Raw genomic sequence first — 225,315 nt, 5'->3', positions numbered from 1 at the left:
CGTAGATGCGGTTGTCCTGCTCGTTCTGGCTGGAATGGCAGCCGGGGTCGTCGGCGGAGAGCAGCACCAGCCCGCCCGGGGTGCCCACGTAGGTCATGGTCATCAGCGGGTCGGCGGCGACGTTGACGCCCACGTGCTTCATGGTCACCAGGGCCGGGGCTCCGGCCAGGGACGCGCCGCCCGCCACTTCCAGAGCCACCTTTTCGTTGGTGGAATACTCGAAGTGGAAGTCGCCGTCGGGCGCGATGCGGAAGAACGTGTCGGGCACCTCGGACGAGGGGGTGCCGGGATAGCAGGAAACGAAGGCCACACCGGCCTCCAGGGCGCCGCGCACGATGGCTTCGTTGCCCAGAAGCAGGTGTGTTTCGCCGCCCTTGGTGTCCAGCAGCGGATGGGCCATGATGTGTCTCTCCAGTCTTGCCGTGGTTGCGGGGGGCTAGGACGCGGGCTGCGCGGCCCGCAGGGCCTTGATCTTGGCGCTGACGAAGGCGGAGCTGCCGCCCTGGTTTTCGGCGAGCATGGCCTCCCAGGCGGCGATGGCCGCGGCCGCGTCGCCTGCCTGCTCGGCCTCGTAGGCCAGGCGTTCGAGCAGCAGCATCTGGTAGGCCTTGGGCAGGTTCTGGCGCATGCCCTGAAGCACGGCCAGAGCCTCGGCGTGTTTGCCCGCGCGGGACAACTCGGCGGCCTGGCCGAAGCCCGGCACGGAGCCCAGGTCCGTGGCGTTCACGCGGGCCCAGACGGCGGCGGCCTCCTCGTGGCGCCCGGCGGCGGAAAGGCTGGCGGCCAGCTCCAGGCTGGCGGCGGTGCGCAGGCTCTCGGGGGCGGCGGCGGCGAAGGCGGCCAGGGCCTCGGCGCGCTTGGCGGGGTCGGCCTCGGCCAGCAGGGCGGCCATCTCGGCGCGGCTCTGGGCCAGACGCGAGGCGGACACGGCCCGGTAGGCGGCCAGGGAGCCCACCAGCAGCAGCAGCACGGCCACCACGCCGACGATGAGCTTGATGTGCGAGACGATCCACTGCAACGCGGGGTGCAGGGACTCTTCCACCTCGGCGCCCAGGGTGTCCAGCGGGGATTGCGGTTGGGCGGCGGTTTTCTCGGTCATTGCCAGGACGACCTCCATGACGGATAAGTTGACTTCGGGCGGAGTTTCCGCAACAAAAAACGGGCCCCCACCGGGGGCTCCCCTCATGTACTCATGCTTTACAGAAATGTCAAAAGAACTTTTGCCCCGCGAAAGGCTGGTGGCGGGCTCTTCATTTCTGTAAAAGCCCTGTTTTCATGCACGAGAAACGCGCGGCGCACAAGCCCCCCGGCGCCGCAGGAGGACGCATGGACATCCACAAGGAAATGACGGCCCTGGGCCAGCGGGCCAAGGCCGCCGCGCGAGTCATGGCCCGCGCCGACACGCGCGCCAAGGACGCCGCCTTGCTGGCCCTGGCCGGGCTGCTGGAGACCGAGGGCGCGGCCATCGCCGCCGCCAACGCCCGCGACCTGGAAGCCGCCGAGGCCGCCGGGATGGACGCCCCGCGTCTGGACCGGCTGCGCCTGACGGACAAGGTCGTGGCCGCCATGGCCCAGGCCTGCCGTGAAATCGCCGCCCAGAACGACCCCGTGGGCGGCGTCGATTCCATGTGGCGCCGCCCCAACGGGCTGCTCGTGGGCCGCATGCGCATCCCCCTGGGCGTCATCGCCATGATCTACGAGTCGCGGCCCAACGTCACCGTGGATTCCGGCGCCCTGTGCCTCAAGGCGGGCAATGCGGTCATCCTGCGCGGGGGCAGCGAGGCCTTCCACTCCAACCAGTGCCTTGCCGGGCTGGTCCATCGCGCCCTGGCCGGGGCGGGCCTGCCCGAAGACGCCGTGCAGCTCGTGCCGACCACCGACCGCGCCGCCGTGTCGGCCATGCTCAAGCTCGACCGGTACATCGACGTGATCATCCCGCGCGGCGGCGAGGGGCTCATCCGCGCCGTGGTGGCCGAGGCGACCATGCCCGTGCTCAAGCATTACAAGGGCGTGTGCCACGCCTACGTGGACGCCGGGGCGGACCTGGAGCAGGCCCTGGAGGTCGTGTTCAACGCCAAGGTCCAGCGCCCGGGCGTGTGCAACGCCCTGGAGGGGCTGCTCGTGCACGCCGACGAGGCGGCGGCCTTCCTGCCCCTGGTGGCCGCGCGCCTGGGCGCGGCCGGGGTGGAGTTCCGGGCTTGCCCCCGGGCCCTGCCGCTGCTGGGCGCCACGGCCCGCCCCGCCGGGCCGGACGACTTCGGCCAGGAGTTCCACGCCCTGATCCTGGCCGTGCGCGTGGTGGATTCCATGGCCCAGGCCCTGGACCACATCGCCGCCCACGGCTCCAACCACACCGAGATCATCCTGACCCGCGACCACGGCCGGGCCATGCGCTTCCTGCGCGAGGCCGACGCCTCCATGGTCGCGGTCAACGCCTCGTCGCGCTTCAACGACGGCGGCGAACTGGGCCTGGGCGCGGAGATCGGCATCAGCACCTCCAAGCTGCATTCCTACGGGCCCATGGGCGCCACGGAGCTGACCAGCACCAAATTCGTGGTCTTCGGCGACGGACAGGTGCGCGGCTAGATGGGCGCGGCGGCGCAGGCGGCCCCCGGCGCGGGCGCGGCTCCGGGCCGGGGCGTGGGCATCCTGGGCGGATGCTTCAACCCCGTGCACAACGGGCACCTGCGTCTGGCCATCGAGGTCCGCGAGCAGCTTGACCTTGCGCGCGTGGAACTGATGCCCGCCCACGTGCCGCCGCACAAGCCCGGGGAGGGCATGCTGCCCTTCGCCCTGCGCGCGGCCCTGGCCGAGGCCGCCGTGGCGGGCGTGCCGGGGCTGGCGGTGTCGCGCCTGGAGGCCGAACGGCCCGGGCCGTCGTATACCGTGGACACCCTGGCGGCCCTGCGCGCGGCGCGGCCCGGGGTGCGGCCCTGGTTCATCCTCGGCGCGGCCGATCTGGCGGACCTGCCGGGCTGGCACCGCTGGCGGGAGATTCCCGCCTTGTGCGACCTGGCCGTGGCCGGGCGCGGCGAGGCCGGGCCCGAGGCCATGGCCGCCTTCGTGGCCGCGCACTGGCCCGGGGCCGGGCCCGACGCCGCCGGGGGCTGGCTGCTGCCCGGGGGCGGGCGCCTGCGCCCCGTGGCCCTGCAACGGCTGGACATCAGCGCCTCGGACGTGCGCGCGCGCTGGCTGGCCGGGCGCAGCCTGGCCGGGCTGGTGCCCGCCGCCGTGGAGCGCGCCCTGGCCCAGGCCGCGGGCGTCGTGCGCGCGGCCTGGGCCTGAGCCGCCCGGCGCGGGCCGACGCCGAAAACCCCAGGGCCCGGGTTCCGGGCCAGGAGGCCGACACCGTGTTCGATACTCCCGCCAAGAAGATCCGCGAGGACATCGCCCGGGCCAGGGCCGCCCTGGGCAAGGGCGAGTTGCCGCGCTCCCTGGCCCACCTGCTGGACGCCGTGCGCGCCTTTACCGCCGCGCGGATTCTCGGGCGCGAGAAGGCCGAGGTCCAGGCGTATCTCCAGGAATACCTGCGCGAACTGAACCGCCACCCGGCGGTGAAGAGCCATTTCACGGCCAGGAACGTCCACGTCACGCCGTATGTGAAGTACAGGAACGGGGCCGAGGCCGAGCTGGCCCGGGCCCTGGCCGGGCTGCTGGAAGAACTGGAGCACCGGGACCGCCAGGACGAGCGCCGCGCCGACGAGCGGCGCGCCCGGCGCAAGGAGGACCTGCTGGCCGCGGCCCAGGCCGCCCTGGACTCCGGGGAACTGCCCAAGGCCAAGGCCCTGCTGCGCCGCGTGGCCGAGGAATACGGCCAGGAGCCGGGCGTGCTGGCCGACTGCGGCCAACGCCTGCTGCGGGCCGGGCTGTTTCTCGACGCCGGGGAACTGCTGGAGCGGGCCGTGGCCCAGGTCCCGCGCGATAGCCGCGCCCTGGCCTGGGCCGTGCAGGCCTACAGCGATGCCCGCGAGTTCTCCAAGGTCGAGGCCCTGTACCGTCAGGCCCTGCAAACTTTCGGCAACCATCCGCGCACCCTGCTGCACATGGCGCGCATGTACATGGAATGGCGCAAGTTCGACGACGCCTACGACTGCGCGCGCAAGGCCCTGGAGGCCGACCCGGCCCTGGACGAGGCCCGGGCGATCATGGATCAGGCGGGCGGGCATATTTTCACCCGCTGAGGGCGCCGCTCCGGCGTGCCGCCCGGGCCGTCGGTTCCGCCACTGTTATCGGCGCCCCTCGCCCGATTCCCTTCCTTCACCCGGCCCCGCAAACGCAAGCACCCCCCCGCGGCCATGGCCGTAGGGGGGTGGGAATGGACGATCGGGGCCCGCATCGGGCCCCGGGCTTCCGGATCGGGCGCCTGCCGGGGTTAGGCCTGGGCGCCTTCCTCGGCTTTGCCCTTCTTGAAGGTGATCAGCGGGCAGTTCTTGCAGATGTCGCCGCCGGGGAAGGGTTCGCCCAGGCGGGTGATGGAGGCGCCGCCCTTCTCGGCCACGCGCTCTTCCAGGCGCTTGACCACGCCGGGCAGTTGCGCGCCGGGGATGGAGACGTTGATCTCGCCGCGCTCGGTCTTGCCGGAGTTGTAGCTGCCGCTGCACGCCAGATACAGGTTGGCCTGGTTGGCGTTGTAGGCGAACACGTTGCCGCCGCAGGCCGCCGAGTTCATGGTCACGTTCGGGCGCAGGGGATGCACGTCGTTGGCGGCCATCCAGTCGTCCAGGATGTGGTAGGCCTGCATGTTGTCGCAGTAGAAGTGCACGACATCGGGCACGAAGGTGCTCTTGCCCAGCGGGGTGACGGCCACGGCCAGCAGGCGGCCCTCCTCCAGGCGCGGTTTGCTCTTCACGAACTTCTCGGCCTGCTCCATGCTGGTCACGTACTTGCGGTGGCTCTTGACCTCGCCCTCGTCCAGGGGTTTCCAGCCGAAGACGAACTTGGCGTTGGTGCAGCCCAGGCGGTCGGGCTCCATGAGCACGGAGAGGCCCTCCATGCGCGCGCCGATCTCGGCCTGGCAGAAGGTCAGGGGCTTCACGGGCAGATAGTAGTCCGCCTCGGCCTTGAAGCGCTCCAGCTCGGCCTCGTCGAAAAAGAACTTCACGGCGATGGGGTAGTGCATCAGCCTGAGTTCGTTCATCAGAACGGATTGCATGTGCGCGTTTTGGGACTGGGACATGGATATGCCTCCTCGCGTGATTGGACAGCGACGGGACGAGACGCGGTCCGATGATGTGTGTTGCTTCCCTTTCGCCCGTGAGCGTGCCGCCGCCCCGGCGCGGGTGTTCCTGCCCCCCGCGCGGGTGTGCCGCACAAGAGCCGTGTATGCCCTGGGCAGCGCGTTGTCATCGGTTTGCCAGAACTTGTTATTTTTATAACAAGTACCTGTTTTTATTATGCTCTTTGTAGCAGAAAAGAAGGGCCCCGGACGACTCCGGGGCCTTTTTTCGGCGCTTGCGGGCCGCGTGCGGGGGCGCGCGGCTAGCGGGTCAGGCGGCGGTACTTCATGCGGTGGGGCTGGTCGGCCTCCTTGCCCAGGCGGCGCTTGCGGTCTTCCTCGTAGTCCGAGTAGTTGCCGTCGAACCAGACCACCTGGCTGTCGCCCTCGAAGGCCAGCATGTGCGTGGCGATGCGGTCCAGGAACCAGCGGTCGTGGCTGATGACCAGGGCGCAGCCGCCGAAGTTGAGCAGGGCTTCTTCCAGGGCGCGCATGGTGTTCACGTCCAGGTCGTTGGTCGGTTCGTCGAGCAGCAGGACGTTGCCGCCCTCCTTGAGCATCCTCGCCAGATGCACGCGGTTGCGCTCGCCGCCGGAGAGCACGCCGACCTTCTTCTGCTGGTCCGCGCCGGTGAGGTTGAAGCGCCCGATGTAGGCCCGGGCGTTGACTTCGCGCCCGCCCAGGTCGATGAGGTCGCGCCCGTCGGCGATGACCTCGAAGACGGTCTTGTCCGCCTCCAGGGCGTCGCGGCTCTGGTCCACGTAGGCCAGCTTGACGCTTTCGCCGAGCCTCACGCCGCCCGCGTCGGGCTGCTCCTGGCCGGTGATCATGCGGAACAGGGTCGTCTTGCCCGCGCCGTTGCCGCCGATGATGCCCACGATGGCGCCGGGGGGTACGGCCAGGGTCAGGCCGTCCATGAGCAGGCGCTCGCCGAAGCTCTTGGTCACGCCGTCCAGCTCGATGACGCTCTTGCCCAGGCGCGGCCCGGCGGGGATGTAGATTTCCAGGTCCTTGGCCAGCTTCTGGCGCTCCTGGGAAACCAGTTCGTCATAGCGGGAGACGCGCGCCTTGCTCTTGGCGTGGCGGCCCTTGGGCGCGGTGCGGATCCACTCCAGTTCCTTTTGCAGAGTCTTGCGGCGCTGGTCCTCGCTTTTTTCCTCGTTGGCCAGGCGCTTTTCCTTCTGCTCCAGCCAGGAGGTGTAGTTGCCCTTCCAGGGGATGCCCCGGCCGCGGTCCAGCTCCAGAATCCACCCGGCCACGTTGTCCAGGAAGTAGCGGTCGTGGGTCACGGCGATGACCGTGCCGGGGTAGCGTTGCAGGTGCTGCTCCAGCCAGGCCACGGACTCGGCGTCCAGGTGGTTGGTGGGTTCGTCCAGGAGCAGGATGTCCGGCGCGCGCAAAAGCAGGCGGCACAGGGCCACGCGGCGGCGCTCGCCGCCGGAGACGACGCCGACCGGCGTGTCCGGCGGGGGGCAGCGCAGGGCGTCCATGGCCTGCTCCAGGCGGGAGTCCAGGTCCCACGCGCCGCAGGCGTCGAGCTTGTCCTGCACGGCGGCCTGCTTGTCCAGCAGCTTCTGCATCTGGTCGTCGTCCATGGGCTCGGCGAAGCGGGCGTTGATGGCTTCGAACTCGGCCAGCAGGTCCACGATTTCCTGCACGCCCTCGCGCACGACCTCGATGACGGTCTTGTCCTCGTTCACCAGCGGCTCCTGCTCCAGGTAGCCGATGGTGTAGCCGGGGGCGATGTCGGTCTTGCCCTCGAAGTCCCTGTCCACTCCGGCCAGGATTTTGAGCAGGGAGCTTTTGCCCGAGCCGTTCAGGCCGAGCACGCCGATCTTGGCGCCGTAGAAGTAGGACAGGGAAATGTCCTTGAGCACGGGCCGCTGCTGGTGGTGCTTGCTGACCCGGTACATGGAATAGATGATCTTGTCAGGTGCGTCGCTCATGGTCTCATGCCTCGCCCGGGGGGCGGGTTCTGGTTTGCGGTATATTCTATATGGTGGCGGGCGGCGCGCCCGCGAGGCCCTTATACCTGAGGGCCGGGCACAGTCAATGCCGGGGGCGCCGCCGGGGAAACGCGGCGGGAGGGATGCGTTGCCGGGGCGCGGGGCTAGAAGAAGGGCAGGGCGCCGTGGTCGGCCAGAATCTTGACCCCGATGCCCACCAGGACCACCCCGCCAAGGACTTCGGCCAATTGGCCGAGGCGCCGGGCGCGGGCCATGGTCCGCCCCAGGCGCATGCCCAGGGCCGTGAAGCCCAGGGCCACCGCGCCGATGACCAGGGCCGGCCACCAGACCGGGATGCCCAGCACGGACAGGGACAGGCCCACGGCCAGGGCGTCGATGCTCGTGGCCACCGAGAGCATGACCAGGGTCATGCCCCGGGTGGGGTCGCAGGTCGGGCGGCCGTCCTCGTGGTCGCGCAGGGCCTCGGCGACCATCTTGGCCCCGATGTAGGCCAGCAGCGCAAAGGCCACCCAGTGGGCCCAGGCCTCCACCCAGGGGCGCACCGTGGCGCCCAGCAGCCAGCCGGTGATGGGCATCAACGCCTGAAACAGCCCGAAGTGCCACGCCAGGCGCAGGGTCTGGCGCAGGGTCGCGCAGCGCAGGGCCACCCCGGTGGCGATGGCCACGGCAAAGGCGTCCATGGCCAGGGCGATGGCGGTGAGCAGGAGTTCCAGGGCTTGCATGGCGGCGGCGCGGTCCGGGTTGAGGATGGGCGGGAAGGTGGTTCTAGCCGCCGGGGAGCGCCTTGTCCACCCCGGGAGGGAGAAGGAAATACCCCGTTTCGTGTTTCGCCTTCCCTTGGCCCGGCAAAGTTGCTACCGTCAGGCTAGGATTCCAGCCAGACCGCAACCAGGGCCCCGGCCAGGCGGCCAGGGTGGCCGCTCCTCGCGTGGCCCGTAATTCCCCCAGGAGGACAACCATGACCAGGAAGGGCAAGACGCTCACGGGCGCCTTCGGCAGGCCCGTGGCCAATGATTTGAACTCCAAGACCGCCGGTGCCAAGGGCCCGGTGCTGATGCAGGACGTACACCTGCTGGAGAAGCTCGCGCACTTCGACCGCGAGCGCATCCCCGAGCGCGTGGTCCACGCCAAAGGGGCCGGTGCCTACGGCTACTTCGAGGTCACCGCCGACGTGACGCCCTACACCCGGGCCGCGTTCCTTTCGCAGATCGGCAAGCGCACCGCGGTCTTCGCGCGCTTTTCCACCGTGGGCGGCGAAAAGGGCTCCGCCGACGCCGAGCGCGACCCGCGCGGCTTCGCCGTGAAGTTCTACACCGAGGAAGGCAACTACGACATGGTGGGCAACAACACCCCCGTGTTCTTCATCCGCGACCCGCTCAAGTTTCCGGACTTCATCCACACCCAGAAGCGCAATCCCGGCACGAACCTCAAGGACCCCGACATGTTCTGGGACTTCCTGTCCCTGACGCCGGAGTCCATCCATCAGGTGACCATCCTGTTCTCCGACCGGGGCACCCCGGCCACCTACCGGCACATGAACGGCTATTCCAGCCACGCCTACCGCTGGTACAACGCCAGGGGCGAGACCTTCTGGGTGCAGTACCACTTCAAGACCGACCAGGGCATCCGCAACCTGACCGGGCCCGAGGCCCACGCCATGTGCGGCACCGATCCCGACCACGCCACCCGCGACCTGCACGCGGCCATCGAGCGCGGGGACTATCCGTCCTGGACCCTGGAAATGCAGATCCTGACCCCCGAACAGGCCCGCGACCTGCGCTGGGACGTGTTCGACATCACCAAGGTCTGGCCCCACGCCGAGGTGCCGCCCATGACCGTGGGCAAGCTGGTGCTCGACCGCAACCCCGTGAACTACTTCGCCGAGGTCGAGCAGGCGGCCTTCAACCCCAGCAACTTCGTGCCCGGCATCGGCCCCTCGCCGGACAAGATGCTCCAGGGCCGCCTGTTCTCGTACCACGACACCCACCTGCACCGCCTGGGCGCCAACTATCACCTCATTCCCGTGAACGCGCCCAAGGCCGCGCCCGAGGCCAGCTACCAGCGCGACGGCTTCATGCGCACCGACGACGGCGGCGGCGCGGGCCCCAACTACTGGCCCAACAGCTTCGGTGCCCCGGGGCCGGACCCGTCCGTGGCCGAGCCGCCCCTGCCCCTCGAAGGTCCGGCGGCGCGCCATGCCTACGAGCTGACGGACGACGACTTCGCCCAGGCGGGCACGTTGTACTCCAAGGTCATGACCGACGCGGACCGCGCCGGTCTCGTGGCCAATATCGTCGGGCACCTGGGCGGCGCCCGGCGGCGCATCCAGTTGCGCCAGGCCGCCCTGTTCCTCAAGGCCCATGAGGACTACGGCACCCGCGTGGCCCAGGGCCTGGGCCTGGACCTGGATCAGGTCCGCCGTCTGGCGGCCATGACTCAGGAGGAGCGCGTGGCCGCCACGGCCTCCTGACCCCAGCCCCGGCGGGCGCCGCGGCGCCGCCCGGGCATCGTAAACCATCACCGGACACCATGCGGGCCGGGCTCCGGAGGGAGCCCGGCCTTTTTGCGCCCGGCGGCGGAAACGGAAGGGGCGGGGAGGGCGGCGCCTTGGCCCGGCGTGGCGCTTTTCGCGCATGCGGTTGGTCCCGGGCCGCGGCCCGCGCCTCTCCCTTGCACGCCCGCGGTTCGCTTCGGAAGCGTCGCGGTCGCCGTGCGTCCTCTGCCGCAAGGCTTTTCGGGCACGATCCGGATGCGCGGATGTCTGCCGCTCCGGGGGCGGGACGCCTGAGCGGTCCCCTCCGGTGACATTGTGCGGCGCGCCGGGATGCTTTTGGCGCCCGATGCGCAGCCGCGCCTTGGGGGCGGGCCCGCAGGGTGTGCCTTGACAGCCCGTAAAACAGGAATCCGTCCTCCGTCCTTCCGGTGCGCGGGGTGGTCTGGCTGTTTGTTTCCTGGGAAATATGTAGCTGATTTGCTCATATGAAATTGTATGATATCAAACTAGTTTCCGACACTAAACTGTTAAATAACAGCTTGTTATATTCTCTACTGGAGAGGAGGATTTTCAATCCGGTTTCAATTGACTTTGAAAATTACTTTCAATATCGTTTGGCCCTGCCGTCGGAAAGCCCCGGGAGAGACAGCATCGACCAGTCGCCTTGAGTGCCATGAATCTTCGCTTTTTATCCTGATCGCGCGTGCCGCTGTGCACCTGATGCGGGCACCGGAAGGTGTTTGCGGCCCTTTGGGCCGGTTGTTCCCGTAAATTCCTTATTTCAAGCTTTGGAATTACATCATAATATATTGATTTATTTTGTTTTGAGCAGTGAGGCGGCCCGGGACCCGGGAGCCTCCCGCCATCGGTGCAGCCTCTCGTGTGCCCATTCTGCGGAGGGTGTGGCGGACGGTGACTTGCCGCCGTTTCGGCGGCCTGGCGGGATCATTCTCTGACGCGGCGCTGTTGATGCCATGTCCTGTGATCAGCGTGCTCAACTTCGCGTTGTTTGCGGCGCCGCGTGAACGCTGTGACCCATCCCAACTGTCCAAGGAGGATGAAGAATGGGTGTCTGCCATGCAATCCGATCGTTGTGTTCCGGCTCCGCGTTCCGGGGCCGCTCCACAGCCCGCGCACGGCGCGCGGTGTTCCTTGCCGCCATGCTGCTGGCTCTGGGCGGCGCCGTGCTGTGCGGGCCCGCCCGCGCGGCGCAGGCCGCAGGCGCGCCGGGCGCCGAACCATGCCGGGTGGCCGTCCCGGCGGGCAGCCTTGCCGACGGGCTGACGGCCCTCGGGGCCCAGTGCGGCCTGAGCCTGGAGTTCGACCCCGCCGCCCTGGCCGGGCGGACCACCCCCGGCCTGGAAGGCGCCTACACCGTGGACGAGGCCCTGGCCCGGCTGCTGGGCGGCACGGGCCTGCGCGCCGAGACGGACGCCTCCGGAAAAGTGACCCTGGCGCCCCAGGGCACCACCGCCGGACAGGAAACCGTGCTGCCCAAGACCACCGTGCTCGGCGAGGCCATCGGCACCCACGAGATTCCCGTGGAGAAAATCAAGCGCAGCATGGCCAAGGACATGGCCGACGTGTTCGAGAACGACCCCTCGGTCATCGTGGGCGGCGGCGCGCGCAACGCCCAGCGCGTCTACGTGCGCGGGGTGGACGCCGTGAACCTCAACGTGACCATCGACGGCGCCAAGCAGGGCGGCAGCCTGCACCAGCACCGCGGCGACATCGGCGCCATCGACCCCTCGCTGCTCAAGCGCGTGGCCGTGCAGACGGGCTCCAGCGCCGACGCGGGCCCGGGCGCCCTGGGCGGCAGCATCCGCTTCGAGACCGTGGACGCCCAGGACATGCTCGAACCCGGCGACACCATGGGCGCCATGCTCACCGGGAGCTACGCCAGCGCGGACAAGTCCTGGACCGGCGGCGGCTCGGCCTACGGCGTGGCCGACGACACCTTCGGCCTGCTGGCGCATTTCTCGGCCACCGACCGCCGCGACTACACCGTGGGCGGCGGCGGCGAGGCGCCCAACACCGCCGGGGAAGACTACGACTACTTCGCCAAGTTCAGCATGCTCGGCAGGCAGGGCCACGACCTGCGCCTGAGCGCCGAGAACAAGCGCGACACCGGGCTGTACATCTGGGGCAGCAACGGCAGCGACATGGGCTACGCCACCCCGGGCACGGACCCCGTCTACGTGCGCTCCGAGCGCACCAGCCTGGTGCTCGACCACCGCTACCACGAGAACAACCCGCTGCTGGATACGCGCGTCAACGCCTACTACACCAAGAACGCCGTGGAGAACGTGGACGCCGATTCCGAATATGCGGCGGACGTGCTGGGCTACGACCTGCGCAACACCTTCCACCTGACTCTGGGCGAGGTGTTCCTCGACCTGACGGCGGGCGGCGACGGCGTGGCCGAGGACAACGTTGCCGAAGCCGGAGGCGACGACATCACCAACGACTCGTACAACTACGGATTCTATCTTCAGAATCGCCTGAGCTACGGGCCCGCGCGCCTCTCCCTCGGCGCCCGGCTCGACACCTACCGCGCCGAATTCGGCGACGGCACCATCGACGGCAGCCGCGTCTCGCCCAGCGTGGGCCTGGAATACGACCTGCTGGAAGGGCTGACGGCCTTTGCCAGCTACGGCCAGGCCGTGCGCGCCAGCGGCACCCTGCCGGGCTCCTGGCTGGCCAACATCAACGCCGCCACGGTGTTCCACGTCGAGGCGCCGGAGACCTCCCAGCGCACCGAGGGCGGCCTGCGCTATGAGAAGACCGGAGTCTTCCGGCCCGACGGCCGCCTGCAGCTCGAGGGCACGCTCTTCCAGACCCGCCTGAAGAACCTGATCACCGCCGTGGGCGGCAAGGGCGGCGTGGTCAAGGAGGTCCTGAACTCCGACCCGCTGCTGTCCAAGGGCTGGGAGGCCCGTGCGGGCTGGGGCATCGAGCTGTTCGAAACCTCCCTGGCCTACACCCATGTGGTCACCCGCGACGACAAGGACGAGCCCGTGTCCGTCACCCGGCGCCTGGCGGCGGCCACCGGCGACCGCCTGACGTGGGACAGCCGCATCCGGCCCCTGGACGGCCTGACCCTGGGCTACACCATGAGCTACGTGGCCGAGCTGACCGACGTGCCGGACGGCTCCGCCGACCGCCCCGGCTACGTGCTGCACTCGGTGCAGGCCGAGTGGCAGCCCGAATGGGTGCCCGGCCTGGCCCTGAACCTGGCCGTGCACAACCTGACCGACCGCCGCTACAGCGAACAAACCAGCATCCTGGACAGCAACGGCGACGCGCTGCTCGAACCCGGGCGCGACATCCGCCTGGGCTTCACCTACCGCTTCTAGAACCTCAACCGACCGATTCGCAAGGAGACGCATCATGTTCAAAGGCTTCCTGCTCGCCCTGCCCGCGCTGCTGCTCGCGGGGCTCTTCCTGGCCGGTCCGGCCTGCGCGGCGCAGACCGGACGGCTCTACCTCGTGGGCCTTGGCGCGGGCGACCGCGACAACATGACCCTGCGCGCCCAGAAGGTCATCGCCGAGGCCGACGTGGTCTTCGCCATGGGCCGGGTGCTCAAGGACTACGCCGACATGCTCGAAGGAAAGGAGCTGCACGAGGCCGGGCACGGCCTGTTCGCCGACTTCGGGCGACGCCACAAGGACAACACCGAAATGGAGGCCCAGGCGCGCACCGTCATCCGCGGGGCCGTGGCCGCCGGCAAGACCGTGGCCATTCTCGACAACGGCGATCCCATGGTCTACGGCCCGCACACCGGCTACCTCACCGAGTTCGCGGACCTGAAGCCCCAGGTCGTGCCCGGGCTGTCGAGCTTCAACGCGGCCAACGCGGCCCTGCAGCGCGGAGTGGCCAGCGGCAAGGTCAGCCGCTCGGTGCTCCTCACTGCGGCTTCGGCCGCCCGCGAGGGGTACACCGGCAAGGACACCCTGGCCGAACTGGGCCGGACGCAGTCGACCATGGTCTTCTTCACCATGGGCCTGGACCTGCCCGAAGTGGTGGAGCAGCTCAAGCAGAGCTACCCCGGCGACACGCCGATGGCCATCGTCTCCTACGCCGGGTTCAAGGACAGGGAAACCGTGCTGCTGGCGACCCTGGACACCATCCTTGAGCGCAGCGGCGGCAAGCTGCCCTTCGAGCACCTGATCTACGTCGGGGACTTCCTGAAATGAAAAACCACTCGGCTGGCACAGGCGCCCTGAAGCGCGAGATCGGGCTGGGCTCGGCCCTGACCCTGGTGGTCGCCAACATGGTCGGCACCGGGGTGTTCACCACGTCCGGCTTCATCGTTGCGGAACTGGGCAGCGCGCAGGCGTTGCTGCTCTGTTGGCTGGTGGGCGGCCTGTTCGCCCTGGCCGGGGCCCTGTGCTACGCCGAGCTGGGGGCGATGATGCCGCAGGCGGGCGGTGAATACCGCTACCTGCGGCGGACATTCGGGCCGCTGCCGGCCTTCCTTTCGGGCTGGATTTCCCTCATCGTGGGGTTCTCCGCGCCCATTGCCGCGGCGGCCATCGCGTTCGCCACCTACGTTCCGGGTGGCGGGCGCGAGCCCTGGTTCGTTCTGGAACTCTTCGGGCGGCCGACGTTCACCTTTTCGCCCGCGACCCTTCTGGCCGTGGGCGTGGTGGTCGTCCTGTCGCTCGTGCATTACCATAGTGTCGGTCTGGGGCGGCGCGTGCAGAATCTGCTGACCGCCTTCAAGATCGGCGTGATCCTGCTCTTCGCCGTGGGCGGGCTGTGGCTCGGCAGTGGCGATGCTGCGCGCCTGACGGGGCTCTTCACCCTGGATTCCGGCCTCGGCGCGGTTTTCAGCCGCAAGTTCGCCGTGGCGCTGATCTTCGTGTCCTTCGCCTACAGCGGCTGGAACGCGGCGGCCTACCTCGGTGCGGAGATCAAGCGCCCCGAACGCAACATCCCCCTGGCGCTGGTGGGCGGGACGGTCATCGTCATCGGCCTGTATCTGTTGCTCAACGTGGTCTACCTCTTCGCCCTGGCCCCGGGAGCCATGGCCGGGGCGCTGGACCTCGGCGTGCTGGCCGGGGCGGCGCTGTTCGGCCCCGAGGTCGGCCGGGCCGCGGGCATGGTCATCGCCTTCGCCCTGCTGTCGGTCATCAGCGCCATGATCATGGCCGGGCCCCGGGTCTACTACGCCATGGCCTGCGACGGCGTCTTCTTCAGGTGTTTCCGCCAGGTGGACTGCGCGCGCAGCACCCCGGGCAAGGCCATCCTGCTTCAGGGGCTCCTGGCGGTGCTGATGATCCTTTCGGCGACTTTCGAGACGCTGCTCATCTACATCGGCTTCACGCTGTCCCTGGCGTCCATCCTTACGGTCTGCGGTCTCGTGAAGTTGCGCCTGACCGAGCCGGGCGCGCCCCGGCCCTACCGCACCCTGGGGTATCCGCTGACGCCGTTGCTGTTCCTGGCTGGCAATGCCTGGATCGTGGTCCACTCGCTGACCGAACAGCCCGAGGCCGGGTTGTACGGCGTGGGCACTATCGTACTCGGAGCGCTATGCTACTGGTGGCTGCGGCCGGTGGACACGACCTGTTCCCCGGCCCGGGAGGAGTTCGCCCCGGCTCGGGAAGGGGCCCTGTCCCTGGTGCCCGTGATGGTGGATTCCACCGCTGAAGCCGCTCCGGGCGGGACTTCCGGGGAGCGGACGGGGAGTGATGAAATTTTTCCTTCGTCGGGTGGTAGCTTTTAAATGAAAATGATTGTAGGAATCATCTTCATTTTTAATGCCCCCCGGAAGGTTTTTTGATTGCCCAAGAAGGAGACAGGACCATGAAGACGCGAATCCTGGCCGCCGCCCTGGCGGTCGTGATTCTGTCCTGCGCGGCCATGAGCGCCCACGCGGACATGACGGCCCAGGAGGCCGACCAGACCCTGCGTTCGGCGGCCAAGACCCAGGCCGCGGCCCAGGCCGAGGCCGACCGCTGGACCCAGGAGCGCGACGACCTTTCCGCCGAGGAGCGCCAACTCCTGGTGCGCGAAGAGTGGCTCGGCTACCAGATTGCCAAGCACAAGGCCTACATCGCCGGTGAGGACGCGGCCATCGCGGCCTTGCACCAGCGCAAGGAAACCTTTGTTGCCGTGCGCCAGGATCTGGAGCCCCTGCTCGACGCCCTGGCCGGGCGGCTGGGCCAGAGTGTGGCTGCCGATATGCCCTTCCTGGCCCAGGAGCGCGCGGCACGCCTGGAAAACCTGCATGCCGCGTTGGACGACTATCAGCTTTCCCTGGCCGAGAAGCTGCGCCGGACCCTGGAGGCCCTGCGCATCGAGGCCATGTACGGCGAACAGGTGGACGTTTCCGACGAATCGCTGCTGCTGGACGGGCAGGAGGTCCAGGGGCGCGTGCTGCGCCTGGGGCGGCTGGCCATGTACTGCCGCCTGCCCGACGGGCGCGGGGGCGTGTACGACGCCCAGGCGGGCGCGTGGAGCGCGCTGCCCTCGGGGCTGGACGGCGAGTTGGCCAAGGCCCTGGACATTGCCGGGCGGCGGCGGGTTGTTGAGTTGATCACCCTGCCCGTGCCGCAGGTGCGGCCATGAAGAGGGGAGAGGACGGAATGCGCAAGGCGTTTTTGCCGGTAAAGGTATTGTCTTTGGGCCTGGGCCTCTGGGCGTTGGCTCTGGGGGCCCTGGCGCCGCTGCCTGCGGCGGCCCAGGGCGACTGGCAGCGCGCGGACGCCGAGGTCCGCGAGCGCAGCCAGGAGATGCGCAGCGACGCGGCGGCCATGCGCCAGGACGTGGCGGGCGACCGCAAGCGGACGACCGCCACCGTGGCCGAGCGGCGGGCGCTGGTGCGCACCCTGCAACAGGAATACGACGCTCTGGCGAAGACCCTCCAGGCCCGCGCGGGAGAGCGCGCCCGGCTGGAAGCCGACCTTGAGGCCGAGCAGGAAGGCATGCGGGCTCTGGAGGGCACCATCCGTCAGGCCGCCAAGGACGCGGACAAGATGCTCGCGGACAACCCCCTGACCGCCCTGGCTCCCGGAAGCCGCGAGGTCGTGGACGGCCTGCTCAGGGACCACGCCTTTCCGGACATGACGACCATCGGCCGTCTGGCCGACGTGTTTCTGGACGAACTGGCCCTGACCGGCGGCGTGCATCGCCGCCAGGGCGACTACACCGGGCCCGACGGCACGCAGCGCACGGGCGAAATCCTGCATGCGGCCCGTTTCGCCACCTTCTATCGCGCGGCGGATGGCGAGGTCGGCGTGCTGGCGCCCAGCGCCGACGGCCTGGCCCTGCGGGCCGTGCCCGACGCCCTGCCCCGGGGCGCCCGCGGGGACGTGGAGGACTTTTTCGATGGCCAGGGCGCGCTGCTGCCCCTGGACGTTGCCGACGGCGCGGCCTTCCGGCGCAACGCCTCCAGCGACGACCTCTGGGACTGGCTGCGCTCGGGCGGCTTCCTGGTCTGGCCCATCCTGCTGGTGGGCGTGGTCGGCCTGGGGCTCGGGCTGGTGCGCTTCATTACCCTGGGCTCCTCGCGGGCTTTTTCCGAAACACGCATGCGCGAGATCGTGGAGCGCGTGGAGAGCGGCGAGATCGCCAAGGCCAAGGAATACTGCGCCCGGGGCGGGAAATTCCCGGCCTGCCGCGTGCTGGGTCGCGCCCTGGACCATCTGGGGCTGAACCAGGAAGTTCTGGAAAACGCCCTCCAGGAGGCCATCCTTCAGGAGCTGCCCCGGCTGGAGCGCTTCCTGCCGTCCATGCAGATCCTGGCGGCCATCGCTCCGCTGCTCGGCCTGCTGGGCACGGTCACGGGCATGATCAATACCTTCCAGGTCATCACCCTGTTCGGCACCGGCGACCCCCGGATGATGTCCGGCGGTATCTCCGAGGCGCTGATCACTACCCAGCTCGGCTTGGCCGTGGCCATTCCGATCATGGTCCTGCACCATTTCCTGGAACGCCGGGTGGACGTGGTCCTGGGCGACATGGAGCAGAAGGGCACGGCCTTCACCGTGACCCTGCTCAAGGCCGGGGCCGTGGTGCCCCATGGGGACAACGTGGTCCTGCGGGGCGCGGAGGGGGCGTGATGGGCGTCGGTTCCCTGCTGGCCCACAGCGGCTCCTATCTGGCGCGCGGCGGCTGGATCATGGTCCTTATCCTCGGGTTGTCCCTGTGGATGTGGCTGCTCATCGGCAGGCAATGGTACCTGCTGCGGCGCAACAGCGCCCTGGAAAAGGGCGTGGGCGAATGCCTGCGCCGCGCCGGGGAGCCGGGCTTCACGGCCGCGCCCTGGCAGTTGCAACTGCTCGAAGCCGCCGGGGCCGCCCGGGGCCTGCGCGTGCGCATGCGCAAACGCTATCTGGAGGCCCAGACCGCCAGCGTGTCCCTGAGCTTCCAGCGCCATACGGGGACCATCCTCATGCTGGCCGGGGCCGCGCCGCTGCTCGGTCTGCTGGGCACGGTCACGGGCATGATCGACACCTTCGACATCATCGCCGTGCATGGCACGGGCAACGCCCGGGGATTGGCCTCGGGCATCTCCGTGGCGCTGATCACCACCCAGGCCGGGCTGGTGACTTCCGTGCCCGGGCTGGCGCTGGGGCTGTTCCTGCGGCGGCGCGCGGCCCGGGCCAGCGAGCGGGTCGTCCGCTTCACCCACGGGCTGATGCTGGAGGGCTGCGACGGGCCGGGCCAGGAGCCCTGCACCCTGCCGGAGACTGCGAAACCCCGCGAGGAGGGGGCATGAATTCCATCCGTTACAGCCGGGCGCGGCGCTCGGGCGGCTCGGACATCAACATGGCGCCGCTCATCGACATGATCTTCATCCTGCTCATCTTCTTCCTGGTGACCACGAGCTTCACCAAGGAGTCGGGCGTGGACGTGGAGCGCCCGGTGGCCGCCTCGGCCCAGCTCAAGGAACAGACCAACATGGTCATCGGCATCGACAAGGACGGCCTGGTGCACATTGAAAACCGCGTGGTGGACGTGCGCTCCGTGCGCGCGGTGATGGAACGCTTCCTGGCCGAGATTCCCGAAGGTTCGGTGGTCATCGCCGCCGACAAGGCCAGCGTCACCGGCGTGGTCATCTCGGTGCTCGACGCCTGCCGCATGGCCGGGGTCAAGCACGTCAGCGTGGCCGCCCGGCAGCCCTGAGGGAAGGAGGAGCCCCTATGAACGCCTGCGCCTGTTGCCTGGACTCGCCCCTGCCGCGTCTGCGGGCCTGGGGCTGGGCCTGCGGGGTGCTGTTGGCCCTGGCGGTCAACGCGCTGTTGTTTTTGGGCATTCCATGGCTGACCGAACGCAGCGACGCCATGGCCGAGCGCGAGTACGAGGGCGCCGTGCTGCTGGCGCCCAGCCCGGAGCCGCCTCCGGTCGCGGAGCCTGAGCGCCCGCAGCCCGAGCGGGAACTGCCGCCGCAACTGCCCGATCTGGCCGCGTCGCCCACGCCCCAGCCGCCCCGGCCCCAGGAGACCATCCGTTTCGACATCGCCCTGGACGCGGCGGCCATGGCCGGAGCCTCGGTGGTGGTGCCGCTGAGTGTGACGGCCCCCGCGCCGCCCATGTCCGGCCCCCGGCTGTTCGAGGTCGGCGAGGTGGACACGGCGCCCCGCGTGCTGCGCGGCACGCCGCCGACCTACCCGTACCACGCCCGGCGCCAGGGCATTACGGGCCGGGTGGTGGCCCGTTTCCTGGTCGACGCCCAGGGCGGCGTCAGCCGTATTTCCATCGTCGAGGCCACGCCTGCGGGCGTTTTTGACGACAGCGTGCTTCAGGCTGTGGCGCGCTGGCGGTTCAGCCCCGGTGTGCTGGAAGGCACCCCGGTGAATACCTGGGTCGTCGCACCCTTCGAGTTCAAGCTGTGAGTGCGTTTCTCTCTCGCCGGGCGGCCTGGGCCGCCGTGTTCCTGGTGGCCCTGCTGGCCGGGGCCTGGGGCGCCGGGGTGGCTTTGGCCGCCGTGCCGGATCTGCCCCCCGGTGCCCACAAGGCGCTGTTCGCGGCCCAACAGGCCGCCGACGCCGGGCAGGACGCCCGGGCCGTGGAAATCCTGGACACCTACCGCAAGGAGGCCGCTGCCCTGGGCGAGGATGTCCCGGCACTGGTGTTTCTGGTCCAGGGGGCGGCGGAGTTTCGTCGGGGCCGGATGGACGCCGCCGCGAAGGCTTTTGCCGATGGCGCGCGCCTCGCCCCGCAGGACCCCGACGTGCGCCTGAACCTGGGCCTGGCCCTGCTGGCGGGCGACAAGCCCGGCCCGGCGGCCGAGGCCTTCGAGGCGGCCTTCGGGCTGTACCGCGACCGGGGCCAGGTCAAGCCCGAGCTGCTTTACCGGGCCGCCGTGGGCCACTATCAGGCCGAGGCCACGGCCCGGGCGCGCCAGGCCCTGGAGAGCCTGTGGGCCCTGCGCCCGAAGGAAACCGAAGAGGCCTGGCACCGGCTGTGGATCCAGGTGCTGTGCGACGGCAGGGAGTGGAAGGCGGCGGAACGCGCCGTGGCCGGGCGCCTGGAGGTCCGCCGCGACGACCGCAAGCTGTGGGAGATTCTGGCTCAGGTGCGCGCCAACGACGGGCGCTACGCCGAGGCCGCCAGCGCCCTGGAGGTTGCCGACGCCCTGGCGCCCCTGGAGCGGCGCGACGTGCTGCTGCTGGTGGACCTGTATGCGGCGGCCGACGCGCCCTTGCGCGCGGCGGCGTTGCTGGAGCCCCTGGCCGCGCGGGAGCAGTCGGCGGAATTGTATGACCGTCTGGCCCGGCTGCTGGAGCAGGGCCGCCGCCTGCCCGAGGCCCAGGCCCACGCGCGCAAGGCCCTGGCCCTGCGGCCCGGCCCGGCCCGGGTGCTGACCCTGGGGCGGCTGCTGGCCGCCGCTGGCGACCACGACGCCCTGCGGGCCCTGTGCCGCGAGCATGCGCGCAACGACGCCAAGGCGGGCGAACTGCTGCTGCTCACGGCGGTGTCGGCCATTCAGACCCAGGCCTGGGGTGAAGCCCGCGAGCTGCTGCACCGCGCCCTCAGCGACCCTTCGGTGCGCCCCCAGGCCGCCGCGTGGCGTGCGGTGCTCGACGACCTGGACGCCACCCGCCGCGAGGCCCAGGCCGCCGCTCCGCCGTCGGCTCCGGCCTCCTGACGCTTCGCCGCCGGGCTGGGGCCGCGACGGAAAACAAGGGCCGACTCCGGAAGGGGTCGGCCTTTGTCGTGGCGCGGGACGCCTCTGCGGCATGCGCCGCGTTCAGGGAGCTATCCTGCTGTGCCGCTCCTCGATCCGTCTGCGAAAGTCCGGGCTCGCGGCGTGCAGGTCCACGATAGCCACCTGAAAGGGCAGGTCGGACTCGGCGAAGGAGTCGCGCAGGGTTGCTGTTTTGCCCCGCCCGGGGGCCTAGAGCCTGATGTCCAGCTCCTTGAGCTTGAGCCAGAGTTGTTTGCGCGTGATGCCCAGCAGTTCGGCGGCTTGTATTTTGCGGCCGCCGGTGCGTTCCAGGGCTTCCAGAATGCGCCTGCGCTCGAAGCGGGCCACGCCTTCGGCCAGGGTCGCGTCGGGCGCCTCGTCGGCCTTGCGGGCCAGGGCGGCCTCCGTGGCGGCACGGATGCGCTCGGGCAGGTGGCCCACGTGGATTTTGTCCTCGGCACACAGCAGCACGGCGCGTTCCACGGCGTTGCGCAGTTCGCGCACGTTGCCGGGATAGTCGTAGGCCAGCAGGGCGTCCTGGGCCTGCTCCGAGAAGGTGACCTGCCGCCCGTGCAGGGCGCAGAAGCGCCGCAGGAACCGCTCGGCCAGCAGGGCCACGTCGCCGCCGCGCTCGCGCAGGGGCGGCAGGGTCACGGGCACCACGTTGATGCGGTAATAGAGATCCTCACGGAATTTGCCCTCGGCGATGGCCGCATCCAGGTCGCGCGCCGTGGCGAACACGGGGCGCACGTTGACCCGGCGCGGCGTGTTGCCGCCCACGGGGGTGATCTCCTGGTCCTCGAGCACGCGCAGCAGCTTGGCTTGCAGGCTCAGGGGCATTTCGCCCGCCTCGTCGAAGAACAGGGTGCCGCCGTCGGCGGCTTCGAACTTGCCGATGCGCGCCTGCTGGGCCCCGGTGAAGGCGCCCCGCTCGTGGCCGAAGAGTTCGGATTCCAGAAGCTGTTCCGGCAGCGCCGCGCAGTTGATCTTGATGAACGGCTTGGCGCTGCGCCCGCTCAGGCGGTGCAGGGCCCCGGCCACCAGTTCCTTGCCCGAGCCGCTGGGCCCGCGCACGAGCACGGGCACGCAGGCGTCGGCCAGGGCGCGGATGCGCTCGAAGACCCGGAGCATGGCCGGGCTTTCGCCGATGAATTCGCCGTCCTCGCGCTCGCCGCGCAGCCGGGCGTTTTCGCGCTTGAGGTCCAGGAAGCGGAAAAAACGCTCCACGAGCAGCAGCAGCCCGTCGCGCGGGAAGGGCTTGCACAGGAAGTCGAAGGCTCCGGCCTTGATGGCCTGCACCGCCAATTCGACCTCCGGGTAGGCCGTGATGAGCACGACCCCTGTGCCCGGGTAGAGTTCATGAATTGTTTCAAGCAGTTTCATGCCGTTCATGCCCGGCAGGCGCAGGTCGGTGATGACCAGATCGAAGGGCCGTTCGCGCAGGAGGCCCAGAGCTGCTTCGGCCTCCCCGGCGGCGGCCACGTCATAGCCCTCGCGGGCCAGGGCGTGCTGCATGCCCAGGCGCATGGTCAGTTCGTCCTCGACGAGCAGAATGCATTTCGATGTCATGGGGCGGTTCCTGAAAGGGGCAGGCTGATGACGAAAACGGCCCCGGGCGGATCGCCGGGAACGGGTGGCTCCAGGGCCAGGGTGCCGCCGTGGCGGGCTACGATGGCCGCCGAGACGGCCAGCCCGAGCCCGGTGCCCTGGCCGGAGTGCTTGGTGGTGAAAAACGGGTCGAAGATGCGTTCGCGGTGCTCTTCGGGAACGCCCGGGCCGGTGTCGCGCACGGTGATGCGCACGGTGCTCCCGGCCCCGGGGTCCAGGCGGGCGTCCAGGGTCAGGACGCCGCCCCCGGGCATGGCGTCGGCCCCGTTGAGCACGAGGTTCAGCAGCACCTGGTCCATCTTGTCCGGGTCCGTGGACAGGGGCGGCACGTCCGGCGCCACGGTGCAGACCAGGGTCACCCCCTGGCGCTGGAGCGTGAAATCGGCCAGGGAGGCCGTGCGCGCGAACAGGTCGTCCACCCGCGTGGCGCACATGGCCAGGGGCGCGGGCCGGGCGTAGTGCATCAGCTCGCGCACGATTCGCCGGATGCGTTCCAGCCCGTCGTCGATGACCTCCTCGTGCTGCCGGCGGGTGGCCTCGTCCATGCCTCCGGCCACGAGGTTGCGGAAGCACAGGATGACCCCGCCCAGGGGGTTGTTGATTTCGTGGGCCACGCCGGAGGCGAGCTGGCCGATGGAGGCCAGCTTTTCGGCCTGGTGCATGCCCTCCACGTTGCGCAGGCGCTCGCGCTCGGCCTCGCGCAGGCGGCGGACCATCCACAGGAAGCTGGCCTGGAGCAGGCCGATTTCGTCCTCGCGCGGGGGCAGGGCGGGCACGGGCGCGGCCAGGTCGCCGCGCGCGGTGATGTCGTTCATGGTCCTGGTCAGGGCCGTGAGAGGCCGCGAGAAATGCCGCCCCGCGTACCACACGGCGCACAGCGCCGTGAGCAGCAGCACCGCGCTGATGCCCATGACCTCCGAGCGCAGCCGGTCCAGGCTGCGGTACATCTCGCCCAGGGAGAAGCCGATGCGGCAGGCGCCCCAGCGCTTGGAGCCGATGGACAGCGGCACGGCGATGTCCAGCAGCGGGCCCAGCTCCTCGGAGTCGTCGCGGCGCACCGTGGGGTATGTGGCCGAGAGGGCGGCCCGGGTGGCCGGGTCGGTGTACAGCCTGCCGTATTCGCGCAGGTTGTTGTGCGCCACCACGCGTCCTTCGGGGTCGAAAACCATGAAAAAGACGATGCGCGGGTCCAAGCGCATCACGTCGGCCACGAAATAATCCAGGTAGTCGGACATGCCGGAGGTGTCCACCATGCCCAGGTCTTCATAGATGCGCGCATTGGTGAACAGCACGGAGGAGATGCGCGCGATGCCCATGCCCTGCTGCGTGGCGTTGCGCAGCAGCAGGTCCTCCTCGCGCTGGATGGTCACCAGCCCGATGAAGCCCGCGAACAGGGCGATGCAGGGCACGGCGAACAGGATGAACTTGGCCTGCATGCCCATTTTCACGGGGTGGCCTCCGGGGCCTGCGGGCCGGAGCCGTCCAGGCCCACGCGCTGCTCCATGCGCCGGAAGGTCTCGTAGACCGCAGTGTCCACCGGCCCGAAGCCGTGGCGCAGCACCTCGTTCCATCCGGCGGCGCGGGCGGCCACCTCGGGGTCGTGCAGGTCCACGGCCAGCAGCACGTCGCGCAGGCTGTCGCGCACGGCGGGCGGCACGTCGTCGCGGGCCACGATGATGAAACCCGGGAAGGGCGGGGTCGCCTCCAGCACGCGCAGGCCCGCCCCCAGGTAGCGCACGGCCATGGGTTCGGCCACGGCGCCCGCGTCGTATTCTCCGCGCAGCACGGCCCGGGCCACGGCGTCATGGGTGGGCAGGTTGGCCCAGCGCGAGAAGTCGGCGGGCTCGATGCCGCGCCGCATCAGGTGGTCCAGCGGAGCGAGGTAGCTGGCCGTGGAGTCCGGCGAGCCGAAGGCGAAGCTTTTGCCCGCGAGGTCGGCCACGCCGCGGATGTCGGCGCGGTCCTCCCGGACGATGAGCAGGCTGCGGGTTGTCGGGGTGCCGTCCATGCCCAGCACGGCGCACAGCGGCACCAGCGGCGCGCGCTCGCGGGCCTGGAGGAAGGTCCGGCCCCCGAGCAGGGCGATGTCCAGCGTCCCGGCCTCCAGCCGGGAGACGATGGCGGCGTAGCGGTGCTCCAGCACCAGCTCGAAGCGCCAGGGCTGCCGCTCGGCCAGGAAGTCCAGGAACGGCTGGTACTGCTGGTAGATGACCACGGGGTGGTTCAGGGTGATGACCCCGAAGCGGTAGGCGTTGCGCTGGGGGGCCTTTTGCTCCGCCGCGCCGGGTGCGGCGAGGCATGCCAGCAGGGCCAGGGCGAGGCCCAGGCGGAGCAGGGCGGACGGCAAGCTGGGCCGGGCAGGCGGGGCGGGGGCGCGGACCATGTGCAACTCCGGTCCGGGGAGCTGGCCCGGGCCTGGGGGAATCTGTTCATCCTGCGGGGTGGCCGCCCGGGGGCGGGCCGGGCGGACCGCCCGCAGGGGCGGCGCACCGGGCGACCGCCGACACCCGCGCCGCACCCGGGCGGCGGTGTGCCAGGGGGCCGTCCGCCGCCGGACTCAGGATAAGACGGTGATTTTGCAGGGGCTCGATCTATTCAGCCGGTCCACGAAATGCGGCACCGTGAAGTCGAGCCCCCAGTTGCGCGGGGGCAGGACGATTTCGTCCACGCCGCTTTCCGCCGCCGCGGCCAGCATTTCGCGCAGGGGCTCGCCCCAGCGCACGCCCAGCAGGGCGTCCACGCCGCCCTTGCGGGCCCGTTCGAGAAAGCCGCCGAGGCGGCCCCGGCACTCGCGTTCTCCTTCCTCGCGGACATAACAGAGAAAATTTTCCTTGTCACCTTGGGTCGCCAGTTGATCGACCAGCCCGTAGTGCATGAGGTCCGTGTCCACGATGTGCAGGGCGAAGACGCTGCCCCCGCAGGAGCGCAGCTCGGTGAGGACATAGTCCTCCGCGCGCCGGGCCTCGGGGGAGCCGTTGCTACAGAGAAGGATGCGCCGCATACGTGCCTCCTGGGCGTGCGGCCGCCGGAGCGGGGTTCCGGCGGCCGCGGGGGGGTGTCTTACGCGATGAACTTGGACAGGGTGATGGCGGCGAAGCCGAGCAGGACCACGATGGCGTCCTGGCGCCGGGACGGGGAAAGGGCTTTGAAAAATGCCATGACACAACTCCTTGTTTGATGCGTGGTTAGTTCATGAAAAGCAGCACGACCACCAGGGCCAGGGCCGCCTTGATGCCTGCAACGCCGAAACCGAAGAGGAATCCGCTGAAACCCGCCGCGCGCAGGTCGGCCAGGCGCGTGGTCAGGCCGATGCTGGCAAAGCCGAGCAGGAAGGCCCATTCCATGAAGATCTTGGCGACCTTGACCTCGGACTTGGAGAGCATGCCCATGGTGTTCAGGCAGACGATGGCCAGGAAGCCCAGCACGAAGACCGGAAACTTGTCGCGAATCATCTGCCACTTGTTGATCGTGCCCACCTCGTTGCCCTGGGCGGCTTCCTGGGCGGCGGCCATGAGGGCCAGCATGAGCACAACGAAGGGCAGGAAGACCACGCGGCCGATGTTGTAGATGCCCGCGACGATGCCTGCGTCCTGGCTGTAGCCGAATCCGGCTGCCAGCACCTGGGCCGAGTTGACGATGCCCACACCCGCGAAGGCGCCGAACTGTCCGGCGGTCAGGTTGAATATCCTGCCCACCAGGGGGAAGGCGATCAGGGCCAGCAGGCCGAACATGAGCACCACGGCGATGGAGTAGGCCATGTCCTCGTTCTTGGCCTTGACCGCCGGGGCGATGGCGATGGTGGCCGAAACGCCGCAGACCGACATGCCCGCCGCCAGGCAGGCGCCCAGGGAGGAGGACATGCCCATCTTGCGGCACAGCCACATCATGACCAGCGCCGTGCCGAACAGGAACAGGGCGATGAACACCAGCGCCTGCGCGCCCACGGAAACCAGGCCCGCCAGCGAGTAGCTGGCGCCCATGACCACGATGCCGGTCTTGGTCAGGATGGTCGAGTAGCGCAGGCCGGGCTGGAACACGGCGGGCACGCCCACGGTGTTGCGGATGATCATGCCGAAGATGATGGCCAGGATGAAGTCCTTGAGCGACAGGTAGGTCTTGAACAAGGGGTAGGCTTCGAGTTTGGGCGCCACGACGTTGGCCACGATGGCCACCGCCGTCACCAGCAGCAGGCCGGGCAGGCTGTCGAGCACGGCCCGGGCGAAATCCCGCTGCGCGTCGAGCGGTTGGACGATGACATTCTGCGACATGGGACACACCTCTCACGGAAAAAGTTTAGCCGCCCTGGAGCAAAGGCGGTGCCATGTTGCGATTGCACGTTGTTCCGCATTGTTACGAATCCGAGTCGCTTCGGGGGCGGCGTGTGGCGGGAAATTTGTGGAACATGAAAAGGCCCCATGTTCCTGAAATGGAACATGGGGCGCGGGGATGGCTTTTGGCCGAATGGCGACGAGGCGCGGCGGCGGGATGAGGACGCCCTGCGGCCTGGGGCAGCCGGGGTCGGCTCAGGTGATGGTCCAGGAGCGAAGCTCGTTCTGCTGGGTCCAGAGGTTGTGGTAGATGCCTTCGCGGGCGAGCAGGTCGTCGTGCCTGCCCCGTTCGGCAATGGTGCCGTTTTCCAGGACCAGGATCTGATCGGCCTTCTGGATTGTGGACAGCCGGTGCGCGATGACGAGCAGCGTTTTCCCGCGCGTCAGGTTCGTCAGGCCCTGCTGGATCAGCAACTCGTTTTCCGGGTCGATGGACGCCGTCGCCTCGTCGAGGATGAGCAGCGGAGCGTCCTTGAGGATGGCGCGGGCGATGGCGATACGCTGCCGCTCGCCACCCGAAAGGCGCGCACCCTGCTCCCCGGCGGAGGTCTCGTATTGCTGTTCGAGCGCCATGATGAAGTCGTGGCAGCACGCTTTTCTCGCGGCTTCCATGACCTCCTCGTCCGTTGCGCCGGGTTTGGCCAGGCGGATGTTGTTTATGATGGTGTCGTTGAACAGGTAGACATCCTGGAAGACGACGCTGAACAGGCTGTAGAGCTCCTCCTGTCGGAACGAGCGGATATCCGTGCCGCCGATGGTGATCCTGCCGGAACCCACGTCCATGAAGCGAAGCAGCAGATTGGCGGTGGTCGTCTTGCCGCTGCCGGACTCGCCGACCAGGGCCGTCACCGTCCCTTCCCGCATGGTGAAGGAGATATCGTGTAGGATCTCCTTGTCGCCATAGGAAAAATGGACATTTCCGAACGCGACTTCATGGGACTTCGGCTCGGTGTAGCCGGAGAGGCGGGGCAGGGGGGATTCCTTCAGGGTGTCGGCGATCCGCCTGACCGATGCGAGGCAGTAGCGGAACTCCGAAAGCAGGAGGCTGACTTCCTGCATGGGCTCGTAATACCGTCCGCACAGCAGCATGAAGAAGAGGAAGACGACGATGCTGATCGAGGAATCTGCCACCAGCAACCCGGCGGCGAGCATCGTTACGATGAACGAGAATTCCAGAAGCGTGAGGTAGCAGTAGCCCAGTTTCCCGAAGCGGATTTCCGCCTTCAGGGCGAAGTCCTTGTGGTCCCTGTTGGCTCTGACCCAGGGCGTGAAACGCGTCCCCGTCATGCCCGTCGCCTTCAGTTCGCCGATGCCGCTCAGGTATTCGAGCAACGTCTTGTCCACCAGGGCCCGCCCGCGCACCATGGTGTGGGAATCGCGCTCGATGCAGCGGATCGAATACCAGAGCATGGGAAAGGCCGCCAACGAGGTGCCCAGAACTGTCGCGCCGAGCACGGGCTCGACCCAGAGGAACGTGCAACCGAACAGGACGATGATGATCGCTGCCGCCGTGATGTCGTAGATATACGTGCTGAAGACAAGCTCCGTATCCATCATGTCGTGCAGGAAGTTGCCGCTTATAAGGGCCGTTCCCCGCTTCCTGAACGATGCGAGGGGCAACGTCTTCAGGTGGTCGGCCAGCTTTTCGCGCAGGGCCGCCGTCAGGGCATAGCCCTTCTTCAGCGACAGGGAGGCAAATGCGTAGAACGCATAATAGTACATGGGCATGGTGGCGAGAATGAGCCCGCTGTATGCCGCGAGTGCCCACCCGGATGAATTGTCGTCCAGAGCGCAGGCGAGCAGGAGGAAGCAGCCCGCATACGCCAGCCCCTGGGAGAGATGGGCCAGGAAACTGAGCGCCGTGGGGCCGATGAACGTGGCCAGCGAACCGACGGTGAGGCGAATCATTTTCAGCATGTCCGGCCTCCATGGGCGCAATCCCCGGCGCCGTTCGGGGGCGCCTCGGTTGAGAACATCCAGCTCCGCGCGGCGTGGTAGGCGTTCCACATGCGGGCGTAGAGCGTGTCGTCGGCCATGAGGGCATCGTGCGTGCCCGATTCGACGATGCGCCCATTGTCGATGACCAGGATATTGTCGGCCTTGGCGATGGAGGGCAGGCGATGGGCGATGACCAGGACGGTCTTGTCCGCCAGCAGGCTGGAGAGCCCTTTCTGTATGGCGGCCTCGCTCTCCGGATCGGCGAAGGCCGTCGCCTCGTCGAGCAACACGACGGGGGCGTTGCGCAGCGCCATGCGGGCGAGGGCCACCCGCTGCTTCTGCCCGCCGCTCAGGTGGACGGAGCCTCCGGCGCCGATTCTGGTGTCGTAGCCTTCCGGGAAGCCGCCGATGAGCGTGTCGCACTGGACCATCGCCGCGGCTCTGCGCATGGCCTCTTCCGAAGGCGCGTCCAGGCCGAGACAGATGTTCTCGCGGACGGTGCCGGAAAATACGAACGGGCTCTGGTACACGATGGAGATGGCTTTGGACAGCTCTCCCGGGGCGAAGTCGCGCAGGGGGATGCCGCCGACGGTTATGGTTCCGCTGTGGATTCGTTCGAGGCCGGCAATGGCCGCGGTCAGGGTGCTTTTTCCCGAACCGCTCGGGCCGACGATGGCCGTCACCGTCCCCGCCCTGGCGGTAAAGCCAACGTCGTGGAGAACCTGCTTTTCGCCGTAGTACACGTTGAGCCCGCTGACGTTGAGGTCGGCGGAGGCCATTTCGGAGCGGCGCCTGTCGCCGATGTCCTCGACCTCGACTTCCAGCAGTTTTTTCACGCCGGCATAGCCCATGCCCGCCCGCCAAAGAAAGGTGACGAAGCGCATCAGGCGTTTGAAGGGCACGAAGGTCACCACCCCGAGGACGATGAAAAGGACCACGTTCTCGAACGGGAGCCGGTTGTATTTGTGCAGATAGACGCCCGCGATGGCGATGACGGCGAAGGCCATGGACAGCGAGGTCGAGAAAAGGGCCCAGGAATGCAGGGTGAGAACCCGGGATCTTGTCTGTATATCTTTGAACTTCCTGATTGCGTTCTGCATGCGGGACATTGAGGCTTCCGCCCTGTTGAATATCTTGATGTCCGGCATGCCCTGGACGTATTCGACGGCATCGCCATGCAGGGAAGCCATTGTTTCGAAATATTCAGCCATCAGGTTGTTCTTTTGCAATATGGCCATTGATCGCATTTGTACGAATTCGGCGACGGCGACGGCGATGACCATGATGAGAGCCAGTTGCCAACTGACAAAGAACAGCACGGGGATGGTGACCAGGGGAAGCGTCACGGCGGAGACGAAATCCGTCATGTTGTGGGCGATGAAGTTTTCTATCTGGTCGACATCGTGGCTCATCATCTTCTTGAGTTCGCCGTTGCTGATGTCGGCCAGCCAATGCAACGGAACGCGGCCGATGTGCTCCACCAGGGCCGTGGCGATGGAGGTCGACAGGCCGAAGGCCGCCTTGTGGGAGTGGGTGGACGCGACGACCGTCAGGACGGAATAGCCGACGACGGAGACAAAGGCGCACACACCGGGCACGAGAAGCGATGCGCCCGCCCCCCCCGCCAGGAGCAGGACGAACATCTTCCAAACCATGATGATGGGGATGGGCAGCATGAGCGCGCCAAAGGCGGCGCAGATCAGGGCCACGGTGAAGTGCCGCGCCGCGACCTTGTTCGTGGCGAAAACCATCCGCACGAGTGAAAGGGCTTTCATCCGACCTCCTCGCTGGGGTCTCGTTATGCGTCGCGCTCCGGCATGGGGCGCGCCGCCCGGGATATTTGCCGGGGCGCGCGGGCGTCCGCCCGTATCCGCGCCCGGCGTGTGACCCTTGTGCATACCGCCCGCCCGTCGAGCCTGCTTCTCTTATTCAACAAAAAAGTACTCGAAAATGGCCGACGCCCGGGGCGGAAGAACGCTTTGCCCGGACCTTGCGGCAGGGAGCCCATGTCTCCGGATGCTCCCCGGAGGGGACGACTGCCTGGCGGATGTGTGATGCGGGAAAAGGATATTTTCTAAGTCCGCCCGGGTAGTTTGGGTGGAGGGACCGTCTTAGTGATTTTGAGAATCAATTTCGCAAAAGCCACGGCGGGTTGTGCGCCGCATGCGCTGCGTTTGGGCCTGCGTATGCCGGGATCGTCCTTCTCTTTGGGGCCCGCCGCCGTCCCGGCCCGGAGCGGCTTGCGTATCGCGCGGTTGTGCGCGGCGGGCGGGAGCCTGGCCCCGGGGAGGGGACGTGCCTCTGGCGGTGCCGCCAGCCTTGGGGGAGACGGCCAGGCCCGGGCGCCGGACCGCTCCGGCGGCCCCGCGAGACGCATGCGTCGCGAAGGCGCTGTGGCTGGAACATCTTGCCATGTCGGAGGATTGCCATGACACGAAGCTTCGTTCGACCATTGGATGTGTTCTTTCACGACGCGAGCCATTCGCTTTGCGCCTCCCCATACGCCATGCCCTTGCGCTCGGAGCAGGACATCGCCGCCGTTTGCCGTGGCAGGGAGGTGGTCTTTCTTGCTGGTGACGCTTCGGTGGCCGAACGGCTTCTGCCTGCGTTTGCCGCCGGGGCGGAGGCTCTCCAGGTCGTCGACATGGCTGACGGGCAACCGCGGGCATTCGAACGATTGCTGGCGCAGACTCCGGCGGAAAGGCTTCTCCTCGTGCTCGCGTTCAAGGACTATCAGCAGGTTTTGACGAATTTATGCAGCGTGGCGCGGGGGGTGACCCCGGTGGTCCTGCCTTCCGGATTTCTGGCTCTGGCAGCCCCCAAAGCACGATACATGATCCAGAATGGAGCCTGCGTCAGCTACGGGGATGTCCGTCACATGCTCGATGCCTTCCGGAGCGCCAGGCTGCTGCTCTGGAACAAGGGGCACGTGGCGCGATACACGCTCCTGCCCGTATTGCGGGAGCTGGGCATGCTTCGGAATATCGTGGGGATTGTTGATGATGAGCCCCACGACATCGTCTTTCAGGGGGCGACGCTGCCCGCCAGGGCCGCGGGCGACTGGATCGCGGACGAAAAAATAGACGCCGTCCTCGTGGCCGACGGCGCGGCGCAGGATGCGTTCGGATGCATCCATTCCCATGTCGGCGACTTCACCCCGCTCCTGCTGCACGCGCAGCGCATGGGCGTGCTGGAGTCTTTCCAGTCCGTAGTCGCCGCGCATTCCCTTTTCATGGGCGAAGGAGGACTGCTTCAGGCCGAGCGGGCGGTGTTCGCACCTTCCGCCCCTCTGTGCCGGGAGCGGTACGCCGTGCTGTACGGCGGGCACCCGCAGTTCGGCGATGCGCACTATGCAGGCATCACGACCTGGAGCCAGGCCAGCCTTTTCGGCAGCGGATTCGTCCCGGCGGACCTCGAAAGCCCGTTCGTCAATTGCTCCGGGGGGCTCAGGCACACGGCCTTCCAGCCGGAGGCATGGGATTCCTCCATCTATCTTTTCGGCGCAAGCAGCGCTTTCGGTGCATTTGTCGATGACGAAAGCACCGTGGCCAGTCTCGTCCAGAAGCAGTGTCACGTCGCCCATGCCGATGCGCGCATGCGGACGCGGTTTCGGGTGGTGAATTACGGGACGAACGCATCGGACCCGGGCAACTGCCTCAGGAAGCTGCTTCACGTACCGCTGTGCCCTGGCGACCACGTCGTGTTCCTTGCGATTCCCTACTGGCCGCGCAACGAGTCCGAGTCCTTCACCGGGATCGTGCATGCGATGCATCAGCATTGTCTCGAGGCGGGGGCCTCGTTTTCGTTGTTCCTGTGCCCGGAGTTGATGTTCGCAGCGGCACCGTCTCCTGATGAGCAGGAGATAATAAGGAGTTTCAGGCTGTTGATTGGTGAGATCGTGGCAGATACGGCATATCCCGTCTGGAACGTTGTGCGGCTTGAACACACGCTCCGGCTCCTGCGCGATGCCGGCGTTTTCGTGCATGCGTTGCAACCGTACTTCGAGCGTCCGCATGAGCACGGGGAGCTTTTTATCGACATCGGGCATGTTTCCTGCCGTGGGATGCAGATCATCGCCGATGCCATTTTCGAGCAGGCCGTCGCGCGGCGCGCCAGGCGCCATGTCGTGCGGATTCATGAACAGACTTTACGGGACTATGGCCAGGTGGTCAGGAGCGTCATGCTGTCAAACGAGTCCTTCGTGTCCTTCCTCGAAGCCGTTCCCCGCTTTGAGAGCAAGGCGGGCGCCGCCATCGGGGCCGTGGTCATGAACTGCAACCCCTTCACCCTCGGCCACGAGCACCTTGTCCGCAGCGCTTTGGAGCATGTCGACTGCCTGTATGCGTTCATTCTCGAAGAGGACAAGTCGTTCTTCTCCACTGCGCAGAGGCTGGAGATGGTCCGTTCCGGCGTGCGGAAATTCGGCGACAGGGTGCGCGTCGTGCCGGGGGGGCCGGGCATCATCTCCTCGATCACCTTCGCCGGATATTTCACGAAGGAGGAGCGGCAGCAGAGCCGCTTCGACGCCGGTATCGATGCGCTTGTCTTCGCCTCGATCATCTGTCCCGAGTTCGGGATCGGGAGCAGGTTCTTTGGCGAGGAGCCGTATTGCGCCGTCACCAAAGAGTACATGCGCCAGCTCATGGACATCCTCCCCTTGTATGGCGTGGCCTGCAACGTCATCCCCAGGCGGGAGGCCGGGGGCCGCGCCATCAGCGCGTCGCGCGTTCGCGCGCTGTATAAGGAGAACGACTGGCGCTTGATGACGGACCTTCTTCCGGCATCGACCCTGGAGCATCTGCGGGGATATTGCGGCTGCACGGCCGGTGCCGAGCCGCAGGAGCCCCGCGCATGATGCGGCGCGCCAGGGCCTTGCCGGGCCCGGACGGCGCGGATTCCTTGAGGCGACGGCTGCCGCGCGGGGGGCACCGGGAGGGCTGGCGCCTGCCGGTGCCTCCTCGCGGCCCGTGTTCTCGTCGGCGCGTTTCGCGTCGTCCGCAACGGCGTCCCCGTTTCATCTCCCTATCCCTATATGACAGCAAGAGAGGAGTTCGCAGTGTCGGCATGCGGCCATCATGAGAGCGAGGAGCAGAGTGTCGCCGTTATCGGAATGGCGCTGCGGGTTCCGGGGGCGGATTCCCTGTCGGGCTTTTGGGAGAACCTGGTGCGGGGACGCGTCTGCCGCACGCGCGTTCCGGACGGCGAGCTGGCCGCCGGGCTGCACGTGGACCTCTGTCAGGAGGCGGGCTATGTGCCCTACCGGTATTCCATCGAAGGGTACGATTTGTTCGATGCCGAGTTCTTCCGGGTTCCCCCCCGGGAAGCCGGGCTGATGGATCCCCAGCATCGGCTGGTCCTTGAGTATTCCGTCCGCGCCTTTGAGAACGCAGGGTATCCGCCCACGGACGACAACGGTACGCGCACGGGCGTCTTCGCCTGCGCCGATGTGAGCCATTATCTTATGGGCCACCTGTACCCTCATTTATGCAATGGCTCCATCGATGTAATAGAGACGTTCCTCGGCACAGGGAGCGATTTCCTGGCGACACGCGTCGCATACAAATGCAACTTCACCGGCCCGGCGATGACGATACAGACGGCCTGTTCCTCGTCGTTGACCAGCCTGCACATGGCCGTCCTGTCCCTGCTGGGCGGGGAGTGCGACCGGGCGGTGGTGGCTTCCGGAACGGTTCTGTTGCCGGATCTCGGGTATCTGTACAGTCCCGGTGGGATTCACTCGCCCGACGGACTGTGCCGCCCCTTTGACAGCGGCGCGCAGGGCACCGTTTTTTCCAACGGCGCGGTGGCCGTGGTGCTCAAGCCGCTGCGCGCTGCGCTGCGGGACCGCGACCATGTTTGGGCCGTGATCCGGGGCACCGCCTCGGCGAACGACGGGAACGACAAAATCGGGTTCGTCGCCCCCAGCGCCGGCGGGCAGGCCCGGGCCATCCTCTCGGCCCTTGCGGTCGCCGGGTGTGCGCCGGAGGAGATCGCCTACGTGGAAGGCCACGGGACGGGCACCCAACTGGGAGACCCCATCGAGGTCGAGGCGTTGCTGCGGGTCTTCGGTCCGGCAAGGGAGCGGCGCGCCGCGCCGGTCGTCCTGGGGTCGGTCAAGGGGAACGTCGGCCACCTCAACGCGACCGCCGGGCTGTGCGGATTCGTCAAAACCTGCCTGTGCATGCATCATGGATTTGCCCCCGGCACCGCCAACTTCAGCGCGTTGAACCCCGCGTTCGGGGATATTGCCCCGCTTGCGATTTCGGCTGGAGGCCGCGCCCTGGAGCGGCGCGCGGGCGTGCCGCTGCTGGCCGGGGTCAGTTCGTTCGGCTTCGGGGGCACCAATGTCCATGTGGTCGTCCAGGAGCCGCCCCGGGCGCGCCCCACGGAGGGCGGCGCGCAGGATCGGGCTCATCTGCTTCTGCTTTCCTCCCCGTACGAGGATGGCCTGCGCCGGATGCAGGCGCAATGCGCCAGGCATCTGGAGGAGGCCGGTGTGCCGCTGGCGGACGCGGCGTATACCCTGGCCGTGGGCAGGCAGCATCATGCGTGGCGCTCCGCCGTCGTCGCGCAGAGCCGCGAGGCCGCCGCGGGCAAGCTCCTGACCGCCCCGCCCCTTCGCCGCGCCGCTTCTCGGGACGGTGCCGTGGCGTTCCTTTTTCCCGGCCAGGGCAACCTGCACGCCTTCGCGGGCTTCGGCCTCTATGAACACGACGCGCTGTTCCGGGAGTGCCTGGACGAGGTGGCCCGGGTGCTCCTCGCCAACGGCGGGCCGAATATTCTCGAAATCATGCGCCGCAATGCCGCCGACGCGGGTGCCTCTTCCCTGGCGTCCACGGCCATGGCCCAGCCGCTGCTTTTCGGCCTTGAAACGGCCTTTGCCCGGGCCCTGGCCGCCAAGGGCGTGCGGCCGGACTGCGTGCTCGGGCACAGCCTCGGGGAGTATGCCGCGGCGGTGCAGGCGGGCATCTTTTCCCTGGAGGACGGAGCCCGGCTGGTCGTCGGCAGGGCCGTATTGATGCAGGCGGCTCCTCCGGGCCGGATGCTCATGGTCACGCTGCACCGCGATGTTCTCGGGGATGTTTTGGGTGCGCTGTTCGATCAGGTCGAGCTTTCCGTCGTCAACGGCCCTGCCAACTGCGTGCTGTCGGGCCAGCCCGAGGCCCTGGATGCCTGCCTGAAGGCCGTGGAGCGCCATGGTCAGCGGGGGCTGTATCTCAAAACCTCGCACGCCTTCCACTCCGTCGCCATGGAGGGCGTCCTCGAACCCTTCGGGCGGCTGCTCGGCGAGGTCGAGTTGCGTCCCCCCGGGCTGCCCATCGCCAGCAATGTGACCGGCACCTGGGGAGGGGAGGAAATGGCCCGCCCCGGCTACTGGCTCCGGCATTTACGGCGGACTGTGGAATTCGACCGCTGCCTTGCCACCATCGCGGACCGGGCGTCTCTGGGCATCGAGGTCGGGCCGGGGCATGTCATGCGCAGCCTGGGAACCAGGCCGGACCTGGGGCTGGCGGTCTGCCCGGGGCTCGATGCCCCCGGCGTCCCGCCGGAGCAGGGCCCCGCACCCGGGGAGGAGCCGCGCACCATGCTGCACGTTGTCGGCGATCTTTGGGCCCACGGCGGCGGGGTGGACTGGCGGGAGTTCTTTACCCCTGCGGCCCCCCGGCGCTGCCCCATGCCGGAAACGGCGCTGCATCCGCAGCGGTTCTGGGTCGATCCCGCCCCTGTTTCGGGCGCGGCCGCCGAAGGGGCGTCCCTCGGCTCCCTCATGCGGGAAAACAGGAGCGCGTCCGCCGGGGAGCAGGTGCCGCCCGCGAACGAGACCGAACGGCAACTCGTCGAGATATGGCAGGAACTGCTCCTGGTCCGGCCGATAGGGACCACCGAGGACTTTCTGGCCCTTGGCGGCAATTCCGTGCAGGTGATGCAGATGCTGCGGCTCGCCGGGGAGCGCGGGCTTTCTTTCTCCGCCCGGGAGGTCTTCGAGGCCGGAACCGTGAAGGAATTGGCGAAAAAGGTCCGGAGCGCTGCCCCTGGCCAGGCCCCGGCTGCCGCCATAACGGTGCCTGCCTTTTTCCCTGCGCATGCGGGGGCCGACCGCCGGTTCCACGCCGTGTTCGATTGCCCCGAGGGGCTTGCTCCGGAGCGGCTCGGCGCCCTGGCGCAAGCCCTTGCCGCGCGCCACGAAACCCTGCGCCTGCGGTGGGCTGAGGGCGATGTCACACTGCCCGGCAGCGGAAGCAAGGCCTGGGCCGACGAGCATGTGTACGACGGGCTCGCCCTGCCGTCAGGCGTTGTGAAACGTCTGCGCGCCAACCCGTTCGCATCGCTGCCCGCGGCCTGCCCCGCCTGCGATGGCCGCCGCCCCTGGTATCTGGCGCCGGTTGCCCAGGGGCCGTCCGGAGAACTCCTGATTCTGGCGGTCTTTTCCTGGGCCGTGTGCGACAAGCCCGGCGCCGATGTGCTGTGCCGGGAAATCGAGCCGTTCCTCCGCTCCGGCACGCTGCCCGATGCAGTGCCGGACTCCTGGTCGGCATGGCTTGCCGGTTTGCCGGAAGCCCTGCGCGCCACCCCGGCGACGGCGCACTGTACCGGAGCCCGACGCGGGGCGAAAACGGCAGACGCGGCGGGCAGCGCCGGAAGCGACGGGGCAGGTTTCGTTGCCGTCGGCAGCCCCGGGATACAGGCCATGATTGCACAGGCGAGCGGCATGGCCCGCATGTCGCCCGGCGATTTCGCGGCCTGCGCCCTGCTCGGGGCGCTCGGCGAGGAGTCGCCGCAGGCCGGAGCGGTCACGGTGTGGAGAAACATGCGCGACGGTTGGCCCACCCTGTCCCCGGTGCGCTACGGCGTCGGTCCCTATGCCGTGCCTGTGTCTGTTGCGCTGGACGACGGCCTGCTGCCAGACGGGGCGGCGGCCATCCCCCATTTCAAGGCGGCGCTGCTGCGGGCTCTTTCGGGCAGCGGGACACGGCCCGTAACCGGGGAGGAGGTCGGTTTCTTCTGGGTGGATTCCGCACAGGCCGGGCATGCGGCCCCGGAGGCGCACGCCGCCATCGGGCCTGCTGCCGACGGAGAGCCGTCCCTTGTTTTATATGCTTTTGCGGACCGGGATGCCCTGGTCGTTTCCGCTTCGCGGACCTCGGTCCGGGTGGAGGCCCTCATGCGCCGCCTTGCGGCGCACGTCGCGCTGCTCGCGGAAAACGTGATCGAGAGGGCGGAGGGGTGCGGCCCCGTCCCTGCCGATTTCCCGCTTTGCGACCTGCGCGGGGACGAATTGGCCCGCATCCTCCGGGAGGCCGGGCAGGCTGCGGAGGCATTGCAGTGATGGACACCGCCAGGGGCGTGTATCCGCCCGAAACATCAGCGCCGGGGGAGCCATGAGCAGCAGCGCGTCGCGCCTCGAAGACATCCTGCCGCTGACTGCCTGCCAGGAATTCTTCCTGGCAGGGGAGTCCGCGAGCAGCATCGACAGTATACACGTCTACGGCTACCGCCTCGCCGGAAAAGTCGATCCGGACATCGCACGGCGGGTCTGGTCCGAAATCGTCGCGGCCTATCCCTCGCTGCGGACCTCTCTGCATATCCTTTCGCCGGGGAGGGCCTTTCAGGTCATCCATCACGCGGCGCAGCCGGAGTTCCGCTTTTTCGACCTGCGGCATATGCCGCGCGGTGAAGCGGAGGCGGAGGTCGCCCGCTATCAGGAGGCGGATTCGGCCGTCCTGTTCGATTGGCGCGTCCCACCGCTGTTGCGCATCGCGCTGCACCGGCTGGCCGACGAGGAAAGCATTCTGAGCATCACCATCGACCATCTGATTTTCGATGGCTGGTCCCTGGGATTGGCGATCCGGGATTTCCTCACGGGATGCGCGGTGCTGGCCGCCGGAGGGCGCTGGTATGCGCCCCCGGCCGCTTCGATCCGGGAGTATCTGCTGTGGCATCGGCGGCAGGACGTGCAGGGGGCGGTGGGCTGGTTTCGCAACGCGATGCGCGATGTGCCCTCCCAGCGGCTGCCCTTTGTGGAGTGCCCCCGGTGGCCGGACAGGATTTGCGCGACCGAAGTGCATTTCCTGCCCCTGACTGAAGAGGAGGCCCGCCACCTGAACGACGGCGCGCAGCGGCTGGGCGTGACGCTGTACGCCCTGTTCCAGGGGGCGTGGGCCTTGATCCTCAGCCATTGCCAGAAGGGAGAGCGGGCCTATTTCCTGTCCACTTCGGCCAGCCGCCCGGCGGACCTGCCGGGGGTCGAGTCGCTCTTCGGGCTTCTGCTCGGGGTGCTCCCGCATTGTCTGCCCTGCGCGGGGGCGAGCCGGGTCGGCGACTGGTTGCGTCATATCCGCGCCTATCAGGTGGAGGCAATGCAATACCACTTCGTACCGCCCGGGGACGTTGTCGGTATCCAGAAGGAACTGGCCCCTCTCGCGCAGACCTGCTGCCTCGTCTTTCAGAACATGGACACCGGAACCGGGCGGGAGCCGGACTCTCCGGGCGGAGTGACCGTCTCCGCCGGGGGGCTCGTCAGCCGCTCGGGCTATCCCCTGGTCGTCGGGGCGCAGGTGCATTCGGGGCTGCAACTGTCCCTGATGTACGACCCGCGCCTCTTCTCCCGGGCCAGGATCGTCTCGCTGGCGGAGTTGCTCAAGGCGGTCATGCTTGCCTTGCCCGGGCGGGAGGATGCGTGCCTCGGCGATGTTTGCGCCTTGGAGGGCATACGGGGCGGGCTGCGTGAGGTGGCAGCCTCCGTGGCGCACAGGGGCTGAGGCGCGCCTGTCGTTTTTCAGGCTCCCGGCATTCGGCGCCGGGCCGGAGCGTGCGCTTTGCCCGGGGTACGGCAAGGCGCACGCTCTGCGTTCCAGTTTTTTCGTCGTCTGGGGCTTTCGCCTGCTTCCGTCGGTTGCGGCCCACTTCTGCGCGTGTCCGGGTGTCCGCCTGGTTGCTGTCCGCCTGTTGCCCACAACTTGCGGCGCCCCTCTGCCGAGGCCTCGTCGTGGCGGCGCATGGATGCTCGGGCCTGGAGTGCGGGCATTCGTTTTCCGCAGGATTCAGGGGCGCACGGCGTGCCCGCAGCCGGGGCGCATGTTCCCGGCATGGTTGGGCGGGTACGGCGTACCCGGGCCGGTGCATTGCAACGCCTGCCGATGCGCGACGAAGAGGCGGCGCATTTTGCGCGCCTGTTTGGAGGCCCTTATGGGCAAAACGAGATATTTTCGGAGTGAAATCGAGTAGTCCAAACGGGGGCAGTGCACTAATGAACTTGAAATTCAAATTCATTTGGTGTTTAACCAACGAGGGGACGATGCCGCGCTTAGCTTCAAAACAACATATTGTCGGACTGACGCTGTTCCTCCTGGCCCTTTTCGGGCCGGTCCCGGCGTTTGCAGCCGACGTGGAAGAGGCCGATCAAAAACAGGAACTTGTGCTGCCCACCGTCGAAGTGACTGCGGACAAGCGCACAACCGAGGCCCAGAAGACTCCGTTGACCATGGATGTCATCACCGCCCAGGATATCGTGGATGCCGGGATCACCTCGATCCACGATGTGTTCACGCGGATGCCGAACATGGTGGCTTCGACGCAGTACATCGGCGGCATGAACTTCATGACGTATCGTGGCGCGCATTCCTCGTCCGGAACGGAAACGAACCCCGTCGTCATCTACGTCGACGACGTGCCCATGGAAACGTTCCAGACCCTGGATGTCAACCTGGCCAACGTGGAGCGGATCGAGATACTGCGCGGCGCCCAGGGCGTCATCTACGGCAAGAACGCTTTTGCCGGCATCATCCGCATCATAACCAAGAAGCCCGGCAACGAGATGGAAGGCAAGGTCCATACCCAGGTCGATTCCCGGGGCAGCTATGAGGCCGGGGCCACGGTCAGCGGGCCGGTCGGCCTGGACGGGCTGTCCTTTTCGCTGACCGGGTCGCACGACTACGAGAAGGGGTACCTGAAGAGCGAGACCGACGAGGCGCGCGAGGAGCAATGGCATGAGCGCGCCAAGGGGCAACTGCGGTACAACCCGGTGCCCGAGTCGGACATCGCGCTGCTGTTCGACTACGCGCAAAGCCAGAAGGACCGCCCCCACTATACGATTTCCCCGGCCACCGTCTCCATGACATCCCTGGCCTCCCCCGGCGACGAGGAATCGTCGAACCTGCTGAATATGGCGCTCACGGGCAGTTTCGTTTTCGAGAATTTTACGGCGGAAAGCGTCACGACAGAGCGCGTCGAGAGCCTGGACTATGTTTTCGACATGGCGCCGGTCAATGCCCTGATCTCGGACGGCGGCAGGGAGACGGAACGTAACGAATTCACGCAGGAGCTGCGGATCCGGTCGAACGACGACGCCGATGGCCTGCACTGGCTTCTCGGCCTCTACGGCAGCTACTCCGACTATAACATGCGCAAAGCGTTCCAGAAGTATTCGCCGCTGTTCACCACCGATGTGGTGAACTCGCCCTTCCGGATGTTCTCGACGGAGTTCGCGCCCTTCGGGCAGTTGGAAATTCCGCTGACCGACGCGCTGAACCTGACCACGGGCCTGCGCTGGCATACCGTGAGCAGAAGTGCTTCGGTGAACTACGAGTGGGCCTTCACGGGCGCCGATATCCACACCCGCGTGGAGGACGACTGGTCCGAGCTGCTGCCGCGCGTGAACCTGAGCTACAACGTCAGCGACGACAAGATGGTCTACGCCGGTGTCAGCCGCAGCTTCATCCCGGGCGGCATCTGCTACACCACCATGACCGGGCTGGGGAACCTCAAGTACGACTCGCAGACGGCCTGGAACTACGAGGTGGGCGCCAAGACGGAATGGTTCGGCAACCGGCTGCGCATCAACCCGGTCCTGTTCTACTCCGAGTATTCGGACTTGCAGGAAATGGCCTACGACGCGAGCACCGGCAACTTCATCGCCAGCAACCCCGGCAAGAAGGCCACGGCCTACGGGGCCGAGCTCGACATGGCCTGGCTGATTCTCCCCGGGCTGGAGGCCGACGCGACCCTCGGGTACACGCGGGCGCGGTACGACGAATATACCGATCCGAACTCGGCAGCATCGTATGACGGCAACCGCATGCTGATGTCCCCCGAATACACCGCCCGTGTCGGCCTGCAATACCGGGCCGAATCCGGCCTGTTCGTGCGCGGGGACATGAACTACGTGAGCGACTTCTATTGGAATGGGGCCAACACATACAAGCGCTCCCCCGTCACGACCTTCGACGCCCGCGTGGGTTGGGAGTCGGAATCCTTCGACGTATACCTGTTCGGCAGGAACATCTTCGGAGCGCGGTATCTGGATTACTTCTCCGCCCCCAACCAGCTTTCGTTCGTGGCGGAGACGGCGACATTCGGCCTCGAGCTCGCCTACCGGTTCTAGGCGGAGGCGGGAGCAAGGACGAAAGAGAGCAGAGCGCACGCCCGTGTCGGGAGTGTCCGGAGGGGGGATTCCGCAGGGCGGGCGTGCGCAACGCCTCGATTTCATGAGCGTTGCGATATGGCAGATGCGGCCCATGCCGTGTCTGCCGTATCCAGTGCATGTCCCTTCCGCCGGGGGGAGCGGCGACGGGGTGCCGCCCGATGGATGCGGACTGGCCTCCGGGGGAGGAGGAAGGAGCAGGGGGGCGATTCCGGCTGAGCAAACAGTCGTACAGGGGAGCCGATGACAACACGAGTTACCGCCAAGGAATTCAGGACGTTTTCCGAATTGCAGGCCATTGCCGATTCCAACGCCCTGAACGAGAATCTGGGGAATATCTCCGAGAAGAATGATACCCTGAACGGTAGCGGAGTGCTTTTTGCTCCGCTTCCCGGGTTCTATCTCGGCTATTGCGGGCCGCTCAGAGTGGAATCGACCCTGCAAAAAAGTTTGTATTACGATGAAGCGGTCTTTGTGGCAACACTTCTCCTTGGCGGAACGACTCAGTATATCATAGAGGAGGGTGGGCGGCAGTCGATCTCTTTGCAGAAGAATATGTTCCTCGCAGGATACTGGGACAACGTGGATGTGCAGACCGTCATAGCGAGGCAGACATCGTACAGCCATATCGGATTCATTTTTACGCGATCCGCGCTGGAGACATATCTGGGCCGGGCCGCGAGCTTGCAAATTCGCGATCTCATCATGCGCAAGGGCGATTCGCGGAACACCGTGGCCGGAGTTGCCCTTGCGGACACGGTCTTCCGGGCGCAGCGGGCGGTTGTGGATACCCGGAATTGTTCCGCGTCCGACCTGCTTGCGTTGCGGGGAATCGCCCTGAGCTGCTTTGCCATGCTCGTGAACAATATCTCGACGCTCGGCGCCAGCCCGGCGGCATATCCTCCGCATCAGATGGATGTCCAAAGGATTGCCGACATGAAAAGTTATATAGATGAAAAATTCCTGACCATTGATACGGCGCGAAGCATTTGCTCGAAATTCGGCATGAGCTTTTCAAAGGCGAACAGTCTGTTTAAAACAATACATATGGTGACGATAGCGCAGTACGTTCATGATTGCAAAATGGCATACGCCCACTCAAAATTGGTGTCGGGCCAATGTAATGTGACGGAATGCGCCATGGATGTTGGATACTCGAACATTAGTCATTTCATTTCATCATTCAAAAAACGCTACAATATAACCCCAAAGGCCGCAACGCGGCTGGGCGGTATCTCCATTCAATAGACGCCTGATCCCGTATCCGTTTCGCCTCAGGCGCCGGGCCGGAGTGCCCGGCGAAGGTCCTCCGGGCAGGCCCCGGCTGCGGGTCGCCTGCGGGCGCAGCGCATCCTGCCAGGAAAGCTGCGGAAGTTACACCTCATCCGCGAGCGGACCGGCTCTCCCGGGCCTTCCGGCCCTGCCCCTCCGTCCCTCCCGGCGAGATCGTCTGAACGTTCGGGTGCGGTGGCTTCGCCCGCCGGGGCCCGAGCCTCGTCGCCGGGGTCTCGTCTCTCCCTCCCCCGTGCAGGGCGCGCCGGATTTCCGCAACGGCTGGCCGGGCGCAAGGCCGCAGGCGTGTTTTGCGCCTTGGGGGCGCCGCATTTCCTATGATTGAGAATAAAAATCAATTTCGATTAGTTTGCGCCCGGTATGGGGCAGAGGGGAGCGCCCTTTTTGGTGTCTAAAGGCAGGCAGGCATTCAACAGGCCGGAGCGGGACGTTTCGTGGCGCGCCACGGCACGGCGGCGCGGCCCGAAGGGCGTCGCAGTGAGAAGACGAACGTCTTGCCGCCGGGAGGGCAAACGTGAAGCGGTTGGCCATACTTGATGCGCACGTGGCGCCGGACAATTTCCTGGATTGCGCCGAGGCGATGTGCCGGGAAGCGAACGTGTCCCTCAAGGTGTTGGAATGCAGGACGGCAGATGCCGTCGTCGCAGGCGCGCACGATTGCGATGCCGCCCTGTGTTGTTTCGTCCCTGTGGACGCGTCGGTGCTCTCCCGGCTGCCGAAGCTGAGAATGGTCGTTCGCGTCGGCATCGGCGTGGACAACTTCAATCTGGACGACTTCACTCGCTGCGGCGTTTTCGCCTGCAACACGCCGGACTATGGGATCGAGGAAGTAGCCGTTCATTCGTTGGCGCTCATGCTCGCCCTGGAACGGAATATCGTGCGGTATGCCCGCGCAACGCGCCAGGGAGCCTGGGCGCAAGGCGTCGGGCGGGAGATGCGCCGCCTGTCCCACCGGACGCTCGGGCTCATCGGCTTCGGACGCATTGCCCGCAAGCTCGCCACGTTGGCCGCTCCCCTCGGCTATTCCCTGGTCGCCTTCGATCCCTATGTCTGCGCAGCCGAATGCGCGGGGGCGAACGCCCACAAGGTGGAGATCGAAGAGTTGTTCCGCCGGGCCGACATCATTGTGGTTCTCGCTCCGGCGACAGGGGAGACCCGGCACATCGTCAACGCGAATCATCTCGGCCTGGCCAGGGACGGCCTGCTGCTGGTGAACACTTCGCGCGGATCGCTCGTGGATACGGGCGCCGTCGCCGAGGCTCTCCGGTGCGGGAAACTCCACGGCGCGGCCCTGGACGTGCTGGAAGAGGAGCCTCCTTCCGCGCGCAGCCTGGAACTGCTGGAGCACGACGCCGTCATTCTCACTCCGCACATCGCATACCGTTCGCAGGAGTCGCTTGCGGCGCTGAACCGTCTGTCCGTGCAGACAGCCCTCGATTACCTTTGCGGCAATACAATCAGAAACCTCGTCAACAAGGCTGCCCTGCGCGCTTGACGCGGGGCGGCGTCGACGAATGAGGAAGCGAAGAGATGGCCCCCACCGCAGCCCTGACCGAAATGGGATTGGACGAACTCGCGGCGCTCGTTTCACGGGCGGACCAGGCGCGAACCAGGGAGCGGGAGCCCCAGGCTCCCGGAGCCGAAGGCGACCCGCCTCTTTCCTATGCCCAGGAGCGTCTGGTCTTCATGGACCGCCTGTCCGAAGGGCATCCCTTCTACAACCTGGCCTACGGGGTCACCATCACGGGCGACCTGGATGTCCATGCGTTGCGTTGCGCCTGGCTCGACGTTGTCGCCCGCCACGAAACATTGCGCAGCTTCTTTCCCGACGACGACGACGGCAATCCGTGCGTGCGTTTTCTCCCGGCGGAAGACTGCGCCATCCGCCACGATGACCTCCGGGCCCTGGGCACGGCGGAGCGGGCCGCGCGCCTTGACCAGGAGATTCACGATATGGTCGCGGCCCCGTATCATCTGCGGACGGGGCCGCTGGCGCGGGGCGTCGTCCTCCAGGCCGGGCCGGACCAGTTCACGTTCCTGTACGGCTTTCATCACAGCGTTTTCGATGGCTGGTCCCAGGATATCTTCCACAGGGAGTTGTTCCAGGCGTATGCGGCCCGCCTGCGGGGCGCCGCGCCCGACCTGCCGCCGCTTCCCATGACCCACGGGCAGTACGCCCGTCGGCAGCGGGAAACGATGGAAGGAGCATACGGCACGGCGGAGGGTTCCTGGTGGCGGGAGCATCTGGCGGAGGTGGACGACTTGCGTCTGGTGACGGACAAGCCGCGCCCCGGGGCCCAGAGTTTCGAGGGCGCCAGCGTGACCTTCACCATTCCGCGCCCGGTCTCTGTCGCCCTGGAGGAGCTGGCCCGCCGGTCCGGGGCGAGTCCTTTCATGCTCTGGGTGGCCCTTTTCGCCATCATGCTCGGCAAGTACTCGGGGCAACGGCGCTTTGCCATCGGCAGCTCGCTGGCGGGGCGCACCCTTCCGGGCACCGAATCCCTGCTCGGTTTCCTCGTGAACAACCTCGTCATCAGGATCGACAACGATCCGGGCCAGACCTTCGAGGAGCACCTGCGCTCCGTTCAGGAGAGCGTCCTGGCGTCGTACGCCCACGGGGAATACCCCTTCCAACTGGTGGCCCAGAGCCTCGGCCGGCACCCGGACCTGAGCCGCAACCCGGTCTATCAGGCCACGTTCACCTATCAGAACTACCAGGAATCCCCAAAGAATGTGGCAGGGCTTTCCTTTTCCGAGGTGTCCTTCCCCGTGCTCTCCACGCATGTCGATCTTGATATCGTGGCCTGGCCCACGGAGGAAGGCGTCGTCTGTTGCATGCTTTACGCGACCGACCTGTTCCTGCACGAAACGGCGCAGGCTTTCGGCGATGCGATGGTCGCCCTGGCGCGGTACGTCGCCGCGGCCCCAGACGCTCTACTTGCCGATATCCTCAAGCTCGACGTGCTGCCCAACCTTTCGCGGCGCCCGCCCTCGGTGCTTGCCGGGGAGGCGGCGTCCTATCCCTTCCGCTCCCCGTGGGAGCGCTTGATGGACCATGTGGAGCGTACTCCGGATGCCCCCGCGCTCATCGTCGGCGGAGAAGGTCCGGAGCGGGACGTGTCCGTGTCCTTTTCGCGGCTGGCGGCCATGAGCTCCCGTCTGGCCGAGACGCTGGACGGCCATGGCGTCGGCCCCGGGAAAACGACGGTCATCCTCGCGTACACGGGCGTCGAACTGTTCGTTGCCATGTTTGCCGTCTGGCACCGCAACGGCTCATGGCTCCTGGTGGACCCGGACATCCCCGGCGGGCGCATGGCGGCCATCCTGGCCGAGGTGGCGCCGGACAGCATTCTCGCCATGCCCGGGATACCCGGCCTGGGCGGGCCGGAAAATGTGACGGCCCTGCCCGGGGCGCTGCATATGCTCCCCGTCTGGACGCAATTGCCTCCGGGGCGGGGCGCCCTGGCCCCTGTCCAATCCCGGGAGGAAGACATCGCCATGCTCTTTTGTACCTCGGGTTCCACCGGGCATCCCAAGGTCGCCCCCTGCACTCACGACGCGGTGTCCAGGCGGCTGGCCTGGGAAATGGCGGAATTTCCTCTGGGCCAGGGTGACTTGGGGTGCCTGAAATCGTCAGTGTCCTATGCCGATTTCTTCTATGAGGCTTTCGTTCCGGTCCTGTCCGGGGCGCCGCTGCTTCTGCTCGGGCATTCCCCGGCGTTCGATGTCCAGAAAATGATGCAGCAGATGGAGCGCCACGGGGTGACCAAGATGGTGGCCGTGCCCTCCCTGCTGAAGGCCATGCACCGCATCGGCCAGGGGCTCAAGGGCCGCCTGCAAAGCCTGCGCTTCATCCGCACCAGCGGCGAGCCGATGCCGACCCAATTGGCCGAGGCGGTCGTCGAGGCTCTTCCCGGGGTCACCTTCTACAGCGTCTATGGAGCGCTGGAGATGCATAATCCTACGGGATTTTGCTACTCCCGGGAGCACTATCAGGCCGGGTGCGATACCAGGTATCTCCCTGCCGGGGTGCCGCTCCCGGGGCGGGCGGTGGCCTTGCTGGATGAGTACCGCATGCCCGTGCCCTGGGGCGAGACAGGAGAGTTGTACGCAGGGGGGTGGGGGCTTACTCCCGGGTATCTTTCCGGCGAGGGCGGCGAGTTGTTCCCGGTTCTCGACATCCTCGAACCGGGCGCCAGGTGGTATCAAAGCGGCGATGTGGGCTATCTCGACGAGCGCGGACGCCTGCACATCACCGGGCGCAAGGATTTCCAGATCAAGGTGCGCGGTGTCCGCATCGAGCCCGACGACGTGGAAGGGCTCATGCTCGGGTTCCCCGGCGTTGCCGAGGCCCGGATTGCGGCCTGGGAAGACGGGGAGGACGGTCAGCGCCTGCACGGCTTCGTGACTCTGGCGCCGTCGGCCGCCTGTTCGGACACGGCCTCCTTCGCCGGGACACTGCGTTCCTTCCTTCAGGAAAATCTTCCGGCGGTCATGGTGCCCGATTCCATAACCGTTCTTGAAGACTGGCCCCGGACGGCCACGGGCAAGACGCATCTGGCCCGGTTGAAGGAGGCGTTCAAGAGAACGCAGGCCATGGCCGACCGATCTGAAACCGGGCGGTTTCGCGGCCCGGAGGCCGTCATTGCGCGGATTTGGGGCAAAGTGTTGCGCGGGGGCCATTTCCGCGATGCCAAGGCGTCATTCTTCGCCGCCGGGGGCAACTCGCTGATTCTCATCTCGTTGCATCATGAATTGCAAAAGGAGTTCCGCCGGGAATTCCCCCTGACGGTCCTTTTCCAGAACCCGACCATTGAAAGCCAGGCCCGGTTTTTTGCCCAGGCGGCAGCGCCCGGGGAGGACGCCGTTCCCCTGGGGGCGCCGCGCGGCCGGGGCGCCCTCCAGGCAAGGCGCCGCCCGGGCAGGCCCTGAGGCCGTGCGTATCTCTTGTGCGCAAGGCTCGTGTCGGCCTTCCACCGACGCATAATGCGTCTGACAACGTGCAAGGACATGGAGTGTGCAGTGCAAGGAAAAATCCCCGTGGCGATACTTGGGTCCGGAATCATCGGGACGGACCTGCTGTACAAGGTGCAGCGGTCGGTCAACATGTCGTGCGGCTGTTTCGTCGGCAGGCGGGAGAGCTCCGAGGGCATGCGCCGGGCCCGGGAGATGGGCGTTCCCATTTCTTCTGGTGAAGTCGGATTCCTGCTCGCCAACCCGGGCCTCTACGAGATCGTTTTCGACGCCACGAGCGCCGAGGCGCACAAGGAGCACAGCCGCCAATTCGCCGCCATCGGCAAGATGGTCTTCGACCTGACCCCCTCCCATACCGGGACGCCTGTCGTGCCGACCATCAACGCGGAGCGGTTGTTCCTTGCGCGCGACGTGAGCCTGGTGTCCTGCGGGGGGCAGGCGGCCTTACCGGTCATTCATGCCGTAGCCGGGCAGTGCGCGGGCATCGAGTACATCGAGATGGTCAACACCAGTGCGTCGAAGAGCGCGGGCCTGGCGACCAGGCTCAACATGGACGAGTACCTGGAAACCACTGAGGCGGCCATTGCCGAATTCTCCGGGTGCGGGCGGGTCAAATGCCTGGGCCTGCTCAACCCGGCGACTCCGCCGGTGCACATGCGCGTCACCATCACCGTGCTGGTGCGGCAATACGATACGGAGAGGGTGACCAGGGCGGTCCGGGACGCCGTTGCCGCCGTCAGGCGCTACGTCCCCGGGTACACGCTCATCGCGGACCCGGTGTACGGCGAGGGCAAGATCACCATCCTGCTGCGGGTCTCGGGCCGGGGCGATTATCTGGCGGAGTATGCGGGCAACCTGGACATCATCAACGCGGCGGCCGTGTATCTGGGCGACCTGTACAGCGAAAGGCTCCGGCAACGGCGTGCGTCCGCCACGGCGCAACTGGAAACGGCATGAGCGCGATACGCAACACCGACACGCTGGTCGTCTATGATTCCACCCTGCGGGACGGCAGCCATGCCCTGGGCAATTCGCTCACGGCCGACCAGATCGAGCGTTACGCCCGGCTGGCGGAGCAGGCGGCCATCCCCTTTGTGGAAATCGGCCACGGCCTCGGCATAGGCGCCTCCTCCCTGCAAAGCGGGTTCAGCACGCTGGCGGACGGGGAAATCATCGCCGCCGCCCTGCGGGGCCTGGGGCGGGAGCGGCTGTGCTGTTTCCTGCTGCCGGGATACGCCACCGTGAACAAGGACATCAAGCCCGCCATGGCCCTCGGCGTCACCAACTTCCGCCTCGGCTGCCATTGTACCGAGGCCGATGTCACGCTCCGGCACATCGATTTCCTGAAATCCAACGGCGCAACGGTCATCATCTCCCTGACCATGTCGCACATGGCCACCCGGGAGGAGTTGCTCGAACAGGGACTCCTTGTGCAGAAGGCCGGGGCGGACGGACTGATTCTCATGGACTCCGCCGGGCATTTCATCCCGAGCCGGGTCGCCGATACGGCGGCCTTCCTGTGCCGGGGTCTGCAACTGCCCCTTGGTTTCCACGCGCACAACAACCTGGGCATGGCCGCCGCCAATGCCTTTACCGCCGTGGAGAACGGATTCACGCTTGTGGACGGCTGCTGCTGCGGGCTCGGGGCGGCGTCGGGGAACTGCCAGCTCGAAGTCATCGCGCCGCAGCTTGAACAGTACGGATACAGAACGGGACTCGATATGGCGCAACTGTTCCGGCTTGCCGAATTCACGCGGGAGCACATCCTGCGGGAGATACCGTTCAGCGATCCGCTCAACATCGTCAGCGGGCTTCATGGCATCACCAGCGCGTTTGCTTCGCACATCAAGAAGGTGGCGCGCGAGTTCGACCTGGATCCCGTTACGTTGTGTACCGAGCTTGCGAAGTACAAACCCGTCGGCGGTCAGGAGGATCTCATCGTCGAGTCGGCGGTGGCCCTCAAGGCGCGGCGACAGGGGGCCCCGGAGAGGTAAGCGGGGCATGCTCCGGGCGCGCCGATTCCGGCCCGTCGGGTGGGGCCGCTCCTGGAGCATCCAGGGGCGGCTTCGCGCCTTTCGGGCACGGGGCATGTTCTCGCAGGGGCAGTCCGGCCGGGCGCGTCGTGCGGGGCGGCGTTCCCGGGTGCTTTTAAACCGAATCCGGGTACGGCAGCCGGGCGCTTTCGGCTATCGTGCCCTCAAGTCCGCCGCGATGCGGCCGAAGGCGACAACGTGCAACCGGCGAGGAGACCCTATGTCGATTGTGAGCGCCCTGCGCAAGGAAACCCCTGTCATTCTCCCTCTTTTCCTGCCGATTCTGATCTCGCAGTATGCGGGCATCGCCAACGGCGTCATCGATGCGGCCATGGCCGGAGCCCTGGGCACCGTGGCCTTGGCCAGTATCGCCGTCGGGGCGGCGATATGGGTGCCGTTTCTGGCGTTCAGCCTGGGCACGCTCTACGGCCTGCTCATCGTCGTTTCGCAGGCTTCCGGGGCGGGCGACGGAGACGGCGCCAACGCCGTCACCCAGCAGGGCCTGTATCTGGGCCTGGGCCTCGGGCTGCTCGCCGCGCTTGCGCTCTATGTGATTGCCTCCAACATCGCCCTGTTCGGCGTGGAGGCGGACATGGCCGTACCGGCGAGCCAATACATCAAGGCGGTCATCTGGGGTATCCCCGTGGCCTGCATGGTCTTCGCCGTCCGCTTCTATTGCGAGGGGCAAAAGGCGGTTGTTCCGGTCACGGTCATCGCCATCATTTCGGTGGGTTTCAAGGCGCTTTTCAACTACGCCTTCATGTTCGGCCATTTCGGGATGCCCGCGCTGGGCGTCGAGGGCTGCGGCCTGGCGACCATCTGCGAGTATTCCGCCTTCCTGCTCATGCTGGCGGGTTACGTGAGCCTGGCTCCCCGGTTCGCCGGGCGGCGCCTCTTCGGCAGCCTGCGCCTGCCCGATCTCTCGGCCATGTGGGCGATTCTCAAGAAGGGCGTGCCCATCGGCCTGTGCTTCACCTCCGAGTTCCTGGTGTTTTCCGTCATGGTCCTGTTCATCAGCCAGCAAGGCGCGGCGGCCGCGGCGGCCCATCAGGTGGCCTTCAATTGCATGATTCTCTTCTTCAGCATGGCCGCGGCCTTTTCCAGCGCCGCCTGCATCCGGGTGGGCAACCTGTTCGGCGGCGGCGACAAGGTGCAACTGCGGTTTTCCGTGTCGGGCATCGTGTCCCTGAGCGCCCTTATCGGCTGCGTCCTGATGGTCGGCATGATCCTCAACGCCGAGGCGCTGGCGTCGCTTTTTACCGACGATGCGGCGGTCATCCCGCTTGCCGTGTCCATCCTTTACGTGGCGGCCTTTTTCCAGATCGCCGACTCCATGCAGGTCTGTCTGAACGGTGTGCTGCGCGGCATCGGGGACGTTTCGGTGCCCTTCCTCTTCACCACGGTGGCCTATTGGTTTGCGGGCATTCCCCTGGGGTATGTCCTCTCCGGCATGCCGCTGCCCTTCGGGGTGGTTTCTCCGGTGCGGTTCGGGGTTGTGGGGTGGTGGCTGGCGTTGACGGTGGCCCTGTTCATCGCCACGGCCGCCCTCGGGCTGCGGGCGCGCAATATGCTGTGGGGCAAGGCCGGGCCGGTGGAACAGCTCGCGGCGGCCCAGGGCAATGCCTGAGGCGCGGGGGAGGGAGATGCCGACATGAAAACATCGACTGTCCGCGCCGGGCGGCTTTGAGGTGAAGAGGATGGGCGTGAAGTCGTATGTACTGAAGACCGGGGCGTGGGGGCGGCGTCGCTGGCAAGGCCTCTTGCGCCGCCGCCTCGTTCTGGCGGGGGTGGGCGTGGTTGCCCTGGCCTGCGTTGTCGTCGGCACCCGCATGGCCGACAGCGGCAACGCCGGGGTCAAGGTCCTGGAAACCGAGCGGATTGCGCGCGGCGAGCTGGAGCGTGTGCTGACGGCCACGGGAATCATCAAGCCCGAGGAGGGGGCGGAGGTCAAGACGGGCATCCGCGTCACGGGCGTGATCGAAACGCTGTACGTCAAATTGGGGGATACCGTTACCAAGGGGCAAGTCATCGCCTCCATGGACAGGCGCGAGCAGGCGGCCGAGTGCCGCATGCTGGAGGCGGAACTGGGGGCGCTGCGGATGGAGTTGGCCCTGCTGGAGGAAACCTATCCGCTGGACATGCAGGAGGCCCTGGCCGGGTTGGCCAAGGCCGAAGCGGAAGCCGAGCATGCCGAAATCACGTACAGCCGCATCGAGGCGTTGGCAAAGACGAGAAGCGTCGCCCAGGCGGAGCTGGACAAAGAACTGAAGGAACGGACCGCGGCCCGGGAGAACAAGGCCATGCTGGAGGCGGCCCGCGAGCGGCTGACAACGCGCTACGCCCTTGAAAGCGCCCGGCTGGCCCAGGCCATCGACACGGCCGAGGCGGCGCTGGACGCGGCCCGGATTCGCCTGTCGTACACGACCATCGTCAGCCCCATCGATGGGGTCGTCAGCGGCATCACCGCCCAGGAAGGGGAGACCGTGGTGGCCGGGTTGCAGGTGGCGGACCTGATTTCGGTGCTCGACGTGTCCCGCCTGGAGTTGCGCGTCTATGTGGACGAGCACGACATCGGCGAGGTCAAGATCGGGGACGCCGTCCGCTTCCGGGTCGGAGCCTATCCGGACCGGCAGTTCGCCGGGCGGGTGGCCCTGATTCACCCCGGGCCAGAGATCCGCAACAATATCGTGTACTACCGGGCTTTGGTCCGCCTGGACCCGGAGACGGCCCGGGCGCTGCATCCGGAAATGACCGCCCACTGCGACATGGTGGTCGGGCGCAAGGAGGGCGTGCTGCTGGCTCCCAACGCGGCCTTCAAGTGGATAGGTTCGCGCCGCGTGCTGCTGGCGCTGGATTCACACGGCCAGCCCCGGCCGCGGGAGGTGCGCACGGGGCTGGTCGGCAGGAAGGCCACGGAAATTCTTGACGGACTCGAGGACGGGGAGACCGTCGTCACCAGGGTGGAATTGCCGGACGTTTTCCCGAGCGAGTGGGAGGGCGCGCAATGACGCCGGGCGATGCGCATATCGCAGCGCCCCTGGCCGAGTTGCGCGACATCACGCGCAGCTTCGTGCAGGCCGGGCGGGAAACCCGGGTGCTTCGCGGCATTTCGCTCACGCTGCACCGGGGGGACTTCCTCGCGCTGGTGGGCAGTTCGGGGTCGGGGAAGTCCACCCTGCTGCATATCCTGGGCCTCCTCGATCAGCCCGACTCCGGAACCTACGCCCTCAACGGGCGGGATGTCGCCGGGCTGGACGACGAAGCGGCCAGCCTGGTGCGCAGTCGTTTCATCGGCTTCGTCTTCCAGAGCTTCTATTTGATGCCCCGCGCCTCGGCCCTCGAGAACGTGATGCTGCCGGGCATGTATACCGGCGAGCGGCTTTCCTCCATGCGCGAGCGGGCCATGGCCCTGCTGGATCAGGTCGGGCTGGCGGATAGGGTCGGGCATATTCCGGCGCAGTTGTCGGGCGGGCAGCAGCAGCGGGTGTCCCTGGCCCGGGCCCTGTTCAACGAGCCGGACCTTCTTCTGGCCGACGAACCCACCGGCCAGCTCGACGCAGCTACCAGCGAGGACATCCTGGCGCTTTTCCAGGAGATCAACGCCTCGGGCACCAGCATCGTGGTCGTGACCCACGATCCCCAGACCGCCCAGGCCGCCCGGCGGAGCGTCCGGGTCCACGACGGCCTTGTCGTGGCGGACGGAGGCCCGGCCCCGGCTCCGGCCTGCGGCGATGGGGATGCCCCGTCTGCCACCGCGTCCGCAGGCCTGCCGTAGAGGGATGGGATGCGTCCTGTCCTGGCATACCGCTCGCTGCAACTGGCCGCGATCTCCCTGTGGCGGTTCCGGCTGCGGAGTCTGCTCATCGTTTTTGCCGTGGCCCTTGCCGTCACGGCCCTGACCATCATCGTCGCCACCATGGAAGGCGCGGAACGCAAGGCCGGGGAACTGGCCGTCAAGTTCGGCCCCACGGCGGTCAATGTGCTGGGGGCCGACTACGAAGGGCAGAGCCTGGGACGGTCCGCCATGACGTTGACCTGGAGCGACGTGCGGGCCCTGGAAGACCGGCTGCCCGATGTGGAGCGCGTCTCGCCCTATCTGTACCGGGTGGGCGTCATCGTGCAGGGCAACGGGAAGACGCATGTGGCGGATTCCCTGAGCGGTAGCGGCGCGGACCACTGGCTGCATTGGTCCTGGCCGTTGCAAAAGGGATTGGACTTCACCGCCGACGATGTCCGGTATTCGCGCCGGGTTTGTTTTCTTGGCGAAATCACCGCCCGGGAACTGTTCGGGGACCAGGACCCCATCGGCGAAACCGTGCTGCTGGACTCCATTCCGTTTACGGTCAAGGGCGTACATGCCCCCCTCGGCCTGGCCTCCGACGGGGTGGAGATCGACGACCGGGCGACCGTGCCCATCACCACCATGGCCGGATGCTTCAATATTTCGCACGAGCATCTTTACCAGTTCCGGGTGACGTTTCCCTCCGCCACTCCCGAGTCGGCCATGCCGACGCATATGGCCGCAGTGCGCGGCGTATTGCGGGAGGCTCACGGCCTCGGCGAAACGCAGGAGGACGATTTCCTGCTTTTCACGGCTGGCGACGTGCTGCAATTTCTTTCCCTCCTCAAGAGCGGCGTGGTGCTGTTTCTCGGAACGGCGGTGCTGGCCTCCGTCCTGATCAGCGGGTTCGTTCTTGCCAACCTGTTTCATCTTTCCGTGGCCGAGCGGCAGGAGGAGATCGGTTTGAAGAAGGCCCTCGGCGCGAACCGGTTCTGCATTCTGCTGCAAATCATGCTCGAATCCCTGCTGCTTTGCGTCCTGGGCGCCGCGCTGGGTCTCGCGGTCGGGCTCGTTGTCAGCCACACCCTGGAGCGTTTCGGCTTTTTGAACATCGCCCTTTCCCCGGAGTTGTTCCTGTGGGCCTTTGCCGGAGCGTGTGGAATCGGCTTTTTCTTCGCTCTGCGCCCTGCGCGGATCGCGGCGGCCATGCCTGCCGTCCAGGCGCTGCGGAGGGGAGCATGAGGACGCCGCCCCGGCGGCGGAAGGAGGGCAAGGCCCCGCCCCAGCCGTCAGGGACGGCCGGGTTCCGCTTCGGCCTGCGCGCCGCGCTGCGCATTCTCGCCGTCCAGCCGCTGCGAACGCTGTTCGCCGCGTTGGGCGTCTTCCTGGGGGCTCTGCTTCTGACCGGCATCACGCACGTTTTGGGCGCCATATCCCTGCAAATCGAGGCGCAGGCGCGCAGCCTGGGCTCGCACATCGCCACGGTTTCGGCGGAGCGCCCTTCGTTCAGCCGCCGGGCGGACGTTCGGGGCGCGACCGGAGCCGATGTGGATTCCGGCGATGGCTCCGGCTCGACGGAGCAGGACGGACGCTACGTTCCCCTCACGGCTGCGGCGACGCTGACGCCGCAGGACCTCGAAGCGGCCATGGCCGAGATCCCCCGCTTCACGGCGGGTGTTCCCTTCGTGGTCTCCAGCGGATGGATTTCCCATGGCGGCAAGGGCAGCGGCGGCTCCATCATGGGCGTGACGCCGGAATATGCGGGCCTGCACAGGATTGCCCCGGCCCAGGGTCGCTTTTTCCGCGCGGAGGACGAACGGCGGGCCGCTTTGGTCTGCGTCCTTGGCGATGCGCTCGCCCGGCGCCTTTTCGACGATCCGGCGGCCGCCGTGGGCGCCTACGTGCGGATACATCGCAGTGCCGTGCTCGTGGTGGGCGTCATGGGCCCGCGAGGGGCCGACAGCAGCGGCGCAAACATGGACGAGGTCCTCTTCGTTCCGGTCCGCGCGGCCATGGAGCGCTTTGCGTCGCAGACGCACGTCACGGGGTTTTTCCTGGAGATGCAGAGCCGGGAGGCGATCTCCGCCCTGGGCCGTTCGCTGGAGGGGCTTTTGCGGCAGCGGCACCGCCTTGCGCCCGCCGAGGGCAACGACTTCAGCGTGAACTTTGCCGGACAGGTCGACGAGATGGTCACGGGCGCCCTGGACCTTATGACCACGCTGGGCTTCGTCGGGGCGGGCATTTCCTTTTTCGTGGGGTCGCTTGGCATCTTCTCCATCATGATCCTCCAGGTGCACTCCCGGCAGACCGAGATCGGCATACGACGGGCGGTGGGGGCGCCGCGGCGGCTCATCATGCAGCAATTCCTTTTCGAGGCGGGGCTCATGGCCGGGGCGGGGGGCGTGCTTGGCGTTGGGGTGGCCCTGGGCCTTCTGGAGGCGGTGGCCGCGTGGGGGCTTCTCCCGCGCTACCTGAATATCCCCCTTGCCGCCGCAATCTGTCTGCTGTCCATGACCTGCGGGGTGCTGGCCGGAGGGTACCCCGCGTGGAAGGCGGCCAGGGTGGAGGTGTTGGCCGCGTTGCGGGAATGACTTTGGCCGCGCTCTGCCTCCTGTCAAGCCAGGCCGATACTGGCTAGTGATAACTTGCTGCAATGTAAGATGATCGCATCTTGACTTCGTCGGGCATGGTTGATAATAAAAATCATTATCAGACCAACCCGTCGGAAACAATCCTTTGCGAGGTTTGCATGCAGGGTTCTACGGCATCCAGAAAACAAGACGTGTTCTCGGCGTTGCCCCGGTTCTCCTTGCCCTATCCATCGCAGACGAACTTCGGCCCTTTCGGGTCGGGCCGGGAGGACCCGGCCGGGGAGGGGCTCTTTTTCAGTCCTCTGCCGGGGTTCCACTTCAGCGCTTGCGGGCCGTTGCGCCGGGATGTTCCGTTCCGCAAGGAGCTGCTTTGCGATGTGCCGGTCATCGTCGCCATTCTCTTTCTGGACGGTGAGTGCCGCTATGCGGTCAAAGGCAAGGGCGGGGCTTTGTTCGAGATGCAGCGGAACATGTTTCTCGTGGGCAAATGGGCCGCGCAGGAGGTCGAAATCGGCATTCCTGCCCAGGACGGATACAGCCACGTCGGCTTCATGGTCCAGGACGCGGCCCTTGAGGAATATTTCGGCCGGGGCATGAGCGCGGAGGTGCGGGGCAGCCTGCGCGCGGCCCTGGATCAGGGGGCGGCGGGCACGGGCACCGTCGCGGGGATAGCACGGCCCGATGTGCTTGTGACGGCACGGCAGATACTGCACATGCAGCAGCATGGCGATCGTGAGTTCCTGCGTTGCCGCTGTTCCGTCCTCGATTTGTTTGCGAAATTGTTTCACAGCCTCGCGGGGATGGAAAGTCGCCCGGTGGTCTTTTTGCAGGAACAGGACAGACTGCGCATGGCCGCGCTCAAGGCAACCATTGAGAATGACTTCAGGACAATTTCCTCCGCAACGGATATATGCGGGGGAATAGATATGAGCTTTTCAAAGGCGAACAAGGTGTTCAAGGCAATCTATTCGACGACGATAGCCCAGTATATCCATCAATGCAAAATGCTGTATTCCTATTCGGCATTGCTGCAACGGGATCTCAATGTCAGCGAAAGCGCTTTCGCAGTCGGCTACTCCAACATCAGCTACTTCATTTCGACCTTCAAGAAGCACTTCGGCATGACGCCCAAGGCCGTCTCGCGGCTGAAGGGAAAGGGCGCTCCCTGACGGCAGCCCCTTTCCCCGGTTTCAGGGCACGCCCCTCTTCTTTGCGCCCGCCGTGCGAATGCCGCCCGGCGGGCGCTTCGGGCCGGACGCTGTCCGGAAAACTGAATCCGGGTAAATATGTATCGAATCCAGGGCATCGCCTGACCTCCCTCTCGGGTATGACTGTCCAATCAGGCAAGGATGCGGGCGTTGCCCGGCCCCCTTTGTCTGGCGGACGGCGGTTGACCTGTGTTTTCGACCAGCCCCGGAGGCGCGCAAGCGCGTTCCCGTGACAGCGGGACGCCGGCGGGAGCGGACCCGGACAGCGCGGGACCGGCGCGATGCGTGCGCTGGCGGCCTGGCCGCCCCGGACGGGGTCGCGTCGCAAACCAGGGCGTGTTGTCCACTCATGGGGTGCGCCGTCCCGGCATGCGCTGATGCCTGCCCAGGGCGCCTGCCCCGCAAAATTCGAGGACAGACCCCTATGACTCAGGAAAGAACCCCGCACTGCTACTACGTTGACCACTCGTTCCATTCCGCCAGGGAGATAGGCGGCATCTATTCGAAACTATCCGGCATGTATTCTCCTGAAGAGCTGGGTGGATGCATCGTGCTGGCGACCTGTCAGCGCATCGAGGCGTATACCTTGTTCGAAGGCAACCCCTTCGCCGGGCTGGGGCTGCCGTTCAGGCATCTCGCCGGGCTGGAGGCTGTGCGCAAGCGGATCGTCGCCATCGGTGCGGGCGTGGAATCCCAGATTCTGGGCGAGAGGAACGTGTATCACCAGGTCCGGAACGCCTTCCGGGATGCGGACGACGGCAATGCGCTGAAGGGGCTCTTCACCGAGGCGCTTCAGGGGGCGCAGGCCATCCGCAGGGCGCGGGGATTCTATGCCGACATGAACTACGAGGACATCTCGCTCGCCATCCTCCAGGACGTTCTGGGTCGCACCGGGGTGGACGCCGTCGGGCTCGTCATCGTCGGCAGCGGAATGCTGGCCAGGAACTTCCTGGAAAAGGACATCCTCTCCGTCTATAACGGTGTGAAATTTCTTACGCGATCGCCCCGGAACCTGAAGAAGAAATTCGATAAGGAATTGAAGATGAGCGTGATGCGGTGCAGTGATTTCCGCGCCAACGAGAGCGAGGAATACCACTGCATCATTGCGACGAACGGCATCGACGTGGGGGGCTATTCCGAGGATGTGAGGCAGGTTCTGCTCTCCGATTCCTGCAAAGCCGTCTTCGATTTGTCCGCCGCGCCGCTGTTTCGCGACGAGCTGAATGCGAAATTCTACGTCGATACGTATTCGAATATATATTATGACTACGTCGATAGGTATAACAGCACGAAGATCGCAGAATCGCAGCGCATCCGCAACGAGATCATGAACGGAGTCCCCGCACTGGTGTGACCGGACTCCGCCGACAGACGGGGCCCCCGCTTCTTCTCGGAAGAAGCGGGGGCCCCGTCTTGTTGGCCGCATACGGTGCGGGTGCTACGGGTCGGCGGGACGCCTCCTCCTCCCCGGGTTCCCGGGGGGGTCAGCGCGCCCCGGCGGATGCGCGGCCCTGGGGAGCCGTGGCCTCCATCTCCCGGGTCCTGGTGTCGGCAAGCGCGAGTTCCACCTTCCGGTACACTTCCCCGGCCAGGCCTTCTATGGTCGGTGTCAGGAATATCTGGGCCAGGGAAAGGCGGATTCCCAGCCGTTTTTCCACGCGGGCGAACGCCTGTACCGCTTTGAGGGAATCGCCCCCCAGCTCAAAGAAACTGCTGCGCACCCCAGGAATCTCCATCGGCAGTACCTCGCGCCAGAGTTCGAGCAGGAACGCTTCGACGGGGTTCCGGGGCGGCCTCTGGGCGTCGTCCTGACGCACCAGGGCATTGCCCGCAAGCTCCCGGAGCGCCTTGCGGTCCACCTTGCCGTTCGGGGTCACGGGGAACGCTTCGAGAAACACCCAGCGGCGCGGGCGCATGGCGGCGGGCAGCACTTCGTTGCTCCACTGGCGCAGCCTGTGCTCCAGGTCGTCGCCCGCATGCGTCGCGGGCGTGACGAACGCCGTCAGGACGGCGGAGGCATCCTTTCCCGGGCCTTTGCCGCCATTGGCCGCGACGACCACCCGCCGCACTTCGTCATGCCGGGCGATGGCCTGCTCGACTTCGCCGGGGTCGAGCCGGTAGCCGTTGATATTCAACTGGAAGTCCTTGCGGCCCAGGATTTCGATCATCCCGTCGGGCCGGTAGCGCCCCAGGTCGCCGGTGCGGTAGATCCTTTCCCCGGTGACGGGGTGCGTGGCGAAGGCCCGGGCGTTCTCCGCTTCGTCCAGGCTGGCCCTGCGGCACAGGGGCATGCCGCCGCAGAACATCTCCCCCGGCGTCCAGTCGGGAGCGTCGGCCAGCTCCTCGCCCAGGATATGGTAGCTGGCATTGCTGATGGGGCGACCGTAAGGCAGGCTTTCCCACCCGGGCGGCAGCGTTTCGACCTCGTTGATGATGTTCCAGACCGTTGTTTCGGTCGGGCCGCCGATGGTGTGGAGGGTCGCCTGGGGAGCGGCTTTTTTCAGGCGCTCCACGATGCCCGGATCGACCCAGTCCCCACCCAGGACGACGGTCCGCAGGGCGGGGAGTTTTTCGGCGTGTGCCAGCAGTTGCTCCATGTACACCGGGACGCTGTTCCAGAACGTGACGTTGTGCTGCCTGGCCAGGGCCGCCCAGTGGTCGGAGGCGAGCGTGTCGGCCCCCGACGGCAGGACGAGGTGCGCGCCCGCGCTCAGGGCGCCGAAGATATCGTAGACGGACAGGTCGTGATGCAGGGCCGTGGCGCCGAAGACGACATCGCGGGGCCCGAGGCGGAACCGCGCGTTGCTGTATTGCACGAGGTTCAGGAGCGCATCGTGACCGACGGTCACGCCTTTGGGGGTTCCGGTGGAACCCGAGGTGAAGATGAGATAGGCGGGCGCATCCGGGCCGGGGCCGGGCGCCGTTTCTTCTCCTCCGGCCAGGCCGTCGCCCGTGTCTCCGGCCAGCAGTTCGGACAGGAGGGCGACCGGAGTTGACCCGGGCAGCGCCTGCCGCAAGGCCTCCGTGCCGATGATCAGGCAGGGGCGGGCCGCGGCGAGTATGGCCTCCATGCGTGCCCCGGGCAGCGTGGGGTCCACGGGCACATAGGCCAGCCCGGCGGCCACGACGCCCATTACGGCGGCCGGTTGCTCCCAGCCGCGCTCAAGGACTACGGCCACGCAGGCAGGGCCATCGGCTGCGGGGGAACCCTGGGCCGCATAGGGCGCGATGGCCCCGGCCAGCCGCAGGATCATGGCATGCAGGTCACCGTAGGACAGGGTTGTCGCTCCACTCGTCAGGGCCGGGCGCTCCGGCTGCCGTTGCGCCGTGGCGGAGAAGAGGCGGAAGACGTTCCCGCCGATCAGCGCCATGGGGACGTTGTTCTGCGCCTGCCGCAGCTCGGATTGCCGACGCGGGATGCGGACCGGATGCCTCTCGGTCCAACAATTTTCGTCGGCCAGGGCGGTCAGCGCCCGGACGTATTCCGCAAACATGGCCTCGATCATGCCTTCGGGGAAGACGTGTTCCTGGGCGTCCCAACTGATGCACAATTCTCCATGGAGTACGAAATACTGACAATCCAGCCAGACCTGGGGCGTGGCGCCCTTGCAGGCGACAATGTCCCCGAACACCGCGAAAGCCTTTTCCAAAGCATCGCGGGCGCTCCGGCGGTCGGGCATGGCCGTGAAGACGATGGGCATGGCCTGCATTTCCGGTTGGCCGGTCTGGATGATCCTTTCCCGCAGCACCCGGAGGCCGGAAACCGTCGCGTGTTCCAGGTCTTCCCACATCCGCTCCTGGAGTTGTCGGGTGCGCTCCAGGAAAGTGCTTTCCGGGTCGTGGCGGCATTCGAGCAGCGTGAACGAGGCAAACTCGCCGATCATGTCGTTGATGTCGGGGTGCCAGTCCAGTTGTCTGTTGAAGCGCGGGAAGTTGAGCGTCAGGTTCCGTTGTCCGCTCCACAGGGCAAGAACGTCGCTGTAGGCGGAGGCCATGAACGACGTGAGGGAGACGCCCTGCCGGGCGCAGGCGCTCAGGATGCGGGTGGTTTCCCGCTGGGGGATGCGCTGCTCCCGGGTGGTGAAGACGCTGCCGCCGCCCGGGGCGGCGGGGGCGCCGCCGGGCCGCATGGGCAAGGCTGGCGGCGGGGGCAGGGTTTTGAGGCGCTGTTTCCAGTACTCGAGGTCCCGGGCGAATGTGTCGCTCTGCTCCTCCTGCCATACGGCGTGCATGTAGTCGCAAAACCGCAATTCCAGGGGCCGCAGCCGGATTTGCGGGTTCTCGTACAGGGCGGCGAGTTCCTCGAAGAATATCTGCGAACTGCGTCCGTCGAAGCACCACATGTCGAGCTTGCAGTGCAGGATGCCGCCGCCTTCGGGGCCGGTGACGGTGAAGCGGAATTCGTGCTGCGGCCAGACGCCGAGATCGCTTGTGGCGCACCATATGGCATCGACAATGGCATCAAGGCGGCGTGCCTTGTCGGCGCCGGCCAGGCCCGCGATGTCTTCGACCAGGACGCTCATGGGCGGCGGATTGCGCAGCACCTGCTGCGTGCCGTCGGGCAGGACGACGACGCGCAGCATGTCGTGTCGTGCCACGAGCGCGTTGAGCGCGGCGTTGAAGCGCGCTGCGTCGAAGTGCGGCATCGCGAAGCTGATGTAATACTGGATGGCGGTGCCCCCTCCGGCGATTTCGCTGTTGCGGCCTATCCAGTAGGCCTGCTGCATGTCGTTCAGGGGGAAGGGGGCGTAGCGCCGGTCCGGGTCGGGAGTGACCTTGGGTCCGGCACTTTGCCGTCCGGCCATGGCGGCAACCCGCCTGTTGAGTGCGGACATGTCTGTATTCATTCAATAGACCTCGTTACAGCAGGTGCATGCATCAATCCGCTCCGCGTCGTCTTCGTTTGCCAGTTGCGCAAGCCGGGCGAGAACGGCGTTGATGGTCCTGAGCTGCATGAGTTCGCGCAGCTCGATGGTCAGCCCGGTCAGTTTTTCCATCCCCGCGACGATGGCGATGGCGGACAGGGAGGTTCCGCCCCGGGCGAAGAAGTCGTCATCCGGGGCCATGTCGTCGATGCCCAGGGCGGCGTTCCATATGTCGCTCATGCGCTGTTCCAGGGAAACGTCGCCGTGCGCGGCGGCTGCGGGCTCCGGTTCGCCGGGGCGGTTCGGCCCTGCCCCGGAGGCGTCCGCCCCGGCCGCACCCTCACCGGGCGCGCGCAGCATGTCGCAGAAGCTGCGGCTCCCTTCGGGCCAGTAGCGGTTTCGCTCGAAGGGATACAGGGGGAGTTGCCTCAGGCGCCGGTTCCGCCCGGGGCTGAAGGGCGCCCCGGCCCGGAACAGGGCCGCCAGCGCCCGGGCAAAGGCGTTCGGGGGCGGGCCGTCCGTCTGTCGCTCTGCGGCGGAGGCCGCACTGCCGGAGAGGGTCAGCGGTATCCAGACGTATGCTCCCGCTCCATCCGCCGGGGCAGCGGCTGGCACAGGCGGCCGGGGCGAGCCCAGCGCAAGGAGGAACCTCGCGCCGCCACGCAGGCATTGATCGATGTGCTGTTGGCCGGCGGCACCGCCCTGCGGTTCCGCCACCAGTTTTGCGTCCGGCAGTTGCCAGCCTGCGGGGGAGGCGTCGGGCGCCTGCCCCGGGGGCGGCGTGCGCCCGGCCAGCCGCCCCAGGCATTCATCCAGAGGCAGAGCGCCGCAGAGCGTGCCTGCGGCCAGTGCGCCCACGCCCCGGCCCGCCACCATGTGGAGGCGGACACCGGATGCGACCAGCAGGTGTGCGAGGGCGCAGGCCATGGTGAAGCCGAGGAGCTTTTCTTCCCGGCTCCCGGGAAGGACCTCCCGGGTGCCGAGGAGCATTTCCACCAGATCCGGCCCCTGGCTCGCCTCGCACCGGTCGGCGCAGGCGATGAAGGCGCGCCGGAACGCCTCCGCCTCCTGGAAGAGCGTCCGGCACAGGCTGAAATCGTATTCGCCCTCGTCCAGGAGCAGGGCGGTTTTGCCCTCCCGGGCCTCGTCGGAGGCCCGGCCGCCGTCGACGCCGGTTTGCAGGCGGCGCACGGCTTCCGCAGCCGTACCCGCCGCGACGGAGACCCGCCACGGCATGTGGGCCCGGCCCGCGAGCAGGCTCGCGGCGGCGTGGCCCAGGGGCACGTCGCGTCTTTGCTGGAGAAAAGCGGCCCAACTGGCGCAAAGCTCCTTCAGCGCCTTTTCGGAGCGGGCGCTCAGGCAGAGCGGCAGCGTGCCGCCCAGGGGGTCCGGCAGCGGCGCCGGGCCGGGGGGAGCCTCGAAGCCTTCGACGATCATGTGGCAATTGGTGCCGCCGAGGCCGAAGGAACTCACTCCGGCGACTTTCGGACGGCCTTCCGGCCATGCGCGCGATTCGGTGCAGATGCGAAACGCGCTGCCCTCCATGCCCAACTCCGGGTTGGGCATGGCGTAGTTGATCTGGGGGGGGATGGTGCCCCGCCCGAGCATGAGCAGTACTTTTTGCAGGCCGACCATGCCCGCGCAGGCCCCGAGGTGCCCCAGGTTGGCCTTGATGGAGCCGAGCAGACACGGCTGCTCCCGGGGGCTCTGCCCGAAGACGCTTTGCAGCGCCTTGAATTCGATGGGGTCTCCGAGCTGGGTCCCCGTGCCGTGGCCTTCGACGTAGGCGACATCGCCGCTTTCCAGCCCGGCCGAGGCCAGGGCCTGCGTCAGCAGTGCCCGCTGCCCCGCGACGCTGGGCGCCGAGTATCCGGCCCGCAGGGCGCCGTCGTTGTTGATCGCGTACCCTCGGATGATTCCGAGGATGGAGTTGCCGTCCTTCCGGGCGTCGCGCAGCCTTTTCAGGACGACGGCGCCCACTCCCTCGCCGGTGATGGTGCCTCTTGCGGCGGCGTCGTAGGGGCGGCAGTGGCCGTCGGCGGAGAGGATGCTGCCCGTTTCGGCCAGGTAGCCCCAGTCCCTGGGGCTGAAAACGGCGCCTGCGATGGCCAGGGCCGTGTCGCAACTGTAGTCGAGCAGGTTCTGACAGGCGGTGGCCACGAGCACCAGGCCGGTGGAGCATGCGCTCTGCACGGTGAGGCTGGGCCCGGTCAGGCCGAGCTTGTAGGAAATCCAGGTTGAGAGGTAGTCCTGCCCGTTGAACAGTGAGGCCGTGAGAGCCTGCATCCCGGTCTGGATGCTGTATTCCGGGCCCATGGTGCAAAGCAGGTAGTCGCTGCGATGCCCGCCCGCAAAGACGCCCGTCAGCCCCTGGGCGCCGCCCGGCACGATGTTGGCATTCTCAAAGGCATGCCACGCAACTTGCAGCATCAGCCGCAACTGCGGGTCCATGAGCCGGGCCTCCGCCGGGGTGAAGCCGAAGAAACCGGCGTCGAACCGGTCCACCCCGGTCATCATGGCCGTGGCCGGAACGAACATGGGATGCGCGAGCATGGAGGCCGGGCACCCGTTTGCCCGCAGGGTCTGCCTGTCCAGAAAGCGGACCGCTTCGTATCCGTCGAGGAGGTTGGTCCACAAATCGTCCAGCGTGGAGGCGTTGCAGAACGTGCCCGCCATGCCGACGACCGCTATGGCCTGTTCGTAATCGGCACCGTCATACTTGCTTTTGTTCATGTTCCGTCCTGGTCTGTGTGTTGTGGGCGGAGGCGGCCTGTCAGCGCCGTGCCCTGCGGGCCTCGCGTTGCCGCTGCGCCCTGGACGACGCGGATGCCCCGGCGGCCAGGGCCTGGGCCGGGGCGTCGGAATCGTCGCGGACGGCCTTGGCCATCTCGCGGGCGCTCGGATAATTGAAGATGCCCACGCTCCCCAGGTCCACCCCGAATTCGTCCAAAACCTGCTTGCGCAGGCGGGGCACCAACACGGAGGTGCCCCCCAGCTCGAAGAAGCTGGCGCAGGGATCGACGTGGGCGAGGCGCAGCACGTCGGCCCAGATGGCGCGCATGCGCGTTTCGGTGCGGCTGGGGGGCATTGCGGTGTCCGCCTGCCCGCTGTCTTCCGGCAGCAGGCGCCCGTGCTCGTCGAACTGCGGGTTGACCAGCTCGTGCACCCGGACGGGCACCTGGCGCCCCAGGCGCTGGCGCAGGAAGGGCCGCAGGGCGTCGGCGCGGGCGTCGCGGGGAATGTACGCGGCCAGGGTCTTGAGCGGGTGGACCTTGTGTCCGGGCAACCGCATGTACCGGCGTATCTGCGGCGCCCCGGTGTCGACTCCCGCCATGAGCGTCCCCGGCCCGGCATTGGCCGACTGGTGCAGCATGGCCATCAGGCTCATCGCGCCCTGGCCTGCGTCGATGGTCAGGAAGCCCCGTTCCGCCATGAGTCGTGCGATGAGGTCGTCCTGTCGGGAGGCGTTCTTCCAGCGCGACCACATGAAGCAATGCCAACAGTCGGCCATGGCGGGCGCCTGCGCGCGGTGGTTGTGTACGCAGGCCTCCGCGAGGGCGCATGCGGGAGCGTAGAGGGCCGAATCCGCACCGCCCCAGAAGGACAGCACGCTTGAGAAGACCATGCGCGGCCCTTTGCCGCCACCGGCGCTGAAGGCGTGTTCGAGCGTTTCCAGATGCACCTGGCGCAGGTGGAGCCCTTCCACGAGGTTCTGTGCGTCTGCGTCCTGGAACCCGCGTTCGGCGGTGTCGGCCGCAAGGTGGAGCAGGCCCGCCGGGGTGACGGGCCGCCCGTGGGCGACCTCGAAGTGCCCGGCCGCCGCCGTCATGGCCTCCCGGATGGATTGCGCGTCATCCAGGGCGGCCTGGGCGTAGAACGTCCTGTTCTCCCAGCCTGGAATGGCGGCGCAGCGTTCTTCGAGGAACGCGGCGCCCTCGCTCCGGGGTTTGCGCCCGAGCACAAGGAAATTGCCGTTGGTGGCGAGCAGCAGTTGCGGCAACAGCTCCCGGCCGAGTTGGCCCGTGACGCCGGTGCAGAGGCAATAGTGGGCGCTGCCGAACGTTTCGGCCCATTCCAGGCTTGCGCCCGGGGCGGGCGGCTCCATGGGCAGCAGCACCGGCACCATGCGTTCGCCGCCATGCCATGCCGTCAGAGGCTCCGGGCCGCCGAGGGCCAGCTCAAGGGCAACGGCCCGCGCATCTTTGTCCGGAGTCGTACCGGAAAGGTCCACAAGGCGGACGATGCCGCCCGCCTGCCGCCCCAGGCTGGCCGTCAGGCCTGCGGCGGCGGCGGCCCATGGTCCCCGGGCGGCGCTTTCCTCCACGGCCTGGCCCCCTGCGGTGACGACCAGCAGGTCGCAGACCTCGCCCTGCCGTTTCGCCAGGTCGGCCGCGAGGGCATACAGGGGGGCAAACGAGCGTTGTCGCCATGCGGCATGCTCCTGTTCGGCCGTTTGCGGGGGTTCCCTGTCCAGCAGGTAGACCACGGTCGGCGCCTGCGAGGTGCCGTCTTCCGCCCGGAGGATTTCGCCCGGGGGCTCCGCGGGGGCATGGCGGGCGTGCGCCCCGAGGGCGGTCAGCCGACGGGCGAGGGCCTCGGCAAGGTTCGTGTCCGGTCCGGTCAGGACGATGCGGCGCCGGGCCAGGGTGCGCGCCAGAACGTCCGGGCCGACGCCTCGCAACGTGGATTTTGCCCAGACTTTGCGCGCGAACCAGCGCGGCAGGGTCCGGCTGTTGCCGAGAAGCATGTCGGCTTCGAGCACGTGGGTATCGAATTCTCCGGCGAGAAACCGCTTCAGGATGTTGGTGCGCTGGATCTTCCCCAAAAGCGCCTTGGGTACGTCGCTTTGCTCCACCAGCAGCACCCGGGCGGGAACGACGCCGAAATGTGCGGCCAGGGCGGCGGTTACCCTGCGGATGAGGGCCGCCCGGTCGTCCGGGGCGGACAGCCGCGTATGGGCGAAGACCAGGATGTCGTCGTCGCCCGTTTTCTCGTTCCGGCAGCCGATGACCACCGAGAAGGTGGGCTCCACTCCCTCGATGCCGTCCACGAAGCCTTCGATGTCGAACTGCGCGATATTCTGGCCCTTGATGACGACCTGCTCTTTTTCACGGCCGCAGAAGACGACCTTGCCGTTGCGGAGCATGGCCAGGTCGCCGGTGATGAACCAGCCGTCCTGCGTGAAGCTTTCGGCGTTGGCCTTGAGGTTGTTGTAGTACCCCGCGAGCACGGAGGGGCCTTTGACCTGGAAGGAACCGATGTCGCCTGCGGGCACCGGCGTCCCGTTTTTGTCCGCCACCCGGAAGGCGCTGCCCGCCATGGGGCGACCCGCGTCGATGATGCCCATGTGGGCTTCGTGGGACTGCCCGTCCCAGGGGTCGCTCATGGTCAGCAGCGATGAGGTTTCGGACATGCCCCAACTGTGCAGGAGCACCCGGGGCGGCATGCCGCAGGGCCGCAGGGCTTCCTCCAGGTTCCGGAACGTGGCCTCCCGGGTGTTTTCTGCTGCGGAGATGATGTGGCGCAGGCAGGAGAGATCCCAGCGCTGCGGGGCGTGTTTGTCGCCCTTCAGGGACTCGTAGAGCTGGCGCCAGGTGAAGTCCGGCGCCCAGGTGTGGCTGACGCGGAACTTGTGGATGATGTCGAGTATCCGCGTCGGTTCGGCAAGGATGTACTGGAAGGAACAGTAGACCTGCCGCGCGCCGCAGACCGTGGAATAGATGCTGTTGCAGAACAGGGACGCCACGTGGTCGAGGGCGGTCATGGAAAGGGAGGTCTCGTTTTCTATGCTCCCGATGGTCTGCATCTTGGCGTAGATCATGGCAAAGACGTTGGCGGCGGTGAGGGGCACCGCCTTCGGGGCGCCGGTGCTGCCCGAGGTGAACGCCGTATAGACCGGGGTGTCTTCGGTCGTGGCGTGGTAGGCTGGTTCGCCGCCCAGTTGCGCGCCCTGTTCCAGCAGGTCCGCGAAGTGGTGGATGGTGGCGGATTGCAGCGGCATGGGCTCGTCGTGCGTGGTGATGACGGCCGGTTCGCCGAGGATTGCGTGCATGTGGCCGAGCCGGGTGTGGATGGACTCCGGGCTCTGGCCCGCAACGGGCGGTATGAGCCCGGCCATACAGATGCCTCCGAGCAGGCAGGCCCAGGCCAGGGCGTAGAGTTCCTGCTCCCTGCCGCAGTAGATGATGACCCGGTCGCCGGGCTTCAGGCCCCGGTGCTGCATGGCCCGCAGCAGGTGCCGGGCGCGTTGCAGAAATTCTTCTCCGCTGAAGTGCGTCTCGTTGCCGTCGATGTCGATGAACACCAGCGCCCGTTGCCGGAAGCGCTCCATGTGGCTGCGGAAGGAGATGTCCACGTCGAGGTGCAGCGGCGGGCCGCAGGCGATCGACGGGCCTGCGGCGTCCCGGCCCTTCGTGGTCGTGGCCAGTTCGAGGGGGGTGTACTTGCCCGCGAAGGTCAGGTGCTCCGTTTTCGGAATCACCCGGCTGTGGTGTATTCTCTCCGGCGCGGCCGGGGGCGCCTCCAGGCGCAGGGCCACGGGAATCTGGTGCCCGGCGCGGAATCGCTCTTCCAGGTCGGCCAGCGGCTCGGGCGCCAGGAGGGGCATGTGCTCAAGGGCCTGTCGGTCCACTCCGCCCGCCGCGGTGAGCGGCGCGGCCGAGAGGGCTACCCGGTAGTCCGGCCAGTGGGCGGGGAGGCGGGCGTCGAGGTCCGCGAGCCTGCCTGCGGCGGGTTTGAGCCGGGCCCCGGGGGCGATCCAGGCCGTGAGCCGGTCCTCCCCGGTGTTGGGGGCGGGGGCGAGGCTCAGGGCGGCGCAGCTTTCGCCGGAGGCCTGCGACCATCGGGCCGCGAGGGTCTCGAGGTCCAGGGCATGGCCGTCATGCCAGACATGCGCCGCCGTCGGGCTGGGCAGGGGAATGCGCAGGGCCCCCGGCGCGACGAACTGGACCTGAAGCCCCGCGCCGAGGTCGAGCTGTTCCCCGGGGGCCGCGGTGCAGGCCAGAGGATCCACGGCGCAGGTGAGGAAGCGCGCGTCTGCGCGCAACTCCCGGCAGGTGTCGAAATCGGCGAGGGCAAAGGCGGAGCCGCCTGCGGGGAGTTCGAGCAGAAGCAGCCCGCGGGGGCACCACGAGGCCATTTCGCGCAGCACAAGGGCGGAGGGCAGGTGGTTGACGACGCAGATGCGCAGGCCGCTGGCGGCCCCGTTCCGCATCAGGGGGGCGAGGCGCGACGGATGCCCGCTGGTGACCAGCAGCGTTTTGCCTTGTTGCGCAGGAAGGTCCGCCGTGGCGAGGCTGACGATGCCCGCCCCGGCTTCGGCCGCCGCCTGGCGTATCCGCTCCAGCACCGGGGCCGCCTCCGTTTCGGGGAAGACCACCGTCACGTCCGGGCCGAGGCCCAGGGCCCGGGCCAGGCTCCATGGTTCTTCCGGGTGCCCTGCGGTCGCGCCTCCGGGGGGCGTCAGATCCAGAGTGGCGGGGCTGCTGTGCCGCTGCTCGAACATGGTGGCGCAGATGCGCGAAAAGAGCGCACCCAGGCGTTTTGCTGTGGCCTTTTCAAACAGGGTCGCGTCGAAACCGATCATGAGCTTCATCCGGTCCTTGCAGTCGGCCACGATGAAGGACAGGTCGTAGTCCAGTCCGTCCACATGGTCGAAGCGGTGCCGGACGGGCAGGTCGGCAGCCAGGCCCAGAAAGGAGAAGAAAACCTGGGCGAGGGGCAGCCAGTCCTGGCTGCGCTGGCCGTGCAGAGCCCTGAGCACCTCGGTATAGGGCGTTGTCTGGTGATCCAGCGCCTCGGCCAGGTGCCCGCGCGTCCGGCGCAGGGCTTCGGCCAGGGATGCGTCCGTGTCGAGGGGGATGTTCAGGGCCACTTCGTTGGCAAAGCAGCCGACCACGGCTTCCGGCTCGGGCAGGAACTGGCGGTTGGCCATGGGCGTGACCACGGGAATCTCCCGGACCGCACCGAAACGGTAGAGCAGGACGCGCATGGCGGTGTGCAGGAAGACGAAGGGGCTGATGCCTTCGTTCCGCAGGGCGGTGCGTAGCGCCTCGCCGAAGGGGAGCGTGAGCATGACGAAATCGAAGGCTGCTTCCTTGCGGTCGATGGCGCGGGTGAAATCGGTCGGCAGGCCGTGGACGGGCGGCAGGCCCTGCAACTGGCGCCGCCAATAGCGGATGTCGGCTTCGGACGATGCGCCGCCCGGGCCGCCGCCTTCGAGGCGGCGCAGCGACTCGCCGTATTGCGGAGGGCGGACCTCCGGCAGGGGGGTGCCACTTGCGAGGCTTTCCAGGAACACAACGATATCCTTGAGGATCACTTCCAGCGATGCGCCATCGCCCGCGAGATGGGCGATGGCGAGGATGACGGTGCTCCCCGCCTCTGGGCTGTTCACCAACCCCGCCCGTAGCGGGGTATCGCGTTCTGGGTCGTAGGGCGCGGCAAGGGTTCGCGCCAGCAGGTCGCGCACGGCCCGGGCGTGCCCGGCGCCTTCGGCGGCGCGGGTTTCCAGGCGGACGGACGCCCGGGGATGGACGGTGTGGCGCAGCACACCGGAGGCGTCCGGGGTGAAGGTCGCCCGGAGCATGTCGTGGCGGGTCACGGTCCAGTCGAGGGCCTGTTGCAGCGTTTGCGGTTCCAGGCGGGCCTCGAAGTCGAACGCCTCGGCAATGGTGGGCATGGCCTTGCCCGGGCCGTCGTCGGAGTGCGACGCCCAGAAAGGCAACTGGTAAGGCGACAGCGGCATGGGCGCGCGGGGTGTGCCCCGAGGCGTGTCGGCCTCTTCGGCGGCGGGCTCCCGCTCCGTGGCTCCCGCCGCAACAAGGGGCAGCAGGTCGGCCTTGGCGGCTTTCAGCGCGTCGCGCAGTTGCGGGTCCATGCCGCCTTCGGGGGCCGTGACGATCAGTTTTCCCGCATCGGCGGCCAGGATGATGTTCCTGTCTTTGCACGCCTTGAGGAGTTGCAGCAGGGTCATGGTTACAGCACCTCCATTGTTTCGGTGATGTCCGACGTCTGCTGGCCGCTGTGCGCCGCGAGCAGGTCCACGAGTTCGCAGAGGTCCGCGAAAACGGGCGTATCGAAAATATCCTTGGCCCGCAGGGGCGCGTGGAAGCGCTCGCGGATGGCGGCGATGAGTCGTATCGCCAGCAGCGAATGCCCGCCGCAGGCGAAGAAATCGCTTTGCCGGTGGGGGATGGGGTGGCCGAGGAGTCTGCGCCAGAGAGCCGCCATGGCTTCCTCGGTGGCTGTTTGCGGCGCGGCCTCCGGAGCTGTCGGCGCTTGCGCCTGTTGGAGAATGGTTTTCCGGAGAGCGATGAAATCGACCTTGCCGCTGGCCGTGCGGGGCAGGGCGGGCACTTCGAGGAGCAGGGACGGCATCATGGCTCCGCTGAGGCTGCGCCTGAAGTCGCGGCGCAGCGTATCGGTGGGTATGGCCCCGGGCTCGCGCAGAACGACACAGGCCGCCAGGGTCATGTCCGACCCGTCGCCGAGGGAGAAGGCTGCGGCCTGGGCGATCTGGGGGTGCCGGAGCATGCTCTGCTCGATGTCGCCGGGCTCCACCCGCTGGCCCCGGATCTTGATTTGCCTGTCGCGGCGCCCGAAGCCCAGCAGCTCCCCGTTTTCAGTCCACATGCCGAGATCGCCGGGGGCAAAGAACCGCACCCCGTCGTGCTCGAAAAAGCCGGACGTTTCGGGGTCGAGGTAGCCGGGCGAGACCGAGGGCCCGGCAATGGCGATTTCGCCGGGCATCCCATGGGGCAGCGGCGTGCGCGCGGGGCTCATGATTTCTATGCGCATGTTCGCCATGGGCCCGCCCAGGGGCACCACGCGGCGGTCGTGCTCCCCGCCGGGGGGCGCCACCGCGCAGCGGACGACATCGGCCGCCACCTCCGTGGAGCCGTAGTAGTTGTGGAGCGTGCAACGGGGCAGCAGCCGGGAAAACGCGCCGACAACCCCGGCGGGCAGGCGCTCGCCGGAAGACATGATGTGCCGCAGGGCGCCGAGGCGCCCGCCGCGCGCCCGCAGCACGTCGAGCAGCCCCTGCATGAGCGAGACCACGAGCATGGCCCGGGTTATTTTCCAATGGCCCAGGTGCTCCGCCAGGGCCTCCACGTCGGCCTCCTCGCCCTCCGGCAGGATGTAGACGGGAACCTTTTTCAGCAGCGGCTGAAAGATTTCACAGAACGCATCGATGAACCCGGTGAGGGCCTTGGAGATGCAGGCCTCGCCTTCGGCATAGGGCAGGGCGTGCCAGTCGCCCTCCAGGCGGTTGATCCAGTTGGCGTGACTGAGGCGAACGCCCTTGGGCCTGCCCTGTGAGCCGGAGGTGAAGAACAGGCAGAGGTCCGCGTCCGCTCCGGGGGAGACGATCCGGCCCGAGGCCCGCAATGCCGCCAGTGCATCGGGCGCAGGCGGCGAAACGGTGCCGAGGTCCAGCGCGCGCCTGCCCTGAAGGGCCGGGTGTCGGAGCGCTTCGGCCGTGTGGCAGACCAGGACGGCCTCGCTGGCGTCGAGGATGTCCCTGGCGCGTTCGGCGGCCAGGGTCAGGGGCAGGAGCGTGAAGACCGCCCCGCACTGCTGCGCGGCGAGCATGGCCGCCACGAGCCGGATGCTTCGCGGCATGAGCAGGGCGATCCGCTGGCCCGGGGCGACGCCCTGGTCGAGCAGGGCGGCGGTCATGCCGTCGGCCAGCCGCCGAAGCTCCGCCAGCGTGCAGGCGGCTGTTGCCCGTGGTCCGTCCGGGGTGGATTCGGTTTCGATGAGGGCCGTGAAGTCGGGCGCTTCGCGTTCCACGGCATAGAAATATTCCAGCAGGTTTTCCCTGGCCGGGCAGATGGGCTGCGGCCTGGACCATTCCCGGCGGAGGCGCGCGTCGCGGTCGGCCATGGGCGAGAGGGCGGCCAGCGGCAGGGCCGGATCGTCGGCGGCCTGGGCCAGCATGTGGATGAAGCGGTGCATGAAGTCGCGCACCGGAGCGCGGCGCAGCTTCGCGGGGTTGTAGAGCATCATGATCCGCGTCCCGGCCGAATCCACGGAGACGGAGGCTTCGAGGTCGATGCTTGTGCGGTATTGGCGCATGCCCAGAGGGCGCAGCTCCATGCCCCCGGCGGCAACGGGGTGCGCCGGGGTGTTGTCGTAGGCCAGGGCCATGCCGAACAGCGGCAGTTCGTCGCCCAGCCGGGCGGGAGCGACGGCCCGGACGAGATCCTCGAAGGGCAGCAGGGAGATGTCGATGGATTCGGAAAGCTGCCGCATGGTGTCGCGGGCGGCGTCGACCAGCGTCCGGCCTCTGTCGAAGCGCAGGACCAGCGGAGCCGGGGCGGTCATGGAGCCGAGAGCCTGTTCCAGGCCGGGCAGGGCCCTGACGGCCACATAGGTGCCGAACTGGGCCGTGTCGGAACGGTTGTAGTCCGCAACGAGAAGGCCGAACACGGTACACATGACGGCAAAGGGCGTGCTTGCGTTGCGCTCGCTCAGTTCCGCGATGCGCTCGACGACGTGCTGCGGGATGTATTCCTCCACGAAGCATTCGTCCGCGTCGTCCGTCGGGGCGGTATCGTTGAGCGAGACGGCATCGATGATGACCGAGGGGGTTCCGTCGGCGGGGATGCGCCGGGCGGCGTGTGGCAGCAGCGCCCCGGCGGCCTCGGCAAAGGCCTGGGTGTTTTCCCAGAGGGCGAGATCCGCCTGCTGGATCGGCGGCGGTGGCGGCGTGTCGCCGTCCAGGGCGGCGGCCAGGTCCTGCAACAGCGGGGTCAGCGACCATCCGTCCATGACCATGTGATGGAAGCCGATAAGCAGATGGCCGTGGGTCGGGCCTTCCAGAACCAGCGCCAGGCGCAGCAGGGGGCCGTCTTCCAGGTCGTAGGGACGCAGGGTGAATTCCTTGCCGAACGAATGCACGGCCTGCCGGGGGGGAGGATGACCGGAGCACTCCAGAACCTCGATCCCGATGCGCCGCTCCGGGATGATGCGCTGTACGACGTGGCGCATGTCGGCATTGTTCGCGTCGGGAACTTCCTGGAAGTTGGTCCGCAATATTTCGTGCCGCGCGACGACGGCATTGCAGGCGGTTTCGATCCGCCCGGGGTCGAGAGCATCTCCATTCGCGGTGCCGATGGCGAGGTCGAGGCACAGGTTGAAGCATTTGTTGCGCTGCCGCCGCTCTTCGTAGAACATCCGCTGCTGCACGCGCGTGGCGGGCACCAGGGGCAGGCGCCTGGGCACGGGCGCCACCGGAGGCCACGAGACGGCCGCCGCCCCTGCCGGAGTGGCTGGCCGGGCGAGGCCCGCCCCATCCCGTTCACCGCCGTCGTCCAGGCATGGTGCGGCGTCGATGGCGGCGGCAAGGTCCCCGATGGTCGGGTGCGAGAAAATGCTGGCCACGCTCAGGCCGGAATACTTCCCGGCCATGACCTGGTTGTAGAGCCGCACCGCCGCGATGGAATTTCCGCCGACCTCGAAGAAATTCTGGTCCCGGCCCGGCTTTTCCAGGCCGAGCAGTTCCTCCCATGCCCGGGCCAGGCGTCGTTCGGTGGGGGTGGTCGGCTGGGCCTCCGATGCGGTTTTTTCCTGGCGCGGCGGCGGCCAGGCCGCGATGCTCCGGCGGTCGATCTTGTTGTTCTGAGTCAGCGGGAAGGCCTCGGCCAGACCGATGGCCGAGGGCAGCATGTATTTCGGGACGTGCCGTTTCAGGAACGCCCGCAGTTCCCGTGGCGGGCATTGCCTGCCCGGTTTCAGCGTGACCCAGAGCAGGAGCCCGCCTCCGGAGCCCGGACGGCTGCCCGTCACGGCCACGGCCTGGGTGACCGAGGGGTGCAGGCCCATGGCGGTTTCGATCTCGCCCAGCTCGATCCGGTAGCCGTTGATGTTCACCTGGTTGTCGCGCCTGCCGATGAACTCGATGTACCCGTCCTCGTGCAGCCTGCCGAGATCCCCGGTCCGGAACATGCGGATGTTCCTGACGGGGTGGGTGAAGAAGGCTTTCTCCGTTTTTTCCGCGTCGTTCAGATAGCCCTGCGTCAGCCCCGTGCCGCTGCAATACATTTCGCCCACGACCATGGCCGGGCAGTCTTCCAGTCTGGCGTCCAGGAGGTGGTAGGCCGTGTTGCGGATGGGATAGCCGTAGGGGATGCTCCGCCAGCGCGGGTCGAACCGTTCCACCGGGTAGAGCAGGTTCCATACGGAAATTTCGGTGGGCCCGCCGACGGAGACGACGGTGGCGTTCGGGGCGATTTTTTTCAATCGGTTGGGGGTGTCCAGGGGAATCCAGTCCCCGCCGAGGCAGGCGTAGCGCAGGGTGGGCAGTTCCCGGCGGGAGGCCGGGGTGCTCTCCAGGTAGTCCAGCAGCATGGTCATGGTGGCCGGGACGGTGTTCCACAGGGTCACGCCCCGCTCACGGATGCGCTCCAGCCAGTGCCCCGGGTCCTTCAGTCTGTCCGGCGAGGGGAAAACCAGCGTGACGCCGAGCAGGGCCGCGCTCATCATGTCGAACAGGGCCATGTCGTGATAGGCGGGGCTGAGGGTCAGCAGGGCGTCCCGGGGGCCGAGGCCGAAGCGTTTGGCGGCGTCGTGGGCCATGTTGAGCAGGCCCGCCAGGGGCATCATCACGCCCTTGGGCACCCCGGTGGAGCCGGAGGTGTAGATGATGCAATACAGCGGCGTGTCGTGCCGCCGGGGCGGGTTTCCCGGCAGTGGGGGCGCCTGGGGCGCGTCCATGTCGATGACCGGGCAGGGCAGGTCGCAAAGGCGCTGGCGGGTGGCTGCGTCCGTCAGCAGGACGGCGGCCCGGCTGTCGGCGAGGATGGTCGCGATCCGCGCCTGGGGGGACTCGTGGTCGAGGGGGACGATGACGCCGCCGAAAGCATGGATGGCCATGGCGGCGAGGAACTGCCTTCTGCCCTTGGGCAGGGCGAAGGCCACGGCGCGGCCCTGGCCCAGGGCCCGGAGACGGTCCGCCCAGAGCGTCACCTCCTCCAGCACCTCTGCCCAGTTCATGGCTCCTTGGTCGTCGGCGAGGGCCACGTCCTGGGGGCGGTTGCGCGCATGCTGGCGGAGCATCCGCCACGGCGTCTGGTCGGGCAGGGCTTCCCGGGGTCCGGTCAGCACCTTGCGCAGGGCGTCCTCCCCCGCGGGCAGGGGGATTTCCGCGCGGCTCCAGGTCGTTTCCCGGTCCAGCTCGGCAATGAGCGCGCAATAGGCCTCGAACATGCGCCCGGGGACGCCCGCGGCGAACACCCCGTCGATGCTGTCCCAGGAGACGTACAACTCGTCGCGGATTTCGGAAAACTGGCTATCGAGCCAGACCTGGGGCGTTTGCGTCACCATGTGCCGCACGGTGCCGATCCGCTCCAGCGCCCCGATCCAGGACAGGCTGCCGCGCGCCCCGGCGGCGCCCGGCCCGGAGGCGGCGCGGGCGCTGTGCTCCGGCTCGCTGGTGAAGACGTAGGGCGCCAGAACCGCGGGCGGGGAAGCCAGGGACTGCCGCCATTCACGCAGAACGCGCACGCCCGAGACATGGGCATAGTCGAGGTCGGCCCACATCCGCCGCTGTATCGTGCGGGCCAGCTCCTCGAACGGAAGGCGGGCGCTGTTGTCCACCTCCAGCAGGGAGAAACTGGCGAACTCGCCGACGATGTCGTCGATGTCCTCGTGCAGCGGCAGGCGGTTGTATCTGGGGATGTTCAGGGTGAAGCGCTTTGTTTCCGACCATCTGGAAATGACGCTCGCATAGCATGCCAGCAGCACGCTGGGCGTGGTCAGGCCTTTTTGGCGAATCAGGGCGCGGATGCGTTGCCACTGCTCCCGGGGGAAGCGATGGGCGCGCCGGGTGAAGTGGCCGGTCCGTGCTTCGGATTGCGGCCTGACCGGCAGCGCGGGGGCCATGGGCAGTGTCCTGATCCGCTCCCGCCAGTAGGTCAGGGCCCTGTCGTAGGCCGGGCTTTGATGCAGCTTCTGGAGTGCGACGAGGTAGTCGCGGAAGCCCGGCTCAGGCAGCGGCGCGGGAGCCTGCCCCAGGTAGAGGTCCGCCAGGTGGTCCAGGATGATTTGCAGGCTCCTGAGGTCGAGGCACCACATGTCGATGCTGGCCATGAGGACGCTTTGGGGCGGGGCGTCCCCGTCCTGGGGCAGGTGGAAGACCTTCATGCGGAACTGCGGCCAGTGGAACAGGTCGTAGCGCGCGTGGGATATGTCCTGCCGTGCCTGCTCCAGGGCTGCCTCGGCGCCTTGCCGGTCGCCGGGGGCGAGGTGTTCCTCCTCGATGCGCACCGGCGGCGTTTCCGCCAAAACCTTCTGGCGCCCCTCGGGCAGGAGGACCGCCCGGAGCATGGCGTGGCTGCGAACCACCGCGTTCCAGGCGGCCTCGAAGCGGGGCGCGTCGAAGTTCTCGAACAGCAGCTCGAAAAAGGTGTGAATCCCGACACCGCCCGATTCAAGCTTGTCGCTTCTCCCCAGCCAATAGGCCTCCTGGTTCTCGGTCAGCGGGAAGGGCTCGTGGGCGTGCTCCGGGTCGGGCACGATCCGGGGCAGACTCCCGCCCCGGGTCATGGACCGCAGCAGGGCCAGGAGCCTGCCCTTGTTCTGGCGGATGTACGTGCCCATGGTTTCGGTCAGCGCGCCGGGCGCGGCGTCGCAGACCAGGGTGTCGTCTTCGGCGCGCAGGGAGATGCCCTGCTCCTGAAGGTCCAGCAAAAAGGAGAGATCTTCCTGGAGGGCTGTCTGGGGCATGTCAGAATCTCACTTGCTCGCGCGAATGTTGCCGGGAGGGGGCCGGCGCCGCGGGCCTGGCCGAGGCGATGAACATTTCGACGAGCTGCGCTGTTTTGGGGTTCGAGAAGTATTCCAGGGGTACCCACACCCCGGTCTGGCGGTGCAGCGTGCCGATCAGGGCGGCGGCCACCAGGGAGTTGCCGCCCCGGGCGAGGAAGGAATCCTCGGCGTGGAAGGTGTCGTCGCGCAGCGCTGCACGGAAGGCTTCGAGCACGCAGGACGCCTTTTCTCCGGCGGCGGCCCGGTGCAGGGGCGGCGGGGGCAGTTGCGCGGCGTCCACCTTGCCGTTGGGATTCAGCGGCAGGGCGGGCACGAAGAGGATATGGCGCGGGAGCAACGCCGGAGGGAGATGCCCGCCCAGGAATTGCCGCAGGCCTTCCCGGGCGGCGTCCTCGTCCGCCTCGGGCAGGGGGGAGTCCATGACGGCATAGGCGATCAGGCCATTTTCGGCGTGGTGGACGACATGGCCGAGGCGGACGCCGGGGGCCGCATTGAGCAGGGTTCTTATTTCGCCGAGTTCGACCCGCATGCCGGAAATTTTGACCTGATCGTCGAACCGGCCGCTGACCGTCAGGCGGCCGTCCGGTGCCAGCATGCCCCGGTCGCCGGTGCGGTAGGCGGTGTCCGCCGGTGCGGCCGGGTCGGGGATGAAGGCCGCCGCTGTTCGTTCCGGATCGTCGAAATATCCCGCCGCCACCCCCTGCCCGCCGATGACGACCTCGCCCCATTGCCCGGGCCCGAGCTGGCGGCCCCGGCCGTCGACGATGTGGATGGAGGCCGTGGGCAGCGGCCGACCGGCGGGGATGACGGCTGTCTCGTCGATGGCGTCCAGGCGCTCGACGGTGACGAACACCGTGCATTCCGTGGGGCCGTAGGTGTTGTAGAACGCCTTGGGCGGCGCCGTATCCAGGACCCTCCTGCAGAGTGCGCTGTTGGGCAGTTCGCCGCACAGGATGAGCTTTTCCAGCGCGCCGAACATTCCGGCGTCCTGGGCCGCCAGGGCGTTGAAGACCGCCGTGGGGAGCACGGCGTAGTCCAGGCGGCGGTGGTGCATGAAGTCCAGGCAGCGCCGGGAGTCCAGGAACGTGCCCGGGGGGGCGCAGGCCAGGGTGCAGCCGTTGAGCATGCTGCCCCACGTCTCGGCCACGGAAAGGTCGAACGCGGTGGCGCAGCAGGACGTGACCCGCCTGCCCGGCCCGAAGCCCGGGCACTCCGGTGCGGTGGCGAACTGCGCCACGTTGCCGTGGGTGACGACCACGCCCTTCGGCTCGCCCGTGGAGCCGGAGGTGAAGAGGATGTAGAGCGGTGTGTCCGAAGTCGTCTTTGGCGAAGGAGCCCACGCTGGCCCGGCGGGCCTGGCGGCTTCCGCCCGGGCGTCCACAGGGAGAACGGATTTTGCCGCGAGCAGACGCGCGGGAACAGGGAGCTCGGGCGCAGTGAGGGCCACCCGTGCGCCGACCCTGGTCAGGACATGGGCTATCCGCCCTTCGGGCCAAGCCATGTTGATGGGCACATACGGCACACCGGCCTTGGCGGCCGCCATGCAGCCGATGAGAACCTCGCAGGTCCTGTCCAGGAACAGCGCCACCGGGGCGGGCTTGGGGCCGGAGAGCTCCGCGATGCTCGCGGCCAGCCGGGAGGAGGCCCGATCCAGTTCCTGGTAGGTGAGGGCGCTGTCGCCCCGAAGGCAGGCGGGATTTTTCGCATGCTCCTCGGCCATGGCCGCGAAGCGGTGCAGCAGGGGGGACCCGCCGTTGCCCCGCGCCTCCGTGTGGGAACGGCGGGGGCTTTTGCGCGTGTTTTCTTCGGGTTTGTTCATGGTCGTCCTTCGCCTGCGCGTTCCCTCGCGGCGCCATATGCGGCGGGGAATTTGTGGATGGACACGGAGGGCATTTCTTCCGGGGCAGCGAGGCAGCACACGGCAAGAAAGCCGTCGAGCGATGCATCAAGGTGGGAGCAGGGCACCGACCGGATGCTCAGTGGTTCTCCCGACACTCCGCCGCACGTGGCGAGGCCGTCCCGCTCCTGCACGGCAAATTTTTGAAAATCCCAGTGCAGGCCGAGCCCGAGGGCTTTCGCCGCCGCCTCCTTGAGCGTCCAGTGGCGGAGAAAGGCCTCGGCCGGAGCCGCCGACGAGAGCACGGCCCGCCGTTCCTGCGGATGCAGCGCGGTGTCGCAAAGCTCCTGCCAGGGAAGATGCGGGTCGATCATTTCAACGTCGATGCCGCACTCCCCGGCCCGGGTGACCGCCACGGCGGCCAGCGGCCAGCTATGGGAAAGATTGAAGAACAGGGGGCGCCCGGATGCGGTTTGCCCAAGGAAAGGTTTGCCGAGGGCGCGCCGGGGCAGGGCGGCCCCGCGGGGGATCGAGCCGGGGTCGTATCGCTCCAGGAGCAGGCGGAGCATGGCGTGGGCCGCCAGGAAGAGCAGGGCCGCCTTTGGGGCCCTGAATTGTTCGAGCCGGTCCAGTTCGTCGTCGGACAGGGTGCCCGCCAGGGCGTTGTAGGCGGGTGTTTCCCGCAGGGGCCGGGGAAGGCCGCGCGCCTGAATATGGGGTGAGAGACCGGGGAACATGCCCTTGGCCGAGGCCACCCAGACGTGCAGTTCGCCGTCTCCTGGCGTGGGTGCGGAGCGTGGCGGAGCGCCGTGTGCCGCTGGCTCCTGGCGGGGGCGGTCGTGACAAAGTGTCCAGGGCATGGTCGTTTTGGCGTGGTCTCCCGCTGTGGGTTGGCTGCAATCCGTCAGGGGTACTGTGCTTGGGGAAAGGCCGCTGCCCGGAATTGCCCATGAAGTAATCGAAAACGATTTTCATTATCATGTGAGGCCGCAGCATCATGAAAGGGAGCGGCATGACGCGCTGCCCTGGCCGTGTTTGGGGTGCTGGGAAGATGCGCCCGGCGTTCGTCCGGGTGTTTCCCGGCACGAGGCGGGCCTGCGCTCGGCGGGCGTCTGGCGTGTTCCGGCTGTCTGTCCGGACCATGCTCCGGCTGGCGCGCCTGGCCCATCGTCCGGTCCGCGCTCCTTCCGGATGGGGCTTGTTGTGCTGCGCCGTCAGGCGCAGGCCCGGTAGGTTTGGCCGATGTAGGAAAGCAGCGCGTCCTGCTCCGTGTTGATGTAGAAGTGCCCGCCACGAAAGAGTGTGATCCGGCATGAAGCGTCGGACAGCTCGTCCCAATGTCGCAGCAGTGCGGGCGGTGCATCCGCATCCGCATCGCCGCAGCAGACGTGGATGGGGGCGCTTATTTTCGGGGCCACGCTCGGGGTGTAGGTTTCCAGCAGCCGGTAGTCGTCGCGGACGATGGGCAGGAAGAATTCCAGGAACGCGGGGTCGGCCAACAGTTCTTCCTGGGTTCCGCCGAGGCGGCGCATTTCCGCGATGAGTTCGGCGTCGCTGCCGGCGTGCAGCCGGGGGCTCTCGTCGCAGATGTGTGGGGCCACCCGCCCGGACAGGAAAACGCACCGCGCGGGTGGGTGCCCGAGCCGGGCCAGGGAGCGGGCTGTTTCCAGCGCCAGGACACTGCCGAGGCTGTGACCGAACAGGCAGTACGGTTGCCGACCGGCGGCGGAGATGCTTGCCGCCGCCGCCGCCGCTGCCTGCGTGAGCGTGGCGCAGAAGTCTTCGCCTGTGCGCCTGCCGCGCCCGGGCAACTCCACGGGGCAGACGGCCAGGCTTTCCGTCAGACGCGACTGCCACAGGCGGAAGGCTTCGGCGCTGCCGCCAGCATTGGCGAAGCAGTAGAGGCGGGGGAGATGGGCCAGGCCTGGGGGCGGGCCGAGAATCCAGGCGCCTTCCTCCGGGGCGGTGTTCACTGCGCCGTCGTGGCGTGGCACTTCCGCTGTCCGCCGTGTTTGTTCCGGTTTCAAGGGATTCATGGGCTCCTCGTCTGCTTCGGCTCCTGGTTCCATTTCGGGGGATGCCGTCCCGGGGTCGCTCTGGGGCGTTCTCGCGCGGCCTTTCGGGGCGGTAACCGCTTCGAGCGCCGATCCTAGCGCAAAGCGGGATGGCGTTTTGCCCTGAATGGGCAAAATTATGTTCCTAAAACCCGGTCGGCCGCGTTGTGTCTGCGAATGGGCCTCCCGCGCGTCACGACGTGTTGGCCTTCTTCTCGTGCCATTGACAATCTGCCGCTATCCAATTTAAGCACTCTTCGTGTTACGATTTTCTGTTCATGGCTAAAAGAAAAATGGCGGAATCCGGCGCCAGACATCCACCGGCCAGCATGCGACCTCGCTGGTCGTCACCCCGAAGGACCCGCGCACCGCTTCGACGGTCGGAATGTGCCGTGGGCGCGCGATGCCCGGAGGGAGCGTTCCGGCAGAGATGCACGGCGGCAATTCTGCCAAACCCGCAACAAGACGCCCCGGCTGCCCGCCCCGGCGTCGGCATGGGAGCACGCAGCACATGGGAACACCCGCGCAAAGTGGCGACAGGAAGGCGTTTTGGGACGCCAAGGCCCGCACTTTTCCCCGCTATGAAGAGGGCGACAGCAACTATGAGGCCGGAGTGCTGCGGACCATCCGCGAGCATGGGGTGGACTTCGGCGGCAGGACGGTGCTCGACGTGGGCAGCGGCAGCGGCATGTATACCCTGCGTCTGGCCCGAGAGGCACAGCGTGTTACCGCTGTGGACATTTCTCCGGTGATGCTCGACATCCTGGCCGAGGACGCGGCGGGCCTGGGCATCGGCAACATCGAATACGTGTGCTCGGACTGGATGGATTTCCAGCGCCGGGAGACGTTCGACGTGGTTTTCTGCTCCATGACGCCCGCCATCCAGAGCGACGAATCGCGCGAAAAGCTGCTGGGGCATGCCCACGGCTGGACCGTGTTCATGGGCTTCGCGGGCCTCATGCGCTCGGATGTCATGGCCGGGCTGCTCGCGCATTACGGGCTGGAGCCCAAAGTCATGCACAACGGGCCGGAGATGCGCGAGTGGCTCACGGGCCGGGGCATCACGCCGACATCCGTCATTCTGGACGGCCAGTGGACGGTGCCCAAGGGCCTGGACGCGGCGCTGGACGCCTGTTCCACCACCCTGACCCAATACGGCGTGACCCCGGACCAGGACCTGCTGCGCGAGCATCTTGCGCGCTTCGAGGAAGAGCCGGGGGTCTACGTGGAGCGGACCGACTACAAGATCGAACTGCTGCTGTGGCAAAAATAGCCCGGCGGGCGGCCTGAGCGCCTGCCCACCCGGCCACCGGCGGCGCGGTCACCAAAGACCGCGCCGCCGCTGCCATGGGCCACACCGGCCTTGCCCCCGGTGTGCCGTTGGTGCATCCGCCCTTGGAGGCCTGCTCCAAGGGCGCCTCCCCTCTCTACAACATTACCATGTTAGCGTGCTGCGATTTTTTGCAAGGCCAGTACGGTTGCGGTGCCGGGTGGCGCCGTGTGCGTATCCATTGAATGAGAAATCCCCCGCGACGGCGCGCCGTCGCGGGGGATTCAATAGCGTTGTCATGGGTAAATGAAGGATATGGGGCGTGCTTATTGTGCTTCGCGCTCTAGCCCAAAAAGAACGGGCTGTATTCATTTTTAAACGGTGGAAAGATGTTTTGATATTATAGCCTCCCCATATCTCCGCGCCCTACACCCCCAGCCACTCCCGCAGCGTTGCCACGCGGTGGGCGTAGGTGTGGTGGGTGAGGATTTCTGTGCGCCAGGCGGTTTGCACGTCGTGGCGCAGGGGGGTGCCGGGGGCGAGGCGGCGGGCCAGGGCGGGGAGGTCGGCGGGGGTGGCGAAGCGGACCTCGCGGGTCAGTTCCTCGGGGAAGAGGGCCAGGCCCGGGGTGGCGTCGGTGAGCAGCAGGCCGCCCGCCGTCCAGACATCGAAGTGCCGCTGGGTCAGGCCGTGGGGCAGCAGCAGGCTGGTGGCGTTGAGGGTCCAGGCGGCCTGGCGGTAGATGGCGGGCAGGGCGGTGTAGTAGTCCACGGGCGGGCGCAGGTCGGCCCCGGCGGGCAGGCGCTCGGCCCAGCCCTGGTCGCCGTAGACCGTCAGGCCCAGAGGCGCGGCGGCTTCCAGGCAGGCGGCGCGCAGCTCGCGGCTGGCGGCGTCGGCCCCGGCCCCGATGCGCCGGGCCTCGGCTCCGGGCCACAGGGGCCAGATGTCCAGCCGCTCGGCCCACCAGTTGTAGTCGGGCCGCCCGCCCGCGCCGAGCATGGCCCGGGCCGCGTCCCACTGCCAGCGCGGCACGGCGCTGCCCGCGAAGAATTTCTCCCGCCCCGGGAACTGCGAGCGGCCCACGAAGACCATCCGTTCGCCCAGTCCCAGGTCCGGTTCCCGGGCCGTGCCCGCGCCTGAGGATTCGCTCCGGACCGGCGCCATGGCGCTGCGGTCGTCCGGGGCCGCGTCCGAGCCTGCGCCCGGGGATTCGCCGCCGCCCGGGCGGCCTGCCTCCGCGATGCCTCCGGCCATGCCTGCGCCTACGCCTCCTGCCGTCCCTTCGCCGTCCACCCCCGCGTCCCTTCGGGGCGCGAACAGCTCCGGGCACGCCGCCAGGGGCAGGTGCAGCACCTCGCGCGCGCCGTGCAGGCGCAGGGCCGGGGCGAAGGATGCATCGGTCACCGCCAGCCGGGCCCGGGTCCAGAAGGGCGAGCGCAGCCCGCTGACCAGATGGAACGGATTGTCCACGCACCAGACGCATACCGGCACCCGCGCGGCGTCCAGCAGGTGGAACAGCTCGCCGAAGGGGTCCAGGCCCTTGAAGTTGACGCACAGGAACAGGGCCGGGCGCTCCTCGCGCAGCAGGGCGGGCACCAGCTCGCCCGTGCGCTTCGGGGGCAGCACGCGCACGGCCAGCCCGGCCCGGGTCAGCGCGGCGGCCAGCTCGCGCACCAGCAGGTCGCCCTCGGCCCCCGGCAGCAGCACCGACGGCCGGGGCACGGGCAGGGCGGCGGCCACTCCCGGCCCGGCCAGCAGCCCCCCCAGGAAGCGGCAGCGCCCGAGCAGCGGCCCCCAGAACGATGGGAACAGCCGCACCCCGGGGCGATAAACCCACAGCTCGGCCCCGGCGATGAGAAATTCGTCCAGGTCGCCGGGGTCGAGGAAGCGCCAGTGCCCGGGCAGGGCCGCGTGCCACGAGGGCGGCATCTGGGTCTTGAACCCGGGGGCCTCCATGGCGTATACGGCCCTGCCCGGCGGCAGCAGGGCCGCAGCCTGGGCCGGGTCCGGCCCGACGCCGAGCAGCAGCACATGGGCGCCCGGGCCCCGCGCGCCCTGTCTCGTCAGGCAGGCGAACTGCGTCGGGCCCTCCGGGGGCGTCTGGAGCATGCCCAGTTCGGTGGTGATGCGCGCTCGTTCGGGGCGTGGGGTCATGTTCGCCGTCCGGGGCCATGCCGGGTGTTGCGGCCCCCGGGGGTCGCCTGTTACAAGAAATTTTCCCGCAGGTCGCCAATCACATGAAAAAGTACCGGGACCATTATTTCGAGCGGGCCAAGCGCGAGAACTACCCCGCGCGCTCGGTCTACAAGCTCCAGGAGCTGGACAAGCGCTTCGGCCTGTTCCAGCCGGGTATGACCGTGCTCGACCTCGGCGCGGCCCCCGGCTCGTGGACCCTGTGGGCGGCCAAGAAGGTCGGCCCCGGGGGCTTCGTGCTGGCGGCGGACATCCAGGCCACGGAAACGGGCTTTCCCGGCAACGTGGCCTTTTTCCGCGAGGACGTGTTCCAGCGCTCCGCAGCCTTCGAGGCCGAGCTGGCCGCGCGCGGGCCGTTCAACATGGTCATATCCGACATGGCGCCCAGCACCACGGGCCACAAGGCCACGGACCAGGCCCGGTCCATGAACCTGTGCGAAGAGGCCCTTGCCGTGGCCCTTGTGACCTTGGTAAAGGGCGGGCACTTCGTGGTCAAGGTGTTCCAGGGGCCCGACGAGCAGGCCTACCGCGAAGCCCTGCGGGCCCGTTTCGGCAAGGTCAGGACGTTCAAACCCAAAAGTTCGCGCCCGGAGAGCAAGGAAATCTTCTACGTGGGCCAGGACTTTCTGGGCCGGGAATGACCCGGCGCCGCGCCGCCCCCGGCGCGCGGCACAACCATATCACTACATTCAGCGCATTCGGAGGACACCATGGCCGGTCATAGCAAATGGGCCAACATCCAGCACCGCAAGGGGCGCCAGGACGCCAAGCGCGGCAAGGCCTTCACCAAGGCCGCAAAGGAAATCATCATCGCCGCCAAAAGCGGCGGCAACGTGGACATGAACCCCCGCCTGCGTGCCGCCATCCAGGCCGCCAAGGCCGTGAACCTGCCCAAGGACAAGATCGAGAACGCCATCAAGAAGGGCACGGGCGAGCTGGCGGGCGGCGAAATGTTCGAGGTGCAGTACGAGGGCTACGGCCCCGGGGGCATCGCCATCCTCGTCGAGGCCGCCACGGACAACAAGAACCGCACCGTGGCCGAGGTCCGGCACATCCTCTCGCGCGGCAACGGCAACATGGGCGAGGCCGGATGCGTGGCCTGGATGTTCGACAAGAAGGGCACCCTGTACTTCGACAAGGCCAGGTACAGCGAGGAGCAGATCATGGAGGCCGGGCTGGAGGCCGGGGCCGAGGACGTGGTGGACGACGACGAGGCCTGGGAAGTGCGCTGCGCCCCCGAGGACTTCGCCGCCGTGCAGCAGGCCTTCGACGACGCGGGCCTGGAATACTCCTCGGCCGAGATTTCCATGATCGCCCAGAACAACATCGATGTGGACGTGGACACCGGGCGCAAGCTGGTGAACCTCATCGACAAGCTCGAAGACAACGACGACGTGCAGAACGTCTTCCACAACGCCGAGCTGCCCGACGAACTGTTCGCCGAGCTGGAGCAGGGCTAGCCCCCGGCCATGGCGGACGACGGCCTGCTCGTGCTGGGCATCGACCCCGGCTCGCGCGTTACCGGCTTCGGGCTGGTGCGCGAGGTGTCGGGCCGGGCCATGCTTGTGGAGGCGGGAACCATCACCACCGGCGCCGAAAAGGACCTGGGCCGCCGCCTGGGGCGCATCCACGCCGGGGTGGCCGAGCTTGTGGCCCGCCACCGGCCCGACGTGGCCGCCGTGGAGAACGTGTTCGTCTCGCGCAACACCATGAGCGCGCTCAAGCTCGGGCAGGCGCGCGGGGCGGCCATCGCCGCCGTGGCCGTGGCGGGCATTCCCGTGGCGGCCTACGAGCCCACGGTGGTCAAGAAGAACCTCGTGGGCGTGGGCAACGCGCCCAAGGGCCAGGTGGCCTGGATGGTCGCCCACTCCCTGGGCATGAAGAACCCCGGCTGGGCCGAGGACGCCTCCGACGCCCTGGCCGTGGCCCTGTGCCACCTCAACCAGCGCCGGTTCGACCGGCTGGCGGGAACGCGCTCATGATCGCCTATCTGCGGGGTACGGTGGTGGCCCGGGCCGAGAGTTCCTGCGTGGTGCTGACCCCGGGCGGGGTGGGCTACGAGGTCGGCCTGACGGTCCATGCCGCCGCCGGGCTGCCGCGCCAGGGCGAGGTGGAGCTTTTCGTGCAGACCATCGTGCGCGAGGACGCCCTGGAGCTTTACGGCTTCGCCACCTGGGACGAGCGCGAAACCTTCGCCCTGCTGCTGTCCATCAGCAAGCTCGGGCCCAAAACGGCCCTGGCCATGCTCTCGGTGTTTTCGCCGGACGACCTGCGCCGGGTGGTCCTGGCCGACGATTTCATGCCCCTGGTGCAGGTGCCGGGCATCGGCAAGAAGAGCGCTCAGCGCATCTTCATCGAGCTGAAATACAAGCTCGAACCCGGCGGCGTGGCCCCGGGGCCGCTGCCCGGGAGCCTGCCCGGCCCGGCGGCGTCCGTCTTCCGCGACGCCCTGGCGGGGCTGACCAATCTGGGCTATGATGAAACCCAGGCCCGGGGCGTGCTCGAAGCCGTCCTGGGCGCGGAACCCGACCTCGACGTGGCCGGCGCCCTGCGCGCGGCCCTGCGGCATATCTCCAAGGCGCGCGAATGAACATGGCATCCGTTCCCCCCCCGGCCTGCGGGCCCGGCTCCGACGACGGCATCCGCCCGCGCAGGCTGGATGAATTCATCGGCCAGGACGAATTGCGCGCCAACCTGCGCGTGTTCCTGGCCGCCGCGCTGGAGCGCGGTCAGGCCATGGACCATTCGCTGCTCTACGGCTGTCCGGGCCTGGGCAAGACCACCCTGGCCCAGATCCTGGCCAGCGAGCTGGGCGTCAACCTCGTCAGCACCTCCGGGCCCGTGCTGGAGCGTAGCGGCGATCTGGCGGCCATCCTGACCAACCTTTCGCGCCACGACATCCTGTTCATCGACGAAATCCACCGCATGCCGCCGTCGGTGGAGGAAATCCTCTATCCGGCCATGGAGGACTTCAAGCTCGATCTGGTCATCGGCCAGGGCCCCGGCGCGCGCACGGTGAAGATCGACCTGGAGCCCTTCACCCTGGTGGGCGCCACCACGCGCATCGGCCTGCTGACCTCGCCCCTGCGCGACCGCTTCGGGGTCATCGCGCGCCTGGAGTTCTACGCCCCGGCGGACCTGGCGCGCATCGTCACCCGCGCGGCGGGCATCCTCGGCGTGCCGCTCACGCCCGAGGGCGCCCTGGTCATCGGGCGGCGTTCGCGCGGCACCCCGCGCATCGCCAACCGCCTGCTGCGCCGCGTGCGCGATTTCGCCCTGGTGGAGGGCGACGGCACCGTGGACGCCGCCGCCGCCGAGGCCGCCCTGGAGCGGCTCGACGTGGACGGCTCGGGCCTGGACACCATGGACCGCAAGATTCTTTCCGTGCTCATCCATCACTACTCGGGCGGCCCCGTGGGCGTGAAGACCCTGGCCGTGGCCTGCTCCGAGGAGGTGCGCACCATCGAGGAAATCTACGAGCCCTATCTCATGCAGTGCGGCTTTTTGAAGCGCACCCCGCGCGGGCGCGTGGCCACGGCCAAGGCCTACACCCACATGAACCTCATCGCCTCCGGCCAGGGGACCCTTTCGTGAAAATCGTCGATGCCGGCTTCCAGATCATGGCCCTGCCCGACCCCGAGAGCGTCCTGGCGCACATCGAGGCCGCCGGGCGCACCTGCTACAAGTCCGAAGACAGAACGACCCCGGACTCGGGGCGCGAATTCGTGGCGCGCATCCTGCGCTCGGGCCACGAGAGCGTCATCGAGCACGCCTCGGCCACGGTGCGCTTCGTCTGCGACCGTGGGGTGACCCATGAGCTGGTCCGCCACCGGCTGGCGTCCTACAGTCAGGAATCCACGCGCTACGCCAATTATTCCAAGGACCGCTTCGGCAGCGAGATCACCGTGATCCGCCCGCTGTTCTGGGCCGAAGGCAGCCCGCAGTACGCGCTTTGGGCGCGGGCCATGCGCGAGGCCGAGGCGGCCTACCTGGAACTCATGGCCGCCGGGGCCAAGGCCCAGGAGGCCCGCTCCGTGCTGCCCAACAGCCTGAAGACCGAGATCGTCATGACCGCCAACCTGCGCGAGTGGCGCCACGTCATGCGCCTGCGCTGCGCCGGGGCGGCCCACCCGCAGATTCGCGAGATCATGCTGCCCCTGCTGGACGAGTTCTCCCGGCGTATCCCCGTGGTCTTCGACGACCTGCGCGAGCAGTTCGCCGGGGACATCGCGGCCTTTGCGGCCCTGGCGGCCCGCCCGGCGGGAGGCGCGGCGTGAGCCGGGCCGAAACGCCCGCCGCCGCCCGAGCGGTGATGGACGACGTGCCCGCCGCGCGGCCGTATATCGACGAGGCCGGGACGCTGGTCGTCCCGGCGGACTGCGACCCGCGCTACCGCTGGTGGACCCGCGAGGGCATGAAGCTCGCCAAGCTGCTGGTGGAGCTGCACGCCTCGCGCAGCGTCTGGGAGCGCTACCTGCCCGACCCCTACCCCGAGGAACTCCAGCGCGAGAACTACCCGCTGCTGGAGGGCTGAGGCCGCCGCCCGGCGGCCGGGGTTCCCTTGCCTTCACTTCCGGGGCGCCGTGATCCGCTGCGGCCGGAGCGCCGGTTTCCTTGCCGCGAGTCCCGGCGGCCCCGGGCCCCGGCCTCTGCCCGTGCGCCGTTTTGTCCGCCCATTACCGCTAATCGGCTCAGACGTGCCGATTTCGGCCCTGCCGTCGGCGTCTGGGCCCTTGGCGCGTCCTGCGCCGCGTCCTGCGGGACGCGCGTCCCGGGATGCGCGCCGGGCGCCGGGTTTTGTCCTCCGTGTCGCTCTTGTGCCAATTTTGTGTATAGTGCCCTGTTTCTTTTGACCATGGCCGACCGCCCGAACCGGGAGAAGCCGGAGGCCCGGGGAGCCCGGCCCGGCCCGAGTTTCGCGTGTTGTCAAGAATAAAGGCCGCGCATGAGCGACATTGTTCAAGGCCCGGTCACAAAAAAAGGCATCAGGATTGATAAAACGACGATTCGTTGAAAAGTCCCTGTGGAAAACTTTTTAGGGGATGTTCCACTTGACCTGTGGCAACCCTTGCCCGGTGCCCGTTCCCTGGGGGCCACGGGTTTCCGCGCCTTGAGACGAATTCTCATGTATTAGAAGTGGTTGTCATGTTGGGGAGATGTGGGGAAAGCCTTGTGTGACGGCCCTGCGACGCCGGATTCTCCCCGTTGCCCGAGTGCCGGAATCGGCCTAGAACACGCTCCATGATGAACGCGTGGCCTCAGACACTGAGCATCCTGGAAAAGACGGTCAATCCCGGTCTGTACCAGGTCTGGATCAAGCCCCTGGACGCCGAGGTCGCCGACGGACGGCTGACCCTCTTCGCCCCCAACGCCTTTGTGGCCTCCTGGGTCCGCGACCGGCTGCTGGAAACCATCGCCGAGGCCGCGGCCCAAGCCCTGGGCGCGCGCCCGGCCATCGACGTGGCCGTGCGGCCCCGGGCCATGCAGAGTGCCCCCTGCCCCGACACGGCCGCGCGCCCCGCCGCTTCCGGCGGCAACGGCAAGGGCAACGGCAAAGCCGCTTCCGCGGCCCGGCGCCCGCCCCGGCAGGACCAGCTCGGCCTGCCCAACCTCGTGCCCCAGAGCCTGTCCACCCTGTCCTGGCGCTTCGGCTTCGAGGATTTCGTGGTCGGCCCCTGCAACGAGCTGGCCTATGTGGCCGCCAAGGGTATGACCCGGGGCGGGCTGGACTTCGACCAGATGTTCCTGAACTCGGCCCCCGGCCTGGGCAAGACGCACCTGCTGCAATCCATCGGCCGGACCATGGCCCAGGCCAGCAACCGCTCCAACGTGCGCATCGCGTACCTGACCGCCGAGGAGTTCGCCACGCAGCTCATCCTGTCCATCCGCGCCCGCGAGATGGAGCGCTTCAAGAACCGCTTCCGCGACAACGTGGACGTGCTGCTGCTGGAGGACATCCACTTCCTCCAGGGCAAGGAGCGCACCCAGGACGAGCTGCTGGAGACCCTGAAAGCCCTTCAGGCCCGGGGCTGCAAGGTCGTGCTGTCCAGCTCGTTTCTGCCCCGCGAACTGAAGGACGTGGACGACCATCTGGCCTCGCGGCTGTGCTCGGGCTTTTTGGCCACCATCGACCGCCCCTGCTACGACACCCGGCGGCGCATCCTGGAGAGCAAGGCCCGCCAGCACCAGGTGACCCTGCCCGGCGACGTGTCCGACTGCCTTGCCGAGCACCTGACCGACGACGTGCGCCAGCTCGAAAGCTGCCTGCAAAGCCTGGTGCTCAAGGCCCGCCTGCTGGGCGAGGCCATCACCATGGACATGGTCGCCCAGGTGCTGCGCAACTATACCTGCACCGACACCGGGACCATCAGCTTCCAGAAGATCCTGGAGCACATCTGCCGCAGTTTCGGCGTGGAGCCCACGGCCCTGGCCTCCAAGAGCCGCCGCCGCGACATCGTGCAGGCCCGCAACACGGCCTTCTACCTGGCGCGCCTGCACACCGACATGCCCCTCAAGCAGATCGGCAGCCAGCTCAACCGCCGCCACTCCACGGTGCTCAAGGGCATCACCAACGTGGAGCGCGAAATCCGCCTCCAGACGCCCCTGGGCCGCCAGATCGACTCCGTGGCCGGGCGCATCAAGACCCTCTAGCGCCGCCCGGTGCGGCGCAGGCTGGCGAAACCTCCGGGTTGCGGCGCATCGGGCCGTGGCCCGGAGGTTTCGCGTCCGGCTCCGGCTGGTGGAGGCGGGGATGGGCTGCCCAGGGCCGGGCCGACGCCCTTGGGCCGTGCCCGGGTTGAGCCGGGGCCGTTTTTGGCCTACTAGGAAGGTCCGCACCAACGCCCCAACCCCCACGAGGCCCCCACATGCCGGTTATCATGGGCACCGCCGGACACATCGACCACGGCAAGACCACGCTCATCAAGGCCCTGACGGGCATCGACTGCGACCGCCTGAAGGAAGAGAAGAAGCGCGGCATCACCATCGAGCTGGGCTTCGCCTTCCTGGACCTGCCGGGCGGCGCGCGTCTGGGCGTCATCGACGTGCCCGGGCACGAGCGCTTCGTGAAGAACATGGTCGCCGGGGCTTCGGGCGTGGATTTCGTCCTCCTGGCCATCGCCGCCGACGAGGGCGTCATGCCCCAGACCCGCGAGCATCTGGAAATCTGCACCCTGCTGGGCATCCGGCGCGGGCTGGTGGCCCTGACCAAGGCCGACGCCGTGGACGCCGACTGGCTGGAAATGGTCGAGGAGGACGTGCGTGGCGCCCTGGCCGGAACGTTCCTGGACGGCGCGGCGGTGCTGCCCGTGAGCGCGCACACCGGCGCCGGGCTCGACGCCCTGCGCGCGGCCATTGCCGAACTGGCGGCCCACAGCCCGGCCGAGCGCCCGGCGGATCTCTTCCGCCTGCCGGTGGACCGCGTGTTCACCATGCGCGGGCACGGCACGGTGGTTACCGGCACCCTGGTTTCGGGGCGCATCGGCGAGGGCGAGGAGGTGGTGCTCTTCCCCGGGGGCCTGCGCACCCGCGCGCGCGGGCTTCAGTCCCACGGGCAGCCCGTGACCGAGGCGCCCGCAGGGCGGCGCACGGCGGTGAACCTTGCCGGGCTGGAAGTGGAGGACGTGGCCCGCGGGCAGGTGCTGGCCCGGCCCGGGACGCTTTTTCCCCAGACCCTGTGGGACGTGGAGCTGACCGCCCTGGCCTCGGCCGGGCGCGACCTCAAGCACCGCAAGGAAATCCACCTGCACCACGGCACCCGCGAGGTGCTGGCCAAGGTCCTGCTGCTGGACCGCGAGGCCCTGCGCCCGGGCGAGACGGCCCTGTGCCGTCTGCTGCTGCCCGAGCCCATGCCCGGGGTCTACGGCGACCGGGTGGTGCTGCGCTCCTTTTCGCCGCTGCGGACCATCGCGGGCGGCCGGATCATCGGGCCCCACGGGCGCAAGCTGCGCCGGGGCGACCAGGGCGCCATGGAGCGCCTGCGGGCCCTGGCGGGCGACGACCAGCAGGCCGTGCTGGCCGCGCAACTGGCCCTGGCCGGGCCCGGGGGCGTGAGCCTGGCCGAGTTGCGCACCATGTGCGCCCTGGAGGCCCGGGCCCTGGAAAAGCTCATGCAGCAGATGTGCAGCCAGGGCGCGGCCTATCTGGTGGACAAGGACGAACGCGTGCACGTGGCCGGAGAGGTCATGGAGGCGCTCATGGCCGGGGCCCTGGAGCGCGTGGCGGCCTTCCACCGCGCCGAGCCCATGAAACAGGGCATCCTGCGCGGGGAGCTGGCTTCGTCCTGGGGCCGGGGGCTCTCCGAGCGGCTGGCCCATTTCGTGGTCGAGCGGCTGGTGCGCCGGGGCGAGCTGGTGGCCGAGGCCGAGACCCTGCGCCTGCCGGGGCACAGCGTGTCCCTGGCGGCGGACGCCGAGCGGCTGCGCGCGGCCCTGGAGGAGGCTTACCGCCAGGGCGGACAGACCCCGCCGAACCTGAAGGACGTGCTGGACCCCCTGGGCGTGGCCGCCAAGGACGCCGCTCCGGTGCTGCGCCTGCTCCAGGAGGCCGGGGTGCTCGTCAAGGTCAAGGAGGACATGTACTTCCACGCCCCGGCTCTGGACGCCCTGCGTGCGCGGGTGGTGGCCTTTTTGGAAGACAAGGGCGAGATGGGCGCGGCGGATTTCAAGACCGTCAGCGGCCTGTCGCGTAAGTATCTGATTCCACTGCTCGAACAGTTCGACAAGGAGCGGCTGACCGTGCGCGTGGGCGACGTGCGCGTGTTGCGGCGTAAGGAAAAATAGGGGAATCCCCCATTGCCGGGTTGTGCCGGGCGGAGTATTTTCCGGCTGTGGTCGCGCATGGGTGCGGCCGCAATGGGTGTGGGCCGCCCCCTTTGGGGGGCGGCCTGTGTTTTGGGCCAGGGGGAGGCGGCGGGCGCCTAGATGTTGCCCAGGGTGCGCACGTCGCGGCCCAGGGCCTTCTGGGCCTCGTAGGCGCGCATGCAGTCGGCCACGCATTCGGCCAGGGCCGCGCCCAGGCGCTGGCGCGGCACCTGGCGCAGGCTTGATGCCAGGGTGGCGCCGTCGTCCAGGGTCAGTTCCAGGGAGAAGGCGGCCCAGGCCGTGTCCTGGTCGGCCCGGTGCCGGGCGGGCGGGGTGCGCTCGGCGTGCAGCCGGGCGCTGGCGATGCGTCGGCCATGGGGTGCCAGGGCGTCGGTCATGGCCCGCTGTTCCTGCGCGGTCAGTTCCAGGGTGGCGCTGGCCGTCTCGGGGGTGCGCAGGCTGAAGGTCGCGCCGTGCGACTCGGCGGCGCCCGTGAGATTCAGGTGCAGCCCGCGGCTGAAGCCCAGGGCCAGCAGGCCCAGGATGAGGACGGCGGCGAGGATGCCGAGGGTTTTCATGGCGGATCGTTTCCCCTGATGCGCGTCTGGCCCGGCTCTTCCTGCCCCGGGGGGGGTGGAATGAGCGTAGCGTGGTCAGGGGGACAGGGAGATGACGGCACGACGACGTTCCCGTTGCGTGCCCCGACCGGCAGCCGTTGCGGAGCTTTTGTTTTTGCCAGTATGAGGATATACCCGGAGGCGCGCGCGGGCGCAAGGGCACAGGGAAACAAAAAGCCCCGCCGGGGCGGGGCTTGATGCCTTGGTGGGGTGAGAGATGGGACTTGAACCCACGGCCACCTGGGCCACAACCAGGTGCTCTACCAACTGAGCTACTCCCACCGTGAAGGTGGAAACGTCTACCGAAGCTTCGGGCGGCGGTCAAGCCTTTTCAACCAGCAACGACGGAAACAGCGATGGAAAAACTCGTCATTGAAGGCGGACGGCCCCTTGCGGGCACCGTGCGCGTCAGCGGCTCCAAGAACGCCGCCCTGCCCCTGCTCTTCGCGGCCCTGGCCGTGGACGGGCCGGTAACCTTCTCCAATGTGCCGCGCCTGCGCGACATCCGCACCACCCTGAAGCTCCTGGAGATCCTCGGCTGCACCACCACGTTCGACCAGGACGTGGTGCGCGTGGACACCGTGGGCCTGACGCCCGAGGCGCCTTACGATCTGGTCAAGACCATGCGCGCCTCGGTGCTCTGCCTGGGGCCGCTGCTGGCGCGCCTGGGCGAGGCGCGGGTGGCCCTGCCGGGCGGCTGCGCCATCGGCGCCCGGCCCGTGGACCTGCACCTCAAGGCGCTGGAGGCCATGGGGGCGGTGTTCGACCTGGAGGACGGCTACATCCGCGGCACCTGCGCGGGCCGCCTGCGCGGCGCGCACATCCAGTTCGACTTCCCCACCGTGGGCGGCACCGAGAACCTGCTCATGGCCGCCGCCCTGGCCGAGGGCGAAACCCTGCTCGTCAACTCCGCGCGTGAACCCGAGGTGGTCGACCTGGCCAACTTCCTCGTCGCCTGCGGGGCGAAGATCAGCGGCCAGGGCACGAGCATCATCCGCGTGGAGGGCGTGGAGCGTCTGGAAGGCTGCGCGTACCGCATCATGCCCGACCGCATCGAGGCCGGAACCTTTTTGTGCGCGGCGGCCATCACCGACGGCGAACTGCTGCTGGCGGATTGCCCGCTGTTCGAGCTGGAGGCCGTGGCCTTCAAGCTGCGCGAGATGGGCGTGTGGATCGAGGAGACGGCCGAGGGCGTCATCTGCCGCCGGGGCACGGAGCTCGTGGGCGTCAACGTGACCACGTTGCCCTTCCCGGGCTTCCCGACGGACATGCAGGCCCAGATCATGGCCCTCATGTGCCTGGCCAAGGGCACCGGGGTGGTCAAGGAGACGATCTTCGAGAACCGCTTCATGCATGTGCCCGAGCTGGGGCGCATGGGCGCGCGCATCTCCCTGGACGGGCGCACCGCCGTGGTGCGCGGCGTGGCGGGGCTGACCGGCGCGCCGGTCATGGCGTCGGACCTGCGGGCCTCGGCCTCGCTCGTGCTGGCCGGGCTGGCCGCCCGGGGCACGACCCACGTCCAGCGCATCTACCACCTGGACCGGGGCTACGAGCGTATCGAGGACAAGCTGCGCGCCGTGGGCGCGGTCATCCGCCGCGAGCAGGAGTAGGGCGCCCGGGCCCGGACGCGAGCGGCCCGCCCGGAGAACTCCTCCGGGCGGGCCGCTTCGTCGTTGCCGGGAGGGCCCCGGGCGTCAGCACACGCCCAGGCGCTCGATGGTCTCCAGAACCATCAGCCCGTCCTGGCCGGTGATGGGCACCCCGGTGCCGTCGCGCAGGGCGCCCAGGAAGGCCGTCAGCTCGCTGCGCACGGGCTCGCGGTAGAGCACCGGCCATTCCTTGATGCTGTAATGGTCGTTGTAGTCCTGGAAGCGGCTGTAGGCCTTGACCTGCTGGGTGATGAGGTTGGCCTCGATGTAACGCGAGGTGGTGGCCACGCGGATGGAGCGCGACTTGTAGGGCGTGACCCAGTTGGTGTTGATCTGCCCGAGCACGCCGTTTTCCATCTCGGCGGTGATGAGGGCCGTGTCCTCGTGTTTGCCGATGGTCGTGGCCGTGACGGCGAAGACCCTTTTGTACTCCGAGCCGGAAATGTGGCGGATGAGGTCGATGTCGTGGGAGCCCAGGTCGCGGACGACGCCCACGTCCTGGATACGCGGCGGGTAGGGGCCCACGCGCTCGATGGTGATGGAGATGACCTTGTCCTCGGCGGCCAGCTCGCGCACGCGCTGCACGGCGGGGTTGAAGCGCTCGATGTGCCCGACCATGATCTGCACCCCGGCCTTTTGGGCTGCCTCCAGAAGCTGGCGGCCCTCGGCGGCGCTGGCGGCCAGGGGTTTTTCGATGAGCGCCGGGATGCCCCGGGCCAGGACGGCAAGCCCCACGGGCAGGTGCAGCACCGTGGGCACGCAGATGTTCACGGCGTCCAGGGGCTGGTCCAGCAGGGCGTCGAGGTTGTCGAACACCGGCACGCCGAACTGGGCGTGCATGGCCGCCAGGGTTTCCGCGTTGGTGTCCATGACCCCGGCCACGCGGACCCCGGGCATCTCGGTGTAGTTGCGCAGGTGGACCCGGCCCATCCAGCCCAGGCCGATGACGGCGACGTTCATGGTCTTTTGCATGGGAATCCTTCCTTTGGCGCTCCGGGCGGGACGGCGGGCGGCGGGCCCGTTGCCTCGGGGGCCTGTTTCGCTTAGGGTCGCTCGGGCGTCGTACCAGATTCTCCCCCGGTTGCCAAAACCTAGTTTGGGCGGCGCCCCGCAGGGAGACGAACCATGCAGACCAGCACGAATACCATCATGAACGCCGGGGGCGGCCCGGGCACGGGGCCGGTGTGGATCAGCGCGGGCGAGGTGTCCGGCGATCTGCACGGCGCGCTGCTGCTGCGGGCCATGGCCGCGCGGGCGCCGGGGCTGCGCTTCACCGGCATGGGCGGCCCGGCCATGGCCGGGGCCGGGTTCGAGCCCGCTTTCGACATCGCCGAGCTGTCCCTGGTGGGGCTGACGGAGGTGGTGGCCCATCTGCCGCGTATCGCCGGGCTGTTGCGGCGCATGCGTCGGCGCATGGCCGAGGTCCGCCCGGCGGCGGTGGTCTGCATCGACGCGCCGGACTTCAATTTCTTCGTGGTGCGCATGGCCCGGCGCCTGGGCATCCCCGTGTTCTACTACATCTGTCCCCAGGTCTGGGCCTGGCGCGCCGGGCGGGTGGCGTTTCTCAAAAAGCACGTGCGGCGCGTGCTGTGCATCCTGCCCTTCGAGAAGGCCTTCCTGGCCGCGCGCGGGCTGGACGCCGACTACGTGGGCCACCCGCTGACGGACCAGATCCCCCTGGCCGAACTGCGGGCCCAGGAGCCCGAGCCGGGGCTGGTGGGCATCCTGCCCGGCAGCCGCCGCCGCGAGATCGAAACCCTGCTGCCCGAGTTCGCCGCCGCCGCGCGGACCATCGCCGTGCGCATCCCCGCGGCCCGGTTCGCCGTCCTGCGCGCCCCGGGGGTGGACGAGGCCCGGCTGCGCGCCCTGTGGCCCGCGGACCTGCCCGTGGAAATCGTCCCGCCCGAGGGGCGCTACCGGGCCATGCGCCGGGCCCAGGCGCTGCTCGCGGCCTCGGGCACGGCCACCCTGGAGGCCGCGCTGGTGGGCACTCCGGCGGTGGTGGCCTACCGTGTCTCGGCCCTGTCCTACGCCCTGGGGCGGCTGGTGGTCGGCGTGCGCAACATCAGCCTGCCCAACCTCATCCTCGGCGAGCGGGCCCTGCCCGAGCTGCTTCAGGGCGAGGCCAACGGCCCGGCCATCGCCGTGGAGGCCCTGCGCTGGCTCACGGACCCGGCGGCCATGGCCGAGATTCGCGCGCGCCTGGCGCGGCTGGCCGGGCTGGTGGGCGAACCCGGCGCCCCGGACCGCGCTGCGCGCATCATCCTGGACGGCGCGGGCCTGACGCCCGGGGGCGCCCGCTGACCGGCCCCTCCATGCGCGGCGGCGAAGACTTGCCCGGACCCCGGGCCGTGCCCGGCCTGCTGCCCTGGCAACTGCCCCTGTGCGCCCTGCTGCTGGGCCTGTTGGCCCTGCGCTTTTTCTGGCCCGCCCTGGCGGGCCTTGTGCTGCTGTGGGCCCTGGGCGGGGCGCGGCCCCGGGAGCGCCCCGGGGGGCTCGCCGCCCTGCTGGGCGCGGCCTTTGCCCTGGGCTGGGGGCTGGCGCTCTGGGCCCTGCCCGCCGGGCCCGCGGCGGAAGATGTGCCCGCCTGGATGGCCGAGCGGCGCGTGGCCCTGGTTTCGGGCCGGGTGGCCGCCGTGGAGAGTACCCCGGGGCGCCAGTTGCGCGTGTTCCTGGCCGACGCGCGCTACAGCCTGGACGACGGCGCCGAAGGCGCGCTGCCCGGGATGTTCCTGTGGAATTGGCAGGAGCCCGCGACCTGGCCGCACCCGGGGCAGGAGGCCGCCGTGCGCCTGCGGGTGCGCCCGGTGCGCGGCTTCGCCAACCCCGGCCAGTGGGACACGCGCTTCCACTGGGGCCGCCAGGGCGTGTTCTATCGCGGCTTCACCCGGGGCGAGGGCGGCCAGCCGCGCCTGGGCCCCGAGGCTCCGGCCCCGGGCGACCGGCTGCGCGCGCGCCTGCGCGCGGCCATGGCCGTCAGCGCCCCCGAGAGCCAGGGCCGGGCCCTGCTCGAAGCCCTGATTCTCGGCGAGCGCTTCGGCGTGGACCGCGAGGCCTACGACACCGTGCGCCGCTCGACCCTGGCCCATAGTCTGGCCCTGTCGGGGATGCACCTGGGCTTCGCGGCGGCCCTGGGCCTGGGGCTGGCCTGGGCGGCGGGGCGGCTGTGGCCGGGGCTGCTGCTGCGCGTGGCCCGGCCCCGGCTGGGTGTGCTGCTCGGGGCGCCGCTGGTGGGCTTTTACGTCTGGCTGGGCGGGGCCACGCCCAGCCTGCTGCGCGCCGGGGTCATGTTCGCCGCCTGGGGCGCGCTGCTGCTGCTCGGCCGGGGGCGGGTGCTGCTGGACGGGCTGTTTCTGGCCCTGGTGCTGCTGGTGGCGGCGGATCCGCTGGTGGTCCACGACGTGCGGCTGCAACTGTCCGCCGTGGCCGTCGCGGGCATCGCCGTGCTCGGACCGCCGCTGTGGCGGCTGGTGCCGGGGCGCGAGGCCGCGCGGGGCACCGGCCCGGCGGCCTGGGCCGTGTGCGCGGCCCGGGGGCTGGCCGGGGTGCTGGTGGGCAGCGTGGCGGCCAACGTGGCCCTGCTGCCGATCATGGTCTGGAATTTCACGGAAACCGGGTTGGCCCTGCCGCTGAACGCCCTGTGGCTGCCGGTGCTGGGCATGGCGGTGGTTCCTGCCGGGCTGGTGGGGGCGCTGCTGGCCCTGCTGCCGGGGCTGGCACCCGCCGGGCACTGGCTGCTGGGGGCGGACGCCGCCCTGCTGGACGCGGCCCTGGCCGCCCTGGAAGCCCTGGCCGCCCGGGGCTGGCTGCCCGTGGCCGTGCCCATGCGCCCGCTGTGGCCGCATCTGGTCGGGTACTACGCGTTGCTGACGGGCGGGCTGGTGCTGGCCCGGACGCGCGGGCGCGCGGCCCTGGGCGTGTGCCTGGCCGGGGCGCTGCTCGTGGTCTGGCCGGGGCTGTGGGCCCTGGCCACGGGCCAGGGCCGGACCCTGGGACTGACGGTGCTCGACGTGGGCCAGAGCCAGGCCGTGCTGCTGGACCTGCCCGGGGGCGGGCGGGTGCTGGTCGACGGCGGCGGCGGCTTCCCCGGCGGGCTGGACCCGGGCCGGGCCGTGGTCCTGCCCGCCCTGGCGCGCGGGCGCTGGCCCGGGGTGGATATGATGATCCTCAGCCACCCGGACCACGACCATTACGGCGGGCTGGCCGCCGTGGCCGAAGCCGCGCCCGTGGGACTGTTCGTCCACGGCGGACGCTGGCCGGACAGCCAGTCGGGCCGGGAGCTGCGCGCGGCGCTGGAGGAGAGCGGGGTGCCGGTACGCACCGTGCACGCGGGGGAGGTTCTCGACCTGGGGCCCGGGCTGATCCTGGAAGTGCTGCACCCCGAGGACCAGCGCGCCCCCGGAAGCAGCAACGACCAGTCCCTGGTGCTGCGGCTGGTCTGGCACGGGCGGGCTCTGGCGCTGCTGCCCGGCGACGTGGAGAAGGCAGGCATCCAGCGGCTGCTGGCCTCGGGGCGCGACCTGCGGGCCGAGGTGCTGGTGGTGCCGCACCACGGCAGCGCGGGCAGCCTGAGCCCCGAATTGTATGCGCGGGTGGCGCCCCGGCTGGCCCTGGCGGGCACGGGGTTTCTGAACTATCTGGGCTTTCCCGACGCGCGGGTGCGCGCGGCACTGGCCGGGGCCGGGGCCGGGCTCCACGACACCGGCGAGTGCGGAGCCGTGCGCGTGACCTGGGCGGACCCCCGGGCCCCGGCGCGGCTGGACACGGCCCTGGGCTGCCGGGGCACGGCGGTCATGCCCTGAGGGGGCGCCGCGCCGCCGCAAAAGAGCCGGGGCCGGTGCGCCTGTTTTGCGCACCGGCCCCGGCTCTTTTACGCCTCGCACCCTGCCGTTTTGCACGGCGTGGGGTGCAAGGGGCGCTGCGGGCGGCTAAAAGTCGAAGCCGATGAGCCCGCGCACGGCGGCCATGGTCTCGGCGGCCTTTTCGCGGGCCTTGCGGTTGCCCTCGGTCAGCACGTCCCACAGCAGGGAGGGGTCCTTGTCGTACACGGCGCGGCGGGCGTGGATCGGCTCCAGGAAACGCTCCATGGACTGCACCAGCAGGCGTTTGCAATCCACGCAGCCCCAGGAGGCGTTGCGGCAGCCGGTCATGATTTCGGGCAGGCGCCCGGGGTCGGTCATGATCTTGTGGTAGGGGAACAGGTTGCACACGTCGGGGTCGCCGGGGTCGGCCTTGCGCATGCGGTTGGTGTCGGTGAGCATGGCCATGACCTTCTGGCGCACGGAGTCCATGGGCTCGCCCAGGGCGATGGAGTTGCCGTAGCTCTTGCTCATCTTGCGTCCGTCCAGCCCCGGGAGCTTGGACTCGCGGGTCAGCATGGCCGTGGGCTCGGGGAAGAAGGGCGTGCCGTTCTCGCCGCCGCAGTTCAGGTAGTTGAAGCGCCGGGCGATCTCGCGGCACAGCTCCAGGTGCGGCAACTGATCCTCGCCCACGGGCACCTGGGCCGGGCGGAACATGATGATGTCCGTGGTCATGAGCACGGGGTAGCCCAGGAAGCCGTAGGTGTTCAGATCCTTGGCGGCGAGCTGTTCCTTCTGGTCCTTGTAGGTCGGGCAGCGCTCCAGCCAGCCCAGGGGCGTGATCATGGACAGGATCAGGTGCAGCTCGGCGATTTCCTTGATCTGCGACTGCTGGTAGATCACGCATTTTTCGGGGTCGAGCCCGGCGGCCAGCCAGTCCTTGGCCAGCTCGGGCACGAACTGTTTGATGCGCCGGGGGTCGGCGTACTCGCTGGTCATGGCGTGCCAGTCGGCCACGAAGAAGAAGCAGTCGTAATCCTGTTGCAGGGCGACCCAGTTGACGAGCACGCCGAAATGGTGGCCGAGGTGCAGCGGCCCGGTGGGGCGCATGCCGGAGACGATGCGTTGCCTTTGGCTGGACATGGGGTTCCCTTGGTCAGAACAGGATGTGGTTGAGCAGGGCCCAGATGGGCTGGAACACGAAGCGCAGGCCGCCGGAGACGACCAGCAGCACGATGATGATCAGGCCGTAGCGCTCCAGGCGCATGTATTGCTGGGCCCAGGAGTAGGGCAGCAGTTCGGCCAGGATCTTGCTGCCGTCCAGCGGGGGGATGGGCAGCAGGTTGAACACGGCCAGCACGACGTTGATGACCACGCCGAACTGGGCGATGAGATACAGCGGCTCGTAGTAGGGCGCGAGCAGGCTGCCCGGGGCGGGGTAGCTGTCGCGCAGCAGGATGAACAGCCCGAGGAAGGCCACGGCCAGCAGCACGTTGGCCGCCGCACCCGCCGCCGAAACCACGATGAGCCCCTGGCGCACGTTGCGGAAGCGGCCGGGGTTCACGGGCACGGGCTTGGCCCAGCCGATGATGAAGCCCCCGGTCAGCGCCGTGACGAGGAAGACCAGGGTGCCCATGGGGTCCATGTGCGGCAGGGGGTTCAGGGTCAGGCGCCCGGCCATGCGCGCGGTCTGGTCGCCGAACCACAGGGCCGCCAGCCCGTGGGCCACCTCGTGGCAGGTCACGGCCAGCAGGAAAGGGACGGCCATGATGGCCACGCGTTGGATGCTTTCGGCGAACTCGAACATAGGGGCTCGGGGTTACCATATGCCCGGGCGGCGGGCAAGCCCGGGCGGCGCGGCGCGGGCGGGCGGCCCGGGGCGGCGCCCCGGGCTAGGCGCGGGCCAGGGCGGCGGTCACCTTGGCCTTGAGTTCCGTCAGGTCCACGGCCTTGACCACGTAGTAGTCGGCGGCGATGGACTTCAGGTCGTGCTGGAAGCTGTCGTAGGCCGTGCACAGGATCACGGGCAGGTTCTGCTCGCGGCTTCTGATCTGCTGGAGCAGGTCCAGCCCCGAGCGGTTGGGTCCGAGCTTGATGTCGAGGATGACCACCTCGGGGTGTTCGCGGTCGAGCACTGCGAGAATGTCTTCGGAGCCGTCGGAGGTCGCCACCTGATAGCCGTCGGCCTGAAGCTCCTCCTGGTAGAGCATCCGGATATGCTTTTCGTCGTCCACAACGAGTATCTTGCGCATCCCGCCCTCCTGCCGTCCGGCGATTGCGGTCTGCGGCGCCAGGGGGTATCCTGCGCCTGTTTGTATGCTTCCATGGTGGAACGGAACGCGGGAAAAAGCAAGCCCGCGACGGATTTTCCTTGCCGTTTCGCGGGCCCCGGTGCTAGGGGAGTATCCCCCACCAAAAAGATAGGAATAGACAGGCATGCCCCAGCTTCCCCCGGTGACCGTGACCCTCGAACGCGAGGGCCAGACTCTGGTCTACCCCCGGCTGAATACGGCCCACCAGCTTTTGAACCGTCTGGACCTCGGCGTCAACGACTGCCTGGTCATTCGCGACGGTGAGTTGCTGACCCCCGACCGCAAGATCCACCCGGGCGACGCCATCACGGTGCGCACCGTGGTCTCCCGAGGCTGATCCATATGAAGTGTTCCCGTTGCGGGGCCGTGGCCCAGGTGGCCCTGCCGAGCCACCACAGCGGCTTCTGCCCCGACTGTTTCCGCGTCTTCTTCGCCCGTCAGGTCGAGCGCGCCATCCATCAGCACCGGATGTTCTCCCCGCAGGAGCCGGTGCTCGTGGCCCTGTCCGGCGGCAAGGATTCCCTGGGCCTGTTCCGCGAACTGGTGCTCCAGGGCTACAACGTCACCGGGCTGCACATCGACCTGGGCATCCCCGAGTCCTCCCCGGCGGCGAGGGCCAAGGTCGAGGCCTTCTGCGCGGCCATGGGGGCGCGGCTCACGGTGCTCGACATGGCCCGCGAGGGCCTGCCCATCCCCCGGGTCAAGGCCTGCGTCACGCGGCCGATCTGCGCCGTGTGCGGTAAGATCAAGCGCTATTATTTCAACAAATTCGCCATGGACAACGGCTTTTCGGCCATCTGCACCGGGCACAACCTCGACGACGAGGTCGGCCGCCTGCTGGCCAACACCCTGCGCTGGGACGTGGCCTACCTCTCCGACCAGGGGCCGAACCTGCCCGGGCGCGCGGGCTTCGTGGCCAAGTGCCGCCCGCTGTACCGCCTGTCGGAATACGAGACGGCGGCGTACGCGTTTTTGAGCGGCATCGACATCCACGTGGCCCCGTGCCCCTACAGCAAGGGTGCGAGCTTCACCCGCCGCAAGGAACTGATGAACCGCCTGGAAGGCGAGAGCCCCGGGGCCAAACTCCAGTTCTACGAGTCGTTCCTCAAGAACGCGCGGGGCCATTTCGAGGCCGCCGAGGGGCGCGATGGCGCGACGCTGGCTCCGTGTGAACGCTGCGGCTACCCGACCTCCGCCGGGGTCTGCAACGTGTGCCGCATCCGGGAGAAGCTGGGGTAGCAGGGTTTTTCCAGATGTTGGCCTTTTTGCGGCACTTTTTGAGCCGTGCATCTTGATTGGGCGCCGCTTTTCGGGTATCGGTTGCATTGATTTCCTAGGCAGAAACAGCGTACTGCATCGGAACAACCATCGCCCTGGGGGGGCACAATGCGCACCATCGTCACAACTTTGCTTTGCGCCGCACTGGCGGCCATCCTGCTCACGGGCTGCGCCGTCGGCGGCAAGGGCGGCAACGTCGCCCAGGGCGCGACCTATTTCGTCTGCACCGGCACCATGTTCGCCGACGAGCCCGCCACCGTGACCGAGGTCCACATGGCCGTGCTGGGCGCCCTGGAGGCCCTGGAACTGCCCGTGACCTACGACAAGAAGGACAACCTCGTGGCCGTGGTGGAAACCACCACCGCCGAGGGCAGCCCCATTGAAATCAACGTGGCCTTCCGCAAGGCCGACCTGACCCGCGTGACCTTCACCTCCTCGGACCGGCTGGACCAGTACAAGCTCTCCGGCCTGCTGGAGGCGATCCGCAAGCAGTTGGCGACCATCTAGCGCTGCGCCGGGCCGCGCACGGTTTTTGCGGCACCTGCGGCCTTCGCCCCTGGCGGAGGCCGCAGGGCCTTTTGCGTTTTTCGCCAGCGCCCGGAGCCCGCACCGCCATGGACAGCACGCCTCCCGAAGTCTCCGTCGCCCTGCCCGCCTTCAACGCGGGGCCGACCCTGCCCGCCGCCCTGGACAGCCTCCTGGCCCAGACCCACACCCATTTCGAGATCGTCGTCGCCGACGACGGCTCCATGGACGCCACCCCCGAGGTGCTGGCGGCCTACGCCGCGCGCGACCCGCGCGTGCGCCCGCTCTACCTGCCCCACCGGGGCGTGGCCCACGCCTTCAACGCCGCCGTGGCCGCCGCGCGCGGCGCCTTCGTGGCGCGCATGGACGCCGACGACCGCTGCCTGCCCCGGCGCCTGGAGCTGCAGGCCGCGCACCTGCGCGAGCACCCCGGCACCGGGGTGGTGGCCTGCCGCGTGGAGTTCGGCGGCAGCCGCGAGGCCTGCGCGGGGTACGCCGCCCACGTGGACTGGACCAACGCCCTTTTGACCCACGAGGCCATGAGCCTGGCCCGCTTCGTGGACGCGCCCCTGGCCAACCCCTCGGTCATGTTCCGCCGCGAACTGGTGGCCGCCCACGGCGGCGCGCGCCAGGGCGACTTTCCCGAGGACTACGAGATGTGGCTGCGCTGGTTCGAGGCCGGGGTGCGCATGGACAAGCTGCCCCAGGCGCTGCTGGTCTGGAACGATCCGCCGGAGCGCGCCTCGCGCACCGATCCGCGCTACGACCTCCAGGCCTTCTACCGCGTGAAGGCCGAATATCTGGCGCGCTGGCTGGCGCTGCACAACCCGCATCATCCCGAGGTGGTCGTCCTCGGCGCCGGGCGCGTCACGCGCAGGCGCGCGGCTCTGCTGGAAGACCACGGCGTGCGCATCGCCGCCTGGGCGGACATCGACCCGCGCAAGATCGGCAACACCGTCGCCGGGGTGCCGGTGGTCCATCGCCACGAGTTGCCCGGCCCGCAGGCATGTTTCGCCCTGTCCTACGTCGCCAGCCGGGGCGCCCGCGAGGACATCGGGGCCTTTCTGGAGGCGCGCGGCTTCCGCCCCGGGGTCCACTACATCACGGCGGCCTGAGGCCCGCGCCGCCGCCACAAGGAGCGCCCATGTCCACCGTCCCCCGTGTTGCCCTGGTGCTGCACGAAAGCCCCGTCGCCCGCCCCGGCGGGGTGGAACTGTACGTGCTGGCCCTGGCCCGGGCCCTGGGGCGCCTGGGCATTCCCGTGGAGTGCGTCCACCCGCTGCCCCTGCGCCCCGGGGAGTCCTCCGGCCCGCGCACCGTGACCGTCCAGGGCGTGCCTTTCACGGCCTTCCCCGCGCCCCTCAAGCCGACCTTCGAGTCGCGGCACACCGACCCGGAGCTGGGCGCGGCCCTGGCCGCCTTCCTGGTCGGGCGGGGCACCACGCTGGTCCATGTCCACCACCTCATCGGCTTTTCCGCCTCGGTCATCCCGGCCTGCAAGGACGCGGGGCTGCCCGTGGTCATGACCGTGCACGACGCGTGGTTCGACTGCAACCAGTGCCACTACGTGCGTTGGGACGGGGCGCTGTGCGCCGAGAGCCCGCCGGGCCCGGAGGTCTGCGCTCGCTGCCTGCTCGAACGCGTGCCCCACGTGGGCCGGGTCTATCCGTTGGAGACGCTCGCCGGGCTCATGGCCGGGCGCGCCCGGGCCCTTGCCGGGGCCCTGGGCCGGGCCGACCGCCTGCTGGCCAATTCGCGCTACACCCGGCGCAACCTGCTGCGCGCCGGGCTGCCGCGCGAGAAGGTCGTCTGCGCGCCCTTGGGCATTGCGGGCTTCGCGCCGCTGCCGCGCGTTCCGCGCCCGGAGGGGGCGCCCCTGCGCGTGGGCTGCCTGGGCAGCCTGGGCCGCGCCAAGGGCCAGGATGTGCTCGTGGGCGCCGTGCGGCGCCTGCCGCCCGGGCTGGTGGAGGCGCATATCCACGGCGGCAGCGCCGGGCGCGACTTCGCCCGCGAGCTGGAATCCCTGCTGGAGACCCCCGGGGTGGTCTGGCACGGCACCTACGGCCCGGCGGACCTGCCGCGCATCCTGGCCGGGCTGGACGTGGTGGTCCAGCCGTCGCGGGCCGAGAGCTTCGGGCTCACGGTGCGCGAGGCTTTTCTGGCCGGAGTGCCGGTGCTGGCCTCGCGCATTCCCGCGCTGGAAGAGGCCCTGGCCGGGGGCGGGGGCGGGCTGCTGTTTCCGCCCGGGGACGAGGCGGCCCTGGCCGGGCTGCTGGAGCGCGTGGCCGGGGAGCCGGGGCTTCTGGAAGCCCTGGCCGCCGGCGTGCCCCCGGTGCGCACCATCGGCGAGGACGCCCTGTATCTGGCGCGGCTGTACGCCCGGCTGGCGGGCGCGCCGCAGGAGGTGACGGGCTGAGAGGATCTAGCGGCGGCGGAGCTGGTGCTCGCGCACGGCGCTATTGTGCTCGTCCAGGCTGCGGCTGAAAACGTGGCTGCCGTCGCGCCGGGCCACGAAGTAGAGCAGGGCGTGTTTTTCGGGGCTTCGGGCCGCCAGCAGGGCCTCCAGGCCCGGGGAGCAGATCGGCCCCGGGGGCAGGCCCTTGCGGCGGTAGGTGTTGTAGGGGTTGGCCTCGTCCTGGAGGTCGGCCCGGGTCAGGTTGCCGTTGAAGTCCGGCCCCAGGCCGTAGATCACCGTGGGGTCGCACTGCATGAGCATGCCCAGGCGGATGCGGTTGGCGTAGACCCCGGCCACCCGCGCGCGTTCCCCGGGCAGGGCGGTTTCCTTCTCCACCATGGCCGCCAGGGTCACCAGCCGGAGCACTTCGTCCGCCGGGGGCGGGCCGTCGGGCCACAACCGGGCCCCGGCCTGGGCCCAGAACGCCGCGAGCATGGCCGCCACGATGGGCGCGGCGTCGCCGTCCCTCGGCCGGGGCACGAGATAGGTTTCGGGGTAGAGGAACCCCTCGGCACTGGGGCCGGGGATGTTGTACGCGGCGAGCAGGGCCGGGTCATGCACCGCGCGCTCGAAGCTCTCGAAGCTGGCCAGCCCGGATTGCTCGACCACGCGCCCCGCCTGCCACCAGGTCAGCCCCTCGGGCAGCACCAGCTTGTGCAGCACGGTCTGGCCCTCGGTCAGGGCGCGCAGCACCTGGCGCGGGGGCCAGCCCGTGTGCAGGGCGAACTCCCCGGCGCGCACCCGGGCCCCCTGGCCGTCCAGCCGCCCCAGCAGGCGGAAGAGCAGCGCGTCGGTGACCACGCCCTCGCGCTCCAGTTGCGCGGCCACGCGGGCCAGGGCGCTGCCCGGAACGATGTCCACGACCACCTCGCGGCCCGGGGTCTCGGGGGCGCTGTCCAGGAAGGTCTGGAAGCGCCACAGGCCCCATGAGCCCACGGCCAGGGCCGCCGCCAGCACCAGGGCCAGGGCGTAGAGCGTCAGGCGCAGGCTTCGCCGGGCCGCCAGGGCCTCGCGCAGTCGCGCCGCCGGGTTCACGCCTTGCCCTGCGCGCCCGCCCCGGGGCCGCATTCGTCGAGATGGGTTTGCAGGATGCGCACGGCGGCCTGCTGGTCGCGCGCGGCCTTGCGCCGGTCGCGGTCGCGCAGGCCCGCGGCGTCCAGGTCGTCGTCCGCCGCCGCGCTGGACAGGCGCTCGTCGGCCAGGGCCACGGGCAGGGGCGTGCGCCGGGCCAGGCTGGCGGCGAAATTGCGCGCCTGGCGGGTGGTCATGGAGTCCTGGCCGTCCAGGGTCAGGGGCAGGCCGACCACCACGGCCTGGACGCCCTCGGCGGCGATGACCGCCAGCAGTTCGGCGAACAGCGCGTCGCGCGTGGTGCGCGTGATGGTCCGGTAGGGGAAGGCCAGCGTCCCGCGCGGGTCGGACAGCGCAAGCCCCACGCGCTTCAGGCCGAAGTCGATGCCCAGGGTGCGCACGGCCGCTAGCCTTTGGCTCCCGGCTGGCCCAGGCGGGCAATGCGCACGCCGGGCAGCCCGGCCCCCGGTGCGCCCAGGGCCGCCAGCAGCTCCTTGCGCCAGCGCGGGCCGCCCGCCAGGGCCGCCAGATGCTCCAGGGTATGCAGCACCGGGTGGTGCCGGCCCATGTTGATCAGGCAGCGGGCCACGCCGATGCGGCACGAGGGGCAGCCGACCAGGATGGGCGCGTCCGCCGGATAGTCGGCCAGCCCGGCCTCCAGGATGTTCTGCTTCTGGGCCCGCAGGCGGTTGTAGATGGCCGGGGTGGTCATGGCGCCCATGCCCGATTCGCCGCAGCAGCCCGGGGAGAGGGTGACCCCGGCCCCGGTGATCTCCGCCAGGGCGGCGGCGTATTTCTTCCCGGCCTGGGCGGCCTTGACCCCCGACCATTCGGCGTGGCAGGCGGCGTGGTAGAGCAGGGGGCCGCCCTGGGGCTCGATCCCGGCCGGGGGCGCGGCTTCCATGAGGTACTGGACCACGTCGCGATGGGCCATGGGGCTGGTGAAGGCGTCGAGGTGGTATTCCTTGAGGCCTTCGCGGCAGGTGCCGCACGAGGTCAGCACGTGGGTCGGGGCCAGGCCCGCCCCGGCGGCGCGGCGCATGAGGTCGGCCAGGCGGTCCATGTTCCGCAGGCGGTTGGCGTTGAAGGCCTGCTCGCAGCCCGCGGCCAACAGCGGGTAGCCGCAGCACATGTGCTCGGGCGGCAGCACCACGCGCACTCCGGCGCGCAGCAGCAGGTACAGCCCGGCCAGCCCGATGGCCCGCGTGAACAGCCCGGCTCCGCAGCCCGGAAAGTAGAACACCGTGGGCGCGTCGTCCCCGGCGCCCTCGGGCGCGAAGAACGAGGCCCGGCCCAGGTGCAGGGTGTCGGCCAGGTGCTGGAAGCCGAGCAGCGGCCCCTTGCCCTGGAAGAGCGGGCTCTGGGCCCGTTTGCGCCACGGCGCGGGGATGAGCCCCACGGCGCGGTTGCCCATGGCCTGGCCCAGGGCCGCGGCCTTGGCCGCCTTGGGCACGCGCCGGGCGGGGTCGCCTGCCAGGAAATGCAGGATGCGCGATTTCAGGGGATGGCCGCCCGCGCCTTTTTCCTCCAGGAAGGTGCGCATGTGCAGCGTCACCTCGGGGGTGTTGATCTTCACCGGGCAGACGCTCATGCACTTGCCGCAGGCCGTGCAGTGGTCCACCAGCTCGCGGAGCTGGCGCAGCAGGGTCTGGTCCGGCTCGCCCTTGGTGACCTGGGTGTAGTAGATGGCCTCCACCAGGGCGCCCAGGCTGATGTTCTTGTTGCGCGGGTGGTGGATGAGCCCGCGCGTGGGCGAGTACATGGGGCAGACGGACTTGCACTTGCCGCAGCGGGTGCAGGTCTGCACGTTGGTGAGCAGGCTCATGAGCCGCTGCTTGTCGGGCAGGCCGGTGCGGCCCAGGTCCTGGATGAGCTTGTTGAAGGAGAAGGTGTAGGGCGTGACGGGCAGCTCGCGGCGCACGAGCTTGCCGGGGTTCAGCAGGCCGCGCGGGTCCACCTTGCGCTTGTAGTCGGCCAGGGCGCGGATCTTGTCCTCGTGCAGGAAGCCGATCTTGGTGATGCCGATGCCGTGCTCGCCGGACACGGCCCCGCCCAGGGCGTGGACCTTGTCGACCACGCGCTCCACGGCCTCCTCGGCCAGGTGCATCATCTGCGGGTCGTTGGAGTTGACCGGGATGTTCACGTGGCAGTTGCCGTCGCCCGCGTGCATGTGGTTGGCGATGACGATGCGCGTGGCCTGCATGCGGGCGGAGATGGCGTCCAGCTCGGGGCCCAGGTCGGGGTAGCGGCTTTTGAGGTCGCGGAAGAAATAATGGGTCTGGATTTCCAGTTCCGAATCGCTGATTTCGTCGGCGCCGATCTCGCCGTTGATGATCCGCGAGGCGTAGGTGAACTCCATGTTCACGAACTTGTCGGACACGCCGAATCCCGGCAGGCGCCCGGCGTCCTGCAAGGCCGCGCGGTAGGCCTTGGCCATGAACACCAGGTTCAACTGTTCCAGGAAGTCCGAGAACTGGGGGATGACCTCCAGGGGGATGACGATGTCCTCGTTGATCTTGAAGCCGGATGTGCGCTTGGAGATGGCCGAGAGCTTGTGGCGGTCCTCCCAGAAGACTTCGGCCTCCATGGGGTCGCGGGCCACGAAGGCGTCCACGGTGTCGTAGGGTTCGGCGATGTCGACCACGGCCTGCACGGCCTGATCCAGGGCGTCCTCGTCGTCGGAGTCGAGCTGCATGATGAGCACGGAGATGGGCTCGCCCTCGTAGCGCATGGACTTCTTCTGGTAGTCGATGGCCTGGACGTACTTGGGGCCGAATTCCTCCAGGGCCGAGATTTTCACCAGGTCGCCCTGGCGGCGGATGGTGTCGCGCAGGGCCACCACGTCGCGGATGACGAGCATGGCCGGGTGCATGGTCCGCCCGAAGAACTCCAGGCAGAGCACGCGCGAATGGGCGGGCTGGGGGTAGCAGGTGAAGCAGCCCTCGGTGATGATGCCGTCCACGCCCTCCTTCTGCACGCCGGGCAGCCCGCCCAGGTACTTGTTGGTCACGTCCTTGCCCAGGCCCTTGCCGCGCAACTGGTCGCCGCGCAGGGTCACGGTGTCCACCCGGGCCCCGGCCTCGTCGAAGACCTCGAACACGGCCACGTCGGTTTCCAGGATCTTGTGGCGCGGATGGTCCTTGCGGCGGACCTCGATGAGCTCGCCGCTCGGGGTGACCATGCGGTAGGACAGGATGTTGTCGATGGTCGTGCCGTACTCGAAGGCGAAGGGGCCGCCGGAGTTTTCGGAGATGTTGCCGCCGATGCTCGACGCGGTCTTGGAGGCCGGGTCCACGGTGAAGAGCAGGCCCCTGGCGGCGGCCGCCGAGATGGCGTCCATGGTGATGGCGCCGCTTTGCACGCACAGGGTGCGTTCTTCGGGGTCCACGTCCAGCACGGCGTCCAGCCCCGCCAGGGAGAGGACCACGGTGCGCGCGTCGGCGGGGATGGCCCCGCCCGTGAGCCCCGAGCCGCCGCCGCGCGGCACGATGGAGAAGCCCATCTCGTCCGCCAGGCGCACGATGTCCTGGATGTGGCGGGTGGTCCGGGGCTTGAGCACCAGCAGGGGCAGCTCCATGCGCAGGTCGGTGGCGTCGGTGGCGCATTCCACGCGCGAATTGGGCCGGGCGTCCACGCACTCGCGCGGCAGCATCTGGCCCAGGCGGCGCACCAGCTCCTCGCGGAACTTCTGGTCGTCGCGGAAGCGGTTCCAGAAGCGGAACATGCCCGTGGCCAGGGCGGAGGAATACTCCTCGGCCATGGCCAGCTTGGTCTGGGCGAAGGAGGTCTGGACGTTCTTCCAGACCAGCTCGGGGTCGATGAACGGGTTGTAGCGGATGAGGAACAGCTCGGCGGTCAGTTCCAGGGCCGCCTCGCGGACGTGTTCGGGCCAGGCCTTGAATTCCCCGGGCGAAAGGCCCAGCACGCGCTGGACCAGGGGATCGGGGGAAATGGATATGTGCGGGCCTTTGTAGGGCATGATGGCAATCCGGGGTCGTGGTTCTTGGTGGAGCCCGCCAATATAGGCACTGGACTCCCGGATTGCAAGGCCGCCGGGCCGGGCCCGGGCGGCGGGGGCTGGCGGGTTTGTCGGCGGCCGGGGAGCGCCGTCCGCCAGGGGGCCGGGGCGCCGCGGGCGCGCACCCGGCTGCGCCTAGGGTGCGGAGAGGTGGGCCGGGGCGCAGTCGTGGGTGCGCAGCAGGCGCTCCAGGGTGCCGTCGGCGCGCATGGCGGCCAGGCCCTGGTTGAAGGCGCCGACCAGGGCCGCGTGGTCCGGCAGGACCTCGGCGAAGCACGCCGTCAGGGATTTTTTCTCGAGCACGGCCACAAGGCGCAGGTCCCCCTTTTCGCGGTCCAGTTCCGGAGCCAGATGGGCGGCCACGTAGGCGTCGGCCACGGCCACGTCCACCCGCCCGGCCAGCAGGGTGCGCAAATTGGTCAGGTCGTCGGGGCTGCGGCGCAGGTCGAGCCCGGGGGTGTGGTCGATGACCCGGGTGTTCCTGTAGCCCAGGACCACGCCCACGCGCAAGCCGCGCAGGTCGTCCACGCCGTCGTAGGTCAGGGTGGAGTCGGCCCGGGCGAACAGGGCCAGGGGCCCGCCGGGGAAGGGCTGGGAACAGACCATGCCCCGGGTGGCGTCGGCGTCGGCGTAGGCCGGAAGGTAGCCGTCGTAGTGCCCGTCCTGGGCGCCTTCCACGGCGCGCAGCCAGGGCAAAAAGACGAATTGCGCCTCCAGCCCCGAGCGGGCCAGGGCCTCGCGGGCGATGGCCGCCACGTAGCCCTGGCCGGGCAGGTGCGGGCTGATGTAGGGCGCCCAGTCGAGGGTGGCCAGGGTGACCACGCGCGCCATGGCGGGGCCCGGTGCGGCAAACAGCGCAAGCAGCAGCGCGAGGGCGGCGGCGAAAGCGAGGCGGTGCGGCGCTGGCGAGGACAGGAGGGCGGGGGCGCGGCGCATGACGGCTCCGGGGCAGAGGGTCAACGGGTTCTGCGTATCCCTATCACATTTCCGTTGGCGATGACAAACCCCGGGAGCAGATTCCCCCTTGCGCGCCCTCCAGCAGGCGCAGGGCCAGGGCGGCCTGGCCCAGGCTGATGCAGCCGTCGCCCGGGGGCAGGGCGCGGTGGACCAGGGGCGTGAGCCCGCGCGCGCGCAGCGCCCGGGGCAGCAGGGTGGCCAGGGTCCGGTTGAGCATCGACCCGCCGGACAGGGCCACGTGGGCAAGGCCCGTGGCGGCGGCGAAGGCGGCGGCCATGTCCGCCAGACCGCGTACCAGCCCGAGGTGGAAACGGCGGCTGATCTCCCCGGCGGGCACCCCGGCCTCCCAGTCGGCCAGCACCTGGGCGAACAGGGCCAGGGTGTCGAGCTGCGCGGGCTGGGCGGCGCCGCGCAGGGGCACGTCGTAGCCCGCGCCGTCGCCGGGGAAGTCGCCGGGCCCGCCGCCCGGCGCGTATTGCGCGCTTTCCAGGGCGATGGCCGCCTCGGCCTCGTAGGCCGCCGTGAGTTTTACGCCCAGCATGGCGCTCACGGCGTCGAAAAGCCGCCCGCAACTCGTGGTCCACGGGCTGTTCAGCCCGCGTCGGAGCATCTGGCCGACCAGGGCCGAGGCCGGGCCGTGGGCCGCCAGCCAGGGCCAGGGGCGGCCCATGGGTTCGGCGACGCCCAGGGCGTGCAGGCAGGCCTGGGCCACGCGCCAGGGTTCGCGGATGGCGGCTTCGCCCCCCGGCAGGCGCACGGGGCTGAAATGCCCCAGGCGCTCGTGGCAGGGCTCCCGGTTGTCCACCAGCAGACACTCGCCGCCCCACAGGGTGCCGTCCTCGCCCAGGCCCGTGCCGTCCAGGGCCAGGCCGATGGCCGCGCCGTCGAAGCGGTTCTCGGCCAGCACGGCGTGGATGTGCGCCAGGTGGTGCTGCACGGGGAAAAGGGGCAGCCCGCGCGCGGCGGCGTAGTCGCGGGCAAAGGCCGTGGTCATGAAGTCGGGGTGCAGGTCGTGGGCCACGGCCTCGGGCCGCACGCGCAGGATGTCCTCCAGGTGCGCGGCCATTTCCTGGTAGAATCCGTTTGTTTCCAGGTTCTCCATGGTCCCGATGTGCTGGCTGACGAAGGCTTGGTCGCCCTTGGTCAGGCACAGGGTGGCCTTGAGCTCGGGCCCGGCGCCGAACACCGTGGGCCCGGAGCGCGACAGGAACACCGGGGCGGGCGTGAACCCGCGCGCCCGGCGCAGGAACTGCGGCCCGGGGCCGTCCGGCGCGCCGTCGTCCACCACGCGCAGCACGGAGTCGTCGCAGCGCACGAGGATGTCGCGGTCGTGCAGCAGGAAGAGGTCGGCCACGGCGGCCAGCCGGGCCAGGGCCTCGCGGTTGCCGGTGCAGATGGGCTCGCTGCTCAGGTTGCCCGAGGTCATGACCAGGGCCGGAAGGCAGGGCGGGGCCCCGGGGGCGGCGGGCGCGTCCGCCTCGGCCCGGGCCGTGGCGTAGCGCTTGAAGAGCACGTGGTGCAGCGGCGTGTAGGGCAGCATCAGGCCCAGCTCCGGAGTATCCGGCGCAAGCAGGGCCAGGGCGGCGCCCAGGGGCGATGGCAGCCGCGCCGGAGCCAGGACGATGGGCCGCGCCGGGTCGGTCAGTTGGGCCAGGGCCGGGCCGTCCAGCGCGGCCAGGGCCCCGGCCGCGTCCGCGTCGGCGACCATGACCGCCAGCGGCTTGCCGTAGCGGTGCTTGCGCTCGCGCAGCAGGGCCACGGCCCGGGCGTCGGCCGCGTCGCAGACGAGGTGGAACCCGCCCAGGCCCTTCATGGCCACGAGGCCGCCCCCGGCCAGGGCCCGGGCGGCGGCGGCGATGGCCTGCCGGCCTGTGGCCAGCTCGCGGCCCGAGGCCTCGGCCAGCCACAGGCGCGGCCCGCACACCGGGCAGGCGTTGGGCTGGGCGTGGAAGCGCCGGTCGGCGGGGTCGGCGTATTCGCGGGCGCAGTCCGGGCACAGGGGGAAGCAGGCCATGGACGTGGTGGCCCGGTCGTAGGGCACGCTGCGGGTGATGGTGTAGCGCGGGCCGCAGTTGGTGCAGTTGGTGAAGGGGTAGTCGTGGCGCCGCCCGGCGGGGTCGTCCATGTCCGCCAGGCAGTCGGCGCAGGTGGCCGTGTCGGGGCTGATGAGCACGTTGTGGCCCTGGCCCGCCGTGCTGGCCAGGATGGCGAAGGCCGCCTCGCCGGGCACGGCGTCCAGCTCGCGGCGCACGCAGGAGACGATGCGTGCCAGGGGCGGCAGGCGGTGCAGCAGGTCGTGCTCGAAGGCGTCCACGGCGCCGGGCGGCCCCTGGACTTCCACGGCCACGCCCTCGGGCGTGTTGCGCACGCTGCCGGTCAGCCCGTGCTCGCGGGCGATGCGGTAGACGAAGGGCCGGAAGCCCACGCCCTGTACGGCGCCGGTGACGGTCAGGCGCCTGCGCAGGGGGGCGGGGGGGCTGGAGCGGTCTGGCATGTGCTGCGGCCGTGCCGGGGTGGCTTGGGCCCGGCGGCGTCCTCCTTCGGGGCCAAGGTGTAGAATCAAATCCGCCATCCTGTCCAGCCGCCGGGAGAAAAAGGCCCTCCCGGCGCTGGACTTCCGGCCCCGGGCGGCGCTATGACCGCCGGTGCGCGCCGCGCATCCCGCCCCGCCCCGCGCCCGCTCACCAACGAGGCTCCATGCTGTCCGCCACCACCCTCGCCATCGCCTGCGTCGTTCTTGCCGCCGCCTTCCTCCAGGGCACGGCGGGCTTCGGATTCATCTTCTTCTCCCTGCCCATCCTGGCCTGGTTCATCGACTTCCGGCTGGCCGTGGTGACGCTCATGCTGCTGGCCCAGGTGCTCAACCTGCTCATCCTCTGGCAGCACGGCTTCCGGGCCGACTGGAAGAGCGTGGTCCCCCTGACGGTCGCCACCCTGCCGGGCATCCCCGTGGGCGTGTGGCTGCTGACGGTGTTGCCCGTGATCTGGCTTCAGGGCGCCCTGGGCGCGCTCCTGGTGTTCTATGCCCTGCACCAGTGGCTGGTGCGCCCCGCGCCGCGCCGGGTGGGGCCGGTGTGGATGGCCCTGGCGGGCTTCACGGCCGGGTGCCTGGGCGGAGCCCTCAGCGCCCAGGGGCCGCCCATCCTGGTCTACGTGTCCCTGCAACCCTGGGACAAGGACCGCATCAAGGCCACCCTGGTGGGCTTTTTCTGCACCACCGGGCTGTTCGTGGGCGCGATGCAGGCCTGGCAGGGGCTGGTGACGCCCGAAGCCATGCGTCTGGCCCTGGTCTGCGCGCCGTTCATGGTCGCCGGGGTGCTGGCCGGGCGGCGGGCCTACCTGCGCCTGGGCGACGGCGCCTACCGCGCGCTGCTCACGGCCCTGGTCTTCGCTCTCGGGCTGATGCTGCTCGGCCGCAGCCTGGGGTTCTGAACGGCAATCCCCTCCGGTTTTACAGGGTGTAAAAAATCCTGACACCTCGCGCGGCCCCGGGCGGCCCTTCCCTGCGTTTGAGCTTGTGAACGCCTTGCATTTCAGCGCATTGCGATTCCCGTGCGGCGCCGTTCCCATTGGCACAGGCATTGCTTTTTACGGGGCATGAGCGTCTCCGAGCCCCTCCCGCAGGTCCCGCTGGTGGCCCTGGCCGAGAAGAACCCGCGCATCCGCCGTTTCCTGGCGCGCGAGTTCGCGGCCCGGGGCTGGCGCGTGGTTCTGGCCGCCGACGGCGCCGCGTTGCGCCGCGCGGCCCGGGCCCTGCCCCGGCCCGACGTGTTCGTGGTGGACCTGGAGCTGCCTTTCCTGGACGAGGGCCTGCGCGAGGCCGACGGCGCGGCGCTGCGCCCGCTGGTGCTGCACGCGCTGATGCCCGAGGCCGCCGGGCACCCGGCCCTGGCCCTGGCCGGGGCGGTGGTCGAAAAGACCGGCGACCCCGGCGCCCTGCTCGATGCCGCCCGCAATCTCCTGCCCGGGCCCGGCGGGCCGAAGGAGGGCGCATGAACAAACTCCTGCGCCTGCGCCCCGAGGATCTGCATTCCCCGCGCTACTACCGCACCCTGCGCCGGGCCATCGCGGCCATGGTCATCCTCGTCTCGCTGACGCCCCTGGTGCTCGTCGCGGCCATCAGCAATTCCCAGTTCCACGAGTCCTACGAGGCCAAGGTGCTGGAGCAGTTGCGCGAGGTGGTCCAGAAGCACCAGCAGCTCATCGATTTTTTCCTGCGCGAGAAGCGCGGCGAGGTCCGCGCCCTGGCGCGTTCCACCAGCTTCGACGAACTGTGCGCCCCCGGGCGCCTGGGCCGCGAGCTGCTCCTGCTTCAGGAGGAGATGCAGGGCGTGTTCGTGGACCTGGGCGTGGTGGACGCCCGGGGCGTGCAGCAGGCCTACGCGGGGCCCTTCCAGCTCGGCCGGGCCGACTACTCGGGGGCCGAATGGTTCCGCGAGGCCATGCGGAGCGAGGTGTTCATCAGCGACGTGTTCCTGGGCCTGCGCGGGCTGCCGCATTTCATCATCGCCGTGCGCCGGGAGCGCGGCGGCGAGCACTGGATTCTGCGCGCGACCATCGACTTCGTGGCCTTCAACGCCCTGGTGGAGAACATCCGCATCGGACGCACGGGCGAGGCGTACATCGTGAACGGTGCCGGGCGCTTCCAGACCACGGCCCCGCGCGGCGCGGTCCTGCCGGACACGGGCTGGCTCGCCGCGCAGCTCGGCGCCCCGGCCGAGGCCCCGGGGCAGGCTCCGGAGCAGGCCCCGGGTCTGGGTCCGGCCCTCATGCGCGCCACCGCCCCCGGAGCCGTGGCCGTGCAGGAGCGCCTCGACCCCCACGGCACGGACACCCTCTACGTCATGGCGCCCCTCAAGGACGGACGCTGGCTGCTGGTCTACCAGCAGGCCCGCGCCGACGCCTTCGCCGCCCTGCGCACGGCCCGGCGCCACGTGCTCGTGGTGCTGGGCCTGGGCGCGGCGGCCATCGTGGTCATGGGCCTGTGGCTGTCGGCGCGCGTGGTGCGGGCCGTCGAGGCCGCCGACGCCGAGCGGGCCGTGATGAACGAGCAGGTCATCGAGACGGGCAAGATGGCCTCGGTGGGCGAGCTGGCGGCGGGCATCGCCCACGAGATCAACAACCCCGTGGCCATCATGCTGGAGGAGGCGGGCTGGGTGGGCGACGTGTGCGCCGACCTGGAGCTGCCCGAGGCCGACCGTGCGGACATCGAGAAGTCCCTGACCCAGATCCGCACCCAGGGCCGCCGCTGCCGCGAGATCACCCACAAGCTGCTCTCCTTCGCGCGCAAGATCGACCCCGTGGCCCGGCCGTTGGACGTGAACGCGGTGGTCGCCGAGGTGGTCGGCCTGTCGGAGAAGCGCGCGCGCTACAGCGGAGTGGACCTCTCGCTGGCCCTGGCGCCGGACCTGCCCCCGGTGCTGGCCTCGCCCTCGGAGATGCAGCAGGTGCTCCTGAACCTCATCAACAACGCCGTGGACGCCTCGGGCCCGCGCGGCGGGCTGGTGCAGGTGTCCACCCGGCTGGAGGGCGGGCGGGTGGTCCTCGGCGTGGCCGACCAGGGCGAGGGCATCCCCAAGGCCAACCTGGGGCGCATCTTCGAGCCCTTCTTCACCACCAAGCCCGTGGGCAAGGGCACGGGCCTGGGCCTGTCCATCGTCTACGGCATCGTCAAGAAGATGGGCGGGGAGATCGAGGTCGAGAGCAGGCAGAACGAGGGCACGACCTTCCTGGTGCGCCTGCCCGCCGGGGAGGACCGGGCATGACCCCCGGGCTGCGGGTGCTGCTGCTGCTGGGCGAGCCGGCCCACCTGGACGTGCTGGCCCGGCGCATGGGGCGGCGCGGGGTGCAGGCCGTGGGCGCGGCCTGCGTGGCCGAGGCCCTGCGCATCCTGCGGCGCGACGAATTCCACTGCGCGGTGCTCGACCTGGCCCTGCCGGTGGTCGACGGGTTGGAGCCCTTCACCGTCCTGCGGGCCGTGGCGCCCGAAATGCCGCTTGTTCTTTTGAGCAACCGGGCGCTGCCCGGGGCCGGGGGCGGCGCCTGCCGCTGCCTGGCCAAGCCCTGCGGGCTGGAGGAGATCATGGAGGCCGTCGGCGAGGCCGTGGCCTCCCAACCCGGCAGACCCGGGCCCCGGGGCCGGGCCCCCGGCCCGGACACCCGGGCCGGGCCCGGCGCCGCGCCCGCGCCGCAGCGGCCCAGCGAGACGGAACAGACGCATTTCCACGACCTGATACCGGAGGACGAAAGGGTATGAATATCGGCAGACGACTCTACCGGACGATGCTCGAAAGCTCCATCGCCTACGCCAAGTGGGACCTGGAAACCTCGCGGAACATCCTGTCCAGCAAACGCAAAATGTGGATCCTGGCGGCCATGGTGGTGCCCATCGTGCTGGGCTCCCTGGCCATCGCCGCGCCGGATCTGCCCGGCATCCTGGGCGGGCACAAGGCCTACAGCCCGGCCTACTACACCCCGACCATCTTCGGGGTTTCCATCGTCATCGGCCTGTGCGCCGGGCTGATCACCGGCTGCATCGGCGCGGGCGGCGGGTTCATCATCACCCCGGCGCTGATGAGCGCGGGGGTCAAGGGCATCCTGGCCGTGGGCACGGACCTGTTCCACATCTTCGCCAAGGCCATCATGGGCACGGCCATCCACAAGAAGCTGGGCAACGTGTCCGTGGCGCTGGCCGTGGCCTTCCTGGTCGGCGCGGGCATCGGCGTCACCGGCGGCGGCGTCATCAACCGCGCGCTGTATGAAACCAACCCGGTGCTCTCCGACACGTTCATCAGCGTGATCTACGTGTTTCTGCTGGGCTTTCTGGGCATCTACGCCCTGACGGACTTCCTGCGCATGCGCAAGGCCGGCGGCGGCGACGCCCACGGCGGCCCGGCGGCCTCCTCCGGCGGCGGGCGCTCCCTGCCCGAGCGCCTCCAGTCCAAGAACATCCCGCCCATGATCACCTTCGACGAGGACCTGACCCCCGGCGGCAAGAAGATCAGCGCGCTGTTCGTGGCCGTGTGCGGCTCCATCGTGGGTTTCGCGGCGGCCATCATGGGCGTGGGCGGCGGCTTCCTGACCTTCCCCATGTTCGTCTACATCCTGGGCGTGTCCTCCTTCACCACCGTGGGCACGGACATCCTGCAGATCATCTTCACCGCCGGGTACGCGTCCATCGCCCAGTACGCGGTGTACGGCTTCATCTTCTACACCCTGGCCATGGGCATGCTCATCGGCTCGCTGCTGGGCATCCAGGTCGGGGCCATGGCCACCAAGGTCGTGCCGGGCATCTACATCCGCGGGTTCTACGCGCTGTCCATCATCGCCGGTTTCGTCAACCGCCTGTTCGCCCTGCCGGGCAAGCTGGCCGAGATGAAGCAGCTTCCGCACAACCCGAGCCTGTACCATATCTTCGACGTGACGGGGAACATCCTGTTCTTCATCGTCATCGGCATCTTCGCGGTCTGGGTCATCGGCAAGTTCCTGACCAGTATGAAGCAGCTCAAGGAGGAAGCGTAGCCATGCCCGCTCCCAGCAAGAAAAAGCTCACGTTGTCGATGGTCATGGCCGTGATTTTCTTCGGCCTGCTCCTGGCCATGTTCAGCCCCATCTTCAATGGTGAAAACGCCCTCAAGGCCTCGGACCGGCTGTTCAACTCCATCTCCAAGGGGTCGAGCAACTACATTCCGGGCCTGAAGGCATCGGTGGCCAAGCGCCAGGGCACGCCCGTGGCCCTGACCCTGGAATTCGTGGACGGCAAGACCGAGGGCCACGAGGATGTGGCCGTGGTCGGCGCCGATGTGGCGGCCAAGGCCGCCCGGGTGCTCGGCGCCGTGGCCCAGGCCGGGGTCCAGGGGCAGAGCGTGACCCTGTCCGGCGACCTGGGGGCCATTCTGGGCGCGGCGTTGGCCGACGCCGAGGCCATGTTCGAAAACCGGGGCAACGAGGTCGCCGCGCGTTACGGCATGGACGAACGCGAGGCCCTGTTCATCTGGTGGAAGGCGCTCACGGCCATGGACGACGAACTTAAGCGCGCCGGGGGCAAGGAGAACGTGGCCCTGGCCAAGACCGTCAGCTCGGTCATCACCAAGGGCGTGGAGGTCGGCTACAACTACTACGGCATCACCCCCGAGAGCGCGGGCTCGCGCGCGGGCATCCTGACCTTCTCCCTGGTGTTCTATGTCATCTACACCCTGTGGTGGGGCATGACCATCTTCTACTTCTTCGAGGGCGTGGGCCTGGCCATGACCAAGGGCCACAAGAAGGAAGCGTAAGACGGGCTTTGACCCCGGCGGGCCACTCGGGCATGATGCCTGGTGGCCCGCAAGGCGGGCCGCCGCTCCGGGCTTCGGGGCGGCGGCCCTGGTTTTACGGCCCCCCGGGCGGAGGGTGCGCACATGGGTTGGCTGACGGAATGGGTGGACCGGACGTTCGGGCTGAACGGCGCGGACCGCGAGCAGACCGAGCAGGAAAAGGAGCGCGCGCGCCAGGCGTGCTCCATGCAGTTTCAGCACTTCAAGCGCCTGCTCGGCGCCAACGCCAAGGCCCTGGAGGCCATGACGGACATGGAGGACGCCCGGCGCGGCCGCCGGGTGTTCGGCATGTCCTTCATCCGCGCCAAGTGCACCACCGTGGTGGTCAACGTGGAGGAGATCATCCGCCACCTGGAGGGCATCGCCCCGGGGCGCTATTCCATCCTGGCCGACCGCTTCGACGACATCCGCCGCGAGGTCAGCGCCCTGCTGGAAACCGGACGCCGCGCGGGCGACGTGCCCCTGGTCATGCCCCTGGACGAGGTGGACAAGTCCATGGCCGACTGGGTGGGCAGCAAGATGGCCAACGTCGGCGAGATCAAGAACCGCATCGGCCTGCCCGTGGCTCCGGGGTTCGTTGTCACGGCGCGGGGTTTTTCGGCGTTCATGGACCACCAGGGCCTGCGCGACGAGATCGGCAAGCGGCTGCTCACGACCCGCGTGGAGGAGATGAGCGAGCGCTTCGAGCTGTCCGAGGCCATCCAGCGGCTCATCGTGGACCACCCGCTGCCCGACGCGCTGGTGGAGGCCCTGCTCGGGCAGTACCAGCGCCTGGAGCGGGCCACCCGCCCGGGGGTGCGCGTGTCCCTGCGCTCCAGCGCCCTGGGCGAGGACGCAGCCGGAGCCTCCTTCGCCGGGCAGTTCCGCTCCATCCTCAACGTCGGCGGCCACCAGCTCATGCGCTCCTACAAGGAGGTGGTGGCCAGCATGTACAGCCTTCCGGCCCTGACCTACCGCCTGAACCGGGGCATCCGCGACTCCGACGCGGCCATGTGCGTGGGCGCCATGGTCATGCTCGACCCCGTGTCCGGCGGGGTGTGTTATTCACGCAGCCCCTTCAAGGTCCGCGACGACGCGGTGTACATCAGCTCGGCCTGGGGCCTGCCCAAGCTGGTGGTGGACGGGGTCGGCACGCCCGACCGCTTCGTGGTCGCCCGCCAGGGGCCGGACGGGACCATGGCCGTGCGCGAGCGGCGCGTGGCCGAGAAGCGCACGCTCTACGTCTGCCGCCCCGAGGCCGGGGTGGTGGCCCAGGAGCAGGAGCACGAGCTGATTTCCAAACCCTCGCTCACCGACGCCCAGGCCGTGGAGCTGGCGCGGCTGGCCGCGCTGCTGGAGGAGCACTACGGTTCGCCCCAGGACATCGAATGGGCCCTGGAGCGCGAGGGCGGGTTTTCCATCCTGCAATGCCGCCCGCTGTCCGTGGCCGCGCCGCCGCGCCATGACGACGCCCCGGCACCCCGGCGCGACCCCTCGGCCCACGGCACGCCCCTGGTCGGCGGCGCGGTGACGGCGGCCCCGGGCGTGGGCTGCGGGCCGGTGCACGTGGTCGAGCGCGACCCCGACGCCCTGACCTTTCCCCAGGGCGGGGTGCTCGTGGCGCGCTTCGCCCTGCCCAAATGGGCCTCGCTGCTCAACTGGGCCTCGGCGGTGGTCACCGAACAGGGCAGCGTCACCGGGCACCTGGCCAACGTGGCCCGCGAGTTCGGCGTGCCGATGATCACCGGCGCCGCCGGGGCCGTGACGGCGGTGGAAAGCGGCCAGGTGGCCACGGTGGACGCCGACATCGGCGCGGTCTACCCCGGCTGCGTCGAGGCCCTGCTGCGCCATGCGGCCCCGCGCCCGAACCTCATGGAGGGCAGCCCGGTGCACTCGCTGCTTCAGGAGGTCAGCAGGCTCATCGTGCCCCTGAACCTGACCGACCCCGACGCCCCGGAGTTCCGGGCCTGCAACGTCATGACCCTGCACGACATCACGCGCTTCTGCCACGAGAAGTCCGTGGCCGAGATGTTCGAGAGCAGCCAGGAGCGCGAGCACGGCGACTGCCCGGGCAAGCAGTTGCGCGACGGCACGCCCGTGCAGTTCTGGGTCATGGACCTGGAGGACGGCATCGACGGCCCGGGCGACGGAGCCTACGTGGACCTGGAGGACATCCGCTCGGTGCCCATGCTCGCCCTGTGGGACGGCATCAGCGCCGTGCCCTGGGCCGGGCCGCCGCGCGTGGACGCCCGGGGCTTCATGACCATCGTGCTCGAGGCGGCCACCAACCCGGCCCTCAACCCCGTCCTGCGCAGCAAGTTCGCCAACCGCAACTACTTCATGATCACCCGCAGCTACTGCAACCTGCAATCGCGCTTCGGGTTCCACTTCTCCACCGTGGAGGCCCTGGTCACCGACAGCCCCTCGCAGAACTACATCAACTTCCGCTTTGCGGGCGGCGCGGCGGACCACGCCCGGCGCAGGCGCCGCGCGGTGTTCATCGCCGGAATCCTGGAGCAGTTCGGGTTCTATTCGGAAGTGCGCGGGGACAGCCTGTCCTCACGCTACGAGGGCATGCCCCGGCCGCTGACCTGCGAGCGGCTGAAGCTGCTCGGCTACCTGACCATGCACACCCGCCAACTGGACATGATCATGGCCAACCGCGCCTCCGCCATGCAGCACCGCGAGAAGATCCTGGCCGACATCTACCGCATCCTGCCCGCCCTGCGGCCATCCAACCGCAAGCCCATGGCCTGAGGCTAGTAGGACAGCACCTTGTCGGCGGCCGTGAGCAGTGCATAGAGTTCGAGCTGGGTCGATTTGCGCAGGAAGTCGTCCGCATCCACACCGTGGATGCCCATGCTCTTGCCTCAAGCCAGCAGAACCCCCTCGGACAGGGCGAAGGTCTTGGCCTGCACGGCCAGACCGAGGGCCTCGCAGTCGCCCGCGCAGTATTCCACCGCCGGGCCGTCCAGGAAGATGGTCACGTCCTCGTCCCTGCTCAGCAGCAGGTTGGCGAAGCGCAGGGCATTCCAGCGCGTTTCCGGGTCCGGGCTCGTGACGTGCAGAAGTATTTTCATTTTCTTTCGGTTCCTCCTTGTTCGATAGGAAGAACCTATTTAAGACCGCACACGGCGTCAAGGCGGCGGCCCTGTTTCACAGGCCGCCGCCGGGTGCCGCGCGGGCCGGGCCGTCGACCCGGGGGGCGGCCCGGGAACGGAAGGGGAACCTTACGACGCGGCGGGTGCCGAGGTGGAGAATCGTCCGCCCAGCAAATACCACAACAGCTTGACCGTCTCGTTGACCACGCGCACGGCGCTGCCCTGGTTGCTCCACCACGGGCGGGGGAAGGGCTCGTCGGGCGAGGCCACGGCCAGGACCCGCGTGCCCGGGAGGGCGGCCTCGAAGATCAGCCGCGCACGCAGGATGTGGTAGGGCGAGGTGACCAGCAGCAGGGTTTTCGGCAGGCCCCGGGGCCGGGCGCCGAGGTGCCCGGCCAGCAGGGCGGCCTCCTCGGCGGTGCTTTGCACCTCGCGGCCGTAGAGGTGGATGGCCGCCTCGGGCACGCCTCCGCGCACCAGCAGGCGGCGGTAGACTTCCTCCTGCGGCGGCAGGTCCACCCCCGCCAGGGGCAGCATGGCCGCGTCCTCCGGGGGCTTGGGGCGCGAGACCCAGATTTCGGGCGTCAGCCCCCGGGCGTAGAGCCGGGCGGCGTATGCCGGGCGCTGATACTGCCCGCCGAGGACGACCATGACATCGGCGGGCTCCGGCGCGTCCTGCACCGCGATCTTTCCGCCGACAACGGCCACGGCCGCCGCCCCGACCAGCAGCGCCGCCAGCCCCAGGGCCCCGACCACCGTGAACAGACGACTCAGGATGCGCATCATGCGTTGACTCCGTACACGGCCTCCACGGCCTGTTTGTAGGCGGCGAAACGCCCCTGGCGCAACGCCTCGCGCGCGCCGCGCGTCAGGTCCAGGAAGTAGGTCAGGTTGTGGATGGTGTTCAGCCGGTAGGCGAGCAACTCGCGGCTGACGTAGAGGTGGCGCAGGTAGGCCCGCGAGAAGGTCCGGCAGGTGTAGCAGCCGCAGGCCGGGTCCAGGGGCGCGTCGTCCTCCTTGTACTCGGCGCGCTTGATGTTCACGCGGCCCAGGGAGGTGAACAGGGTGCCGGTGCGCGCGTTGCGCGTGGGCAGCACGCAGTCGAACATGTCGATGCCCGCCTCGATGCCGTCCAGGATGTCCAGCGGCGTGCCCACGCCCATGAGATAGCGCGGCTTGCCCGCGGGCAGCAGCGGGGCCGAGTGGCGCAGGATGCGCAGCATCTCGGGCTTGGTTTCGCCCACGGACAGCCCGCCCAGGGCATAGCCCTCGAAGGGGATGGCGGTCAGTTCCTCGATGCTGCGCTCGCGCAGGTCCTCGTGGAAGCCGCCCTGGCAGATGCCGAAGAGGAGCTGCCCGTTTTTGCCCGGCTCGTGGAACTCGCGGCAGCGCCGGGCCCAGGCCGTGGTCAGTTCCAGGGCGCGCACCACGTAGTCGCGCGGGCTTCCGGCGGCGGCGCATTCGTCGAAGACCATCATGATGTCCGAGCCCAGGTTCTGCTGGATGGCGATGGACTTCTCGGGCGAGAAGAAATGCTTCGAGCCGTCCAGGTGCGAGCGGAACTCCACGCCGTCGGGGGTGATGTCGCGCAGTCCGGCCAGGCTGAAGACCTGGAAGCCCCCGGAGTCGGTCAGGATGGGCCCGTGCCAGCCGTTGAAGCGGTGCAGCCCCCCGCGCCGGGCCACCACCTCGTCGCCCGGGCGCAGGTAGAGGTGGTAGGTGTTGCCCAGGATGATCTGGGCGCCCATTTCCGTCAGGTCGCGCGGGTCCACGCCCTTGACGCTGCCCACGGTGCCCACGGGCATGAAGGCCGGGGTGCGCACCAGGCCGTGGGCTGTTTGCAGGGCGCCCAGCCGGGCCCGGCCCTCGGTGGCGAAAACCTGGAAGTCGCCCGGGGCGTCCAGGGTGGCGCCCGCCTCGGCGGGCGTCAGCGTCTCTTGCGTGTTCACGCGTTTTTCACTCCGCGTTTGGGGCAGATGTCGGCCAGTTCGCAGGCGGCGCAGCGCGGCGAGCGGGCCGGGCAGACCTGGCGCCCGAAGAGCACCAGCATGTGGTTGAAATCGCCCCAGTCCGGCCGGGGCACCAGGGCCATGAGGTCCTTTTCGATGCGTGCGGGGTCCTGGCTGCGGGTCAGGCCCATGCGCCCGGCCAGGCGTCGGACGTGGGTGTCCACGGCGATGCCCTCCTGGAGGCCGAAGGCGTTGGAGAGCACGATGTTGGCCGTTTTGCGGGCCACGCCGGGCAGGGCCGTGAGGTCGGCCATGGCGGCGGGCACCCGGCCGCCGTGGCGCTCCACGATGATCCCCGCCGCGCCCACGAGGCTTTTGGCCTTCTGGTGGAAGAAGCCCGCCGAGTGGATGACCTCCTCCACCCGGGCGGTGTCGGCCAGGGCCATGGCGGCCGGGTCGGGCCAGCGGCGGAACAGCTCGGGGGTGATGGCGTTGACGCGGGCGTCGGTGCACTGGGCCGAGAGCATGGTCGCGGCCAGGAGCTGCCAGGGGGTTTGCCAGTGCAGCTCCGAGCGGGGGTCGGGGTAGCGCCGCCTGAGGCGGGCCACGATCTCCAGGGCGCGGTCCTTGGTCTTCATGGATTGGCTCCGTGGTGCCGGGCGCCGGGCCGGGCCGGTCCGTGCGGCCCGCGGCGGCAGGCGGACCATACGGGCAAACGTCGCCGGGGGCAAGGCCGGGCGCCGGGCCGGTTTTGTCTTTTTCGATTGGACGTATTGCCCATTTTTAATGGACAGTCCAATTAGACTGGACGGGACATACGGCCCCGGCGGCAGGGGGGGCGGCGGGCCTGTGGCGCAAAGATCCTGCCGCGCGGGGAGTTTGAGGAATATTTTTGCGGCGCTTCGCTTTGGTACGCTCCTTGATACGGCCTGGGCATGTTTGAACAGGCGGCGCGCAGGACGCGGCCGCACGGGGAGGGGACCTTGGGACATTCCGAGCACTACGAAGCCGCCATGAGCGCGCGCATCAGGCCGATGGCCTTCGCCTTCAGGCACGACAGCGAGATTTCGGCCTGCAACTTCCGGCGTCCCATCTCCCTTGTCAACGTCCACCCCGGAGGCGCCCGGCTGCGCAAGCAGCGCGGCGTGAACTACTGCGAACTGCATGTGGGCGACAGCGTGGTCCTCGACCTGCGACTGCTCACCGAAACCGCCAACCTCGCGGGCCGCGTGGCCTGGGCCGAGGGCGAGGACGTGTTCGTGGACTTCGGCACCCCGCTGACCGTGGGCGTGGCCGACCTGCAAGGGGCCATGGGCAACTGATCGAGTGGGTAGGCGGTCGGCATCGGGCTGGCCGCTTCGCCGCCGCGCGGGAATCCCGGACCCGCGCGGCGGCAGCATATTTCCCCCCGCACCGCCGGGGGAAGGCATTGGCAGGACGGGAGGCATCGGGCCGACCGTCGCCGCATACCCGGGAATCCCGGACCCGGGTATGCGGCATCTTTGGGCGCCCGTTCACTGGCGCCGCCGCGGCCCGCACAGGATGTGCGGGCCGCTCCTTTTTGTCCGTCGCCCGGGCCCGCCCCGGTTTTGCCCCTAGCCCAGCACCTGGTCGCTGAACTTGCCCACGCCGTATTCGCTGCGGCGGAAGAAGCGCTCGGGGCTGGGGCCGATAATCTGCATTTCCGGATACTTGCGCTGCATGTCCAGGGCGATGCGCATCTCCTTGGTGCAGCCGGTGGAGAAAGTCGAGTCCTTGCCCGCCCAGGCCGGGGGCACCCGGCTGCCCATCAGCTCGAAGCTGCGCTCGATGTCCTGGGTCGTCTGGAAGCGCCAGACCTGGATCATCCCGCTGCGCTGCACCGTCTCCCACATGAACATCAGGTCGTCGGCGTCCATGCCCTCCTCGAAGTGCTCGGCGGGGTTGATGATGTAGGCGTGCTCCAGCTTGGAGCGCAGGTCGCGCACGAAGGTGTCGACCACCTTGATGGCCATGGAGGTCTGGCCGGGGATGGAGCCGATGATGGCGCTGTAGAACATCACGGTCTGGCCCTGGGTCCGGGCCTGGCGCATGGCGGCGATGATTTCCTCGGCCTTGTCCAGCAGTTCGCCCTCGCTGAACTTGACCACCGACTCGGCCCTGGGCTTCACGCGCAGGCTGAAGGCGCCGCCCTCGTCGCGGTGGAAGCACAAGATGTCGCGGGTGAACTCCTGGGCCGTGCGCAGCAGGCGGCGGTGCTGCGGCTCGCCCTTGGCCAGGATCAGGTCGGCCTCCTTCCAGGCCCGGGCGAAGGTCACGCTGGTGCGGTAGAGGTTCAGCTCCTCGCGGGTGCCGTCGGAAACGACCAGCAGCGGGTGCTCGCGCATGGCGCGCAGCAGGGCGTTCTTGCTGGCGCGGTTGTCCTCCATGAAATGCGCGCCTTCGAGCTGGCGGTGCAGCACCGGGTCGTGGAAGCGGTCCCAGAAGGTCGGGGCGTCGAAGTGGAAGCCCTCCTTGAGGGCCAGGACGACCCGATGCCCCTGGCGGATCAAGGTGCGGATGATGAGCAGATCGAACATCAGGCCGCCCGCCGTGTCGGGCAGGTAGAGGATTTTCAGACCCTTGGTCCGGCCCCGGGCGAAGGTCCGGGCGAGCAGGCGGGTGGCCTCGTGGTGCTCCAGGTCGTGGTCGCGGATTTTCTCGCAGGCGTCCTGGTAGTAAGGCCCGGTCCAGATGTCGGCCATGGTGGACAGGATCATCAGCCGGGTCAGTTCGATCATGTCCAGGTCGAAGCGGAAGTCGGACAGGCGGCGGCATGCCGGGGCCTCGCCGGGGCAGACGTTCAGCAGCCGGTCCAGCTCGGGCGAACCGGTCGCCTCGTGGGCCTGGGCGTTGTAGCGCGCCTTGATGCCCCGGTAGGGGTCGACCTCGCCGCACAGGGACAGGAAGATGGTGATGAAGCGCTTCATCAGCCGCGAGGGGATGATGATCGGCGTGGTCTGGACCATGCGGTACTTGTGGCTGCACAGCAGCAGAATGCGCTTGCGCAGGGCGCGGTCGCCCACGAAGCGGCGCACCAGCCCGACCAGGGCCAGCCACTTGGCGTGGTATTCGCGGCGCAGCCCGGCATCCATGCGCGAGCTGAGCAGCAGGGGCAGGCGCCGGTCGGAGAACGGGCCGTAGACCGACTGCTCGTCGGGCAGGGCGACCATGAAGCGGATCTGCTCCGGGGAGGCGTTCTTTTCGGGATCTATGGCGTGGTCGAGGTTGTTCTCGGTCATGAAATGCAAGAGCCAGGCGTCCAGCCGGGGCGAGCGCCCGTAGCGCAGATTGGCCACCGAGGTGAAGCCGTAGTCGGGGGTCATGGTCGCTCCTGGGTTGTGTTGTCGCTGTTTCGCGGCGCAGGATACGTGCAAACGGCGGGAAATTGAATCCTTTTCCATGGGGCCGGAGCCGCCGGAGTTGTGGTCCGGCCCGGCATTGTGCTATTCTCCGGTCGTCCAACGAACCTGTTGCCCGGGCGCCCTGTCACGTGAAGCTGTCCCGCCTCCCGCCGTTCTGCCCGCCGCCCCGTCTGTTTTCGGGTCCGCCGCCGGGTCCGCCGCCCGCAAGGGCGGGGCGCCCGGCCCTGCTGGCCCTGGCCCTGGCCGCCCTGCTGATCCTGGCCGGATGCGCCAAACCGCCCCTGGCGGGCTACGCGGCGCGTCAGGCCGCCCCGGCGGAACCCGCCCACCAGGACCCCGCCGCCCTGCCCGAAGGCTGGGGCTACGTGGACGTGACCTGTCGCCAGGGCCAAAGCAGCGGGCGCGGCGTGCCCGACACGCTCTTCGGCTGCCTGCTCCACGCCCGAGAGCAGAACCAGGGCACCGTCCACCTGCCCCGGGGCGTCTACCTGGGCCATGTGGCCGGGTTCATCTCCCAGGCCCTCAGATACTACCATGTGGAGACGAATTTCCAGCAGCTTTACGGCTGCCGCATCGTGCTGCTCTTCCGCCCGGCCACGCAGCAGGAGCGGGAGGGCGCGCGCGGCGGCAAGCTCGGGCGCCTGGGCATGGGCGTGGCGGGCGAGGTGGTGCTCACCGTGGCCGCCGGGGCGCCGCTTATCCCCATCGTCACGCCCCTGGCCTTCGTCTTCGAGAGCGTCAGCGAAGACATGCGCTTCCAGGAGTTCCGCCGCGAGGCCGAGCGCAGCGGCCTGCCCGAGCCCAGCAGGCGCGGCGACGAGATCGTGGCCGAGGAGTATTCCCGGCGCTACGGCGAGTACTGGGAGGCCATCACCGGCGAGGGCCAGTGGCACGACGAGGTTTCGGGGCTGTACGTGGTGCGCCACTGTTCCATCCAGCGCGAGGGCGGGCGGCCCCTGCCGCTGGTTTCGGACCCCTAGCCGGCGTTGGGGAAATCAGGATTCGCAGGTCGGCCCAAAACGGCGAACGGCTGCGTCGACGGAAAAATCCGGGGTGCGCAGGCGAGATACGCTGCGCGCCCCGGATTTTCCGTTGCCGTGCCTCCCGCCATTTGCGACGGCCTGCTAGGGCCTGCGGCCCTCCTCGTAGCGGCGCAGGGCCTGGGCGGCGTCGGCCCCGGCGCGCCAGAGGAATTCGCGGCGCATGTCGTCGGCCAGGGCCTCCAGGGCCTGTTGCAGGGCCGGTTCCGGGCGCCGGGCCTCTATCCCGTAGTTTCGCAGAACCGCAAGATCGCGCTGCTCCTCCCGGGCGACCTCGCGCCACAGGTCTTCCTGGGCCCGCGCGGCGGCGTCGCGCAGGGCCGCGCGGTGGGCCGGGGCCAGGGCCTCCAGGGCCTGGGCGTTGATGGTCAGCATGGTCAGGGGATAGGCCAGTTCCAGGGCCAGGAAGTGGTGCAGGTGTTCCCACAGGGTCACGTCGCGCGCGGAGGAGGGCGAGGTCAGCACGGCGTCCAGGACGCCGCCGTTCAGGGCGGAGGCGAGATCGACCCAGGGCAGGTCCGCGGGGCGGGCCCCGGCGCGGGAGAAGAAGCCGGCCATGGTCGTGTCGTAGACGCGCATGCGCAGCCCGGCCAGGTCGGCCTCCGTGCGCAGCGGCTCGCGCGAGAAGAGCCCTGAGGCGGGCCACGGCGCGGCCAGCAGCAGGGTCTGGTTCCAGTGGGCGCACAGGGTTTCGTAAAGCGGGCGGCAACTGTCGTGCAGGCGCCGGGCGTCGTCGGGCGAGCGGGCCAGCAGCGGCAGGGTGCTGATGGCGAAGGCCCGCTCGGAGCGCGAGACCTCGCCCATGAGCATCAGGGCCATGGGCACGGCGCCGTCGCGCACGGTCTCCAGCAGCTCGGGCCCGCGCAGGCCCGCCATGCCCTCCGGCGGAACCGCGATGCGCACCTCGCCCCCGGTGCGGGCCAGGACATCGGCGGCCAGGGCCCGCATGGCGCGACCGTACAGGCTGCTTTCCGGATAGGCGCAATGCAGCGTCAGCGCATTGCCGCTTCTTGCGGCGGCAGGTGCGCCCAGGACCAGGGCAGCGCAAAGCAGCGCGGCCAGGAGATGAGGCATGGGCCTCCGGGGCGGGCTTCCCGGACCCGCCCGGAACCAGGGGTTCCACCTCAATCTATGCCACATCCGGCAGGGGAGGTAAAGGGGACGGGGGAGTTTCCTTTCAGTCGCCGGGCCGGCCCTGCGCGTCGGCACCGGAGCGCACGAGCACCGCGCGGGCCACGGCGTCGGGGTCGATTTCGCGCATGCAGCGCTCGCCCCGGCGGCAGCCCCGGCCTCCGTGCAGCGAGCACGGGCGGCAGGGCAGGGGCGCTTCGAGCACCACATCCCGCGGGCCGCTGGGCGCGAAACCCCATGCGCGTACCGTGGGCCCGAACAGGGCCACCACCCGCGTGCCCACGGCGGTGGCCAGGTGCATCGGCCCCGAGTCGCCGGTGACCAGGGCCTGGCACTGGGAGAGGATGGCGCAGGTCTGGCGGATGTCCGTGGCGTTGGTCAGGTCCGTGGTGCCTTCGGGCGGATCCACGGCGAAAAGGGGCTCCTTGTGGCGGCCGACGACCACCGTCTTCCAGCCGGTCATGGCCAGCCGCTGGGCCAGGGAATGCCAGTGGCCCGTGGGCCAGCGCTTGCCCGCATGGGTGGCGTAGGGGTGCAGGGCGCACACGGGCACGTCGTCGCCCAGCCCGGCCACGAGGTCGCGCCCGAAGGCCAGCTCTTCCTCGCGCAGGTGGATCACCGGGCGCAGGGCCTCGCGCGGCGGGGCCTCCTGCAGCACGGCCAGGGCGTAGCGCTGGGGCACGTTGGTCCGCTCCAGGTAGGTCCGCAGCCGCTCGCCGCGCGTCAGGCCGAACAGGCGCCGGGGCAGGGCCAGCTTGGGCGCGCGCAGCACCGGCCCGCGCCACAGGGCGGCCAGGGTCCGCGAGCGCAGGTTGCCGTGCAGGTCGAGCAGGCCGAAGCCCTCGTGGCGCGCGGCCAGGTCGCGGCAGGCCGAGAACCACGCCGCTCCGTGCATGGCCCCGGGCTCGGGCAGCACGAGCTTGCGCACCGAGGGCAACCCCTGCAGGGCCGGGGCGAAGGCCGGGCGGGTCAGGAAATGGAACTCCCAGCCCAGCACGGCGCGCAGGTGCTCCAGCACCCCGGTGGCCAGCACCACGTCGCCCAGGGCGCTCAAGCGGACCACCAGCCAGCGATCGGGCAGGGCTTGGCCCCGGGTCGTGCTCATGGCGTCATCCCCATCTGCGCGGCAACCGAGGCGAAGGCCGCCTCGGGCGTCACGTCGCGCATGCAGCGGTGGTGCCCCTGGGGGCATTGGCGCGGCCCGTGCAGCGAGCAGGGCCGGCAGGGCAGGTCCACTTCCAGCACCGTGGAGCGCTCCCCGCGCGGGAAGAACCCCAGGCGGCGCACCGTGGGCCCGAAAATGGCCGTCACCGGCACGCCCTGGACCCAGGCCAGGTGCATGGGCCCGGAGTCGCCCGACAGGTAGCAGCCCAGGCCGCCGATATGCGCGGCCAGTTCCGGCAGGCTCAGGGCCCCGCACAGGTCGGCCACGCGTTCGGCCTTGTGCGCCGAGGTCGCCCCGGCGAGCACCCCGCGGGCCAGGGCCTCCTCGCCGGGCCCGGCGAAGAGCGCCACGCGCATCCCGGCATCCAGGGCCATGTCCAGCACGCGGCTGAAGTATTCCGGGGGCCACTGCTTGGTGGGCCAGGTGGAGCCGGGATGGATGCCCAGCACGGGCTCGCCGCCCCGGGCGGCGAAAAAGGCCGCCGCGCGCTCCAGCGCCGGGGCCGGGAGCACCAGCCGGGGCTCGGCCACCGGGGCGAGACCCAGCGGCTCGGCCAGACGCAGCAGGCGTTCGATTTCGTCCAGGCGCCGGAAGGCGCGGTCCACCGTGTGGGTGTAGAAATACTGGTTGGCCAGGGGCCGGGAGTAGCCGATGCGCCGGGGCGCGCTGGACCAGCGGGCGATCAGGGCGCTGCGCAGGCTGCTGTGTGCCGAGATCCACAGGTCGAAACGCTCGCGGGCGGCGGCGCGGCCCAGGGCGTAGGCTCCGGCCAGCCCGGCCTGCCCGCCGCGTTTGGCGAAGCCGTGCACGCCCGCCAGCTCCGGCTGGGCCGCGAACAGCCCCTCCAGCCCGGCGCGCACGTAGAAGTGCAGCTCCGCCTGGGGGAAGCCTTGGGCCAGGGTGTGGATGAGCGGCAGGGTCAGCACCGCGTCGCCCAGAAAGGCCGTATTCCACAGGGCGATTTTCATGGCCGGACCTCCCGGGCGGGGGTGTTTGCGGCCCGGGCGCCCCGGCCCAGCAGCCAGTCGGCCACGGCGTCCAGGTCGCGGGCCAGCAGGTGCGGCCGACCCGGGGCGCGGGGCGCGATCTCGCGCCAGGGGCCGGACGGTTCGGGCAGGCCCAGGCGCGCGGCGTGGGCCGCGCCCTTGCCCGTAAGCACCAGGATGGACGCCGCCAGCCCGGCCCCCAGGCCCAGGCCCACGTCGGCCTCCTTGTCGCCGACCATGGCCGTGGTCGCGGGGTCCAGGTTCCAGTCGCGCGCCAGGGCCAGCCACAGGCCCGGGGCCGGCTTGCGGCAGGCGCAATGCTCCTCGGGCGCGTGCGGGCAGTGGACCGCGCCCGCGAGGGTCACGCCGTGCCCGGCCAGCAGCTCCACCAGCCGGGCATGAACGGCCTGCTGGTCGGCCTCGGTGAAATAGCCGCGCCCGATGCCAGACTGGTTGCTCGCCAGATGCAGGCGCACCCCGGCGCGGGCCAGCCGGGCCAGTGCGGCCCCGGCGCCGGGCAGAAGCTCCACGCCCGCCGGGTCCGCCAGGTAATGGCGGTCGTAAATGACGGTGCCGTCGCGGTCGAGGATGAGGTCGGTGATGGATTTCATGCGTGCTGCCGGGTGGGCGGGCCCGTGGGGCGCCATCGCCCCTATGTGTGACATGGCGGCGCTTTCGTCAAGGGAGGGAGAGGGCGGCAGGAGCGCCGCTGCGGCCGGGAAGCCGCGTCGTATGGGCCTTTTGTGCAAATATTGTCTCTTGCGCGGGTTGTGCCCCTTTGGTACATTCTGCCTAGATATGGTGATGGACGAACCCGTGTGCGACGACCCCGCCCCTCCCGACGGACGCCTTGAGGCGTCGCTCTCCGGCCATGCAGGACGGTCCGGCCATGTTTGACCTGATCATTACCGTCGTCCTGGCCGTGGGCATTTCCGCTTTCTGTTCGGTGACGGAGGCCGTGCTGTACTCCGTGCCCTGGAGCCGCATCGAGCAGTTGCGCAAGGCCGGGCGCCCCTCGGGCAACATCCTCTACGCCCTGCGTTCGGACGTGGAGAAGCCCATCGCCGCCGTGCTGACCCTGAACACCGTGGCCAACACGGCGGGCGCGGCGGTGGCGGGCGCGGCGGCGGCCCGGGCCTTCGGAGCGGAGCACATGGCCCTGTTCGCCGCGGGCTTCACGGTGGTCATCCTGGTGTTCTCGGAGATTCTGCCCAAGACCATGGGCGTGCTCTACGCCCGGTCCCTGGCTCCGGCGCTGGCCAAGCCGCTGCAGGTGCTGGTGTGGGTGTTCAGCCCGGTGACGTTCCTGCTGGGCTTCGTGTCCCGGCTGCTCCAGCGCAAGACCGTCGGCCCCCGGCACACCGAGGAGGACATCGCGGCCCTGGTCAGCCTGACGCGGCGCTCGGGGGTGCTCAAGCCCTACGAGGAGCAGTCCATCAAGAACATCCTGAGCCTGGACCTCAAGGTGGTGCGCGACATCATGACCCCGCGCACGGTGGTCTTCTCGGTGCCCGCGCAGACCACCGTGGGCGAGGCCCGCGCCGAGGGCAACGCCTGGCCGTACAGCCGGGTGCCCGTCTTCGTCGACGACGACCCGGAAAACATCGTCGGCGTGGTCTACCGCCGCGAAGTCCTTCAGGCCCAGGCCGACGACCGCGACGGGCTGCGCATGGCCGAGCTGATGAAGCCCGCGCGTTTCGTCCAGGAAAGCTTGACCCTGGACAGGCTGCTGGTAAAATTCCTGGATTCGCGGATGCATCTGTGCATCGTCCTGGACGAGTACGGCGGGGTGGGCGGCGTGGTGTCGCTCGAAGACGTGCTCGAAGAGATACTGGGCAAGGAGATCGTGGACGAGACCGACGAGGTCGTCGATACCCGCGCCCTGGCCCGCCAACGCAGCGAACGTCTTGCCGACGGTCGTGAAGGCCGCGAGGAAAGCTGACGCATGGCCAAGAAAAACAACAAGAGCATCTACGCCGCCGCCCTGGTCCTGCTGCTGGGCGGGCTGGGCTGGCTGATCTTCTCGGGCGTGTCCGAGAGCAGCGTGTATTTCGTCAACGTCGCCGAGGCCCTGGCCCTGCCCGAGGGCGAGCTGAAAAACGCCCGGCTCTTCGGCATCGTGGACGAGGCCGACCTCTCCGGCGGGCCCGGCACCATGGGCGCCACCTTCCGCCTGCTGGACAAGGACGACACCTCGCGGGCGATCATGGTTTCCTACTCCGGCGCGGTGCCCGACACCTTCAAGGCCGGGGTGGAGGTCATCGTCGAGGGCGGGGTCGCCCCCGGAGCCCACGCCTTCACCGCGCGGACCCTGATGACCAAATGCCCCTCCAAGTATCAGAAGATGCGCGACGAGGAAAAGGCCGAGAAGGCCCACCAGTCCTGACGGCGCCCCGCGCCTCCGTCTCCGGCCTTCCGCCTTGCGGGGGCCGGGCCACCCTGAAACGAGGAACCTCATGCAGACCCTGGGATTCTTTTGTCTGGTCGCGGCCATGCTGGCCACCCTGGCCTCCGGGGCCGTGGCGGCCTGGGCGGCCCTGGTCGCCCCCGGCGACGCCAGCCGCGCGGACTCCGTGCGCTGGATCGAGCGCGGCCACGGCGCGGCCCTGGCCCTGATCCTGGCCGCCTCGGCGGTGCTCCTGCGCGCCCTGGTGTCCCGCGATTTCTCCTTCCAGTACGTTGCGTCGTACACCGACCAGTACCTGCCCATGTTCTACGCCGTGACGGCCTTCTGGGCCGGGCAGGCCGGGTCGTTCCTGTTCTGGGCGCTGTGCGTGGCGGTCATGGGCTGGGTCTTCCTGGCGACCCCGGCCTACCGGCGGCTCTCGCCCCGGGCCAAGGCCCTGTTCTGGCTCATGCATTGCGCGGTGCAGGTCTTCTTCCTGCTGGTGCTCACCGGGCCGACCAACCCGTTTCTCATCCTGGCCCCGACCCCGGCGGACGGCAACGGCCTGAACCCGCTGCTGCGCAACCCGGGCATGGTCTTCCATCCGCCGCTGTTGTTCATCGGCTACGCGGGCTTCACCGTGCCGGGCTGCCTGGCCCTGGCCGCGTGGCTGGACGGCGACGCCGAGGGCTGGCTCACGGGCGCGCGCAACTGGGCCCTGGTGTCCTGGGCGTTCCTCACGGCGGGCATCGTGCTCGGCGCGTGGTGGGCTTACATGGAATTGGGCTGGGGCGGCTACTGGGCCTGGGACCCGGTGGAAAACGCCTCGCTGATCCCCTGGCTGGCGTCCACGGCCTTCCTGCATACGGCGGTGATCCAGGCCCGGCGCGGCTCGCTGCATCGCTCCAACGTCTTTTTGGCCGTGTTCACGCTGCTGCTCTGTTTCTTCGCCACCTACGTGGTGCGCAGCGGGGTCATCGACTCGCTGCACGCCTTCGGCGACGGCGGCGTGGGCGGGGTGCTGCTGGTGTTCCAGCTCGCCCTGGCCGCCCTGGCCGTGGGCGTGCCCTTCCTGATGCCCAACGGCGCGGCCCGGCCGCTGGACGAATTCCTGTCCCGCCCGGGGTTCCTGGTGGCGGCGGCGTGGCTGCTGCTGGCCACGGCGGCGGTCATCTTCCTGGGCACCATGTGGCCGGTGATCTCGCACCTGTGGAGCCCGAGCCCCGTGGGCCTGGACGCCGGGTTCTACAACCGCGTGTGCCTGCCGCTGTTCGCGGCCATGGCCGTGTTCCTGGTCTTCTGCCCCTGGCTGGGCTGGAAGGGCGGCCTGCGCGACAAGCGGCTGTTCGTCGCCGTGGCCGCCTCGCTCGTTCCGGCGGGCATGTTCTTCTACGCCGTGGGCGTGCGCATGCCCCTGCCGCTGATCGCGGCCTCGGCGGCCGTTTCCGGCCTCGCGGGCATCGCGGCCCTGTTCGCCACCCAGGCGCACCTGCGCGCCAGCCGCTTCTCCTGGGGCGCCTACGGCGTGCACGTGGGCGTGGCGCTGATGGTCCTCGGCGTGGCCTTCTCCGGGCCGTATGCCGACAGTGTGGAGGTCCGCCTCGACAAGGGCGCCTCCACCAGCCTGAAGGGCTACGACTTCACCTACGTCGGCGGCGAGGAGTCCTCCTCCGAGGCCATGGCCAGCTTCCAGGCCGTGGTGGAGGTCAGCCGCGAGGGCCGCGCCCTGGGCACCCTGCGCCCCGAGCGCCGCGTGTACCGCAACTTCGAGCGCCAGGCCTTTTCCGAGGTCTCGGTCATCCCGGGCCTGGGCGACGAGTTGTACTCCACCGTGCTGGCCCACGACGCCTCGGGCGCGGCGACCCTGAAGCTGGCGGTGAACCCGCTGGTGAACTGGGTCTGGATCGGCGGGACGATCATGTCCCTCATCCCGTTCATCGCCCTGGGCCGCAGGAGATAGACCATGCTGCTGCGCCTGTCCGGGGTGGCCAAATTCCACGGGCCCAGGCTCGTCTTCCGCAAGCTCTCCTTCGAGCTGGACGCGGGGCGGGTGCTGCTCGTGGTCGGGGCCAACGGGGCGGGCAAGTCCACGCTGCTGCGCATCATGGCCGGGCTTTCGCGGCCCACGGCGGGCGCCGTGGATTTGGGCTGCCCCGCCGGGGCCGTGGGCTACGTCGGGCACCAGACCTTTCTCTATCCGCGCCTGACGGCGTTGGAGAACCTGCGCTTCTGGGCGCGGCTCTACGGGCTGGACGCGGGCGACGCGGCCCTGACGGCGGCCCTGGCCCGGGTGGGCCTGGAGCGCGCGGCCCACGAGATGGCCGGAAACTTCTCGCGCGGCATGGCCCAGCGGCTGTCCCTGGCGCGGGCCTTTCTGCCCGCCCCGCGACTGCTGTTCCTGGACGAGCCCGGCACCGGGCTGGACCAGCGCAGCCTGGACGTGCTGCGCGCCGAAATCGCGGCGGCCCGCGAGCGCGGGGCCTCGGTGGTCTGGGTCAGCCACGACGTGGCGGGCGACCTGCCCCGCGCGGACCTCGTGCTGGCCCTGGAGGGCGGCGCCTGCGCCTACTTCGGCCCGGCGCGGGGGTTCACGCCCGCAGGCGCCGTGGCCGCGGAGGGCGCGGCATGATCCGCGCGGCGCTGACCATCGCCCGCAAGGACCTGCGCCTGGTGCTCGGCGGCGGGGTGGGGCTGGCCCAGCCCGTGCTGCTGGGGCTGCTGCTCATTTTCGTGTTCAGCCTTTCGCGCCCGCCCGGGGAGCTGGTGCCGCCCCAGGCGGCGGCGGGCATCTTCTGGCTGGCCTCGCTGTTCGCCATGGTGCTCGTGTTCAACACGCTCTACGCCCTGGAAGAGCACAACGGGGCGCGGCTGGCCCTGGTGCTGGCGCCGGTGCCGGTGCATGGGGTCTGGCTGGGCAAGGCCCTGGCCGGGCTGACCCTGCTGCTCATCGCCCAGGCGGTGTTTTTCCCGGCGGCGGTGGCCTTTCTGGGCCAGGGCGTGCGCGGTGGCGCCGGGCAGGCCCTGCTGGGGCTGGCCCTGGCGGATTGGGGCGTGGTGGTGCTCGGCGCGCTTCTGGGCGCCCTGGCCCAGGGGCAGGCGGCGCGCGAGTCGCTGCTCACGCTGCTGCTCTTTCCGCTGCTGGTGCCGCTGCTTTTGGCGGGCATCAAGATTTTCGCGGCCTGCTTCGCGGGCGACGGCGCCGACACCACCGGCTGGCTGGGGCTGGCCGGGGCCTTCGACGCCCTGTTCAGCGGCGCGGCGCTGATCCTGTTCCCGTTCGTCTACGGCGGGGAGGAGTAGGGCGGTCATGAAACTGGCGGTGCTCATCGACGCCGACAACGCCCAGGCCACCAAGGTCGGAGCCCTGCTGGACGAGATCGCTCTCTACGGGGTGGCCAGCGTCAAGCGGGCCTACGGCGACTGGACCACGCCCAACCTCAAGGGCTGGAAGGACGTGCTGCACGAGTTCGCCATCCAGCCCGTGCAGCAGTTCGCCTACACCCAGGGCAAGAATTCCACGGACGCGGCCATGATCATCGACGCCATGGACCTGCTGCACACCGGCACATTCGACGGGTTCTGCATCGTATCCAGCGACAGCGACTACACGCGGCTGGCCACGCGCATCCGCGAGCAGGGCTTGACGGTCTACGGCTTCGGGGAGAAGAAGACGCCCAAGCCCTTCGTCCAGGCCTGCGACAAGTTCGTGTATACGGAAATTTTGAGCAAGAACGGGCATTTGCTGGCGGGAAGCGCCGCCGGGCAGGCCCCGGGCCCGGACGACGACTGCGACCTGGACTGCCGGCTTGTGGCGGCCCTCAAGGCGGCGGTGGCCGGGCGCTCCAACGACGACGGCTGGAGCCACCTCGGCTCGGTGGGCAACCAGTTGGCCAAGACCATGCCGGACTTCGACCCGCGCAACTACGGCTACTCGAAACTGAGCCAGTTGATCGAGGCCCTGGACGGCTTCGAGCTGCGCGTGGAGGGCGAGGCCGCCCGGCAGCGGATGCATGTGAGGATCAAACCGGAGTGAGCACAGTGGGCGCGAATTCGTCGAAACCGGGCGGCTGGCTGGCCCCCGTGGCCGTTGCCGCCGCCGTGGCCCTGTGCGCGGCGCAGTATTTCGTGTGGGTCCATGCGCCGGTGGAGATGACCATGGGCCCGGTGCAGAAGATCTTCTATTTCCATATCGCCCTGGCCTGGTGGGCCCTGTTCAGCTTCTTCGTGGTCTTCGCCGCCGGGGTGGGCTACCTGATGCGCCGCAGCCCGGGGCTGGACTTCTGGGCCGGGGCCGCCGCCGAGGTCGGCGTGCTGTTCTCGGGGCTGGCCCTGGTGCTGGGCATGCTCTGGGGCCGCGTGGCCTGGGGCGTGTGGTGGACCTGGGACCCGCGTCTGACCACCACGCTGATCATGTGGTTCGTTTATTGCGGCTACCTTGTGCTGCGGGCTTCGGGCATCGGCGGCGAGCGGCGCGGGCTGGTTTGCGCCGTGGTGGGTATCGTGGCCTTTGTGGACGTTCCGCTGGTCTTTTTGTCCGCACGCATGTGGCGCAGCATCCATCCCTCGGTGCTCGGCAAGACAGGCGGCGGGCTGGAGCCGGAAATGCTCACGGCCATGTTCGTCTGCCTGGGGGCCTTCGGGCTCTTGTGGCTGGCCATGACCGGCCTGCGCGCCCGGCAGATGCGCACCGTGGACGCCCTGGACGCCCTGGCCCGCCAGGACGCGCTGTAGGATTTTCACCGCACCGACAACGGGGCCGCGCGCCCCGGGGAGTATGACAATGGACTATCAGACCGCTCTGCTTGCGGCCAACGTGGCCGTGTGGCTCGGTATCGGCGGCTACCTGCTGCTGCTCGGCGCCCGCCAGCGGCGCCTGGAAACCCGCATCGTGCAAATGGAGCAGCTCCGCAATGGCTAACAAGAAGAGCAAAACGCGCGAGAACAGGGCCGCCGCCCCGGCGGGAAGCCCCGCCGGTCCCTCTTCCGGAGTGAAGCTCGTGGTGGGCTTCGTGGCCGCCGGGCTGGTGGCCATGTTTCTGTGGTCCTTCGCCTACCGGGTGGACAACCCCTCCCTGGTCCAGGCCCCGCGTCAGGCGCGCAGCGCCCAGGCCGACGACCACGATCACGACCAGCAGCAGGGCGACGAGACGGGCATGAAGATGATCGCCACCCTCATGCAGCGCCTGCAGGAAAACCCCGAGGACGTGGACACCCTGGCCATTCTGGGCGAGCAGTTCATGCGCATGGGCCAGTGGGACCGCGCCACGCAACTGCTGGAACGCGCCCTGGCCGTGGCCCCGGCCAACGTCGAGGTCCTGAGCATGCTGGGCATCTGCGATTTCAACCGCGAGAAGTACCGCGAGTCCGCCGCCAAGTTCGAAACCATCCTCGAACTGGCCCCGCAGAACGTCATGGCCCGCTACAACCTGGGCGTGCTTTACGGGCACTTCCTGGACGACAAGGCCAAGGCCCGGGAGTTTTTCCAGGCCGTGGTGGACGCGCCCGACGTGGACGAACAGACCCGCCAGCAGGCCCGCGACGAGGTCAAGGGGCTGCAATAGGCCGGGCCGGAGCCGGGCCTTCGCGGCCCGGGAGGAGCGGCCCGGCGGGCGCCGCACGCCCGGCACACGCGGGGAAACGACGGGTAAACGATTTGACACGAACGCTGGGTTCATGGCACTTGTCTGCCTTGCGATTGTAAAGCTTCCCTGCGGCGCACCTCCCCCCGCAAACGCGCCCCGGGAAGCCCAGGCAAGGGGCTCGGCACCCGCCCGCCCGCCAAACTTTATCCGTGGAGGATCTCATGAAATTCGGATGGTCCAAAGCTGTCCTGCTGGCCTGCGTGATCGCCCTGATGAGCGCTCCCGCCTACGCGAAAACCATCAAGATCGCCTGCGCCTCGCCCTTCTCGGGCCCCGCGGCGGCCTACGGCGACAACGTCAAGGCCGGCGTGACCATGAAGGTCGAAGAGGTCAACGCCGCCGGCGGCATCAACGGTTCCCAGATCGAGGTCGTCTGGATGGACGAGCTGTGCGACCCCAAGGAAGCCAACACCGTGGCCTCCAAGATCGCGCGTGACGAGGAGATCGTGGGCATCGTGGGCCACCTGTGCTCCTCGGCCCATCTCGCCGCCCTGCCCACCTACACCCGCGCGGGCATCGCCGCCATTTCCCCCACCGCCACCAACGTCGCCATCTCCGACCAGAACAAGGACCGCAAGGGTCTGGTCTGGGCCTTCCGCGATGTGTACCGCGACGACTTCCAGGGCAAGTTCCTGGCCCGTTACGCCAAGGAAGTCCTGGGCGTGAAGAAGGTCGCCGTGTTCTACGAGAACAACGACTACGGCATCGGCCTGAAGGACGCCTTCGTGGGCGAGGCCAAGGGCCTGGGCCTGAGCATCGTCGGCGAGGAAGCCTACGTGAAGGGCACCCCGGACTTCACCCCGCAGTTGACCAAGCTGAAGGCCGCCGCTCCGGACGGCATCTTCCTGTCCGGCTACTACAACGAGGGCGCCCTCATCGCCTCCCAGGCCAAGAAGATCGGCCTGGACGTGCTGAAGTTCGGCGCCGACGGCTTCGACAACATGGACTACATCAAGCTGGCCGGCGACGCCTCCGAGGGCACCTACATCACCACGCCCTTCCTGGCCTCCGAGGCCGGCCCCGAGGCCCAGAAGTTCCTGGTGGACTTCAAGGCCCGCTACAACCGCGATGTTGACTACATGAGCGCCAACGCTTATGACGCCGCAGGCATTCTGCTCCAGGCCATCGAAAAGGCCGGGGCCGACCGGGCCAAGGTCCGCGAGTACATGGCCGGGATGAACACCCCCGAGAAGGGCTTCCACGGCGTGTCCGGCCTGACCTTCTTCGACGAACACGGCGACGCCCAGAAGCCCGCCTTCGTGAAGGTGGTCAAGGGCGGGGAGATGATTCCCGCGCAGCAGCTCAAGTAGCCGCGACCATTCAGGAAGTGAGCATGAAACAGGCTGGGCCCGGTTCCAGCCTGTTTCTTCATTTTCATTCTGCAACCCGCATCCGCCTCCCGGGGCGCCGCTCCTCCCGACCCTGCGGCCCCTGGCGACACCGGGGAGTGACCCTTGCTTGAACAGCTTCTCCCGCAACTGGTCAACGGCCTGACGCTGGGTGTGATCTATGCGCTCATCGCCGTGGGCTACACCATGGTCTACGGCGTCATCGAACTGATCAACTTCGCCCACGGCGAAGTCTACATGCTCGGCGCCTTTTTGTGCGTGACGTTCATCACCGCCGTGGGCATGCCCTTCTATCTGGCCATCGTGGCGGCCATGGGCTGCTGCGCGCTGATCGGCATGTTCCTGGACCTGGTGGCCTACAAGCCCCTGCGCAAGGCCCCGCGTCTGGCGGCGCTGATCACGGCCATCGGCATGTCCATTTTCCTGCAGAACCTGGCCATGGTCATCTGGGGCAGCCGCCCGCTGCCCTTCGTGCAGAGCGCGGTGCCCGCGTACCTGAACGAGACGGCCCTGACCTTCGCCGGGGTGTACCTGACCTGGTTGCAGCTCTTCATCTTCGGCGTGACCACGACGATGATGCTCGGGCTGATGCTCATCATCACCCGCACGCGTATCGGCACGGCCATGCGCGCCCTGGCGCAGAACAAGACCGCCGCCGCGCTCATGGGCATCAACGTCAACTTCGTCATCGCCTGCACCTTCGCCCTGGGCTCGGCCATGGGCGCGGTGGCGGGCATCCTGGTGTCGGTCTATTACAACTCGCTGTACCCGACCATGGGCTACGTGGCGGGGGTCAAGGCCTTCGCCGCGGCTGTGCTGGGCGGCATCGGCTCGGTGCCCGGGGCCATGCTCGGGGGCATCGTGCTGGGCGTGGCCGAGGCGCTGGGCGCGGGCTACGTCTCGTCGCTGTACCGCGACGGCGTGGCCTATGCCGTGATGATCGCGGTGATCATTTTCCGCCCCTCGGGCCTGCTGGGCAAGGCCGTCATCGACAAGGCCTAGGAGAACGGACATGGGCAAGATCAAACCGCTCCTCATCGTCCTGGCCCTGGGCCTGCTGGTCTACCCGCTGCTGCCCTTCGCCAACGAGTACCTGCTGCACGTCATGATCCTGGTCATGATCTACATGGTTCTGGCCATGGGCCTGAACATCGTGCCCGGCTTCTGCGGCCTGCTGGACCTCGGCTTCGTGGGCTTCTACGGCATCGGGGCCTACACGGCGGGCCTGCTCACGGTGCACTACGGCATGAGCTTCTGGCTCATCGTGCCCCTGGCGGCGCTGAACGGCGCGCTGTGGGGCGTTCTGCTCGGCGCGCCGACCCTGCGGCTGACCGGCGACTACTTCGCCATCGTCACCTTCGGCTTCTCGGAGCTGGTGGTGCTGTTTTTGACCAACGAAATCTGGCTCACGCGCGGGCCCCTGGGCCTGCCGGGCATCGACCCGGTGAACGTGAACCTGGAGTTCCTGAATCCCGACTGGTTCTGGGAGTTCTTCGGCGAGGTGCCCTATTTCTACCTCGCGGCGTGCATGGTGCTGCTGGTCTATTTCGTCCTGCGCCGGGTGGAGGATTCGCGCCTGGGCCGGGCCTGGTTCGCCATCCGCGAGGACCCGCTGGCCGCCGCGAGCTGCGGGGTGGACATCCTGACCTACAAGGTCATCGCCTTTGCCATCTCGGCGGGCATCGGCGCCGTGGGCGGCTCCTTTTTCGCCCGCTGGCAGCTTTTCCTCTCGCCGGACATGTTCAAGTTCTGGGAGTCGTTCCTGGTCCTGTGCATGGTGGTGCTCGGCGGGCTGGGCAACATTCACGGCGCGCTCATCGGCGCGGTGATCATGGTCTGCCTGGGCGAGGTGCTGCGCGAGGTGCTCTTCGTGCTCGGCCTGCCGCCCGAGGTGCGCTTCCTGTTCTACGGGTTGATCATGGTCCTCATCATGCGCTTCAAGCCCGCCGGGTTCTTCCCGGCCATCGCGGCCACGGCCAGGACCAACCCGCTGCTGGTGGCCCTGGCCGCGCGCATCGAAAAGACCTACGGAGGCCGCCGTGAATCCCATTCTTAAGATCGACGGCGTGACCAAACGCTTCGGCGGCCTGCTGGCGTTGAACGACGTGGAGTTCGAGGTCCGCCGGGGCGAGATCATGGGGCTCATCGGCCCCAACGGCGCAGGCAAGACGACCATGTTCAACTGTATCGCCGGGGTCTACGCGCCCACCGAGGGCAAGGTCGTCTTCGCGGCCGAGGAGGGCGCGCCCACGGTGACCAACGGCTTCAAACCCGAGCGGGTCACGGCCCTGGGCATCGCGCGGACCTTCCAGAACATCCGCCTGTTTTCGGAGCTGACGGTGCTGGACAACGTGCGCATCGGCTGCCACTGCCGCAGCCGGGCCAACTTCTTCGGCGCCGTGCTGCGCAGCCGGGCCCAGCGCCAGGAGGAGGCCGCGATCATCGAGCGCTCCATGCGCTGGCTGGACTTCGTGGGCCTGGGGGCCCAGGCCCTGGCCCAGGCCAGCGCCCTGTCCTACGGCAACCAGCGCCGCCTGGAGATCGCCCGCGCCCTGGCCACCGGGCCGCGGCTGATCATGCTCGACGAGCCCGCGGCGGGCATGAACCCCCAGGAAACGCGCATGCTCGTGGACCTGATCCACAACATCCTGGCCGAGGGCGTCACCGTGGTGCTCATCGAACACGACATGAAACTGGTCATGAGGATCTGCAACCGGCTGGTGGTCCTCGACCACGGCATGAAGATCGCCGACGGCACCCCCGAGGAGATCCGGGGCGACGAGCGGGTCATCGAAGCCTATCTGGGACGAGGTGCCGCCCATGCTTAAGGTCGAAGCCATCCATACCTATTACGGCAGCATCCACGCGCTGAAGGGCGTGAGCCTGACCATCGCCGAGGGCGAGATCGTGACGCTCATCGGCGCCAACGGCGCGGGCAAGTCGACCACGCTCATGAGCGTGAGCGGCGTGACCCGCCCGCGCGAGGGGCGCATCGAGTTCCTGGGGCAGGACATCACGCGCCTGCCCTCGGAGCGCATCGTGGCCATGGGCTTGACCCAGGTGCCCGAGGGGCGGATGATCTTCCCGGGGCTGACCGTGCGCGAAAACCTGCGCATGGGCGGCTACCTGCGGCGCGACAAGGACGGAATGCGCCGCGACGAGGCCATGATCTTCGACCTGTTCCCCATCCTGCGCGAGCGCCACAAGCAGGCCGGGGGCACCCTGTCGGGCGGCGAGCAGCAGATGCTGGCCATCGGCCGCGCGCTCATGGCCCGGCCCCGGCTGCTGCTGCTCGACGAGCCGTCCCTGGGCCTGGCGCCCATCGTGGTGGAGAACATCTTCCGCGTGATCCAGAAGATCAACGACACCGGGACCACCGTGCTCCTGGTGGAGCAGAACGCGCAGATGGCGTTGACCATCGCGCACAGGGGATACGTCCTCGCCACCGGCGAGGTCATCATGGAGGGCACCTCCCAGTCGCTGCTGCACGACCCCAAGGTGCGCAAGGCGTACCTCGGCGAGGACTAGCCCGCCCGGAACCAGAAAGCCCGGCCCCGCGCCGGATGGAGAAGACGCCCATGGACAAGATAGCGCATGACGGACTGACCTTCGACGACGTGCTGCTGCTGCCGGCCTATTCGGAGGTGCTGCCCGACGAGGTGGACGTGAGCACCTGGCTGACCCCGGCGCTCAAGCTGAACATGCCGCTCATCAGCGCGGCCATGGATACGGTCACCGAGTCCGAAATGGCCATCGCCATGGCCCGCCAGGGCGGGGCGGGCGTCGTGCACAAGAACCTGCCCATCGAGCGCCAGCGCCTGGAAGTGGAAAAGGTCAAGAAGTCCGAAAGCGGCATGATCATCGACCCGGTGACCATCCCGCCGGACATCACCGTGGGCCAGGCCCTGCGCGTCATGGGCGAGTACAAGATTTCCGGCCTGCCCGTGGTCAAGCAGGGGCGGCTGGTGGGCATCCTGACCAACCGCGACGTGCGCTTCGTGTCCGACCCGGACATCCTGGTGCGCGACGTGATGACCCACGAGCATCTGGTCACCGTGCCCCAGGGCACGACCCTGGAGCAGGCCAAGGCCCACCTGCACGAGAACCGCATCGAAAAGCTGCTGGTGGTGGACGAGAACAACACCCTCAAGGGGCTCATCACCATCAAGGACATCGAGAAGATCAGGAAATATCCCCTGGCCTGCAAGGACGACCTGGGGCGGCTGCGCGTGGGCGCGGCCATCGGCGTGGGCGGCGACCGCGACGCCCGGGCCGAGGCCCTGCTGTCCGCCGGGGCGGATTTCCTGGTGCTCGACTCGGCCCACGGCCATTCGGCCAACATCCTGCGCTCGGTGGCGGCGGTGAAGGCCGCCTTCCCGAACTGCCAGCTCGTGGCGGGCAACGTGGCGACCTACGAGGGCGCCAAGGCGCTCATCGAGGCCGGGGCCGACGCCGTGAAGGTCGGCATCGGGCCGGGCTCCATCTGCACCACCCGCGTGGTGGCGGGCGTGGGCGTGCCGCAGATCACGGCCATCATGGAGGCCCGCCGGGCCTGTGCCGAGGCCGACCGCTGCCTCATCGCCGACGGCGGCATCAAGTTCTCCGGCGACATCGTCAAGGCCCTGTCCTGCGGGGCGAACACGGTGATGATGGGCTCCATGCTCGCGGGCACCGACGAGAGCCCGGGCGAGACCATCCTCTACCAGGGCCGGACCTACAAGATCTACCGCGGCATGGGTTCCATCGACGCCATGCGCGAGGGCAGCTCGGACCGCTACTTCCAGGAGAAGCAGGCCGCCGAGGACCGCCGCGAAATGGACTGCGCGCCGCGCAAGCTCTCCAGCGAGTCCAAGAAGCTGGTGCCCGAGGGCATCGTGGGCCGCGTGCCCTACAAGGGCCCCGTCACGGACACCATCTACCAGCTCCTGGGCGGCCTGCGCTCGGGCATGGGCTACACCGGCTGCGGCACCATCGCCGAGCTGGGCGTCAAGACCCGCTTCACGCGCATCTCCACCGCCGGGCTGCGCGAAAGCCACGTGCACGACGTGATCATCACCAAGGAAGCGCCCAACTACCGGGTGGACTCCTATTAACCCGCAGCCAGCGGAGCCAGTCATGCAGCACCCCGACAAGGTCGTCATCCTCGACTACGGGTCCCAGTACACCCAGCTCATCGCCCGCCGCGTGCGCGAGGCCGGGGTATACTCCGAAATCCTGACCTGCGAGGCGTCCATCGAGGAGATCGCCTCGCGCAAGCCCCAGGCCATCATCCTCTCCGGCGGCCCCGCCAGCGTCACCGGCGCGGAGTCGCCCCAGCTCCAGCAGGGCGTCCTGGAGATGGGCCTGCCCGTTCTGGGCATCTGCTACGGCATGCAGCTTCTGGCCCACGAGTTGGGCGGGCGCATCACCGCCAGCCAGGACCGCGAGTACGGCCGCGCCGAACTGTCCATCGCCTCCTACGGCGCCTGCCCCCTGTGGGACGGCCTGGCCGAGAAGGGCGTGCATCATGTGTGGATGTCCCACGGCGACCACGTGGAGGCCGTGCCCCCGGGCTTTTCGGTGCTGGCCAGCACGGGCAACGTGCCCGTGGCGGCCATGGCCGACCCCGCCCGGCGCATCTATTGCCTGCAATTCCACCCCGAGGTGGCGCACACCGACGACGGCAGCCTGATCCTGGCCAACTTCCTGTTCAAGGTCGCGGGGCTGACCCCAGGCTGGACCATGAGCTCCTTCGTGGAGTCCAACGTCGCCGAACTGCGCGAGCGCATCGGCGCGGACGAGCACGTGGTCTGCGGCCTGTCCGGCGGCATCGACTCCACCGTGGTCGCCCTGTTGCTGCACAAGGCCATCGGCAAGCGCCTGACCTGCATCTTCGTGGACAACGGCCTGCTGCGCATGAACGAGGGCGAGGAGGTCGTGGGCTACCTGAAGGAGCATTTCGACCTGAACCTGGTCTGGGTCCAGGCGCAGGACGAGTTTCTGGACAAGCTCGAAGGCGTTCAGGACCCCGAGCGCAAGCGCAAGATCATCGGCCACACCTTCATCGAGATTTTCGACCGCGAGGCGGCCAAAATCCCCAACGTGAAGTTCCTGGCCCAGGGTACCCTGTACCCGGACGTGATCGAATCCATCTCCTTCAAGGGCGGCCCCAGCGCGGTCATCAAGAGCCACCACAACGTGGGCGGACTGCCCGAGCGCATGAACCTGTCCCTGGTGGAACCGCTGCGCGAGCTGTTCAAGGACGAGGTGCGCCGCGTGGCGGTGGAGCTGGGTCTGCCCGATTCCATCATCTGGCGCCACCCCTTCCCCGGGCCGGGGCTGGCCATCCGCATCGTGGGCGAAATCACCCGCGAGCGGCTGGACATCCTGCGCCGCGCCGACCGCATCGTGCAGAGCGAGTTGCGCGCCACGGATTGGTACCGCAAGGTCTGGCAGGGTTTCGCCGTGCTCTTGCCTCTTAAAACCGTTGGGGTTATGGGGGATGGCCGGACGTATGAACACGTGGTCGCCCTGCGCGTGGTCGACAGCGTGGACGCCATGACCGCCGACTGGACGCGGTTGCCCTCGGAGATCCTGGCCCGGATGTCCAACCGGATCATCAACGAGGTCAAGGGCGTGAACCGCGTGGTCTTCGACATCTCCTCGAAGCCTCCCGGCACCATCGAGTGGGAGTAGGGCGGGCCGGGGGCGCCCCGGCGCCCCCGGGCGGCCCTGCCCGGCCCCGGACGGCCCGAGCACCTGTTACGCGAAGGGAGAGCCATGTTCGGTTCCATCGGTTCCATGGAAATTCTGCTCATCATCGTGGTGGCGCTGCTTGTGGTCGGCCCCAAGAAGCTGCCCCAGGTGGCGCGCACCCTGGGCAAGACCTTCGGCGAGTTCAAGCGCGTGACCAGCGACGTGCAGCGGACCATCAACGCCGAGGTCGACCGCGCCGAGCGCCAGGAGCGCGTGGCGCGCGCCAAGAGCGAGTTGTTGCCCGAGGACGCCGCGCCCAAGGCCGCCCCGGCCAAGGCCGAGCCTGCCGCCACGGTTGACGCCGCCGCCACGGCCACGCCCGTTGCCGAGGCCGACCAGACCCCCAAAGAGCCCGCCAAGGGCGCCTGATTGCAGCGCGAGGCCCCATGACCGAGGATCGCAAGCCCGAAGAACTGGACCCGACCGCCCCCGAGGCGCCCGAAACCCCTGAGGCTCCCGGAGCGTCCGGGGAGGATTCCGCCGTCCAGGCCACCCCCGCGCCGGAGCCCGTTGCCGGGGACGATGCCCCCGCGCCCGCCGGAGGCGCCGCGGACACCCCGTCCGCCGACGCGGCGGACGGGGCCGATGCCGACGGCGATGCCGGTGGCGCTGGCGGCACCGGCGCGGCAGGCGACTCCGAGACCTCCGCCCCCGAAGCGGACATTGCCCCGCGCCCCGAGACAGCCGCCGAGGCCGCCTCCGGGGCGGAGTCAGGCGGCGCATCCGAGGCCGCCCCCGGCGCCAAGGACGACGGGGACGGGGAGGAGCTTCAGGAAATGGGCCTGCTGGGCCACCTGGAGGAACTGCGCATCCGCCTGACCCGGGCGGCCATTGCCGTGGTCCTCGGGGCCTGCGTCTCCTATGCCTTCGCCGAACATCTCTATCGCTTCATCATCGATCCGTTGATGCCCTTCGTCTCCGGAGGTCACCTGATCTATACCAGCCCGGCCGAGGGGTTTATCACCTACATCAAGCTGGCTGCCGTGGCGGGGATATTTCTGACCAGCCCGTATTCCTTCTATCAGATGTGGGCCTTTATCGCCCCGGGGCTGTACAAGGAGGAAAAACGCTACATTGCGCCCCTGGCCATGGCTTCAGCCATGCTTTTCGTCGGCGGAGCGCTATTCAGCTACTACAAGGTCACTCCCCTGGCCTATGAGTTCTTCTCCAGCTTCGACAATGAGTTCATGGTCATGCTGCCTTCGGTGAAGGAGTCGCTGGCCATGGGCCTCAAGCTGCTGTTCGCCTTCGGCATCGCCTTCGAACTGCCCCTGGTCATCTTCTTCCTGGCCCGCCTGGGCGTGGTGTCGTCCGCGGGGCTGCGCCGCAGCCGCAAGTACGCCGTGCTGGGCGCATTCATCGTCGGCGCGCTGCTCACGCCGCCCGACCCGGCCTCCCAGTGCCTCATGGCCATCCCGCTGGTCCTGCTTTACGAGATCGGCATCTGGCTGGCGCATTTCTTCGGCAAGAAAACGGCCCCCGCCGCGGAAGAGGAGGAGGCCGCCGCCTGAGCCGCGCCCGCGCGCCGGGGTGCGGCCTTTGACGCCACCCGGGATTTGGAGCATTATCAATCCTGGCGGGCACCTTGCCCGCCGTGGCCCCGCCATCGACCACGGAGACCGCCATGAGCACCCGCACCGCCCGCTACGACCGGGCCACCAAGGAAACCAGCGTCGAGGTCGCCCTGAACCTGGACGGCACCGGCAAGGCCGAGGTGGCCACCGGGGTGGGCTTTGCCGACCACATGCTGACCCTGTTCGCCTTCTGGGCCCGGCTGGACCTGACCCTGACCTGCCGGGGCGACCTGGAAGTGGACGCCCACCACAGCCTGGAGGACGTGGGCCTGTGCCTGGGCCAGGCCCTGGCCGACGCCCTGGGCGACAAGAGCGGTATCGCGCGCATCGGCCTGGCCCGGGTGCCCATGGACGAAGCCCTGACCGAGGTGGTCGTGGACATTTCGGGGCGGCCCTATCTCGTCTATGAGGACGGGCCCGTGCCCGCCGTCGTCGCCGGGGACGAAAAGGACGTGTGGCGCGAGTTCTTCAAGTCCGTGGCGCAGCGCGCCGGGCTGAACCTGCACATCAATTTTCTCTATGGCCGCAACGGCCACCACCTGCTCGAATCGGCCTTCAAGGGCTTCGGCCTCGCCCTGGGGCAGGCGGCGGCGCGGACCCGCGACGGGGTGCCGAGCACCAAGGGGAGTCTGGACTGATGCAACGCCGTACCCGTTTTCTCCTGTTGGCCCTGGCCGCGCTGGCCGCCCTGGCCGTGAGCTCCCTGGGCGCCGGGTGCCGCCGCGCTCCGGCCGCCGCCGTGGAAGGCCCCTCGGGCTCGCTGGCCGTGGCCGGATTCCAGTTACCGTCCTCGTCGAGCGATGTGCTGGGCGGCTACCTGGAAAACGGCCTGCCCGTCGTGCCCCTCCAGGACCTGGACGCCCTGGACGCGGCGCTGCTCCAGGCGTTGAAGCATCAACCCGCCCTGGGGCCCCAGGCCGTGCAGCAGTGCGCGGAGACGGTGCTGGCCGAGGAGTCCGGCTCCAGCCGCGCCTTCGAGCATTGGCTGGCCGTGGGCCGCTGCCTGGACGTGGACTGGCTGCTCATCCCGCAGATCACCTCCTGGCGCGAGCGCGAGGGCAGCGACGTTTCCGTGCGTCGGCCCGCCTCGGTGACCCTGTGGCTGCATCTGCTGGACGTGCGCGGCGAGACCTTCGCGACGCGCTACAAGTTCGAGGAGACCCAGCAGTCCCTGACCGAGAACTTCCTCAAGGCCGGAAAGTTTTTCGAGCGCGGGGGCAAGTGGGTCGGCGCCGGGGAACTGGCCCGCGAGGGCGTGGCCGCCGGAATCAAGGAGCTTGGATTGTGATCGTTTTTCCCGCCGTGGACATCAAGGACGGCCAGTGCGTGCGCCTCAGGCAGGGCCTTGCCGATCAGGTCACCGTGTTCGGCGACGACCCGGCGGCCATGGCCCGGCACTGGGCCGCCCAGGGCGCGCGCTACCTGCACGTGGTGGACCTGGACGGCGCCTTTTCGGGACAGCCGCGCAATTTCGAGCTGATCCGCACCATCTGCGACGAACTGGACATCCCCGTGCAACTGGGCGGCGGCATCCGCGACCTGGACACCGCGAAGGCCTACATTCGCGCGGGGGTCACACGGCTGATCATCGGCACCATGGCCCTGGAAAATCCGGAACTGTTCGGCGAGCTGTGCGCGGCCCTGCCGGGGCGGATCGGTGTGTCCCTGGACGCGGTGGACGGGCGGCTGAAGACCAAGGGCTGGGTGCAGGACGCCGGGCAGGAGGTCTTCGACGTGCTGCCGCGCCTGCGCGGACAGGGCGCCGCGTTTCTCATCTACACCGACATCAGCCGCGACGGCATGCAGACCGGGGTCAACGTCGCCGCCCTGGAGCGGCTGTGCGTGGCGGCGGGGCTGCCGGTCGTCGCCGCCGGGGGCGTGCATACCCTGGACGACATCAAGGCCTTGTACCCCCTGACGGCCAAAGGCCTGGAGGGGGCCATCACCGGGCGGGCCATCTACGCCGGAACCCTCGATCTGGCCCAGGCCCAGGGCTGGATCGCCGCCCAAGGAGGAACGTCATGATCAAGCTCGAAGTGCGGGGCATGTCCTGCAAGCATTGCGTGGGCAGCGTCACCGAGGCCCTGCGCAAGGTGCCGGGAGTGACCGGGGTGGACGTGAGCCTGGAGAAGGCCAGCGCCGCCGTGGAAGGCAGTCCGGACCCCGAGGCCCTGAAGAAGGCCGTGGCCGCCATCGGGTTCGAGCCGGGGAAGGTTGAATAGCCCGTCACCCAGCCACTCGGGGCCGCCCGTCGCGCAGGCGCGCGGCGGGCGGTCTTGTCTTTTTCGCCCGGAGCCCCGCCTGGCCCTGTGAGGCCCGGGGCGGGGACAGCCGGGGGCGGCCGGATTATCCGGCCACCAGCGTGGTGAAGGTTTCCGCCGTGCTTCCCAGGTAGTCCCGGGCCGTGAGGGGCGCGGAGGGCGGCAGGGGCCGCCCGCCCCGCAGGCGGCGTTCCAGGCGCGTGATTTCCTGGTGCAGGGCCTTGTCCGCAGCGCGCAGGAGATGCAGCGCGACCACGGCCTCTCCCGTGTCCAGGCGCCCGGCGGCGACCTCGGCGTCCAGGTGGCGGCAGACGGCGAAAAAGAGGCCCGCGGGCCGCGGGAGCCAGGGCAGGGCACGGCTTTTCGTCCGCACGGGCATGGCCGCCACGGCGCGCCGGGCCGCCGCGAAGCCGTCGTGCACGTCGAGCTCCACGTCCGCGGTCAGCAGGCCGTGGGCGTCCAGCCAGGCGATGAGGGTGTCTTTGGAGAGCATCCGCGCCCCCTCCGGGGCAAAGATTTCCCGATATCCAGGAAATTCAAAGGTACATGAAAACATCGTGCCAGGCAATGCACCGGGAGTCCCCCCCCCGGCACCGGGGCGCACCGGCGTTCGCCCTGTGTCCGCCCGGCGTCGGGAGGATGGCGCCGGGCGCCATTCCCTCACCTCCGGGGGGCTTTGTTCTTGTCAGAATTCTTGTGGCTACTGTACCGTAGCCAAAATAGTCATGAAAACCGGGATAAAACAGGATGAGAATTGATGGTATGTAATGGGAAAGCTATTTGGTGAGTACATTCGTACGCGGCGTGAGGCGCTGCTGCAGGGGGATGCACGGTTTTCCATTCGCAAGGTGGCCGACCGCATCCGGGTCCATCACTCGTATCTGAGCAAGATCGAGCGGGGCGAGCCGGGCTCCCTGTCCGAAAAGAAGGTCGTGGCCCTGGCCTGCGAGCTGGGCGAGGACCCTGATCTGCTTTTGGCCATGAACGGCAGGATATCCGAGAGCGTGTCGCGGGCGGTGGCCCGATATCCTTCGCTGTTCAGGAGCGTTGTCGAAAACCTGCGAAAACATTGCGCGGGCCAGGGCGACCCCGGGGCCGACGAGGAGGCCTGCGTGGCCATGCTCGTGCAGGTCAACCGCCTGCTGGAGGGCGGGCCGGGCTGTCTGGCGCTGCACGAGTTGCGCTCGCCCCTGGCGGGCATCGTCAGCGCGGCCGAGGCCATCCTGGCGTCGGACTCCCTGGCCCGGGAGCCCGAGGAGCTGCTGCGCGGCATGATGCACACGGCGCGCAGGCTGGTGGACAGTATCGACGATTCCCTGGTCCTGGACATGATCGAGGCCGGGCGTTACCGCCACCAGCCGGAGCCCGTGGACATGCTGGCCCTGCTGGACGATGTGTGGGCCGAGTTGCGCGCCCTGGCGGGCAGAAGGAGCATCGGCCTGCGCGTGGAACTGGACGGGCGGCCCCTGGACTGGGACCATGACCGGGGCGGCCTTCCGGCGCGCAGGCTGCTGGCCGCCGGGTCGTGGCCTTTGTGCCGCGCGGTGATAGCCAATCTGCTGCGCTGCGCCCTGGAGACCGGGCCCGAGGGCGGGGATGTCACGGTGCGCCTTGCGGGCGGCGGACAGTGCGTCCTGGAAATCCACAACGGCGGCGAGGTGCCCGAGGAGATGCGCCAGCGGTATTTCGACCGCTACGCCTCCTTCGGCACGCAGGGCGGCGTGGGCCTCAGCACCTACGCCATCCGGAGCATGGCCCGGGCCATGGGCGGCAGCGTGGCCCTGAGCACGGGGCAGGAGGAAGGCACGACCCTGAGGGTGGTTTTGCCCGGCCACGGGTAGGCTGGGCTGCGGCGGGACTGCCGCAGGAAATTTTTGCGGGCGGCGCGCCGGGATGGTGCGCCGCCCGCCGTGCTGTGCGGGTTGGCGGAGGGGGCTCGCGCGGTCAGTTTCCGGGCTGCCACAGCCCCGCCGCGCGCAGGCGCGCGGCCAGCTCCAGCGCCAGGGCGTGGCGGTTGAAGGGCGGGATGAGGTAGACCCCGGCGAAGAGCTTCCAGGCCGGTTCCAGCAGCTCCCAGGCGATGTCCGTGCCTTCGCGGGCGCCCTGGTCCCCGGCGCGGCGCATGCGCTCGCGGATGGCCTCGGGGATGGAAATGCCCGGGAATTCGTTGTGCAGGAACTCGGCGTTGCGCGCGCTGACCAGGGGCATGACTCCCAGCAGCACCGGCACGCCGAGGTCGGCGGTCAGCTCGGCGCAGCGCTCGGCGGCCTCGCGGGTGTAGACCGGCTGGGTCAGCAGGAAGCGCGCGCCGTTTTCGATTTTGCGCCGCGCGCGCTGCACCTGCAGGGCCGGGTTGCGCGTGTTGGGGTTGAAGGCCGCGCCGATGGTGAAGTTGGGCCGCAGCCGCAGGGGCTCCCCGGCGTGGTTCTCGCCCCGGTTGAAGCGCGCCAGCAGGGAAATCAACTCGAAGGAGCGCAGGTCGAAGACGCCGGTCACGGCGTCGTCCGTGCCCTGGGGCGGCGGGTCGCCGGTGACGGCGAGCACGTTGGTCAGGCCCTGGGCGGCCAGCCCCATGAGGGTGGATTGCATGCCGACCAGATTGCGGTCGCGCCCCGTGAGGTGGACCACCGTCTCCACACCCGTGGCGCGGTGGATCATGCCCGCCAGGGCCACGCCCGACAGGCGCGGCGCGGCCAGCGGGTTCTCGGCCACGGTGATGGCGTCCACCCCGGCCTGGGCCAGGGCGCGGGCGGCCTGCATGGCCGGGGCGGTGTCCAGGTGTCGGGGCGGGTCGAGCTCCACCAGCAGCAGTTTGCGCCGCCCCAGGGCTTGGCCCAGGCGGCTTTGGGGCAGGCCGGGGGCGGCTTCGGCGTCCGTCTGGGTGGCGGGGCCGGTCTGGGTGACAGTTGGCCCGCCCGCCCGGGCGGGGTCGCCTTTGGCGTCCAGCAGGCGGCGCAGGGCGGCGATGTGCGCGGGGCCCGTGCCGCAGCAGCCGCCCAGCAGCCGCGCGCCGTGGGCCGCGCATTCCAGCATGGCCTGGGCGAAGTATTCCGGCGAGCTGTCGTAGAGCAGGCGGTCGCCCGCGCGCTCGGGGTAGCCCGCGTTGGGGAACAGGGTCAGGGGCACGGGCAGGGGCCCCAGGCCGCGCAGCAGTTCCAGGGCCTTGTGCGGCCCGGCGCCGCAGTTGAAGCCCGCCGCGTCGGCCCCGGCTTCGGCCAGGGCGCGCAGGGCCCCCGCCGCGCGCGGGGCGGCCAGGGCCCCGCCCTGGGCCGGGAGCACCAGTTGGGCCACCACCGGCAGGGCGCAGGCGGCCTTGGCGGCGGCCAGGGCCGCGAGCAGGGTGTCCAGGTCGGCGAAGGTTTCCAGCAGCAGCAGATCTGCTCCGCCCTCGGCCAGGGCCGCGGCCTGGGCCGCGTAGGCCTCGGCCAGGGCTTCGGGCCCCGGGCGCTGCTCCATGCGCCCCGGGGGGCCCATGGACCCGGCCACCAGAGCCCGTCCGCCGGACAGCATCCCGCAGGAGCCGTCCGCCTGGGCCCGGGCCAGGGCCGCGCCGCGCAGGTTGATCTCGCGGGCCTTGTCCGCCAGGGCGAAACCCGCCAGCTTGAAGGCGTTGGCGCCGAAGGTGTTGGTCTCGACGACCTCGGCCCCGGCGGCCAGATATTCGGCGTGGACCTCGGCCACCAGTTCGGGCCGGGTCAGGTTCAGGGCATCGAAGCAGGCTCCGGCGCCCACGCCTTTTTCGTGCAGCCGCGAGCCCATGGCGCCGTCGGCCAGCACCACGCGCGCGGCGAGGGTATCGATCAGGGATATGGTCCGGGACATGGGACTGTGGCGCTCCTTTGGCCGCCCAGTGTGGCCGCGCGGCGCGGGGCTGTCAACGCCGCAGGGGCGCCGGGCGGGCTTACCGGGCCGGGGCGGGGCGCCACGTGCCGTCGCCCTGGCCCAGGGCCGTGAGGCGGACCGTGGCCGGGGCCGCGCCCTTGGCGGCGTCCCCGGGCGCGGCGCTGACGACGAGGGTCCGCCGCAGGCCCTCGGGGGTCTGCTTGGCCTCGGGCACGCCCTGGGCCGAGATTTCCCACTGGACCTGGGTCTCGAAATTGAGCCAGCGGCGGCTTAGGCCGCCGGGCAGTTCCTCGAAGGCCAGTTCCAGTTCCTCCAGGTCCGAGTCGCCCGCCAGGGGCGCCAGGGGGCCGAGCCAGGCCGCGCGTTCCTCGCCCGCCAGCCCGCCCATGGGCGCGGGCGCCTCGCCGGAGCCGAAGCCCTCGGTCAGCGTGCCCAGAAAGCGCCCGGTGGACATGCAGCCCCCCAGGGGCAGGGCCGCCGCCAGGGTCAGCAGCAGGAGCAGGGTCAGGGCTCGGGCTTGGGTGGGAATCCTCGTCCGCATGGTTTCTCCGTCGCGGGGCGGCCCGCTCAATCCACGTATTTGTCCAGGCAGTCGCGGTAGTAGCCGAAGGTGGCGGCCAGCCCCTGGTCGATGCCCACCCGGGGCTTCCAGCCCAGGGCGGCGCCGATCTTGGTCGCGTCGCCGTAGAAGTCGCCGATGTCGATGCGCTTCTTCTCCTCGGGCCAGGGCACCAGCCGGTAGGAGCCGCTGCCCGCGATGCGGATCATGCGTTCGGTCAGGTCCTTGAGGCTCACGGGTTCGTCGCCCGCCAGATTGTAGACCTCGCCCACGGCCTCGTCGCGCTGTCCGGCCAGCAGGATGGCGTCCACCACGTCGTCCACGTAGTTCATGTCCCGGCGCTGGGCGCCGTCGCCGAAGATCTGGATTTCGCGGCCTTCGAGCACGAGGCGGATGAACCAGCCCAGGAAGCCCTGGCGGTTGTGGCGCAAAAGCTGGCGCGGGCCGTAGGTGTTGGTCAGGCGCAGCACCGTGGCCGGGATGCCGTACACGCGGTGGTAGAGCAGGTGGTACCACTCCCCGGCGATGCAGTTGATGCCGTTCACGTCCACGGGGTCCAGGGGGTGGTTTTCATCCACGGGCATGTAGCGCGGGCGGCCGTATATCTGGCGGGTGCTGGTCAGCACCACGCGGGCGGCCGGGTTCACGTGGCGGCAGGCCTCCAGCACGCCGAGCTGGGCCTTGGCGTTGATCTCCAGGTCCGTCACCGGGTCGAGCATGGAGTCGATGTGGCTGACCTGCCCGGCGAGGTTGAAGATGACCTCCTGCCCGCGCACGAGGTAGCGCATGGAGACCTGATCGCGCACGTCGGAGATGTTCAGGCGCACGTCGTCGGCCACGGGGGCGATGTTGTGCAGGTTGCCGCCGTAGGCCTCGAACATGGAATCGACGATGGTCACCCGGGCCCCGGCGCGCACCAGCCGGATGGCCAGATTGGAGCCGATGAAACCGCAGCCGCCGGTGACGAGCACCGCCTTGCCCTTGTAGAAGTCCATTGCTGCTCCGTGTCGCATTGCGCCTGGGGCGCTATTTGGCGGCCCGCCCGGCGGGCAGCGCGAGGTTGAGCGCCACGCCCACGATGCCCGACAGGCCGATGCCCGCCAGGGTCACCTCGCCGATGTTGAAGCTCATGCCGCCGATGCCGAAGACCAGGATCACGGCCACGATGGCCAGATTGCGCGGCTGCATGAGGTCCTCGCCCGCGCGGACCAGGGTGTTCATGCCGACCACGGTGATGGCGCCGAAGAGCAGGATCATGATGCCGCCCATGACCGGGGAGGGGATGGTGCCGAGCAGGGCGCCGAGCTTGCCCACGAAGGCCAGGGCGATGGCCGTGATGGCCGCCCAGGTCATGATCGCGGGGTTGTAGACCTTGGTCAGGGCCACGGCGCCGGTGACCTCGGAGTAGGTCGTGTTCGGCGGGCCGCCCAGGCAGGAGGCCAGGGTCGTGGCCAGGCCGTCGCCGAGCATGGTTCGGTGGATGCCGGGGTCTTTCACGTAGTCGCGTCCGGTGATGGAGCCGATGGCCAGCACGTCGCCGAAGTGCTCGATGGCCGGGGCGATGGCCACGGGCACGATGAACAGGATGGCCTCCCAGTTCAGCTCGGGCAGGGTGAAGGCCGGGATGGTCAGCCACGGGGCGGCGCCCACGGCGTCGAAATGCACGATGCCCATGGCCAGGCTCACGGCGTAACCCGCCGCGATGCCGCACAGGATGGGCACCAGCCGCACGAAGCCCCGGCCCAGCAGGGAGGCCAGGATGGTCGCCGCCAGGGCCGTGAGGGAGACCATCAGGGCCACGTCGCGCGGGAAGAGGTCCGCCGAGCCGTCGCCGGTTTTGCCCACGGCCATGAACACGGCGACCTTGGCCAGGATGAGCCCGATGACCATGATCACCGGCCCGGTGACCACGGGCGGCAGCACGCGGTGCAGGATGCCCGCGCCGCGCAGCCTGATGAGCGCGGCCAGGGCCACGTAGAGCAGGCCCGCGGCCGCCAGCCCGCTCATGGTCGCCGGGATGCCCCAGGTCTGCACGCCGTAGATGATCGGCGCGATGAAGGCGAAGGACGAGGCCAGGAACACCGGCACCTTGCCCCGGGTGATGGCCTGGAAGAGCAGCGTGCCCGCACCGGCGGTGAACAGGGCCACGTTGGGGTCCAGGCCCGTGAGCAGGGGCACGAGCACCAGGGCCCCGAAGGCCACGAAGAGCATCTGGGCGCCAAGCAGGCTGTCCTTGAGCCGGAACGAGTAGTCGCTGGTGGCCATGGCCGTCGCCTCTCCTTGCAGAAGGTTGTGGGGCTTGTGGTTCAAAAAAAGGCGGGGCAGGCCCCGCCTTGGTCTACTTGGTGCCGAAAATCTTGTCTCCCGCGTCGCCCAGGCCCGGCAGGATGTAGCCCACGTCGTTCAGCCGCTCGTCCACTGCGGCGGTGTACACGTCCACGTCGGGGTGGGCGTCCTCCAGGCGGCGCAGGCCCTCGGGCGCCGCCACCAGGAACAGGCCCCGGATGGACTTGCACCCGGCCTGCTTGAGCAGGTCGATGGTGGCGATGAGCGTGCCGCCCGTGGCGAGCATGGGGTCCAGGATCAGCGCCATGCGCTTGTCGATCTGGTTGGCCAGCTTCACGTAGTACTGCACGGGCTTCAGGGTTTCCTCGTTGCGGTAGAAGCCGACCACGCTGGTCTTGGCGCCGGGCACCATGTCCAGCACGCCGTCGAGCATGCCCAGGCCCGCGCGCAGGATGGGCACCACCGTCAGGGTCTTGCCCTCGATGTTGTCCACCACCACGTCGCCCGCCCAGCCTTTGACGGTTTTCTTCTCGGTCTTCAGGTCCTTGGTGGCCTCGTAGGTCAGCAGGCGGGCGATCTCGTTGGCGAGCTGGCGGAAGTCCTTGGTGGACAGGCCGTCCTGGCGCAGCAGGCCGAGCTTGTGCCGAACCAGCGGGTGGTCCACGACGTGCAGGGGCATGGTGTCTCCGTTTGGGTGAAGGGTGCGGCGGTGACGGAACCGGGGCAAATCCCCAACCGCCTAACTCCGTTGGCGCCCCGAGGTCAACCCCTTTGGCGCGCGGCGCGGCCACTGGCCCGGCGGGCGAAAGCGGTTTGCTTTTGCCGCCGGTGCTGATACCGTCTGCCTTGCGCCGCGCTTGGCGCGAAAGGAGCAGGTATCATGCCGCTGGCAGACCGTATCCGGCGCGCGAGGGGCGCCCTGTTGACGGGGCTGGCCGTTCTGGCGCTGCCCCTGGGGCTGGCCCTGGCCCAGGGCGGGCCGGTGCCGGCCGGGCCGGAGCTGTTCCAGGAGCGTTGCACCGTCTGCCACGGGCCCGAGCCGGTCTGCGCCAGGCTCGGCCGGATGGACCGCCCCGGCTGGGACTGGACGGTGAACGAAATGCACCGTGGCGGCGCGCGACTGGGCGTGGACGAAAAGCGCATCCTGGTGGACTGGCTGGCGGCCCTGGCCCCGGGCAGCCCGCCGGTGTGCCCGGCGCCCGAGGCCGCCCCGCCCGCCGAGGCCCACGACGGGCAGACCCTGGTCATGACCCGCTGCACGCGCTGCCACGACACGGTGCGCCTGTGCCGGAGCCTGCGCGCCAAGGGCAAGGACGCCTGGGACATGGCCGTGACGCACATGATGCTGCGCGGGGCTCAGGTGGACCCGCAGGAGAAGGCCCTCATCGTCGAATATCTTTTCACCCTCCCGGCGGGCGCAAGGCCGGTCTGCCCCTAGCCGGGCCGGAGGCAAGGATGGCGAGTACGGACGGCGACGCCCGCATCGTGTACATGACCGCGCCCGGCGCCGACGAGGCCGCGCGCATCGGCCGCCTGCTGGTGGAGCGGCGGCTGGCCGCCTGCGTCAACATCCTGGGGCCCATCCGCTCCATCTATTCCTGGCAGGGCGCCATTCACGACGAGGCCGAGACGGCCTTCATCGCCAAGACCTGGGCCGATCGCCTGGAGGCCTTGACGCGCACCGTGCGCGAGGTTCATCCCTACGACGTGCCCTGCATCGTGGCCCTGCCCGCGGCGGGCGGCAGCGCCCCGTTCCTGGATTGGATTCACGAACAGACCCGGCCGTTCATGACGGCCTGAAACCCGAAAAGGAGTCCTTACGCCCATGCAGCTTCTCGTCTCCGGCTCCCTGGCCTTCGACTTCATCATGAGCTTCCCCGGCAAATTCGGCGACCATATCCTGGCCGACAAGATCCATATCCTCAACGTCTGTTTCGTGGGCAACGGGCTGACCGAGCGCTTCGGCGGCACGGCGGGCAACATCGCCTACAACCTGGCCCTGCTGGGCGAGCGCCCGCGCATCCTCTCCGCCGCCGGCAAGGACTTCGACCGCTACCAGGAGCGCCTGACCGCCCTGGGGCTGGACCTCTCGGCCGTGTGCCGCGTGGCCGATGAACTGACGGCCAACTGCCACATCACCACCGACATGGCCGACAACCAGATCACCTGCTTCAACCCCGGGGCCATGGGCACGCGCTGCGGCTTCGACGCCGCCGGGGTGGACCCGGCCCGCGCCCTGGCCATCGTCTCCCCGGGCAACCTCGAAGACATGGTCGCCCTGCCCGCGCTCTACAAGCAAAAGGGCATCCCCTACATTTTCGATCCCGGGCAGAACATCACGGCCCTGTCCGGCGAGGCCATGCTCGGCTGCATCGACGGGGCCCTGGCCCTGGTGTCCAACGACTACGAGCTGGAGCTGATCATGAAGGCCACGGGCCGGTCCCTGGCCGACCTGCTGGGCCTGACCGCCAACGTCATCACCACCCTGGGCGAGAAGGGCTCGCGCATCCACGCGGCGGACGGCACGGTTGTCGAGGTGCCCGCCGTGAGCGTGGCCCGCGTGGCCGACCCCACGGGCGCGGGCGACGCCTTCCGCGCCGGGCTGCTCAAGGGCCTGGCCCTGGGGCTGGCCCTGCCCGAGGCCGCGCGCCTGGGCGCCGTGTGCGCCAAATGGGCCGTGGAGAACCTGGGCACCCAGGAGCATACCTTCACCCGGGACGAATTCTGGGCGGTGTACGAACGTCACTTCGGCCCGGCTCCGGCGCGCTGACGCCCGAAGCACCGGGAGCCCCGGCGCCGCATTCGTGCCCACGGCACAAGGAGGCTGGCGATGGTCGAACTCAAGCGCGAGAGCGTGGAACGCTACCTGGGCGAGGCCCTGGGCGGCACGGTGCGCGTCACGGCCATGGGCGCCGTGGGCTCCCTGGACGAGCAGGGCATCAAGGACTTCGGCTACGGCCGCCCGGTGCGTGTGCGCTGGGAGCGCGGCGGCAAGGTCGGCGAGGCCGTCCTTTCGCTCATGCGCGGTGACCGTTACGGCCACCAGGATTACTGGGACCGCGCCCGGGTGGCCATCTTCCAGTTCGAGACCGGCGCGCGCATGGAGCGCCACGTCCGGCCCCTGGGCATGGGCTATGTGGACGGCTCGGGGCGGCTGGTGCCCGTGCGCGCCGCCCGCGAGTTCTTCATCGTCAACGAGATGCTCCCGGGGTCGGACTATTTCCTGGAACTGGAGCGCATCCGCAAGGAAGGGCTCACGGAGCACGACCTGGAGCTGGCGCGCGAGTTCGGGCGCTGGCTGGCGCGGGTGCATGCCACCCGGACCGACGAGCCCGACCGCTACATCCGCCACGTGCGCAACCTCATCGGCGACTGCGAGTGCATCTTCGGTATCGTGGACGGCTACCCGCACCCTTACGACGCCTTCCCGCCCGAGCGTTTCAAGGCGCTGGAAAAGCGGCTCATCGACTGGCGCTGGAAGCTGCGCGGCTACACGCACCGTCTGGCCGAGGTCCATGGCGACTTCCACCCCTGGAACGTGCTGGTGACCCGCGAGGCCACGGGCCGCTTCGAGTTCCGCGTGCTGGACCGCAGCCGGGGCGTGTGGGGCGAGCCTGCGGGCGACGTGGCGACCATGGCCCTGAACTACGCGCTGTTCGGCCTGCTGGGCGGGCGGCCCCGGCTGGAGGGCGCCTTCCTCGAACTGTACCTGGCGCTGTGGCGCGAGTGGCTGGAGCGCACGGGCGACCGGGAAGCCCTGGAGGTCGTGGCGCCGTTCTTCGTGTTCCGGGGGCTTGTGATCGCCTCGCCGCAGTGGTACCCACGCCACACGCCCGAGGTGCGCGCCGCGCTGCTGCGCTTCGTGGAAAACGTGCTGGAGGACGGCAAATTCGACTACGCGGACTTCAACCACTACCTGCGATGACTCCCGCCGGGGCCACGGAAGGCGACGGAACCGGCAAGGCCGCCGGGCCGGGTTGGGCCGTGTGGGTCGTGGGGCTGCCGGGGTCGGGCAAGTCGGCCCTGGCGCGCGGGTTGGCCCGGGCCCTGGCCGAAGAGGGCCGCGACGTGGCGCTGCTGCAAATGGACGCCCGGCGCAAGGCCTACTTTCCGAACCCGCAATACACCGCCGCCGAGCGCGAGCAGGCCTACCGCCTGTTCGCCGAGGAGGCCGCCGCCCTGGTCGCCGCCGGGCGTGGGGTGCTTATGGACGGCGCGGCGTATCGCACGGCGTTCCGGGAATATGCCCGCTCGCTCATCCCGCGCTTCGCCGAGATCCACGTGCGCTGCCGCCTGGAAACGGCCATGGCTCGCGAGGCCAAACGGCCCGAGGGGCTGGTCATGGCCGGGCTGTACGCCAAGGCGTTGGAGCGCCGGGAGACGGGGCGCGAGTTCCCGGACCTGGGCGAGGTGGTGGGCGTGGACGTGCCCTTCGAGGAAAACCCGCGCGCCGAACTGGCCATAACCAACGACGACATCCCCAAGGACGAAACCCGCCGCCGCGCGCTGATCTGGCTGCGCGGCTGGCTGGCGGACAGTTGAAAAATAAAAATCCGCAGACCGTTCAAAACGACGAGAAGCAGGAAAGCGGAAAAATCCAGGATACGCGGTGTGTTGCGCAGACGGAACCGGCCTGGTTTTTTTCGCTGACACGGCGGATCGCCGTCTGGAACGGGCTGTCAGCCGGTGCCCCGGGCGCCGAAATGAGCCCATGACCCTGGAAAACAAGACATTTCATATCCTGACCTTCGGCTGCCAGATGAACGTGCACGATTCGGACTGGCTGGGCCGGGCCCTGACGGCCCACGGCTGGACCCGCGCCCCCGAGGACCGCGCCCGGGTGGTCGTGGTCAACACCTGCTCGGTGCGCGAGAAGCCCGAGCGCAAGGTCTACAGCCTGCTGGGGCGCCTCGCGGGCCTGGGCGCCGACGTGCCCGGGCGCTTTCTGGCCGTGGGCGGCTGCGTGGCCCAGCAGGTGGGGCGCGGGTTCTTCGAGCGCTTCCCCCAGGTGCGCCTGGTGTTCGGCACGGACCAGACCGCGCGCGTGCCCCGGGCCCTGGACGATCTGGCCTCCGGCGTCGAGGCCGGACCCCTGGCCCTGCTGGATTTCGAGTCCGCGTTCCTGCCCCGGGCGCTGCATCTGCCCGCGCCGGGCGCACCGGACTCCCCCGGCCCAGAGGGCGGGGCCGCCGCCGCAGAGCAGCCCGACGGCCAGACCCTGGCCCGTCCCGGGCAGGCATTCGTCAGCATCATGCAGGGCTGCGACAATTTTTGCGCCTACTGCATCGTGCCCTATGTGCGCGGGCGCCAGAAGTCGCGCCCGGCGCCCGAGGTTCTGGCCGAGGTCCGCGCCCTGGCCGAACGCGGCGTGCGCGAGGTGACCCTGCTCGGGCAGAACGTCAACAGCTACGGGCTGGACCGCCACGGCGACGGCACGGGCTTCGCGGCGCTGCTGCGCCATGTCTGCGCCGTGGACGGCGTGACCCGCGTGCGTTTCACCACCTCGCACCCCAAGGACCTGGCCCCGGAGGTCATCGAAGCCTTCGGCACCTTGCCGCAGCTCTGCCCCGCGCTGCATTTGCCCCTTCAGGCCGGTTCCGATAGGATACTTGCCAGCATGGGCCGCCGCTACGACATGCGCCGCTACCTGGACCTCGTGGCGGCCCTGCGCGCGGCCCGGCCGGACATCGCCCTGACCACCGACCTCATGGTCGGCTTTCCGGGCGAAACCGAGGACGACTTCCGGCAGACCCTGGAGGCCATGCGCGCCGTGGGCTACGAGTCGAGCTTCTCCTTCGCCTACTCCGACCGCCCGGGCACGCGCTCGGTGGACATGGCGCCCAAGGTCCCCCGGGGCGAGATGCTGGACCGTCTGGCACGGCTCCAGGCCCTTCAGGAGGAGTTGACGGCCCGGGCCCTGGCCGCCCGGGTGGGCGCGCGGGCCGTGGTGCTGCTGGAGGCCGAAAGCAGGCGCCAGGACGGCCGGGGCCCCGTGGCCTGGCGCGGGCGCGACGAAGGCGGGCGCGTGGTCAACGTGCCCCTGGGCGGCCCCGGCGGGCGGCCCGGGCAGCTCCTGGACGTGGCGATAGTGCAGGCCAAGAAGCATTCCCTGCGGGGAGAGGCGGTGGGTGAGCCATGGTAGAAATGAAGGTGTACGGCCTGGCCTTGGACGAGGCCTCCAACGTGCCTGTCCTGGTGCTCAAGGACATGGGCGAGGAGGTGACCCTGCCCATCTGGATCGGGGCCATGGAGGCCATGGCCATTTCGCTGGTGCTGAACAACGTGTCCCTGCCCCGGCCCATGACCCACGACCTGCTGGTCAGCCTGACCGGGCTTCTGGGCGCCACGGTGACGCGGGTGGAGGTCACCCGGCTGGAGGCCGGGACCTATTACGCCGAGGTGGAGCTGGACCAGGGCGGCACCCTGCGCCGTCTGGACGCCCGGCCCTCGGACGCCGTGGCCCTGGCCCTGCGCGCCAAGTGTCCCATCTTCGTGGCCCGGGCCGTGCTCGACGACGTGGCCCGCGACGCGGAGGCCTCCGCCGCCGGGGCCAGCCCCGTGCTCAAGACCGAGGAAGCCTCCAAGTGGAACGATCTGCTGGAGAAATTTTCCGGCAAGGACAGCAAGTACAAGATGTAGCGCCCGGCGCCGCCGGAACGGGGGGACAGCCTTTTCATGATCGACCTGCACACGCACACGACATTTTCCGACGGCGTGCTCATTCCGGCGGAGTTGGCCCGGCGGGCCCGGGTGGCGGGCTACGCGGCCCTGGCCATGACCGACCATGCCGACCACTCCAACATCGAGACCGTGATTTCCGGCGTGCGCCGCGTCACCGATCTGTACTCGCCCTATGCGGGCATCGACCTGTTCTGCGGGGTGGAGCTGACGCACGTGCCCCCGGCGCTCATCGCGCCGCTCGCGGCCCGGGCCCGCGAACTGGGCGCGCAGATCGTGGTCGTGCACGGCGAAACGCCCGTGGAGCCCGTGGAGCGCGGCACGAACCTCGCGGCCATCGAGGCCGGGGTGGACGTGCTGGCCCACCCGGGGCTGATCACCCCCGAGGAGGCGGCCCTGGCCGCCGAGCGCGGCGTGGCCCTGGAAATCACCACCCGCAAGGGCCACAGCCTGACCAACGGCCACGTGGCGGCCCTGGCCCGGGCCCACGGCGCGGCCCTGGTCATCAACAACGACGCCCACGAGCCGGGCGACCTCGTGTCCGCCGAGCGGCGCCGGGCGGTCGGCCTGGGGGCCGGGCTGTCGGCGGAGGAGCTTCTGCGGGCCGAGGCCAACTCGCGGGCCATCATCCAACGGATCATGGTCCGCTGAGGCGGGCGCCCATGAGCGAACCCTGGCGCACACAGTGCGGGCGGGCGGCGGCGCTGCTGCGGGCGGCGCGCCGGGCCGTGGCCTTCACCGGCGCGGGTATTTCCGTGCCCAGCGGCATCCCGGACTTTCGCAGCCCCGGCGGGCTGTGGTCGCGCTTCGACCCCATGGCCGTGGCCTCGGTGCAGGCGCTGGCGGCCAACCCCGTGGGCGTGTGGGAATTTTTGCTCGACGCCGTGCGCCTGTTCCACCGCGCCGAACCCAACCCGGCCCACAGGGCCCTGGCGGCCCTGGAGGCCGACGGCCTGCTGGCCGGAGTGGTGACCCAGAACATCGACGGCCTGCATCAGCGCGCGGGCTCGCGGCGGGTGGTGGAGTTCCACGGCAGCGCGGGCGCGTGGCGCTGCCACCGCTGCGGCCTGCCGCACGACCACGCGAGCTACCACGAACTGACCCGCGCCGACCTGCCCGTAACCTGCCCCTGCGGCGGGCTGGTGCGCCCCGAGGTGGTCTTTTTCGGCGAGGCCATCCCGGAGCGGGCCGTGGACGGGGCTCAAGAGCTACTGGACGGAGCCGACCTGGTCCTGATAGTGGGCACTTCGGGCGACGTGGCCCCGGCCAGCGCCATCCCCTGGCGCGTGAAGCGCGCGGGCGGGACGATCCTGGAGGTCAACCTCGGGCCCACGGCCTACGCGGAGTTGTCGGACCTCCGCCTGGACGCCCCCGCCGAAAGGGTGCTGCCCCTGCTTTATGAACTTGCAAAATGCTGATATGCCCCCCGTGATGCGGGCGGGAACCGCCGCCGCGCGGGAGTGGACTGTCTCGAACCCGGGCCGCCTTCGGGCGGCATGACCCAAGGGGTTGAACGACCATGGAAACGATGCCTCAGATGGGTGTGATGGCCCTGCTGGCCGGAGCCACCCTGACCGTGAAATTCGTGCTCGGTGTGCTGGTGCTCATGTCCGTGACGAGCTGGAGCATGATCCTGTACAAGTTCTTCGCCCTGTCGGCCGCGCGCAAGACCGCCGCCCAGGACCTGCTGGCCTTCCAGGGCGCGCGGACCCTGGACGAGGGCATGCGCGTGCTGGCCTCGCACCGCAGCTCGCCGCTGTACCGCGCGGGCACCATGGCCGTGAACGAGCTGCGCCGTCTGGACCAGTCCGGCCTGCTGCACACCGCGTCCATGAAGGTGGTCATGGGCAACCTCGACCGCGCCCTGCGCCAGGGCGTGGGCGCGCAGATGAAGGAGCTGACCCGCTCCCTGGCCTTTTTGGCCACCTGCGGCAGCTCCGCCCCGTTCATCGGCCTGTTCGGCACGGTCTGGGGCATCATGCATTCCTTCCACTCCATAGCGAACATGAAGACCGCCGCCCTGGCCGCCGTGGCCCCGGGCATTTCCGAGGCGCTCATCGCCACCGCCGTGGGTCTGGCCGTGGCCATCCCCGCGTCCATCGCCTACAACTCCTTCCTGGGCATGCTCTCGGGCATCGAAACCGAACTCAACGGTTTCGCCGGGGCCTTCATGAACACCGTCCAGCGCGAGATGTCCGCCCCGGTCAAGGGCGAGTAGCCCGCAAGGAGTTCCGCCATGGGTATGAGTTCCGGCAGAAACGGATTCATGGCCGAGATCAACGTCACGCCCTTCGTGGACGTGATGCTCGTGCTGCTCATCATCTTCATGGTCACCGCGCCGCTGATGACCCAGGGCCTGGAGGTCGAGCTGCCCCAGACCAAGACCGTCAGCACCCTGCCTCAGGACAAGGACCACATGGTGCTCACCGTGCGGCGCGACGGCAGCGTGTATCTCGACGAATACGCCGTGCCCGCGGGCGAGCTGGAAGGGCACCTGAAGCGGCTGGTCGCGGCGGAGCGCAAGTTCCTCTACCTGCGCGCCGACCGCGAGGTGCCTTATGGTGTCGTGGTCGCGGTCATGGGTGAAATCAAGTCCGCAGGCATCGACCAGATGGGCGTGGTCGCCGACCCCGCCGACGCACCCGCCCCCGCCCGCGGCGGCAAGAAATAGCTGCGCCCGCCCCCCGGGGCGATGTGCGTCCTGTTGCGATGCGACCGATATTCTCCTGGATACTCTCCCTGCTGCTGCATGGCGCGGTCCTGGCCTCGGGCATGTTCCTGTCCGCGCCCAGTTCCATGCACATCGACCTGGGCGTGCCGGTCTATCAGGTGGACCTGGTGAACCTGAAACCGCTCAAGGGCGCGCCCGCCAAGGCCGCCCCGGCCCCGGCGGCGCAGAAGAAGACCGTGGACGTGACCCCGCCCGCGGCGCCCAAGCCCGCTCCGGCCCCCGAGCCCAAGCCCGAGGCCAAGCCCATCGCCGCCAAGGCCGAGGAGCCCAAGCCCAAGGCCGAGGAGGCCCCGGCCAAGCCCAAGCCCGTGGAAAAGAAGCCCGAGCCCAAGCCCAAGCCGCCGGAAAAAACCAAGGAGCAGATGCTCGCCGAAGCCCTGGCCGACGCCAAGCGCGAAGCCCAGGCCAAGGCCAAGGCCGAAGCCAACGACCGCAAGGCCCTGGAAAAGAACGCCCTGGCCGACATCGCCAAGCTGGTCGCCGAGCAGGACGCCGCCATGACCGACAACCCCGCCGAGGGCCCCGGGGCGGGCGGCGAGGACGACGACGGCGTGCCCATGGGCCTGGAGGCCATCTACGCCGCGCGGGTCAAGGAAATCATCAAGAGCAACTGGCGCTTCCCGAACATTCCGGTCAAGCAGTCGCTCATCGCCAGCGTGTTCATGCGCGTGGACGAGCAGGGCCGCATCACCGAGGCCGTGCTGGCCGCGCGCTCGGGGCGCCCGGATTTCGACGAATCGGTGCTCAAGGCCGTGCAGGAGACGGAGCAACTGCCTCCGCCGCCCGGGAGCGTCCGTGAAATGCGCATCAACTTCAACCTTCAGGATATGCGATAACCATGCTGCGACGCGCTGTTGCAACTCTCGTTCTGCTGTTTGCCGCCGCCATGGCGGGCGCCCCGGCTCCGGCCCGGGGGGCGGCCCTGTCCATCGACATCTTCGGCCCCGGCCAAAGCCGGGTGAACATGGCCTTTGCCGAGCCCCTGCCCCTGGCCCCGGCCCCGGCCGTGCCCCAGGAGGCCGCGCGCTTCGCGACCCTGGTGCGCGAAAACCTGGGCTTCCTGCCCTTCCTGCACCTGGTGGCCGATTCCGAAATCCTCGGCGGCACGCGCATGCCCGGCGTGACCCGCGACGACCTCGACATGCGTCGCTTCCAGCTCTCCAAGGTCGATCTGATCATGACCACGGGCTGGCAGCCCGGGGTAGACGGCTCGCGCCTGGAATGCCGCGTGTACGAGGCTTCCTCGGGCCGTCTCGTGCTCGGCAAGGCCTACCTGCGCGTGGACGCCGACGGGCTCGTCCGCGTGGCCGACCTGTTCTGTTCCCATTTCATGGAGGCCCTTACCGGGCGCGGCGAGTTCTTCCGCTCGCGGCTGGCCTTCTCGCGCCGCGAGGGCCAGAAGCGAGAAATCTGGGTCATGACCCCCCAGGGCCGCGACATGCGCCAGGTGTCCTTCCTCGGCGGCACCAGCAGCAGCCCGGCGTGGTCCGTGGACGGCCGCTACCTCGCCTTTTCCCACCACAGCGTCTGGCAGCACACCCTGGCCGTGTGGGACTCGCAGGCCAACCGCATCTTCGAGACCAAGATCCCCGGAACGACCATCGGCGGCATGGACTTCCTGCCCGACGGTTCCCTGGCCGTGGCCATGACCCGGGGCAACATGGACATCTTCAAGATGACCCGCGACCTGACGCGCGTGAGCGACACCCTGGTCTCCCACTGGGCCATCGACGTGTCGCCGAGCTTCGACGCCGAAGGCCGCCTCATGGCCTTCACCTCCGACCGCCAGGGCAACCCGCAGATCTTCGTCAAGGACCTGCAAACCGGCCGCGAGGAGCGCGTGACCTACGAGGGCAAATACAACACCAGCCCGAGCATCTCGCCCGACGGGCGCCTTGTGGTCTATTCCCGGCGCACGCCCGAAGGCCACCGCATCTTTATTTCCGACATCCAGGCCATGCGCGAGCGTCAGCTCACCTTCGGGCCCGGCAACGACGAGGAGCCGACTTTTTCTCCCGACGGCTACTTCGTGGCCTTCTCCTCCAACCGCAGCGGCAGTTACAAGCTCTACCTGACCACCCGCCACGGCGACGAGCCCCGGATGCTCGAAACGGGCAAGGGCGCGGCAACGCATCCCGCCTTCGGGCTCAGGATCGAGTAGATCATGAAAAATGCCTTGCGGGAGTAGGCAGAAAAAAGGTTTGGCGTCCTATTGATTTCCTGCTTCGGGCGGAGTAGTGTGTTGGGCTGGTTGGAACCGCCGGTGTCTCCGGCGTTCGTGATCGAAAGGGGCGGCGTAATTTTTACATCCTTTGAACGGTTTTTTGTGAGGAGGAAACAATGCGTACGAGGTTTTTGATCGGGATGGCCATGGTTCTGGCCATGATGTTCGTGGTTTCCGGTTGTGCCAAGACCCAGAAAGACGCGGCCGAGCAGCCGCTGTCCTTCTCCACCCCCGAGCCCGCCGAGCCCGCCATGGTCGACAGCTCGGCCCTGGACGCCGAGGCCCAGAAGGCTTTCGACGCCCTGACCGCCAACAAGATCTACTTCGACTTCGACAAGTTCGACCTCAAGGACGAGAGCAAGGACGTGCTCAAGTCCAAGGCCGACATCCTGAAGAAGTACGCCGACTGGAAGATGCTTGTTGAAGGCCACTGCGACGAGCGCGGCACCGAAGAGTACAACCTGGCCCTCGGCGAGCGCCGCGCCCGCGCCGCTTACGAGTACCTGGTCGTTCTCGGCGTGCCTTCCTCCCGCCTGAAGATCGTCTCCTTCGGCGAAGAGAAGCCCGCTGTCGAGGGCACCGGCGAGGCCGCCTGGGCCAAGAACCGTCGCGACGAGTTCAAGGTCTTCAAGTAAGCCTTACCGCTCCCTGTGAGATCCGGCGCCGCGCGGGCAACCGCGCGGCGCTTTTTTTTGTCGTCTGCGGGAGGGGTTGCCCGGGCGGTGAGAGAGGGCGGGCGGGGTCTTTCCCTGCGGCGAAAAGGTCCCTGTGCACCCGGGAGCATGGGGGGGAACATTTTCGGCGCCGGGCACCCCGACCTCACTGGCCCGGCCCGGAGGATCGACGCACCCCGCGCGGGAAAGGCGGGCGGTATGGGCCGGGGCGCCGCGCGGAGGGTGCGCGCGGTGGCGCGGGGAGAATGGAACCCGGCAGGGGGCACCTCGCGGCGCGAGAGGACGGGGGGAGCGCGAGACCCCGGCCGGGGTCGTGGGCCGGGGCGGAGCCGGGCCCGTTGCGACCGGCCGTTGCCCGCAGGCGTTTTCCAGGCCGGTGCGCGGCGCGGCAGGCCGCTACATCATGCCCCGGCCCGAGTGCCCGGCCACGAAGGCCACGTAGCCCCAGCGGGCCAGCCACAGGGCGCAGGCCGCGTAGAGCCCCGCAATGGCGTCGTCGAGCATCACGCCCCAGCCTCCGGGCAGCCAGGTTTCGGCGCGGCGGATGGGGAAGGGCTTGGCAATGTCGAACAGGCGGAAAAAGAGCAGCCCGGCAAAGACCTGCCACACGGGCAGCATGGCAAAGGGCAGAAAGGTCAGCCACTGGCCGAGCACCTCGTCGATGACCACACAGCCCGGGTCCTTGCGGCCCAGGGCGGCCTCGGCCCGCCCGGCGGCCCAGGCCCCCAGCACGAAGAGCCCCGCCAGGATGCCCGCGCGCCCCCCGGGCGAGAAGGGCAGGAACAGGAAGGGCGCCAGCAGGACGGCGGCGGCGGAACCCCAGGTTCCCGGCCCCTTGGGCAGGTGACCCACGGGGCCCAGGGTGGCGATGGCGGTGGCGATGCGGTCCGTGGCGCTGGCGGCGGGTGCGGTCATGGCGTGTCCTCAGTTTATGGCGGCTTGCGGCGGCTTGCGGCGGCCGGGCCGGTTTGCGGAGCGGGCCCAGCCTAGGCGCCGGAGGGCCAAAAGGCAAGGGCCCGGGCGGCGCGCGCCGCCCGGGCCCCTGTCTGTGCCGGTTGGCCGGTTCCGGCTAGATGCCCTTTTCGGCCATCAGGGCGATGAGGTCCGCGATGCGGCAGGAGTAGCCCCACTCGTTGTCGTACCACACGTAGGTCTTGGCCAGGGTGCCGCCCTGAACCAGGGTGAATCCGTCGTCCACGATGCCCGAGTGCGGGTCGCCGATGAGGTCGGAGGAGACCAGCGGTTCGGTGGAGTAGGCCAGGATGCCCTTGAGCGGGCCTTCGGCGGCCCGGCGCAGGGTGGCGCGCAATTCCTCGGTGTCGGTGGGCTTCTTGAGTACGGCCACGAAATCCACCAGCGACACCGTGGGCGTGGGCACGCGCACGGAGTAGCCGTCGATGAGGCCCTTCATCTCGGGCAGTACCAGGGCCACGGCCTTGGCCGCGCCGGTGCTGGTGGGGATCATGTTGCACGCCGCGGCCCGCGCCCGGCGCAGGTCCTTGTGCGGCAGGTCCAGGATGCGCTGGTCGTTGGTGTAGGAGTGCACGGTGGTCATCACACCCTTTTCGATGCCGAAGGCCTCGTGGATGACTTTCACCGCCGGAGCCAGGCAGTTGGTCGTACACGAGGCGTTGGACACGATGCGGTGCCTGGCCGGATCGTACAGGTGGGCGTTGACGCCCAGCACCACGGTGATGTCCTCCTCCTTGGCCGGGGCGGAAATGATCACGCGTTTGGCGCCGGACTCCAGGTGCTGCGCGGCGGTCGGCCCGGTGCGGAAGATGCCCGTGGACTCGACCACCACGTCCACCTTCCTCTCGGCCCAGGGGATGTTGCGCGGGTCGCGCTCGGCGAAGCTGCGGATGGACCATTCGCCGCCGATATGGATGGTGTCGCCGTCCACGGTCACCTCGGCCGGGAAGGCGCCGTAGGTCGTGTCGCGGCGCAGGAGCTGCGCGTTGGTCTTCACGTCGAACAGGTCGTTGACGGCAACGACCTCGATGGCGTCGCGATGGTATTTCCAGATGGTCTTGACGACCTGGCGGCCGATGCGGCCGAAGCCGTTGATGCCTACTCTGACTTTGCTCATGGGGCCTCCGTGGCACAGGGCCGGGGGTTAGTCCTCGAACGTCTGGTAGACGTAAGCGTTGGCCAGCTCCGAGGTGCGCTTGAGGGCGTGGTACATGCGCGCGTTCTCCAGGGCGATGCCCGAGAGGTTGGCGATGCAGGTCAGGAAATCCAGCTCGTCGGCGGTGAAGGTGCGCGGCGCGCCCGAGTAGATGCGCAGCACGCCGATCACCGCGCCGCCGCGTGCCGTCAGCGGCACGACCACCAGCGAGACGAGGCCTTCCTCGGCGGCCTGGGCGCCATACTGGAAGCGCGGGTCCGAGCGCACGTCGTCGATGGTCACGATGCGCCCCTGGAGCACGTCCTGGTCCAGCAGGCTCTTTTCCACTTCCACCGGGCCCTTGGCCGCATAGCGTTCGGACAGGCCGTAGGAGGCGTCTGGCAAGAGTATCTTGCCGCTGCGGTCCAGCACGCGAATGAAGCAGCCCTTGGCGTCCATGGCCCGGGTGGCCTGCTCGGCGATGCCCGCCAGGACCTTCGACGGGTTGAGCGTCGAGTTGATGACCTTGGCGATGCCGTAGATCGTTTTGTACAGCCGTTCGGTACTCATCTTCCACCTGCCTGTTGCGGGGTTTGGCTCCTGCTCCGCGCCCGGCGGGCGCGGGGCCGATTCGTATCACAGCATACCTTGGACGGTACGCGTTTTCGCGGCGCTTAGAAAGGGAAAAGCACGGGCCTCGGGTGCGGGCGTGCGCCGTCCGCCGCCGTGTGTCGCGATTGTTCAAGACCGGGCTCCGCAGGCGTGCTACAAGGCGGCGCATCAGGTACAGCACATCCCCAAGGAGGCAGCCATGCGGCTCAAGTACACCATTTTATTCGTCGAGGACGTGGCCGCGAGCATCGCGTTCTACGAGCGGGCCTTCGGCCTTGCGCGGCGGATGATTCACGAATCCGGCGATTACGGCGAGCTGGACACGGGGGCGACCACCTTGTCCTTTTCCTCCCTGCGGCTGATGACGGCGCTGGGCAAGACGCCCGGGCGCCCCGAGCCCGAGGCCCCGGTCTTCGAGGTCGCTTTCGAGACGGACGACGTGCCCGCCGCCCTGGAACGGGCGCGGACGGCCGGGGCGCGGGTGGTCCAGGAGGTCCGGGCGGAGCCTTGGGGCCAGACCACGGCGTACGTCCTTGATGCCGACGGCTATCTGGTGGAGATCTGCTCCCCGGTCCACGGCGCGTCGTAGCCGGGGTCGCACAGGTGGCGGGCCGGGTGGTCCTTCCGGGTGCGGGCTGCGGCCAGGGCGCCGGGGGTCATGGCGAACCAGCGGCCCAGGTCGCGGGTCATGTGTGCCTGGTCGGCGTAACCGCCCGCGCAGGCCGCCTCGGGCAGGGGCACGCCGCGCAGGATGGCGCGTGCCGCCCTGCGCGCCCGGGCCAGGCGGCGCCAGAAGTCCGGAGGGTGGCCCGTGGCGGCCAGGGTGTGGCGTTGCAGGGTCCGCAGGCTGACGCCCAGGCACCGCGCGGCGCGGGCGGGGCAGGGCGCCGCCGCCAGGGCGGCGAGTATCTCGGCGTTGCCTGGCGGGAGCCAGGCGGCCCCCCGGGCCAGGGCCGCCAGTTCCTCCGGGCTGTCCGGCACGGGGGCGCCGTCAAGGGCGCCGGGCCTGATCCGCGCGCCGGGTTGCAGCCGGACGCCCAGGAAGGCGTCCCCCGGGGCGACGGCCACCCGCTGCGGGGCGGACATGACCGGGGAAATTTCCAGGCGCGGCGCGCCGCCGGGGCTTCGGCGCACGATGAAATCCCGGCAGCCGTCGGGCAGGATCAGCAGACACCGCCCCGCGTCGGCCGTGTAACTCCAGGCCGCCAGGGCGGGGTCGAGGTCGGAGCCCGGTCCGCAGCCCGGTCCGGAGCGGGGATCAGAGCAGAGGGTGATGTCGGGGGGCATGCGTCCTCCCGCGAATGGCCGGATGGAGCGGCCTGGGCCCGGGCTAAAGGGGCGCGGGCGCCACGGCGCCGCAGGCCAGCAGGGCGTCCACGGTTTCCGCCAGGGGCAGGCCGACCACGTTGGTGTACGAACCGTGGATGCGCTCGACCAGGAAGCCGCCCCGGCCCTGGATGGCGTAGGCTCCGGCCTTGTCCATGGGTTCGCCCGTGGCCACGTAGGCCATGATGGCGCCCAGGGGCTGCGGGCCCATGGTCACTTCGGTGGATACCGCGAATTCCGTGACCCCGCCGCCGGGTTGGACGAGCACGCAGCCCGAGACCACCCGGTGCGTGGCGCCCACCAGCCGGGTGAGCATGAGCATGGCTTCGTCGGGGTCGGCGGGCTTGCCCATGATTTCCTCGCCCAGGACCACCACGGTGTCCGCCCCCAGGACCACGGCGTCGGGACGCAGGGCGGCCACGGCCACGGCCTTGGCCCGCGAGGCGCGCAGGGCGTAGACCTCGGCGGTTTCTCCCGGCAGGGGCACGGGCTCGGGCTCCGGGCAGGGCAGCACCTCGAAGCGCAGCCCCAGGCCCGCGAGCATCTCGCTGCGGCGCGGCGACCCCGAGGCCAGCACCAGGGGCCGGGCGGCCTCGAAAACGCCCGGTGCGCCGGGCGTGTCTTGCATGCCCGGCATGCCCGGCATGCCGGGTGTCGGGGATTCGGGAACTCCGGGGAACATGGCGTGTCGGCTCCTGGCTAGCCTTTGGCCGGGGCGGGCTCGGCGGTCAAGGCGTGGAGCAGGGCCTCGTCCAGGGTCGGGTGGGCCCAGATGAGCGCCTGGGCGTCCTCGCGGGTCCAGCCGTCGCGGACCATGAGGGTCGCGGCGGTGACCAGATGGGCCACGCCATGGCCCACGGCGGTCACGCCGACCACGCGCCCGTCCAGCCAGACGATTTTGACGAAGCCCTGGGCGCTGGCGTGGCTCTGGGCGATGGGGTTGGCGGCGAGTTGGGCCGCGCTCACCCGGGGCTCCAGGCCCTGGGCCAGCAGTTCGGCGGCCATGCGCCCCACGCGCACGGTTTCCGGCGCGCCGTAGATGCACCAGGGCATGGGCCCGGGGGCGTAGGGGGCGCAGTCGCGGCCCGCCGCATGGGCCGCCGCGTGCCGGGCGGCGTAGCGGCCCTGGTGCGAGGCGGCGTGGGCCAGCATGGCCTTGCCGTTGGCGTCGCCGACGACGGCCACCGTGGGTGCGGCCAGCAGGAAGGCGTCCACCTCGGCGAAATTGCCCCGGCCCAGACGCACTCCGGCGGTTTCCAGGCCGATGCCCGTCGTGTTGGGCCCGCGTCCGGTGGCCACCAGGGCCAGCTCCGCGCCCAGGGTCTGGCCGGATTCCAGCTCCAGCAGGGCCGCGCCGTCCGCCGTGCGCAGGCTTTTCACGCGGCTGCCCAGGTGCAGGGCCCATTTTTCGCGCTTGCACAGCCCGGCGATGGCGGCCGACACCTCGGGGTCTTCCCAGGGCGCCAGGCGGTCCATGGCCTCGACCACGGTGATGGCCGTGCCCAGGCGGGCGAAGAAGCGGCCCAGTTCCAGGCCGATGACCCCGCCGCCCACGATGAGCAGCGAGGCCGGAGCCTTGGTCACTTCGAGAATGGCGTCGGAGTCCAGCACGCAGGCGCCGTCGGGCTCCATGCCCGCAAAGGCCGTGGGCCGCGAGCCGGTGGCCACCACCAGCCGCCCGAATTCCACGGCCACGGGGCCCTGGTCCGTGGCCACTTCGAGCTCGCTGGCCGAACGCAGCGTGCCCTGGCCGCGCAGCAGGGTCACCCCGGCGTCGGCAAGCTGCTTTTCGATGGCCTTGCGGCTGCCCGCCAGCATTTGGCCCTTGCGCTTTTGCAGGGCTTCCAGGTCCACGCGGATCTCGCCTTCGAGCAGGCGCAGCCGGGCCTGGGCGTGCATTTCATGCACGCAGTCCGTGGCGCCCAGGAACAGCTTGGTGGGGATGCAGCCGCGGTTCAGGCAGGTGCCGCCCAGCTCCGCGCGCTCCACCAGCGCCGTGGACAGGCCCAGGGCGGCGGCTTCCAGGGCGCAGTCCACGCCCCCGGGCCCGCCGCCCAGAACCACGAGGTCGAAACGCACGCGGCGCTCAGCCGCAGTCGCAGTCATCGGTCAGCACCATTTCGCGCGCGGCGCGGGTTTCGTCCAAGCGCGTCACGGGCAGGGTCACCGGGGCGGCCTTCACGGCCTCGGGGTCGGCCCCGGCCTGCTGGACGATGGCGATGAGATCGTCCACGAAGGCGTCCAGGGTGTCCTTGCTCTCGGTTTCCGTGGGCTCGAACATCAGGCATTCCTTGACGATGAGCGGGAAGTAGATGGTCGGCGCATGGTAGCCCCTGTCCAGCAGGGCCTTGGCGATGTCCAGCGCGCGCACGCCGTTCAGGCCCTCGCCCACGGCGCTGGCCACGAACTCGTGCATGCAGATGCGGTCGTGGGGGATGTCCAGCACGCCTTCCAGGCGCTTGCGCAGGTAGTTGGCGGCGAGCACAGCGTTTTCCGTGGCCCGCGTCAGCCCCTCGCGGCCCAGGCGCAGGATGTAGGCGTACGCCTTGAGCACCACGCCGAAGTTGCCGTAGAACGGCGCCATGTAGCCGATGGACTGCGGGTGGTCGTAGTCGAGGACGAAGCGGTTGTCGTCCAGCTTTTTCACCCGCGACACGGGCAGGAAGGGTACCAGCTTGTCGCACACGCCCACCGGGCCGGAGCCCGGGCCGCCGCCGCCGTGGGGCGTGGCGAAGGTCTTGTGCAGGTTCAGGTGCACCACGTCGAAGCCCGCGTCGCCCACGCGCATCTTGCCCATGACGGCGTTCAGGTTGGCGCCGTCGTAGTAGAGCAGGGCGTCGACATCGTGAATCATGTTCACGATTTCCGGCAGGTTGCGCTCGAACAGGCCCAGGGTGTTCGGGCAGGTCATCATCACGGCGGCCACGTCGTCGGTCAGCGCCGCGCGCAGGGCCTCGGGGTCGACCATGCCGTCGCGCGACTCGATGGACACGACCTCGAAGCCCGCCAGGGCCGCCGAGGCCGGGTTGGTGCCGTGGGCGGAGTCGGGGCAGATGACCTTGGTCTTCCTGTTGCCCTTGGCCTTGTGGTAGGCGGCGATGATCATGGCCCCGGTCAGTTCGCCGTGGGCTCCGGCCATGGGGTGCAGGGTGTAGCCCGCCATGCCGGTGATTTCGCACAGCAGGGCCTCCATGTGGTACATGACCTCGAGGGCGCCCTGGGTGTGGTGCCCGGCGCCGCGAAGCTGGGCCATGAGCGGGTGCAGGCGGGTGAAGCCCGGCAGGGCGGCCACCTGCTCGGTGAACTTGGGGTTGTACTTCATGGTGCACGACCCCAGGGGGTAGAAGTTGCCGTCCACCCCGAAGTTGCGCCGCGAAAGCCGCGTGAAGTGGCGCACCACGTCCAGCTCGCCCAGCTCGGGCAGGCGGGCCCGGGAGGAGCGCACGAGCCCGGCGGGCAGGAAATCCGTGGCCTTGGCCGCGGTCAGCCCGGCGCAGGCGCCCTGGCGGCAGGGGATGGATTGCTCGAACAGGGTCTTCATCGCAACAGTCCTCCCAGCATTTCGGCCATGACGCCGATGTCCTCGCGGGTGTGCTTTTCGGTGCAGGCGACCAGCAGGCAGTTTTCCAGCCCGGGGTAGTAGCGCCCCAGGGGGAAGCCGGGCACGAAGCCGCGCTCGGTCAACTGGTCCACCACCTCGATGGCCGGCACGGGCAGGCGCACGGCGAACTCGTTGCAGAAGGGCGCGTCGCCCAGGCGCGAGACGCCGGGGATGGCCGTCAGGCGTTCTTCGGCGTAGTGGGCCAGCTCCATGCAGCGCAGGGCGGTCTGCTCCAGGCCGCCGGGGCCCAGCAGGCTCACGTGGATCAGTGCGCGCAGGGCGCACAGGGCCTGGTTGGAGCAGATGTTGGACGTGGCTTTCTGGCGGCGGATGTGCTGCTCGCGGGCCTGCAGGGTCAGCACGTAGCCGGTGCGGCCCTGGGTGTCCACCGTGCGGCCCACGATGCGCCCGGGCATCTGGCGGACCATCTTGGTCGTGCAGGCCATGACGCCCAGGTACGGCCCGCCGAAGGACAGCGGCTGGCCCAGGCTCTGGCCCTCGGCCACGGCGATGTCCGCGCCCATGGCTCCGGGGGTTTTGAGCACGGCCTGCATCAGCGGATACACGGCCATGACGCCCACGGCCTTCACGGCCCGGGCGTGGTCGAACAGCTCGGCGTAGTCGCCCACGTTGCCGAAGAAATCCGGGTTCTGGACGACCACGGCGGCGGTGGTCTGGTCCACGGCGTCCATCATGCCCGCCATGTCCGTGGCCCCGTTTTTGTGCGGCACGGTGACCAGTTCCAGGTTCAGGTTCGACGTGTAGGAGTCGAGCATGATGCGGTAGATGGGCGAGAGGGTCTGGCTGACCACCAGCCGGGTGCGCTTGGTGGCGCGCACGCCCATCATCATGGCCTCGAACAGCGCCGAGCCCCCGTCGTAGACCGAGGCGTTGGCCACGTCCATGTCCAGCAGACGGCACATGGCCGTCTGATACTCGAAGATGGCCTGGAGCGTGCCCTGTGAGGCCTCGGGCTGGTAGGGCGTGTAGGCGGTGTAGAACTCGCCCCTGCTGGACAGGGCGTCCACGGCCGCCGGGATGTGGTGGTCGTAGAAGCCCGCCCCGAGGAAGCTGACCAGATCGGTTCTGTTCTTGGCGGCCAGGCGCTCCATGCGCGCCATGACTTCCATTTCGGAGAGCCCGGCGGGCAGGTTGAAGCTTTTGGGCCGCAGATGGCGGGGAATATCCGCGAACAGATCGTCCATGGACGCGACGCCGATGGCCGCGAGCATGGCGCGCGTCTGTTCCTCGGTATGGGGAACGTAGGGCATGGGGCCTTGCTCCTGTGGGTTAGTGGGCGTCCTGGGCCACCAGCTCTTCGTACTCGTCGGCGGAAAGCAGGTTCTCGGGGTCGGAGGAAATCTTGAACTTCAGCAGCCAGCCTTCGCCGTAGGGGTCCTGGTTCACGGTCTCGGGGGCGTCGGCCAGAGCGGCGTTGACCTCGATGACCTCGCCGGACACGGGGGCGTAGATTTCGCTGGCGGCCTTGACGGACTCCACGGTGCCCATCTCGTTTCCGGCCTCGAAGGTGTCGCCGACCTCGGGCAGTTCGACGTAGGTCAGGTCGCCGAGTTGCTCCTGGGCGAACTGGGTGATGCCGACGGTGGCCACGTCGCCCTCGATGAGCGCCCACTCGTGGGACTTGGCGTAGAGCAGATCCTTGGGAATCACGGCGTCCTCCTTGCGCCCCGCGCGGCGGGGGCGGGTGGTGTTTGCGACTGGTGCTGGCCGGAAACGGACGGGCGGTGCGGCCCGCGCTCCGGCGCAAGTGGCCGCACTTATACCTTTCGGCCACCGGGAGCAAGCACGGACGAACCTCCCGGGGCGCAGAGCCCCGCGGCGACGGGCGGCGCGGCGCGCCTAGTCCGTCTCCTCCAGGGGCAGGCCCAGGTTGCGGATCTCGTTGAGCAGGGTCTTCTTGCGGATGGGCTTGACCAGATACGAGGTGGCCTCGCCCAGGAAGAACGCGTCGTGCAGTTCCTTGGTGTCGTCCAGGGCCGAGATCATCACGGCCTTGACGCGCCTGGCCTCGGGCACGCCCATTTCGGTCTCGATTTCGCGGATTTCGCGCAGGGCCTGCTGGCCGTCCATGTTGGGCATGATGATGTCCAGGCAGACGAGATCGTAGGGCTCCTGGTTTTTCAGGGAGCTGCGAAAGGCCTCCACGGCCTCCTCCCCGTCCACGGCGACATCGCAATATCCGAACGGATAAAGGATTTTCTGCATCAGGCGACGGCTGTCGAAGTCGTCATCGACGATGAGAAAACGCATTGCGCACCCCCCCGGGAAAGGTTCGTCTTGTTTGGCGATGAGTTCAAGCCATGGCTTAAAGAATTCCGGGCAGCTTGGCAACCGCCGGGCGCTTGTGGCCGCCGGGGGAACGCGCTAGGTTCGGGCCGTCGCGCCGCCCCGGGCGCGGCGCGGCGCAAGAACGGGAGGCGGAGTGTTCAACAGTCTGTTTTCTTTGATGGTCTCGGCCCAGGCTGCCGGGCGCACCGGCTGGGAAGGCTGGCCCTTCGGCGGCTCCGGCCCGGGCGGGGCGGTGCTGGCCTCGGCGGCGCGCATCCTGTTCATCCTGGCCGTGTTCGCCCTGCTGGCCTGGGTGTTGCGCAGGCTTTTCGGCCCCGGCGGGCCCCTGCGCCCGCGCGAGTTCGGCACGGAGCACATCGAGGAGCGCCGCAGGCGCGAGGCCGCCCGGCGCGAGCTCCACGCCCGCTGGAAAGCCGGGGAACTGGACGACGCCGCCTACGCCGCCGCGCGCAAGGCCCTGGACGGCGATTGAGGCCCGCCATGCCGTGCTCCTGCACCCCCGGCCCCGGTGCCTCCGGCGCCCCGGCGCGCCCGGCCTTCCTGGCGCCGCACCTCGAAGCCCTGCGCGCCTGCTGGCTGCTGCACCGCGAGCTGGCCCCGGACGAGGCCGACAACCTGCGCCTGAAATACGAGCACAGCCTGCGCGTGCTGGACGAGGCCGTGGCCATCGTCGCCACCCTGGACCCGGTCCCGGCGCCGGACCTGGAGCGGGCCATTCTGACGGCGGCGCTGTTGCACGACATGGGGCGCTTTCCGCAACTGGTGCTCCACGGCACCTTCAACGACCGCGCCTCGGAAAACCACGGCGTTCTCGGCGCGCGGACCCTGGTGCGCCTGGGTCTGCCCCGGGGGTTGGACCCGGGCCGCACGCGGCTGGTGCGCGCCTGCGTGGCCATGCACAACCGCAAGGAACTGCCCGCCGCGCTGCCGCCGGACCTGGAACTGGCCCTGCACGTGGTGCGCGACGCCGACAAGCTGGACATCCTGCCCGTGGTGCTGGAGCATCTGCGGCCCGGGGCGGGCAACGACGTGGTCACCCTGGGCCTGTCGCGCGACCCGGGCCTGTGGAGCCCGGCCCTGCTGGAAAGCCTGCTGGCCCGCCGCCCGGGGAGGTATGAAGACATGCGCAGCGTCAGCGATTTCCGGCTGCTGCTGCTGTCGTGGGCCTACGGGATGCGTTTCGCGGTGTCGCGGCGGGCGCTGCTGGAGCGTGGGCTTTTGCGCGAACTGGCGGCCGGGCTGCCCGACGATCCGCCCCTGCGCGGGCTGTACGAGCGCTTGCGGGCCGACCTGGAGCGCGGCGCCTGCGGCGTCCGGGAGGGTCAGGACGCGGCAAGCGGGGCCGCCGGAGCGTCCAGCAGGCCGGACACCGTGCGCAGGTAACCGTCGATGCTGCGGCCCACGGCCTCGGGCACGGCGGTGAAGGCCAGGCCCAGGGTCGTCCGCCCGCCGTTGGTCTGCATGCCGCGCACCTGGCAGCCCAGGGTCTGGCCGCCCGCGGCGCCGAAAATGGCGCATTCCAGCTCCACCTCGTCGCCGATCTCCAGCCGCGCCAGAGGGTCGCCGGGCTCGCAGGCCAGGCGGCAGCCGTTGCGGCTGATGTCCAGCAACATGGCTTGGCCGTGCGTCGCCCCGGCCCGGACCTGGACCGGGAACAGGCACTCGATGCGGGTTTCCTTGCGCAGGTTGTGCGATTCGATGCGCGAGGGAAAATCGATGAACAGCAGCGGGTAGGGCCGCAGGGTGTAGCTCTGGACGCGCGCGGGAAAGCCCCAGATGTTGCCGTCGTGCAGGTAGCTTACCGTGATGGTGTTGCCCTGGTAGAGGTATTCGTAGAGCCCGGTCAGCCCGTTGGCCGCCGCGCTGGGCAGGCGCATGAGGAAATAGCGCCCGCGCTCGTGGCCCACGAAGGTGGTGCGGATGCGTTCCTCGTAGCCGGTCAGGCCCAGGATGAGCTGCAACCCGGGGCGGATTTCGAAGATGCTGCGCGGCAGGGCTGTTTCGTCGTTGGGGGGCATGGCGTGGGTCTCCGTTGTCGTGTCGCCGCGCGGGCGCCGTCCCGTGCGGTCGTCGTCTGCGCAAGGCTTGACAGTAAACACATTTCCCGGGCCGAATGCAAGCCTTCGCGCGCCGGAGGGCAAAAAATCCCCCCGGATGCGGCGGGCGGCCCGCCCGGCTTGCCAAGGCCGGTGCTTCAATGGATAATACCTCGTCTTCGTAACCGTGACGTGACAAGGACGCCCGTGACCGAAACTCCGCAAAAGGAACTGGACCTGCGCCAGATGCCCATCGAGGCCGTGGCCGCCTATTGGCTGTCGCTGCGCAAGGTCATGGGCCCGAAGGTCTCGCCCAAGACGCTCCAGGAGGAGGCGGCCAACACCGCCGAGCCGTTCATCCGCTACATGCTCGACCTGGGCCTGTGCGGGCTGGACGAGGCCACGGTCCGCCGCGCGGGGGAGCGCCGCCGCGACACCGCCCTGCGCGAACTGGGCCGCAAGCTCGGGCTGATGCGCGACGCGCTGCTGTCCATGGCCGCCGCCGAGAACCCGCGCCTGGCCCTGGCGCGGATGCTCGCCCGCCTGCCCGCCCCGGGCCAGGGCGAGGAGGGCGTCACGCGCCTGGCCCTGGACATGGTCCGCTTCGTGGAGCAGGGCGGCGCGGGCACGACCCTGGCCGTGGACACCGGGCTCTCCGCCGAGGAACTGCTGGTGCGCCTGACTTTCTACGTGCTGTGGGCCCGGCGCGAGGGCAAGGCCGCCGTCTGGCCCCTGGGCGGCGGGAGCTGCCGTTTTTTCGCCCAGGGTCTGGCCCTGGCTTCCGACGGCCACGACCGCAGTTTCGTCAAAACCTGCCTGGATACGGCCTGCGCCGAGGTCCTGGCCGACTATCAGACCAGGATGGACCTGTGCGTGGACATGGTCCTGGCCCTGCGCGCCAAGGCCGGCTACGAGGACCTGTACCGTCTGGCCCGGGCCTATGTGCCCTGAGGCGTCCGTGGCCGACTGCACCCCCGCCGTTCGCGCCTGGACCGTGCCCGCCGCCGCGCGCGGCACGCGCCTGGATGCCTTCGTGGCCGGTCTGCTGGCCGACGAGGGCGTCTCGCGCGGCGCCGTGCAGGAGCTGATCCGCCAGGGCCGCGTGACCCTGGACGGCCGGGCCCCGGCCAAGGCCGGGCAGCGGCTGGCCGGGGGCGAGGCCCTGGCCGTGCGCCTGGAGCGCGAGGGCACGGGGCTGGCTCCCGAGGCGGGCGACCTGCGCGTGGTGTACGAAGACGCGCGGCTGGCCGTGATCGACAAGCCCGCCGGGCTCACGGTGCACCCCGCGCCGGGGCTGGAAACGGGAACGCTCGTCCACCGCGTGCTGCACCGCTGGCCGCGGGCCGCGCTCATGGACGGCCCGCGCCCGGGCATCGTCCACCGCATCGACAAGGACACCTCGGGCCTGTTGCTGGTGGCCCTGGACGAGGCCGCCCGGCTGGCCCTGGCCGAGGATTTCGCCCAGCGCCGGGTGCGCAAGGAGTATCTGGCCCTGGTCCACGGCGTGCCCAGGCCCCGGGTGGAGCCGTGGGGCGAGATCGACGCGCCCCTTGGCCGCGACCCGCGCCACAAGACAAAAATGGCCGTGCTGCCCCAGGGCGGGCGCGAGGCGCGCACGTCGTGGCGGGTGCTCTGGGCCGCGCCCGGCGGGGCGGCCAGCCTCGTGCTGGTGCGCATCCATACCGGGCGCACGCACCAGATCCGTGTGCACATGGCCCACATCGGGCACCCGCTCGTGGGCGACGCGGTGTACGGCTCGCGCCAGCATGCGGAGTTCGCCGCCGCCACGGGGCTGGACCCGGCCCTGGCCGGGCGCCAGATGCTGCACGCCTGGCGCCTGGGCTTCACTCACCCCGAGACCGGGGCGGCCGTGAGCCTGTGGACGCCGCCCCCCGAGGACTTTCAGGCCCTGGCCCGGGCCCTGGGCGCCACGGTGCTGCGCGTGGGGCTGGTGGGCATGCCGGGGTGCGGCAAGTCGGCCCTGGCGGGGCTGCTGGCCGGGGCGGGGCTGCCCGTGTTTTCCGCCGACCGCTGCGTGGCCGAACTCTACGCCCCGGGAGCCGACGGCTGGGTGCTGCTGCGCCGCCGCTTCGGCGCGGCCCTGGCCCCCGACGGCCGGGCCGTGGACAAGGCCGCCCTGCTGGCGCTCATGCGCTCGGGCGAGGCGAGCCGCCGCGAGGTGCAGGACATGATCCACCCCCTGGTGCGCCACCGGCTGGAGGAATTCTGGCGGGCCCACGCCCGGGCCGAACTGGCCGTGGCCGAGGTGCCGCTGCTGCTGGAGGGCGGCTGGCCCGCTCAGGGGCTGACGGACGTGGTGCTCGGCGTGCATTGCCCCGAGGCCGTGCGCCGGGCCCGGCTGCGCGAACTGCGCGGCTGGGGCGACGCCGTCCAGGCGACCCTGGAGGCCTGGCAGTGGCCCGAGGCCGACAAGCTGGCCCGCTGCGACCTCGTGGCCGACAACGGCGGCGGCCTGGACGCCCTGGGCGCCGAGGCCGCGCGGGTGCTGACGGCGCTGCGCGAGCTGGCCGCCGTCCGCCGGGCGCGCATGGCCGAGGCCCTGGCCGCCCTGTGGACTCCCGGCCCGCAGGACGGGGAGGGCGGGCCGTGATCCCCCTGCGCGACAGCATCCCCCGGGTGTACACGCCCTGGGCCACCTGGGTCATCATCGCCTGCAACGCCCTGGCCTTCGCCGGGACCCTTTCCCTCGGCCCCCAGGCCCGCGAGGTGCTTTTCCACCTGCTGGGCGTGGTGCCGCTGCGGTTTTCCGAGCCCGCCCTGGCCCTGCAGGCGGGCTTTCCGCCCCACGGGCAGTACGCCTTCGTAACCTACATGTTTCTGCACGGCGGCTGGCTGCACTTCCTGGCCAACATGTGGACGCTGTGGATTTTCGCCGACAACATCGAGGACGTGATGGGGCCGTTGCGCTTTCTCGTCTTCTATCTCTGCTCGGGGCTGGCGGCCCTGGGGGTGCACTACGTGTTCGAGATGCACTCCCCTGTGCCCGTGGTCGGCGCCAGCGGGGCCATCGCCGGGGTCATGGGCGCCTATTTCCTGCTCTACCCCCACGCGCGGGTGACGACCCTGGTGCCGTTGTTCTTCATCCCGCTGATTTTCGACCTGCCCGCCGTGATCTTTCTGGGCTTCTGGTTCCTGTCGCAGTTCTTTTCGGGCGTGGCCGGGCTGGTGGGGCCGGGGCAGGGCGGGGGCATCGCGTGGTGGGCCCACGCCGGAGGCTTCGTGGCCGGGGCGCTGCTCCTGCCGTTGTTCCGCCGTCCGGGGCGCTGCCGTTTCTGCGTCCGGCCCGAGGACGACCCCCTGCGCCGTCTGCCCTTCCTGCGGCGCTGACCCCGCCCCCCGCGCATCGCGCGACTGCCCCGCCCCGCGCGACCGCTTGCGCGATGCGGCGCGTCGTCCTGCGGCTCCGGGCGGTCCGCGCCGGGTTTTCGCGCCGTTGCGGGTGTGGACTTTTCCGCAAATCTGGTTATTGGTTTTGGGCGCGCGGGCGGGGCCGCCTCCCGGCGCAATCCGAATCGAGGGACGCCAATGCTGAAAATCGAGAACCTGCACGTACGGATCGGCGAACGGGAGGTGCTGCGCGGCATCAACCTGGAGATCGCCGAGGGCGAGACGTTCATCCTGTTCGGCCCCAACGGCTCGGGCAAGACCACCCTGCTCATGACCCTCATGGGCTTCGGCAACTACACCATCACCGAAGGGCGCATCCTGTTCAAGGGCGTGGACATCACCCACGCCCCCATTCACGAGCGCGCGCGCCTGGGCATCGGCATGAGCTTCCAGCGCCCGCCGACCATCCATGGCCTGAAGACCCGCCACCTCGTCCAGATGTGCGCGACCCACGGGCACAACAAGGACGGCATCGACGTGGAGGCCATGGCCGGGCGGGTCAACTTCGACTCGTTCCTGGACCGCGACATCAACGCGGGCTTCTCCGGCGGCGAGATCAAGCGCTCCGAGCTGCTCCAGCTCATGGCCCAGGCCCCGGACCTCGTGCTCTTCGACGAGCCCGAGTCCGGCGTGGACCTGGAGAACATGAAGCTCATCGGCACCACGGCCCGCAAGCTGCTGGACGGCTTCATCGAGCCCCGCCCGGGCCTGTCCATGAAGGAGCAGAAGTCCGGCCGCAAGACCGCCGGGCTGATCATCACCCACACCGGCTACATCCTGGAATACGTCAACGCCGACCGGGGGCAGGTCATGTACAACGGCCACCTGTGCTGCGAGGCCCGCCCGCGCGACATTCTCGACCACGTGGGCCGCTACGGCTACCAGGAGTGCGTGCGCTGCCTGAGCCAGCCGGGCACCATCCAGGAATCCTTGGGAGGCGCGCAATGACCGGACCCGAATTCAAGCTTTCCGACTTCTCCTTCGACGGCGCCGAGGCGCCCGCCATCGAGGACCTCTCCACCCTGAGCGAGGCCGACAAGAAGCGCCTGCTCTACGCGGGCGTGGACGTGGACCAGAAGGACCGCGCCGGGTCGTTCCTGCACATGGACCATTCCGGGGTCCACTGCCGGTCGAACAACCCCGGCGTGGAGATTCTGGACATCAAGCAGGCCCTGAAGAAGTACGACGGCCTGCCCGGCCATTTCTGGACCCAGGTGGACCCCGACAAGGACGAGTTCACCCGCGCCGCGCGCGAACATCTGCACGGCGGCTATTTCGTGCGCACCGAGCCCGGGGCGCGCATTGCCGAGCCCGTGCAGTCCTGCCTGTTCCTCAAGGGCCAGGCCGTGGGCCAGAACGTGCACAACGTGGTCATCGTCGAGGAAAACTCGGAACTGCACATCATCACCGGCTGCGCCGTGGCCGGTGAAACCCAGTCCGCCGCGCACCTGGGCATCAGCGAGTTCTTCATCAAGAAGGGCGGCAAGCTGACCTTCACCATGATCCACAACTGGGGCCACAACACGGTGGTCCGCCCGCGCACGGCGGGGGTCGTCGAGGCCGGGGGCGTGTTCCAGAACAACTACGTCCTGCTCAAGCCGGTGAAGACCTTGCAGTCCTACCCGGCGATCACCCTGGCGGGCGAGGGCTCGGTGGCACGCTTCAACTCGGTCATCGTCGCGCCCGCGGGCTCGCACGTGAACTCCGGCAGCCGCATCAACCTGAATGCGCCCGGCACGCGCGGCGAGATCATCTCGCGGACCATGACCACCGGCGGCACCATCATCACCCCGGCCAACATCACGGCCAACGCCGTGCCCGCGCGCGGGCACCTGGAGTGCAAGGGGCTGATCATCGGCGAGGGCCGCATCTGGGCCATCCCGGAGCTGGACGGCACCCTGGAGGGCGTGGAGCTCTCCCACGAGGCCGCCGTGGGCAAGATCGCCCAGGAGGAGATCGAGTACCTCCAGGCGCGCGGCATGGACGAGGACGAAGCCACCTCGACCATCGTGCGCGGCTTCCTCAACGTGGACATGGACGGCCTGCCCGAGAAGCTCCAGCAGGCCATCAGCGAGCAGATCGACCAGCTCGATTCCGGCGACGCCATGTAGCCGCCGCGCGACCGTCGCCCGGGGGCGCGCAGGCACTTCCGGCCGTGCCCGGGCCGGGCAAAAGGCCCGGAGGAACACGCGTTCCTCCGGGCTTTTTCGCGCCCTCGGGCCGGGGCGCGGCCCTCGGGAAAAGATTCACGACAGTTGACGCGCCCCCTGAAATGGACGACAACCGCAGGCGCGGACCGCAACGGCCCGTGTTTGTTTCGATTGCAGGAACGGGTGGACGGACTGTCCGCACCCCGGGGCGGGGGAGCCACGGGGAGGCCGCGGGCGGTTCTCATCGGATCGAGAGGATGGATGCCGGGCTACAAGGGACACCTGGCGGGCGCCGGCCTTGTGGCCGGGGGCGCCTGGGCGGCCCTGGGGGCCTGGCTCCCGGCCCATGACCCGGGGCCGCTTCTGGGCAGCGTGCTCGTGGCCGTGTGCGCCCTGGCGGCGCTGTTTCCCGATGTGGACACGGACTCCAAGGGCCGGGGGCTGTTCTACGCCATCCTGGCCGCCGTGGACCTGGGGCTTCTGGCGCGCGGGCAATACCGCTGGGCCGCCGTGATCGGTTTCGCGGCCATGCTGCCCGCCCTGGGCCACCATCGCGGCTGGACGCACACCTGGTGGGCCATGCTGGTCGTGCCGCTGCCCATCCTGGTGCTGCCGGTGGCGTTCTACGGCGTGGAGCCCTTGGCCCTGGTGCCGTTCTACGCCGCCGCCGTGCTGGGCTACCTCTCGCACCTGGTGCTCGACGCGTTGCTGTGACCCCCCGGGCGCCCGCGCAGGGCCGACCCTCCCCGCCCCCAGGCCGCAAGGAAGACCGATGCGTAAGATTTGTGCCCGCTGCCTGCACTGGGTGCCGCCCAAGGACAAGCCCATCTTCTGCGACGTGGAGGGCGTCTGCCTGTATCGTCCGCCCGGCGAGCCGGGCGGCGGCACCCCGCGCTACGAATGCCTGACCGAGGCCTGCGGCTGCTGCGAGTTCTACGAGCCCAACCCGGAACTGGCCTCCGGGCAGGGCGGCGACGACTACTGAGCCCGGCCGCGCGGCTGCGCGCCGCCATGGTCTTGAAGCGGAAAAGCCCCGGAGCACGATGCTCCGGGGCTTTTTCACGATCCATTGGCTTGGGAAGGGGCTATTCTTCCTCGTCGCCCATGCCGGGCAGCCACTGGCCGAGGACTTCCACCAACTGGCGGGCCTGGCGGGCGGAGGAGATGTTGAACTTGGACTGCAACGAGTAGCGCCCGCCGCGCTTCTGGTAGCGCCCGACGCGGATCTTGGGCGCCTTGTACTCGCCCGTGCGCTTGTCCATCTCCTGGTACAGGAACATGATCGTGGACCAGGAGCCCTTGGTCAGGACTTCCTTTTTGAGTTCCTTGACCAGCAGACGGCCTTCCTCGTCTTCCCAGTTGATCGTGATGTCTTCGATGGTTTCGGCCATGGGTCCTCCTCTGAATTCTTGCGCGAAGCGCATGCCCGGGCAATGTGGGCCACGGCGCCCGGGTCCTTCTTGCGCCCGTTTCACTCGCACGGATGGAACTGGATGACAAATCTTTTTTCCGTGACGCGCGCGGCGGGTTGCGTCTGCGAGGTCCACCGCCGCCTCGGAACGCCCGCTGGAAAATCAATATTCACAGGCTGTTCCAAAATGGTGATCGGCAAGGCAGCGGGGAGAGGCAGAGCTTCTGGAGGCGGCCGGTCTCCCCTCCTGTTCTGGCGGGCGGCTGCGCCCGGCCCTACAGGGCCATGAGGCGCAGGTAGAGGTCGCCCTTGAGGGGGCCGAGCTTGCGGCCCAGGCCGCGCAGGCGCAGGGCGCGGCCGATCACGTAGTCGGGCGGGATGGGCACCTCCACGGTGACCGGGTCGCCGGACCAGGCACGGCGCACTTGCAGGCGCAGGCGGTTGCCGGGCAGGAGCTGGGCGGCGGGCAGGCGCACGGTCTGCTCGTCGTCCATCTGGCGGCGCAGCCAGCCCTTGAGCCCGCGCCACAGGCCGAAGGTCAGGTCCAGGGCGATTTCGCGCTCGCCCCAGCGCAGGGCCAGACTGCGGCTGCGGGTGACCCCGGGGGCCGCCGTGGGGGCGCCCCGGCGGATCTGGCTGTAGATGTCCTCGAACACCTTGCGCGCGAAGGGGTCGTTCAGGATGTTCTTGAGCACTTCCTCCTTGCGGTAGAAGAAGCGCCCGTCGGCGGCGGCCCCGGGCCGGGGTCCGGCGGGGCCCGCGCCGTTGGCGGCGCCGTTGCCCGCGCTCGCGCCCGTGCCGTTGCCCGCGGCCTTGCCCTGGCCCGGGGCCTTGGCCTCGGCCTGGGCGCGGTAGCGCGCGGCGCCCTCGGCCCGGTCCGCCGTGGGTTTACTTCCGGGGCGCGCCCCGGGGCGTGCTCCGGGCTCCTGGCCCAGGGCTTCGCGCAGCAGCACGTAGGCTTCGTTGAGCTTCTGGAATTCGGCGTGGGCCTGGGGGTTGCCGGGGTTCAGGTCCGGGTGCAGCTCGAAGGCGCGCTTGCGGAAGGCCGACTTCACGTCGTCCAGCGTGGCGCCCCTGGGCAGGCGCAGGATGCGGTAGCACTCGCGGATGTCCACGTCGCCCCCGTCGGCCCCGGGCTAGTCGGGCAGGTTCAGCAGGGCGCCGGGCGCGCCCTCGTCGGTTTCGTCCACGCCCAGGGCGCGCACGTAGGCCAGCCCCTGGCGGCGGAATTCCGCATGGCCCGCCGGGGCGCACACACCGGGGCAATCGTCCTGGATCATCTCCCAACTGGAGCGGTCCACGAGGTTGCCGCGAAAGAAGGGCCAGGCCCGGCAGATGTCCGGCCGCCCGGGGTGCACGGCGCAACCGCGTTCGCGGCTGTAGAACACGCAGAATCCGTCGGCCCCGCAACGCAGGCGGATCTTGCCGCCCACGGCCTCGGCGTAGCGCTCGACCATGGCCGCCTCGGGCAGGCCCAGGTGCGCCGCCAGACGCGCGCGGTCGCGCGCGGCCAGGACGATGCCCCCCGTGCCCTCGCAGCAGTGGCCGCACATGCGGCACTCGAAAACCGTGGCGTCCCCGCGCTCCCCGCTCACAGGCCGAGTCTCCGCCATTCGACCATCAGGCAGGCGTCTTCCACCACGCGGATGCCCGACCCGGCCAGCACGGCCCCGGCCTCGGGGCTGGCGATGCCCGACTGCATCCAGAAGGCCAGGGGCCGGGGCGCCAGGGCCAGGGTCTCGGCGGCATGGGCCGCGCAGTGCTCCGGCGCGCGGAACACGTCCACCAGGTCCACGCCCACGGGCACCTCGCCCAGGCTGGGGTACGTCGGCAGGCCCCACACGTCGCGGCGCACGGGATGCACGGGGACGATGCGAAGCCCCGCGTCCATGAGCGCGCGGCCGACCATGTCGACCGGGCGGCCGGGCTTGTCCACGGCGCCGATGATCGCCACGGTCTTGACCTTTTGGAGCAGGGCCTTTAGCTCATCGTCGAACAGCATGCGGTCTCCGGGGGGATGGGCCGGGGCCGCGGGGCGCCCCTGGCCGGGTGCCCTGTTCTCCGCGAAAAACAACGCCCCGTCAAGCACCGTGGAGGTTCGATGACCCAGCGTCTGACCCCGCAGGACGCCCGCGCCCTGTATGAGCACCGGGATGTGTTCGCCCTGGGCCGCATGGCCCATGCCCGGCGCCTGGAGCTGCATCCCGACCCGGTGGTCACCTACATCGTCGACCGCAACATCAACTACACCAACGTCTGCGTGTCGGGCTGCCGCTTCTGCGCCTTCTTCCGCGCCCCCGGCGACCCGCAGGGCTACGTGCTCTCGCGCGACGAACTGGAAGCCAAGGTCCGCGAAACCGTGGAACTGGGCGGCTACCAGATTCTGCTCCAGGGCGGCATGCATCCCGGCCTGGAGCTGGATTTCTACACCGGCATGCTGGCCTTCCTCAAGGAACGCTTCCCGCAGGTGGCCATCCACGGCTTCTCGCCCACGGAAATCTGGTACCTGGGGCAGAGCACGGGCCTGGGCCACGGCGAGGTCCTCCGCCGCCTCGTGGCGGCGGGGCTGGACTCCATCCCCGGCGGCGGCGCGGAAATCCTCACCGAACGCATGCGCGCCCTGGTTTCACCGCGCAAGTGCACCGCCGCGCAGTGGCTGGAGGTCATGCGCGAGGCCCACGCCCAGGGCCTGCGCACCACGGCGACCATGATGTTCGGCCAGGGCGAGACCCTGGAGGAGCGCATCGAGCACCTGGACCGCCTGCGCACGCTTCAGGACGCCACCGGCGGCTTCACGGCCTTCATTCCCTGGACCTTCCAGCCCGCCAACACGCGCCTTGCCGCGCCCGAGGCCTCCTCGGTGGACTACCTGAAGATGCTGGCCCTGGCGCGGCTGTACCTGGACAACGTGCCCTCGGTGCAGGCCTCGTGGGTCACCCAGGGGCCGCTGATCGGGCAACTGGCCCTGCTGTGGGGCGCCAACGATTTCGGCTCGACCATGATCGAGGAGAACGTGGTGGCGGCGGCGGGGGTCCATTTCCGGCTGCCCGAGGCCGAACTGCGGCGGCTGGTTGAGGCCGCCGGGTTCCGCCCGCGCCGCAGGACCATGGACTACACCTTGCTGGAGTGATTCCGTTTTCCGCCCGGGGCGGCGCCTGGGCGCCCCCGGGCGGCGCCCGCAACCCCGGAGCCTGCCGTGCCCGCTTTCCGTTCCGACACCGACGCGCCCTTGTGCTGGGCCCACCGCGGCCACAGCGCCGCCTTTCCCGAGAACACCATGCCCGCCTTCGAGGCCGCCGTGGCCGCCGGGGCGGACGGCGTGGAACTGGACGTGACCCTCTCCGCCGACGGGCGGCTGGTGGTCATCCACGACGCCACCCTGGACCGGACCACCGACGGCCACGGCCCGGTGAGCGCCCTGCCCTGGGCCGAGCTGGCCCGGCTGGACGCCGGGTCGTGGTTCGGCCCGCGCTTTGCCGGGGTGCGCCTGCCGCTGCTGGAGGAGGTGCTGGCCGCCGTGGGCCGCCGGGTGCTGGTGAACATCGAGATCAAGCCCGAGGCGGCCTGCGTTCCGGCCTGGGCCCCGGGGGTGGAGCCCGTGGAGCGCCAGATGGCGGCCCTGGTGCGGCGCATGGGCCTTACGCGCCGGGTGGTCGTTTCCAGCTTCAACTACCAGAGCCTCATCGCCCTGCGCTCCCTGGACGCGGAGCTGCCCCTGGGCGTGCTTTGCGAGGGCGAGGCCAACGTGGATTTCCTGGCGCTGCTTGGGGCCGTCGGCGCCGCGTCGTTCCACCCCTGGCTGGACGCGCTGGACGCGGACCTGGCCGGGCGGGTGCGCGCGGCGGGCTACGGGCTGTTCCCCTGGGTCTACGCCGAGGCCAACACCCCCGAGGGCATGGCCCGGGCGCTGGACCTGGGCGCCACGGGTTTTTTCGCCAACGACCCCGCGCCGTTCCTCGCGGCCAGGGCTGCCCGGGGCGCGCGCCCCGGGCGCTGACTCAGCCCCGGGCGCCCACGCCCACGAAGAGCTTCTTGGCCTCCATGACCTTGGCGAGGTAGCGCCGCGTCTCCTCGGCGGGCAGGCGGGTGCGCAGGTGCTCGTAGACCTGGGCCGGGCCCAGGGCGTTGATGCGCGCGGCGGCCCGGGCGCGGTCGGCGTCGAAGCTGCGCAGCACGGCGCCGGACCCGCCGTTGTATGCCGCGATGACGCAGTACTCGCGCGACACCGGGTCGGCCACGGCGTCCAGATGCCGCGTGTCCAGCAGGTGCAGGTAGGCCGTGCCGTATTGGACGTTGTTCGCGGGCTCGAAGAGGAACTCCTTGCCCGGCTGGCCCTTCCTGCCCGTGAGGAACAGGGTCACGTCGGCCCCGGCGGTGCCGGGTACGATCTGCATCAGCCCGAAGGCCGGGGCGGAACTGACGGCGAACGGGTTGAAGTCGCTCTCGGTCTTCATGATGGCATAGATCAGGTTCTCGCTGACCGCGAAGCGCCGGGCCTGCTCGCGCACGGTGTCCGCGTAGCGCGCGGCGCGCACGTGCAGGTGCCCGGGCACGAGGTCGAAGCGCACCGAGCGCGCCGTCAGCGGGCCCGCGTCGCCCTGCACCGTGCGCGTGGCCGTGCCCCGGGCCACCAGCTCGCGGGCGAAGTTTTTGGCGCGCCACTCCCAGCGGATGTCCCGGCCCTCGAAGTCCTTGACCTGCCCGTGGAGGAAGGGCTCCTCGCCCAGGGTGATCTCCGAGGCGGAGTAGAGGTCCACGGCGCGCGGGTCCGCCGGGGCAAGGACGGTGGCGGTCACGGCGGCTTCCAGGCTGGCCTGGGGCGTTTTCTGGTCCACGGTCTCCACGGTCACCGTTCCGGCGTCGAAGTCCACCATGGCCCGGCTCAGGTAGTCGCCGCTGTATTTGACGTAGCGGCGCGGGGTGGGCTCCTCGCGGTCCTTGGGGCCCCAGACGGAGTCCACGGCCTTGCGGAAGCTTTCCAGGCGGTTCTTGAAGGCTTTGATATCCCAGGCCAGGGCCTGGGGGTTGGCGGCGTAGCGCACGGCCTTTTCGGCGGCCATGACCTGGGCCCCGGCCACGTCGCCCGTGGCCAGGATGCGCGCGGCGCGCACGGCGTCGCCCGTGCTGCATGCGGCCAGCAGCAGGCACAGCGGGGCCAGCAGCAGGCGCAAAGGGCGCCGGGCGGGGGCAGGGTCGCGGGCGGCCGGAGGGCGGGGAGCCGTGGGGCGTTCGGCGCTGGGCATGGCCCGAACCTAGCCCAAAAGGCGGCGGAGCGGAAGGGTTTCCGGGCCCGGGGGGCCGCTGGCGGAAGGGGACGGCAGGGGACGGAAAATGTTCCGGCCCCCGCCCTCAACTGCGCAGGGTGGCCACCAGCCGCCCGGGGAGAAGCAAAAGGTCGAGAGCGTCGCGGATGTCGGTGCAGACAACGTCGGCGGCCAGCAGGGCCGCTCCCGCCGCGCCCTCGGCCAGCACCACGGCGATGCCCAGCCGGGCCAGGGTCAGCATGGGCACGTCGATGCGCCCGTTGCCCACGGCCACGCAGCCCGCCGGGCCCAGGGTGCGGATCAGCTCCGCCTTGGCCTCGGCCTGCCCCGTGGCGGGCAGAGGCTCCAGGGCCACGCCCAGCCCGGCGGCCAGCCGCGCGGCGTTGCCGCGGGTGTCCGCGCTGACCAGGTGGACGGCCAGATGCCTGCGCAGGGCCTCCAGGCGCTCGGCCACCCCCGGCACCAGCGCGCCGTCCACGGTGAGGGTGCCGTTCAGGTCCAGCACCAGATGGGTCAGTTCCAGGGCGCCGAAGCCCGGAATGTCCGCGCGCAGCATGGCGGCGCTCAGGCCCGGCCCTGTTCCAGGGTCTGTTGCAGGGCGGCCAGGGCGGCGTCGGCCAGGGCCTCGTCGGCGCCGAAAAAGGCCTCCACCCGGGCGGCGGGCAGGCGCTCGGGGTCGTAGCGCAGGGTCACGCTCATGGTGAAGATGCTCACGTCCACGCCCAGGATGCCCGGGGGCAGGTCCGCGTCGCCGGAGGCAAGGCTCTTGAAGCGCGCGTCGCCCAGGATGGCGGGGTTGACGCCCAGGCGCAGGGCGCCGGGGGTGTGGGCCTTGATGGCGAGGTATTGCCGGGCCTGGAAGAGGGTGGCGAGGTCCATGGGTCCGTCCTTGGAAGGGGTGGTCTGCGGTGCCGGGGCGGCGTCCGTTGGATAAACCAGGGGCGGCGCCTTGGCAACCCGCGGGTGCCCGCGCGGTCCTTTCCAGGCCTGCGCCCGCCGCCCCGGGTTGCCAAGGGGGGCGTCCATTGCGTATGATCATAACCCCGGGGCGCCGTTCCCCTTCCCCCGCACCCGAACCCGGAGCGCCGCATGTTCGCCGCCATCGAAACCATCCCCGCCCAGGAGCTGGAACAGCGCTGGGCCCGCTGCCGTACTCTTTTGGACCGGCACCAGCCCGAGGCCGGAGGGCTGCTGGTCTTTTCGCGCGTGGCCATCTACTGGCTGTCGGGCCACCTGGGCAACGGCCTGTTCTGGCTGCCCCGCGAAGGCGCGCCCGTGCTGCTGTGCCGCAAGGGCGAGGAGCGCGCGCGGCTGGAATCGCCCCTGGAGAACATTTTCGCCTTCCGCTCCTACCGCGACGTGCGCGGCCTGCTGGAGCAGGCGGGCGCGCCCCTGGCGCCGGTGGCGGCCTGCGAGATGGGCGGGCTGCCCTGGAGCTTCGGCCTGAAGCTGGAACAGGAGCTGGACCACGGCACGCGCCTTGTGCCCGGCGACGCGGTGCTGACCCTGGGCCGGATGAAGAAGACCGCCTGGGAGCTGGAAAAACTGCGCCTGTGCGGCGAGCGGCACCACCTGGCTCTGCACGAGATGCTGCCCGGGGCGCTGCGTCCGGGCATGAGCGAGCGCGAGGTGTCGCACCTGGCCTGGGAGGCGTTTTTCGCCCTGGGCCACAGCGGCCCCCTGCGCATGGGCGCCTTCGGCGAGGAGTGCTTTCTGGGCCACGTGGCGGCCGGAGACAGCGCCAACTACCCCAGCGTGTTCAACGGCCCGGTGGGCCTGCGCGGCGAGCACCCGGCGGTGCCCTTCATGGGCTACGCGGGCAAGCTCTGGCAGCCCGGCGAGCCCCTGGCCTGCGACATCGGTTTCTGCCTGGAGGGCTACGTCACGGACAAGACCCAGGTCTACTGGGCCGGACCGGCCTCCGGCGTGCCCGACGCCGCGCGCCGGGGCCACGACTTCTGCGTGGAGGTCCAGGCCCTGCTGGCCGAACGCATGGTGCCCGGGGCCCTGCCCGACGACCTCTATCGCCAGATCATGGAACTGGCCGACGCGCGCGGCATGCAGGAGGGCTTCATGGGCCTGGGCGCCAACAAGGTGCGCTTCCTGGGCCACGGCATCGGGCTGGTCATCGACGAATCCCCGGCCCTCGCCGCCAAGATCAAAACGCCCCTGGAAGAGGGCATGGTCCTGGCCCTGGAGCCCAAGTTCGCCGTGCCCGGCCTGGGCATGGTCGGCGTGGAGAACACCTTCGAGGTCACGCCCGCGGGCGCGCGCTGCATCACCGGCGACGAGTTCGACATGATCTGCGTGGAGTAGGCGCCGCGCGCCCTGCGGGGCGGAGGCGCGCACAGGGGGCGGTCGGCGGGCCGCCCCCTTTTGCGTGGAAACCCGGCGTCTTCTAGTCGAAAACCCCGCGCGCGGCCATGGCGACCTCGCCGCCGACGAGTACCCGCTCCGGGGCCTCGGGCGGCCCCTCCACGCGCACGCGGATTTCGCTGGGGCGGTGCACGAAGCGGCCCTGGCGGATGGTCAGGGGCCGCCCGGGTTCGGCCAGCCCGTGGCGGACCAGGTAGGCCCCGGCGGGCCCGGCGGCGCTGCCCGTGGCCGGGTCTTCCAGCAGGCCGTGGTTGTCGAAGCTGCGGCCCTCGCGGGTGGTTACGTCCAGCGGGTAGCAGAAATGGGCGCCCACGGCGGCGAGCAGGGTCGCGAAGTCCGCGCTGGCCGGGCGGGCGCGTTCCAGCCCCCGGCGCAGGGGTACCAGCAGGTAGGGCAGCCCGGTGGAAACCACCTGCAGGGGCAGCCCGGGGGCGAGGTCGTCCTCGTCCAGGCCCTGGGCGCGCAGCAGGGCCCGGGCCGTGTCCGCGCCCGGCCCCGCATCCGGCCCCGCGCCTGGGCGCAGGGTCAGGGGCGGCCCGAACTGTGGCGCGCCCTGGTCCATCTCGGCTTCGTACCAGCCCCCGCGCGGGCCCAGGGCCCGGCGCGTGGTCACGCGGACCTCGCGGGCATTCAGGGCCAGGATCCAGGCGGCTTCGGGGGCGTCGGCCCCCAGGGCCTCGTGGAGCACGCAGGCCGCCCCGAGCACCGGATGCCCGGCGAAGTCCAGTTCCTCCTCCACGGTGAACATCCGCGCGCGTCGGGCTCCGGGGTGCGCCCCGGGGGTCAGGAAGATGGACTCGAACTGGCGCAGCTCGCGGGTCAGGGCCTGCATGGCGGCCGCGTCCAGGCCCCGGGCGTCGGGGAAGACGGCCAGCCCGTTGCCGCCCAGGGGCGTGCGCGAGAACACGTCCGCCTGCCTCCAGGCCAGCCCCGGGGGCACGGGCGTGGCCGCGCTCATTGGGCGGCGGCTCCGGGCGCCAGCACCCGGGCCAGGGCGTCGTCCATCTGCCCGCTGGTGAACAGGTCGCGCAGCACCAGGGGCCGCAGGCTGTCCGCCCCGGCGGGGAACACGGCCACCACCGGGATGCTCTGGCTGCCCAGGGCGCGCAGCAGCTCCAGGTGCCCGGGGGTTTCGCGGGTCATGTCCACCTGCATCAGGCGCAGGCCCCAGCGCCGTTGCCAGCGGGCGAGGTTGTCCGGAGCCAGGGCCGTGTGTTCCAGCAGCTTGCAGTTGGGGCACCAGTCGGCGGTGAAGTCCAGCAGCACGGGCTGGCTGCCCAGGGCGGCCCGGAAGGCGGCCTCGTCGTAGGGCTCCCAGGCCGCCGTCCGCCGGGCGGGGCTGAACAGCAGAAAGACCGCCGCCAGGACCACCGCCAGGGCTCCCGCACGCACCAGCACCCGGCGCAGGCGCGAGTCGGACAGGTCCGTCCAGCCGCCCCACATCCAGGCCGCGAGCCCCACGGCCCACAGCAGGGCCAGGGCGGGCACGAGCATGCCCCCGGGCAGGATGGACAGCAGATAGACGCAGGTGCCCAGCAGGAAGAAGCCCACCGCGCGCTCCAGATGGCGCATCCAGGCCCCGGGCCGGGGCAGCAGGCGCGCCAGCCCGGGCCGCGCGGCCATGAGCAGGAACGGGCTGGCCATGCCCAGGCCGATGGACAGGAACACGGCCAGGATGACCTCGGGCCGCTGGAGCAGCACCCAGCCGAGCACTCCGCCCAAAAACGGCCCGCTGCACGGCGTGGCCAGCAGGGTCGCCAGCACGCCGGTGAACAGGGCCTGGGCCCGGGGGCTGCCCGAGCGCCCGGCCTTGAGGTCCACCACCGGCAGCGAGTAGAGCCCGAAAAGCGACAGGGCCAGGGCGAAGACGACCACAGTCAGCCCCAGGACCACGGCCGGGCTCTGGAAAAGCTGGCCCCAGGCCAGCCCCAGGGCGGCCAGGGCCGTGCCCAGGGCCAGGAAATAGAGCAGCACGCCCGCCGAGAAGTACAGGTTGTGCTCGCGCAGGGCGCGGGTGCGCGCGGCGGGGTCGGCCGTCCCTCCCCCGGCCAGCAGGCCCGAGAGCTTCAGGCTGACCACGGGCAGCACGCAGGGCATGAAGTTGAGAACGAGCCCGGCCAGGAAGGCCAGGGCCAGGGCCAGCCCCAGGCCGGAGACCTCGAGCCCGGGCGCGAGGTAGCGCGGCTCGAAGGGCGCGGGCGCGGCGCCGGCCTGGCCCTGGGGCGCCAGGCCCGGCGCGGCGGCGGCCAGGGGGTCGCGGCTGGGGTCGGCGGCGGTGAGCGACGAATAGAGCGGGAACCAGAAGGTGAACTGGGCGTCGGGCAGTTCGGCTACGGCGCCGTCGTAGGTCAGGGCGACCTCGGCGCGCAGGGGCCAGCAGTTCTTGTCCGAACAGGCCGCCAGGGCCAGGGTGCCGCGCAGGTCCAGGCGCTCGCCGGGCTCCAGGTCCAGTTGCACGAACAGCGGCACGGTGCCGTGGTAGGTGTTCACCGTGAGCTTGGGGTCGAAGATGTCCGACTCGCTGGTGCCGGGAGGGTAGAGCACCGGCAGCGGCGGCCCGGCCTCGCCCTCGCGCAGGCGCAGGCTGGTGGGCATGCCGGTGTCGCCCGCGGGGTTGGCGTAGGCGTGGAAGTCCTCCTCCAGCGTCAGCCAGAGCACGGCCACCAGGGGCGTGGGCCCCGACGGGGCGGCCTCGCCCACGCGGAAGAGCGCCCATTTGGTGGAGAAGGGGGCGCTGGCGTCCTGGGCCCGGACGGAGGCGGGGGCGAGGGCGGCCAGGAGGGCGAGAACCAGGAACGCCGCCAGGGCGGCGCGACGGGAGCGGGAGTGATTCGCAGTCATGGCTCCGGGTATAAAATTGAATTTTGCGGTTGACAAGGGCGGGCAGGATGCATAGGTACTTTCCCGCGCCAAGAGCGCCAAAGGAACGTGGGTCATTAGCTCAATTGGTAGAGCAGTGGACTCTTAATCCATTGGTTCGGGGTTCGAGTCCCTGATGGCCTACCACGATCTCCAAGCCGCCTCCCGCCGGGGGGCGGCTTTTTTTGATGCCCGGGGGCGCGGGGAGCGCCTGCGCGCCCGGGGACTGTTCGCCCTTGTAAAAATTTTTACAGGTTGTGGAAAAGGAGCGCCTGCGCGCCCGGGGGGCTGTTCCGGGCCCGGCCGGGCGGGGCTGCCCGGCGGGCGCGGTCGGCTTCTGCGGGCGCGGCGCGTGCCGCCCGTGCCGCCCGGGGCCTGCGGAAGACGGCGGGCGCCGTCGGCACACCGCTCGGCATTGCGCGCAAAATCCATTGGGGCACAGGCATTTTGTGGAAATTGACCGGGTAGTGTCTTTTTTGTTGACTTCCCTCTTCGGGGTGATGTAATCAGGGCCTCCCAAACGGGAAACGTGGGTCATTAGCTCAATTGGTAGAGCAGTGGACTCTTAATCCATTGGTTCGGGGTTCGAGTCCCTGATGGCCTACCACGATCTCCAAGCCGCCTCCTTCGGGAGGCGGCTTTTTTTTGTGCTTGCGCCGCGCACCCGGGGCACGCGGGCCGGAGCGGCTCCGGCGGCGGCGGGACATCGGGCCGCTCCCCGGGGCCAACGGGCGAGAATGCAAGGGAATTAGAAAGAGTCTAGACAATTTCTACCGCAGCGGATACGTTCGACGAATCTGGATGGTCCGTTCCGGGCCGCCCGCCCGCATCGGGCGCGGCACCGGACAGCAGGGGCAGCGTGCCCCGCAGGAGACGCGCCATGGACGACCACACCCCGCCCGCCGCCCGCCCCGCCCGGGAGGCTGCCGCCCGCTTCGGGCGTCCGGCCGCTCCCGGCCGCGGTTCCGTTTCCGACGCCGCAGGGCTGGACCCGGCCCTGTCCCAGTCCCTGGCGGCGGTCATGGACCGCGTGGCCGGAGTGCTCGAGGGCCAGGCCGTGTACCGCCGCGAGATCGCCGCTCTGCGCGACGAGGCCGCCGGGCTGCGCGCAGCCCTGGAGCGGGCCGCCGGGGAGCGCCGCCAGGCCCTGGAGGCCCTGGGCCTGCACCGCGACCGCGCCGCGGCCCTGGAGGCCGAGGCCCGGGCCCTGCGTGCCGAGAACGCCCGCCTGGAGGAATACGTCCGGCGGCGCATCGAACAGGACAACCCCCTGCACGCCCGGCCCGGGGACGCTTTCCTGGATTTGCCCCTGGTCATCCGCAGCGGGCGCGGCGAGTTTCTGGGCGTGGCGGGCCGCCAGCGCGGCCCCTTCAGCACCCGGGCCCTGCTGGCGCTCATGCGCTCCAGCCAGCGCGCCGGGCGCGACGTGCGCCTGGGCTGGGACCGCGACGGCGAACACTGGGCGCTGCGCGCGGCCGTGCGCGACGAGGAGCGCGAGCAGAACCTCGTGTTCCTGCTCGACGAGACCGTGACCCCTAGCGGCAACCGCGTGGCCCGGCTGGCGCATATGATCGTGGACGGCAACGAGGCGCCCGACGGCGTGCTGGTGTCGCTTTTTCGCCAGATCAAGGACAGCTTCGACGCCTGAGCCGGAAGGCCGGTCCGGCGCGGCACGCGCAACGGGCCCGCGCGGGACATTCCCGCGCGGGCCCGTCGTCGTTCGGGCGCGATGCCCGGGCTCAGGCCGTCCCGGCGGGCGGCGTGTCCGGCGTGCCCTGCGCCTCCGGCATGCCCGGCACCGGGCCGTCCGCTTCCGGCGCGCCGTCCGTCCCGGCCGGGGCGGCGACCACGCGGTTGCGTCCGGTGCGCTTGGCCTCGTACAGCGCGTCGTCGGACAGCTTGAGCAGCGCGTCCAGGGCTGTTTCCCCCTGGGCGACGGCCAGGCCGATGCTGATGGTCAGGCGCAGTTCCAGGTTTTCGTAGCGGACCACCAGCCGTTCCACGTCGCTACGGATGCGCTCGGCGATCTGCCGGGCCTCGGGCTCCCCGGTTTCGGGCAGCAGCACGGCGAATTCCTCGCCGCCCACGCGCCCGAGCACGTCCGTGCGGCGCAGGGAGTTGCCCACGCAGGCCACCAGGGCGCGCAGCACCTCGTCGCCCGCCGGGTGGCCGTAGGTGTCGTTGATGCGCTTGAAGCGGTCGATGTCGAGCATCAGCAGGCCCACGGGGCGGGCGTAGCGCCTGGCGCGGTCCATTTCGCGCCCGGCCAGTTCCATGAACTGGCGGCGGTTGCTGGCCCCGGTCAGGGAGTCGCGCGTGGCCAACTGGCGCAGGACCTCCTCCATCTCGCGGCGGCGCGTGGTGTCGTGGGCCACGGCATAGACCAACCCCTCGTCCAGCAGGGCCAGGGCGTTCCAGTTCACCCAGCGGAAGGTGCCGTCCTTGCGGCGGAAGCGGCTTTCCAGGCCGACCACGTTGCGCCCCCGGGCCAGTTGCCCGAAGGCCTGGCGCACGGTGTCGGCGTCTTCGGGGTGGGTGAAGGCCGCCCAGGGCAGCCCGAGCAGTTCGCCGCGTTCCCAGCCCAGGGCGCGCGTCCAGGCGTCGTTGACCTTGCGGAAGCGCCCGTCCAGTCCGGCCACGCAGAGCATGTCCAGGGACACGTCGAAGAAGCGCTGCTGCTCGCGCTCGGCGCGCTTGCGCAGGGTGGCGTCCTGGAGCAGGAGCACCAGCCCGGCCACCCGGTCCCCCGTGTGGTGGGGGATGCAGGCCGCGTCGAAGTGGTGCGTCTCGCCCCGGGTGGAGACGAAGGGCATCTCGAAGTGTTGGGGCTGCCCGGCCAGGGCCTTTTCGCAGCGGGGCCGCACCAGGGCGCAGGCCTGGTCGCCGAACAGCTCGCGCAGGGGGCGGCCCACGATGTCCGCAGGCGTCAGGCGGAAGATTTCGGTGTGGTACGCGTTGGCGAAGCGGTAGCGCAGGTCGCGGTCCAGGTAGGCGATGAGCGCCGGGGTGTGGTCCATGACCAGGCGGACCATCTCGTCCCGCCCGGTGGCGGCGTCCGTCTGCGAAGCGCACAGGGCGGCCAGGTCGGTCACGTCGGCCGTCTGGATCACCGCGCCCCGGGCCTGCTGCGTGGTGCCCAGCAGCCGGGCCATGGTCAGGCGGAAGCTGCGCGGGCCGGACTCGTCCCGGGTCCGCACGTCCAGGCGCTGCATGCTGCGCTCCCCGGCCAGGAAGGCCGTCATGGGCGCCTCCAGCCAGGGCAGCAGCGTGGCCAGGGGCACGCCGTGCAGGCTGGCGCGCGTGCGCGGGCAGTGGGTGCCCCGGGCGTCCGGCCCGGGCGGGGCCTCCCCGGAGTGCAGCCCGCCGGGGGCCAGGGGGATGCCCAGCCGCGCCGCGGCGGCGAGGTTCAGGTGGCGCACGCGGCCCTGGGGGTCTACCAGGGCCAGGGGGTCGGGCAGGCTTTCCAGGGCACTCAGGTAGAGATTGCGCTCGTGGCGCAGCTCGCGGTTGCCCGCGCGCAGTTCCTCCAGGGCCGTGGCATCGTCGGGGGCGGTCCATTCGGCGCACAGGGCGATCTCGAAGCGGTCGAGGCAGCCGTTGACGAAGAGCTGGGCCGCGCGAGGGTCGGTCTGGGGCAGGGGCTGGTCCGCCAGCAGGTCGAGCAGGCTGCGGCGCAGGAGCTTGAGCAGGCCGAGATACAGGGCCAGGCGCGCGCCCTGGCGGTGCTGGATGCGGGCCTGACGGGCGGCCAGCTTCTCCAGGGGCTCCGAGGGCGGGGCGCCGGGCGGGGCCGGAGGCGGAGGCTGCCCGCCGTGGTGCCGGGCCGTGTCCAGGATGGCGGCGCAGACCTCGGCCACGGCCTCGCGCCAGGCGTCGCCCAGGGGGGAGACATACGGCCCGAAGCCCCGGGCCTCGGCGTAATGCAGCACCCGCGCCATGAGCCAGCCCTGGTTGGCGGCGAGCAGGTCTTGCAGGGCGTGGTGTTCCGGGAGCTGGGTCATGGTTCCGCCTCGGGGTGCCTGTAGTTCGCGGGGCGCGCGGGAAGGGTGCGCCTTTCATTGTATACCATGACCGTGCGGAAAAGAAAACCGGGAGGGCGGAAAGGGGAAATGCGTTCCACGGCAGGGGCGCGGGCCCGGGGCCCGCGCCCGGCTGCGGATCAGGGCTCGTCTTCGCGCAGCGGCGGCAGGAAGGAGGGGTCGTTCAGGTCGACCACCCGCTGGCCGATGGAGTTGTAGATGCGCACGTCCTCGTGGGTGCGCTTGAGCCGGTAGGCCCGGCCCTTGATGGCGATGAGCTTCTCGTCCTCCAGGGGGATCTTGTCGATCCAGCGTGCGCAGTCGCGGCAGGCGTCCACCTCGTCGAAGCGGCCCTGCTCGTGGCACTCGAAGGTCCGGATGCGCTCCAGGGAGAGGAACATGTCCTCGAAGTTCTGGGCGCCGAGGTTGCCGGCCTGGACGAAGCCGCACTGGCAGCCGATGGTGTCGCCGCCGGAGTTCACCGAGAAGCAGCCCGGCAGCCGCGAGCAGAAGACCCGGGGCCCGGTGTACTTGCCCTCGTGTTCGGCGCGCGTTTCGCCATGCACGGGCATGTAGCGCTGAATCCATACGTCGTCGGCCCTGGGGGCCCAGTATTCGCAAAACGCCTTCCAGTCGTTCCTGTTGAACGGCGAGTGACACAGCGAGACGGTGATGTGCGGCTTTGGTTTCATCCGCCTGCACTGGACGATGAAGTTCTCCACGTTGCGGACGACGCGGTTGTACATGCCCTTCTGGCGGATGGCCGCATAGGTCTCCTCCGAGGCCGCGTCGATGCTGATGTGCAGCTCGTTCAGGTTGGCGTCCAGCAGGGCCTGGGCCCGCTCGCCGTGCAGCATGGAGCCGTTGGTCGTCAGCCGGGTGCTGTAGCCGAAACGGGTGATTTCGCGGATGATGGCGTGGAAGTCCGGATGGATGAGCGGTTCCCCGCCGCCCTGGGGATGGATGATGATCCGTCGCCGGTCGTAGCGGATGCCGTAGGCCTGCTCCATGATGCGCAGACCGCGTTCGACCTTGTGGATGTAGCCGCGGGCCTCCTCGAAGGGCATGTATTTGCGGATGTCGCGCTCGTCGGTCCAGCGGTGGGCGGCGAACCCGCAGTGGGCGCAGCGGTAGTTGCAGAAGTTGGTGATGTCCAGATAGACCACGCTCAGCCTGAAGAAACGCTCCACGTCGGCCAGCCGGGCCTGGATCAGCTTGCCGCGTTCGACTATGTCCTGTGGGCCCAGGGCCTGGGGCTGGGCGTTTGCGGCCGCGCGGGCGGCGGCGTCGGCCTCTTCCAGGGCGCTCAGGCGGGCCTGGCCCTCGCCTTCGGGGTCCAGCTCGATGACGCGGCAGAAGGCGTTGACGGCTTTTTCGCGGTCGCCCAGCTCCTGGTAGAGCAGGCCGAGGTCGAGCCAGACCGGGGCGGGCTTGCTGCGGTCGCTGTAGGCCTGCTCCAGGTACTGCGCGGCCAGGGCCGGGGAGGGCAGGGCCCGGGCCTGCTCCTGTTCGGGGTAGGAAGGGGCGGCGATGGAATTCATGGGTTTCTCCTGGAAGGATGCTCGGTTGCGGAACCCGGGGCGGCGTGGAAGGTCACGCAGGTGGCCTCCAGGGCGGACGCGGGCAGATGCCTGTAGGGCGGGGCCAGAAGCGGGCGGACGGCCGCCAGGGCCGCCGGGTCCGTGGCGTGGATTTCCGTGCGGCAGCCGCCGAATCCGGCCCCGGCCAGGGCCCGTTCATAGTCATCCACGCGCCAGCGGTTGAGCAGGCAGGGCGCGCGCGGCGAGAGGGCCCGGCGCCACAGCCACTCGGGAAAGGTGAGCATGATGAACGGGTTGTGGTCGCGTTCGTGGCTGGTGAGGTCCACGCAGTGGGCCATGGCGCCGTCGGGGCGCAACCAGGCCCGCAGGGCCAGGAACACGGCCCGGGGGTCGGCCACGTGCTCCAGCACGGAGCCGCTGTAGATCAGGTCCACCCGGCCCTCGGGGCGCGGGGCGGGCAGGGTTTCGATGGTGCCGCGCAGCAGGGTCAGGCGCGCCCGGGCGTCGGCCCGGGGCAGGCCCGCGCGCCGGCAGGCCTCGCGCAGGCGGCGCCGGTGCGCGGGGTGATCGGGCGGTGCGAGTTGCGGATCGGCCAGGGTCACCCGGGCGAACCCGGCGGCCAGCAGGTGGACGCCCTCCAGGGCGTAGCGCCCGGCGCCCAGGAGCAGCAGGCTTGTTTCGCCCGGGGTGCGGCCCAGGCGGGCCGTCAGGTCGAGCAGCTCCGCCGCCAGGGCCTGGGGCCTTGTTTCGCCCGCGTTGGCCCGCCCGGGGCGCACGAGGTCCAGGGCGCGCAGGGCGCCAGGCGGCAAAAGCCGCCGGAGCAGCGCCTTGGCTGTGAAGCGTATCCGGGCCTGGGGGGGCATGGGCTGGGGTGGTCCTCCTGCTTTTCCGGGGGGCGGGCCGGGGGCCGTTTGTGCCGGTGCGCGGTTTTCCCGGGCGAAAATGCATGAATCGTTCCAGGCCGGGCGAACCCGGGCGGGAGCCGCCCGCGCGGATTCCCGCCCGGGGCGGCGTCGGCGCCTTGACGCCGCCCGCCCGGGGCCGTACCCTGCGCCGCGCAGCACTTCATACAGCCACAGGACGGCCATGCTCAAGCACACGTTCTGCCATATCCCGCGCGTGGGCGTGGGCACCGAGGAAAAGTACTGGCGCCGGGGCCTGACCTGCTGGGACGACGCCCTGGCCGCCCCGGAAACGGGCGCTGGCGCCCTGGGCCCGCGCGCGGGCTGGGTCCGCCAGCATCTGGAGCAGTCGCGTCGGCGGCTGGCGGCGGGCGACGCGCTGTGGTTCGCCCGGTCGCTGCCCTCGGGGCAGGACTGGCGCCTGTTCGCCGACTTCCGCCACGGCGCGGCCTACGTGGACATCGAAACCACCGGCCTGTCGCGCGACGGCGGAGACCACATCACCACCATCGCCCTCTACGGCGGCGGGCGCGTGCGGACCTACGTCCACGGCCGCGACCTGGAGCGCTTCGCCGACGACATCCAGGCGTTCTCCCTCTTGGTGACCTTCAACGGCAAAAGCTTCGACGTGCCCTTTTTACGGCGCGAGCTGGGCCTGAAGCTGGACATGGCCCACATCGACCTGCGCCACGTCCTGAAGCGCGTGGGTCTGTCGGGCGGGCTCAAGGCCATCGAGCACCGGCTCGGCCTCTCGCGCGACGGGCTGGACGGCGTGGACGGCTACTTCGCCGTGCTGCTGTGGCACGAATACCGGACCACGGGCAACCCGGCGGCTCTGGAAACGCTGCTGGCCTACAACGCCGCCGACGTGGTCGGCCTGGAGCCGCTCATGGTCCACGCCTGGAACGCCCTGGTGGACGAAACGCCCCACGGCGCGGCCCTGCGCCTGCCCGCCCCCCCGGCCCCCGCGCCCCTGCCCCACAGGCCGGACCCGGCCCTGGTTGCCGCCCTGCGGCGACGCTACGGCATCTAGATCGCGGGTGCCACGTTCCGGCGGCATTGCGGCGGCACCCCCGGTGCGCCGATTGCGGGCCGGTTTCCGTTCTGCTATTGTGCCGCGCCCCGTGCGGGAGCCCCCGGGCTCCGGCGGCGCGGGCAGCCTGCAACCCGACCGGGGCCTCGATGGTTTTCTCGTCGCCGATCTTCCTGTTCCTCTTCCTGCCCCTGGCGCTGCTGGGCAATTTTTTGCTGCCCGCGCGGGCCCGCAACGCTTTTCTGCTCGCCGCGAGCCTGCTGTTCTACGCCTGGGGCGAGGTTTTCTACGTCCTGGTGATGTTGGCCTCCATCGCCGCCAACTACGCCTGCGGGCTGCTGCTGGCGCGCGCGGCCACGCCCCGGGGGCGGCGGCTGGTGCTGTGGGCCGCCGTGGCCTTCAACCTCGGGCTGCTGGGCTGGTTCAAGTACGGCGGCTTCCTGGCCGCGAACGTCGGCGCCGCCCTTGCCGCCCTGGGCTTCGCGCCGCTGCCCGCCGTGGAAACGCATCTGCCCATCGGCATTTCCTTCTTCACCTTCCAGGCCATGTCCTACGTCATCGACCTCTACCGGGGCCAGGCCGCCGTGCAGCGCAGCCCCGTGAATCTGGCGCTGTACGTCAGCCTGTTTCCCCAACTCATCGCCGGGCCCATCGTGCGCTATCACGACGTGGCCGCGCAGCTCCTGCGCCGCCATGTGGACCTGGACGGCTTCGCCGAGGGCGTGCGCCGCTTCGTCGTCGGCCTGGGCAAGAAAATGCTGCTGGCCAACACCCTGGGCGAGGTGGCCGACCAGATCATGGCCCTGGACCCCGCGGCGCTTTCGGCCCCGGTGGCCTGGCTGGGCATCGGCTGCTACGCGTTGCAGATCTATTTCGACTTCTCGGGATATTCGGACATGGCCATCGGCCTGGGGCGCATGTTCGGCTTCCGCTTCCTGGAAAACTTCGACCATCCTTACGCGGCGGCGTCCATGCGCGAGTTCTGGCGGCGCTGGCACATCTCGCTGTCCACATGGTTTCGCGACTATCTGTACATCCCCCTGGGCGGCGGGCGGGCGGCGCCCTGGCGCGTGGCGCTCAACCTGTGGATCGTCTTCCTGCTCTGCGGGCTGTGGCACGGCGCGAGCTGGAACTTCGTCATCTGGGGCGCGCTGCACGGGCTGTTCCTGAGCCTGGAGCGCACGGCCTTCGGGCGGCTGGTGGACCGGCTGTGGCGGCCCCTGCGCCACGGGTACGTGCTGCTGGTGGTCCTGGTGGCCTGGGTCTTCTTCCGCGTGGAGGCGCTGCCCCAGGCCCTGGACTACCTGCGGACCATGGCGGGCGTGGGCGCGGCCACGGTCAAGGCCATGAGCGTCGAAACGTTCCTGCCCCGGGAGAAGCTGCTCATGCTGCTGGCGGCGGCGGCCCTGGCCCTGCCGTGGGCCCCGGCCCTCGGGCGGGCCCGGGCCCTGCTGGCCCGGCGCTGGCCGCAGGCCGGGCGTGCCGTTCCGGCCTGGGGCCCCGAGGCCCTGCGGGCCCTGGGGCTGCTCGCCGTGCTGGGCCTGTCGCTGCTGCATGTGGCCTCGGCGACCTACAACCCTTTCATCTATTTCAGGTTCTAGGATGGACGGAACGGGCGTGAAACGGGTGCGCGGGGCGCTGGCGGCACTGTTTCTGGCGGTGCTGTTCGTGCCCCTGGGCGGGTTGGTGCTGCATTGGAGCGACACCGTGGCTTCGGACGAGAACCGGACCCTGGCCGCGCTGCCGGGCTGGCCCGAGACCCTGGAGCAGGCCCGCGGGTTTCCCGGCGCGGTGGACCGTTTCGTGGGCGACCGTTTCGGCCTGCGCGCGGAGATGAGCGCCCTGTTCAACCTCCTCCAGTTGCGGCTGCTGGCGCCCAAGCCTTCGCGCTGGGTGGTTTCCGGGGCCGACGACTGGCTCTTCCTGGGCCAGAGCCTGGAGTACGGGCGCAAGGCCGCGCCCCTGGACGCCGCAAGCCTGGACGCCTGGGCCGCCCTGCTGGAGGCCAAGGCCCGCTGGCTGGCCCGCCGGGGCGTGCGCTACGTCTTCGCCGTGGCGCCCAACAAGGCCTCGGTCCACCCCGGGGAGGTGCCCCCGGAGCTGGCCCCGGCGGCCGTCACGGCGCTGGACCAGCTCCAGGCGCGCATGGCCGGGGTGGCGGGCTCGCCCCTGGTGGACCTCAAGGCCGCGCTGCTGGCCGGGGCCGGAAACGAACGGCTCTACCACAAGACGGACACCCACTGGAACGACGCCGGGGCCGTGCTGGCCGCGGCGGCGGTGCTCGGGCGCGCGGGCGTGCCCGCTCCCGGGTTGGACGAATTCCGGCGCACCCGCGTCTCCGGCCTGGGCTTCGGCCTGGCGCGGATGCTCGGGCTGCAATATGTGCTGCCCGAGGACTACGAGGAACTGACCCCCGTGGCAGAAAGCGCGACCGAAACCCTGGCCCCCCGGTGGCTGGGGCGGGACTGGAAGCAGTACCCGGCGCGGTTGTTCGCCGCGCCCGGGCGCCCGGGGCGGGTGGCCCTGGTGGGCGACTCCTTCGTCATGGGCACGAGCTTCGCCCGGCGCGTGGCCGAGCGCTTCGGCGCCGGGGTGGCCGTGCACCGCGAGCTGCTGCGCCCCGATTCCCCGGCGGAGCTGGAAACACTGTTGGACGCGGCGCGTCCGGACGTGCTGGTGGAGGAACTGGTGGAGCGCAACCTGCTGACCGTGCGGCCCGACGCCGCCCCGTTCCTGAACGCCCCGGCGGCGCCCTGAGCCCGCACGGCCGTCGAATCGCCTGACCGTCCGCCGGACGCGAAAAGGCCGCCTGCGCGCACTCCTCGCGCAGGCGGCCTTTTCGCGTCCCGGTTGTTTCGGGCCGCTACGCCGTGGCTTCCTCGCGCAGATCCTCGGAGAAGGATTGCAGGTTCGCCCGCAGTTCCTCCAGCAGGGAGATGCTGGCCTGGACCCGTGAATCCGGGATGCCCGCGTAGAGGGCCTTGTTCAACCGACCCATGGCGTTCATGAATATGCGTATGAATTCCTGGGCCTTGGGCTCCATGGAGACCAGCTTGATGCGCCGGTCCAGGGGCGAAACCCGGCGGCGGACCCAGCCGTCGCGCTCCAGGGCGTCGATGATGCGCACCAGGGTGGCGCCCTCGATGTCCATGCGCAGGGCCAACTCCTTTTGGGACATGGGTTCCAGGGCGTCCTTGAGAATGGCCAGGGCCATCCAGCGCGAGCTGCTCATGCCGTAGGGCCGGAACATGTCGTCCATGGCCTGGCGCAGTTCGCGGACGAAGAGCATCGTGCTCATCGCGTGGGCCTTGAAGAGCGGGGTGGCCCCGGCGGGCTTCGCGGTGTCCATGCGTCTCCTTGCGGCGGGCGGCGGCAGGGCCGCCCGGTTGCGGGCATGCGGCGCCCCGCCCGGAGGAGTGTCGGGCGGGGCGCCTTTTTCGGGGATCAGCCGTCGCTCTTGGGGCGACGACGGAGGCGTTCGGTGATGCCGACGACCGTCTTGTAGAACGTCGGGATGAAGAACGGCGCGATGAACGTCGCCGCGAGCATCCCGCCGATGACGCCGGTGCCGATGGCGTGGCGGCTGGCCGCGCCCGCGCCGCTGCTGATGGCCAGCGGCAGGCAGCCCAGGATGAAGGCCAGGGAGGTCATCACGATGGGCCGGAAGCGCAGTTCGGCGGCTTTGGCCGCGGCCTCGGCGATGCTCAGCCCGGCCTTGTGCTGCTGCACGGCGAACTCCACGATGAGGATGGCGTTCTTGGAGGCCAGGCCGATGAGGGTCACCAGGGCGATCTGCAGGTAGGTGTCGTTGGACAACCCGCGCAGCAGGGTGGCCCCGGCCGCGCCGAACAGGGCGAAGGGCACCACCAGGATGACCGCCAGGGGCAGGGTCCAGCGTTCGTACTGCGCCGCCAGGATCAGGAAGACCATCAGCAGGCCCAGCAGCAGCACGGTGAACGAGGTGCCGCCCGTGGCGCGCTCCTGGTAGGCCGAGCCGGTCCAGGCCAGGTGGTAGGTGTCGGGCAGTTCGCTGCGCGTCAGCTCCTCCAGCGCGTCCATGGCCTGGCCGGAGCTGTAGCCCGGGGCCGGGTTGGCCATGATCTTGGCCGCCGGGAACACGTTGAAGCGTTCCACCACCTCGGGGCCGGTGGTCTGCTCCACCGTGGCCAGCACCGTCAGCGGGATCATTTCGCCCGAATCCGAGCGCACGTACACGTCGGCGAGGTCGTCGGGGTTGTCGCGGAATTCGCCGCGCGACTGGAGCTGGACCTTGAAGGTTCGGCCCAGGCGGTTGAAGTCGTTGATGTAGTAGGCGCCGAAGGTGGCCTGCATGGTCTCGAACACGCGGTCGATGGGCACGCCCATGGCCCGGGCGCGCTCGCGGTCGAGGATGACGTTGATCTGCGGCGAGTTGACGCTGAACATGGCCTGCACGTTGCCCAACTCGGGGCGCTGGCGGGCCTTGCCCACCAGTTCGTTGACCCGCTCGGCCAGGGTCGTCAGGCTTTCGCCGCCGCGGTCCTGCACGTAGCCTTCCACGCCGCCGGTGTTGCTCATGCCCATGATGGGCGGCAGGTTGAAGGCCAGCACGAAGGCGTCGGTGATGGACGCGCCCGCGCCGAAGGTCATGCCCACGATCTGCTCCACCGTGGGGCCGTGCTTGCGCTCGTCCCAGGACGTGAGGTTCACGAAGGCCGTGCCGGTGTTGGTGCGCATGGCGCCGGAGAGCAGGTCCAGCCCGGCCAGGGTCATGATGCCGTTGACGCCGGGCATCTTGGTCATGCGCTCGGTCAGGGCGTCCATGGCCTCCTCGGTGCGCGAAAGGGACGCGCCCTCGGGCAGCATGGTCACGGACAGGATGTTGCCCTTGTCCTCTTCGGGCACCAGGGCGCTGGGCAGGGCCTCGAACATGCGCCAGGAGACCACGCACAGCACCGCGAAGATGGCGAAGGCCAGCAGCGAGCGCTTGAGCAGCAGGCGCACGCCCGCCGTGTAGCCCGCCGTGAGCCGCGTGAAGAAGCGCTCGAAGAGCAGAAGCGGCAGGATGGGCTGGCGGTGCTCGTTTTTGAGCAGCAGCGCGCACAGGGCCGGGGTCAGCGTCAGGGCCACGATGCCCGAGATGATGACCGACACGGCGATGGTCACCGCGAACTGGCGGTACATCTCGCCCGAAAGGCCGCCCATGAAGGCCACGGGGATGAACACCGAGCAGAGCACCAGCACGATGGCCACCACCGCGCCGCTGACCTCGCCCATGGCCTTGATGGTCGCCTCCTTGGGCGGCAGGAACTCGGTTTTCATCACCCGTTCCACGTTTTCGATGACGACGATGGCGTCGTCGACCACGATGCCGATGGCCAGCACCAGGCCGAACAGGGTCAGGGTGTTGATGCTGAAGCCCAGGGCGTACATGCCCGCGAAAGTGCCGATGATCGACACGGGCACGGCCAGCAGGGGGATGAGGGTCGCCCGCCAGTTGTGCAGGAAGATGAAGATGATCAGCGACACCAGCAGGAAGGCCTCGATGAGCGTCTGCTGCACCTCCTGCACCGAGATGCGCACGAAGGTGGTCGTGTTGTACGGCACGGTGTAGTGCACGCCGTCGGGGAACTGGCCCGAGAGGCGGTCCATGGCTTCGAGAACGCGGTCGGCGGTGGCCAGGGCGTTGGCGCCCGGGGCGAGGTAGACGCCCATGGCCACCGAGGGCTTGCCGTCGTGCTTGCTGCTCAGGACGTAGCTCTGGGCGCCCAGTTCCACGTCGGCCACGTCGCGCAGGCGCAGGAAGCTGCCGTCGTCGTTGGCGCGCAGGATGATGTCCTCGAACTGCTCGGGGTCCACCATGCGGCCCTGGGTGGTCACGGTGTAGGTCATCTCCACCGGGTTTTCCAGGGGCGAGCTGCCGATGGCGCCCGCGGCGAACTGGGCGTTCTGCTCGCTGACGGCGGTGGCCACGTCCGTGGGCGTGAGGCCCAGGGTGGCCAGCTTGTCGGGGCGCAGCCAGATGCGGATGGAGTAGTCGCGCGAGCCGAAAACGGTGGCGTCGCCCACGCCGGGCAGGCGCTTCAACTCGTCGATGACGTTGACCAGGGCGTAGTTGCTGATGTCCACCGTGTCGTAGCGGTCGTCCTCGGCCTCCATGGCCAGGACCATGAGCATGCTCGACGACTTCTTGCTGACGGTGACGCCCTGGCGGCGGACTTCCTCGGGCAGGGACGACTCGGCGGCCTGCACGCGGTTGTTGACGTTGATGGTGTTCTGGTCGGGGTCGGTGCCGACCTCGAAGCTCACGGTGATGGCCAGGCTGCCGTCGCCCGCGCTCACCGAGCGCATGTAGATCATGTCTTCCACGCCGTTGATCTTCTGCTCGATGGGCGCGGCCACGGTCTGGGCGATGGTTTCGGCGCTGGCGCCGGGATAGCGCGCCGACACCTGCACCTCGGGCGGCACGATGTCGGGGAACTCCGCAATGGGCAGCACCTGCAGGGAGATGAGCCCCGCGAGCACGAAGAACAGCGAGACGACCGTCGCGAAGATCGGCCGGTTGATGAAGAAGCGCGAGAACATCAGCTCTTGCCCTGCCCGTTGCCGGCCTTGGGTGCGGCGGCGCCCTCGTCGATGACGGCGACCTTGGCCCCGGGGCGGACCTTGATGACGCCCTCGGCCACGATGGTCTGCCCGGGGGCGAGCCCGCCCTCGACCACGAAGCTGTCGCCCACGGCGCGGCCCAGGGTCACGGGCACGGGCGAGGCGGCGTTTTCGGCGTCGAGCACGTAGACCAGGGGCGCGGCCTTGGTGAACAGCACCGCGCGCTGGGGAATGAGCATCACGTCCTTGAGCACGGCGCCTTCCACCACCGCGCGGGCGTAGCTGCCGGGCAGCAGCAGGCCGTCGGGGTTGGGCAGGGTGGCGCGGAAGTTCACGGTGCCGGTCTGCGGGTCTTCGCGGCTGTCGGCGAAGCCGATGGCGCCGGCGTGCTCGTAGAGGCTGCCGTCGGAGAGCTTCAGGCGCACGGTCATGCCGCCCTCGGGCGTGGTCAGCTTGCCTTCGCGCTCCAGGCGCCGGTCGCGCAGCACCTGGCTGCCGGTCACGGAGAAGTTCACGTACAGCGGGTCCACCTGGGTGATGGTCGTCAGCAGGCTGTTGCCGTCCACGCTGACGAGGCTGCCTTCGGACATGGATTCCTTGCTGGTCACGCCCGAGATGGGCGCGCGGACCTCGGTGTAGCCCAGGGTGATGGCCGTTTCGCGCACGGCGGCCTCGGCGGCCTCCACGGCGGCGGCGGCCTGGTCGTGGGCCGTCACGGCGTCGTCGCGCTCCTGGGCGCTGACGACGCCCTGGGCGAACAGCGTTTCGGTGCGCTCGCGGTCCACCCGGGCCAGCTCCAGGGTGGCGCGCAGGCGCTTGAGTTCGCCCCGGGCCTGCTCGTTGCTGGCGTGGGCGGAATCGGGCTCGATGCGGAAGAGCAGGTCGCCCTTGCGGACGTAGGCGCCTTCCACATAGGTGCGCTCCAGCAGGATGCCGCCCACCTGGGCGTGGACCTGCACGTCGCGCGAGCCGGTGACCTGGGCGGCGAACTCGCCCGTGAGGGGCAGGTCGGCGCTGGTCACGGTCATGGCCCGCACCTGGGGCGCGGGGGGCGAGGCGGCGGCGCTCGCCTGGGGTTTGTCGTCGCAGCCCGACAGGGCCACGGCCAGGGCGATGGTGGACAGCAGGGCCAGGAGGCGCCTGGGGGCGGAGCAAAGGATGCGCGGCATGGACGGAAAATCCTCCGGGAATGGACTCTGGCACGCGGACAAAATTGTTAGCGTGCTATTCAATAGGGAAGCAGGTAATGCTTTCGGCCGGGGTTGGCAAGGGGGAAAATTGCGGCCAGGCGTATATAAATGGCAACAGGGCCTCGGAGCGGGACATTTTTTTCGGCCCGGACGGCATCCGAGGGCGGGCCGCCCGGGGGCTCAGGGCACCGTGCGCAGGGGATGGCTCTGCCCGGCGTAGAGCACGCTCTCCAGGGCGCCGGTGGGATCGAACACGGCGGTGACCGCGAAGGGTATGTCGCGCAGGCCCGCCAGACCGCGCAGCACGGGCGAGGCGGAGTGGAAGCGCACGTCGAGGAAGCGCACGGCGTGCCCGCCGCCGGGGGGCGCCCCCTGCGGCGGCAGGGGTGCGGGCTCCATGGCCGGGGCGTGGGCGAACCAGACCCAGGTGGCGAACAGGGAGGCCCGGCGGCCCAGGCGCTCCAGCAGGGCGGGGTCGGCGCGGGTGAAGGCGTCGAACTCCAGGGGTCGCCCGGCGGCGGGCAGGGCGGTGGTCGAGCCGACCAGCCAGCGCCCGCCGTCCTGTACCGTGACCTTCCAGAAAAGGGGCGAAAGCGCGTCGGGGCTGACCTCGAAGGGCCGGTCGGCCAGCCCCTGGGCGGCCAGGACCCGGGGCATGGCCGAGGCCACGGCGGTGCGCACCCCGTGGCAGGCCAGGGGGTAGGCCACCAGCAGCGCGAGTCCGGCCGCGGCCAGCCGCCGTCCCGGGGCCCCGCGCGCGCCCCGGCGCAGGGCGAGGCCCAGCAGCGTCAGGGCGCTCAGGGTCAGGAAGGGATCGATGATGAACACGCTGCCCCAGGCTAGGCGCGCGTCGGAAAAGGGCGCAAGGAGCTGGGTGCCGAAGGTGGTGATCATGTCCAGCCACAGGTGCCCGGCCAGCAGGGCCAGGGCCAGACAGAAGGTCTTAAGCGGGGTGAAGGCTTTGCCGAAAAGGCGGAAGACGGCGGCCAGCAGCAGCGCCTGGGCCACGATGCCGACCAGGGAGTGGGTGATGCCCCGGTGGTGGCGCAGGTAGGCCTCGGGGCCCAGGCCCACGAAATTGTCCACGTCGGGCAGCCAGGCCGCGAGCAGGCACAGGCCGTAGGCCGCGCGGGTGCCCAGGCGGTCCCTGGCGATGCGCCCGGCCAGGGCGCCGGAAACGAGGTGCGTCACCGGGTCCATGCCCGGGTGTGTAGCCCGGGGGCGGGCCGCTGGCAAGCCGCCGCCGTGATGCCGGGCCCTGGCCCCGGCGGCCCGGCTTGACTGGAGCCGACTTGCCCCTACCATACCGGGTGGGGCCCACCCTGGCCGGGAGTTGACCGGGAGGCCGCGATATGTTCATGAAGGCACCTTTGCGCTGGAGGATTGCGACCATGGTTCAGAAGATCGTGCAAAACGCGACGGGCGGCCCGTGCCAGGGGCTGGACGCCGTGATTTTCGATTTCGGCGGCGTGCTGGCCGAAGAAGGCTTTTTCGAGGGCTTCAAGGCCATTGCCGCGCGTCACGGCATGGACGCGGGCGGTCTGGCCGAGACGGCGGTGGACGTGATCCGCCGGGGCGGCTACGTGGAAGGCCGGGCCACCGAGACCCAGTTCTGGGAGGAGTTGCGCGCGCGCACCGGCCTGGGCGAATCCGACGAGGCCCTGCGCCGCGAGCTGCTTTCGCGCTTCGTGCCGCGCGGGTTCATGTTCACCCGGGTGGACAAGCTGCGCGCCGCCGGGTACAAGGTGGCCATCCTGAGCGACCAGACCAACTGGCTCGACGAACTGGACGCCGCCCACGGCGTCTTCGCCCACTTCGATCTGGTGCTCAACAGTTACCGCCTGGGCAAGACCAAGAAGGACCCGACCCTGTTCGACGACATCCTCGCCGCCCTGGGCGTGGCGCCGGACCGGGCGCTGTTCATAGACGATTTCGAGGGCCACATCCGCCGCGCCCGGGAGCGGGGCCTGCACACCATTCACTACACCGGCCGCCAGGACTTCGAGACGCGCCTGCGCAAGTTCTGTCCCGGCCTGGAGGCCTGAGCCGTCATGAAAACCCCCCGCGTCGGCATTGCCCTGGAAGGCGCCCCCGCCATCGCCCTGGCGGCGTTTTTCACCGTCATCCTGGCCGTCCTGGACTGCGTGACCGGCACGGCCCTGGGCTTGGTGCTCACGGCGCTGACGGTGAACTTCTTCCGCGACCCCGAGCGCTACCCCGCGGCCGAGCCGGGGGTGGCCGTCTCCCCGGCGGACGGCAAGATCGTCAAGGCCGGGCTGGCGCGCGACCCCTTCACGGGCCAGGAGCGCAAGGTCGTGTGCATTTTCATGAACATTTTCGACGTGCACGTGAACCGCATGCCCGTGGCGGGCACTGTGGAGCGCCTGCAATACCACCCCGGCAAGTTCCTGAACGCCAGCCTGGACAAGGCCAGCGAGGACAACGAGCGCATGGCCCTGGACATCCGCGGCTCCGAGGGCGGGCAGTGGAGCGTGGTGCAGATTGCCGGGCTGGTGGCCCGGCGCATCGTCTGCCACGTGGAGCCCGGCGACACCTTGGGCCGGGGCGCGCGCTTCGGGCTCATCAAGTTCGGCTCCAGGGTTGACCTTTATCTTCCGGATGCCTATGACATAGCCGTGCACGTCGGGGACCGGGTCCTCGCGGGGCAGACGATCATCGCCCGCCGCAAGAGCGGCGCGCAAGAGTAGAGCAAGAAGGACCATGAGCGAGCCCACGGACAGACCGTTCCACAAAGGTGTCTACATCCTGCCGAACATGCTCACCACGGCGAGCCTGTTCTCCGGATTCTTGGGCATCATGTGGGCCATCCAGGGCCAGTTCGAGTCCTGCGCCCTGGCCATTCTGGTCAGCGCCCTGTTCGACGGCATGGACGGCAAGGTCGCCCGGCTGACGGGCTCGGCCAGCGAGTTCGGCGTGCAGTACGACTCCCTGGCCGATCTGGTGGCCTTCGGCGTGACCCCGGCCATCATGGTCTACCAGTGGCAGCTCCACGCCTACGGGCGCCTGGGGCTCATGGCCGCTTTCCTGATCGTCGTCTGCGGGGCGTTGCGGCTGGCACGCTTCAACGTCAACACCTCCACGTCGTCGAAGAAGTATTTCATCGGGCTGCCCATCCCGGCCCAGGGCTGCGCCCTGGCCACCCTGGTGCTCTTCGAGCCCTTCGCCCCCGGGTTCCTGGCGACCCACCTGCCCGAGGCGAGCCTCGTTCTGGCCTACGCCCTGTCCTTCCTCATGGTCAGCCGCGTGCGCTACGCCGCCTTCAAGGAATACGATTTCGTCAAGGCCCATCCTTTCAGCAGCATGGTCACGGCCATCCTGCTCTTCGTGATGGTCGCCTCCCAGCCCAAGGCTCTGGGATTCCTGATCCTGTTCGGGTACATCCTCTCCGGGCCCGTGCATACCTACTACCTGCTCCTACGCCGCCCCCATATCCTACGGGAGCGGACTCGCACGCACTCGTAGCGCCACGGCGCACCCTCCTTCCCCACGGGTTTTTTTCCCTGGGCGGCGCGCGCCGGGCGCGGCGCCCGGAACGCCCAGTATGCTTCTCCGGACGCCACCGGCAGGTTCCCCTCATCGTCCACCACCCACCAGCGGCGCCGCCGCCGGGCTCCTCCGCCCGGGCCGGGCCCGCCGCACAGGCACCGCCAGACCGGCATTGCCAAGGAGAAGCACATGTCCGACCGCGTCTATTTCTTCGACACCACGTTGCGCGACGGCGAACAGTCCCCGGGCTGCACCATGAACCTGCGCGAGAAACTGCGTCTGGCGCGCCAGCTCGACAGCCTGGGCGTGGATATCATCGAGGCCGGGTTCCCGGCGGCCAGCGAGGGCGACTTCGAGGCCGTGCGCGCCATCGCGGGCACCGTGGAGCGCGCCCAGGTGGCCGGGCTGGCCCGGGCCCTGCCCAAGGACATCGACCGCGCCTGGGAGGCCATACGCGGCGCGCGCAACCCGCGCATCCACACCTTCCTGGCCTCCAGCCCGCTGCACATGAAGCACAAGCTCTGCAAGGAGCCCGCCGAGGTGCTGCGCATGGCCGAGCGCGCCGTGCGCCACGCCGCAAGCCTCACCGCCAACGTGGAATTCTCCGCCGAGGACGCCTCGCGCTCCGAGCGGCCCTTCCTGGCCGAGATCTGCGAGCTGGCCATCGCCTGCGGCGCCAGGGTCGTGAACATTCCCGACACCGTGGGCTACGCCCAGCCCGAGGAGTTCGCCGACCTGATCGCCTTCCTCATGGAAACGGTGCCCAACGCCGCCCAGGCCGTGTTCTCCGTGCATTGCCACAACGACCTCGGCCTGGGCGTGGCCAACACCCTGGCCGCCGTGCGCGCCGGGGCGCGCCAGGTGGAGGTCACCCTCTCGGGCATCGGCGAGCGCGCGGGCAACGCCGCCCTGGAAGAGGTGGTCATGAACATGCGCACCCGCCCCGCGTACTACAACGTGAGCCACGGCATCGACACCGAGCAGCTCTTCCCGGCCAACCGCATGCTCTCGCGCATCATCGGCCGGCCCATTCCGGCCACCAAGGCCGTCATCGGCGACAACGCCTTCGCCCACGAGTCGGGCATCCACCAGGACGGCATGCTCAAGCACCGCGAGACCTACGAGATCATGACCCCCGAGAGCGTGGGCCGCTCGGCCACGGATATGGTCATGGGCAAGCATTCGGGCCGCCACGCCGTGAAGTCCAAGGTCGAGGCCATGGGCTTCCGCCTGTCCGACGAGGAGGTGGAGGTGGTTGCGGCCGCAGTGAAGAGGCTGGCGGACATCAAGAAAAAAATATACGACGAGGATGTCGAGGCCATCGTGCTCGAAGAGGTCTTCCGCATCCCCGACAAGTACCGCCTGAAGCACCTGCACATCCAGTCCGGCACCATCAGCGTGCCGCCCACGGCGGCGGTGATCATGGACGTGGACGGGCAGGAACGGAAGATCGCCACCTTCGGCGTGGGGCCGGTGGACGCGGTGTTCAACGCCATCAGCGAGATCACCGGGCAACGCCCCGTGTTGGAGCAGTACCTCGTCAACGCAATCACCGACGGCACCGACGCCCAGGGCGAGGTGACCGTGAAGATCGAGCAGGACGGCCAGCGCGCCGTCGGCCGCGGCTCCGACGCCGACATCATCGTCGCCAGCGCCAGGGCCATGCTCAACGCCTTGAACCGCCTGGAAAAGAAAAGAGAGGACAAGTAGATGCCCCAGACCCTGGCCCAGAAAATCCTGCAACGACACAGCGCCGAACCCGTGGGCGAGGCCGGGAGCATCGCACGCTGCCGCGTGTCCCTGGTGCTTGCCAACGACATCACCGCGCCCCTGGCCATCAAGGCCTTCGAGGCCATGGGCGCGCGCGGGGTGTTCCACAAGGAGCGCGTCGCCCTGGTGTGCGACCACTTCACGCCCAACAAGGACATCGACTCCGCCGAGCAGGTGCGCACCGTGCGCGAGTTCGCCCGGCGCATGGGCGTTGTCCACTACTACGAGGGCGGCGACGTGGGCGTGGAGCACGCGCTGCTGCCCGAGCTGGGGCTGGTCGGCCCCGGCGACGTGGTGGTCGGCGCCGACAGCCACACCTGCACCTACGGCGGCCTGGGCGCCTTCGCCACGGGCATGGGCTCCACGGACATCGCCGGGGCCATGGCCCTGGGCGAAACGTGGTTCAAGGTACCGCCGACCATCCGCGTGGAGATCGACGGCACCCCCGGCGAGCACGTGGGCGGCAAGGACTACATCCTGCGCCTCATCGGCGAGATCGGCGTGGCCGGGGCGCTGTACAAGGCCCTGGAATTCGGCGGGCGCGCAGTGGAGGCCCTGACCGTCGAGGGCCGCATGACCATGGCCAACATGGCCATCGAGGCCGGGGGCAAGGTCGGGCTGTTCGACGCCGACGCCAAGACCCTGGCCTACGCCGCCGCCGCCGGGCGTGCGGGCGACGCCGCCCTGGCCCCGGACCCGGGCGCGGTCTACGAACGCACCGTGCGCCTGGACGTGACGGGCATGGAGCCCCAGGTGGCCTGCCCGCACCTGCCCGAGAACGTGCGCCCCGTGTCCGCCGTTCGCGACGTGACCATCCACCAGTCGGTCATCGGCTCGTGCACCAACGGGCGCATCGA

Annotated in this window: 187 protein-coding genes and 3 tRNA genes (2 of these 190 running past the window's edge); 117 read left to right on the top strand and 73 right to left on the bottom strand. The window is 69.5% G+C overall.

The features are described 5' to 3' along the window. Together iorA and ACZ5KV_RS03690 are read right to left on the bottom strand one after the other, a co-directional pair. Positions 1-400: the beginning of an indolepyruvate ferredoxin oxidoreductase subunit alpha gene (iorA, locus tag ACZ5KV_RS03695; protein ID WP_464240995.1), read on the bottom strand. The gene continues 1,448 nt to the left of window position 1, outside the view; only the first 400 of its 1,848 coding nucleotides appear in the window; it begins with the start codon at positions 398-400; its stop codon lies beyond the left edge, outside the window. Between the two features lie 36 nt (positions 401-436). Further along, on the bottom strand, positions 437-1,099 hold the full coding sequence (locus ACZ5KV_RS03690; protein WP_464240994.1) for a hypothetical protein: 663 nt from the start codon (positions 1,097-1,099) through the stop codon (positions 437-439). A gap of 227 nt (positions 1,100-1,326) precedes the next feature. Here ACZ5KV_RS03690 and ACZ5KV_RS03685 point away from each other — a divergent pair, with 227 nt between their 5' ends. The 3 genes from ACZ5KV_RS03685 to ACZ5KV_RS03675 all read left to right on the top strand — a co-directional run bounded on the left by ACZ5KV_RS03685 (position 1,327) and on the right by ACZ5KV_RS03675 (position 4,181). After that, positions 1,327-2,586: a glutamate-5-semialdehyde dehydrogenase gene (locus tag ACZ5KV_RS03685; protein ID WP_464240993.1), complete on the top strand. Its 1,260-nt coding sequence runs from the start codon at positions 1,327-1,329 to the stop codon at positions 2,584-2,586. Further along, positions 2,587-3,285 (top strand): nicotinate (nicotinamide) nucleotide adenylyltransferase, encoded by a 699-nt coding sequence (nadD, locus tag ACZ5KV_RS03680; protein ID WP_464240992.1) that lies wholly within the window; start codon positions 2,587-2,589, stop codon positions 3,283-3,285. A 65-nt stretch (positions 3,286-3,350) separates the two neighbouring features. Further along, the gene (locus ACZ5KV_RS03675) at positions 3,351-4,181 is read left to right on the top strand and encodes a hypothetical protein (RefSeq protein WP_464240991.1); all 831 of its coding nucleotides are present in this window, start codon (positions 3,351-3,353) and stop codon (positions 4,179-4,181) included. A gap of 191 nt (positions 4,182-4,372) precedes the next feature. Here the strand turns inward: ACZ5KV_RS03675 and ACZ5KV_RS03670 are convergent, their stop codons facing one another. From ACZ5KV_RS03670 to ACZ5KV_RS03660, 3 genes are all read right to left on the bottom strand, one after another. Next, positions 4,373-5,176 carry a DUF169 domain-containing protein gene (locus tag ACZ5KV_RS03670; protein ID WP_464240990.1) on the bottom strand — a complete coding sequence of 268 codons (804 nt, stop codon included), beginning with the start codon at positions 5,174-5,176 and terminating at the stop codon, positions 4,373-4,375. Positions 5,177-5,478: 302 nt separating this feature from the next. Then, positions 5,479-7,161, bottom strand: a complete 1,683-nt coding sequence (gene ettA, locus ACZ5KV_RS03665; RefSeq protein WP_464240989.1) for an energy-dependent translational throttle protein EttA — start codon at positions 7,159-7,161, stop codon at positions 5,479-5,481. A 164-nt stretch (positions 7,162-7,325) separates the two neighbouring features. Beyond that, the gene (locus ACZ5KV_RS03660) at positions 7,326-7,904 is read right to left on the bottom strand and encodes a manganese efflux pump MntP (protein WP_464240988.1); all 579 of its coding nucleotides are present in this window, start codon (positions 7,902-7,904) and stop codon (positions 7,326-7,328) included. A gap of 236 nt (positions 7,905-8,140) precedes the next feature. Between ACZ5KV_RS03660 and ACZ5KV_RS03655 the strand changes: the two genes are divergently transcribed. The 10 genes from ACZ5KV_RS03655 to ACZ5KV_RS03610 all read left to right on the top strand — a co-directional run bounded on the left by ACZ5KV_RS03655 (position 8,141) and on the right by ACZ5KV_RS03610 (position 20,775). Beyond that, the gene (locus ACZ5KV_RS03655) at positions 8,141-9,652 is read left to right on the top strand and encodes a catalase (protein WP_464240987.1); all 1,512 of its coding nucleotides are present in this window, start codon (positions 8,141-8,143) and stop codon (positions 9,650-9,652) included. 1,184 nt (positions 9,653-10,836) lie between these two features. Next, entirely contained in the window at positions 10,837-13,032 is a 2,196-nt protein-coding gene (locus ACZ5KV_RS03650) for a TonB-dependent receptor (RefSeq protein ID WP_464240986.1), read from the top strand. A 34-nt stretch (positions 13,033-13,066) separates the two neighbouring features. Next, positions 13,067-13,873 carry an SAM-dependent methyltransferase gene (locus ACZ5KV_RS03645; protein WP_464240985.1) on the top strand — a complete coding sequence of 269 codons (807 nt, stop codon included), beginning with the start codon at positions 13,067-13,069 and terminating at the stop codon, positions 13,871-13,873. Next, positions 13,870-15,405, top strand: coding sequence for an APC family permease (locus tag ACZ5KV_RS03640; protein WP_464240984.1), 1,536 nt, complete (start codon positions 13,870-13,872; stop codon positions 15,403-15,405). The genes ACZ5KV_RS03645 and ACZ5KV_RS03640 overlap by 4 nt, the downstream gene beginning before the upstream one ends. A gap of 80 nt (positions 15,406-15,485) precedes the next feature. Then, positions 15,486-16,250: a DUF3450 domain-containing protein gene (locus tag ACZ5KV_RS03635; protein ID WP_464240983.1), complete on the top strand. Its 765-nt coding sequence runs from the start codon at positions 15,486-15,488 to the stop codon at positions 16,248-16,250. 17 nt (positions 16,251-16,267) lie between these two features. After that, the gene (locus ACZ5KV_RS03630; protein ID WP_464240982.1) at positions 16,268-17,743 is read left to right on the top strand and encodes a MotA/TolQ/ExbB proton channel family protein; all 1,476 of its coding nucleotides are present in this window, start codon (positions 16,268-16,270) and stop codon (positions 17,741-17,743) included. Further along, positions 17,743-18,402: a MotA/TolQ/ExbB proton channel family protein gene (locus ACZ5KV_RS03625; RefSeq protein WP_464240981.1), complete on the top strand. Its 660-nt coding sequence runs from the start codon at positions 17,743-17,745 to the stop codon at positions 18,400-18,402. Before ACZ5KV_RS03630 ends, ACZ5KV_RS03625 begins: the two co-directional genes overlap by 1 nt. Then, complete coding sequence (locus ACZ5KV_RS03620; protein ID WP_464240980.1) at positions 18,399-18,809, top strand: ExbD/TolR family protein; 411 nt, start codon at positions 18,399-18,401, stop codon at positions 18,807-18,809. The genes ACZ5KV_RS03625 and ACZ5KV_RS03620 overlap by 4 nt, the downstream gene beginning before the upstream one ends. Before the next feature lie 17 nt (positions 18,810-18,826). After that, the gene (locus tag ACZ5KV_RS03615) at positions 18,827-19,519 is read left to right on the top strand and encodes an energy transducer TonB (RefSeq protein WP_464240979.1); all 693 of its coding nucleotides are present in this window, start codon (positions 18,827-18,829) and stop codon (positions 19,517-19,519) included. Positions 19,520-19,554: 35 nt separating this feature from the next. After that, a complete protein-coding gene (locus ACZ5KV_RS03610) occupies positions 19,555-20,775 on the top strand; it encodes a tetratricopeptide repeat protein (RefSeq protein WP_464240978.1) in 1,221 nt (406 codons plus the stop codon). Between the two features lie 249 nt (positions 20,776-21,024). Here ACZ5KV_RS03610 and ACZ5KV_RS03605 read toward each other — a convergent pair whose 3' ends face one another. The 7 genes from ACZ5KV_RS03605 to ACZ5KV_RS03575 form a co-directional block, all read right to left on the bottom strand. Continuing rightward, on the bottom strand, positions 21,025-22,383 hold the full coding sequence (locus tag ACZ5KV_RS03605; RefSeq protein WP_464240977.1) for a sigma-54-dependent transcriptional regulator: 1,359 nt from the start codon (positions 22,381-22,383) through the stop codon (positions 21,025-21,027). Continuing rightward, positions 22,380-23,864, bottom strand: a complete 1,485-nt coding sequence (locus ACZ5KV_RS03600; protein ID WP_464241800.1) for a sensor histidine kinase — start codon at positions 23,862-23,864, stop codon at positions 22,380-22,382. Before ACZ5KV_RS03600 ends, ACZ5KV_RS03605 begins: the two co-directional genes overlap by 4 nt. A gap of 2 nt (positions 23,865-23,866) precedes the next feature. Then, entirely contained in the window at positions 23,867-24,805 is a 939-nt protein-coding gene (phnD, locus tag ACZ5KV_RS03595; protein WP_464240976.1) for a phosphate/phosphite/phosphonate ABC transporter substrate-binding protein, read from the bottom strand. Positions 24,806-24,979: 174 nt separating this feature from the next. Next, complete coding sequence (locus ACZ5KV_RS03590) at positions 24,980-25,423, bottom strand: universal stress protein (protein ID WP_464240975.1); 444 nt, start codon at positions 25,421-25,423, stop codon at positions 24,980-24,982. 184 nt (positions 25,424-25,607) lie between these two features. Beyond that, positions 25,608-26,690 (bottom strand): YeiH family protein, encoded by a 1,083-nt coding sequence (locus tag ACZ5KV_RS03585; RefSeq protein WP_464240974.1) that lies wholly within the window; start codon positions 26,688-26,690, stop codon positions 25,608-25,610. Between the two features lie 255 nt (positions 26,691-26,945). After that, the gene (locus ACZ5KV_RS03580) at positions 26,946-28,667 is read right to left on the bottom strand and encodes an ABC transporter ATP-binding protein (protein WP_464240973.1); all 1,722 of its coding nucleotides are present in this window, start codon (positions 28,665-28,667) and stop codon (positions 26,946-26,948) included. Then, positions 28,661-30,463, bottom strand: coding sequence for an ABC transporter ATP-binding protein (locus ACZ5KV_RS03575; RefSeq protein WP_464240972.1), 1,803 nt, complete (start codon positions 30,461-30,463; stop codon positions 28,661-28,663). The genes ACZ5KV_RS03580 and ACZ5KV_RS03575 overlap by 7 nt, the downstream gene beginning before the upstream one ends. A 653-nt stretch (positions 30,464-31,116) precedes the next feature. Between ACZ5KV_RS03575 and ACZ5KV_RS03570 the strand changes: the two genes are divergently transcribed. The 16 genes from ACZ5KV_RS03570 (at position 31,117) to ACZ5KV_RS03495 (ending at position 59,342) form a co-directional block, all read left to right on the top strand. Further along, the gene (locus ACZ5KV_RS03570; RefSeq protein WP_464240971.1) at positions 31,117-33,543 is read left to right on the top strand and encodes a hypothetical protein; all 2,427 of its coding nucleotides are present in this window, start codon (positions 31,117-31,119) and stop codon (positions 33,541-33,543) included. A gap of 201 nt (positions 33,544-33,744) precedes the next feature. Continuing rightward, a complete protein-coding gene (locus tag ACZ5KV_RS03565) occupies positions 33,745-38,016 on the top strand; it encodes a type I polyketide synthase (protein WP_464240970.1) in 4,272 nt (1,423 codons plus the stop codon). Between the two features lie 52 nt (positions 38,017-38,068). After that, positions 38,069-39,448, top strand: a complete 1,380-nt coding sequence (locus tag ACZ5KV_RS03560; protein WP_464240969.1) for a condensation domain-containing protein — start codon at positions 38,069-38,071, stop codon at positions 39,446-39,448. A gap of 488 nt (positions 39,449-39,936) precedes the next feature. Then, positions 39,937-42,069, top strand: a complete 2,133-nt coding sequence (locus tag ACZ5KV_RS03555) for a TonB-dependent receptor (protein WP_464240968.1) — start codon at positions 39,937-39,939, stop codon at positions 42,067-42,069. Between the two features lie 282 nt (positions 42,070-42,351). Next, the gene (locus ACZ5KV_RS03550) at positions 42,352-43,356 is read left to right on the top strand and encodes a helix-turn-helix transcriptional regulator (protein WP_464240967.1); all 1,005 of its coding nucleotides are present in this window, start codon (positions 42,352-42,354) and stop codon (positions 43,354-43,356) included. Positions 43,357-43,915: 559 nt separating this feature from the next. Continuing rightward, the gene (locus tag ACZ5KV_RS03545) at positions 43,916-44,896 is read left to right on the top strand and encodes a C-terminal binding protein (RefSeq protein WP_464240966.1); all 981 of its coding nucleotides are present in this window, start codon (positions 43,916-43,918) and stop codon (positions 44,894-44,896) included. Positions 44,897-44,931: 35 nt separating this feature from the next. Beyond that, on the top strand, positions 44,932-48,333 hold the full coding sequence (locus ACZ5KV_RS03540; RefSeq protein ID WP_464240965.1) for a non-ribosomal peptide synthetase: 3,402 nt from the start codon (positions 44,932-44,934) through the stop codon (positions 48,331-48,333). A 108-nt stretch (positions 48,334-48,441) separates the two neighbouring features. Further along, positions 48,442-49,332, top strand: a complete 891-nt coding sequence (locus tag ACZ5KV_RS03535; RefSeq protein ID WP_464240964.1) for an acetaldehyde dehydrogenase (acetylating) — start codon at positions 48,442-48,444, stop codon at positions 49,330-49,332. Continuing rightward, complete coding sequence (locus tag ACZ5KV_RS03530) at positions 49,329-50,369, top strand: hypothetical protein (protein ID WP_464240963.1); 1,041 nt, start codon at positions 49,329-49,331, stop codon at positions 50,367-50,369. The genes ACZ5KV_RS03535 and ACZ5KV_RS03530 overlap by 4 nt, the downstream gene beginning before the upstream one ends. Positions 50,370-50,628: 259 nt before the next feature. Further along, a complete protein-coding gene (locus tag ACZ5KV_RS03525; RefSeq protein WP_464240962.1) occupies positions 50,629-52,035 on the top strand; it encodes an MATE family efflux transporter in 1,407 nt (468 codons plus the stop codon). A gap of 76 nt (positions 52,036-52,111) precedes the next feature. Continuing rightward, positions 52,112-53,416 (top strand): efflux RND transporter periplasmic adaptor subunit, encoded by a 1,305-nt coding sequence (locus ACZ5KV_RS03520; RefSeq protein ID WP_464240961.1) that lies wholly within the window; start codon positions 52,112-52,114, stop codon positions 53,414-53,416. Beyond that, positions 53,413-54,183 (top strand): ABC transporter ATP-binding protein, encoded by a 771-nt coding sequence (locus ACZ5KV_RS03515; RefSeq protein WP_464240960.1) that lies wholly within the window; start codon positions 53,413-53,415, stop codon positions 54,181-54,183. Before ACZ5KV_RS03520 ends, ACZ5KV_RS03515 begins: the two co-directional genes overlap by 4 nt. A 9-nt stretch (positions 54,184-54,192) precedes the next feature. Beyond that, positions 54,193-55,431 carry an ABC transporter permease gene (locus tag ACZ5KV_RS03510; protein WP_464240959.1) on the top strand — a complete coding sequence of 413 codons (1,239 nt, stop codon included), beginning with the start codon at positions 54,193-54,195 and terminating at the stop codon, positions 55,429-55,431. Continuing rightward, on the top strand, positions 55,428-56,780 hold the full coding sequence (locus tag ACZ5KV_RS03505; protein WP_464240958.1) for an ABC transporter permease: 1,353 nt from the start codon (positions 55,428-55,430) through the stop codon (positions 56,778-56,780). The genes ACZ5KV_RS03510 and ACZ5KV_RS03505 overlap by 4 nt, the downstream gene beginning before the upstream one ends. 158 nt (positions 56,781-56,938) lie before the next feature. Beyond that, positions 56,939-57,949, top strand: a complete 1,011-nt coding sequence (locus ACZ5KV_RS03500; RefSeq protein WP_464240957.1) for a helix-turn-helix transcriptional regulator — start codon at positions 56,939-56,941, stop codon at positions 57,947-57,949. 463 nt (positions 57,950-58,412) lie between these two features. Continuing rightward, on the top strand, positions 58,413-59,342 hold the full coding sequence (locus ACZ5KV_RS03495; RefSeq protein WP_464240956.1) for a hypothetical protein: 930 nt from the start codon (positions 58,413-58,415) through the stop codon (positions 59,340-59,342). A gap of 130 nt (positions 59,343-59,472) precedes the next feature. Here ACZ5KV_RS03495 and ACZ5KV_RS03490 read toward each other — a convergent pair whose 3' ends face one another. The 7 genes from ACZ5KV_RS03490 to ACZ5KV_RS03460 all read right to left on the bottom strand — a co-directional run bounded on the left by ACZ5KV_RS03490 (position 59,473) and on the right by ACZ5KV_RS03460 (position 82,434). After that, positions 59,473-62,823: a non-ribosomal peptide synthetase gene (locus tag ACZ5KV_RS03490; RefSeq protein ID WP_464240955.1), complete on the bottom strand. Its 3,351-nt coding sequence runs from the start codon at positions 62,821-62,823 to the stop codon at positions 59,473-59,475. A 12-nt stretch (positions 62,824-62,835) separates the two neighbouring features. Continuing rightward, positions 62,836-65,586 carry a beta-ketoacyl synthase N-terminal-like domain-containing protein gene (locus tag ACZ5KV_RS03485; protein WP_464240954.1) on the bottom strand — a complete coding sequence of 917 codons (2,751 nt, stop codon included), beginning with the start codon at positions 65,584-65,586 and terminating at the stop codon, positions 62,836-62,838. Positions 65,587-65,626: 40 nt separating this feature from the next. Further along, positions 65,627-71,827, bottom strand: coding sequence for an AMP-binding protein (locus ACZ5KV_RS03480; protein ID WP_464240953.1), 6,201 nt, complete (start codon positions 71,825-71,827; stop codon positions 65,627-65,629). 2 nt (positions 71,828-71,829) lie between these two features. Next, on the bottom strand, positions 71,830-78,582 hold the full coding sequence (locus ACZ5KV_RS03475; RefSeq protein ID WP_464240952.1) for an amino acid adenylation domain-containing protein: 6,753 nt from the start codon (positions 78,580-78,582) through the stop codon (positions 71,830-71,832). A 1-nt stretch (position 78,583) separates the two neighbouring features. Next, the gene (locus ACZ5KV_RS03470) at positions 78,584-80,443 is read right to left on the bottom strand and encodes a non-ribosomal peptide synthetase (protein WP_464240951.1); all 1,860 of its coding nucleotides are present in this window, start codon (positions 80,441-80,443) and stop codon (positions 78,584-78,586) included. Then, positions 80,440-81,198, bottom strand: coding sequence for a 4'-phosphopantetheinyl transferase family protein (locus ACZ5KV_RS03465; protein WP_464240950.1), 759 nt, complete (start codon positions 81,196-81,198; stop codon positions 80,440-80,442). The genes ACZ5KV_RS03470 and ACZ5KV_RS03465 overlap by 4 nt, the downstream gene beginning before the upstream one ends. 477 nt (positions 81,199-81,675) lie before the next feature. Further along, on the bottom strand, positions 81,676-82,434 hold the full coding sequence (locus ACZ5KV_RS03460) for a thioesterase II family protein (protein ID WP_464240949.1): 759 nt from the start codon (positions 82,432-82,434) through the stop codon (positions 81,676-81,678). A gap of 694 nt (positions 82,435-83,128) precedes the next feature. On the opposite strand from ACZ5KV_RS03460, the gene ACZ5KV_RS03455 reads away from it, so the two are divergent. After that, a complete protein-coding gene (locus ACZ5KV_RS03455) occupies positions 83,129-83,788 on the top strand; it encodes a class I SAM-dependent methyltransferase (protein WP_464240948.1) in 660 nt (219 codons plus the stop codon). Positions 83,789-84,211: 423 nt separating this feature from the next. Here the strand turns inward: ACZ5KV_RS03455 and ACZ5KV_RS03450 are convergent, their stop codons facing one another. Then, the gene (locus tag ACZ5KV_RS03450; protein WP_464240947.1) at positions 84,212-85,939 is read right to left on the bottom strand and encodes a glycosyltransferase family protein; all 1,728 of its coding nucleotides are present in this window, start codon (positions 85,937-85,939) and stop codon (positions 84,212-84,214) included. 83 nt (positions 85,940-86,022) lie between these two features. Here ACZ5KV_RS03450 and ACZ5KV_RS03445 point away from each other — a divergent pair, with 83 nt between their 5' ends. The 9 genes from ACZ5KV_RS03445 (at position 86,023) to selB (ending at position 94,758) form a co-directional block, all read left to right on the top strand. Then, a complete protein-coding gene (locus ACZ5KV_RS03445) occupies positions 86,023-86,619 on the top strand; it encodes an RlmE family RNA methyltransferase (protein WP_464240946.1) in 597 nt (198 codons plus the stop codon). Positions 86,620-86,688: 69 nt separating this feature from the next. Next, positions 86,689-87,438: a YebC/PmpR family DNA-binding transcriptional regulator gene (locus tag ACZ5KV_RS03440; RefSeq protein WP_464240945.1), complete on the top strand. Its 750-nt coding sequence runs from the start codon at positions 86,689-86,691 to the stop codon at positions 87,436-87,438. Between the two features lie 9 nt (positions 87,439-87,447). Continuing rightward, positions 87,448-87,960 carry a crossover junction endodeoxyribonuclease RuvC gene (gene ruvC, locus ACZ5KV_RS03435; protein ID WP_464240944.1) on the top strand — a complete coding sequence of 171 codons (513 nt, stop codon included), beginning with the start codon at positions 87,448-87,450 and terminating at the stop codon, positions 87,958-87,960. Further along, a complete protein-coding gene (ruvA, locus tag ACZ5KV_RS03430) occupies positions 87,957-88,568 on the top strand; it encodes a Holliday junction branch migration protein RuvA (protein WP_464240943.1) in 612 nt (203 codons plus the stop codon). Before ruvC ends, ruvA begins: the two co-directional genes overlap by 4 nt. Before the next feature lie 2 nt (positions 88,569-88,570). After that, positions 88,571-89,572 carry a Holliday junction branch migration DNA helicase RuvB gene (ruvB, locus tag ACZ5KV_RS03425; RefSeq protein ID WP_464240942.1) on the top strand — a complete coding sequence of 334 codons (1,002 nt, stop codon included), beginning with the start codon at positions 88,571-88,573 and terminating at the stop codon, positions 89,570-89,572. Continuing rightward, the gene (gene thyX / locus ACZ5KV_RS03420; protein WP_464240941.1) at positions 89,569-90,255 is read left to right on the top strand and encodes an FAD-dependent thymidylate synthase; all 687 of its coding nucleotides are present in this window, start codon (positions 89,569-89,571) and stop codon (positions 90,253-90,255) included. Before ruvB ends, thyX begins: the two co-directional genes overlap by 4 nt. After that, complete coding sequence (locus ACZ5KV_RS03415) at positions 90,252-90,512, top strand: hypothetical protein (RefSeq protein WP_464240940.1); 261 nt, start codon at positions 90,252-90,254, stop codon at positions 90,510-90,512. Before thyX ends, ACZ5KV_RS03415 begins: the two co-directional genes overlap by 4 nt. Before the next feature lie 707 nt (positions 90,513-91,219). Next, positions 91,220-92,629, top strand: coding sequence for a chromosomal replication initiator protein DnaA (dnaA, locus tag ACZ5KV_RS03410; protein ID WP_464240939.1), 1,410 nt, complete (start codon positions 91,220-91,222; stop codon positions 92,627-92,629). A 215-nt stretch (positions 92,630-92,844) separates the two neighbouring features. Next, entirely contained in the window at positions 92,845-94,758 is a 1,914-nt protein-coding gene (gene selB / locus ACZ5KV_RS03405; RefSeq protein WP_464240938.1) for a selenocysteine-specific translation elongation factor, read from the top strand. Positions 94,759-94,895: 137 nt separating this feature from the next. Here selB and ACZ5KV_RS03400 read toward each other — a convergent pair whose 3' ends face one another. Next, positions 94,896-95,357: a hypothetical protein gene (locus ACZ5KV_RS03400; protein WP_464240937.1), complete on the bottom strand. Its 462-nt coding sequence runs from the start codon at positions 95,355-95,357 to the stop codon at positions 94,896-94,898. A gap of 245 nt (positions 95,358-95,602) precedes the next feature. Continuing rightward, positions 95,603-95,678: transfer RNA gene (locus ACZ5KV_RS03395), tRNA-His, on the bottom strand. A gap of 74 nt (positions 95,679-95,752) precedes the next feature. Here ACZ5KV_RS03395 and murA point away from each other — a divergent pair. Continuing rightward, positions 95,753-97,006: a UDP-N-acetylglucosamine 1-carboxyvinyltransferase gene (gene murA / locus ACZ5KV_RS03390; RefSeq protein ID WP_464240936.1), complete on the top strand. Its 1,254-nt coding sequence runs from the start codon at positions 95,753-95,755 to the stop codon at positions 97,004-97,006. A gap of 84 nt (positions 97,007-97,090) precedes the next feature. Here murA and ACZ5KV_RS03385 read toward each other — a convergent pair whose 3' ends face one another. Continuing rightward, complete coding sequence (locus tag ACZ5KV_RS03385) at positions 97,091-98,017, bottom strand: Gfo/Idh/MocA family oxidoreductase (RefSeq protein WP_464240935.1); 927 nt, start codon at positions 98,015-98,017, stop codon at positions 97,091-97,093. A gap of 153 nt (positions 98,018-98,170) precedes the next feature. Between ACZ5KV_RS03385 and lpxB the strand changes: the two genes are divergently transcribed. Both lpxB and ACZ5KV_RS03375 read left to right on the top strand, forming a co-directional pair. Continuing rightward, complete coding sequence (gene lpxB, locus ACZ5KV_RS03380) at positions 98,171-99,349, top strand: lipid-A-disaccharide synthase (protein ID WP_464240934.1); 1,179 nt, start codon at positions 98,171-98,173, stop codon at positions 99,347-99,349. 29 nt (positions 99,350-99,378) lie between these two features. Beyond that, positions 99,379-101,847, top strand: a complete 2,469-nt coding sequence (locus tag ACZ5KV_RS03375) for a DNA internalization-related competence protein ComEC/Rec2 (protein WP_464240933.1) — start codon at positions 99,379-99,381, stop codon at positions 101,845-101,847. A 126-nt stretch (positions 101,848-101,973) separates the two neighbouring features. Here ACZ5KV_RS03375 and trpS read toward each other — a convergent pair whose 3' ends face one another. From trpS to ACZ5KV_RS03360, 3 genes are all read right to left on the bottom strand, one after another. Further along, the gene (trpS, locus tag ACZ5KV_RS03370) at positions 101,974-102,987 is read right to left on the bottom strand and encodes a tryptophan--tRNA ligase (protein ID WP_464240932.1); all 1,014 of its coding nucleotides are present in this window, start codon (positions 102,985-102,987) and stop codon (positions 101,974-101,976) included. Positions 102,988-103,000: 13 nt separating this feature from the next. Further along, a complete protein-coding gene (locus ACZ5KV_RS03365; RefSeq protein WP_464240931.1) occupies positions 103,001-103,651 on the bottom strand; it encodes a site-2 protease family protein in 651 nt (216 codons plus the stop codon). Positions 103,652-103,736: 85 nt separating this feature from the next. Beyond that, positions 103,737-104,096 (bottom strand): response regulator, encoded by a 360-nt coding sequence (locus ACZ5KV_RS03360; RefSeq protein WP_464240930.1) that lies wholly within the window; start codon positions 104,094-104,096, stop codon positions 103,737-103,739. A gap of 184 nt (positions 104,097-104,280) precedes the next feature. Between ACZ5KV_RS03360 and ACZ5KV_RS03355 the strand changes: the two genes are divergently transcribed. The 5 genes from ACZ5KV_RS03355 to ACZ5KV_RS03335 all read left to right on the top strand — a co-directional run bounded on the left by ACZ5KV_RS03355 (position 104,281) and on the right by ACZ5KV_RS03335 (position 108,375). After that, the gene (locus ACZ5KV_RS03355; protein WP_464240929.1) at positions 104,281-104,493 is read left to right on the top strand and encodes a ubiquitin family protein; all 213 of its coding nucleotides are present in this window, start codon (positions 104,281-104,283) and stop codon (positions 104,491-104,493) included. A gap of 5 nt (positions 104,494-104,498) precedes the next feature. Continuing rightward, the gene (locus ACZ5KV_RS03350) at positions 104,499-105,395 is read left to right on the top strand and encodes a TIGR00269 family protein (RefSeq protein ID WP_464240928.1); all 897 of its coding nucleotides are present in this window, start codon (positions 104,499-104,501) and stop codon (positions 105,393-105,395) included. A 147-nt stretch (positions 105,396-105,542) separates the two neighbouring features. Further along, positions 105,543-105,941 carry a DUF3568 family protein gene (locus ACZ5KV_RS03345; protein ID WP_464240927.1) on the top strand — a complete coding sequence of 133 codons (399 nt, stop codon included), beginning with the start codon at positions 105,543-105,545 and terminating at the stop codon, positions 105,939-105,941. Positions 105,942-106,048: 107 nt separating this feature from the next. After that, on the top strand, positions 106,049-107,074 hold the full coding sequence (locus tag ACZ5KV_RS03340) for a glycosyltransferase family 2 protein (protein ID WP_464240926.1): 1,026 nt from the start codon (positions 106,049-106,051) through the stop codon (positions 107,072-107,074). 29 nt (positions 107,075-107,103) lie between these two features. After that, on the top strand, positions 107,104-108,375 hold the full coding sequence (locus tag ACZ5KV_RS03335; protein ID WP_464240925.1) for a glycosyltransferase: 1,272 nt from the start codon (positions 107,104-107,106) through the stop codon (positions 108,373-108,375). Positions 108,376-108,381: 6 nt separating this feature from the next. Here the strand turns inward: ACZ5KV_RS03335 and mltG are convergent, their stop codons facing one another. The 5 genes from mltG to hypF form a co-directional block, all read right to left on the bottom strand. After that, on the bottom strand, positions 108,382-109,449 hold the full coding sequence (mltG, locus tag ACZ5KV_RS03330; protein WP_464240924.1) for an endolytic transglycosylase MltG: 1,068 nt from the start codon (positions 109,447-109,449) through the stop codon (positions 108,382-108,384). After that, positions 109,446-109,886, bottom strand: coding sequence for a Holliday junction resolvase RuvX (ruvX, locus tag ACZ5KV_RS03325; RefSeq protein ID WP_464240923.1), 441 nt, complete (start codon positions 109,884-109,886; stop codon positions 109,446-109,448). The genes mltG and ruvX overlap by 4 nt, the downstream gene beginning before the upstream one ends. 5 nt (positions 109,887-109,891) lie before the next feature. Further along, on the bottom strand, positions 109,892-113,464 hold the full coding sequence (locus tag ACZ5KV_RS03320; RefSeq protein ID WP_464240922.1) for an FAD-binding and (Fe-S)-binding domain-containing protein: 3,573 nt from the start codon (positions 113,462-113,464) through the stop codon (positions 109,892-109,894). Positions 113,465-113,638: 174 nt separating this feature from the next. Next, positions 113,639-114,439, bottom strand: coding sequence for a substrate-binding periplasmic protein (locus ACZ5KV_RS03315; protein ID WP_464240921.1), 801 nt, complete (start codon positions 114,437-114,439; stop codon positions 113,639-113,641). Between the two features lie 43 nt (positions 114,440-114,482). Continuing rightward, positions 114,483-116,954, bottom strand: coding sequence for a carbamoyltransferase HypF (gene hypF / locus ACZ5KV_RS03310; protein ID WP_464240920.1), 2,472 nt, complete (start codon positions 116,952-116,954; stop codon positions 114,483-114,485). A gap of 203 nt (positions 116,955-117,157) precedes the next feature. Here hypF and ACZ5KV_RS03305 point away from each other — a divergent pair, with 203 nt between their 5' ends. From ACZ5KV_RS03305 to ACZ5KV_RS03275, 7 genes are all read left to right on the top strand, one after another. Next, the gene (locus tag ACZ5KV_RS03305; protein WP_464240919.1) at positions 117,158-117,892 is read left to right on the top strand and encodes a sulfite exporter TauE/SafE family protein; all 735 of its coding nucleotides are present in this window, start codon (positions 117,158-117,160) and stop codon (positions 117,890-117,892) included. A gap of 165 nt (positions 117,893-118,057) precedes the next feature. Then, the gene (locus ACZ5KV_RS03300; RefSeq protein ID WP_464240918.1) at positions 118,058-118,456 is read left to right on the top strand and encodes an ANTAR domain-containing protein; all 399 of its coding nucleotides are present in this window, start codon (positions 118,058-118,060) and stop codon (positions 118,454-118,456) included. Beyond that, the gene (locus tag ACZ5KV_RS03295; protein ID WP_464240917.1) at positions 118,453-120,225 is read left to right on the top strand and encodes a sensor histidine kinase; all 1,773 of its coding nucleotides are present in this window, start codon (positions 118,453-118,455) and stop codon (positions 120,223-120,225) included. Before ACZ5KV_RS03300 ends, ACZ5KV_RS03295 begins: the two co-directional genes overlap by 4 nt. After that, entirely contained in the window at positions 120,222-120,716 is a 495-nt protein-coding gene (locus ACZ5KV_RS03290; protein ID WP_464240916.1) for a response regulator, read from the top strand. Before ACZ5KV_RS03295 ends, ACZ5KV_RS03290 begins: the two co-directional genes overlap by 4 nt. Next, positions 120,713-121,981 (top strand): sulfite exporter TauE/SafE family protein, encoded by a 1,269-nt coding sequence (locus tag ACZ5KV_RS03285; RefSeq protein WP_464240915.1) that lies wholly within the window; start codon positions 120,713-120,715, stop codon positions 121,979-121,981. Before ACZ5KV_RS03290 ends, ACZ5KV_RS03285 begins: the two co-directional genes overlap by 4 nt. Before the next feature lie 2 nt (positions 121,982-121,983). Next, positions 121,984-122,736 carry a hypothetical protein gene (locus ACZ5KV_RS03280; RefSeq protein WP_464240914.1) on the top strand — a complete coding sequence of 251 codons (753 nt, stop codon included), beginning with the start codon at positions 121,984-121,986 and terminating at the stop codon, positions 122,734-122,736. A gap of 123 nt (positions 122,737-122,859) precedes the next feature. Continuing rightward, positions 122,860-125,511, top strand: coding sequence for a PEP/pyruvate-binding domain-containing protein (locus ACZ5KV_RS03275; protein ID WP_464240913.1), 2,652 nt, complete (start codon positions 122,860-122,862; stop codon positions 125,509-125,511). Positions 125,512-125,624: 113 nt separating this feature from the next. Here the strand turns inward: ACZ5KV_RS03275 and ACZ5KV_RS03270 are convergent, their stop codons facing one another. The 4 genes from ACZ5KV_RS03270 to nth form a co-directional block, all read right to left on the bottom strand. Further along, complete coding sequence (locus tag ACZ5KV_RS03270) at positions 125,625-125,834, bottom strand: hypothetical protein (RefSeq protein WP_464240912.1); 210 nt, start codon at positions 125,832-125,834, stop codon at positions 125,625-125,627. Positions 125,835-125,984: 150 nt separating this feature from the next. After that, positions 125,985-126,641, bottom strand: coding sequence for a YdcF family protein (locus tag ACZ5KV_RS03265; RefSeq protein WP_464240911.1), 657 nt, complete (start codon positions 126,639-126,641; stop codon positions 125,985-125,987). Then, positions 126,638-127,759 carry a tRNA guanosine(34) transglycosylase Tgt gene (gene tgt / locus ACZ5KV_RS03260; RefSeq protein WP_464241799.1) on the bottom strand — a complete coding sequence of 374 codons (1,122 nt, stop codon included), beginning with the start codon at positions 127,757-127,759 and terminating at the stop codon, positions 126,638-126,640. The genes ACZ5KV_RS03265 and tgt overlap by 4 nt, the downstream gene beginning before the upstream one ends. Before the next feature lie 41 nt (positions 127,760-127,800). Continuing rightward, the gene (gene nth / locus ACZ5KV_RS03255; protein WP_464240910.1) at positions 127,801-128,442 is read right to left on the bottom strand and encodes an endonuclease III; all 642 of its coding nucleotides are present in this window, start codon (positions 128,440-128,442) and stop codon (positions 127,801-127,803) included. A 345-nt stretch (positions 128,443-128,787) separates the two neighbouring features. Between nth and ACZ5KV_RS03250 the strand changes: the two genes are divergently transcribed. Beyond that, a complete protein-coding gene (locus tag ACZ5KV_RS03250) occupies positions 128,788-129,126 on the top strand; it encodes a hypothetical protein (protein ID WP_464240909.1) in 339 nt (112 codons plus the stop codon). Between the two features lie 273 nt (positions 129,127-129,399). Here the strand turns inward: ACZ5KV_RS03250 and ACZ5KV_RS03245 are convergent, their stop codons facing one another. After that, on the bottom strand, positions 129,400-131,148 hold the full coding sequence (locus ACZ5KV_RS03245; RefSeq protein WP_464240908.1) for an ARMT1-like domain-containing protein: 1,749 nt from the start codon (positions 131,146-131,148) through the stop codon (positions 129,400-129,402). Positions 131,149-131,315: 167 nt separating this feature from the next. On the opposite strand from ACZ5KV_RS03245, the gene ACZ5KV_RS03240 reads away from it, so the two are divergent. Then, complete coding sequence (locus ACZ5KV_RS03240; protein ID WP_464240907.1) at positions 131,316-132,167, top strand: hypothetical protein; 852 nt, start codon at positions 131,316-131,318, stop codon at positions 132,165-132,167. A gap of 144 nt (positions 132,168-132,311) precedes the next feature. Here the strand turns inward: ACZ5KV_RS03240 and ACZ5KV_RS03235 are convergent, their stop codons facing one another. From ACZ5KV_RS03235 to ACZ5KV_RS03220, 4 genes are all read right to left on the bottom strand, one after another. Beyond that, a complete protein-coding gene (locus ACZ5KV_RS03235; protein WP_464240906.1) occupies positions 132,312-133,301 on the bottom strand; it encodes a TRAP transporter substrate-binding protein in 990 nt (329 codons plus the stop codon). 103 nt (positions 133,302-133,404) lie between these two features. Further along, entirely contained in the window at positions 133,405-134,463 is a 1,059-nt protein-coding gene (locus tag ACZ5KV_RS03230) for a glycosyltransferase family 9 protein (protein WP_464240905.1), read from the bottom strand. Beyond that, positions 134,460-135,491 carry a glycosyltransferase family 9 protein gene (locus ACZ5KV_RS03225; RefSeq protein ID WP_464240904.1) on the bottom strand — a complete coding sequence of 344 codons (1,032 nt, stop codon included), beginning with the start codon at positions 135,489-135,491 and terminating at the stop codon, positions 134,460-134,462. Before ACZ5KV_RS03225 ends, ACZ5KV_RS03230 begins: the two co-directional genes overlap by 4 nt. Next, positions 135,488-136,120, bottom strand: a complete 633-nt coding sequence (locus ACZ5KV_RS03220) for a D-glycero-alpha-D-manno-heptose-1,7-bisphosphate 7-phosphatase (RefSeq protein WP_464240903.1) — start codon at positions 136,118-136,120, stop codon at positions 135,488-135,490. The genes ACZ5KV_RS03225 and ACZ5KV_RS03220 overlap by 4 nt, the downstream gene beginning before the upstream one ends. A 278-nt stretch (positions 136,121-136,398) precedes the next feature. Between ACZ5KV_RS03220 and ACZ5KV_RS03215 the strand changes: the two genes are divergently transcribed. The 22 genes from ACZ5KV_RS03215 to ACZ5KV_RS03110 all read left to right on the top strand — a co-directional run bounded on the left by ACZ5KV_RS03215 (position 136,399) and on the right by ACZ5KV_RS03110 (position 155,417). Further along, the gene (locus ACZ5KV_RS03215; RefSeq protein WP_464240902.1) at positions 136,399-137,451 is read left to right on the top strand and encodes a hemolysin family protein; all 1,053 of its coding nucleotides are present in this window, start codon (positions 136,399-136,401) and stop codon (positions 137,449-137,451) included. A 3-nt stretch (positions 137,452-137,454) separates the two neighbouring features. Beyond that, positions 137,455-137,895, top strand: coding sequence for a cytochrome c maturation protein CcmE (locus ACZ5KV_RS03210; protein WP_464240901.1), 441 nt, complete (start codon positions 137,455-137,457; stop codon positions 137,893-137,895). Between the two features lie 70 nt (positions 137,896-137,965). Continuing rightward, positions 137,966-139,855 carry a heme lyase CcmF/NrfE family subunit gene (locus tag ACZ5KV_RS03205; protein ID WP_464240900.1) on the top strand — a complete coding sequence of 630 codons (1,890 nt, stop codon included), beginning with the start codon at positions 137,966-137,968 and terminating at the stop codon, positions 139,853-139,855. Positions 139,856-139,858: 3 nt separating this feature from the next. Beyond that, positions 139,859-140,524 carry a heme ABC exporter ATP-binding protein CcmA gene (gene ccmA / locus ACZ5KV_RS03200; protein ID WP_464240899.1) on the top strand — a complete coding sequence of 222 codons (666 nt, stop codon included), beginning with the start codon at positions 139,859-139,861 and terminating at the stop codon, positions 140,522-140,524. After that, positions 140,521-141,195 carry a heme exporter protein CcmB gene (locus tag ACZ5KV_RS03195; RefSeq protein ID WP_464240898.1) on the top strand — a complete coding sequence of 225 codons (675 nt, stop codon included), beginning with the start codon at positions 140,521-140,523 and terminating at the stop codon, positions 141,193-141,195. Before ccmA ends, ACZ5KV_RS03195 begins: the two co-directional genes overlap by 4 nt. Positions 141,196-141,202: 7 nt before the next feature. Next, entirely contained in the window at positions 141,203-141,928 is a 726-nt protein-coding gene (locus tag ACZ5KV_RS03190; protein WP_464240897.1) for an NYN domain-containing protein, read from the top strand. After that, positions 141,925-142,626: a cytochrome c biogenesis protein gene (locus ACZ5KV_RS03185; RefSeq protein ID WP_464240896.1), complete on the top strand. Its 702-nt coding sequence runs from the start codon at positions 141,925-141,927 to the stop codon at positions 142,624-142,626. The genes ACZ5KV_RS03190 and ACZ5KV_RS03185 overlap by 4 nt, the downstream gene beginning before the upstream one ends. A gap of 49 nt (positions 142,627-142,675) precedes the next feature. Then, a complete protein-coding gene (locus ACZ5KV_RS03180; protein WP_464240895.1) occupies positions 142,676-142,813 on the top strand; it encodes a CcmD family protein in 138 nt (45 codons plus the stop codon). Continuing rightward, on the top strand, positions 142,806-143,456 hold the full coding sequence (locus ACZ5KV_RS03175) for a tetratricopeptide repeat protein (RefSeq protein WP_464240894.1): 651 nt from the start codon (positions 142,806-142,808) through the stop codon (positions 143,454-143,456). Before ACZ5KV_RS03180 ends, ACZ5KV_RS03175 begins: the two co-directional genes overlap by 8 nt. A gap of 242 nt (positions 143,457-143,698) precedes the next feature. Further along, positions 143,699-144,847, top strand: coding sequence for an ABC transporter substrate-binding protein (locus ACZ5KV_RS03170; protein ID WP_464240893.1), 1,149 nt, complete (start codon positions 143,699-143,701; stop codon positions 144,845-144,847). 144 nt (positions 144,848-144,991) lie between these two features. Continuing rightward, complete coding sequence (locus ACZ5KV_RS03165; protein WP_464240892.1) at positions 144,992-145,888, top strand: branched-chain amino acid ABC transporter permease; 897 nt, start codon at positions 144,992-144,994, stop codon at positions 145,886-145,888. 10 nt (positions 145,889-145,898) lie between these two features. Continuing rightward, complete coding sequence (locus ACZ5KV_RS03160; protein WP_464240891.1) at positions 145,899-146,942, top strand: branched-chain amino acid ABC transporter permease; 1,044 nt, start codon at positions 145,899-145,901, stop codon at positions 146,940-146,942. Continuing rightward, the gene (locus ACZ5KV_RS03155) at positions 146,926-147,714 is read left to right on the top strand and encodes an ABC transporter ATP-binding protein (protein ID WP_464240890.1); all 789 of its coding nucleotides are present in this window, start codon (positions 146,926-146,928) and stop codon (positions 147,712-147,714) included. The genes ACZ5KV_RS03160 and ACZ5KV_RS03155 overlap by 17 nt, the downstream gene beginning before the upstream one ends. Continuing rightward, on the top strand, positions 147,707-148,414 hold the full coding sequence (locus ACZ5KV_RS03150) for an ABC transporter ATP-binding protein (protein ID WP_464240889.1): 708 nt from the start codon (positions 147,707-147,709) through the stop codon (positions 148,412-148,414). Before ACZ5KV_RS03155 ends, ACZ5KV_RS03150 begins: the two co-directional genes overlap by 8 nt. A gap of 50 nt (positions 148,415-148,464) precedes the next feature. Continuing rightward, positions 148,465-149,979 (top strand): IMP dehydrogenase, encoded by a 1,515-nt coding sequence (gene guaB / locus ACZ5KV_RS03145; RefSeq protein ID WP_464240888.1) that lies wholly within the window; start codon positions 148,465-148,467, stop codon positions 149,977-149,979. 22 nt (positions 149,980-150,001) lie between these two features. Further along, a complete protein-coding gene (gene guaA, locus ACZ5KV_RS03140; protein ID WP_464240887.1) occupies positions 150,002-151,561 on the top strand; it encodes a glutamine-hydrolyzing GMP synthase in 1,560 nt (519 codons plus the stop codon). Between the two features lie 84 nt (positions 151,562-151,645). Further along, a complete protein-coding gene (gene tatB, locus ACZ5KV_RS03135) occupies positions 151,646-151,990 on the top strand; it encodes a Sec-independent protein translocase protein TatB (protein WP_464240886.1) in 345 nt (114 codons plus the stop codon). A 17-nt stretch (positions 151,991-152,007) separates the two neighbouring features. Beyond that, complete coding sequence (gene tatC / locus ACZ5KV_RS03130) at positions 152,008-153,132, top strand: twin-arginine translocase subunit TatC (RefSeq protein WP_464240885.1); 1,125 nt, start codon at positions 152,008-152,010, stop codon at positions 153,130-153,132. Between the two features lie 113 nt (positions 153,133-153,245). Beyond that, positions 153,246-153,833, top strand: a complete 588-nt coding sequence (gene hisB, locus ACZ5KV_RS03125) for an imidazoleglycerol-phosphate dehydratase HisB (protein ID WP_464240884.1) — start codon at positions 153,246-153,248, stop codon at positions 153,831-153,833. After that, a complete protein-coding gene (locus ACZ5KV_RS03120) occupies positions 153,833-154,483 on the top strand; it encodes a hypothetical protein (protein ID WP_464240883.1) in 651 nt (216 codons plus the stop codon). The genes hisB and ACZ5KV_RS03120 overlap by 1 nt, the downstream gene beginning before the upstream one ends. Beyond that, positions 154,480-155,220, top strand: coding sequence for a 1-(5-phosphoribosyl)-5-[(5-phosphoribosylamino)methylideneamino]imidazole-4-carboxamide isomerase (gene hisA, locus ACZ5KV_RS03115; RefSeq protein ID WP_464240882.1), 741 nt, complete (start codon positions 154,480-154,482; stop codon positions 155,218-155,220). Before ACZ5KV_RS03120 ends, hisA begins: the two co-directional genes overlap by 4 nt. Continuing rightward, on the top strand, positions 155,217-155,417 hold the full coding sequence (locus tag ACZ5KV_RS03110; protein ID WP_464240881.1) for a heavy-metal-associated domain-containing protein: 201 nt from the start codon (positions 155,217-155,219) through the stop codon (positions 155,415-155,417). Before hisA ends, ACZ5KV_RS03110 begins: the two co-directional genes overlap by 4 nt. A 124-nt stretch (positions 155,418-155,541) precedes the next feature. Here the strand turns inward: ACZ5KV_RS03110 and ACZ5KV_RS03105 are convergent, their stop codons facing one another. Next, positions 155,542-155,949, bottom strand: a complete 408-nt coding sequence (locus ACZ5KV_RS03105) for a hypothetical protein (RefSeq protein ID WP_464240880.1) — start codon at positions 155,947-155,949, stop codon at positions 155,542-155,544. A 274-nt stretch (positions 155,950-156,223) separates the two neighbouring features. Here ACZ5KV_RS03105 and ACZ5KV_RS03100 point away from each other — a divergent pair, with 274 nt between their 5' ends. Then, complete coding sequence (locus ACZ5KV_RS03100) at positions 156,224-157,297, top strand: ATP-binding protein (protein ID WP_464240879.1); 1,074 nt, start codon at positions 156,224-156,226, stop codon at positions 157,295-157,297. A gap of 103 nt (positions 157,298-157,400) precedes the next feature. Here the strand turns inward: ACZ5KV_RS03100 and ACZ5KV_RS03095 are convergent, their stop codons facing one another. From ACZ5KV_RS03095 to upp, 5 genes are all read right to left on the bottom strand, one after another. After that, positions 157,401-159,278 carry a bifunctional homocysteine S-methyltransferase/methylenetetrahydrofolate reductase gene (locus tag ACZ5KV_RS03095; RefSeq protein ID WP_464240878.1) on the bottom strand — a complete coding sequence of 626 codons (1,878 nt, stop codon included), beginning with the start codon at positions 159,276-159,278 and terminating at the stop codon, positions 157,401-157,403. A gap of 79 nt (positions 159,279-159,357) precedes the next feature. After that, positions 159,358-159,840, bottom strand: a complete 483-nt coding sequence (locus ACZ5KV_RS03090; RefSeq protein WP_464240877.1) for a hypothetical protein — start codon at positions 159,838-159,840, stop codon at positions 159,358-159,360. A 26-nt stretch (positions 159,841-159,866) separates the two neighbouring features. Continuing rightward, on the bottom strand, positions 159,867-160,853 hold the full coding sequence (locus ACZ5KV_RS03085; RefSeq protein ID WP_464240876.1) for an NAD-dependent epimerase/dehydratase family protein: 987 nt from the start codon (positions 160,851-160,853) through the stop codon (positions 159,867-159,869). A gap of 31 nt (positions 160,854-160,884) precedes the next feature. Then, positions 160,885-162,123 carry a uracil-xanthine permease family protein gene (locus ACZ5KV_RS03080; RefSeq protein ID WP_464240875.1) on the bottom strand — a complete coding sequence of 413 codons (1,239 nt, stop codon included), beginning with the start codon at positions 162,121-162,123 and terminating at the stop codon, positions 160,885-160,887. A gap of 73 nt (positions 162,124-162,196) precedes the next feature. Beyond that, the gene (gene upp / locus ACZ5KV_RS03075) at positions 162,197-162,823 is read right to left on the bottom strand and encodes a uracil phosphoribosyltransferase (RefSeq protein WP_464240874.1); all 627 of its coding nucleotides are present in this window, start codon (positions 162,821-162,823) and stop codon (positions 162,197-162,199) included. A 201-nt stretch (positions 162,824-163,024) separates the two neighbouring features. Between upp and ACZ5KV_RS03070 the strand changes: the two genes are divergently transcribed. From ACZ5KV_RS03070 to pal, 14 genes are all read left to right on the top strand, one after another. Beyond that, positions 163,025-163,582, top strand: coding sequence for a hypothetical protein (locus tag ACZ5KV_RS03070; protein WP_464240873.1), 558 nt, complete (start codon positions 163,025-163,027; stop codon positions 163,580-163,582). A gap of 17 nt (positions 163,583-163,599) precedes the next feature. Then, the gene (gene cutA, locus ACZ5KV_RS03065) at positions 163,600-163,944 is read left to right on the top strand and encodes a divalent-cation tolerance protein CutA (protein WP_464240872.1); all 345 of its coding nucleotides are present in this window, start codon (positions 163,600-163,602) and stop codon (positions 163,942-163,944) included. Positions 163,945-163,969: 25 nt separating this feature from the next. Next, positions 163,970-164,914 carry a carbohydrate kinase family protein gene (locus tag ACZ5KV_RS03060; protein WP_464240871.1) on the top strand — a complete coding sequence of 315 codons (945 nt, stop codon included), beginning with the start codon at positions 163,970-163,972 and terminating at the stop codon, positions 164,912-164,914. Between the two features lie 60 nt (positions 164,915-164,974). Beyond that, complete coding sequence (locus ACZ5KV_RS03055) at positions 164,975-166,069, top strand: phosphotransferase family protein (RefSeq protein WP_464240870.1); 1,095 nt, start codon at positions 164,975-164,977, stop codon at positions 166,067-166,069. After that, complete coding sequence (locus tag ACZ5KV_RS03050; protein ID WP_464240869.1) at positions 166,066-166,686, top strand: adenylyl-sulfate kinase; 621 nt, start codon at positions 166,066-166,068, stop codon at positions 166,684-166,686. The genes ACZ5KV_RS03055 and ACZ5KV_RS03050 overlap by 4 nt, the downstream gene beginning before the upstream one ends. Before the next feature lie 169 nt (positions 166,687-166,855). Further along, complete coding sequence (locus ACZ5KV_RS03045; RefSeq protein WP_464240868.1) at positions 166,856-168,286, top strand: MiaB/RimO family radical SAM methylthiotransferase; 1,431 nt, start codon at positions 166,856-166,858, stop codon at positions 168,284-168,286. Beyond that, positions 168,280-168,783: a bifunctional nuclease family protein gene (locus ACZ5KV_RS03040; protein WP_464240867.1), complete on the top strand. Its 504-nt coding sequence runs from the start codon at positions 168,280-168,282 to the stop codon at positions 168,781-168,783. The genes ACZ5KV_RS03045 and ACZ5KV_RS03040 overlap by 7 nt, the downstream gene beginning before the upstream one ends. A gap of 36 nt (positions 168,784-168,819) precedes the next feature. Beyond that, positions 168,820-169,473 carry a histidinol phosphate phosphatase domain-containing protein gene (locus tag ACZ5KV_RS03035; protein ID WP_464240866.1) on the top strand — a complete coding sequence of 218 codons (654 nt, stop codon included), beginning with the start codon at positions 168,820-168,822 and terminating at the stop codon, positions 169,471-169,473. 11 nt (positions 169,474-169,484) lie between these two features. After that, a complete protein-coding gene (locus tag ACZ5KV_RS03030) occupies positions 169,485-170,240 on the top strand; it encodes an SIR2 family NAD-dependent protein deacylase (RefSeq protein WP_464240865.1) in 756 nt (251 codons plus the stop codon). A gap of 101 nt (positions 170,241-170,341) precedes the next feature. Beyond that, positions 170,342-171,040 (top strand): MotA/TolQ/ExbB proton channel family protein, encoded by a 699-nt coding sequence (locus tag ACZ5KV_RS03025; protein ID WP_464240864.1) that lies wholly within the window; start codon positions 170,342-170,344, stop codon positions 171,038-171,040. A gap of 18 nt (positions 171,041-171,058) precedes the next feature. Further along, the gene (locus ACZ5KV_RS03020) at positions 171,059-171,493 is read left to right on the top strand and encodes an ExbD/TolR family protein (protein ID WP_464240863.1); all 435 of its coding nucleotides are present in this window, start codon (positions 171,059-171,061) and stop codon (positions 171,491-171,493) included. A 38-nt stretch (positions 171,494-171,531) separates the two neighbouring features. Continuing rightward, positions 171,532-172,389: a cell envelope integrity protein TolA gene (gene tolA / locus ACZ5KV_RS03015; RefSeq protein WP_464240862.1), complete on the top strand. Its 858-nt coding sequence runs from the start codon at positions 171,532-171,534 to the stop codon at positions 172,387-172,389. 2 nt (positions 172,390-172,391) lie between these two features. Next, on the top strand, positions 172,392-173,714 hold the full coding sequence (locus ACZ5KV_RS03010; protein WP_464240861.1) for a translocation protein TolB: 1,323 nt from the start codon (positions 172,392-172,394) through the stop codon (positions 173,712-173,714). A gap of 179 nt (positions 173,715-173,893) precedes the next feature. Further along, positions 173,894-174,412, top strand: coding sequence for a peptidoglycan-associated lipoprotein Pal (pal, locus tag ACZ5KV_RS03005; protein WP_464240860.1), 519 nt, complete (start codon positions 173,894-173,896; stop codon positions 174,410-174,412). A 435-nt stretch (positions 174,413-174,847) separates the two neighbouring features. Here the strand turns inward: pal and ACZ5KV_RS03000 are convergent, their stop codons facing one another. The 3 genes from ACZ5KV_RS03000 to ACZ5KV_RS02990 form a co-directional block, all read right to left on the bottom strand. Beyond that, complete coding sequence (locus ACZ5KV_RS03000; protein WP_464240859.1) at positions 174,848-175,366, bottom strand: phosphatidylglycerophosphatase A family protein; 519 nt, start codon at positions 175,364-175,366, stop codon at positions 174,848-174,850. A 154-nt stretch (positions 175,367-175,520) separates the two neighbouring features. Then, positions 175,521-176,540: a type I glyceraldehyde-3-phosphate dehydrogenase gene (gap, locus tag ACZ5KV_RS02995; protein WP_464240858.1), complete on the bottom strand. Its 1,020-nt coding sequence runs from the start codon at positions 176,538-176,540 to the stop codon at positions 175,521-175,523. A 27-nt stretch (positions 176,541-176,567) separates the two neighbouring features. Further along, the gene (locus tag ACZ5KV_RS02990) at positions 176,568-177,128 is read right to left on the bottom strand and encodes a GAF domain-containing protein (RefSeq protein ID WP_464240857.1); all 561 of its coding nucleotides are present in this window, start codon (positions 177,126-177,128) and stop codon (positions 176,568-176,570) included. Between the two features lie 241 nt (positions 177,129-177,369). Here ACZ5KV_RS02990 and ACZ5KV_RS02985 point away from each other — a divergent pair, with 241 nt between their 5' ends. Continuing rightward, positions 177,370-177,759: a VOC family protein gene (locus ACZ5KV_RS02985; protein WP_464240856.1), complete on the top strand. Its 390-nt coding sequence runs from the start codon at positions 177,370-177,372 to the stop codon at positions 177,757-177,759. On the opposite strand, the gene ACZ5KV_RS02980 is transcribed toward ACZ5KV_RS02985, so the two are convergent. From ACZ5KV_RS02980 to ACZ5KV_RS02950, 7 genes are all read right to left on the bottom strand, one after another. Continuing rightward, positions 177,717-178,457, bottom strand: a complete 741-nt coding sequence (locus tag ACZ5KV_RS02980; RefSeq protein WP_464240855.1) for a helix-turn-helix domain-containing protein — start codon at positions 178,455-178,457, stop codon at positions 177,717-177,719. The genes ACZ5KV_RS02985 and ACZ5KV_RS02980 overlap by 43 nt on opposite strands. 43 nt (positions 178,458-178,500) lie before the next feature. After that, positions 178,501-179,124, bottom strand: coding sequence for a Maf family protein (locus tag ACZ5KV_RS02975; protein WP_464240854.1), 624 nt, complete (start codon positions 179,122-179,124; stop codon positions 178,501-178,503). A gap of 71 nt (positions 179,125-179,195) precedes the next feature. Then, positions 179,196-180,575: a dihydrolipoyl dehydrogenase family protein gene (locus tag ACZ5KV_RS02970; RefSeq protein ID WP_464240853.1), complete on the bottom strand. Its 1,380-nt coding sequence runs from the start codon at positions 180,573-180,575 to the stop codon at positions 179,196-179,198. A gap of 7 nt (positions 180,576-180,582) precedes the next feature. Continuing rightward, entirely contained in the window at positions 180,583-182,037 is a 1,455-nt protein-coding gene (gene gcvPB / locus ACZ5KV_RS02965) for an aminomethyl-transferring glycine dehydrogenase subunit GcvPB (RefSeq protein WP_464240852.1), read from the bottom strand. Further along, the gene (gene gcvPA / locus ACZ5KV_RS02960; RefSeq protein WP_464240851.1) at positions 182,034-183,368 is read right to left on the bottom strand and encodes an aminomethyl-transferring glycine dehydrogenase subunit GcvPA; all 1,335 of its coding nucleotides are present in this window, start codon (positions 183,366-183,368) and stop codon (positions 182,034-182,036) included. Before gcvPA ends, gcvPB begins: the two co-directional genes overlap by 4 nt. Positions 183,369-183,387: 19 nt before the next feature. After that, on the bottom strand, positions 183,388-183,768 hold the full coding sequence (gene gcvH / locus ACZ5KV_RS02955; protein WP_464240850.1) for a glycine cleavage system protein GcvH: 381 nt from the start codon (positions 183,766-183,768) through the stop codon (positions 183,388-183,390). Positions 183,769-183,957: 189 nt separating this feature from the next. Next, positions 183,958-184,368 carry a response regulator gene (locus tag ACZ5KV_RS02950; RefSeq protein WP_464240849.1) on the bottom strand — a complete coding sequence of 137 codons (411 nt, stop codon included), beginning with the start codon at positions 184,366-184,368 and terminating at the stop codon, positions 183,958-183,960. Between the two features lie 172 nt (positions 184,369-184,540). Between ACZ5KV_RS02950 and ACZ5KV_RS02945 the strand changes: the two genes are divergently transcribed. Both ACZ5KV_RS02945 and ACZ5KV_RS02940 read left to right on the top strand, forming a co-directional pair. Next, entirely contained in the window at positions 184,541-184,879 is a 339-nt protein-coding gene (locus ACZ5KV_RS02945; protein WP_464240848.1) for a hypothetical protein, read from the top strand. 8 nt (positions 184,880-184,887) lie between these two features. Beyond that, positions 184,888-185,790, top strand: coding sequence for an HD domain-containing protein (locus ACZ5KV_RS02940; protein ID WP_464240847.1), 903 nt, complete (start codon positions 184,888-184,890; stop codon positions 185,788-185,790). On the opposite strand, the gene ACZ5KV_RS02935 is transcribed toward ACZ5KV_RS02940, so the two are convergent. Next, complete coding sequence (locus tag ACZ5KV_RS02935) at positions 185,730-186,425, bottom strand: flagellar brake protein (RefSeq protein ID WP_464240846.1); 696 nt, start codon at positions 186,423-186,425, stop codon at positions 185,730-185,732. The genes ACZ5KV_RS02940 and ACZ5KV_RS02935 overlap by 61 nt on opposite strands. Before the next feature lie 225 nt (positions 186,426-186,650). Here ACZ5KV_RS02935 and ACZ5KV_RS02930 point away from each other — a divergent pair, with 225 nt between their 5' ends. The 7 genes from ACZ5KV_RS02930 to ACZ5KV_RS02900 all read left to right on the top strand — a co-directional run bounded on the left by ACZ5KV_RS02930 (position 186,651) and on the right by ACZ5KV_RS02900 (position 192,986). After that, complete coding sequence (locus ACZ5KV_RS02930) at positions 186,651-187,394, top strand: hypothetical protein (protein ID WP_464240845.1); 744 nt, start codon at positions 186,651-186,653, stop codon at positions 187,392-187,394. Between the two features lie 7 nt (positions 187,395-187,401). Next, on the top strand, positions 187,402-189,054 hold the full coding sequence (locus ACZ5KV_RS02925; RefSeq protein ID WP_464240844.1) for a dephospho-CoA kinase: 1,653 nt from the start codon (positions 187,402-187,404) through the stop codon (positions 189,052-189,054). After that, a complete protein-coding gene (locus ACZ5KV_RS02920) occupies positions 189,051-189,791 on the top strand; it encodes a rhomboid family intramembrane serine protease (protein WP_464240843.1) in 741 nt (246 codons plus the stop codon). Before ACZ5KV_RS02925 ends, ACZ5KV_RS02920 begins: the two co-directional genes overlap by 4 nt. A 198-nt stretch (positions 189,792-189,989) precedes the next feature. After that, positions 189,990-190,799: an ABC transporter ATP-binding protein gene (locus ACZ5KV_RS02915; protein ID WP_464240842.1), complete on the top strand. Its 810-nt coding sequence runs from the start codon at positions 189,990-189,992 to the stop codon at positions 190,797-190,799. After that, complete coding sequence (locus tag ACZ5KV_RS02910; protein ID WP_464240841.1) at positions 190,796-191,962, top strand: SufB/SufD family protein; 1,167 nt, start codon at positions 190,796-190,798, stop codon at positions 191,960-191,962. The genes ACZ5KV_RS02915 and ACZ5KV_RS02910 overlap by 4 nt, the downstream gene beginning before the upstream one ends. Positions 191,963-192,262: 300 nt before the next feature. Continuing rightward, a complete protein-coding gene (locus tag ACZ5KV_RS02905; protein WP_464240840.1) occupies positions 192,263-192,715 on the top strand; it encodes a metal-dependent hydrolase in 453 nt (150 codons plus the stop codon). Between the two features lie 58 nt (positions 192,716-192,773). Next, entirely contained in the window at positions 192,774-192,986 is a 213-nt protein-coding gene (locus tag ACZ5KV_RS02900) for a hypothetical protein (RefSeq protein WP_464240839.1), read from the top strand. Positions 192,987-193,086: 100 nt separating this feature from the next. Here the strand turns inward: ACZ5KV_RS02900 and ACZ5KV_RS02895 are convergent, their stop codons facing one another. The 4 genes from ACZ5KV_RS02895 to ACZ5KV_RS02880 form a co-directional block, all read right to left on the bottom strand. Continuing rightward, positions 193,087-193,392: a hypothetical protein gene (locus tag ACZ5KV_RS02895; RefSeq protein WP_464240838.1), complete on the bottom strand. Its 306-nt coding sequence runs from the start codon at positions 193,390-193,392 to the stop codon at positions 193,087-193,089. Between the two features lie 295 nt (positions 193,393-193,687). Then, positions 193,688-194,527 (bottom strand): J domain-containing protein, encoded by an 840-nt coding sequence (locus ACZ5KV_RS02890; RefSeq protein ID WP_464240837.1) that lies wholly within the window; start codon positions 194,525-194,527, stop codon positions 193,688-193,690. A gap of 21 nt (positions 194,528-194,548) precedes the next feature. Continuing rightward, positions 194,549-194,965 carry a YkgJ family cysteine cluster protein gene (locus ACZ5KV_RS02885; protein ID WP_464241798.1) on the bottom strand — a complete coding sequence of 139 codons (417 nt, stop codon included), beginning with the start codon at positions 194,963-194,965 and terminating at the stop codon, positions 194,549-194,551. A 38-nt stretch (positions 194,966-195,003) separates the two neighbouring features. Next, positions 195,004-195,414, bottom strand: coding sequence for a CoA-binding protein (locus tag ACZ5KV_RS02880; protein WP_464240836.1), 411 nt, complete (start codon positions 195,412-195,414; stop codon positions 195,004-195,006). Positions 195,415-195,513: 99 nt separating this feature from the next. On the opposite strand from ACZ5KV_RS02880, the gene mqnC reads away from it, so the two are divergent. After that, positions 195,514-196,542 (top strand): cyclic dehypoxanthinyl futalosine synthase, encoded by a 1,029-nt coding sequence (gene mqnC / locus ACZ5KV_RS02875; RefSeq protein WP_464240835.1) that lies wholly within the window; start codon positions 195,514-195,516, stop codon positions 196,540-196,542. Between the two features lie 66 nt (positions 196,543-196,608). Continuing rightward, positions 196,609-197,409 (top strand): glycerophosphodiester phosphodiesterase, encoded by an 801-nt coding sequence (locus ACZ5KV_RS02870; RefSeq protein WP_464240834.1) that lies wholly within the window; start codon positions 196,609-196,611, stop codon positions 197,407-197,409. 1 nt (position 197,410) lies between these two features. Here ACZ5KV_RS02870 and ACZ5KV_RS02865 read toward each other — a convergent pair whose 3' ends face one another. From ACZ5KV_RS02865 to ACZ5KV_RS02855, 3 genes are all read right to left on the bottom strand, one after another. Continuing rightward, positions 197,411-198,655 (bottom strand): murein transglycosylase domain-containing protein, encoded by a 1,245-nt coding sequence (locus tag ACZ5KV_RS02865; RefSeq protein ID WP_464240833.1) that lies wholly within the window; start codon positions 198,653-198,655, stop codon positions 197,411-197,413. A 106-nt stretch (positions 198,656-198,761) separates the two neighbouring features. After that, the gene (locus tag ACZ5KV_RS02860; RefSeq protein WP_464240832.1) at positions 198,762-199,232 is read right to left on the bottom strand and encodes an HAD family hydrolase; all 471 of its coding nucleotides are present in this window, start codon (positions 199,230-199,232) and stop codon (positions 198,762-198,764) included. A gap of 8 nt (positions 199,233-199,240) precedes the next feature. After that, positions 199,241-199,555, bottom strand: a complete 315-nt coding sequence (locus ACZ5KV_RS02855; protein WP_464240831.1) for a hypothetical protein — start codon at positions 199,553-199,555, stop codon at positions 199,241-199,243. Positions 199,556-199,765: 210 nt separating this feature from the next. On the opposite strand from ACZ5KV_RS02855, the gene ACZ5KV_RS02850 reads away from it, so the two are divergent. Further along, a complete protein-coding gene (locus tag ACZ5KV_RS02850) occupies positions 199,766-200,992 on the top strand; it encodes a M24 family metallopeptidase (RefSeq protein ID WP_464240830.1) in 1,227 nt (408 codons plus the stop codon). Positions 200,993-201,074: 82 nt separating this feature from the next. Here the strand turns inward: ACZ5KV_RS02850 and ACZ5KV_RS02845 are convergent, their stop codons facing one another. Beyond that, complete coding sequence (locus tag ACZ5KV_RS02845; protein WP_464240829.1) at positions 201,075-202,010, bottom strand: PhzF family phenazine biosynthesis protein; 936 nt, start codon at positions 202,008-202,010, stop codon at positions 201,075-201,077. Then, a complete protein-coding gene (locus ACZ5KV_RS02840; RefSeq protein WP_464240828.1) occupies positions 202,007-203,893 on the bottom strand; it encodes a protein-disulfide reductase DsbD family protein in 1,887 nt (628 codons plus the stop codon). Before ACZ5KV_RS02840 ends, ACZ5KV_RS02845 begins: the two co-directional genes overlap by 4 nt. An 89-nt stretch (positions 203,894-203,982) precedes the next feature. Here ACZ5KV_RS02840 and ACZ5KV_RS02835 point away from each other — a divergent pair. The 3 genes from ACZ5KV_RS02835 to ACZ5KV_RS02825 all read left to right on the top strand — a co-directional run bounded on the left by ACZ5KV_RS02835 (position 203,983) and on the right by ACZ5KV_RS02825 (position 205,559). Continuing rightward, positions 203,983-204,058 (top strand) — tRNA-Lys (locus tag ACZ5KV_RS02835). A gap of 384 nt (positions 204,059-204,442) precedes the next feature. Next, positions 204,443-204,518, top strand: a tRNA-Lys gene (locus tag ACZ5KV_RS02830). A 273-nt stretch (positions 204,519-204,791) separates the two neighbouring features. Then, positions 204,792-205,559 carry a hypothetical protein gene (locus ACZ5KV_RS02825; RefSeq protein ID WP_464240827.1) on the top strand — a complete coding sequence of 256 codons (768 nt, stop codon included), beginning with the start codon at positions 204,792-204,794 and terminating at the stop codon, positions 205,557-205,559. Positions 205,560-205,650: 91 nt separating this feature from the next. Here the strand turns inward: ACZ5KV_RS02825 and ACZ5KV_RS02820 are convergent, their stop codons facing one another. The 3 genes from ACZ5KV_RS02820 to ACZ5KV_RS02810 form a co-directional block, all read right to left on the bottom strand. Then, positions 205,651-207,912 (bottom strand): sensor domain-containing diguanylate cyclase, encoded by a 2,262-nt coding sequence (locus tag ACZ5KV_RS02820; protein WP_464240826.1) that lies wholly within the window; start codon positions 207,910-207,912, stop codon positions 205,651-205,653. 158 nt (positions 207,913-208,070) lie between these two features. Beyond that, a complete protein-coding gene (locus ACZ5KV_RS02815; RefSeq protein ID WP_464240825.1) occupies positions 208,071-209,471 on the bottom strand; it encodes a radical SAM protein in 1,401 nt (466 codons plus the stop codon). After that, on the bottom strand, positions 209,468-210,334 hold the full coding sequence (locus tag ACZ5KV_RS02810; RefSeq protein ID WP_464240824.1) for a methyltransferase domain-containing protein: 867 nt from the start codon (positions 210,332-210,334) through the stop codon (positions 209,468-209,470). The genes ACZ5KV_RS02815 and ACZ5KV_RS02810 overlap by 4 nt, the downstream gene beginning before the upstream one ends. A gap of 223 nt (positions 210,335-210,557) precedes the next feature. Here ACZ5KV_RS02810 and ACZ5KV_RS02805 point away from each other — a divergent pair, with 223 nt between their 5' ends. The 3 genes from ACZ5KV_RS02805 (at position 210,558) to ACZ5KV_RS02795 (ending at position 214,163) form a co-directional block, all read left to right on the top strand. Further along, positions 210,558-211,406: a ribonuclease H-like domain-containing protein gene (locus tag ACZ5KV_RS02805; protein WP_464240823.1), complete on the top strand. Its 849-nt coding sequence runs from the start codon at positions 210,558-210,560 to the stop codon at positions 211,404-211,406. A gap of 149 nt (positions 211,407-211,555) precedes the next feature. Next, positions 211,556-213,007, top strand: a complete 1,452-nt coding sequence (locus ACZ5KV_RS02800; RefSeq protein WP_464240822.1) for an MBOAT family O-acyltransferase — start codon at positions 211,556-211,558, stop codon at positions 213,005-213,007. A gap of 16 nt (positions 213,008-213,023) precedes the next feature. Then, positions 213,024-214,163: an alginate O-acetyltransferase AlgX-related protein gene (locus tag ACZ5KV_RS02795; RefSeq protein WP_464240821.1), complete on the top strand. Its 1,140-nt coding sequence runs from the start codon at positions 213,024-213,026 to the stop codon at positions 214,161-214,163. 106 nt (positions 214,164-214,269) lie between these two features. Here ACZ5KV_RS02795 and ACZ5KV_RS02790 read toward each other — a convergent pair whose 3' ends face one another. From ACZ5KV_RS02790 to ACZ5KV_RS02775, 4 genes are all read right to left on the bottom strand, one after another. Then, positions 214,270-214,755, bottom strand: a complete 486-nt coding sequence (locus ACZ5KV_RS02790) for a MarR family winged helix-turn-helix transcriptional regulator (protein WP_464240820.1) — start codon at positions 214,753-214,755, stop codon at positions 214,270-214,272. A 95-nt stretch (positions 214,756-214,850) separates the two neighbouring features. Further along, positions 214,851-217,970 (bottom strand): efflux RND transporter permease subunit, encoded by a 3,120-nt coding sequence (locus tag ACZ5KV_RS02785; protein ID WP_464240819.1) that lies wholly within the window; start codon positions 217,968-217,970, stop codon positions 214,851-214,853. Beyond that, complete coding sequence (locus ACZ5KV_RS02780; protein ID WP_464240818.1) at positions 217,970-219,160, bottom strand: efflux RND transporter periplasmic adaptor subunit; 1,191 nt, start codon at positions 219,158-219,160, stop codon at positions 217,970-217,972. The genes ACZ5KV_RS02785 and ACZ5KV_RS02780 overlap by 1 nt, the downstream gene beginning before the upstream one ends. A 201-nt stretch (positions 219,161-219,361) precedes the next feature. Beyond that, the gene (locus ACZ5KV_RS02775) at positions 219,362-220,381 is read right to left on the bottom strand and encodes a metal-dependent hydrolase (RefSeq protein ID WP_464240817.1); all 1,020 of its coding nucleotides are present in this window, start codon (positions 220,379-220,381) and stop codon (positions 219,362-219,364) included. Between the two features lie 191 nt (positions 220,382-220,572). Here ACZ5KV_RS02775 and ACZ5KV_RS02770 point away from each other — a divergent pair, with 191 nt between their 5' ends. The 5 genes from ACZ5KV_RS02770 to ACZ5KV_RS02750 form a co-directional block, all read left to right on the top strand. After that, a complete protein-coding gene (locus ACZ5KV_RS02770; RefSeq protein WP_464240816.1) occupies positions 220,573-221,226 on the top strand; it encodes an HAD family hydrolase in 654 nt (217 codons plus the stop codon). A 6-nt stretch (positions 221,227-221,232) separates the two neighbouring features. After that, positions 221,233-221,889: a phosphatidylserine decarboxylase family protein gene (locus ACZ5KV_RS02765; protein WP_464240815.1), complete on the top strand. Its 657-nt coding sequence runs from the start codon at positions 221,233-221,235 to the stop codon at positions 221,887-221,889. 13 nt (positions 221,890-221,902) lie between these two features. After that, entirely contained in the window at positions 221,903-222,664 is a 762-nt protein-coding gene (gene pssA / locus ACZ5KV_RS02760) for a CDP-diacylglycerol--serine O-phosphatidyltransferase (RefSeq protein WP_464240814.1), read from the top strand. 213 nt (positions 222,665-222,877) lie between these two features. Beyond that, positions 222,878-224,398, top strand: a complete 1,521-nt coding sequence (locus ACZ5KV_RS02755) for a 2-isopropylmalate synthase (protein ID WP_464240813.1) — start codon at positions 222,878-222,880, stop codon at positions 224,396-224,398. Then, positions 224,399-225,315, top strand: the 5' portion of a protein-coding gene (locus tag ACZ5KV_RS02750; protein WP_464240812.1) for a 3-isopropylmalate dehydratase large subunit. It continues 343 nt past the right edge of the window; only the first 917 of its 1,260 coding nucleotides appear in the window; its start codon is at positions 224,399-224,401; its stop codon lies off the right edge, out of view.

The sequence above is a fragment of the Desulfocurvus thunnarius genome (assembly GCF_055390965.1).
This window is presented reverse-complemented; position numbering and strand designations above follow the sequence as displayed.

What these genes read in the sequence shown, in the direction of transcription:
- ACZ5KV_RS03690 (WP_464240994.1), bottom strand. Translation starts at nt 1,099, where the DNA reads ATGACCGAGAAAACCGCCGCCCAACCGCAATCCCCGCTGGACACCCTG.
- ACZ5KV_RS03685 (WP_464240993.1), top strand. Translation starts at nt 1,327, where the DNA reads ATGGACATCCACAAGGAAATGACGGCCCTGGGCCAGCGGGCCAAGGCC.
- nadD (WP_464240992.1), top strand. Translation starts at nt 2,587, where the DNA reads ATGGGCGCGGCGGCGCAGGCGGCCCCCGGCGCGGGCGCGGCTCCGGGC.
- ACZ5KV_RS03670 (WP_464240990.1), bottom strand. Translation starts at nt 5,176, where the DNA reads ATGTCCCAGTCCCAAAACGCGCACATGCAATCCGTTCTGATGAACGAA.
- ettA (WP_464240989.1), bottom strand. Translation starts at nt 7,161, where the DNA reads ATGAGCGACGCACCTGACAAGATCATCTATTCCATGTACCGGGTCAGC.
- ACZ5KV_RS03660 (WP_464240988.1), bottom strand. Translation starts at nt 7,904, where the DNA reads ATGCAAGCCCTGGAACTCCTGCTCACCGCCATCGCCCTGGCCATGGAC.
- ACZ5KV_RS03655 (WP_464240987.1), top strand. Translation starts at nt 8,141, where the DNA reads ATGACCAGGAAGGGCAAGACGCTCACGGGCGCCTTCGGCAGGCCCGTG.
- ACZ5KV_RS03650 (WP_464240986.1), top strand. Translation starts at nt 10,837, where the DNA reads ATGCTGCTGGCTCTGGGCGGCGCCGTGCTGTGCGGGCCCGCCCGCGCG.
- ACZ5KV_RS03645 (WP_464240985.1), top strand. Translation starts at nt 13,067, where the DNA reads ATGTTCAAAGGCTTCCTGCTCGCCCTGCCCGCGCTGCTGCTCGCGGGG.
- ACZ5KV_RS03640 (WP_464240984.1), top strand. Translation starts at nt 13,870, where the DNA reads ATGAAAAACCACTCGGCTGGCACAGGCGCCCTGAAGCGCGAGATCGGG.
- ACZ5KV_RS03635 (WP_464240983.1), top strand. Translation starts at nt 15,486, where the DNA reads ATGAAGACGCGAATCCTGGCCGCCGCCCTGGCGGTCGTGATTCTGTCC.
- ACZ5KV_RS03630 (WP_464240982.1), top strand. Translation starts at nt 16,268, where the DNA reads ATGCGCAAGGCGTTTTTGCCGGTAAAGGTATTGTCTTTGGGCCTGGGC.
- ACZ5KV_RS03625 (WP_464240981.1), top strand. Translation starts at nt 17,743, where the DNA reads ATGGGCGTCGGTTCCCTGCTGGCCCACAGCGGCTCCTATCTGGCGCGC.
- ACZ5KV_RS03620 (WP_464240980.1), top strand. Translation starts at nt 18,399, where the DNA reads ATGAATTCCATCCGTTACAGCCGGGCGCGGCGCTCGGGCGGCTCGGAC.
- ACZ5KV_RS03615 (WP_464240979.1), top strand. Translation starts at nt 18,827, where the DNA reads ATGAACGCCTGCGCCTGTTGCCTGGACTCGCCCCTGCCGCGTCTGCGG.
- ACZ5KV_RS03605 (WP_464240977.1), bottom strand. Translation starts at nt 22,383, where the DNA reads ATGACATCGAAATGCATTCTGCTCGTCGAGGACGAACTGACCATGCGC.
- ACZ5KV_RS03600 (WP_464241800.1), bottom strand. Translation starts at nt 23,864, where the DNA reads ATGGGCATGCAGGCCAAGTTCATCCTGTTCGCCGTGCCCTGCATCGCC.
- phnD (WP_464240976.1), bottom strand. Translation starts at nt 24,805, where the DNA reads ATGGTCCGCGCCCCCGCCCCGCCTGCCCGGCCCAGCTTGCCGTCCGCC.
- ACZ5KV_RS03590 (WP_464240975.1), bottom strand. Translation starts at nt 25,423, where the DNA reads ATGCGGCGCATCCTTCTCTGTAGCAACGGCTCCCCCGAGGCCCGGCGC.
- ACZ5KV_RS03585 (WP_464240974.1), bottom strand. Translation starts at nt 26,690, where the DNA reads ATGTCGCAGAATGTCATCGTCCAACCGCTCGACGCGCAGCGGGATTTC.
- ACZ5KV_RS03580 (WP_464240973.1), bottom strand. Translation starts at nt 28,667, where the DNA reads ATGCTGAAAATGATTCGCCTCACCGTCGGTTCGCTGGCCACGTTCATC.
- ACZ5KV_RS03575 (WP_464240972.1), bottom strand. Translation starts at nt 30,463, where the DNA reads ATGAAAGCCCTTTCACTCGTGCGGATGGTTTTCGCCACGAACAAGGTC.
- ACZ5KV_RS03570 (WP_464240971.1), top strand. Translation starts at nt 31,117, where the DNA reads ATGACACGAAGCTTCGTTCGACCATTGGATGTGTTCTTTCACGACGCG.
- ACZ5KV_RS03560 (WP_464240969.1), top strand. Translation starts at nt 38,069, where the DNA reads ATGAGCAGCAGCGCGTCGCGCCTCGAAGACATCCTGCCGCTGACTGCC.
- ACZ5KV_RS03555 (WP_464240968.1), top strand. Translation starts at nt 39,937, where the DNA reads ATGAACTTGAAATTCAAATTCATTTGGTGTTTAACCAACGAGGGGACG.
- ACZ5KV_RS03550 (WP_464240967.1), top strand. Translation starts at nt 42,352, where the DNA reads ATGACAACACGAGTTACCGCCAAGGAATTCAGGACGTTTTCCGAATTG.
- ACZ5KV_RS03540 (WP_464240965.1), top strand. Translation starts at nt 44,932, where the DNA reads ATGGCCCCCACCGCAGCCCTGACCGAAATGGGATTGGACGAACTCGCG.
- ACZ5KV_RS03530 (WP_464240963.1), top strand. Translation starts at nt 49,329, where the DNA reads ATGAGCGCGATACGCAACACCGACACGCTGGTCGTCTATGATTCCACC.
- ACZ5KV_RS03525 (WP_464240962.1), top strand. Translation starts at nt 50,629, where the DNA reads ATGTCGATTGTGAGCGCCCTGCGCAAGGAAACCCCTGTCATTCTCCCT.
- ACZ5KV_RS03515 (WP_464240960.1), top strand. Translation starts at nt 53,413, where the DNA reads ATGACGCCGGGCGATGCGCATATCGCAGCGCCCCTGGCCGAGTTGCGC.
- ACZ5KV_RS03510 (WP_464240959.1), top strand. Translation starts at nt 54,193, where the DNA reads ATGCGTCCTGTCCTGGCATACCGCTCGCTGCAACTGGCCGCGATCTCC.
- ACZ5KV_RS03505 (WP_464240958.1), top strand. Translation starts at nt 55,428, where the DNA reads ATGAGGACGCCGCCCCGGCGGCGGAAGGAGGGCAAGGCCCCGCCCCAG.
- ACZ5KV_RS03500 (WP_464240957.1), top strand. Translation starts at nt 56,939, where the DNA reads ATGCAGGGTTCTACGGCATCCAGAAAACAAGACGTGTTCTCGGCGTTG.
- ACZ5KV_RS03495 (WP_464240956.1), top strand. Translation starts at nt 58,413, where the DNA reads ATGACTCAGGAAAGAACCCCGCACTGCTACTACGTTGACCACTCGTTC.
- ACZ5KV_RS03490 (WP_464240955.1), bottom strand. Translation starts at nt 62,823, where the DNA reads ATGTCCGCACTCAACAGGCGGGTTGCCGCCATGGCCGGACGGCAAAGT.
- ACZ5KV_RS03485 (WP_464240954.1), bottom strand. Translation starts at nt 65,586, where the DNA reads ATGAACAAAAGCAAGTATGACGGTGCCGATTACGAACAGGCCATAGCG.
- ACZ5KV_RS03480 (WP_464240953.1), bottom strand. Translation starts at nt 71,827, where the DNA reads ATGACCCTGCTGCAACTCCTCAAGGCGTGCAAAGACAGGAACATCATC.
- ACZ5KV_RS03475 (WP_464240952.1), bottom strand. Translation starts at nt 78,582, where the DNA reads ATGCCCCAGACAGCCCTCCAGGAAGATCTCTCCTTTTTGCTGGACCTT.
- ACZ5KV_RS03470 (WP_464240951.1), bottom strand. Translation starts at nt 80,443, where the DNA reads ATGAACAAACCCGAAGAAAACACGCGCAAAAGCCCCCGCCGTTCCCAC.
- ACZ5KV_RS03465 (WP_464240950.1), bottom strand. Translation starts at nt 81,198, where the DNA reads ATGTTCCCCGGTCTCTCACCCCATATTCAGGCGCGCGGCCTTCCCCGG.
- ACZ5KV_RS03450 (WP_464240947.1), bottom strand. Translation starts at nt 85,939, where the DNA reads ATGACCCCACGCCCCGAACGAGCGCGCATCACCACCGAACTGGGCATG.
- ACZ5KV_RS03445 (WP_464240946.1), top strand. Translation starts at nt 86,023, where the DNA reads ATGAAAAAGTACCGGGACCATTATTTCGAGCGGGCCAAGCGCGAGAAC.
- ACZ5KV_RS03440 (WP_464240945.1), top strand. Translation starts at nt 86,689, where the DNA reads ATGGCCGGTCATAGCAAATGGGCCAACATCCAGCACCGCAAGGGGCGC.
- ruvC (WP_464240944.1), top strand. Translation starts at nt 87,448, where the DNA reads ATGGCGGACGACGGCCTGCTCGTGCTGGGCATCGACCCCGGCTCGCGC.
- ruvA (WP_464240943.1), top strand. Translation starts at nt 87,957, where the DNA reads ATGATCGCCTATCTGCGGGGTACGGTGGTGGCCCGGGCCGAGAGTTCC.
- ruvB (WP_464240942.1), top strand. Translation starts at nt 88,571, where the DNA reads ATGGCATCCGTTCCCCCCCCGGCCTGCGGGCCCGGCTCCGACGACGGC.
- dnaA (WP_464240939.1), top strand. Translation starts at nt 91,220, where the DNA reads ATGATGAACGCGTGGCCTCAGACACTGAGCATCCTGGAAAAGACGGTC.
- selB (WP_464240938.1), top strand. Translation starts at nt 92,845, where the DNA reads ATGCCGGTTATCATGGGCACCGCCGGACACATCGACCACGGCAAGACC.
- ACZ5KV_RS03400 (WP_464240937.1), bottom strand. Translation starts at nt 95,357, where the DNA reads ATGAAAACCCTCGGCATCCTCGCCGCCGTCCTCATCCTGGGCCTGCTG.
- murA (WP_464240936.1), top strand. Translation starts at nt 95,753, where the DNA reads ATGGAAAAACTCGTCATTGAAGGCGGACGGCCCCTTGCGGGCACCGTG.
- ACZ5KV_RS03385 (WP_464240935.1), bottom strand. Translation starts at nt 98,017, where the DNA reads ATGCAAAAGACCATGAACGTCGCCGTCATCGGCCTGGGCTGGATGGGC.
- lpxB (WP_464240934.1), top strand. Translation starts at nt 98,171, where the DNA reads ATGCAGACCAGCACGAATACCATCATGAACGCCGGGGGCGGCCCGGGC.
- trpS (WP_464240932.1), bottom strand. Translation starts at nt 102,987, where the DNA reads ATGTCCAGCCAAAGGCAACGCATCGTCTCCGGCATGCGCCCCACCGGG.
- ACZ5KV_RS03365 (WP_464240931.1), bottom strand. Translation starts at nt 103,651, where the DNA reads ATGTTCGAGTTCGCCGAAAGCATCCAACGCGTGGCCATCATGGCCGTC.
- ACZ5KV_RS03360 (WP_464240930.1), bottom strand. Translation starts at nt 104,096, where the DNA reads ATGCGCAAGATACTCGTTGTGGACGACGAAAAGCATATCCGGATGCTC.
- ACZ5KV_RS03355 (WP_464240929.1), top strand. Translation starts at nt 104,281, where the DNA reads ATGCCCCAGCTTCCCCCGGTGACCGTGACCCTCGAACGCGAGGGCCAG.
- ACZ5KV_RS03350 (WP_464240928.1), top strand. Translation starts at nt 104,499, where the DNA reads ATGAAGTGTTCCCGTTGCGGGGCCGTGGCCCAGGTGGCCCTGCCGAGC.
- ACZ5KV_RS03345 (WP_464240927.1), top strand. Translation starts at nt 105,543, where the DNA reads ATGCGCACCATCGTCACAACTTTGCTTTGCGCCGCACTGGCGGCCATC.
- ACZ5KV_RS03340 (WP_464240926.1), top strand. Translation starts at nt 106,049, where the DNA reads ATGGACAGCACGCCTCCCGAAGTCTCCGTCGCCCTGCCCGCCTTCAAC.
- ACZ5KV_RS03335 (WP_464240925.1), top strand. Translation starts at nt 107,104, where the DNA reads ATGTCCACCGTCCCCCGTGTTGCCCTGGTGCTGCACGAAAGCCCCGTC.
- ACZ5KV_RS03320 (WP_464240922.1), bottom strand. Translation starts at nt 113,464, where the DNA reads ATGCCCTACAAAGGCCCGCACATATCCATTTCCCCCGATCCCCTGGTC.
- ACZ5KV_RS03315 (WP_464240921.1), bottom strand. Translation starts at nt 114,439, where the DNA reads ATGCGCCGCGCCCCCGCCCTCCTGTCCTCGCCAGCGCCGCACCGCCTC.
- hypF (WP_464240920.1), bottom strand. Translation starts at nt 116,954, where the DNA reads ATGCCAGACCGCTCCAGCCCCCCCGCCCCCCTGCGCAGGCGCCTGACC.
- ACZ5KV_RS03305 (WP_464240919.1), top strand. Translation starts at nt 117,158, where the DNA reads ATGCTGTCCGCCACCACCCTCGCCATCGCCTGCGTCGTTCTTGCCGCC.
- ACZ5KV_RS03300 (WP_464240918.1), top strand. Translation starts at nt 118,058, where the DNA reads ATGAGCGTCTCCGAGCCCCTCCCGCAGGTCCCGCTGGTGGCCCTGGCC.
- ACZ5KV_RS03295 (WP_464240917.1), top strand. Translation starts at nt 118,453, where the DNA reads ATGAACAAACTCCTGCGCCTGCGCCCCGAGGATCTGCATTCCCCGCGC.
- ACZ5KV_RS03290 (WP_464240916.1), top strand. Translation starts at nt 120,222, where the DNA reads ATGACCCCCGGGCTGCGGGTGCTGCTGCTGCTGGGCGAGCCGGCCCAC.
- ACZ5KV_RS03285 (WP_464240915.1), top strand. Translation starts at nt 120,713, where the DNA reads ATGAATATCGGCAGACGACTCTACCGGACGATGCTCGAAAGCTCCATC.
- ACZ5KV_RS03280 (WP_464240914.1), top strand. Translation starts at nt 121,984, where the DNA reads ATGCCCGCTCCCAGCAAGAAAAAGCTCACGTTGTCGATGGTCATGGCC.
- ACZ5KV_RS03275 (WP_464240913.1), top strand. Translation starts at nt 122,860, where the DNA reads ATGGGTTGGCTGACGGAATGGGTGGACCGGACGTTCGGGCTGAACGGC.
- ACZ5KV_RS03270 (WP_464240912.1), bottom strand. Translation starts at nt 125,834, where the DNA reads ATGAAAATACTTCTGCACGTCACGAGCCCGGACCCGGAAACGCGCTGG.
- ACZ5KV_RS03265 (WP_464240911.1), bottom strand. Translation starts at nt 126,641, where the DNA reads ATGATGCGCATCCTGAGTCGTCTGTTCACGGTGGTCGGGGCCCTGGGG.
- nth (WP_464240910.1), bottom strand. Translation starts at nt 128,442, where the DNA reads ATGAAGACCAAGGACCGCGCCCTGGAGATCGTGGCCCGCCTCAGGCGG.
- ACZ5KV_RS03245 (WP_464240908.1), bottom strand. Translation starts at nt 131,148, where the DNA reads ATGACCCCCGACTACGGCTTCACCTCGGTGGCCAATCTGCGCTACGGG.
- ACZ5KV_RS03235 (WP_464240906.1), bottom strand. Translation starts at nt 133,301, where the DNA reads ATGCCTCATCTCCTGGCCGCGCTGCTTTGCGCTGCCCTGGTCCTGGGC.
- ACZ5KV_RS03230 (WP_464240905.1), bottom strand. Translation starts at nt 134,463, where the DNA reads ATGAGCACGACCCGGGGCCAAGCCCTGCCCGATCGCTGGCTGGTGGTC.
- ACZ5KV_RS03225 (WP_464240904.1), bottom strand. Translation starts at nt 135,491, where the DNA reads ATGAAAATCGCCCTGTGGAATACGGCCTTTCTGGGCGACGCGGTGCTG.
- ACZ5KV_RS03220 (WP_464240903.1), bottom strand. Translation starts at nt 136,120, where the DNA reads ATGAAATCCATCACCGACCTCATCCTCGACCGCGACGGCACCGTCATT.
- ACZ5KV_RS03215 (WP_464240902.1), top strand. Translation starts at nt 136,399, where the DNA reads ATGTTTGACCTGATCATTACCGTCGTCCTGGCCGTGGGCATTTCCGCT.
- ACZ5KV_RS03210 (WP_464240901.1), top strand. Translation starts at nt 137,455, where the DNA reads ATGGCCAAGAAAAACAACAAGAGCATCTACGCCGCCGCCCTGGTCCTG.
- ACZ5KV_RS03205 (WP_464240900.1), top strand. Translation starts at nt 137,966, where the DNA reads ATGCAGACCCTGGGATTCTTTTGTCTGGTCGCGGCCATGCTGGCCACC.
- ccmA (WP_464240899.1), top strand. Translation starts at nt 139,859, where the DNA reads ATGCTGCTGCGCCTGTCCGGGGTGGCCAAATTCCACGGGCCCAGGCTC.
- ACZ5KV_RS03195 (WP_464240898.1), top strand. Translation starts at nt 140,521, where the DNA reads ATGATCCGCGCGGCGCTGACCATCGCCCGCAAGGACCTGCGCCTGGTG.
- ACZ5KV_RS03190 (WP_464240897.1), top strand. Translation starts at nt 141,203, where the DNA reads ATGAAACTGGCGGTGCTCATCGACGCCGACAACGCCCAGGCCACCAAG.
- ACZ5KV_RS03180 (WP_464240895.1), top strand. Translation starts at nt 142,676, where the DNA reads ATGGACTATCAGACCGCTCTGCTTGCGGCCAACGTGGCCGTGTGGCTC.
- ACZ5KV_RS03175 (WP_464240894.1), top strand. Translation starts at nt 142,806, where the DNA reads ATGGCTAACAAGAAGAGCAAAACGCGCGAGAACAGGGCCGCCGCCCCG.
- ACZ5KV_RS03170 (WP_464240893.1), top strand. Translation starts at nt 143,699, where the DNA reads ATGAAATTCGGATGGTCCAAAGCTGTCCTGCTGGCCTGCGTGATCGCC.
- ACZ5KV_RS03160 (WP_464240891.1), top strand. Translation starts at nt 145,899, where the DNA reads ATGGGCAAGATCAAACCGCTCCTCATCGTCCTGGCCCTGGGCCTGCTG.
- ACZ5KV_RS03150 (WP_464240889.1), top strand. Translation starts at nt 147,707, where the DNA reads ATGCTTAAGGTCGAAGCCATCCATACCTATTACGGCAGCATCCACGCG.
- guaB (WP_464240888.1), top strand. Translation starts at nt 148,465, where the DNA reads ATGGACAAGATAGCGCATGACGGACTGACCTTCGACGACGTGCTGCTG.
- guaA (WP_464240887.1), top strand. Translation starts at nt 150,002, where the DNA reads ATGCAGCACCCCGACAAGGTCGTCATCCTCGACTACGGGTCCCAGTAC.
- tatB (WP_464240886.1), top strand. Translation starts at nt 151,646, where the DNA reads ATGTTCGGTTCCATCGGTTCCATGGAAATTCTGCTCATCATCGTGGTG.
- tatC (WP_464240885.1), top strand. Translation starts at nt 152,008, where the DNA reads ATGACCGAGGATCGCAAGCCCGAAGAACTGGACCCGACCGCCCCCGAG.
- hisB (WP_464240884.1), top strand. Translation starts at nt 153,246, where the DNA reads ATGAGCACCCGCACCGCCCGCTACGACCGGGCCACCAAGGAAACCAGC.
- ACZ5KV_RS03120 (WP_464240883.1), top strand. Translation starts at nt 153,833, where the DNA reads ATGCAACGCCGTACCCGTTTTCTCCTGTTGGCCCTGGCCGCGCTGGCC.
- ACZ5KV_RS03110 (WP_464240881.1), top strand. Translation starts at nt 155,217, where the DNA reads ATGATCAAGCTCGAAGTGCGGGGCATGTCCTGCAAGCATTGCGTGGGC.
- ACZ5KV_RS03105 (WP_464240880.1), bottom strand. Translation starts at nt 155,949, where the DNA reads ATGCTCTCCAAAGACACCCTCATCGCCTGGCTGGACGCCCACGGCCTG.
- ACZ5KV_RS03100 (WP_464240879.1), top strand. Translation starts at nt 156,224, where the DNA reads ATGGGAAAGCTATTTGGTGAGTACATTCGTACGCGGCGTGAGGCGCTG.
- ACZ5KV_RS03095 (WP_464240878.1), bottom strand. Translation starts at nt 159,278, where the DNA reads ATGTCCCGGACCATATCCCTGATCGATACCCTCGCCGCGCGCGTGGTG.
- ACZ5KV_RS03090 (WP_464240877.1), bottom strand. Translation starts at nt 159,840, where the DNA reads ATGCGGACGAGGATTCCCACCCAAGCCCGAGCCCTGACCCTGCTCCTG.
- ACZ5KV_RS03085 (WP_464240876.1), bottom strand. Translation starts at nt 160,853, where the DNA reads ATGGACTTCTACAAGGGCAAGGCGGTGCTCGTCACCGGCGGCTGCGGT.
- ACZ5KV_RS03080 (WP_464240875.1), bottom strand. Translation starts at nt 162,123, where the DNA reads ATGGCCACCAGCGACTACTCGTTCCGGCTCAAGGACAGCCTGCTTGGC.
- upp (WP_464240874.1), bottom strand. Translation starts at nt 162,823, where the DNA reads ATGCCCCTGCACGTCGTGGACCACCCGCTGGTTCGGCACAAGCTCGGC.
- ACZ5KV_RS03070 (WP_464240873.1), top strand. Translation starts at nt 163,025, where the DNA reads ATGCCGCTGGCAGACCGTATCCGGCGCGCGAGGGGCGCCCTGTTGACG.
- cutA (WP_464240872.1), top strand. Translation starts at nt 163,600, where the DNA reads ATGGCGAGTACGGACGGCGACGCCCGCATCGTGTACATGACCGCGCCC.
- ACZ5KV_RS03060 (WP_464240871.1), top strand. Translation starts at nt 163,970, where the DNA reads ATGCAGCTTCTCGTCTCCGGCTCCCTGGCCTTCGACTTCATCATGAGC.
- ACZ5KV_RS03055 (WP_464240870.1), top strand. Translation starts at nt 164,975, where the DNA reads ATGGTCGAACTCAAGCGCGAGAGCGTGGAACGCTACCTGGGCGAGGCC.
- ACZ5KV_RS03050 (WP_464240869.1), top strand. Translation starts at nt 166,066, where the DNA reads ATGACTCCCGCCGGGGCCACGGAAGGCGACGGAACCGGCAAGGCCGCC.
- ACZ5KV_RS03045 (WP_464240868.1), top strand. Translation starts at nt 166,856, where the DNA reads ATGACCCTGGAAAACAAGACATTTCATATCCTGACCTTCGGCTGCCAG.
- ACZ5KV_RS03040 (WP_464240867.1), top strand. Translation starts at nt 168,280, where the DNA reads ATGGTAGAAATGAAGGTGTACGGCCTGGCCTTGGACGAGGCCTCCAAC.
- ACZ5KV_RS03035 (WP_464240866.1), top strand. Translation starts at nt 168,820, where the DNA reads ATGATCGACCTGCACACGCACACGACATTTTCCGACGGCGTGCTCATT.
- ACZ5KV_RS03030 (WP_464240865.1), top strand. Translation starts at nt 169,485, where the DNA reads ATGAGCGAACCCTGGCGCACACAGTGCGGGCGGGCGGCGGCGCTGCTG.
- ACZ5KV_RS03025 (WP_464240864.1), top strand. Translation starts at nt 170,342, where the DNA reads ATGGAAACGATGCCTCAGATGGGTGTGATGGCCCTGCTGGCCGGAGCC.
- ACZ5KV_RS03020 (WP_464240863.1), top strand. Translation starts at nt 171,059, where the DNA reads ATGGGTATGAGTTCCGGCAGAAACGGATTCATGGCCGAGATCAACGTC.
- tolA (WP_464240862.1), top strand. Translation starts at nt 171,532, where the DNA reads ATGCGACCGATATTCTCCTGGATACTCTCCCTGCTGCTGCATGGCGCG.
- ACZ5KV_RS03010 (WP_464240861.1), top strand. Translation starts at nt 172,392, where the DNA reads ATGCTGCGACGCGCTGTTGCAACTCTCGTTCTGCTGTTTGCCGCCGCC.
- pal (WP_464240860.1), top strand. Translation starts at nt 173,894, where the DNA reads ATGCGTACGAGGTTTTTGATCGGGATGGCCATGGTTCTGGCCATGATG.
- ACZ5KV_RS03000 (WP_464240859.1), bottom strand. Translation starts at nt 175,366, where the DNA reads ATGACCGCACCCGCCGCCAGCGCCACGGACCGCATCGCCACCGCCATC.
- gap (WP_464240858.1), bottom strand. Translation starts at nt 176,540, where the DNA reads ATGAGCAAAGTCAGAGTAGGCATCAACGGCTTCGGCCGCATCGGCCGC.
- ACZ5KV_RS02990 (WP_464240857.1), bottom strand. Translation starts at nt 177,128, where the DNA reads ATGAGTACCGAACGGCTGTACAAAACGATCTACGGCATCGCCAAGGTC.
- ACZ5KV_RS02985 (WP_464240856.1), top strand. Translation starts at nt 177,370, where the DNA reads ATGCGGCTCAAGTACACCATTTTATTCGTCGAGGACGTGGCCGCGAGC.
- ACZ5KV_RS02980 (WP_464240855.1), bottom strand. Translation starts at nt 178,457, where the DNA reads ATGCCCCCCGACATCACCCTCTGCTCTGATCCCCGCTCCGGACCGGGC.
- ACZ5KV_RS02975 (WP_464240854.1), bottom strand. Translation starts at nt 179,124, where the DNA reads ATGCAAGACACGCCCGGCGCACCGGGCGTTTTCGAGGCCGCCCGGCCC.
- gcvPB (WP_464240852.1), bottom strand. Translation starts at nt 182,037, where the DNA reads ATGAAGACCCTGTTCGAGCAATCCATCCCCTGCCGCCAGGGCGCCTGC.
- gcvPA (WP_464240851.1), bottom strand. Translation starts at nt 183,368, where the DNA reads ATGCCCTACGTTCCCCATACCGAGGAACAGACGCGCGCCATGCTCGCG.
- ACZ5KV_RS02950 (WP_464240849.1), bottom strand. Translation starts at nt 184,368, where the DNA reads ATGCGTTTTCTCATCGTCGATGACGACTTCGACAGCCGTCGCCTGATG.
- ACZ5KV_RS02940 (WP_464240847.1), top strand. Translation starts at nt 184,888, where the DNA reads ATGCCGTGCTCCTGCACCCCCGGCCCCGGTGCCTCCGGCGCCCCGGCG.
- ACZ5KV_RS02935 (WP_464240846.1), bottom strand. Translation starts at nt 186,425, where the DNA reads ATGCCCCCCAACGACGAAACAGCCCTGCCGCGCAGCATCTTCGAAATC.
- ACZ5KV_RS02915 (WP_464240842.1), top strand. Translation starts at nt 189,990, where the DNA reads ATGCTGAAAATCGAGAACCTGCACGTACGGATCGGCGAACGGGAGGTG.
- ACZ5KV_RS02910 (WP_464240841.1), top strand. Translation starts at nt 190,796, where the DNA reads ATGACCGGACCCGAATTCAAGCTTTCCGACTTCTCCTTCGACGGCGCC.
- ACZ5KV_RS02905 (WP_464240840.1), top strand. Translation starts at nt 192,263, where the DNA reads ATGCCGGGCTACAAGGGACACCTGGCGGGCGCCGGCCTTGTGGCCGGG.
- ACZ5KV_RS02900 (WP_464240839.1), top strand. Translation starts at nt 192,774, where the DNA reads ATGCGTAAGATTTGTGCCCGCTGCCTGCACTGGGTGCCGCCCAAGGAC.
- ACZ5KV_RS02895 (WP_464240838.1), bottom strand. Translation starts at nt 193,392, where the DNA reads ATGGCCGAAACCATCGAAGACATCACGATCAACTGGGAAGACGAGGAA.
- ACZ5KV_RS02885 (WP_464241798.1), bottom strand. Translation starts at nt 194,965, where the DNA reads ATGTGCGGCCACTGCTGCGAGGGCACGGGGGGCATCGTCCTGGCCGCG.
- ACZ5KV_RS02880 (WP_464240836.1), bottom strand. Translation starts at nt 195,414, where the DNA reads ATGCTGTTCGACGATGAGCTAAAGGCCCTGCTCCAAAAGGTCAAGACC.
- mqnC (WP_464240835.1), top strand. Translation starts at nt 195,514, where the DNA reads ATGACCCAGCGTCTGACCCCGCAGGACGCCCGCGCCCTGTATGAGCAC.
- ACZ5KV_RS02865 (WP_464240833.1), bottom strand. Translation starts at nt 198,655, where the DNA reads ATGCCCAGCGCCGAACGCCCCACGGCTCCCCGCCCTCCGGCCGCCCGC.
- ACZ5KV_RS02860 (WP_464240832.1), bottom strand. Translation starts at nt 199,232, where the DNA reads ATGCTGCGCGCGGACATTCCGGGCTTCGGCGCCCTGGAACTGACCCAT.
- ACZ5KV_RS02855 (WP_464240831.1), bottom strand. Translation starts at nt 199,555, where the DNA reads ATGGACCTCGCCACCCTCTTCCAGGCCCGGCAATACCTCGCCATCAAG.
- ACZ5KV_RS02850 (WP_464240830.1), top strand. Translation starts at nt 199,766, where the DNA reads ATGTTCGCCGCCATCGAAACCATCCCCGCCCAGGAGCTGGAACAGCGC.
- ACZ5KV_RS02845 (WP_464240829.1), bottom strand. Translation starts at nt 202,010, where the DNA reads ATGAGCGCGGCCACGCCCGTGCCCCCGGGGCTGGCCTGGAGGCAGGCG.
- ACZ5KV_RS02840 (WP_464240828.1), bottom strand. Translation starts at nt 203,893, where the DNA reads ATGACTGCGAATCACTCCCGCTCCCGTCGCGCCGCCCTGGCGGCGTTC.
- ACZ5KV_RS02825 (WP_464240827.1), top strand. Translation starts at nt 204,792, where the DNA reads ATGGACGACCACACCCCGCCCGCCGCCCGCCCCGCCCGGGAGGCTGCC.
- ACZ5KV_RS02820 (WP_464240826.1), bottom strand. Translation starts at nt 207,912, where the DNA reads ATGACCCAGCTCCCGGAACACCACGCCCTGCAAGACCTGCTCGCCGCC.
- ACZ5KV_RS02815 (WP_464240825.1), bottom strand. Translation starts at nt 209,471, where the DNA reads ATGAATTCCATCGCCGCCCCTTCCTACCCCGAACAGGAGCAGGCCCGG.
- ACZ5KV_RS02810 (WP_464240824.1), bottom strand. Translation starts at nt 210,334, where the DNA reads ATGCCCCCCCAGGCCCGGATACGCTTCACAGCCAAGGCGCTGCTCCGG.
- ACZ5KV_RS02805 (WP_464240823.1), top strand. Translation starts at nt 210,558, where the DNA reads ATGCTCAAGCACACGTTCTGCCATATCCCGCGCGTGGGCGTGGGCACC.
- ACZ5KV_RS02800 (WP_464240822.1), top strand. Translation starts at nt 211,556, where the DNA reads ATGGTTTTCTCGTCGCCGATCTTCCTGTTCCTCTTCCTGCCCCTGGCG.
- ACZ5KV_RS02790 (WP_464240820.1), bottom strand. Translation starts at nt 214,755, where the DNA reads ATGGACACCGCGAAGCCCGCCGGGGCCACCCCGCTCTTCAAGGCCCAC.
- ACZ5KV_RS02785 (WP_464240819.1), bottom strand. Translation starts at nt 217,970, where the DNA reads ATGTTCTCGCGCTTCTTCATCAACCGGCCGATCTTCGCGACGGTCGTC.
- ACZ5KV_RS02780 (WP_464240818.1), bottom strand. Translation starts at nt 219,160, where the DNA reads ATGCCGCGCATCCTTTGCTCCGCCCCCAGGCGCCTCCTGGCCCTGCTG.
- ACZ5KV_RS02775 (WP_464240817.1), bottom strand. Translation starts at nt 220,381, where the DNA reads ATGGACCCGGTGACGCACCTCGTTTCCGGCGCCCTGGCCGGGCGCATC.
- ACZ5KV_RS02770 (WP_464240816.1), top strand. Translation starts at nt 220,573, where the DNA reads ATGGTTCAGAAGATCGTGCAAAACGCGACGGGCGGCCCGTGCCAGGGG.
- ACZ5KV_RS02765 (WP_464240815.1), top strand. Translation starts at nt 221,233, where the DNA reads ATGAAAACCCCCCGCGTCGGCATTGCCCTGGAAGGCGCCCCCGCCATC.
- pssA (WP_464240814.1), top strand. Translation starts at nt 221,903, where the DNA reads ATGAGCGAGCCCACGGACAGACCGTTCCACAAAGGTGTCTACATCCTG.
- ACZ5KV_RS02755 (WP_464240813.1), top strand. Translation starts at nt 222,878, where the DNA reads ATGTCCGACCGCGTCTATTTCTTCGACACCACGTTGCGCGACGGCGAA.